The organism is Mesoflavibacter zeaxanthinifaciens DSM 18436 (assembly GCF_000422365.1).
Classification (GTDB): Bacteria; Bacteroidota; Bacteroidia; order Flavobacteriales; family Flavobacteriaceae; genus Mesoflavibacter; species Mesoflavibacter zeaxanthinifaciens.
Genome location: NZ_AULQ01000001.1, coordinates 173,015 through 403,700, shown reverse-complemented (window position 1 = coordinate 403,700; position 230,686 = coordinate 173,015). Strand labels below are relative to the sequence as shown.

221 protein-coding genes, 1 tRNA gene and 1 other RNA gene (2 of these 223 cut by a window edge) are annotated in these 230,686 nt (G+C 30.9%); 104 read left to right on the top strand and 119 right to left on the bottom strand.

Going from position 1 to position 230,686, the window contains the following annotated elements:
* Positions 1–1,237: the 5' portion of a M61 family metallopeptidase gene (locus tag H574_RS0101925; RefSeq protein WP_027878930.1), read on the bottom strand. Its footprint begins 656 nt before the window's first position; the window shows 1,237 of its 1,893 coding nt (coding positions 1–1,237); its start codon is at positions 1,235–1,237; the stop codon falls past the left edge of the window.
* Between the two features lie 152 nt (positions 1,238–1,389).
* On the opposite strand from H574_RS0101925, the gene H574_RS0101920 reads away from it, so the two are divergent.
* From H574_RS0101920 to H574_RS0101905, 4 genes are read left to right on the top strand one after another with little or no spacing between them, the layout of a single operon-like run.
* Positions 1,390–3,318, top strand: a complete 1,929-nt coding sequence (locus H574_RS0101920; RefSeq protein WP_027878929.1) for a vWA domain-containing protein — start codon at positions 1,390–1,392, stop codon at positions 3,316–3,318.
* Positions 3,315–4,565: a dihydroorotase gene (locus H574_RS0101915; RefSeq protein WP_027878928.1), complete on the top strand. Its 1,251-nt coding sequence runs from the start codon at positions 3,315–3,317 to the stop codon at positions 4,563–4,565. Before H574_RS0101920 ends, H574_RS0101915 begins: the two co-directional genes overlap by 4 nt.
* On the top strand, positions 4,565–4,897 hold the full coding sequence (locus H574_RS0101910) for a hypothetical protein (RefSeq protein ID WP_027878927.1): 333 nt from the start codon (positions 4,565–4,567) through the stop codon (positions 4,895–4,897). The genes H574_RS0101915 and H574_RS0101910 overlap by 1 nt, the downstream gene beginning before the upstream one ends.
* 2 nt (positions 4,898–4,899) lie before the next feature.
* Positions 4,900–5,553 (top strand): alpha/beta hydrolase, encoded by a 654-nt coding sequence (locus H574_RS0101905; protein WP_027878926.1) that lies wholly within the window; start codon positions 4,900–4,902, stop codon positions 5,551–5,553.
* Here the strand turns inward: H574_RS0101905 and H574_RS0101900 are convergent.
* Both H574_RS0101900 and H574_RS0101895 read right to left on the bottom strand, forming a co-directional pair.
* Positions 5,543–6,046 (bottom strand): hypothetical protein, encoded by a 504-nt coding sequence (locus tag H574_RS0101900; protein ID WP_027878925.1) that lies wholly within the window; start codon positions 6,044–6,046, stop codon positions 5,543–5,545. The genes H574_RS0101905 and H574_RS0101900 overlap by 11 nt on opposite strands.
* 14 nt (positions 6,047–6,060) lie before the next feature.
* Positions 6,061–6,822, bottom strand: coding sequence for an MBL fold metallo-hydrolase (locus H574_RS0101895; protein WP_027878924.1), 762 nt, complete (start codon positions 6,820–6,822; stop codon positions 6,061–6,063).
* Positions 6,823–6,916: 94 nt separating this feature from the next.
* On the opposite strand from H574_RS0101895, the gene H574_RS0101890 reads away from it, so the two are divergent.
* Positions 6,917–8,368: a hypothetical protein gene (locus H574_RS0101890; RefSeq protein WP_027878923.1), complete on the top strand. Its 1,452-nt coding sequence runs from the start codon at positions 6,917–6,919 to the stop codon at positions 8,366–8,368.
* Between the two features lie 75 nt (positions 8,369–8,443).
* Here the strand turns inward: H574_RS0101890 and bcp are convergent, their stop codons facing one another.
* Positions 8,444–8,902, bottom strand: a complete 459-nt coding sequence (gene bcp / locus H574_RS0101885; protein WP_027878922.1) for a thioredoxin-dependent thiol peroxidase — start codon at positions 8,900–8,902, stop codon at positions 8,444–8,446.
* A 35-nt stretch (positions 8,903–8,937) separates the two neighbouring features.
* Between bcp and H574_RS0101880 the strand changes: the two genes are divergently transcribed.
* The gene (locus H574_RS0101880; protein WP_027878921.1) at positions 8,938–9,594 is read left to right on the top strand and encodes an endonuclease III domain-containing protein; all 657 of its coding nucleotides are present in this window, start codon (positions 8,938–8,940) and stop codon (positions 9,592–9,594) included.
* 20 nt (positions 9,595–9,614) lie between these two features.
* Here the strand turns inward: H574_RS0101880 and H574_RS14725 are convergent, their stop codons facing one another.
* Both H574_RS14725 and H574_RS0101875 read right to left on the bottom strand, forming a co-directional pair.
* Positions 9,615–9,758: a hypothetical protein gene (locus H574_RS14725; RefSeq protein ID WP_169558266.1), complete on the bottom strand. Its 144-nt coding sequence runs from the start codon at positions 9,756–9,758 to the stop codon at positions 9,615–9,617.
* Between the two features lie 63 nt (positions 9,759–9,821).
* Complete coding sequence (locus H574_RS0101875) at positions 9,822–10,406, bottom strand: RNA polymerase sigma factor (protein ID WP_027878920.1); 585 nt, start codon at positions 10,404–10,406, stop codon at positions 9,822–9,824.
* A gap of 236 nt (positions 10,407–10,642) precedes the next feature.
* On the opposite strand from H574_RS0101875, the gene uvrA reads away from it, so the two are divergent.
* On the top strand, positions 10,643–13,426 hold the full coding sequence (gene uvrA / locus H574_RS0101870) for an excinuclease ABC subunit UvrA (protein ID WP_027878919.1): 2,784 nt from the start codon (positions 10,643–10,645) through the stop codon (positions 13,424–13,426).
* Here uvrA and H574_RS0101865 read toward each other — a convergent pair.
* Positions 13,423–14,442, bottom strand: a complete 1,020-nt coding sequence (locus tag H574_RS0101865; RefSeq protein ID WP_027878918.1) for a DUF3667 domain-containing protein — start codon at positions 14,440–14,442, stop codon at positions 13,423–13,425. The two genes, uvrA and H574_RS0101865, sit on opposite strands and share 4 nt — an antisense overlap.
* A 207-nt stretch (positions 14,443–14,649) precedes the next feature.
* Between H574_RS0101865 and H574_RS0101860 the strand changes: the two genes are divergently transcribed.
* Both H574_RS0101860 and H574_RS0101855 read left to right on the top strand, forming a co-directional pair.
* Positions 14,650–15,324 carry a hypothetical protein gene (locus H574_RS0101860; RefSeq protein WP_027878917.1) on the top strand — a complete coding sequence of 225 codons (675 nt, stop codon included), beginning with the start codon at positions 14,650–14,652 and terminating at the stop codon, positions 15,322–15,324.
* 139 nt (positions 15,325–15,463) lie between these two features.
* Complete coding sequence (locus H574_RS0101855; RefSeq protein ID WP_027878916.1) at positions 15,464–16,597, top strand: hypothetical protein; 1,134 nt, start codon at positions 15,464–15,466, stop codon at positions 16,595–16,597.
* Positions 16,598–16,664: 67 nt separating this feature from the next.
* Here H574_RS0101855 and H574_RS0101850 read toward each other — a convergent pair whose 3' ends face one another.
* From H574_RS0101850 to H574_RS0101835, 4 genes are read right to left on the bottom strand one after another with little or no spacing between them, the layout of a single operon-like run.
* The gene (locus H574_RS0101850) at positions 16,665–18,119 is read right to left on the bottom strand and encodes a lipopolysaccharide biosynthesis protein (protein ID WP_027878915.1); all 1,455 of its coding nucleotides are present in this window, start codon (positions 18,117–18,119) and stop codon (positions 16,665–16,667) included.
* A gap of 32 nt (positions 18,120–18,151) precedes the next feature.
* On the bottom strand, positions 18,152–19,435 hold the full coding sequence (locus tag H574_RS0101845; RefSeq protein WP_027878914.1) for a glycosyltransferase family 4 protein: 1,284 nt from the start codon (positions 19,433–19,435) through the stop codon (positions 18,152–18,154).
* 1 nt (position 19,436) lies between these two features.
* Positions 19,437–21,851 (bottom strand): YfhO family protein, encoded by a 2,415-nt coding sequence (locus H574_RS0101840; RefSeq protein ID WP_027878913.1) that lies wholly within the window; start codon positions 21,849–21,851, stop codon positions 19,437–19,439.
* Between the two features lie 30 nt (positions 21,852–21,881).
* A complete protein-coding gene (locus H574_RS0101835) occupies positions 21,882–22,133 on the bottom strand; it encodes a DUF4834 family protein (RefSeq protein ID WP_027878912.1) in 252 nt (83 codons plus the stop codon).
* A 111-nt stretch (positions 22,134–22,244) separates the two neighbouring features.
* On the opposite strand from H574_RS0101835, the gene H574_RS0101830 reads away from it, so the two are divergent.
* Positions 22,245–23,294: a transporter gene (locus H574_RS0101830; RefSeq protein WP_027878911.1), complete on the top strand. Its 1,050-nt coding sequence runs from the start codon at positions 22,245–22,247 to the stop codon at positions 23,292–23,294.
* 16 nt (positions 23,295–23,310) lie between these two features.
* Complete coding sequence (locus H574_RS0101825) at positions 23,311–24,429, top strand: hypothetical protein (protein ID WP_027878910.1); 1,119 nt, start codon at positions 23,311–23,313, stop codon at positions 24,427–24,429.
* A 59-nt stretch (positions 24,430–24,488) separates the two neighbouring features.
* Here H574_RS0101825 and capB read toward each other — a convergent pair whose 3' ends face one another.
* The 3 genes from capB to H574_RS0101810 all read right to left on the bottom strand — a co-directional run bounded on the left by capB (position 24,489) and on the right by H574_RS0101810 (position 29,103).
* Positions 24,489–25,748 carry a cysteate-C-fatty acyltransferase gene (gene capB / locus H574_RS0101820; RefSeq protein WP_027878909.1) on the bottom strand — a complete coding sequence of 420 codons (1,260 nt, stop codon included), beginning with the start codon at positions 25,746–25,748 and terminating at the stop codon, positions 24,489–24,491.
* 171 nt (positions 25,749–25,919) lie between these two features.
* A complete protein-coding gene (capA, locus tag H574_RS0101815) occupies positions 25,920–26,960 on the bottom strand; it encodes a cysteate synthase (RefSeq protein WP_027878908.1) in 1,041 nt (346 codons plus the stop codon).
* A gap of 73 nt (positions 26,961–27,033) precedes the next feature.
* Positions 27,034–29,103 (bottom strand): S9 family peptidase, encoded by a 2,070-nt coding sequence (locus H574_RS0101810; protein WP_036226905.1) that lies wholly within the window; start codon positions 29,101–29,103, stop codon positions 27,034–27,036.
* Between the two features lie 136 nt (positions 29,104–29,239).
* On the opposite strand from H574_RS0101810, the gene H574_RS0101805 reads away from it, so the two are divergent.
* A complete protein-coding gene (locus H574_RS0101805; RefSeq protein WP_027878906.1) occupies positions 29,240–29,563 on the top strand; it encodes a YbaB/EbfC family nucleoid-associated protein in 324 nt (107 codons plus the stop codon).
* Between the two features lie 58 nt (positions 29,564–29,621).
* On the opposite strand, the gene H574_RS14835 is transcribed toward H574_RS0101805, so the two are convergent.
* Both H574_RS14835 and H574_RS0101795 read right to left on the bottom strand, forming a co-directional pair.
* Entirely contained in the window at positions 29,622–31,301 is a 1,680-nt protein-coding gene (locus tag H574_RS14835) for an OmpA family protein (RefSeq protein ID WP_027878905.1), read from the bottom strand.
* 186 nt (positions 31,302–31,487) lie between these two features.
* Positions 31,488–32,507: a threonine aldolase family protein gene (locus tag H574_RS0101795; RefSeq protein WP_027878904.1), complete on the bottom strand. Its 1,020-nt coding sequence runs from the start codon at positions 32,505–32,507 to the stop codon at positions 31,488–31,490.
* A gap of 95 nt (positions 32,508–32,602) precedes the next feature.
* Between H574_RS0101795 and prfB the strand changes: the two genes are divergently transcribed.
* The 4 genes from prfB (at position 32,603) to H574_RS0101775 (ending at position 37,122) form a co-directional block, all read left to right on the top strand.
* A protein-coding gene (gene prfB, locus H574_RS0101790) for a peptide chain release factor 2 (protein ID WP_155912556.1) occupies positions 32,603–33,713 on the top strand; the annotation gives its coding sequence in 2 pieces (ribosomal slippage) (positions 32,603–32,665 and positions 32,667–33,713; 1,110 coding nt in all).
* A gap of 9 nt (positions 33,714–33,722) precedes the next feature.
* Positions 33,723–34,064 (top strand): arsenate reductase (glutaredoxin), encoded by a 342-nt coding sequence (gene arsC / locus H574_RS0101785; protein WP_027878902.1) that lies wholly within the window; start codon positions 33,723–33,725, stop codon positions 34,062–34,064.
* Between the two features lie 75 nt (positions 34,065–34,139).
* On the top strand, positions 34,140–34,502 hold the full coding sequence (locus H574_RS0101780; protein ID WP_027878901.1) for an ArsC/Spx/MgsR family protein: 363 nt from the start codon (positions 34,140–34,142) through the stop codon (positions 34,500–34,502).
* 100 nt (positions 34,503–34,602) lie between these two features.
* Positions 34,603–37,122, top strand: a complete 2,520-nt coding sequence (locus H574_RS0101775) for a TonB-dependent receptor domain-containing protein (protein ID WP_027878900.1) — start codon at positions 34,603–34,605, stop codon at positions 37,120–37,122.
* Positions 37,123–37,451: 329 nt separating this feature from the next.
* On the opposite strand, the gene H574_RS14720 is transcribed toward H574_RS0101775, so the two are convergent.
* Together H574_RS14720 and H574_RS0101765 are read right to left on the bottom strand one after the other, a co-directional pair.
* Entirely contained in the window at positions 37,452–37,628 is a 177-nt protein-coding gene (locus H574_RS14720; protein ID WP_027878899.1) for a hypothetical protein, read from the bottom strand.
* A gap of 105 nt (positions 37,629–37,733) precedes the next feature.
* On the bottom strand, positions 37,734–38,159 hold the full coding sequence (locus tag H574_RS0101765) for a hypothetical protein (protein WP_155912554.1): 426 nt from the start codon (positions 38,157–38,159) through the stop codon (positions 37,734–37,736).
* A 157-nt stretch (positions 38,160–38,316) separates the two neighbouring features.
* On the opposite strand from H574_RS0101765, the gene fumC reads away from it, so the two are divergent.
* Entirely contained in the window at positions 38,317–39,714 is a 1,398-nt protein-coding gene (fumC, locus tag H574_RS0101760; protein ID WP_027878897.1) for a class II fumarate hydratase, read from the top strand.
* A gap of 144 nt (positions 39,715–39,858) precedes the next feature.
* Here fumC and H574_RS14330 read toward each other — a convergent pair whose 3' ends face one another.
* Positions 39,859–40,449, bottom strand: coding sequence for a Crp/Fnr family transcriptional regulator (locus H574_RS14330; RefSeq protein WP_027878896.1), 591 nt, complete (start codon positions 40,447–40,449; stop codon positions 39,859–39,861).
* Positions 40,450–40,632: 183 nt separating this feature from the next.
* Here H574_RS14330 and hutI point away from each other — a divergent pair, with 183 nt between their 5' ends.
* A complete protein-coding gene (hutI, locus tag H574_RS0101750) occupies positions 40,633–41,871 on the top strand; it encodes an imidazolonepropionase (RefSeq protein ID WP_027878895.1) in 1,239 nt (412 codons plus the stop codon).
* Positions 41,872–41,939: 68 nt separating this feature from the next.
* Here hutI and H574_RS0101745 read toward each other — a convergent pair whose 3' ends face one another.
* Positions 41,940–42,824 carry a hypothetical protein gene (locus H574_RS0101745; protein ID WP_027878894.1) on the bottom strand — a complete coding sequence of 295 codons (885 nt, stop codon included), beginning with the start codon at positions 42,822–42,824 and terminating at the stop codon, positions 41,940–41,942.
* A gap of 99 nt (positions 42,825–42,923) precedes the next feature.
* Here H574_RS0101745 and H574_RS0101740 point away from each other — a divergent pair, with 99 nt between their 5' ends.
* The 3 genes from H574_RS0101740 to H574_RS0101730 are packed head-to-tail and all read left to right on the top strand — an operon-like array spanning position 42,924 to position 44,708.
* Positions 42,924–43,952, top strand: a complete 1,029-nt coding sequence (locus tag H574_RS0101740; RefSeq protein WP_027878893.1) for a formimidoylglutamase — start codon at positions 42,924–42,926, stop codon at positions 43,950–43,952.
* Positions 43,945–44,235 carry a hypothetical protein gene (locus H574_RS0101735; RefSeq protein WP_027878892.1) on the top strand — a complete coding sequence of 97 codons (291 nt, stop codon included), beginning with the start codon at positions 43,945–43,947 and terminating at the stop codon, positions 44,233–44,235. The genes H574_RS0101740 and H574_RS0101735 overlap by 8 nt, the downstream gene beginning before the upstream one ends.
* Positions 44,235–44,708, top strand: coding sequence for a GNAT family N-acetyltransferase (locus H574_RS0101730; RefSeq protein ID WP_036226903.1), 474 nt, complete (start codon positions 44,235–44,237; stop codon positions 44,706–44,708). The genes H574_RS0101735 and H574_RS0101730 overlap by 1 nt, the downstream gene beginning before the upstream one ends.
* On the opposite strand, the gene H574_RS0101725 is transcribed toward H574_RS0101730, so the two are convergent.
* The 3 genes from H574_RS0101725 to aceB all read right to left on the bottom strand — a co-directional run bounded on the left by H574_RS0101725 (position 44,695) and on the right by aceB (position 48,588).
* Entirely contained in the window at positions 44,695–45,189 is a 495-nt protein-coding gene (locus tag H574_RS0101725) for a hypothetical protein (protein WP_027878890.1), read from the bottom strand. The genes H574_RS0101730 and H574_RS0101725 overlap by 14 nt on opposite strands.
* 96 nt (positions 45,190–45,285) lie before the next feature.
* Positions 45,286–46,917, bottom strand: a complete 1,632-nt coding sequence (locus tag H574_RS0101720; protein ID WP_027878889.1) for an isocitrate lyase — start codon at positions 46,915–46,917, stop codon at positions 45,286–45,288.
* A 72-nt stretch (positions 46,918–46,989) separates the two neighbouring features.
* Positions 46,990–48,588, bottom strand: coding sequence for a malate synthase A (gene aceB / locus H574_RS0101715; protein WP_027878888.1), 1,599 nt, complete (start codon positions 48,586–48,588; stop codon positions 46,990–46,992).
* 119 nt (positions 48,589–48,707) lie between these two features.
* Here aceB and H574_RS0101710 point away from each other — a divergent pair, with 119 nt between their 5' ends.
* Positions 48,708–50,183, top strand: coding sequence for a helix-turn-helix domain-containing protein (locus H574_RS0101710; RefSeq protein WP_027878887.1), 1,476 nt, complete (start codon positions 48,708–48,710; stop codon positions 50,181–50,183).
* Here the strand turns inward: H574_RS0101710 and H574_RS0101705 are convergent.
* Positions 50,180–51,940, bottom strand: coding sequence for a hypothetical protein (locus H574_RS0101705; RefSeq protein ID WP_027878886.1), 1,761 nt, complete (start codon positions 51,938–51,940; stop codon positions 50,180–50,182). The two genes, H574_RS0101710 and H574_RS0101705, sit on opposite strands and share 4 nt — an antisense overlap.
* Positions 51,941–51,977: 37 nt before the next feature.
* The gene (locus tag H574_RS0101700; RefSeq protein ID WP_027878885.1) at positions 51,978–52,502 is read right to left on the bottom strand and encodes a hypothetical protein; all 525 of its coding nucleotides are present in this window, start codon (positions 52,500–52,502) and stop codon (positions 51,978–51,980) included.
* A gap of 158 nt (positions 52,503–52,660) precedes the next feature.
* Here H574_RS0101700 and H574_RS14325 point away from each other — a divergent pair, with 158 nt between their 5' ends.
* Positions 52,661–55,459, top strand: coding sequence for a trypsin-like peptidase domain-containing protein (locus H574_RS14325; RefSeq protein WP_027878884.1), 2,799 nt, complete (start codon positions 52,661–52,663; stop codon positions 55,457–55,459).
* 49 nt (positions 55,460–55,508) lie between these two features.
* Here H574_RS14325 and H574_RS0101690 read toward each other — a convergent pair whose 3' ends face one another.
* The 7 genes from H574_RS0101690 to H574_RS0101660 all read right to left on the bottom strand — a co-directional run bounded on the left by H574_RS0101690 (position 55,509) and on the right by H574_RS0101660 (position 62,391).
* The gene (locus H574_RS0101690; protein ID WP_027878883.1) at positions 55,509–56,744 is read right to left on the bottom strand and encodes a DUF6638 family protein; all 1,236 of its coding nucleotides are present in this window, start codon (positions 56,742–56,744) and stop codon (positions 55,509–55,511) included.
* Between the two features lie 31 nt (positions 56,745–56,775).
* Positions 56,776–57,420 (bottom strand): hypothetical protein, encoded by a 645-nt coding sequence (locus tag H574_RS0101685; protein ID WP_027878882.1) that lies wholly within the window; start codon positions 57,418–57,420, stop codon positions 56,776–56,778.
* 6 nt (positions 57,421–57,426) lie between these two features.
* Positions 57,427–59,385 carry an AAA family ATPase gene (locus H574_RS0101680; RefSeq protein ID WP_027878881.1) on the bottom strand — a complete coding sequence of 653 codons (1,959 nt, stop codon included), beginning with the start codon at positions 59,383–59,385 and terminating at the stop codon, positions 57,427–57,429.
* Positions 59,386–59,387: 2 nt separating this feature from the next.
* The gene (locus H574_RS0101675; protein WP_027878880.1) at positions 59,388–60,452 is read right to left on the bottom strand and encodes a hypothetical protein; all 1,065 of its coding nucleotides are present in this window, start codon (positions 60,450–60,452) and stop codon (positions 59,388–59,390) included.
* Between the two features lie 32 nt (positions 60,453–60,484).
* The gene (locus H574_RS0101670) at positions 60,485–60,664 is read right to left on the bottom strand and encodes a hypothetical protein (RefSeq protein WP_027878879.1); all 180 of its coding nucleotides are present in this window, start codon (positions 60,662–60,664) and stop codon (positions 60,485–60,487) included.
* Positions 60,665–60,841 (bottom strand): hypothetical protein, encoded by a 177-nt coding sequence (locus H574_RS14620; protein ID WP_155912552.1) that lies wholly within the window; start codon positions 60,839–60,841, stop codon positions 60,665–60,667.
* Between the two features lie 203 nt (positions 60,842–61,044).
* Positions 61,045–62,391, bottom strand: a complete 1,347-nt coding sequence (locus tag H574_RS0101660; protein ID WP_027878878.1) for a hypothetical protein — start codon at positions 62,389–62,391, stop codon at positions 61,045–61,047.
* A 167-nt stretch (positions 62,392–62,558) separates the two neighbouring features.
* Between H574_RS0101660 and H574_RS0101655 the strand changes: the two genes are divergently transcribed.
* Complete coding sequence (locus H574_RS0101655; protein WP_027878877.1) at positions 62,559–63,350, top strand: MBL fold metallo-hydrolase; 792 nt, start codon at positions 62,559–62,561, stop codon at positions 63,348–63,350.
* Positions 63,351–63,420: 70 nt separating this feature from the next.
* Here the strand turns inward: H574_RS0101655 and ettA are convergent, their stop codons facing one another.
* Both ettA and H574_RS0101645 read right to left on the bottom strand, forming a co-directional pair.
* The gene (gene ettA, locus H574_RS0101650) at positions 63,421–65,112 is read right to left on the bottom strand and encodes an energy-dependent translational throttle protein EttA (RefSeq protein WP_027878876.1); all 1,692 of its coding nucleotides are present in this window, start codon (positions 65,110–65,112) and stop codon (positions 63,421–63,423) included.
* A gap of 33 nt (positions 65,113–65,145) precedes the next feature.
* A complete protein-coding gene (locus H574_RS0101645) occupies positions 65,146–65,328 on the bottom strand; it encodes a CAL67264 family membrane protein (protein WP_027878875.1) in 183 nt (60 codons plus the stop codon).
* Between the two features lie 289 nt (positions 65,329–65,617).
* On the opposite strand from H574_RS0101645, the gene H574_RS0101640 reads away from it, so the two are divergent.
* Entirely contained in the window at positions 65,618–66,766 is a 1,149-nt protein-coding gene (locus tag H574_RS0101640) for an MFS transporter (RefSeq protein WP_027878874.1), read from the top strand.
* Positions 66,767–66,835: 69 nt separating this feature from the next.
* Here H574_RS0101640 and H574_RS0101635 read toward each other — a convergent pair whose 3' ends face one another.
* From H574_RS0101635 to H574_RS0101625, 3 genes are read right to left on the bottom strand one after another with little or no spacing between them, the layout of a single operon-like run.
* The gene (locus H574_RS0101635) at positions 66,836–67,552 is read right to left on the bottom strand and encodes a pirin family protein (RefSeq protein WP_027878873.1); all 717 of its coding nucleotides are present in this window, start codon (positions 67,550–67,552) and stop codon (positions 66,836–66,838) included.
* Positions 67,553–67,586: 34 nt separating this feature from the next.
* Positions 67,587–68,030 (bottom strand): MarR family winged helix-turn-helix transcriptional regulator, encoded by a 444-nt coding sequence (locus H574_RS0101630; protein ID WP_027878872.1) that lies wholly within the window; start codon positions 68,028–68,030, stop codon positions 67,587–67,589.
* A 4-nt stretch (positions 68,031–68,034) separates the two neighbouring features.
* Entirely contained in the window at positions 68,035–68,571 is a 537-nt protein-coding gene (locus H574_RS0101625; protein WP_027878871.1) for an NADPH-dependent FMN reductase, read from the bottom strand.
* A gap of 161 nt (positions 68,572–68,732) precedes the next feature.
* On the opposite strand from H574_RS0101625, the gene H574_RS0101620 reads away from it, so the two are divergent.
* The gene (locus tag H574_RS0101620) at positions 68,733–70,376 is read left to right on the top strand and encodes an acyl-CoA carboxylase subunit beta (RefSeq protein ID WP_027878870.1); all 1,644 of its coding nucleotides are present in this window, start codon (positions 68,733–68,735) and stop codon (positions 70,374–70,376) included.
* A gap of 3 nt (positions 70,377–70,379) precedes the next feature.
* Positions 70,380–72,359, top strand: a complete 1,980-nt coding sequence (locus tag H574_RS0101615) for a DUF3352 domain-containing protein (protein ID WP_027878869.1) — start codon at positions 70,380–70,382, stop codon at positions 72,357–72,359.
* Between the two features lie 3 nt (positions 72,360–72,362).
* Here H574_RS0101615 and H574_RS0101610 read toward each other — a convergent pair whose 3' ends face one another.
* The 6 genes from H574_RS0101610 to H574_RS0101585 all read right to left on the bottom strand — a co-directional run bounded on the left by H574_RS0101610 (position 72,363) and on the right by H574_RS0101585 (position 80,057).
* Complete coding sequence (locus H574_RS0101610; protein ID WP_027878868.1) at positions 72,363–74,018, bottom strand: SulP family inorganic anion transporter; 1,656 nt, start codon at positions 74,016–74,018, stop codon at positions 72,363–72,365.
* 83 nt (positions 74,019–74,101) lie between these two features.
* Positions 74,102–76,210 (bottom strand): VWA domain-containing protein, encoded by a 2,109-nt coding sequence (locus H574_RS0101605; protein ID WP_027878867.1) that lies wholly within the window; start codon positions 76,208–76,210, stop codon positions 74,102–74,104.
* 12 nt (positions 76,211–76,222) lie between these two features.
* Positions 76,223–76,873 (bottom strand): vWA domain-containing protein, encoded by a 651-nt coding sequence (locus tag H574_RS0101600; RefSeq protein ID WP_027878866.1) that lies wholly within the window; start codon positions 76,871–76,873, stop codon positions 76,223–76,225.
* Positions 76,874–76,966: 93 nt separating this feature from the next.
* Positions 76,967–78,052, bottom strand: coding sequence for an AMP-binding protein (locus tag H574_RS0101595; protein ID WP_027878865.1), 1,086 nt, complete (start codon positions 78,050–78,052; stop codon positions 76,967–76,969).
* The gene (locus H574_RS0101590) at positions 78,036–79,019 is read right to left on the bottom strand and encodes a CPBP family intramembrane glutamic endopeptidase (RefSeq protein WP_027878864.1); all 984 of its coding nucleotides are present in this window, start codon (positions 79,017–79,019) and stop codon (positions 78,036–78,038) included. Before H574_RS0101590 ends, H574_RS0101595 begins: the two co-directional genes overlap by 17 nt.
* A 3-nt stretch (positions 79,020–79,022) precedes the next feature.
* Positions 79,023–80,057 (bottom strand): o-succinylbenzoate synthase, encoded by a 1,035-nt coding sequence (locus tag H574_RS0101585; protein WP_027878863.1) that lies wholly within the window; start codon positions 80,055–80,057, stop codon positions 79,023–79,025.
* Between the two features lie 64 nt (positions 80,058–80,121).
* Between H574_RS0101585 and H574_RS0101580 the strand changes: the two genes are divergently transcribed.
* Together H574_RS0101580 and H574_RS0101575 are read left to right on the top strand one after the other, a co-directional pair.
* Positions 80,122–81,027 (top strand): sterol desaturase family protein, encoded by a 906-nt coding sequence (locus H574_RS0101580; RefSeq protein WP_027878862.1) that lies wholly within the window; start codon positions 80,122–80,124, stop codon positions 81,025–81,027.
* Entirely contained in the window at positions 81,011–81,802 is a 792-nt protein-coding gene (locus tag H574_RS0101575) for an SDR family oxidoreductase (RefSeq protein ID WP_027878861.1), read from the top strand. The genes H574_RS0101580 and H574_RS0101575 overlap by 17 nt, the downstream gene beginning before the upstream one ends.
* Before the next feature lie 4 nt (positions 81,803–81,806).
* Here H574_RS0101575 and H574_RS0101570 read toward each other — a convergent pair whose 3' ends face one another.
* From H574_RS0101570 to H574_RS0101555, 4 genes are read right to left on the bottom strand one after another with little or no spacing between them, the layout of a single operon-like run.
* Complete coding sequence (locus H574_RS0101570) at positions 81,807–82,355, bottom strand: hypothetical protein (protein WP_027878860.1); 549 nt, start codon at positions 82,353–82,355, stop codon at positions 81,807–81,809.
* 53 nt (positions 82,356–82,408) lie between these two features.
* Positions 82,409–82,696: a hypothetical protein gene (locus H574_RS0101565; protein ID WP_027878859.1), complete on the bottom strand. Its 288-nt coding sequence runs from the start codon at positions 82,694–82,696 to the stop codon at positions 82,409–82,411.
* A gap of 10 nt (positions 82,697–82,706) precedes the next feature.
* On the bottom strand, positions 82,707–83,612 hold the full coding sequence (gene menA / locus H574_RS0101560) for a 1,4-dihydroxy-2-naphthoate octaprenyltransferase (protein ID WP_027878858.1): 906 nt from the start codon (positions 83,610–83,612) through the stop codon (positions 82,707–82,709).
* Position 83,613: 1 nt separating this feature from the next.
* Entirely contained in the window at positions 83,614–84,453 is an 840-nt protein-coding gene (locus H574_RS0101555; RefSeq protein WP_027878857.1) for a 1,4-dihydroxy-2-naphthoyl-CoA synthase, read from the bottom strand.
* A 293-nt stretch (positions 84,454–84,746) separates the two neighbouring features.
* On the opposite strand from H574_RS0101555, the gene H574_RS0101550 reads away from it, so the two are divergent.
* Entirely contained in the window at positions 84,747–85,178 is a 432-nt protein-coding gene (locus H574_RS0101550; protein WP_036226897.1) for a hypothetical protein, read from the top strand.
* On the opposite strand, the gene H574_RS0101545 is transcribed toward H574_RS0101550, so the two are convergent.
* The 10 genes from H574_RS0101545 to dnaK form a co-directional block, all read right to left on the bottom strand.
* Complete coding sequence (locus tag H574_RS0101545; RefSeq protein ID WP_027878855.1) at positions 85,165–86,001, bottom strand: CvfB family protein; 837 nt, start codon at positions 85,999–86,001, stop codon at positions 85,165–85,167. The genes H574_RS0101550 and H574_RS0101545 overlap by 14 nt on opposite strands.
* A 70-nt stretch (positions 86,002–86,071) precedes the next feature.
* Positions 86,072–86,410, bottom strand: a complete 339-nt coding sequence (locus H574_RS0101540; RefSeq protein ID WP_027878854.1) for a DUF2853 family protein — start codon at positions 86,408–86,410, stop codon at positions 86,072–86,074.
* A 124-nt stretch (positions 86,411–86,534) separates the two neighbouring features.
* On the bottom strand, positions 86,535–88,283 hold the full coding sequence (gene menD, locus H574_RS0101535) for a 2-succinyl-5-enolpyruvyl-6-hydroxy-3-cyclohexene-1-carboxylate synthase (RefSeq protein WP_027878853.1): 1,749 nt from the start codon (positions 88,281–88,283) through the stop codon (positions 86,535–86,537).
* A 62-nt stretch (positions 88,284–88,345) separates the two neighbouring features.
* The gene (locus tag H574_RS0101530; RefSeq protein WP_027878852.1) at positions 88,346–89,470 is read right to left on the bottom strand and encodes a chorismate-binding protein; all 1,125 of its coding nucleotides are present in this window, start codon (positions 89,468–89,470) and stop codon (positions 88,346–88,348) included.
* Positions 89,471–89,473: 3 nt separating this feature from the next.
* Positions 89,474–89,896, bottom strand: a complete 423-nt coding sequence (locus tag H574_RS0101525; protein ID WP_027878851.1) for a PaaI family thioesterase — start codon at positions 89,894–89,896, stop codon at positions 89,474–89,476.
* 46 nt (positions 89,897–89,942) lie between these two features.
* On the bottom strand, positions 89,943–91,217 hold the full coding sequence (locus tag H574_RS0101520; RefSeq protein ID WP_027878850.1) for a membrane protein: 1,275 nt from the start codon (positions 91,215–91,217) through the stop codon (positions 89,943–89,945).
* Between the two features lie 81 nt (positions 91,218–91,298).
* Positions 91,299–91,919, bottom strand: a complete 621-nt coding sequence (locus tag H574_RS0101515; RefSeq protein ID WP_081653160.1) for a YiiX/YebB-like N1pC/P60 family cysteine hydrolase — start codon at positions 91,917–91,919, stop codon at positions 91,299–91,301.
* A 1-nt stretch (position 91,920) separates the two neighbouring features.
* Positions 91,921–92,865: an NAD(P)H-dependent flavin oxidoreductase gene (locus tag H574_RS0101510; RefSeq protein WP_027878848.1), complete on the bottom strand. Its 945-nt coding sequence runs from the start codon at positions 92,863–92,865 to the stop codon at positions 91,921–91,923.
* 60 nt (positions 92,866–92,925) lie between these two features.
* Complete coding sequence (locus H574_RS0101505; RefSeq protein WP_027878847.1) at positions 92,926–94,155, bottom strand: class I SAM-dependent rRNA methyltransferase; 1,230 nt, start codon at positions 94,153–94,155, stop codon at positions 92,926–92,928.
* A gap of 106 nt (positions 94,156–94,261) precedes the next feature.
* A complete protein-coding gene (dnaK, locus tag H574_RS0101500) occupies positions 94,262–96,172 on the bottom strand; it encodes a molecular chaperone DnaK (protein WP_027878846.1) in 1,911 nt (636 codons plus the stop codon).
* A 174-nt stretch (positions 96,173–96,346) separates the two neighbouring features.
* On the opposite strand from dnaK, the gene H574_RS0101495 reads away from it, so the two are divergent.
* The 3 genes from H574_RS0101495 to H574_RS0101485 all read left to right on the top strand — a co-directional run bounded on the left by H574_RS0101495 (position 96,347) and on the right by H574_RS0101485 (position 98,891).
* Positions 96,347–96,838, top strand: a complete 492-nt coding sequence (locus H574_RS0101495; protein ID WP_027878845.1) for a hypothetical protein — start codon at positions 96,347–96,349, stop codon at positions 96,836–96,838.
* Between the two features lie 85 nt (positions 96,839–96,923).
* A complete protein-coding gene (locus H574_RS0101490) occupies positions 96,924–98,345 on the top strand; it encodes an L-serine ammonia-lyase (RefSeq protein ID WP_027878844.1) in 1,422 nt (473 codons plus the stop codon).
* Positions 98,346–98,363: 18 nt separating this feature from the next.
* A complete protein-coding gene (locus tag H574_RS0101485) occupies positions 98,364–98,891 on the top strand; it encodes a hypothetical protein (protein WP_027878843.1) in 528 nt (175 codons plus the stop codon).
* Between the two features lie 117 nt (positions 98,892–99,008).
* On the opposite strand, the gene H574_RS0101480 is transcribed toward H574_RS0101485, so the two are convergent.
* Positions 99,009–99,458: a nuclear transport factor 2 family protein gene (locus H574_RS0101480; protein WP_027878842.1), complete on the bottom strand. Its 450-nt coding sequence runs from the start codon at positions 99,456–99,458 to the stop codon at positions 99,009–99,011.
* Between the two features lie 101 nt (positions 99,459–99,559).
* On the opposite strand from H574_RS0101480, the gene panB reads away from it, so the two are divergent.
* The 4 genes from panB to H574_RS0101460 are packed head-to-tail and all read left to right on the top strand — an operon-like array spanning position 99,560 to position 102,916.
* Entirely contained in the window at positions 99,560–100,378 is an 819-nt protein-coding gene (gene panB, locus H574_RS0101475; protein ID WP_027878841.1) for a 3-methyl-2-oxobutanoate hydroxymethyltransferase, read from the top strand.
* Positions 100,379–100,432: 54 nt separating this feature from the next.
* Positions 100,433–100,783: a four helix bundle protein gene (locus tag H574_RS0101470; RefSeq protein ID WP_027878840.1), complete on the top strand. Its 351-nt coding sequence runs from the start codon at positions 100,433–100,435 to the stop codon at positions 100,781–100,783.
* Between the two features lie 20 nt (positions 100,784–100,803).
* Positions 100,804–101,508, top strand: a complete 705-nt coding sequence (locus H574_RS0101465; protein ID WP_027878839.1) for an RluA family pseudouridine synthase — start codon at positions 100,804–100,806, stop codon at positions 101,506–101,508.
* A gap of 37 nt (positions 101,509–101,545) precedes the next feature.
* The gene (locus H574_RS0101460; protein ID WP_051169806.1) at positions 101,546–102,916 is read left to right on the top strand and encodes an aldehyde dehydrogenase; all 1,371 of its coding nucleotides are present in this window, start codon (positions 101,546–101,548) and stop codon (positions 102,914–102,916) included.
* On the opposite strand, the gene H574_RS0101455 is transcribed toward H574_RS0101460, so the two are convergent.
* From H574_RS0101455 to H574_RS0101430, 6 genes are all read right to left on the bottom strand, one after another.
* A complete protein-coding gene (locus H574_RS0101455) occupies positions 102,902–103,741 on the bottom strand; it encodes a sensor histidine kinase (protein ID WP_027878837.1) in 840 nt (279 codons plus the stop codon). The two genes, H574_RS0101460 and H574_RS0101455, sit on opposite strands and share 15 nt — an antisense overlap.
* On the bottom strand, positions 103,734–104,444 hold the full coding sequence (locus H574_RS0101450) for a hypothetical protein (RefSeq protein ID WP_027878836.1): 711 nt from the start codon (positions 104,442–104,444) through the stop codon (positions 103,734–103,736). Before H574_RS0101450 ends, H574_RS0101455 begins: the two co-directional genes overlap by 8 nt.
* A gap of 5 nt (positions 104,445–104,449) precedes the next feature.
* Positions 104,450–104,914, bottom strand: coding sequence for a hypothetical protein (locus H574_RS0101445; RefSeq protein ID WP_027878835.1), 465 nt, complete (start codon positions 104,912–104,914; stop codon positions 104,450–104,452).
* Between the two features lie 107 nt (positions 104,915–105,021).
* Positions 105,022–105,753, bottom strand: a complete 732-nt coding sequence (locus H574_RS0101440; RefSeq protein ID WP_027878834.1) for a hypothetical protein — start codon at positions 105,751–105,753, stop codon at positions 105,022–105,024.
* A 3-nt stretch (positions 105,754–105,756) separates the two neighbouring features.
* Positions 105,757–106,116: a hypothetical protein gene (locus H574_RS0101435; protein WP_027878833.1), complete on the bottom strand. Its 360-nt coding sequence runs from the start codon at positions 106,114–106,116 to the stop codon at positions 105,757–105,759.
* A 76-nt stretch (positions 106,117–106,192) separates the two neighbouring features.
* Positions 106,193–107,728, bottom strand: a complete 1,536-nt coding sequence (locus H574_RS0101430; protein WP_027878832.1) for a YifB family Mg chelatase-like AAA ATPase — start codon at positions 107,726–107,728, stop codon at positions 106,193–106,195.
* A 124-nt stretch (positions 107,729–107,852) separates the two neighbouring features.
* On the opposite strand from H574_RS0101430, the gene H574_RS0101425 reads away from it, so the two are divergent.
* On the top strand, positions 107,853–109,322 hold the full coding sequence (locus H574_RS0101425; protein ID WP_027878831.1) for an SLC13 family permease: 1,470 nt from the start codon (positions 107,853–107,855) through the stop codon (positions 109,320–109,322).
* Here H574_RS0101425 and H574_RS0101420 read toward each other — a convergent pair.
* The 5 genes from H574_RS0101420 to pabB form a co-directional block, all read right to left on the bottom strand.
* Entirely contained in the window at positions 109,319–110,290 is a 972-nt protein-coding gene (locus H574_RS0101420; RefSeq protein WP_027878830.1) for a YheT family hydrolase, read from the bottom strand. The two genes, H574_RS0101425 and H574_RS0101420, sit on opposite strands and share 4 nt — an antisense overlap.
* A complete protein-coding gene (gene ade, locus H574_RS0101415) occupies positions 110,290–111,912 on the bottom strand; it encodes an adenine deaminase (protein ID WP_027878829.1) in 1,623 nt (540 codons plus the stop codon). The genes H574_RS0101420 and ade overlap by 1 nt, the downstream gene beginning before the upstream one ends.
* Positions 111,913–111,974: 62 nt before the next feature.
* Positions 111,975–113,948, bottom strand: a complete 1,974-nt coding sequence (locus H574_RS0101410) for a protein-disulfide reductase DsbD family protein (protein WP_027878828.1) — start codon at positions 113,946–113,948, stop codon at positions 111,975–111,977.
* Positions 113,945–115,261 (bottom strand): tRNA lysidine(34) synthetase TilS, encoded by a 1,317-nt coding sequence (gene tilS, locus H574_RS0101405; RefSeq protein WP_027878827.1) that lies wholly within the window; start codon positions 115,259–115,261, stop codon positions 113,945–113,947. The genes H574_RS0101410 and tilS overlap by 4 nt, the downstream gene beginning before the upstream one ends.
* Before the next feature lie 25 nt (positions 115,262–115,286).
* Positions 115,287–116,579: an aminodeoxychorismate synthase component I gene (pabB, locus tag H574_RS0101400; protein ID WP_027878826.1), complete on the bottom strand. Its 1,293-nt coding sequence runs from the start codon at positions 116,577–116,579 to the stop codon at positions 115,287–115,289.
* 77 nt (positions 116,580–116,656) lie between these two features.
* On the opposite strand from pabB, the gene H574_RS0101395 reads away from it, so the two are divergent.
* Both H574_RS0101395 and H574_RS0101390 read left to right on the top strand, forming a co-directional pair.
* Positions 116,657–117,547, top strand: a complete 891-nt coding sequence (locus H574_RS0101395) for an aldose 1-epimerase family protein (protein ID WP_027878825.1) — start codon at positions 116,657–116,659, stop codon at positions 117,545–117,547.
* Between the two features lie 40 nt (positions 117,548–117,587).
* Entirely contained in the window at positions 117,588–118,943 is a 1,356-nt protein-coding gene (locus H574_RS0101390) for a DEAD/DEAH box helicase (RefSeq protein ID WP_027878824.1), read from the top strand.
* Positions 118,944–118,976: 33 nt separating this feature from the next.
* Here the strand turns inward: H574_RS0101390 and H574_RS0101385 are convergent, their stop codons facing one another.
* Entirely contained in the window at positions 118,977–119,369 is a 393-nt protein-coding gene (locus tag H574_RS0101385; RefSeq protein ID WP_027878823.1) for a MotA/TolQ/ExbB proton channel family protein, read from the bottom strand.
* 190 nt (positions 119,370–119,559) lie between these two features.
* Here H574_RS0101385 and H574_RS0101380 point away from each other — a divergent pair, with 190 nt between their 5' ends.
* Positions 119,560–120,630, top strand: coding sequence for a sensor histidine kinase (locus H574_RS0101380; RefSeq protein ID WP_051169805.1), 1,071 nt, complete (start codon positions 119,560–119,562; stop codon positions 120,628–120,630).
* Entirely contained in the window at positions 120,623–121,333 is a 711-nt protein-coding gene (locus tag H574_RS0101375; RefSeq protein ID WP_027878821.1) for a LytR/AlgR family response regulator transcription factor, read from the top strand. Before H574_RS0101380 ends, H574_RS0101375 begins: the two co-directional genes overlap by 8 nt.
* A 3-nt stretch (positions 121,334–121,336) precedes the next feature.
* On the opposite strand, the gene H574_RS0101370 is transcribed toward H574_RS0101375, so the two are convergent.
* The 4 genes from H574_RS0101370 to H574_RS0101355 all read right to left on the bottom strand — a co-directional run bounded on the left by H574_RS0101370 (position 121,337) and on the right by H574_RS0101355 (position 124,754).
* On the bottom strand, positions 121,337–121,747 hold the full coding sequence (locus H574_RS0101370) for a DUF2721 domain-containing protein (RefSeq protein WP_027878820.1): 411 nt from the start codon (positions 121,745–121,747) through the stop codon (positions 121,337–121,339).
* 74 nt (positions 121,748–121,821) lie between these two features.
* The gene (gene lpdA / locus H574_RS0101365; RefSeq protein WP_027878819.1) at positions 121,822–123,222 is read right to left on the bottom strand and encodes a dihydrolipoyl dehydrogenase; all 1,401 of its coding nucleotides are present in this window, start codon (positions 123,220–123,222) and stop codon (positions 121,822–121,824) included.
* 260 nt (positions 123,223–123,482) lie between these two features.
* A complete protein-coding gene (locus tag H574_RS0101360; RefSeq protein ID WP_027878818.1) occupies positions 123,483–124,250 on the bottom strand; it encodes a LuxR C-terminal-related transcriptional regulator in 768 nt (255 codons plus the stop codon).
* A 45-nt stretch (positions 124,251–124,295) separates the two neighbouring features.
* Entirely contained in the window at positions 124,296–124,754 is a 459-nt protein-coding gene (locus H574_RS0101355) for an Lrp/AsnC family transcriptional regulator (protein ID WP_027878817.1), read from the bottom strand.
* A gap of 157 nt (positions 124,755–124,911) precedes the next feature.
* On the opposite strand from H574_RS0101355, the gene H574_RS0101350 reads away from it, so the two are divergent.
* The 5 genes from H574_RS0101350 (at position 124,912) to H574_RS0101330 (ending at position 129,265) form a co-directional block, all read left to right on the top strand.
* On the top strand, positions 124,912–126,111 hold the full coding sequence (locus tag H574_RS0101350) for an aminotransferase class I/II-fold pyridoxal phosphate-dependent enzyme (protein WP_027878816.1): 1,200 nt from the start codon (positions 124,912–124,914) through the stop codon (positions 126,109–126,111).
* A 251-nt stretch (positions 126,112–126,362) separates the two neighbouring features.
* Complete coding sequence (gene nhaC, locus H574_RS0101345) at positions 126,363–127,829, top strand: Na+/H+ antiporter NhaC (RefSeq protein WP_027878815.1); 1,467 nt, start codon at positions 126,363–126,365, stop codon at positions 127,827–127,829.
* A 143-nt stretch (positions 127,830–127,972) separates the two neighbouring features.
* Positions 127,973–128,617, top strand: coding sequence for a peroxiredoxin (locus tag H574_RS0101340; protein ID WP_027878814.1), 645 nt, complete (start codon positions 127,973–127,975; stop codon positions 128,615–128,617).
* 72 nt (positions 128,618–128,689) lie between these two features.
* The gene (locus H574_RS0101335; protein ID WP_027878813.1) at positions 128,690–128,998 is read left to right on the top strand and encodes a thioredoxin family protein; all 309 of its coding nucleotides are present in this window, start codon (positions 128,690–128,692) and stop codon (positions 128,996–128,998) included.
* A 9-nt stretch (positions 128,999–129,007) separates the two neighbouring features.
* The gene (locus H574_RS0101330; protein ID WP_027878812.1) at positions 129,008–129,265 is read left to right on the top strand and encodes a DUF6952 family protein; all 258 of its coding nucleotides are present in this window, start codon (positions 129,008–129,010) and stop codon (positions 129,263–129,265) included.
* A 26-nt stretch (positions 129,266–129,291) separates the two neighbouring features.
* On the opposite strand, the gene H574_RS0101325 is transcribed toward H574_RS0101330, so the two are convergent.
* Positions 129,292–129,762 carry an ankyrin repeat domain-containing protein gene (locus H574_RS0101325; protein WP_027878811.1) on the bottom strand — a complete coding sequence of 157 codons (471 nt, stop codon included), beginning with the start codon at positions 129,760–129,762 and terminating at the stop codon, positions 129,292–129,294.
* 60 nt (positions 129,763–129,822) lie between these two features.
* Positions 129,823–132,069 carry a catalase/peroxidase HPI gene (gene katG / locus H574_RS0101320; RefSeq protein ID WP_036226962.1) on the bottom strand — a complete coding sequence of 749 codons (2,247 nt, stop codon included), beginning with the start codon at positions 132,067–132,069 and terminating at the stop codon, positions 129,823–129,825.
* A gap of 207 nt (positions 132,070–132,276) precedes the next feature.
* On the opposite strand from katG, the gene tpx reads away from it, so the two are divergent.
* The 6 genes from tpx (at position 132,277) to ribB (ending at position 139,327) form a co-directional block, all read left to right on the top strand.
* Complete coding sequence (gene tpx / locus H574_RS0101315; RefSeq protein ID WP_027878809.1) at positions 132,277–132,783, top strand: thiol peroxidase; 507 nt, start codon at positions 132,277–132,279, stop codon at positions 132,781–132,783.
* Positions 132,749–133,147, top strand: a complete 399-nt coding sequence (locus H574_RS0101310) for a diacylglycerol kinase (RefSeq protein WP_240471244.1) — start codon at positions 132,749–132,751, stop codon at positions 133,145–133,147. The genes tpx and H574_RS0101310 overlap by 35 nt, the downstream gene beginning before the upstream one ends.
* Positions 133,148–133,209: 62 nt before the next feature.
* Positions 133,210–135,624: a DNA translocase FtsK gene (locus H574_RS0101305; protein ID WP_027878807.1), complete on the top strand. Its 2,415-nt coding sequence runs from the start codon at positions 133,210–133,212 to the stop codon at positions 135,622–135,624.
* 1 nt (position 135,625) lies between these two features.
* Complete coding sequence (gene lolA1 / locus H574_RS0101300) at positions 135,626–136,267, top strand: outer membrane lipoprotein periplasmic chaperone LolA1 (protein ID WP_027878806.1); 642 nt, start codon at positions 135,626–135,628, stop codon at positions 136,265–136,267.
* Positions 136,268–136,276: 9 nt separating this feature from the next.
* Complete coding sequence (locus H574_RS0101295) at positions 136,277–138,127, top strand: LptF/LptG family permease (protein ID WP_081653159.1); 1,851 nt, start codon at positions 136,277–136,279, stop codon at positions 138,125–138,127.
* A gap of 48 nt (positions 138,128–138,175) precedes the next feature.
* Positions 138,176–139,327, top strand: coding sequence for a 3,4-dihydroxy-2-butanone-4-phosphate synthase (ribB, locus tag H574_RS0101290; protein WP_027878804.1), 1,152 nt, complete (start codon positions 138,176–138,178; stop codon positions 139,325–139,327).
* Here ribB and H574_RS0101285 read toward each other — a convergent pair.
* The 3 genes from H574_RS0101285 to H574_RS0101275 all read right to left on the bottom strand — a co-directional run bounded on the left by H574_RS0101285 (position 139,324) and on the right by H574_RS0101275 (position 141,777).
* On the bottom strand, positions 139,324–140,517 hold the full coding sequence (locus tag H574_RS0101285; protein ID WP_027878803.1) for a DegT/DnrJ/EryC1/StrS family aminotransferase: 1,194 nt from the start codon (positions 140,515–140,517) through the stop codon (positions 139,324–139,326). The two genes, ribB and H574_RS0101285, sit on opposite strands and share 4 nt — an antisense overlap.
* A 99-nt stretch (positions 140,518–140,616) precedes the next feature.
* Complete coding sequence (locus tag H574_RS0101280; protein WP_027878802.1) at positions 140,617–141,078, bottom strand: thioredoxin family protein; 462 nt, start codon at positions 141,076–141,078, stop codon at positions 140,617–140,619.
* A 69-nt stretch (positions 141,079–141,147) separates the two neighbouring features.
* Positions 141,148–141,777 carry an NAD(P)H-dependent oxidoreductase gene (locus H574_RS0101275; RefSeq protein WP_027878801.1) on the bottom strand — a complete coding sequence of 210 codons (630 nt, stop codon included), beginning with the start codon at positions 141,775–141,777 and terminating at the stop codon, positions 141,148–141,150.
* A gap of 191 nt (positions 141,778–141,968) precedes the next feature.
* On the opposite strand from H574_RS0101275, the gene H574_RS0101270 reads away from it, so the two are divergent.
* Positions 141,969–142,053 (top strand) — tRNA-Ser (locus H574_RS0101270).
* 95 nt (positions 142,054–142,148) lie between these two features.
* On the opposite strand, the gene H574_RS0101265 is transcribed toward H574_RS0101270, so the two are convergent.
* The 6 genes from H574_RS0101265 to H574_RS0101240 form a co-directional block, all read right to left on the bottom strand.
* Positions 142,149–143,273, bottom strand: coding sequence for a serine hydrolase domain-containing protein (locus tag H574_RS0101265; protein ID WP_027878800.1), 1,125 nt, complete (start codon positions 143,271–143,273; stop codon positions 142,149–142,151).
* A gap of 35 nt (positions 143,274–143,308) precedes the next feature.
* Positions 143,309–143,953 (bottom strand): hypothetical protein, encoded by a 645-nt coding sequence (locus tag H574_RS0101260; RefSeq protein ID WP_027878799.1) that lies wholly within the window; start codon positions 143,951–143,953, stop codon positions 143,309–143,311.
* Between the two features lie 202 nt (positions 143,954–144,155).
* Positions 144,156–144,773, bottom strand: a complete 618-nt coding sequence (locus H574_RS0101255) for a CatB-related O-acetyltransferase (RefSeq protein ID WP_027878798.1) — start codon at positions 144,771–144,773, stop codon at positions 144,156–144,158.
* On the bottom strand, positions 144,770–145,636 hold the full coding sequence (locus H574_RS0101250) for an SDR family oxidoreductase (protein WP_027878797.1): 867 nt from the start codon (positions 145,634–145,636) through the stop codon (positions 144,770–144,772). The genes H574_RS0101255 and H574_RS0101250 overlap by 4 nt, the downstream gene beginning before the upstream one ends.
* Positions 145,637–145,645: 9 nt before the next feature.
* Complete coding sequence (locus H574_RS0101245) at positions 145,646–146,728, bottom strand: serine hydrolase domain-containing protein (protein ID WP_027878796.1); 1,083 nt, start codon at positions 146,726–146,728, stop codon at positions 145,646–145,648.
* Positions 146,729–146,829: 101 nt separating this feature from the next.
* The gene (locus tag H574_RS0101240) at positions 146,830–148,614 is read right to left on the bottom strand and encodes a helix-turn-helix domain-containing protein (protein WP_051169804.1); all 1,785 of its coding nucleotides are present in this window, start codon (positions 148,612–148,614) and stop codon (positions 146,830–146,832) included.
* A 169-nt stretch (positions 148,615–148,783) separates the two neighbouring features.
* Between H574_RS0101240 and H574_RS0101235 the strand changes: the two genes are divergently transcribed.
* The 3 genes from H574_RS0101235 to H574_RS0101225 are packed head-to-tail and all read left to right on the top strand — an operon-like array spanning position 148,784 to position 151,499.
* Positions 148,784–150,346, top strand: a complete 1,563-nt coding sequence (locus tag H574_RS0101235; RefSeq protein ID WP_027878794.1) for a protein adenylyltransferase SelO — start codon at positions 148,784–148,786, stop codon at positions 150,344–150,346.
* Between the two features lie 31 nt (positions 150,347–150,377).
* Positions 150,378–150,791, top strand: coding sequence for a DUF2452 domain-containing protein (locus H574_RS0101230; protein ID WP_027878793.1), 414 nt, complete (start codon positions 150,378–150,380; stop codon positions 150,789–150,791).
* A 15-nt stretch (positions 150,792–150,806) separates the two neighbouring features.
* Entirely contained in the window at positions 150,807–151,499 is a 693-nt protein-coding gene (locus tag H574_RS0101225) for a hypothetical protein (RefSeq protein WP_027878792.1), read from the top strand.
* A gap of 84 nt (positions 151,500–151,583) precedes the next feature.
* Here H574_RS0101225 and fsa read toward each other — a convergent pair whose 3' ends face one another.
* From fsa to ffs, 3 genes are all read right to left on the bottom strand, one after another.
* Positions 151,584–152,237 carry a fructose-6-phosphate aldolase gene (gene fsa, locus H574_RS0101220; protein ID WP_027878791.1) on the bottom strand — a complete coding sequence of 218 codons (654 nt, stop codon included), beginning with the start codon at positions 152,235–152,237 and terminating at the stop codon, positions 151,584–151,586.
* Positions 152,238–152,342: 105 nt separating this feature from the next.
* Positions 152,343–153,143 carry an SDR family oxidoreductase gene (locus tag H574_RS0101215; RefSeq protein ID WP_027878790.1) on the bottom strand — a complete coding sequence of 267 codons (801 nt, stop codon included), beginning with the start codon at positions 153,141–153,143 and terminating at the stop codon, positions 152,343–152,345.
* Positions 153,144–153,230: 87 nt separating this feature from the next.
* Positions 153,231–153,329: signal recognition particle sRNA small type (gene ffs, locus H574_RS14520), an RNA gene on the bottom strand.
* Between the two features lie 88 nt (positions 153,330–153,417).
* On the opposite strand from ffs, the gene H574_RS0101210 reads away from it, so the two are divergent.
* The 5 genes from H574_RS0101210 to H574_RS0101190 all read left to right on the top strand — a co-directional run bounded on the left by H574_RS0101210 (position 153,418) and on the right by H574_RS0101190 (position 157,846).
* On the top strand, positions 153,418–154,452 hold the full coding sequence (locus H574_RS0101210) for a glutaminyl-peptide cyclotransferase (RefSeq protein WP_027878789.1): 1,035 nt from the start codon (positions 153,418–153,420) through the stop codon (positions 154,450–154,452).
* Positions 154,453–154,554: 102 nt separating this feature from the next.
* Positions 154,555–155,298: a carboxypeptidase-like regulatory domain-containing protein gene (locus H574_RS0101205; protein WP_027878788.1), complete on the top strand. Its 744-nt coding sequence runs from the start codon at positions 154,555–154,557 to the stop codon at positions 155,296–155,298.
* 10 nt (positions 155,299–155,308) lie between these two features.
* On the top strand, positions 155,309–155,689 hold the full coding sequence (locus H574_RS0101200) for an acyl-CoA thioesterase (protein WP_027878787.1): 381 nt from the start codon (positions 155,309–155,311) through the stop codon (positions 155,687–155,689).
* 297 nt (positions 155,690–155,986) lie between these two features.
* The gene (locus tag H574_RS0101195) at positions 155,987–157,546 is read left to right on the top strand and encodes a hypothetical protein (RefSeq protein ID WP_027878786.1); all 1,560 of its coding nucleotides are present in this window, start codon (positions 155,987–155,989) and stop codon (positions 157,544–157,546) included.
* 96 nt (positions 157,547–157,642) lie between these two features.
* Positions 157,643–157,846, top strand: a complete 204-nt coding sequence (locus H574_RS0101190) for a YgaP family membrane protein (protein WP_162138983.1) — start codon at positions 157,643–157,645, stop codon at positions 157,844–157,846.
* Between the two features lie 81 nt (positions 157,847–157,927).
* Here H574_RS0101190 and glyA read toward each other — a convergent pair whose 3' ends face one another.
* Positions 157,928–159,199 carry a serine hydroxymethyltransferase gene (gene glyA / locus H574_RS0101185; protein ID WP_027878784.1) on the bottom strand — a complete coding sequence of 424 codons (1,272 nt, stop codon included), beginning with the start codon at positions 159,197–159,199 and terminating at the stop codon, positions 157,928–157,930.
* A 110-nt stretch (positions 159,200–159,309) separates the two neighbouring features.
* Here glyA and fahA point away from each other — a divergent pair, with 110 nt between their 5' ends.
* Both fahA and H574_RS0101175 read left to right on the top strand, forming a co-directional pair.
* Entirely contained in the window at positions 159,310–160,602 is a 1,293-nt protein-coding gene (gene fahA / locus H574_RS0101180; protein ID WP_027878783.1) for a fumarylacetoacetase, read from the top strand.
* A gap of 118 nt (positions 160,603–160,720) precedes the next feature.
* Positions 160,721–161,902 carry a hypothetical protein gene (locus tag H574_RS0101175; RefSeq protein WP_027878782.1) on the top strand — a complete coding sequence of 394 codons (1,182 nt, stop codon included), beginning with the start codon at positions 160,721–160,723 and terminating at the stop codon, positions 161,900–161,902.
* 29 nt (positions 161,903–161,931) lie between these two features.
* Here the strand turns inward: H574_RS0101175 and H574_RS0101170 are convergent, their stop codons facing one another.
* Genes H574_RS0101170 through ytxJ form a run of 3 tightly spaced genes read right to left on the bottom strand, consistent with a single transcriptional unit; the run spans position 161,932 to position 163,437 of the window.
* Entirely contained in the window at positions 161,932–162,537 is a 606-nt protein-coding gene (locus H574_RS0101170) for a MarC family protein (RefSeq protein ID WP_027878781.1), read from the bottom strand.
* The gene (locus H574_RS0101165; RefSeq protein WP_027878780.1) at positions 162,537–163,046 is read right to left on the bottom strand and encodes a DUF3124 domain-containing protein; all 510 of its coding nucleotides are present in this window, start codon (positions 163,044–163,046) and stop codon (positions 162,537–162,539) included. Before H574_RS0101165 ends, H574_RS0101170 begins: the two co-directional genes overlap by 1 nt.
* A 10-nt stretch (positions 163,047–163,056) precedes the next feature.
* Positions 163,057–163,437: a bacillithiol system redox-active protein YtxJ gene (ytxJ, locus tag H574_RS0101160; protein WP_036226958.1), complete on the bottom strand. Its 381-nt coding sequence runs from the start codon at positions 163,435–163,437 to the stop codon at positions 163,057–163,059.
* Positions 163,438–163,620: 183 nt separating this feature from the next.
* Here ytxJ and clpB point away from each other — a divergent pair, with 183 nt between their 5' ends.
* On the top strand, positions 163,621–166,227 hold the full coding sequence (gene clpB, locus H574_RS0101155) for an ATP-dependent chaperone ClpB (RefSeq protein WP_027878778.1): 2,607 nt from the start codon (positions 163,621–163,623) through the stop codon (positions 166,225–166,227).
* Positions 166,228–166,434: 207 nt separating this feature from the next.
* Here clpB and H574_RS13845 read toward each other — a convergent pair whose 3' ends face one another.
* Entirely contained in the window at positions 166,435–166,974 is a 540-nt protein-coding gene (locus tag H574_RS13845) for a hypothetical protein (protein WP_051169803.1), read from the bottom strand.
* Between the two features lie 170 nt (positions 166,975–167,144).
* Here H574_RS13845 and deoC point away from each other — a divergent pair, with 170 nt between their 5' ends.
* The 6 genes from deoC to H574_RS0101120 all read left to right on the top strand — a co-directional run bounded on the left by deoC (position 167,145) and on the right by H574_RS0101120 (position 173,109).
* Positions 167,145–167,816 carry a deoxyribose-phosphate aldolase gene (gene deoC, locus H574_RS0101145; protein ID WP_027878777.1) on the top strand — a complete coding sequence of 224 codons (672 nt, stop codon included), beginning with the start codon at positions 167,145–167,147 and terminating at the stop codon, positions 167,814–167,816.
* A gap of 56 nt (positions 167,817–167,872) precedes the next feature.
* On the top strand, positions 167,873–168,571 hold the full coding sequence (deoD, locus tag H574_RS0101140; RefSeq protein WP_027878776.1) for a purine-nucleoside phosphorylase: 699 nt from the start codon (positions 167,873–167,875) through the stop codon (positions 168,569–168,571).
* A 7-nt stretch (positions 168,572–168,578) separates the two neighbouring features.
* A complete protein-coding gene (locus H574_RS0101135; protein WP_027878775.1) occupies positions 168,579–169,097 on the top strand; it encodes a SixA phosphatase family protein in 519 nt (172 codons plus the stop codon).
* Between the two features lie 22 nt (positions 169,098–169,119).
* Positions 169,120–169,578, top strand: coding sequence for an SsrA-binding protein SmpB (smpB, locus tag H574_RS0101130; RefSeq protein WP_027878774.1), 459 nt, complete (start codon positions 169,120–169,122; stop codon positions 169,576–169,578).
* Between the two features lie 104 nt (positions 169,579–169,682).
* A complete protein-coding gene (locus H574_RS0101125; RefSeq protein ID WP_036226887.1) occupies positions 169,683–172,148 on the top strand; it encodes a DUF5686 and carboxypeptidase regulatory-like domain-containing protein in 2,466 nt (821 codons plus the stop codon).
* A gap of 124 nt (positions 172,149–172,272) precedes the next feature.
* Entirely contained in the window at positions 172,273–173,109 is an 837-nt protein-coding gene (locus H574_RS0101120) for a DUF2971 domain-containing protein (RefSeq protein ID WP_027878772.1), read from the top strand.
* A gap of 173 nt (positions 173,110–173,282) precedes the next feature.
* On the opposite strand, the gene H574_RS0101115 is transcribed toward H574_RS0101120, so the two are convergent.
* Entirely contained in the window at positions 173,283–173,924 is a 642-nt protein-coding gene (locus H574_RS0101115) for a protein-L-isoaspartate(D-aspartate) O-methyltransferase (RefSeq protein ID WP_027878771.1), read from the bottom strand.
* A 158-nt stretch (positions 173,925–174,082) separates the two neighbouring features.
* Here H574_RS0101115 and H574_RS0101110 point away from each other — a divergent pair, with 158 nt between their 5' ends.
* From H574_RS0101110 to miaA, 8 genes are all read left to right on the top strand, one after another.
* Positions 174,083–175,042: a Gfo/Idh/MocA family protein gene (locus tag H574_RS0101110; protein ID WP_027878770.1), complete on the top strand. Its 960-nt coding sequence runs from the start codon at positions 174,083–174,085 to the stop codon at positions 175,040–175,042.
* A 56-nt stretch (positions 175,043–175,098) separates the two neighbouring features.
* Positions 175,099–175,986: a 3-hydroxybutyryl-CoA dehydrogenase gene (locus H574_RS0101105; protein ID WP_027878769.1), complete on the top strand. Its 888-nt coding sequence runs from the start codon at positions 175,099–175,101 to the stop codon at positions 175,984–175,986.
* Positions 175,987–176,054: 68 nt separating this feature from the next.
* On the top strand, positions 176,055–177,293 hold the full coding sequence (locus tag H574_RS0101100; protein WP_027878768.1) for a DUF1015 domain-containing protein: 1,239 nt from the start codon (positions 176,055–176,057) through the stop codon (positions 177,291–177,293).
* 13 nt (positions 177,294–177,306) lie between these two features.
* Complete coding sequence (locus H574_RS0101095) at positions 177,307–177,978, top strand: YggS family pyridoxal phosphate-dependent enzyme (RefSeq protein ID WP_027878767.1); 672 nt, start codon at positions 177,307–177,309, stop codon at positions 177,976–177,978.
* A gap of 13 nt (positions 177,979–177,991) precedes the next feature.
* Positions 177,992–179,356 carry an exonuclease domain-containing protein gene (locus tag H574_RS0101090; protein ID WP_027878766.1) on the top strand — a complete coding sequence of 455 codons (1,365 nt, stop codon included), beginning with the start codon at positions 177,992–177,994 and terminating at the stop codon, positions 179,354–179,356.
* Positions 179,353–181,320, top strand: a complete 1,968-nt coding sequence (locus tag H574_RS0101085; RefSeq protein WP_027878765.1) for a DUF3857 domain-containing protein — start codon at positions 179,353–179,355, stop codon at positions 181,318–181,320. The genes H574_RS0101090 and H574_RS0101085 overlap by 4 nt, the downstream gene beginning before the upstream one ends.
* Before the next feature lie 4 nt (positions 181,321–181,324).
* The gene (locus H574_RS0101080; protein ID WP_027878764.1) at positions 181,325–182,188 is read left to right on the top strand and encodes an ion transporter; all 864 of its coding nucleotides are present in this window, start codon (positions 181,325–181,327) and stop codon (positions 182,186–182,188) included.
* Positions 182,189–182,190: 2 nt separating this feature from the next.
* Positions 182,191–183,099 (top strand): tRNA (adenosine(37)-N6)-dimethylallyltransferase MiaA, encoded by a 909-nt coding sequence (gene miaA, locus H574_RS0101075; protein ID WP_420864507.1) that lies wholly within the window; start codon positions 182,191–182,193, stop codon positions 183,097–183,099.
* 58 nt (positions 183,100–183,157) lie between these two features.
* On the opposite strand, the gene H574_RS0101070 is transcribed toward miaA, so the two are convergent.
* From H574_RS0101070 to H574_RS0101005, 14 genes are all read right to left on the bottom strand, one after another.
* The gene (locus H574_RS0101070) at positions 183,158–183,865 is read right to left on the bottom strand and encodes a response regulator transcription factor (RefSeq protein WP_027878762.1); all 708 of its coding nucleotides are present in this window, start codon (positions 183,863–183,865) and stop codon (positions 183,158–183,160) included.
* A gap of 5 nt (positions 183,866–183,870) precedes the next feature.
* Entirely contained in the window at positions 183,871–185,436 is a 1,566-nt protein-coding gene (locus tag H574_RS0101065; RefSeq protein WP_027878761.1) for a sensor histidine kinase, read from the bottom strand.
* Between the two features lie 70 nt (positions 185,437–185,506).
* On the bottom strand, positions 185,507–186,103 hold the full coding sequence (gene coaE / locus H574_RS0101060; RefSeq protein ID WP_027878760.1) for a dephospho-CoA kinase: 597 nt from the start codon (positions 186,101–186,103) through the stop codon (positions 185,507–185,509).
* Positions 186,100–187,062, bottom strand: a complete 963-nt coding sequence (locus H574_RS0101055; protein ID WP_051169802.1) for a CdaR family protein — start codon at positions 187,060–187,062, stop codon at positions 186,100–186,102. The genes coaE and H574_RS0101055 overlap by 4 nt, the downstream gene beginning before the upstream one ends.
* The gene (locus H574_RS0101050) at positions 187,063–188,067 is read right to left on the bottom strand and encodes a glycosyltransferase family 2 protein (protein WP_027878758.1); all 1,005 of its coding nucleotides are present in this window, start codon (positions 188,065–188,067) and stop codon (positions 187,063–187,065) included.
* A gap of 72 nt (positions 188,068–188,139) precedes the next feature.
* Complete coding sequence (locus H574_RS0101045; protein WP_027878757.1) at positions 188,140–190,722, bottom strand: T9SS type A sorting domain-containing protein; 2,583 nt, start codon at positions 190,720–190,722, stop codon at positions 188,140–188,142.
* Between the two features lie 203 nt (positions 190,723–190,925).
* Positions 190,926–191,747, bottom strand: coding sequence for an enoyl-ACP reductase FabI (locus H574_RS0101040; RefSeq protein ID WP_027878756.1), 822 nt, complete (start codon positions 191,745–191,747; stop codon positions 190,926–190,928).
* A gap of 81 nt (positions 191,748–191,828) precedes the next feature.
* On the bottom strand, positions 191,829–193,481 hold the full coding sequence (gene recN, locus H574_RS0101035) for a DNA repair protein RecN (protein WP_027878755.1): 1,653 nt from the start codon (positions 193,479–193,481) through the stop codon (positions 191,829–191,831).
* Between the two features lie 50 nt (positions 193,482–193,531).
* Positions 193,532–194,422 (bottom strand): type IX secretion system protein PorD, encoded by an 891-nt coding sequence (gene porD / locus H574_RS0101030; RefSeq protein WP_027878754.1) that lies wholly within the window; start codon positions 194,420–194,422, stop codon positions 193,532–193,534.
* On the bottom strand, positions 194,415–195,626 hold the full coding sequence (coaBC, locus tag H574_RS0101025) for a bifunctional phosphopantothenoylcysteine decarboxylase/phosphopantothenate--cysteine ligase CoaBC (RefSeq protein ID WP_027878753.1): 1,212 nt from the start codon (positions 195,624–195,626) through the stop codon (positions 194,415–194,417). Before coaBC ends, porD begins: the two co-directional genes overlap by 8 nt.
* Before the next feature lie 7 nt (positions 195,627–195,633).
* Positions 195,634–195,960 (bottom strand): DNA-directed RNA polymerase subunit omega, encoded by a 327-nt coding sequence (locus H574_RS0101020; RefSeq protein WP_027878752.1) that lies wholly within the window; start codon positions 195,958–195,960, stop codon positions 195,634–195,636.
* Positions 195,961–195,964: 4 nt separating this feature from the next.
* Positions 195,965–196,765 carry an outer membrane protein assembly factor BamD gene (locus H574_RS0101015; protein ID WP_027878751.1) on the bottom strand — a complete coding sequence of 267 codons (801 nt, stop codon included), beginning with the start codon at positions 196,763–196,765 and terminating at the stop codon, positions 195,965–195,967.
* A 108-nt stretch (positions 196,766–196,873) separates the two neighbouring features.
* Positions 196,874–197,761, bottom strand: a complete 888-nt coding sequence (dapA, locus tag H574_RS0101010; protein ID WP_027878750.1) for a 4-hydroxy-tetrahydrodipicolinate synthase — start codon at positions 197,759–197,761, stop codon at positions 196,874–196,876.
* 2 nt (positions 197,762–197,763) lie between these two features.
* Positions 197,764–198,279, bottom strand: a complete 516-nt coding sequence (locus tag H574_RS0101005; protein WP_027878749.1) for a DUF6913 domain-containing protein — start codon at positions 198,277–198,279, stop codon at positions 197,764–197,766.
* Between the two features lie 71 nt (positions 198,280–198,350).
* Between H574_RS0101005 and H574_RS0101000 the strand changes: the two genes are divergently transcribed.
* Positions 198,351–199,106 (top strand): 5'-nucleotidase C-terminal domain-containing protein, encoded by a 756-nt coding sequence (locus tag H574_RS0101000; RefSeq protein WP_027878748.1) that lies wholly within the window; start codon positions 198,351–198,353, stop codon positions 199,104–199,106.
* A 2-nt stretch (positions 199,107–199,108) separates the two neighbouring features.
* The gene (locus tag H574_RS0100995) at positions 199,109–200,026 is read left to right on the top strand and encodes a bifunctional metallophosphatase/5'-nucleotidase (protein WP_027878747.1); all 918 of its coding nucleotides are present in this window, start codon (positions 199,109–199,111) and stop codon (positions 200,024–200,026) included.
* Here H574_RS0100995 and H574_RS0100990 read toward each other — a convergent pair.
* From H574_RS0100990 to H574_RS0100975, 4 genes are all read right to left on the bottom strand, one after another.
* Positions 200,016–200,732, bottom strand: coding sequence for a hypothetical protein (locus H574_RS0100990; protein WP_027878746.1), 717 nt, complete (start codon positions 200,730–200,732; stop codon positions 200,016–200,018). The genes H574_RS0100995 and H574_RS0100990 overlap by 11 nt on opposite strands.
* Before the next feature lie 253 nt (positions 200,733–200,985).
* Positions 200,986–202,980, bottom strand: coding sequence for an NAD-dependent DNA ligase LigA (gene ligA, locus H574_RS0100985; RefSeq protein ID WP_027878745.1), 1,995 nt, complete (start codon positions 202,978–202,980; stop codon positions 200,986–200,988).
* 18 nt (positions 202,981–202,998) lie between these two features.
* Positions 202,999–203,886, bottom strand: a complete 888-nt coding sequence (gene prmC, locus H574_RS0100980; protein ID WP_027878744.1) for a peptide chain release factor N(5)-glutamine methyltransferase — start codon at positions 203,884–203,886, stop codon at positions 202,999–203,001.
* Between the two features lie 7 nt (positions 203,887–203,893).
* Positions 203,894–204,385 carry a GNAT family N-acetyltransferase gene (locus H574_RS0100975; RefSeq protein ID WP_027878743.1) on the bottom strand — a complete coding sequence of 164 codons (492 nt, stop codon included), beginning with the start codon at positions 204,383–204,385 and terminating at the stop codon, positions 203,894–203,896.
* Between the two features lie 65 nt (positions 204,386–204,450).
* On the opposite strand from H574_RS0100975, the gene H574_RS0100970 reads away from it, so the two are divergent.
* From H574_RS0100970 to H574_RS0100950, 5 genes are read left to right on the top strand one after another with little or no spacing between them, the layout of a single operon-like run.
* Positions 204,451–204,906, top strand: coding sequence for an LEA type 2 family protein (locus H574_RS0100970; protein ID WP_027878742.1), 456 nt, complete (start codon positions 204,451–204,453; stop codon positions 204,904–204,906).
* Between the two features lies 1 nt (position 204,907).
* Positions 204,908–205,894, top strand: coding sequence for a bifunctional diaminohydroxyphosphoribosylaminopyrimidine deaminase/5-amino-6-(5-phosphoribosylamino)uracil reductase RibD (ribD, locus tag H574_RS0100965; RefSeq protein WP_036226881.1), 987 nt, complete (start codon positions 204,908–204,910; stop codon positions 205,892–205,894).
* Positions 205,895–205,897: 3 nt separating this feature from the next.
* The gene (locus H574_RS0100960) at positions 205,898–206,509 is read left to right on the top strand and encodes an HAD-IA family hydrolase (protein WP_027878740.1); all 612 of its coding nucleotides are present in this window, start codon (positions 205,898–205,900) and stop codon (positions 206,507–206,509) included.
* Positions 206,509–207,372: an EamA family transporter gene (locus H574_RS0100955; RefSeq protein WP_036226878.1), complete on the top strand. Its 864-nt coding sequence runs from the start codon at positions 206,509–206,511 to the stop codon at positions 207,370–207,372. Before H574_RS0100960 ends, H574_RS0100955 begins: the two co-directional genes overlap by 1 nt.
* Positions 207,373–207,375: 3 nt before the next feature.
* Entirely contained in the window at positions 207,376–207,993 is a 618-nt protein-coding gene (locus H574_RS0100950) for an IMPACT family protein (protein ID WP_027878738.1), read from the top strand.
* On the opposite strand, the gene H574_RS0100945 is transcribed toward H574_RS0100950, so the two are convergent.
* Positions 207,990–208,394, bottom strand: coding sequence for an acyl-CoA thioesterase (locus H574_RS0100945; RefSeq protein WP_221184942.1), 405 nt, complete (start codon positions 208,392–208,394; stop codon positions 207,990–207,992). The two genes, H574_RS0100950 and H574_RS0100945, sit on opposite strands and share 4 nt — an antisense overlap.
* 186 nt (positions 208,395–208,580) lie before the next feature.
* On the opposite strand from H574_RS0100945, the gene dnaA reads away from it, so the two are divergent.
* From dnaA to H574_RS0100930, 3 genes are read left to right on the top strand one after another with little or no spacing between them, the layout of a single operon-like run.
* Positions 208,581–210,008, top strand: a complete 1,428-nt coding sequence (gene dnaA / locus H574_RS0100940; RefSeq protein WP_027878736.1) for a chromosomal replication initiator protein DnaA — start codon at positions 208,581–208,583, stop codon at positions 210,006–210,008.
* Positions 210,009–210,020: 12 nt separating this feature from the next.
* Positions 210,021–210,479: a low molecular weight protein-tyrosine-phosphatase gene (locus tag H574_RS0100935; protein ID WP_027878735.1), complete on the top strand. Its 459-nt coding sequence runs from the start codon at positions 210,021–210,023 to the stop codon at positions 210,477–210,479.
* A gap of 18 nt (positions 210,480–210,497) precedes the next feature.
* Positions 210,498–211,208 carry an SAM-dependent methyltransferase gene (locus tag H574_RS0100930; RefSeq protein ID WP_027878734.1) on the top strand — a complete coding sequence of 237 codons (711 nt, stop codon included), beginning with the start codon at positions 210,498–210,500 and terminating at the stop codon, positions 211,206–211,208.
* A 5-nt stretch (positions 211,209–211,213) separates the two neighbouring features.
* Here the strand turns inward: H574_RS0100930 and H574_RS0100925 are convergent, their stop codons facing one another.
* From H574_RS0100925 to dapF, 5 genes are all read right to left on the bottom strand, one after another.
* On the bottom strand, positions 211,214–211,864 hold the full coding sequence (locus tag H574_RS0100925) for a hypothetical protein (RefSeq protein ID WP_027878733.1): 651 nt from the start codon (positions 211,862–211,864) through the stop codon (positions 211,214–211,216).
* 106 nt (positions 211,865–211,970) lie between these two features.
* Positions 211,971–212,879, bottom strand: coding sequence for a DUF2279 domain-containing protein (locus H574_RS0100920; RefSeq protein ID WP_027878732.1), 909 nt, complete (start codon positions 212,877–212,879; stop codon positions 211,971–211,973).
* Entirely contained in the window at positions 212,876–213,919 is a 1,044-nt protein-coding gene (gene mltG, locus H574_RS0100915; protein ID WP_027878731.1) for an endolytic transglycosylase MltG, read from the bottom strand. The genes H574_RS0100920 and mltG overlap by 4 nt, the downstream gene beginning before the upstream one ends.
* Positions 213,909–214,442: a GNAT family N-acetyltransferase gene (locus tag H574_RS0100910; protein ID WP_027878730.1), complete on the bottom strand. Its 534-nt coding sequence runs from the start codon at positions 214,440–214,442 to the stop codon at positions 213,909–213,911. The genes mltG and H574_RS0100910 overlap by 11 nt, the downstream gene beginning before the upstream one ends.
* Entirely contained in the window at positions 214,436–215,215 is a 780-nt protein-coding gene (gene dapF / locus H574_RS0100905; RefSeq protein WP_027878729.1) for a diaminopimelate epimerase, read from the bottom strand. Before dapF ends, H574_RS0100910 begins: the two co-directional genes overlap by 7 nt.
* A gap of 125 nt (positions 215,216–215,340) precedes the next feature.
* Between dapF and H574_RS0100900 the strand changes: the two genes are divergently transcribed.
* The 3 genes from H574_RS0100900 (at position 215,341) to H574_RS0100890 (ending at position 219,138) form a co-directional block, all read left to right on the top strand.
* The gene (locus H574_RS0100900; protein ID WP_027878728.1) at positions 215,341–216,753 is read left to right on the top strand and encodes a trypsin-like peptidase domain-containing protein; all 1,413 of its coding nucleotides are present in this window, start codon (positions 215,341–215,343) and stop codon (positions 216,751–216,753) included.
* A gap of 181 nt (positions 216,754–216,934) precedes the next feature.
* Positions 216,935–218,383 carry a glyceraldehyde-3-phosphate dehydrogenase gene (locus H574_RS0100895; protein WP_027878727.1) on the top strand — a complete coding sequence of 483 codons (1,449 nt, stop codon included), beginning with the start codon at positions 216,935–216,937 and terminating at the stop codon, positions 218,381–218,383.
* 128 nt (positions 218,384–218,511) lie between these two features.
* Complete coding sequence (locus tag H574_RS0100890; RefSeq protein ID WP_027878726.1) at positions 218,512–219,138, top strand: hypothetical protein; 627 nt, start codon at positions 218,512–218,514, stop codon at positions 219,136–219,138.
* Positions 219,139–219,218: 80 nt separating this feature from the next.
* Here the strand turns inward: H574_RS0100890 and H574_RS0100885 are convergent, their stop codons facing one another.
* A complete protein-coding gene (locus H574_RS0100885) occupies positions 219,219–220,067 on the bottom strand; it encodes a DUF2911 domain-containing protein (protein WP_027878725.1) in 849 nt (282 codons plus the stop codon).
* A 145-nt stretch (positions 220,068–220,212) separates the two neighbouring features.
* On the opposite strand from H574_RS0100885, the gene H574_RS0100880 reads away from it, so the two are divergent.
* The 12 genes from H574_RS0100880 to H574_RS0100825 all read left to right on the top strand — a co-directional run.
* A complete protein-coding gene (locus H574_RS0100880; RefSeq protein WP_027878724.1) occupies positions 220,213–220,542 on the top strand; it encodes an ArsR/SmtB family transcription factor in 330 nt (109 codons plus the stop codon).
* A 12-nt stretch (positions 220,543–220,554) separates the two neighbouring features.
* Positions 220,555–221,034: a DUF6428 family protein gene (locus H574_RS0100875; RefSeq protein ID WP_027878723.1), complete on the top strand. Its 480-nt coding sequence runs from the start codon at positions 220,555–220,557 to the stop codon at positions 221,032–221,034.
* Positions 221,035–221,052: 18 nt separating this feature from the next.
* The gene (locus tag H574_RS0100870; protein WP_027878722.1) at positions 221,053–221,661 is read left to right on the top strand and encodes an arsenate-mycothiol transferase ArsC; all 609 of its coding nucleotides are present in this window, start codon (positions 221,053–221,055) and stop codon (positions 221,659–221,661) included.
* Between the two features lie 25 nt (positions 221,662–221,686).
* Positions 221,687–222,340: an MIP/aquaporin family protein gene (locus H574_RS0100865; protein WP_027878721.1), complete on the top strand. Its 654-nt coding sequence runs from the start codon at positions 221,687–221,689 to the stop codon at positions 222,338–222,340.
* A gap of 83 nt (positions 222,341–222,423) precedes the next feature.
* Positions 222,424–223,083, top strand: coding sequence for a TetR family transcriptional regulator C-terminal domain-containing protein (locus tag H574_RS0100860; RefSeq protein WP_027878720.1), 660 nt, complete (start codon positions 222,424–222,426; stop codon positions 223,081–223,083).
* A gap of 11 nt (positions 223,084–223,094) precedes the next feature.
* Positions 223,095–224,408, top strand: a complete 1,314-nt coding sequence (locus H574_RS0100855; RefSeq protein ID WP_027878719.1) for an ABC1 kinase family protein — start codon at positions 223,095–223,097, stop codon at positions 224,406–224,408.
* Entirely contained in the window at positions 224,408–225,043 is a 636-nt protein-coding gene (locus H574_RS0100850) for a flavin reductase family protein (RefSeq protein WP_027878718.1), read from the top strand. The genes H574_RS0100855 and H574_RS0100850 overlap by 1 nt, the downstream gene beginning before the upstream one ends.
* A 34-nt stretch (positions 225,044–225,077) precedes the next feature.
* Positions 225,078–226,502, top strand: coding sequence for an SDR family oxidoreductase (locus H574_RS0100845; protein WP_027878717.1), 1,425 nt, complete (start codon positions 225,078–225,080; stop codon positions 226,500–226,502).
* 4 nt (positions 226,503–226,506) lie between these two features.
* Positions 226,507–226,644 (top strand): DUF2256 domain-containing protein, encoded by a 138-nt coding sequence (locus H574_RS14515; RefSeq protein WP_205619335.1) that lies wholly within the window; start codon positions 226,507–226,509, stop codon positions 226,642–226,644.
* Complete coding sequence (locus H574_RS0100835; protein WP_027878716.1) at positions 226,617–227,927, top strand: DASH family cryptochrome; 1,311 nt, start codon at positions 226,617–226,619, stop codon at positions 227,925–227,927. Before H574_RS14515 ends, H574_RS0100835 begins: the two co-directional genes overlap by 28 nt.
* A 48-nt stretch (positions 227,928–227,975) precedes the next feature.
* Positions 227,976–229,508 (top strand): cryptochrome/photolyase family protein, encoded by a 1,533-nt coding sequence (locus H574_RS0100830; RefSeq protein ID WP_027878715.1) that lies wholly within the window; start codon positions 227,976–227,978, stop codon positions 229,506–229,508.
* On the top strand, positions 229,508–230,686 hold the 5' portion of the coding sequence (locus H574_RS0100825; RefSeq protein ID WP_027878714.1) for a cryptochrome/deoxyribodipyrimidine photo-lyase family protein. It continues 306 nt past the right edge of the window; 1,179 of the gene's 1,485 nt are visible here — the first part of the coding sequence; it begins with the start codon at positions 229,508–229,510; its stop codon lies beyond the right edge, outside the window. Before H574_RS0100830 ends, H574_RS0100825 begins: the two co-directional genes overlap by 1 nt.

The following is a 230,686-nucleotide window of genomic DNA, read 5'->3' as shown; positions in this document are numbered from 1 at the left end:
GTGCGTAAGGCTCGTCTAAAACATTTTCACTCATTTCGGTAAAACTCATTGAGTCATTCATGTTTTTAGCGGTTTGTATTTTTTGTAAAATATCACCGTAAAATTCTTGGTTATCCACTAAACCTTGATCTACTTGAAATAATGTTGCAAAATACTCTGTTACACCTTCATACATCCATAAATGCTTAGAAAATGTTGGCTGGTTGTAATCAAAATAATGTACATCTTCAGAGTGTACACTTAATGGTGTTACGATGTGAAAAAACTCATGAGATACGACATCTATCATACTTTCTGCTAAAGCATCAAATGGCATATCTTCTTGTAAAACAACTACTGTAGACGTATGATGCTCTAAAGCTCCAAATCCTTTAGGAGAACCTTCTGATCCATCAGATAAGTATAAATAGATATCGTAACGAGGTGTGCTGTTTATATCGCCTAAATATGTTTTTTGAGCTTGCATCATTTTTTCAACAACACCTTTAATTTCTGTAGCTGAATGTACTTTGTTTGGAGAGTAAACACTTAATACAATTTTAATATCACCTACTTGAAATTCTTCAACATCTAACTCTCCATAAAACATTGGGTTATCTGTAATGTCAAAATATCTTGGTGCAAAGTAGCTTGATGTGATTAAGCTTCCGTCTTCGCTTGTTTTATTTGAAGTTTCCTGCAAAGCAGATGTACGTTTAAAGTTTGCTGGCGCAGTTACATCTAATTTATATTGACTGTTTTTTAAACTATCAAAATACCCTATAAATCCATGTAAATTCATTACATAATTTGTTGGCTCTATGTTTGTTCCTGCTGGCGAAAAAGGTTGCTCGCCTCCTATTCCTCCTTCAACTTCTTGATCAAAAGTATCATTTACATAATAGGTAATATAATCTAAGTCTTTAGCATTAGTAATTGTCCAGGTATTTGTGTCTACCTTACTTGTAGATAACTCTTCTCCTTTATAATTAAAAGCTTTAAAACTATCAATATATTTACCAAAATCGCTTACCGAGTATGTTCCTTGTACAACTCTTGGCAGTCTATAAGTTACTGTTTCTGTAGTAAAACGACCAGGGTTAATGGTTACTGGTACTTTATCATTTGTAACTTTAGATAAGTCTATTGAAGTTTCAATAGGTGTTTGTGTTGCTAAAAGACTTGTAGTGGTTTTAGATCCACCGCAACCTACTAGTAAAAGTCCTGAAGCAAGTGCTGATAATAGGAGTTTTTTCATATTTAAATATTATTTGTTAATGGTCTTGGTAACAAGACGCTCAAAAGTAAAATTTGTTACAATCGTAAAGATTAAGATTTTGTTAAAATGTTAATTTCTTATTGCTGTTTTTAATTGTTCAATTATTATCTTTGACAAACTTTTAATAACACATGCAGTTTAAAAACCCAGAACTTCTTTACGCGCTTTTCTTACTGCTAATTCCCGTTATTGTTCACTTATTTCAACTAAGAAAGTTTCAAAAAGAATACTTTACAAACGTTGCTATTTTAAAAAAGGTACAATTACAAACACGTAAAAGTCAACTAATTAAAAAGTGGCTAGTCTTATTAACTAGGCTACTACTTTTAACTGCTATTATCATTGCTTTTGCTCAGCCTTATTTTTCAAAAACTAATAGTTTTAACACAGAAAAGGAAACCGTTATATACCTAGACAACTCGTTTAGTATGCAAGCTAAAGGTAATAATGGTCCACTTTTAAAACGTGCAATACAAGATATCATTACTTCTATTGATGAGAATGAAAAATTCTCACTAATAACCAATACTGATAGTTATAGAAACACAACTATAAAGGCAATTAAAAACGAATTACTTCAACTTGAATATTCTTCAAATCAATTAAGTTATGACGCTGCTTTATTGAAAGCTAAAAAGCTATTTTCTAATAAAGCAAATAGCATTAAAAACTTGATTTTTGTGTCAGATTTCCAACAAAAAACACAAGAATTTAGTATTGAAAAAGATTCAAGCATCACTTTAAGTGCTGTTCAGTTAAACCCTGTTAATAAAACAAATGCATTTATTGATAGTTTGTATATCTCTAAACAAAACGCAACTAATTATGAGTTGACTGCTTTATTAAAAAGTAATCAAACTACTACTTTTAATTTACCTGTATCGTTATATAATAATGATCAATTAGTCTCAAAAGTTTCAGTTGAAATTAAAAACGAAAACAAAGCTATTTTTACAATACCTAACAATCAAACTATAAAAGGTAAAATTACTATTGACGAGACGCAACTTCAATTTGATAACACCTTATACTTTAGCATAAATACGCCTTCAAAAATTAATGTATTAGCAGTGTCTAACGATGATGCCAACTATTTAAATGGAATTTTTACAGAAGACGAATTTAATTTCACTCAAAAAACACCAAACACATTAGATTATGCGCTTTTTGATACGCAAAATCTAGTCGTTTTAAACGAAATTGAAAACCTGCCAAACACTTTAATTACTGCTCTTAAAGTGTTTACAGATAAAGGTGGCGTTGTTGCTTTTATACCTAATACAAAAGGTAATTTACAAGACTACAACACGTTTTTACAGCAATTTAACTTTAGTGTTTTTAATTCAATTTTAGAGCAAGAAAAGCGCATTACATCCATAAACTATGCGCATCCAATTTACGCTAATGGTGTTTTTGAAAAGCGTATAGATAACTTTCAGTATCCAAAAGTCAATCTGTATTTTCCACAAAATACATCTCAAAGCACTGCTATCCTTCAATTTGAAGATAACAAACCATTTTTATCACAACGTAATAATGTATTTGTTTTTAGCGCAGCAATTAATGAGGACAATTCAAACTTTAAAAATATAAATCTAATTGTACCTACATTTTATAACATTGCTAAACAAAGCTTAAATGCTGCCCAACTTTATTATACAATCGGTCTAAACAATCAATTTGATGTGTCTGTAAATTTACAACCAGATACTGTATTAACTCTTGTTAATAATGAAGAATCTATAATACCAGAACAGCAATACTACAACAATAAAGTGGTTATAAAAACTAACGATTTACCAGAAAACGCTGGTGTTTATGAAATAAAGAATAAAAATGAAATTTTAGAATACGTAAGCTTTAACTACAACAGAAACGAAAGTGATTTAACCTATCAAAACCTTGAAAACATAGAAGGCATCACTGTTTCAAACTCTGTTAAAGAAGCTTTTAACACAATAAAAAATGACACTAAAGTTGATGAGTTATGGAAATGGTTTGTAATTTTGGCTTTAGTGTTTTTAATCATAGAAATGCTCATCTTAAAATATTTTAAATGAACGTCTTAATCAAATCGGCAACAGTAATTGATACATCAAGCAAGTTTCATAATCAAATTGTTGATGTTTTAATTGAAAAAGGAAAGATTTCACAAATTGCTAAATCTATTAAAAACACTAGCAATTATAAAGAAATTGAGTTAGATAATTTACACATCTCTCAAGGATGGTTTGACTCTAGCGTTTGCTTTGGCGAACCTGGTTTTGAAGATAGAGAAACTATAGAAAACGGTTTAAAAACAGCTGCAAAATCTGGGTTTACAAGCATTGCATTGCAAGCTAACACAAATCCTATCATAGACACCAGTTCTGACGTTACTTTTGTCTTATCAAAAGCACAAACACAACCCGTTGATTTGTTACCAATTGGCGCATTAACAAAAAATAGTGAAAGCGTTGATTTAGCTGAACTTTTCGATATGAAAAACGCTGGCGCAGTAGCGTTTAGTGATTATAAAAAACCAATTACTAACCCTAATCTATTAAAGATTGCTTTACAATATGCTAGTAATTTTGATGGCTTGGTATGTAGTTTTCCTTTAGAACAAAAAATTGCTGGTAAAGGTATTGTTAACGAGCATGTTTCTAGCACTATGTTAGGTCTAAAAGGAAGCCCGAATTTAGCCGAATCTTTACAAGTGGCTCGAGATTTATACATTTTAGAATATTCTGGTGGTAAACTTCATATTCCTACCATTTCAACTAAAGAAAGTGTAAAGCTAATTAGAGAAGCCAAAGAAAAAAAATTAGACGTTACTTGTAGTGTTGCTATACATAATTTGTTTTTGACTGACGATGTTTTAAACGAATTTGATACACGTTACAAAGTCAATCCGCCATTACGTACTCAAGACGATATAGATGCTTTAATTGAAGGTATAAAAGACGGTACGATAGATATGGTAACCAGTGATCATAATCCGCAAACTATAGAAGAAAAGAAAGTAGAATTTGACCACGCCAACTACGGTACTATTGGATTAGAAAGTGCTTTTAGTGCTTTAAACCAGATATTTTCCACAAAAAAATCTATTCAACTATTAACTAAAGGAAAAGAACGTTTTGGTTCTATAACTTCTAAAATTGAAGAAGGAGAAGTTGCAAACATTACGCTATTTAATCCAAATGAAAAATACGTATTTGGTAAGTCAAACATTTTATCAAAATCAAAAAATAGTGCCTTTTTAGGACAAGAATTAAAAGGAAAAGCATATGGTATTTATGCCAACAAAAAAATAGTTTTATAATGAATCAAAATACAGCTGAAGAAGGAAAAACATTAGCAGTAGTAAGCTACTTAACCATCATAGGTAGTGTTATTGCTATCATAATGAATAACGATAAAAAAAACGAGTTTACAGCTTTTCATAACCGTCAAGGTTTAGGACTTTGTTTAATGTATATGATTATTGGATATTTTATTAGTCAATTTGATAATATGCAAATCTCTGTCGCTTTTTGGGTAGGAATGGGTTTATTATTTTTCTACGGAATTATAAATGCTATTAGCGGTAAAATGCAAGCTGTTCCTCTAGTAGGACCATTTTTTCAAAAAATTTTTTCATCAATAGTTAAATAATAATGACAGATTTAAGCTTAGAATATTTAGTAAGACCTTCAACCTTAAAAGAAAATGCACCATTACTTCTACTCTTTCATGGTTATGGAAGTGATGAGAATGATTTATTTAGTTTTGCATCAGAATTACCTGAGGAATTTTTAATAATTTCTGCTAAAGCACCTTACCCAATGCAGCCTTTTGGTAATGCATGGTATGCTATAAATTTTGATGCTGAAAAAGGAAAATGGAGTGATAACGAGCAAGCCAAACAGTCTAGAGATTTGATTGCTAATTTTATAGATGAAATTTTAGCTAAATACAACGCAGATAGAAATAATGTAACGCTTTTAGGCTTTAGTCAAGGTGCTATTTTAAGTTATGCTGTAGCATTTACATATCCTGAAAAAGTTAAAAATATTATTGCTTTAAGCGGTTATGTAAATCCTGATTTATTTGAATTAAAAGATCCAGTAACATATAAAAATCTTAATTTTTATTGTTCACACGGTAGTGTTGACCAAGTTATACCTGTGGATTGGGCTAGACAAACCAAACCATTTATGGAGCAATTAGGAGTTAACTATAAGTATAGCGAATTTCCTGTTGGTCATGGTGTTGCACCACAGAATTTTTATGAGTTTAGAGAATGGCTAAAAGAAAACTCTAATTTGTAGGATACAATAAGTGATCTAAAACTTTGAAGTTTAACTGATTATCAGGAGTAATTTCATATTTAATTAGTAATTCTCCCCAAAAAACACCATCAGAAAAATCTGCTATAACCCATTTATGGTTTAGTATTTTTATAGAATTAAATTGCATTTTTTTGCCACCTGAAGCAGCGTAAGGAATTAGTGGATGATCTTCTCCAGATGCGTCTGTTAAATCGTATAATTCATTTTCTATAAGTATTGTAAGCTTATCAGTATCAATACCTCTATCATAAAAATAATCTTTAGCTTCTTGATTATACCTAAAATCAAACATGATAAAATCATTTAGCTGATTGTTTAAAAGCGCTAAAGAATCTTTCATTCTAATATTTTTTTCTTTTAAACTTTTAAACTGACTATCATTAGCTTTTACATAGTTTTTAGTGTTTACGTACTGAAACAAAACAACAAGTAACGTAAAGATAAACAAGTACATAAAAATTTTATTCTTCATTATAATATTTGATTTTAAAGTTTAATTTGAAGTTCATCGTAAGCTAAAAACACATCTTTAGGTAGCTTTTGTTGGACTTCTTCATGAAAACCTAATAAATGGCTTATGTGCGTCAAATAAGCCTTTTTAGGTTGTAGTGTGTTTATAATTTGTAATGCTTCTTCTAAATTTAAATGCGAAATATGGGTCTCTTCTCTTAAGGCATTAATTACTAAAACATCTAAGTTTTTTAGTTTTTCCATTTCTTCATCAGGTATGGTTTTAACATCTGTTAAATAAGCAAAGTTGTTAAATCTAAATCCAAATACTTGCAATTTATGATGAAAAACTTCTACAGGAAACACTTCTAAATTATTCAATTTAAAAGGTTTGTTTTCAATTTCATTTACCTGTAAGTTTGGTACGCCAGGATATTTATTTTCTGTAGCAAATATATAAGCAAAACGTTGCTTAAGTTGCTCTACTACTCTTTTATGTGCGTAAATAGGTATATCTCCTTGTCTAAAAAAGAAGGGTCTGATATCATCTAAACCAGCTGTATGGTCTGCGTGTTCGTGCGTAAAAATGATTCCGTCAATTTTATTTACATTAGCTCTAAGCATTTGTTGTCTAAAATCTGGTCCACAGTCTATAACATAGGTATAATCATCCCATTCTACCAAAATTGAAACACGCAAACGTTTATCTTTAGGATTTTTACTTAAACACACTGGATGTGTACTTCCAATAATAGGAATTCCTTGAGATGTACCAGTACCTAAAAAAGTAATTTTCAAAATCTATAAAATTTGAAAACAAAAATAAGTTAATTTTTTTGTTTACTATAGTTATTTGGTACCTTTGTAACACTAAATTTATAGGGATTTTTTTATGGAAATTACGCTAAAAGGAGATAAAGAATTTGAAAATATTCCATCCTTAAAAGACAAAGCGCTTCGTATTAACTTAAACGAAAACATTTACGGTACTTTTGCCGAGATTGGTGCTGGACAAGAAACTGTAAGACATTTTTTTAGAGCTGGTGGCGCATCTGGTACTATCGCAAAAGCAATGTCTGCTTACGATAAAAGTTTTAGCGATGCTATTTATGGTATTGAAGATGATAGACGCTACGTAACCGAAGCTAGGTTACGCAAAATGCTTCATCATGAATATAGATTAATTGAAGAGCGTATAGGTAGAGAAAGTAACCCACATAGAATGTTTTTTAGTTTTGCTAACACTGTTGCTACAATAGATTTTGCAAAAAAATATAAAGGACATGGTTGGGTTGGTATTAAATACCAAATAGATCCTGAAGATAAAGAAGTTAACGAAATTATTTTACATATTCGTTTTAAAGAAAATGACGCAAGATTACAACAAGAAACTCTTGGTATATTAGGTACTAACTTAATTTACGGCGCATTCTATAAATACAACGAACCTAAAAAATTATTAAGATATTTATACGACCATTTAGATAAAGACCAATTAGAAATTGATACAATTAACTTTTCTGGTCCTGTATTTAAAAACGTAGATAACCGTTTAATGAGCTTACAGCTAGTAAAAAATGGAATGACTGACGCCGTAATGTTTGCTCCAGATGGTAATAACGTACTTCCTGCAAGAGTTTTATATAAGAAAAACATTTTAGCACTTCGTGGTAGCTTTAGACCTGTAACAAAGGTAAATATGGACATGTACCAGAAGTCTTTAGATATGTTTATTAAAGAAAATAAAGTTGACGAAGAAAGAACACAAGTAATTTTTGAAATCACTTTATCAAACCTGAGAGCAGAAGGAGAAATAGACGAGCAAGACTTTATGGATAGAGCACGTTTACTATGTTCTTTAGGACAAACCGTTTTAATATCTAACTTCCAAGAGTACTATAAATTAGTAGAATATTTCTCTCAATACACTAAAAACCGTATGGGATTAGCAATGGGTGTAAATAATCTTGTAGATATCTTTGACGAGAAGTATTATCGTCATTTAAGTGGTGGTATTTTAGAAGCTTTTGGTAAGTTATTCTTTAAAGATTTACGTGTATATCTTTACCCTATGGAAAATGAAGATGGAACCATTACCACAAGTGATAACTTAAAAGTACATCCTCGTATGAAAGAGCTTTATAAATTCTTTAAATACAACGGTAAAGTTGTAGATATTGCAGACTATGACCCATCAACATTAAATGTTTTCTCTAGAAAAGTTTTAAAAATGATTGCCCAAGGTGAAGATGGTTGGCAACCTATGTTACCTGAAGGTGTGTCTAAATTAATTGCAGAACAAAGCTTGTTTGGTTGCGAAACCGAAGAAATTCAGAATAAATAATACAGTTTACAATAAATAAAAAAGGCGCTAAATATAAATTAGCGCCTTTTTTTATTTTTAAAAGATTAAATTCAATTAAATTAACTCTAAAATTTGAGCTGCATGATCTTTAGTTTTTACTTTATCAATAACATGCGCTACTACTCCATCTTCATCAACTAAAAAAGTTTTACGATGTATACCATCATACTCTCTACCCATAAACTTTTTTAATCCCCAAACACCAAATGCATTAATTACTTCTTTTTCTTCATCAGCTAATAAAGGAAAAGGAAACTCATATTTGTTCTTAAAATTGCTTTGTCTTTTTTCAGAATCTGCACTAACACCTAATAACTCAAAACCTTTATCTTGTAAAACTTTATAATTATCTCTTAAGTTACATGCTTCTGCAGTACAACCTGGCGTACTTGCTTTTGGATAGAAAAAAACAATTAATTTTTTTCCTTTATAGTCAGATAAAGATACAGCATTACCATCTTGGTCATTAACTGTAAAATTTGGTACTTTATCACCTTGTTTTAATGTATTCATAGTTGTAATTTTGATTTATTCAAAAATACAAATTAATGACTAAGCAAGAAAAGGTACATTTTGTTATAAATACGTTAAATAAGTTATATCCTGAAATTCCTATTCCTTTAGATCATAAAGATCCATACACTCTTTTAGTTGCTGTTTTATTATCTGCTCAATGCACAGATGTTAGAGTTAACCAAATAACGCCTTTATTATTTGCAGAAGCAGATAACCCTTATGATATGGTTAAATTATCTGTAGAAGAAATTAAAGAGATAATAAAACCTTGTGGTTTATCACCAATGAAAAGTAAAGGCATTTACGGTCTTTCAAAAATTTTAATAGAAAAACATAACGGTGAAGTCCCGCAATCTTTTGAAGCTTTAGAAGAGTTACCTGCAGTTGGACACAAAACAGCTAGTGTTGTAATGAGTCAAGCATTTGGTGTACCTGCTTTTCCTGTAGACACACATATCCATCGTTTGATGTATCGTTGGAATTTATCTAACGGAAAAAGCGTAGCTCAAACCGAAAAAGACGCTAAACGACTATTTCCTAAAGAACTATGGAACGATTTACATCTGCAAATCATTTGGTATGGAAGAGAATATTCTCCTGCTCGTGGTTGGGATTTAGATAAAGATATTATTACAAAAACTATTGGAAGAGCTACAGTTTTAAAAGAATATCATAAAAAAACGTCCTAATGTTTTAGGACGTTTTTCTTTTAATTTTGAAGTGATTCAAACTTCATGCTTTTATAATTTATAACACTTAAAGCCTTAGAGTAATTAAGGATAAAACTTATTGTTTCATCTTTTGGGTTCAATTTAAAATCTGATTTAGGTTTATTAGAGTAAAGTTTTGCCATTTAATGTAGATTTTTAGTTTGTTACTACATTATAACGGATACGATTTAACTTTATTGTTTATCCTAATTTGTTAAAACAATATTGTGCTTTTCTATTACTTTTCTCATATTAATTAATGCATATCTCATACGTCCTAAAGCAGTATTTATACTTACTCCTGTGCGTTCTGAGATTTCTTTAAAACTCATATCTTTATACATACGCATTACCAATACTTCTTTTTGGTCTTCTGGTAACTCGTCAATCAAACGTCTTACATCTGCTTCTACTTGACCTTTAATAATTGTTTTTTCTGCATTTAAAGCATTATCACTTATTACAGAAAAAATATTAAAATCTCCTGAGTTGTCAAACTTAGGCATACGACTGTTTTTTCTAAAATGATCTATAACCAAATTATGGGCAATACGCATTACCCATGGTAAAAACTTACCTTCTTCGTTATATTTACCTCTTTTTAAAGTTCTTATTACTTTGATAAAGGTATCCTGAAAAATATCTTCAGATATATCTCTATCAAAAACTTTAGAGTATATAAAACTGTAAATTCTTTGTTTATGTCTTGTAATTAAAACTTCTAGAGCAGATTCTTCGCCTCTTATATAATTACTCACTAATTGAGCATCAGAGATTAATTCTTTTTGCATAATCATTACTTTTTTTGCACAGAAAACGTGTTTCGGGCTTGGGGTTTATAAATTAAAAAAGTAATGTTTTGCTATAGGCAAAAGTGTTTGTGGGTTAATTGATATGTTTCAAATGTAACAACAATTATTCCAAAAATGCAAACATAATTTCAAGTTTTAACATTTTAATGCACAATAATCTATTTTTTAAGCTGAATTTGTTGTGTTATCTTTGCAAATCTATACGAAAATTGACTATGAAGACTACGCTTTCTGAAGTAAACCCTAAAGAGAACATCATAATTAAAGGTGCTAAATTACATAACCTTAAGAATATAGATGTTGTTATACCTAGACGTAAATTAGTTGTTATAACAGGTCTATCAGGTTCTGGTAAATCTAGTTTAGCATTTGATACGTTGTATGCAGAAGGACAACGTCGTTATGTAGAAAGTCTTAGTAGTTATGCACGACAATTTTTAGGTAGACTTAACAAACCTAAAGTAGACTATATTAAAGGTATTGCGCCTGCAATTGCTATAGAACAGAAAGTAAACTCTACTAATCCACGCTCTACTGTCGGAACGACAACCGAGATTTATGACTATTTAAAACTACTTTTTGCGCGTATTGGTCGTACCTACTCTCCTATTTCTGGTAACGAAGTCAAAAAAGACACTGTTACAGATGTTTTGGACTTTATAAAAACAATTGATTTAAAAGAAAAACTCTTACTTCTAGCTCCTATTTATTTAGAAGAAGGTAGAGAACTTCAGGATAAACTTAGCGCCTTAAATGCACAAGGATATTCTAGAATTAAAGTAAAAGATGAAGTTTTAAGAATTGATCAAGCAAAAGATTTAACATCTACAGAAGATATATTTTTAGTTGTTGATAGAATTGTAACCAAAGACGATGACGATTTTTATAACCGATTAGCAGATGCCATACAAACTGCTTTTTTTGAAGGTAAAGGCAATTGCTATATTGAAACCTTAAAAGACAATTCCATAAGACATTTTAGTAATAAATTTGAATTAGATGACATGCAGTTTTTAGAGCCAAATGTGCATCTATTCAGCTTTAATAACCCTTACGGTGCATGTCCAAAATGTGAAGGTTACGGTGATGTTATTGGTATTGATGAGGATTTAGTGATCCCAAATACTGCGCTTTCTGTTTATGAAGAGGCTATTTTCCCTTGGCGAGGAGAAAGTATGAGCTGGTACCGTGATCAATTGGTAAACAATTCGCATAAATTCGATTTTCCTATACACAAACCCTATTTTCAATTAAGTCAAGAACATAAAAATTTAATTTGGGAAGGTAATCAGTATTTTGAAGGTTTAAATAGCTTTTTTGAAGAACTAGAAAGCAAAGCTTATAAAATTCAAAATCGTGTAATGTTATCTCGCTATCGCGGAAAAACAAAATGCAATGTTTGCGGCGGTAAACGTCTTCGTAAAGAAGCTAGTTATGTAAAAGTAGGAAACGCTACAATTACAGATTTAGTAGAAATGCCATTAAATAAATTGTCTAATTTTTTCAACCAATTAGAATTGAATGATTATGACACTAAAATTGCCGAACGTTTACTTATTGAAATAAAAAATCGTCTAAACTTTTTAAGCAACGTTGGTTTAGATTATTTAACCTTAAACAGACGATCTAACACACTTTCAGGAGGAGAAAGTCAGCGTATTAATTTAGCAACATCACTAGGAAGTAGCTTAGTTGGTTCTATGTATATATTAGACGAACCTAGTATTGGCTTGCATCCAAAGGATTCAGAAAAACTAATATCGGTATTAAAGTCGTTACGCGATTTAGGTAATACAGTAATTGTTGTAGAACATGATGAAGATATCATGAAACAAGCCGACACCATTATAGATATTGGTCCCGAAGCTGGTACTTTTGGTGGTGAAGTTGTTGCAACAGGAACGTTTAAAGACATCTTAAAATCAAAGTCACTAACTGCTCAATATTTAAACGAAACTTTAAAAATTGAAGTCCCTAAAAAACGTCGTACAAGTAAGTATAGCATAGAAATTGTTGGTGCAAGAGAAAATAATTTAAAAAATATTGATGTTACTTTTCCTTTAGAAATGTTAACCGTTATTACAGGTGTTTCAGGAAGCGGAAAAAGTACATTGGTTAAGAAAATTTTATTTCCTGCCATTCAAAAAAAACTAACTGGATTTAGTGATAAAGCTGGTCAATTTTCAGAATTAAAAGGAAATTTTAGTAACATCAAGCATATTGAGTTTATTGACCAAAACCCAATTGGTCGTTCATCACGTTCTAATCCGGTAACTTACATCAAAGCTTACGACGATATTAGAGCTTTGTTTGCTAAACAAAAACTAAGTAAAATAAGAAATTTTGCTGCTAAACATTTTAGTTTTAATGTTGATGGTGGACGTTGCGAAACCTGTAAAGGTGAAGGCGAAGTTACAATAGAAATGCAATTTATGGCAGATGTACATTTAGTCTGCGAAACCTGTAATGGTAAACGTTTTAAAAAGGAAGTTTTAGAAGTTACTTTTGAAGATAAAAGCATTGATGATGTGTTAAATATGACTATTGACGACGCTATTTCTTTCTTCGACAAGCACAAACAAAATAAAATAAAAAACAAGCTTCAGCCCTTACAAGATGTTGGTTTAGGTTATGTAACACTAGGTCAAAGTAGTTCTACCCTTTCTGGTGGCGAGGCACAGCGTATAAAACTAGCTACATTTTTAGGTAAAGGAAATACTAAAGACAAAGCCTTATTTATTTTTGATGAGCCTACAACAGGTTTGCATTTTCATGACATTCAAAAACTACTAAAATCGTTTTATGCTTTAATTGAAAAAGGACACTCTATTATTGTTGTCGAGCATAATTTAGATTTGATTAAATGTGCAGATCACATTGTAGACCTTGGTCCTGAAGGTGGTGAAAATGGTGGACAATTAGTCGCTTTTGGTACACCTGAAGAAGTTACAAAAGTTAAAGAAAGCGCAACCGCTAAATACTTAAAAGATAAGATTTAATAAATCATAAAGGCTAACACTGCAATTAATATTGAAGCAAAAGGAATAATCATGCCCATAAAAATTGTAGTTATAGCTCCGCTTTTTATAAAACTTAAAAACCAACCTTGATCGTAAAACTTTTTGACTGCTATAAAAAAGTAGAAATAGGTAGATAAAACCAATATAAAGTCTAACCAATCGGGCATATCATAAAACCAGTTTATGCCTAAATCTATAGCCATTACTGCAAATATAAAAGAGAAAAAATAAAAGCTAAATACCAAATGGTAAGCATATCTTCCTTTATTAAAATAGAAAACCTTTAAAAGGAACGCAAAAATTGGTAGTAAAAAAAACATAGCTATAGGAAAACTATCTGTAATGGTTTGATAAATAGACCCGACACCTTTTTCTTTCTGAAATTTAAACATTTGCTCAAAAAACTTTCGTTTTAAATAACCTGCATCTTCAGGCATTCCCATCTTTTTTAGGATAATTTTTTTGTCTGCTCCTGCATCAATTAAAGAATCTATTTCTTTTTCATCATAAGTAAAAGAAGTTCCAAAAACACTACCATTAGCTTTTCGATCTTTAGCGTCTATTTTTTCATTTACTAAAGAATCAAGTTTTATAGAATCTGCTACTCTTTCAAAAGCTTCACGGTATTCTTTTTCCTTTTTTACTGCTAATTCTTCCTGTATAGCTTTATCTAATTTTGTTCTAGTTTCTCTAATATAAAATGAGAAGATGAAGAAAAAAACTACCGAAACAAATAAATAAAACTGAGCAGGATGTAAATATGTTAAACGTTTACCTTGCAAAAACTTTTTTGGTAAAAATCCAGGTTTTGTCATTAAAGGCAAAAAGCTCTTTAAAAATTTAGAATCCCATAGTAAATAGTTATTAATAGTATTATAAAAAAGACTTCTAACTGTTAACTCTTCTCTATTTTTCATACCACAACAAGGACAAAACTTAAAGCTATCTTTAAATTCTGTTTCACAGTTTTCGCAAACTTTATATTGAAGTGACATGTTGGTTGATTGTTTAGGTAAATGTAAAAATAAACTTTAAAAGATGCCTAATTTCTTTTTTAAAATTGAAATAGTAGAAATATAATTTCGTATCAAAACACCAGTAAAACTAACGTGTTTCAAGTTTGGCACAGCTATTGAAACTAATTTATCAAATAGCGATTGCCGAAACGCTAAACAGTAGGCAAAATCTAAATCCTTAATACTATGAAAAAACTAGTACTTTTAATTACAGGTGTGTTAATGGGATTAACCACTGTAACAGCAGAAAATAAGTCTGCATCGCAAGGTGAAGATTTAGTTGTTAACCCAAACCGTTTTGTACAACCTACTATGTTTGTAGAACGCGGTGTAGAATTTTTAATCTTTCCTGATGGAAGCTTTGATTTTAATACTCAATTAGATTATACACAAGGTGATAATTATTACAGACGTAACAATGTAAATGTAAACACAAGACGTAGCAGTATAAATCGTACTTATGGAGCACCAGGCACTTACAATACCTACTATGGACCAACAAACAACGGAACCATTGTTTTACATGATAGATCTGGTAAAGTAAGACGTGTTGGCTATGTGTTTTTAAATTATAATAGACAAGGACAGGTTAAACGATTAGGGTCTGTTTATGTAAGTTATAATAGACAAGGCTTGGTAAGTCGTATTGGCGGAATGCGTTTGATTTATAACAGACACGGAAGGTTAATTAGAACAATTGGTCATGTAAATAGATACAATACGTCTTTTGTGTTAGATAATAACTACGGAAATCCATACGGATCACCAATAGATAATAATTATGATTACAATTATAATAATGACGATTTTTACTACTATAGAAATGGTGTAAAAACCGAAAAACCTAAATTGAAAAAATAATTTCAATCAAAACAAAAAACCTCGTAAGTCTTTATTTACGAGGTTTTTTCATTTTACAACCTAATAACAATTATAGCTGTTTTGGTTTTTGGCATGATGCTTGTAAATATTTAAATGTTCAATCATAAAACAATTAGTTATGAAGAAATTATTCCTTTTATTATCAGCATTTACTTTAAGTATTTTTGCTGTTAATGCAGACACAACAAAAAACGCTGAAAGTTTAACTATAAACGAATCTTATAACCGAGGTTATGGCAATTCTTTCATTTTTACAGAAGCTGGAATTGAGTTTTCAGTTTTTGCAGATGGGCAATTTGATTTTTATATACCAAATTATGGTCCTAACGTAAATGTTTCAGTAAACACTCCAAATGCTTCTATTAGTTTTAATACTGGTTATGATTACAACCCATATGTACAATATGATGAGTATGGTGCTATTATACAAGTTGAAAACACACCAATATTCTATGATTATTATGGACGTGTAAATCAAATTGGTAACGTTAGGATTAACTATAATAATCGTGGTTTTGTTACTAGAGTTGGCGGACTTTATGTTCATTATAACCGTTACAACCGCTTTTCTCACTGTACAGGATTTATAAATATTTACAACAGAGTTTATGTATATAGACCTTGGCATTCATATTATGTAGTACCTGCTCCATTATACAGAGTTGTTTATACTACTCCATATAGAAGATATTATAGACCTATTAGATATGCATATACAAGACCTTTTGTAAACAATTACAGACGTACAACTGCTGTAGCAACAAGACGTGGTAATACAATATCAAGAAACAGAAGTTTAGCTACTCGTGGTAATGGTAGAGCTGTAAGAAATATTACAAGAAATAATGTGCCTAGAACACGTAGTAATGCAACTACTTCTTCTCCTAGAACAAGAGGAAACGGAGTAGCTTCTAGACCAAGAACTAGAGGAAATAGTTCTGCTACGCAACCTAGAACACGAGAAAATAACTCTATTAGCGCTCCAAAAACTAGAGGTAATTCAAAAAATATTACAAAACCTAGAACACGCAGTAATAGTAATATTTCCAAACCAAGAGCAGTTAGAAATAACACTGTTACTTCTAAGCCTAGAACTAGAACACAAACTAGAGCTAACACAAGTAGACCAAAAACATCTACTAAAGCAACTACAAATAGATCTAACTCAAGATCAAAAGCATCTTCAAGTAGATCAAGTTCTAAATCAAGAAGTACATCAAGATCGTCTTCTAGATCTGGAAGAAGAGGATAAAATATTTATAACACTTACTATAAGTCCTGTAACGATGGTTTATACAACCTTAAGTTATAGGGCTTTTTTATTTCTTTAAAAATGAATTTAAAATTCCTGTAATTTCTGAAGATAAATTAAGCTTATAAACGCTTAATCCATAAATTAATACAAGAAGTATTGATTTTAAACCTATGTTAATTATTGAATGAAAAGGAAATTCCCAAAAGAATAAACCAAAAGCACAAACTAAAATTAGTAACGCAGAGTTTAATGTTTCTTTGGTAAACGGTTGAATTTTAAATTTACTATAAACAAATAACAACTTTACAGTATTGTACACAAAGATGGTTATACAACTTGCGTAAGCTGCACCATTAATACCGTAAACGGGAATAAAAACCAGATTTAAAATTATGGTTAAAATAGCCAACATAACTCCAAAGACCAATACCATTCTATAATAATCACTATTAAAAAGAATAGCGTTATTGTTTCCTAAAAGATTATCAAATAGTTTAGCTAAACCAATAACTAGAACTACTAAAAAACCTTCTGAGTAATTATCAGGAATCATTGTATATAGCTGATTAATATTGACTATAATTGCTAAAAAGATAAATCCGCTAATTATGAATAAATTTAACGAGCTTTTTTGATATAGTTTTTTAAGTTCAACTTTATTTTTTTCATTTAAAAATTGTGCTGTTAATGGGTTTGTTATTTGATGCATAGATCGTGATGGCACACCAATAACCGTAGCAATATAAATAGCTACGCCATAATAAGCTACATTATTTAATGCTTCAAACTGACCAATCATAAACTTATCAATTTCAAGAATGATATTTGCGATAGAGCCTGCAATAATTATTAATGAAGAGTATTTTAAAACACTTGATAATTTAGGAATTTTAACAAATTTAAATACTGGTAGTTTTAAATTGAATGCATAAAGTTTCATCACGACCATTCTTACAATATAAACGATAACTATACCATAAATAAGCTGCTGTACATTTAAATATCTAAAATGAAGTGCTAACAACAAAATAGAAATACAAAGTCTATGAAAAACCTCTTTCATAAAATTACCAAACACACTATGTAAATGTACTTTACTCCATGCATAAAACACCTCAAAGTAAGCAAAAGCAATAGCGCAAACGTAAATTAACCAACTGTAATCTTTGATTATTGGGTTTTCTTTTGCAAGCCAATTTCCAATGGTATCATATGCTAAAACACCTATAAAACCTAACGGAATAATGACAATTAAAGGCAAAAATAACATTAAGGTTAAAAACCCATTTTGTGATTGTCTAGTCTTAAATGACGAAAAGAATTTAATTATCGTATTATGTGTACCAAAAGCCATTAAAGGCATTAAAATATTGGCTGTAGAGAGTATAAAAGTAATTAATCCAAAATAGTCGTCGGATAAAAATTTAGTATATAAAAACACTACATTAATAGCACCAATACCAAAACCAAGGTAAGTAATTACCGTGTTTTTTATGGATTGATTAACGACTATACCCATTAAGTTTACAAATTAAATTTTGTGGTTGAAATTTATAGATTATTAATCAAATCTACTAATTGTTTTGTTAACGCTTGTCGCGAAAAACGTTGTAATCCAATAGCATTAACCTTTAAAGAATTATTTTGATAATCTTCAAAAAGTTGTTTTATAGCTGTTTTTAAAGCTGAAAATTCTGAGTAATCAAAAAACTGTCCTGTATTTGTTTGCTTAATAATATTTTCAATATCCGCACCTTTAGGTCCAACTGCTAATATTGGTCTATTAGACACCATATATTCAAATAATTTACCAGGAATAATAGCTTTAGTATCTTCAGAATTTATTTCAATAAGCAACAATATTTGTGATTTTTTTTGAAATTTAACAGCTTCACTATGTGAAACATACCCAACTTTATTTACATAATCAATTAGATTATGATGTTTTAAAGAGTTTAACACGTTCTCTCCTACTTCACCTACTAAATTTAACTGAAAATGTTTTGCGAAATTTTCATCTTCCTTAACAAATTCAGAAAGTGCTTGCCATAAAATCTCAGGATTTCTTTTAGATAATAAAGAACCTATGTGAGATATGGTAAATTTTTCATCTAAATCGTTAACTATTACTTTTTCTTTATCGTAACCGTTTGTTATCACGCTAATTGGCTTATCTGTAATAGTTTCAAATTCAGTTTTTGTACTTGGACTTGTTACCACAATCTGATCGGCTTGATTAAGCACTTTGCTTTCTAATTGCTTGTGTTGCTTTTTTGCATAATTGGTTAATTTAAGCTGCTTATGGTAACCTATACTTGTCCAAGGATCTCTAAAATCTGCAATCCAATTAACATCTAATTTTTGTTTAATTTTTAAACCAATTAAATGTAAACTATGTGGCGGACCAGTTGTAATTACAGTATCTATATTAAAATCTTGAATGTAAGTTGTTAAAAAATTAGTAGATGGTTTTACCCATTGTTTTCTGGCGTCTGGAATAAAAAAGTTACCTCTAATAAATAACAACAAACGTTCTGGTATGCTTTGCTTGTTTTTTTCTTTTATAATCCCTTTACTAATTGTTTTGGTTTGTTTAGAAAACAAATTAGCCAATTTATATGGCTCTTTTATGGGTTGTTTTAAAATGATTGCATTTTCAGGAATTTCATCCTTTAAAGTCTTATCAATTATAGGGTAATTAGCATTAGAAGGACAATAAACTATTGGTTCTATATCATGTTCTGGTAAGTATTTTACAAATTTTAACCAACGTTGTACACCTGGTCCTCCAGCTGGTGGCCAATAGTAAGTAACTATAAGAACACGTTTAGGCATATTATTCTGGTTTACTTGTTTTAAACTGATAAAATAATCCTCCTATTATTAAAAGAAATAATATTACCGAACTTGCTAAAGCAATCTGACTACCAGTTTTAACTACTTTTGGCTCAAATTTAAACTCAATAGTATGATTGCCTTTTGGTATTTGTAAACCTCTTAATGCGTAATTCACTTTATAATGAGGCTTTTCGTTTCCGTCAATATAAGCATTCCAACCATTGGCATAATACATTTCTGAAAATACTACAAAACCATCATTTGAATTATTTGAACTGTATTTGATATAGTTAGGTTTATAAGTTTCAACTTTTATAGATGCTGTAGAATCTACTTTGAAAGTTTTTGCTTTAAGATCTGTTATACTAAAAACAGCTACATTTTTATTATCTAAACTATCTAATATTTTTATTTCTTGATCTGCATTTTTAACGTTTTTAAGTTGTTTTACAAACCAAGCATTTCCGTTAGCGTCATTGTTTAGATATGGGAAAGGCTCTCCGTTTTCACCTTGTCCAATAATATACTTAGCATTAAGCATATTAAGAACATTGATGTTATTTTTTGATAGGTAAAATTCGTATAAATCTTGATAACGTTTAGGTTTTGCAGCATGATAACCGCCTAAAGCATTGTGGAAATAACTTGCTTTTGCGCCACCTGAAGTTAAATCATACACTCTATAATTAGAATCGTCTTTTAGGATTTGTAAATCGGCTTTATTAGCTTGATATGGACGTTCCATTTTAATTTTAGAAACAAAATCGTCATTGTTAACATAACGTCTATCTACACTTACAAGATCTATTACAATAAGAACAGCAAACGCAAGAATGACTTTAGTTTCGGTAAATTTCTTCTTTAAGAATAAATAGATAATTCCTGCGGAAAGCAATACGAAAATCAACGTTCTAAACGTATCCATAGTTAAGAAACTAGCACGATCTTCACGCAACGCATCTACAAATTCTTGACCGTAATTTTGACGATAATACCCGTCATTACCACCAACAAAATCAAATACTCCAAATAGTTTTCCTAACAGAATTAAAACTGCAAATCCTGCAGTTATCATTGTTGTTTTCTTTAGTGCGTTTAGCTTTTCTTCATCAGAAGTATTATCAAATAATTTTTTTATTGCAATTATTGCCAAAATAGGAATACACAATTCTAAAATAACTTGTATTGAACTTACTGCTCTAAATTTATTGTATAACGGTACAAAGTTTATAAAAAAGTCGGTTAGAAATTCTAGGTTCTTTCCGTAGGATAAAAGAAGTGATAAAACTGTGCCTCCAACAAGCCACCATTTTAAACGACCTTTTACTAAAAACAATCCTAATACAAAAAGAAAAATCACAACCGCTCCAATGTATGCTGGAGCTTCTACTATGGTTTGATCGCCCCAATATGTTGGTGTACTTTTTGCATATTCTTTGGCTTCTGCTGGTGATACGCCTCTATCTGTAAAAAACTCATACATTGCAGAGTTTTCGCCAACATCTTCACCGCTTCCGCCACCATAAAATCTTGGAATAAATAGATTAAAACTTTCAATTATACCGTAACTATATTCTGTGATGTACTCCTTACTTAAACCGTTTGTGTTTTCTCGATTTGTACCGTCTGGATTAATGGTTAACTCAGATTTTCCGCGTGTACTTTCATTAACATATTCTTTTGTAGCTAAAATATTTGTAGCATTAAGGCCTATAGACAAAATTACAGCAACAACTAAAATGCCAATAGACTTAAAGTAGTGCGGTAATTCTTGTTTTTTATAAGCGTCTATTAAATACACTATACCTAAAATTATGACTAGCAATAGTAAATAATAGGTCATTTGATAGTGATTTGCAACAAGCTCTAATCCCATTGCAACAGCTGTTAGTAAAAAACCAGCGATATATTTTTTTCTGAAGGTGAGGATAATACCGCTTAACACTAAAGGCATATAAGCAATAGCATGTGCTTTACTATTATGACCAACGCCAAGTATTATGATAAGATAAGTTGAAAAACCAAACGCTAACGCGCCTAATCCAGCTAATTTCCAGTCTACTTTTAGCACTAAAAGCAGAATATAAAAGCCTAAAAAGTAAAGAAATAAATAATCTGCTGGTCTAGGTAAAAAGCGTAATGATAAATCTAATTTTTTGATATAATTATTTGGGTATTTTGCTCCTAATTGATAGGTTGGCATACCGCCAAATGCACTATTTGTCCAATAGGTTTCTTCTCCAGTTTCAGCTTTAAAATCTTTTTGCTGCTTTGCCATACCTTGGTAATGGACAATATCACTTTGAAAAATCGTTTTTCCCTGCAAAACGGGATTAAAATATAATAAAGCGCAAACAATAAAACTTACCAACACAATAATGTGTGGCAACAACTTTTTGAAAGAAAACGGCATAAATATTTATAAATTCAATGAGGTTGAAAATTACTCAATTTCTTCGTAATCTACATACTCACCAACATTTTTATTTGAAGATTTATTTTCTGGCATTTTGTCTATAGTCACTTCACCTTCTTTATTAATTGGTTCTTGACGTTGTTGATTAAATGCACCACCAAAACGTTGTTCAGCTTTTTTGGCAGCGTATTTAAATAAGACAGGCGCAAAAATTCTTGATAGGATTTTAAATCCGTAGTAAATTAATAATATTATTAAAATGGTTCTTAATAAACCCATAATTCAAATTTTATTCTATAAATACAAAAATACAATTCTCTAATTTTAATTTCGTTATTTAATAGCTAAAAAAAATATAAAATCTCTATATTTGACTTTAAACAAATAGCTATGCTTAACCCAAAATTCTATTGTAAATACATATTATTTTTCTTCAGTATTTCAGCATTTTCTCAGTATACAGAAGTTATAAACTCTAACAGACCTGGCGAGTCTAAAAGCGCTTTTGCTGTTGGTGTAAATGTTGGTCAAATTGAAGCTGGACCTTACACTGTAAACGAAAAACATACACCTTTAAAGAATGAAGCTAAAGGTTTTGGTATTGACTTTGCTTTACGCTACGGTTTACTTTGGGAAGAGTTAGAAATTAATCTAGAAGGAACTTATCAAAACGATACTTTTACAGATAATAGATCTTCACTTTCTCCAAATGAAACAAACCGATCTAACTTTAGAAACTTTGCTTTAGGAGCCAAGTATTTAGTCTATGATCCTTATAAAAATAAAGAAGAAGAAAAACCTAATTTATATAGTTATCATGCTAATAGAAAATTTAAGTGGAGTAATTTAATTCCTGCAGTAGCTGTTTACGGTGGCGTTAATTTGGATGCAAAAGATAATATTTACGTTCCTTATTCTAACCCATTTACAAGTCCTGCTTATGAAGGTGGCGTTAATTTTAAAGCTATGGTTGCTACGCAAAATAACTTTAGTAGCGGTTGGGTGTTTGTCACTAACTTTTCTATGGAAAGGTTAGGCACAGATTTTTCTAGCTTTCAATATATTTTAACACTAACAAAAGCTCTAAACGAAAAATTTGTTCTATTCGGAGAAACTCAAGGTATTAGCGGAGATTATTATGCCGATAATTTATTTAGATTTGGTGGAGCTTACCTTTTCGGAAAAGATTTTCAGTTAGATACAGCACTTACATTTAATACTAAAGATACACCTTCTGTGTTTAGTTTAAACTTTGGTGCATCTTACAGGCTTGATTTTCATAAAGATCCTAAAGTAGATAATGGTACTAATGTGATGGATGAATACGAAAGAAAAGCTAACAGAAACAGAAATAAGAAAAAGAAAAAAGGTGATGACAATAATGCTGACGATGGAAAACGCAAGAAAGAAACACAAGTCATCAATTTTGACGACGAATAATCCTATTTTATAATCTATGATAACCATTAAAGAAGTAAAGTCTAAAGCAGATTATAAAGCTTTTGTAAAATTTCCTTTTAAAATCTATAACGATTGTAAGTATTGGATTCCGCCAATAATAAGTCAAGAATTAGAGGTTTTTAACACTGAAAAAAACCCTGTGTTTAATGATGCAGAAGCAACATTATTATTAGCTTACAAAGAAGGTAAAATAGTTGGTCGTGTAGCTGCGATTATTAATTGGTTAGAAGTAAACAAACAAGGCGATAAAAAAATGCGCTTTGGTTGGTTTGATTTTATTGATGACTTAGAGGTTAGTAAAGCATTAATAGAAGAAGTAATCAAGATAGGAAAGAACAATAATTTAGAGTTTGTTGAAGGTCCTGTAGGTTTCTCTAACTTAGATAAAGTTGGTGTTTTGATTGAAGGGTTTGATTATCCTAACGACATGATTACTTGGTATAACTATCCTTATTACCAAAAGCATTATCAAACGTTAGGCTTTAATATTGAAAAAACTTATATAGAAAGCACCTTTAAATTTAGTAATGTAAATCCTGAAGCTTTTAGTAAAATTCAGGATTTAGTTAAAAGACGTTACAAATTAAAACCACTTAATTTTACTAAGACTAAAGAGATAATGCCTTACGTAGATAAGATGTTTGACTTGTTTAATCTGTCTTATTCTAAACTATCTTCCTTTGTTGAAATTACAGATATTCAAAAAGAATATTTTAAGAAAAAATACATCAATTTTATTAATCCAGAATACATCAAATTTGTTGTAGATCAAGAAAATAATCTAGTAGCTTTTGCTATTGTTATGCCTAGGTTTACTGAAGCATTAAAAGAAATGAATGGTAAATTATTTCCTTTTGGATTTTTAAAACTTTTAAAAGCTAAAAAAGAAAGTAAGAGCGTAAACTTTTATTTAATTGGTGTACATCCTGATTATCAAAACAAAGGTGTACACGGTATTATTTTTAACGAATACTACCCTATTTTTAAAGAAAAGGGTATAGAAGATTGTTACCGCACGCCAGAATTAGAAAACAATGAAGCTATACATAAAATCTGGAAAAACTTTGATCCAAAAATTATAAAAAAACGAAGCACTTACAGAAAAACATTATAGATAAAAAAATCCGATTTAAATATTTAAATCGGATTTTTTATTTTGTATGTAAGGGAAAATTATTCGCCCATTGCTTTTATTAATGCTGCAGACATACGCTTGTAAGTTCCATTTACAAGACGTTCTCTAATTGCATCAAAAGCATCTAATGTTTCATTTACATCTTCTAAAGTATGAGTCGCAGTAGGAATCATACGTAATAAGATTAATCCTTTTGGTATTACTGGATAAACAACTATAGAACAGAAAATACCATAATTTTCTCTTAAATCTTTAACTAACGCCATAGCTTCTGGAATACTTCCGTTAAGGTATACAGGAGTTACACAACTTTGTGTAGTACCTATATCAAAACCACGCTCTTTTAACCCAGATTGTAAAGCGTCTACAATTTTCCATAAGTTTTGTTTTAACTCAGGCATTGTGCGTAACATATCTAAACGCTTTAAAGCTCCTTCTACTAATTGCATTTGTAGAGACTTTGCAAACATTTGAGAACGTAAATTATATTTTAAATAATCTATAATCTCTTGATCTGCTGCAATAAATGCTCCTGTACTAGCCATAGATTTTGCAAAAGTTGCAAAATACACATCAATATCGTCTTGTACACCTTGCTCTTCTCCTGCTCCTGCTCCTGTTGCACCTAATGTTCCAAATCCATGAGCATCATCTACAAATAATCTAAAGTTGAATTTTTCTTTTAAAGCTACAATTTCTTTTAAACGTCCTTGCTCACCACGCATACCAAAAACACCTTCAGAAATCACTAAGATTCCTCCACCTGTTTGCTCTGCCATTTTTGTAGCACGTTCTAAGTTTTTTTCTAAACTTTCTATATCATTATGCTTGTAAGTAAATCGCTTACCATGATGTAATCTAACTCCATCTATTATACATGCATGTGCATCTACATCATAAACAATAATATCGTCTTTAGATACTAACGCATCTACTGTAGATACCATTCCTTGGTAACCAAAATTTAATAAGTAAGCCGCTTCTTTGTTAACAAATTCTGCTAATTCATTTTGAAGTTTTTCGTGTAAATCTGTGTGACCAGACATCATACGTGCTCCCATAGGATAAGCAGAACCATATTTTGCTGCTGCTTCTGCATCTACCTTTCTTACTTCTGGGTGATTTGCCAAACCTAAGTAATCGTTGATACTCCAAGTAATTACTTCTTTACCTTGAAATTTCATACGATTAGAAATTTGTCCTTCTAATTTTGGAAATACAAAGTAACCTTCTGCTTGCGACGCCCATTTTCCTAACGGTCCTTTGTCTTTGTATATTTTCTCAAATAAGTCTTTCATCTTTAAATGATTATTAAGCCTATGGCTTAAGCTATTAGTATTTAGTTAGATTGGGCAAAATTAGGCAATTTTACTATTCTTGCATAATAAATTGTCAATCTGTTATTAACAAAAAAGTTAACCAAAATGAATTTTCATTATGGCTAACTTTAATTTTATATTTTTTACACGTTACTTAACGTATTGAATGCTTTGTGCTGCTGCTTCATTTTGACTATCAAAAAAGCCTTGGTCGTTCATCCATTTATCACTATAAACCTTACTCATGTATCTTGAACCATGATCAGGAAAGATAACTACTACCTTGTCTGTTGGTTTAAAGTAGTCCTCTTCGTTTAGTTGCTTTAAGGCTTGCATTGCTGCTCCAGAAGTATACCCTACAAATAAACCTTCTGTTAATGCTATTTCTCTTGCTGTATGTGCACTTTCTTCGTCTGTTACTTTAACAAACTTATCAATAACATCAAAATCTGTAGCTGTAGGTATTAAATTTTTACCTAAACCTTCAATACGATATGGATAGATTTCATCTTTATCAAACTCACGTGTTTCATGGTATTTTTTTAATACTGAACCGTAAGCATCTACACCAATAATTTTGATGTTTGGATTTTGTTCTTTTAAGTATTTTGCTGTACCAGAAATTGTTCCTCCTGTACCACTACAAGCTACTAAATGTGTAATTTGACCTTCAGTTTGATTCCAAATTTCTGGACCTGTAGAATTGTAATGTGCATCTAAATTTAGTTGATTAAAGTATTGGTTAATGTAAACCGATCCTTTAATCTCGCTATGTAATCGTTTTGCTACTTCGTAATAACTTCTTGGGTCATCTGCACTTACGTTTGCTGGACAAACATATACTTTTGCACCCATAGTTTTAAGCATGTCTATTTTATCTGCTGAAGACTTAGAACTTACTGCTAAAATACAATCGTAACCTTTAATAACACTTACCATTGCTAAACTAAATCCTGTGTTACCAGAAGTAGTTTCTATGATGGTGTCACCTGGTTTGATTATACCTTGCTTTTCTGCTTGTTCAATAATGTATAATGCTATTCGATCTTTTGAAGAATGACCTGGGTTAAAAGCTTCTACCTTAGCATGGTAGTTTCCTTTAAACTCAGTCGCCATTTTGTTTAGTTTTATTAGCGGCGTATTACCTATTAGATCTAATGCGCTATTAAAAACTTGTTTACTTTGTTCCATAAATGCTGTTTAAAAGCTACTTATTTTTTGGTTTTAATTACTAAAACCTGACAAAAATAAGCATTTTTTTTTATTAATCGGTAATTCCTTCTAAATAGAATAAAAAAGCATATTCTAAAGCAACTTCTTTTAAAGCTTCAAATCTACCGGATGCGCCACCATGTCCTGCATCCATGTCTGTTTTTAACAATAACAAATTATTGTCTGTTTTTAATTCTCTTAATTTTGCTACCCATTTAGCTGGTTCCCAATACTGTACTTGAGAATCGTGTAGTCCTGTAGTGACTAATAAATTAGGATATTCTTTTTCTTTTACATTATCATACGGTGAATAGGATTTCATGTAATGATAATAATCTTTATTGTTAGGATTACCCCATTCGTCATACTCTCCTGTGGTTAATGGAATAGTGTCATCTAACATAGTTGTTACCACATCTACAAAAGGTACTGCTGCAATAACACCTTTATATAATTTGGGGTTTAAGTTTATTACTGCTCCCATTAATAATCCTCCTGCACTTCCTCCCATTGCGTATAAATGCTCTGAAGATGTATATTTTTTATCAATTAAATATTTTGAACAATCTATAAAATCTGTAAATGTGTTCATTTTTTTTAGAAGTTTACCATCTTCATACCATGGTCTTCCTAAGTATTCGCTACCTCTAATATGAGCTATTACATATATAAAACCTCTATCTAACAGACTTAATCTTATTGTGGAAAAATAAGGATCTATTGTAGAGCCGTAACTTCCATAAGCATATTGAAGCAAAGGATTTGTTCCATCTAATTTGATACCTTTTTTATAAACAACAGACATTGGTATTTTTTTTCCGTCTCTGGCTGTCGCCCAAATCCTTTCGGAAGTGTAATTGTTTTTATCAAAACTTTTATCTAATACCTCTTGTTCCTTTTTAATTTCTTTAGTTTTAGTCTTAAAATTATAGTCTATTACAGAACTTGGTTGTGCTAATGCATTAAATGTATACCTTAAAACATTACTATTAAAATCTGGGTTATTACCTATGCTTGCTGTATAAGTTTCGCTTTCAAAATCAAGATAGTAATCTTCTTTTTTATCCCAACTTATTATACGTAAGTGGTTTAGTCCATTTTTACGCTCGTTAACGACTAAATAATTTTTAAAAATTTCAATGTCTTCTACTAGGACGTCTTCTCTGTGAGGTATTATATCTACCCAATTTTCTTTTGCTGTAGCTGTTTCTAATGTTTTTTGGACTTTAAAATTAGTCGCTCCATCTTTATTGGTTATTATGTAAAAACTATCATCATAATGAGCTATAGAGTATTCTAGATTTCGTTCTCTAGATTGAAACACTTTAAAATCGCCTTCAGGATTATTAGCTGGTAATATTTGATATTCAGAAGTTTGTGTACTAGAGCTTCCAATAATTAAGTATTTTCTTGATTTAGACTTGTAAACATATGTATGAAAGGTTTCATCTTCTTCAATAAAAACCAATCTATCATCTTCAACCTTTTCTCCTATTTTATGACTGAAAATTTTATCCGATCTTAAAGTAACTTCATCTTTTTTAGCATAGAAAATAGTTTTATTATCACTAGCCCAAGTAGAACTTCCCGTTGTATTTTCTATAGTATCATCTAAAATCTCTCCAGTAATTAAATTTTTAATTTTTATGGTATATTGTCTACGACTAACAGTATCTATTGAAAATGATACTAACGTATTATCTTCACTTACAGAAAAACCACCTAACTTAAAGTATGAATAGCCTTTAGCCATTTGGTTACAATCAAACAAAATTTCTTCTTTTGCTTCTAAAGTTTCCTTTTTTCTGGTGTAAATTGGGTAATCTTTTCCTTGCTCAAATTTGGTGATATACCAGTATCCATTAAATTTATATGGTACACTTTGGTCATCTTCTTTTATTCGAGATTTCATCTCTTCAAAAAGAGATTTCTGAAAACTTTCTGTAGATTTTAATACTGCATTGGTATAATCATTTTCTGCGTTCAAGTATTCTAAAACGTCTTTATCTTCTCTTTGATTAAGCCAATAATAATTATCTACTCTTACATCATTATGTATGGTAAGCTCTTTTTTTATTTTTTTTGCTTTTGGAGCTATTAATTCAGAATTAAAATCTGTCATTTTAAGTTCTTTTTTTTTAGGAAAAGCAAATGTAAAGTTAAATAACAAAACAGCTAAATCATTTAATGAATAATTGAGTTGAAATTTATCTATTGAAATTAATAAATTTGCAGTTATAATTTAAAAACTAATAAAGATGTTTGGAGACCTAATGGGAATGATGGGTAAGCTTAAAGAAACCCAAAAAAAAGTTGAAGAAACTAAAAAGCGTTTAAATACTGTTTTAGTTGATGAAAAAAGTAATGACAACCTATTGCAAGTCACATTAACAGCCAATAGAGAGATAAAATCTATTAACATTGATAATGCATTACTAAAAGACAAAGAACAATTGGAAGACTATTTAATTTTAACTTTAAATAAAGCAATTACAAAAGCTACAGAAGTACATGAAACAGAAGTAGCTGCTGTTGCTAAAGATGGTATGCCAAATATACCTGGCATGGACATGTTTAAATAATAGTGTAAACAAAAAAAGGAAGCCAAATGGCTTCCTTTTTTATTATGTCTTTCTACTCTTATTTAGAGTTGATAACTCTAAACTGAGTACGTCTGTTTGCTAAGTGTTCTCTTTCTGTGCAAGATACACCATCAGAACATCTGTTAGTTAATCTTGACTCACCATAACCGTTAGAAGTAATTCTTGAAGAATTAATTCCTTTAGAAATTAAATAATTAGTTACAGCTTGTGCTCTTCTCTCTGATAATAATCTATTAGATTCTTTAGATCCTCTTGAGTCTGTATGAGAAGCAATCTCTACAGATACACCATCTGCTAATACTGGTAATAATTTAGCATCTATCTCTGCTTTTGCTGCAGGTGTTAAAGTTGCAGAACCTAAATTCCAGTTTATGTTAAGGTCATTATATTCTACTAACTTACAGTCAACTTCTTTCCACGTTGTTAAACCTCCTTTAGTTTGTAAAACTTCTTTTGTAACTGTCTTATTAACAGCCGGTACAACAGACTCTTCTACTCTAGCATCTGAAGCTAAAACAGTTTTCTTGATTGTAGAACGTTTCTCAGCTATATCTATAGTTCTTGTAGTTGGAGGTGTAGACATAACCACACGCTTCATTGTTTGAGTAACTTCTGGAATGGTAACTACACGAGTTGTTTCTGGAGTAATGATTTTTTTCTTAACTGTTTTTGTAACAGCAGGAATATCTATAACTCTTGTTGTAGGAGGTGTAACCATTACAACACGCTCCATAGTTTTAGTTTTTGCAGGCACTTCGATAACTCTTGTCGTTGGAGGAGTAACCATTACTGTTTTCTTAACTGTTTTTGTAACAGCAGGAATATCAATAACTCTTGTTGTTGCAGGAGTTTCTATAACTTTTTGAGTATAAGTAGCCATACCACAATCATCTGCTCCTCCATTAGAATTATCACATCCTGGAGTAGTTATTACAGAAGCATCTGAAGCTAATTCAGTAGTATTTATTGTAATGTTTTGTGCTGGTACACTTTTATAACACCAGTATCTACAATCGTTAGGATCACTTGATTGGCACTCTGCAGCTGGTGTATCGCTCATTTCCCACTTTGCAGTTGCAGGTTTAACCTCTATAACTTGGTAACTAGAAGTAAATTTAGCTGGTACAACTTTTAAAGTGTTACCAAATTCTCTTTTCTTATATGTAATAGTTTGTGTTCCCCAAACAGCAGGAATTACTTCTAATTTTTGACTTGCAGATTGAACAACTACTGTTTCTTCTCTTGTTTCGTATTTAGCAGGAATAACCTCTAAACGTTGCGTTGCTGGTTGAGTTACTACTTCAAAAGTACGAGTTTCGTAAACAGCTGGAACTACCTCTAATCTTTGGCTAGCTTCTTGTACAACAACAGTTTCCTCTTCGTAAGAAACTGATGATGGTATGATTTCTAATTTTTGACTTGCCTCTTGTACTACTACATCAAAATTCTGAGTTTCGTACTTTGCTGGAACTACTGATAATTCTGTTCCTGCTTTTTGCACAATAACTTCTTCTGTTACCGTGTTGTAACTAGCTGGCACAACAGATAGCTTTTTATAAGCTGGTGCCACTTGTACTGTTACATCTTGGTTTACCCATACATCTGGAGTAACACAACGAACGTAACATTTTCCTGGTTCAGGATTTGTTGGTAAGTCTTGTGCAAATACTGCTGTACAGGCTACAAAAGACAAAATCGTTAGTAATACTTTTTTCATTTTTTGTTAATTTAAGTTTATAAATAGATTAATAAAAGACTATAAATTAGCATTTTACAACTAATTTCAGACAAAAAAAGCACTATTCAAACTTATTTTAACATTAACTGTTAAGAAAAACCAAAAAATCGATAAAATGCATAAAAAAACGACATAAGCAACTTTTAAATAATATTAAATTTATATTCAAAAAAGTGACTTAATTACATTTTCTAACATATCAACTTCATTATCAGTAATTTCCAAATGTGTTACCATTCTTAGTTTGTTATTTCCCATATTGGTAATAAGAATTTTATTGTCAGAAAGCGATTTCAAAAACTTTTCGCTTGTTTCTTCATACAATTCAAAAATAACGATGTTTGTTTCTACTGACTCTACATTTTTAACGTAATTAGATTGTTGTAATAATTCTGCTATATACTTTGCTTTTTTATGGTCTTCGGCTAATCTTTCAATATTATTATCTAAAGCATACAAACCTGCAGCAGCAAGAAAACCTACTTGTCTCATGCCTCCACCTAATATCTTTCTAATTCGTATTGCGTTTTCCATAATTGCTTTATCACCTACTAAAACGGATCCAACAGGACAACCTAAACCTTTACTTAAGCAAACAGATATGGTATCAAAAGCTTTACCGTATTGTTCTGTAGTTTCTTCTTTTGCTACTAAAGCATTCCATAATCTTGCACCATCTAAATGAAATCCTAAGTTATGTGTTTTACAAAGTGATTTTATTTTTAATATTTCGTCAAAATCCCAACATGCGCCGCCACCTTTGTTTGTGGTATTTTCAATTTCGACTAATCTGGTTAACGGACTATGATAAAAATCTGGTGGATTTATTGCTTCTTCAACCTGTTTTGCAGTAAACATTCCTCGATTACCATCTATTAATTTACAAGAAACACCACTATTGAAAGATGCGCCACCACCTTCATAATTAAAAATATGAGCATATTTATCGCAAATTACTTGGTCACCAGGATTGGTGTGTAATTTAATAGCAGTTTGATTAGCCATAGTCCCACTAGGAAAAAACAATGCTTTTTCTTTTCCAAAAAGATTAGCTATTTTTTCTTCTAAAGCGTTAACAGTTTCATCTTCATTATACACATCATCACCAACTTTAGCCTGCATCATTGCCTCAAGCATTTTTGGTGTTGGTTTAGTTACCGTATCACTTCTTAAATCTATAATCATTAGTATATTTTTTTAGAGATAAAACTATAAATATTGTTTTAATAAATTTTAGAATCTTACTAATAATTTTATTTTTGTTTCAAACAATATATTATATGATTACAACAGATCAAATTAAAGATCTTAATAAACGCCTTAAGTCTTTAAGGCAATATCTTTGACTTAGATGCAAAGACAATAGAGCTTCGTAACGAAGAAGAAAAAACATTTGACCCGAATTTTTGGAATGATTCTAAAGCTGCAGAGCAAGTCATGAAATCCATCAGAGAAAAGAAAAAATGGATAGAAGACTATGACAATGCTAAAACTTATATTGAAGATTTAGAAGTTATATACGAGTTTTTTAAAGAAGAGGAAGCTAGCTTAGAAGATGTAGAATCTAGGTTTGAAAAAGCAGAAACTGCTATAGAAAATCTTGAATTTAAAAATATGCTTTCTGAAGAAGGTGATAGCCTTAGCGCTGTTTTACAAATAACAGCTGGTGCTGGTGGTACAGAAAGCTGCGATTGGGCAAGTATGCTTATGCGTATGTATTTAATGTACGCAGAAAAAAATGGTTTTAAGGTAAAAGAACTTAACTCTCAAGAAGGTGATGTTGCTGGTATAAAAACAGTGACTTTAGAAATTGAAGGCGACTTTGCTTTTGGTTGGTTAAAAGGAGAAAACGGTGTTCATAGATTAGTAAGAATTTCGCCATTTGATAGTAACGCAAAACGACATACAAGTTTTGCTTCTGTTTATGTTTATCCTTTGGTTGATGATACTATTGAAATCGAAATTAACCCAGCAGATATAGAAATTACCACCGCTAGATCAAGTGGTGCCGGAGGACAAAATGTAAATAAAGTTGAAACTAAAGTACAATTAACACACAAACCTACTGGAATTCAAATTTCATGCTCAGAAACACGATCGCAACATGATAACCGTGCTCGTGCCTTACAAATGCTAAAATCTCAGCTTTATGAAATTGAACTTCAAAAACAAATGGCACAACGTGATGATATTGAAGCTGGTAAAATGAAAATTGAATGGGGAAGCCAAATACGAAACTATGTTATGCATCCATACAAGTTAGTTAAAGATGTACGTTCTGGTCACGAAACTGGTAATGTAGATGCTGTAATGGATGGTCATATAGAACCATTTTTAAAGTCTTATTTAATGATGATGGGGCAACAAACCGAAGACAATAATAATCTTTAAAAAATTAATATGATTAAAATATATCACAACCCAAGATGTAGAAAATCTAGAGAAGGATTACAAATTCTTGAAGAATCAGGTAAAGATTTTGAAATTGTTAAATATTTAGAAAATACGCCTACAAAAGAAGAACTTTCTGACATCATAGAACTACTAGGTATTAAACCAATTGACCTAGTTAGAAAAAATGAATCTATTTGGAAAGAAAACTACAAAAACAAACAATTATTTGATAATGAAACAATTACAATAATGATTGAAAATCCTAAGTTAATAGAACGACCAATTGTTGTAAATAAAAATAAAGCTATTGTTGGTAGACCACCTGAAAATATTAAAAAAATTATTTAAATTGTATCGCTATTAATCATTAATATTTAAAACCATAAATAATTATAGAGTAATAAAATTTCCCCTTAAACAATAATGATAGTAATATATCACAACCCAGACTCTCCAAACTCAAATAAGTGTTTAGAAATTTTAGAGACAAGTAAACATGATCAAGAAGCTATCAAATATCAGGATAAACCTTTAGATAAAATAAAACTTCAAAAAATAATAAAGCTTCTTAAAATTAATCCAGAAGAACTAATTAGGAAAGAAAGTAAAGTCTGGAAAGAAAATTTTGATCACTTACATCAAGATAATCATAAGTTTAATAACGAAGAGCTTTTGGATCTAATGGTTGAGTATCAAGAAATTATTGAAAGACCAATAATCATTAACGGAGAAAAAGCCGTAATAGGAAAACCTGCAAAACGTATTTTTGATATTATTCCAGACTAATTAACGTACGTTAACACTATTCATTTTTATTTAACAAAGCTTTAACCAAGTAAGGTTAAACCTGTAAGTATTTTTGGCGTCTTAGAACAAAAACCTAATTATGACTAAAAAAATACTAACCAGTTTTATTCTTTTATTTACAACGCTAATTTTTGCTCAGAACGAAAAAGAAATTACAGTAAAAGGTAAAATTGTAGACGCTAGCACTCAAACACCATTAGAATACGCAACAATTGTATTTACTAGCACAACAGATGCTAGTGATGTTACAGGAGGAATAACAGATACCAAAGGTAATTACAACATTAAAGTTGCAGCAGGAACTTATAACATTTCATACGAATATATAGGCTTTAAAAAGCTAACAATCAATAACAAATCAATTACTAGCAATACAAACTTAGGTACCACTTCCCTATCTGTAGATGCAGAAACTTTAGATGAAATTGAAATCGTTGCCGAAAAAACCACTGTAGACATTAGACTTGATAAAAAAATCTACAACATTGGTAAAGATTTAACGACAGCTGGAGGAACTGTAAGTGACGCTTTAAATAATGTCCCTTCAGTTTCTGTAGATATAGAAGGTGGTATTAGTTTAAGAGGTAACGAAAATGTTAGAATTTTAATTAACGGTAAACCATCTGCACTTGCTGGTTTTGGAGACAGCAATGTGTTAAGTCAGCTTCCTGCAGAAGCAATAGAGCGTGTAGAGGTTATTACATCGCCTTCTGCTAGATATGATGCCGAAGGTACCGCTGGTATTTTAAACATTATTCTACGTCAAAAGGAAACTTTAGGTTTTAATGGTTCTATTAATTTAAACGCTGGTAATCCAGATTTAGTTGGTGTTGCTACAACATTAAACTACAGAACAGAAAAATTCAACCTATTTTCAAACATAGGTTTTAGATATTTTGACGCACCAAGAACAAGTGATAGTGACACCTATTATTTTGATTATTTAGATGAAGACGGTATTTTACAAACACCAGAATATAGACAAATTATAGAAGACCAAGATGTTACTAGGCTTAATCGTAATTATAACGGTAACATTGGTATGGAATACTTCTTATCAGATAAAACATCTTTAACAGGAAGTTTTTTCTATAGATATGGTGAAGATGCAGATTTATCAACAAATATTTCAGAACGTTATAATGGTGGTTTAGTTGAGCAAACTACAAGATACGAGCGTCAAAATGAAGAAGACAACAGCTACCAATTCGCATTAAATTACATCACTAAATTTGATGATAAAGGTCATCAATTAACTGCAGATTTTCAATATGTAATTGATAAAGAAGAGCAATTTACGTTTTTAGATGAAAATTATGATTTTACCGAAGATGCTAATCCAGAACCATTTCAAAGAGAACAAATTTATCAAACAGAAGATCAAAAAGAATATTTAGTACAAGCAGATTATGTATTACCAATTGGTGAAGATTCTAGATTTGAAGCTGGTTACCGAGGTAGTTTTCAAAATGAAGTGACAGACTATCTTTTAGAACAAGAAAACATTACAGATGGATCTTTATTTGTAAACGATACTATTACAAACGTTTTTGATTATTCAGAAAACGTAAACGCACTTTACACGCAATACGGTACCAAATTAGGTAAATTCTCTTTTTTATTAGGTCTTAGATTAGAGCATACACAATTAAAAGGAAAAATTGACTCAAGATTATCTGATCAAGAATTAAACGATGCTTTTGGTTTCCCGATTGATACAGATTTTGATAAAAACTATTTAGGTTTATTCCCAACAGTAAACTTAATTTATAATCTTGCAAAAGAAGATCAGAAAGAAGAAAGCATAACACTAGGGTACAACAGACGTATTAACAGACCACGTGGTTGGTTTATTAATCCTTTTCCTACCAGATCAAGTAGAACAAGAGTTTTTCAAGGTAACCCAAACCTAGATCCAGCATTTTCTAGCACTTTTGATTTAGGATATTTAAAACGTTGGGATAAATTAACACTGACTACATCTGTGTACTACCAACACGAAACAGATTCTTTTGAGCGTGTACAAGAAAACACCGGTAGTGTAACAACAGATGGTATTAATATTATTAGAACAATTCCTGTTAACTTATCTACAAACAAACGTACTGGAGCCGAACTTGGTGTGTTATACAACCCTGAAAAATGGTTACGTTTAAACTCTAGTATTAACTTTTTCCAATTTAATACCGAAGGAGAATTTAACGGTGTAGATTACAGCGCAAAAAACACAAGTTGGTTTGCTAGATTTAGTAGTAAAGTAACTTTACCAGCAAAAATAGATTGGCAAACAAATGCATTTTATAGAGGTGCTAGATCTGATGCACAATCTGATACAGACGGAATTTTCTCTATGGATTTAGCATTTAGTAAAGAGATTTTTAAAGATAAAGCTACTTTATCTTTAAACGTAAGAGATGTATTTAACTCAAGAAAAAGAAACTCTGTTACAACAACAGCTACAGAACGTGTAACTTCAGAATTTCAATGGAGACAACGTCAAATTACCTTATCTATGATTTACAGATTTAATCAGAAAAAAGAACGCAATAGAGGTAGCAGAAATAACAACTATAATGGAGATGATGAGTTTGAAGGATAGTTTTTAGTTAGCAGTTAGCAGTTAGCAGTTAGCAGTTAGCAGTTAGAAGTTAGAAGTTAGAAGTTAGAAGTTAGAAGTTAGCAAACTATAAAAAAGGGTTTATTAAATTGTAATAAACCCTTTTTTTATATCCTAAAATATCAATCAACTGTCATTCCGAAGAATTGAGGAATCTTATAATCTTAAATAAATAGATCCTTTACTTTCATTTCGACTGCGCTCAATGTGACAACTCTAAATGACAAAACCACTTAATATAACACATAAAAAAAAGGGAAATTCTAAAACTATTTTAGAATTTCCCTTTTTAAATATGATTAATAAAAAGCTTAAGCCTGTTGTCTTTTTGCTTTTTTCTCTTCTTTAATTTCTTTTAAACGCTCTATTAAGCTTCCTCCAATCCAATAAGGAACTACAAATGTGATTAAAAAAATCATTAACCAAAATCCTATGGTTAAGATAGTTAAAAATGCTAAAAAGCCTAAATATTGGTCAAATTCGAACATGATTACGTCTAATTACTTGTTTATTGTTACCGCAAAGATACTTATTACCTTTTTTTTAAACAACACTATCCTAAAAATTATTAACAGAGTTGTTAAGATTTTTTATTAATTTTCAGAAAGTTTGAGCATTATACCATTATGAGGTTGTCCCTTATGCTCTAAAAATATAGAGGAAATATTACTTAAGTCTCTTATTACAAATTCTCCAACAATATCTTTATTATAACTATTAATATCTAATGGTGTAATTTCAATTGTAAATTTTCGTTTAAACTTCCATTTATAAATTTCTTTTTTAGTTTCAGAATAAACAACCTGTAAATAAAAATCTTCTCTAAAATTAAATCTAACCTTATCTGCATACTTTGTTAAAGTTACTATCATTTTATCTGAAGAACTATCAACAGTTTCAAAATCTACTAATTCCCATTGTTTTAATAATATACTTATATTAGGATTGTCTTTTTTTTGAGCAAAACTAATGGTGGAGCAAAACAAAAAGATAAAGAAGATTGACCTATTTAAATTCATGATATTAAAATAAATTATTATTAAACCACAATTTCGACAAATTATTCAACATCTCAAATACAAACCCTAAAAAGTATTTATTTCTTATTAACATTCACTTAATTAAGACCTCAATTTTTTATAAATTTGTAGTCTTATTTTTATAATCAACTATACCATGGAATACAGAATAGAAAAAGATACAATGGGCGAGGTTAAAGTGCCTGCAGACAAACTTTGGGGCGCACAAACAGAACGCTCTCGTAACAATTTTAAAATTGGTGCGCCTGCATCTATGCCTTTAGAAATTGTTTACGGTTTTGCTTACCTTAAAAAAGCTGCTGCTTACACTAACTGCGAGCTTGGCGTGTTACCGGTAGAAAAACGCGACCTTATAGCTAAGGTTTGTGACGAGATTTTAGCAGGTAAACATGATGATCAGTTTCCGTTAGTGATTTGGCAAACTGGTTCTGGTACGCAATCTAACATGAATGTTAACGAGGTTATCGCTAACCGTGCGCATCAATTAGCTGGTAAAACTATTGGTGATGGCGATAAAACTATTCAACCAAATGATGATGTTAACAAATCGCAGTCGTCTAACGATACCTTCCCTACAGGAATGCACATTGCAGCTTACTCAAAAATTGTAAAAACAACCATACCTGGTGTTAAACAATTACGCAATACTTTAAAAAAGAAATCTGAAGAATTTAAAAACGTTGTAAAAATTGGTCGTACACACTTAATGGATGCAACGCCATTAACGTTAGGACAAGAGTTTTCTGGTTACGTATCTCAGTTAGATCACGGTTTAAAAGCGTTAGAAAACACGTTAGACCACTTAAAAGAATTAGCGTTAGGTGGTACAGCTGTTGGTACAGGTCTAAACACACCAAAAGGTTACGATAAACGTGTAGCAGAATATATTGCTGAATTTACAGGTTTACCATTTATCACAGCACCAAATAAGTTTGAAGCGTTAGCTGCACACGATGCAATTGTAGAAAGTCATGGCGCTTTAAAACAAATTGCTGTGTCTTTAAATAAAATTGCTAACGATATACGTATGATGGCGTCTGGACCAAGATCTGGAATTGGAGAGATTATTATTCCTGCTAACGAGCCTGGAAGTTCTATCATGCCAGGAAAAGTAAACCCAACACAATGCGAAGCTTTAACCATGGTTTGTGCGCAAGTTATGGGTAATGATGTGGCGATAACTGTTGGTGGTACACAAGGACATTACGAGCTTAACGTGTTTAAACCAGTTATGGCGGCTAATATTTTAGAGTCTGCACAATTAATTGGAGATGCTTGTGTAAGTTTTGATGTAAATTGTGCATCTGGTATAGAGCCAAACCACGCAGTGATTAAAGAATTATTAAACAATTCTTTAATGTTAGTGACTGCTTTAAACACAAAAATTGGTTATTATAAAGCTGCCGAAATTGCTAACACAGCACACAAAAACGGTACTACTTTAAAAGAAGAAGCAATTAATTTAGGTTATGTAAGCGCAGAAGATTATGACGAATGGGTAAAACCAGAAGACATGGTTGGAAGTCTTAAATAATAACTTTATATACTTTAAAAAAGGAAAACCGTTAAAAATTAACTTTTTAACGGTTTTTTTGTGTGTAAGTTAGTTATTAATATGTGTGTAGTATTATAACAATACAATTATACTTAAAACATCAAGTTTATGCATTAACATATGTTAATGGTTTAAATTATTTCTTATTCTGCTTAATTGCACAGGTGTAATACTTAAATAAGTTGCTATTTGATATTGAGGTATTAAATTATCAATATTTGGTATTTGTTTTCTTAAACTCAAATATCGCTCTGTAGCATTCATACTTAAAAGCTCTTTATGTCTTACATCGTTTTGACATATTAAATTTTCTAAATAACTAAAATGAAACTTTAATATATCAGGATGTTGTTCTCTTAAATTAATGTATTCGTTATAATTTGTAACTATTACAGTACATTTTGTTAAAGTTGCATAATAACAATCTGCCGGTATTTGTTTGATTATAGCATTAAAAGAAGTGAAAATATCTAAAGGTTTATAAATTGCTTTTGTAAATTCTTTACCTTTTTCATTTACAAAATAAGATCTACAATACCCATCAATAATAACATAAACGCTGTTAGGTATATCTCCAACATTTTCTAAAATTGTTCCAGCTTTAAGCTCTCTAACTTCTGTTATTTCTTTTAAAAGGTGCAAAGACTCATAAGAAATATCATAAAACTCACTTACATTATCTTTAAATGCTTGTATTAAGTCAGGTGTTATCATTTGATATTTTAAGGGATGTTTGATTAAAATTAGTTAATCTTGACATAGTACAAAAAAGTTTTTGAAAAATTTGACTTAGATTTAAATATTCGACAAACTGCATTATTATTGAAAAGAACGAATATTTCAATTATAAATTTTTATTAAAATATCTATCTTTGAATTTCATCTAAAAATAACCATATGTCCATATTAATTACCAACATAAAATCATTACTTCAAGTTAGAGAAAATTGTCCATCGTTTATTTCAGGTAATGACATGAAAACGCTACCTACAATAGAAGATGCATATCTCTTAATAGAAAATGATACCATTATAAGTTATGGACCAATGGAAGATGCTGCTTCCATAGAAGCAGAAACCACTATTGATGCAACTGGTAAATTTGTATTACCAACTTGGTGCGATTCTCATACACACATTGTTTACGCTGGTAATCGTGAATTAGAGTTTGTAGACCGTATTAATGGGTTGACTTACGAAGAAATTGCTAATCGTGGTGGAGGAATATTAAACAGTGCTAAAACACTTCAAAACACTTCTGAAGAAGAACTTTACAATCAATCTATTGCACGCGTTAAAACCGTTATGAAGTTAGGTACAGGCGCATTAGAAATTAAATCTGGTTACGGACTAACTCCAGAAGCAGAACTTAAAATGCTTCGTGTAATTAAACGCATAAAAAAAGAATTTCCTGTAAAAGTAAGAGCCACGTTTTTAGGAGCACATGCACTACCACAACATTATAAAAACAACAAACAAGGTTATTTAGATGAAATTATAAATGTAATGCTACCACTAATTGAAAAAGAGCAATTAGCAGACTACATTGATATTTTTTGCGAAAAAGGATATTTTGATTTAGATGATACTAAACAAATCATAGAAGCTGGTAAAAAACATCATATGGCTTCAAAAATACACGTAAATCAATTTAATGCGTTTGGAGGCGTAGCGTTAGCTGTAGAAAACAATGCTTTAAGCGTAGATCATTTAGAAGAAATGAATGATGACGACATTGAAGTTTTAAAAGGTAGTAATACCATGCCAGTTGCGTTACCGTCTTGCTCCTACTTTTTAAGTATTCCGTATACTCCTGCAAGAAAAATGATTGATGCAGGTTTACCTTTAGCTTTAGCTACAGATTATAATCCAGGATCTACACCTAGCGGAAATATGAATTTTGTAGTAAGTACAGCTTGCATAAAAATGAAAATGACACCAGAAGAAGCTATTAATGCAGCAACCATTAATGGTGCTTACGCTATGGGTATAGAGAAACAATACGGAAGTATCACCAGAGGTAAAAAAGCAAATGTAATAATCACTAAACAAATACCTAGCTACTATTATTTACCGTATTCTTTTGGAGAAAATAACATAGAAACTGTAATTATTAACGGTCAAATTATTGCATAAAAAAAAGCCCAAAATTAATATGGGCTTTTTAGTGGAATAATTAACAATATCTACATTGTTACTGAATATTATTTAAGTGTAAATTCAGAGCTAGATACCAATTCGTTTCCGTTAAATACGTTTACTTGATAGCGACCATCTTCAAAATCGTCGTCTGTATTATTACTTACAAACTCACATATATCTAAGTTTCCATTTTCGTAATTAAACTTACTAATAACACTGTAATTTAAAGTTTGTTCTCCAAAGGTTACTTGTTGGTTTGCTCCTAAAATATTGTTTTTTGGATCAATAACTTGCACGTATAACTCTTTATCTCCAGATTGTACCAACTTGTTTTTAGCAACAGTATAGCATACTCTAATTTTGTCTACACGTCTAGCTCTTTCCATAGGTACTAACTTACCATTATTACGCACTAAAACACCATATCCTTTAAGATTTACTGTATTTAAGACAGCTGCATTTTCCATAACTTCAGCTAATGCTGTATTTTGTATCATTAAAGAGTCATTAAACATTGCTCTTTCTTCAAGTTGCACTTTTGTACTATCTAAAGTCGTTGCAAGCTGCATGTTCTCTACTTTTAAACGGTCATTTTCTGTTAATAAAACATCCATTTCTTCTTGTAATGCAAGGTACTTTTGTTTATACCTCCATAAACTTTTTACGTTAGTTTCTGCAGTTTGTAAAGAATCTATAAGACCTTGTATTCTTTCTCTTGCATCTACTAAATTTTGATTAGTCACTTCGTTTTCGCTTAATGCCAAGTCGTACTTAGACTTCATTGCATTTAAGTTAGCTAATACATCATTTTTTTCTGTTTTTAATTGCTGCTCTGTTTCTTGTTTTTCGCTATATAAAGATCCAGTATAAACAGCTGTACCAATAAATAACACTAAAGCTATACCTAATGCTACTTTTAATCCTGTGCTTGCAGTGTTGTTTGCCATAATATTTAATTTTTTTAAGGGTGAAACGTTAATTCTTTTTTTTGGATAAACTTTGATTTAAAAACCTTAATTTTATTCTACAAAACTTATAAAAAGCAAATGGAAAAACTAATTTTATTAGAAAAATTAGAAGTAAACAATTTACTTAATACTCGTGATGGAGAAATAAAATTTGGTGAACAAATCAAGTTATTATCCAACGTTTCTAATATATACGACGCAATTAAATCTTTAGACGTTGACTACGTTATTTTTGGTTTACCAGAAGATGTTGGTGTATTCGCAAACCTAGGAAATACTGGCACTTACAACGCTTGGAATGCCACAATTAAAGTTTTGTTAAATATACAAAGTAACCCTTTTACAGCAGCTAATAGAGTTTTGATATTAGGACATTTAGATTTTACTGAAGAGTTAGAACAACTATCAAAACTTAAGCAAAACGATAAAAAACATTTACAAAGTGCAAGAAAATTGGTTACCGAAATTGATAAACACGTTACAGACTTAGTTTGTACAATTATTAGCGCTGGTAAAACACCTATTGCTATTGGTGGCGGACACAATAATGCTTACGGAATGATTAAAGGTACATCTTTAGGCTTAAAAAAACCGATTAATGCAATTAATTTTGATGCCCATACCGATTTTAGAAACTTAGAAGGAAGACATAGCGGAAATGGTTTTAGCTACGCATACAACGAAGGTTTTTTAAAAAAGTATTTTATTTTTGGTTTACATGAAAACTACACCTCTACTCCAATTTTCGAGAGTTTAGACACTGATAAAAAGCTAGACTACATAACCTATGAAGACATAGATGTAAGACAAAAAACATCATTTAAAAACGCTTTAAAACGAGGTAAAGACCATATTTGTAAAAATGAATTTGGAATTGAAATAGATTGCGATGCTATTATAAATATACCAAGTAGTGCAAAAACACCAAGTGGATTTAGCGTTAAAAAAACAAGACAATTTTTACATTATTTTGCAAAACGAAAACATGTAAAATATTTGCATATTTGCGAAGCTGCACCAACAAAAAAGACAGCCAATCAAGTAGGTAAATTAATTACTTATTTAATAACCGATTTTATTAAAGCAAAAAACACCAAAAATGAATAAACTAAAAATTGAATATATAAGATTAGCTCTAGCTTTTTTAGTTTTTGTTTATATAGTCACTCATCTATTTTTATACATAAATCGTATTGATTCACAATGGTTTAAAGCGTTAGCAGAATTATTTACTATACCTAGTTTAGTTTTAATTATCGCAATACCTATTTGGATGATTATTGATTTGGTAAAAAAAAATATTGCAGATAAATCAATTCTTAATTTAACTTTTTTCATTTCGTTTATAAGTTTACTACTTTTTGGATTTGCCATTATATATTTAAATTAATGACTGGAACAATTAATATTATACCATTTAATAAACTATATAGTAAAGATTTTTATAAACTAAATAAAGAATGGTTAGAAACCTATTTTTACGTAGAACCTTTAGATGAAGACGTTTTAAGCCAACCTGAAAAATATATTATTAACAAAGGTGGTTACATCTTTTTTGCAAAATTAAACGATACTGTAGTTGGTACCTATGCATTTATGCCATTAAAAGATAAAGAAGGTTTTGAACTTACAAAAATGGCTGTTTTACCAAAAATGCGAGGTCAAAAAATTGGACAAAAACTATTAAATCATGCTATAAATTTTGCTAAAGAAAATAAGTTTAAAAACTTATTGCTTTATTCTAACAGATCTTTAGAAAATGCCATTTATTTGTATAAAAAAATTGGATTTAAAGAAGTTAAGCTAGAACCAAATACACCTTACAAAAGAGCAGATATTAAAATGGAATTTAATATGAATTAATTTCATTTAAAAACTTATCTAAATAACTGCAATAATCATTGTTATTAACGCATAATACAGTTAAGGTTTCAATAATTAATGTTTGCGTTTGTAAATGTTTAGGATTGATTTTATATGCTAATTTAAACTCTGAAAAAGCACCTTTATAATCTTTAGAATACAGTCGATTTATACCTGATTCTAATAAAAAATTAAACGCAATTTTATCTTCTTTTTTTTCTAACTTTTGCTTAGCTGTAGTTATAGTTTTTGAATGTTTTAAAAACTGATTTACCATAGAAAATGAAATTGGTGTAACAATCAATAAGATTATTAATGCAATTAAAGCAACTTTTTTAGATGAAGATTTAGAATGCTGAAGCTTAAATTTTCTTTTATAGACTGGAACAGCTGTAAAAGACGGTTTTCTTTCAACAGAAAAAGGTTTACGAGGTTTCATATTATAAACCCAACTTAACATACCAAATCCCATGTATCCCATAATCTGCTTTACTTATAAGTCTGAAAATCAAAATAATTGTTACAAAAAAAGCACTCTACTTTTAGAGTGCTTTTTCAATTAAAACTAACAAATTAATTAAGCAACAACGCTTATAGTATTTTCCTCTTTTTTAACCTGTTTTTTAGTTTCAAATTGATTAGAAGTATTTTTTGCGCCACCAGCTTTTAAAGCATTATCTCCTGCGAAAAATGTTTTATGGTCGTCCCCTAAATCAGATCCAGCCATACGTTGGTGTTTTACACAAGCTACACCTTTGCGTATTTCCTGTCTTTGCACGTCTTTAACGTAAGCTAACATACCATCTTTACCAAAATAACCTTTGGTTAAATCATTCATATGCAACGCTGTAGTGTGATAAGTAGGTAATGTTATTAAATGATGAAAAACACCAGCTTCTCGTGCTGCATCCATTTGAAATGTTTTAATTTTTTGATCTGCTCTAAAAGATAATTCGGTATTATCATATTCTGCATCCATTAAATTATTACGGTCGTAAGCAGTCATGTTTTCACCTTCAGCTAACATTTCTTCATACACTTGATTTCTAAAGTTTAAAGTCCAATTAAACGATGGTGAATTATTGTAAACTAATTTAGCATTAGGCACAACATCTTTTACACGATTTACCATATGTGCTATTTGCTTTACATTTGGTGTTGGCGTTTCTATCCATAAAAGATCAGCGCCATTTTGTAAGCTAGTAATACAATCTAGCACTACTCTATCTATATTAGAGCCTTCTTTAAATTTATACAATCCGTTGGCTAATCGTACAGGTTTTACTAATTGCCCATTTCGTTTTAATAACACTTCATTTTCGGTTACGTCTTCAATATTAACTGGATTTGCATCTACAAACTCTAAATATTTAGAAGCTAAATCGCCTTTTGTTTTACTTACCGGAAGCTTTTGCGTTAATCCTGCACCTTCAGAGTCTGTTCTTGCTACAATAATTCCTTCATCAACTCCAAGCTCTAAAAATGCATATCTAACCGCATTTAATTTGGCTATAAAATCTTCATGTGGTACAGTTACTTTACCATCTTGGTGACCGCATTGTTTGGCATCAGACACTTGGTTTTCAATCTGTATCGCACATGCACCAGCTTTAATCATTTTTTTTGCTAATAAATACGTCGCTTCTTCGTTACCAAAACCAGCATCTATATCTGCTATAATTGGTACGATATGTGTTTGAAAATTATCTATTTGATCTTGTACATCTTCGCCTAATTCTAAACGTCTAAATAAATCGTTTAATTCTATCGCATCTGCTTGACGTAAAAAATCATAAATCTCTGCAATTAATGCAGGAACTGCTGTTTTTTCGTGCATAGATTGATCTGGTAATGGTCCAAATTCTGAACGTAATGCAGCTACCATCCAACCCGATAAGTATAAGTATCTTTTATTTGTTGTATTGTGGTGTTTTTTTACGGCAATCATTTTTTGTTGTGCCACAAAACCATGCCAACAACCTAAAGACTGTGTATAATTTGAAGCATCTGCATCATATTCTGCCATATCTTTTCGCATAATAGCTGCAGTATATTTTGCAATGTCTAAACCTGTTTTAAACTGGTTTTGAAACCTCATTCTTGCACCATTTTGAGCCGAAATTGCTTCCCAAGTTGTACCAAATTTTGCTTTTAAATCTTGTATTGTTTGTAAAGCAGAATTGTAATTAGTATCAAATAAATTTTTCATAATTTTGTAATAGTTATTTATTATTAATAATTGGATCCTGTTGATTGTTGCCGCAATCGCAGGATCATTTTTTTATAAGTATTTATAAGCTGGTAATGTTAAAAACTCTTCAAATTCGGTAGCAGTTACCAAAGATTTAAATAACGAAATCGCTAATTCAAATTTTGTATTTTTAATAGCATCGTCTCCTATTTCTGTGATCAATTTTTCAACTTCATCATCAAAAATATCAGTAAATAATTGGTTATTAAATACACGTCCATCTTCAAGAGTTACTTCATTTTTTAACCATTGCCAAATTTGAGTTCTAGAGATTTCTGCTGTAGCTGCATCTTCCATTAAATTATATAGCGCAACTGCGCCAAAACCACGTAGCCATGCTTCGATATAAAGAATGCCGACGTTTATGTTTTTTCTTATTCCTGCTTCGGTAACAGTTCCATTTGGGATTTCTACTAAATCTTCTTCTGTTATAGTAATATCATCTCTTGTAACATGAAGTTGATTTGGCGTTTTCATGTGTTTATCAAATTCATTCATTGCTACCTCTACCAATGCTGGATGCGCTACCCAAGTCCCATCGTGACCATTTTTTACTTCGCGTTCTTTGTCTTTTCTTACTTTTTCTAACGCTGCTTTATTAGCTGTTTCGTTATTTTTTATAGGAATTTGTGCCGCCATTCCGCCAATTGCTAAAATACCTCTTTTATGACATCTTTGGATTACTAATTTTGAATAGGCGTCCATAAATGGCGACGTCATTGTTACTTGATCGCGATTTGGTACAACAAAATTTGGATGATTTCTAAACTTTTTGATGTAAGAAAAAATGTAATCCCAACGTCCGCAATTAAGTCCGACAATATGATCTTTTAATTCGTAAATAATTTCATCTAATTGAAAACTAGCCGTAATAGTTTCGACTAAAACCGTTGCTTTAAATGTGCCAACAGGAACATTTAAATAGTTTTCGGCAAAGGTAAATACCTCATTCCACCAACGTGCTTCTAAATAATGTTCTAATTTTGGCAGATAAAAATAAGGCGCAGTACCTTGTTCTAGCATTGTTTTGGTGTTATGAAACACATACAAACCAAAATCTACTAAACTTCCAGACGCTTCTTGATCATTAAATAAAAGATGTCTTTCGTTCAAATGCAATCCTCTTGGACGCACTAGTAATACTGCTGTTTTATCGTTTAATTTATAAGTTTTATTACGTTTACTATCGTGTAAAATAATAGTCTTATTATTAGCATCTAATAAATTTTGCTGACCTTCGATTGAGTTTTTCCAACTTGGCGCGTTACTATCTTCTAAATCTGCCATAAAGGTTTTTGCGCCAGAGTTTAATGCATTAATAATCATCTTTCTATCTACTGGACCAGTAATTTCTACGCGTCTATCTTGTAAATCTTCCGGAATTGCATTTGCTGTCCAATCACCTTCTCTTATGGCTTTAGTCTCTCTAGGAAATTCTGGAAATTTACCTTGGTCAAACACCTTTTGTTGTTCTACACGTCTGGACAATAATTGTAATCTATTAGAATTAAACTTTTCGTGTAAAGCAGAAAGAAACTCTAAAGCTTCATCGGTTAAAATTTCTGGGTAATACTGTTTTACCGCTTTAGAAAATTGTACTGTTGGTAATTTTAATGTGCTGTATTCCATGACGTTTTGTATTTATAAAGCAATATTAAAACAAACTTTTTAAAAAAACAAGCGAACGTTCGCTGTTTTTATTTTTTCGCTAAAAAATAATATTCGCAAAATTGATTATATTTGCTATTATGGAAGAAGATTATATTAAGTTAATTTTTGGCTTAAAGCTAAAGCAGATAAGATCTGACAGGAATTTATCCCTATTTGGATTATCTAAATTATCTGGGTTGTCAAAATCGTATTTAAACGAAATTGAAAAAGGAAAAAAATATCCTAAACCTGATAAGATTGCAATATTATCTGAAAAATTAGATGTGCCTTACGATCAATTTGTATCCTTAAAATTGGATAAAAATTTAGCGCCAATTGGTGATATCTTAAAGTCAAAGATTTTAAAGGAAATTCCGTTAGAATTATTTGGTATAAAAGAAAGCGACTTGATAGATATTGTTGCAAATGCACCAGATAAAGTCAATGCTTTTATCAGTACTATTATAGAAATAGCACAACATTACAGCTTTAGTAAAGAAAGTTTTTATTTGGCGTCTGTACGTTCTTTTCAAGAAGCAAATAATAACTATTTTGAAGCTTTAGAGCAAAGCGTAATTAAGTTTGCAGAAGCTTATCAATTAGATTTAAAAGCTAATATTTCATCTTTAGAATTAGAAGAAATTTTAGTTGAAGAATATGGCTACACTATTAATAATAAAGAATTAGAAAATTATAAAGAATTAGATAATTTAAGATCTATTTTTATACCTAAAACAAAAACGTTGTTAGTGGCTAATCATATAGATGAAGCCCAACGTACGTTTATTTATGCTAAAGAAATTGCGTATAATTATTTGAATTATAAAGAACGATTATATACATTTTCCTGGATTAAATTCGAGAATTTTGATCAAGTATTAAATAATTTTTACGCGTCTTATTTTGCTGGTTCGTTAATTTTACCGCAGGAATTACTTACTAATCAAGTCGAAAAACTATTTAAGAAAAAAACCTTTGACGAAAAGCAATTTGTGCAAATTGCACAATCGTTTAACGCTTCTCCAGAATCTTTTTATCAGCGTTTAACCAATATATTACCTAAAGATTTTAATATTCAGAATTTATTTTTCTTACGTTTTATTCATAAAAAAAATAGTCCAAACTTTTACTTAACCAAAGAGCTGCATTTATCACATCAACATTCGCCTCATGCTAACGAAACAAACGAGCATTATTGCAGACGTTGGATGTCTTTAAAGGTGTTAAAAGACATTGTAAATACAAACGATAAACATGTGTTTAATTTACAAATCTCTAATTATCCAGATAGTAACCAATCATATTTAGTATTGTCTTCTGCAACAAAAGATCCGTTTAAAACCGATCAATATAGAAGCGTTAGTATAGGATTATTAATTAACCAACAATTAAAAAGAAAGCTTAACTTTTTAGAGGACAAAAAAATTGAAACCTTTAATGTTGGTGTTACTTGCGAGCGTTGTGCGATCAAAGATTGTAAAGAGCGAATGGTACCAGCTAAAATCTTAGAAAAAGAACAAAAAAACCTAAAAATTGAAACCGTTGTAAACGATATTTTTAAACAATTTAGTTAGTTTTCTAAAGCTTTTAATGAGTCTAATTCGCGTTGTAAACGTTCTACTTCACTTTGTTTTCTGGCATTTTTTATTGAATCAATTTGTGCTTTTAATTCTTCAACGGTCAAGTCTTTGTTTGTAGAATTAGTTAATGTGGAATCTATTTCAATTACTTTGTCTTCCATTCCACTTATAGCATCTAACATAGTATTATCTTCTTGAAAAAAGTTACCAATACCTTCACTAGCACGCCAAGCTTCATTTAACTGATCATAAACTATTTTATTCCATTGACTAGGATGTTTTGCATCAATCCAAACTACATCACGATATTCGCTATCAATTAATGCTAAATCTGGTGTTGCAGAACCATCAAACTGCGCATTATCCTTTTTAATTGAAGAAATAGTACCTAGAAAAAACATACGTTTTTTACCAGCTATTTCTTTTATATATGGTCTAAACTCTACTGGTTTATTAACAGACCAATCGTATTCTTTTCTAGATTCTATCACTTTTAAAGGCATAGCAGAAACACCTGCATAACCTTGTTTTTTACTAGCATGATCGTAGTAAAATAGCTTTTCTGTGCCATCTGCAGGCACAAAAACACTGTAAGTTAAACTGGTACGCTCATCGCCTACTGGTTCTAAACCAAACCAATGATATAAACCACTATATGCATCTTTATTAGCTTCTGAAAAATCAAAATCGGTAACAAAAGGTTGCTGGTTTTGATCGTCTGGTAAAACAGGAATTTTTACAGCAGTTTCCATATTCCATGGTAATGGATCACTAAATCCGCCAAGAAACTTTAAAGATTCTGCTTGTAAACGTGATACTTTTTCTGCCAAGGTATTTTGACGTGTTAAAAATGGATAGTTTTTCATTTGGTCTGGAGCTATAAATGTGCCTTTACCAATAACCATTCGTTCTAAATAATCATTAAAATCATGTTCTCCATTTTCAATAATCATAACACCACCAAAGGTTGGATACGGAAAGAAAAAACCTTTCCATTTAATTAAACTAACAACTTCAACCCAATCACCTTTATCATTTTTCATATAATAGGTGTCGCTTGGCTCGTAATTGAATAACATCCAAGGATTAAAGCGTTGTACTACTGCGTTGTATGTGTTTCGACTAAATTTTAAAGATTCTCCTATTGAGAATGTTACTGGAATTCGGTTTTCATTAGAAAAACGAGGAAATGGAGTTGTGCTTGGTACTGCAAACACTTCTTCTGTATTATCACTTATTCCTTGCCATACGTACTTTTCGGTTGGCTGAATTGCCATAGTCCATTTATTTTCGCCATCTACTCTAACTAAATGCGGTAAGGAAACATCTTTGGTTTCGCCAACACTTTCGTTAGCCATAGAAAAAATGTTACGTAATGGTTGTATACGTTCGTTTTGTGTAAGAGGTAATTCGTTAATTTCAACTCTATTTAAATTATTAAAAACATTATATGTTTTCATATAATCATAAAGTTTTAAGTGCCAACCTAACACGTAAAGCAATCCAAAAAAAGCTACCAAAATACCTAGAATACCTAAACGTGTTCCTGTTGATGGTGAGTTTCGGAATTTTTTTAACCCAAAAAATAAAACAATTGCACTTAATATTATTATGAAGATATATTTTCTAAAAAACAATAATGCAGGTTGATAATCGTCTCTTAAAAAGAATAAAAGACCTACTACTACCAAGCTTATTATTATGACTATTGTTTTTTGTTTTCTGCCTTTATTCCAGTAATTTTTTATCATAAATATTGTATTCTAATTTAAAAAAAGCTTAAAGCTACTACATTAATCCTTTGTCTTTAAGACGTTGGCGTGCACTTTTTTCTTCTTTTTTAGGCTCTTCTTTTATTTCTTTTTTAGCTTCTTCTACAACTTTAGTGTCTTTGGTTTTTAAGTCGTCTATAAACTCTTTTCCTTTGTTTATACTTTCGTTTAAAACGTCTTCAAAAGATTCACTTTTTTCACCAATAACATCGCTAGATTTAAGTATAAAATTAGCTAGATACGTACCAATTAATGTACCTACAATTGCAGACACAAACCATTGTACTAATGAAACTGAAATTGGTAAAATAAATTGAACAACTACTATTGTTACTAAAAACAAAACTGTTATATAAACTAACCTAAGCAGAAAATTTTGTTGAAAAATGAATCCTTTTTTACTATCAGATTTCATTTGTAACTCTTTAGAATACATTAGTTTATTAAAAAACCGATAGACTTTATTGCTTTTAGATTCTCTCCAATACAATAAAATTCCGAATAAAATTGAGGCTACAAATATGATAAGTTCTAGTGTCATTCCTTTTTATTTATTTGTAGTAAATTTATAGCAATAGTTACAGGTAAACAAGTATTTTTTTTGAGATATATTCTTTTAATTAGTTAATTAATTATATAAACCATAATTAATTTTTTTCGTATATATTTACAACTTTGTAACCCTTAACTAATTAACTAATGAAACTAAAACTTCTCTTTTTATTTCTTTTTTGTTTTAATATAATAATTGCTCAAGACAATAGTGGTCGTTTAAAAATTGGGGATGAATATAGTGTAGACATATCCTCAAACCCATATTACTCTAATAATCAAACAGGTATAGTTTTTCAAAAAGAATTTAGATCTACTGGTTCTGGCTATGTAAAAGTACATTTTAAGAATTTTGATTTAAACTCTGGAGATTATGTAAAGGTATATAGCCCAAAAACTTCTGAAGAGTTTTTCTATTATAACCAAGGTAAATTAATTGGTAATGAAGACCAAATGATTGATACTTTTTGGTCTACAACTATATGGAGCGATCATATAATTGTTGAATTATACAGTCAAAACGGAAATAATAACCATTACGGATTTGATATTGATACTGTAGCCTATGGGTATAGTGTTGATAAAATAAGTAGTGCTTTTGAAATTTTGACACCTCAAGACACAGAAACTGTATGTAGTTTTGATGATAAAGAAGCTATTGTTTGCTACGATGGTACAGAAATGGGTAGAAAATCTGAAGCTGTATGTAGACTACTTATTGGTGGTAGTGGATTATGTACAGGTTGGTTATTAGGTTGTGACGGAAACTTAATGACCAATAACCATTGTATCGAAAACTCAACTGACGCATTAAATACAGAATTTTTATTTAATTATAAATATGCTGATTGTGCCGAAACAACTTTTGCTTTACAAGACCTAGTAGCTACATCTTCTACTTTTATTCAAACAGACGCAAACTTAGACTTTACGCTTGTTATGCTACCAGTTAACCCAACTTCTACTTATGGATACTTAAGCTTATCATCTACAATAGCACCTGTAGGAGAAAGAATTTATATACCTCAACATCCAGCAGGAAGAAGAAAAGAAATTGCTGTAAATACAGATGTTGGTGGCGATGCAAACGGATTTGCTATGATTACAAACCAAGGAGATTTTCCTAATCGTGTAGAATACCAATGTGATACAGAAGGTGGTAGTTCTGGGTCTCCAGTAATACGCTATTCTGATCATTTAGTAGTTGCAATCCATAATACTGGTGGTTGCCCAAATGGTTCTTACGGAAGAAGCGATAATTTAATTGCTGCAATAGGTGCTAATATGCCTAACTGTGGAGTTGATGACCCTAACCCTGAAGCACCTTACGTAACTTTTTCTAGTGCTACTTCTACTGTAAATGAAGCTACTGGTTGCGATTATCAAGATATAGATTTTAATTTAAGAATTGCTATGCCTGCATCTAACAATGCAGATGTTACGGTTAATATCATTAATGAAACGGCTACAAACCTTGAAGATTTTGAAGTTATAACACCTAATCCTATAACATTTTTAGCAGGAGATGATACAGATCAAACTTTTACTGTTAGAGTATATAATGATGCTTTTATTGAAGGTGATGAAACCTTTTCTTTAAACCTATCTTTAAATGCAAATGGTGGTGACGCTCAATTAGGTACTATAGATACAAAAACTTTTACTATAACTGACGATGATTATGCTCCTTCAATAGGTAGTAATGTAACTTTAGCTTCGGATGATTTTGAATCTGGATTAACAAATTGGACTGTTACAGGAAATGGTTTTCCTACTTTCTCAATAGGAGATGCAGCATCATCTTCATCTAGCTCTTGGAGTACAGTTGGTAACTCAACTAACTTTGCTTATGTTAATGATGATGCTTGTAATTGTAACATGAATCAAGAACGCTTAATGTACACTACTCCATTTGATTTTTCTACTTACAGTACAGCTAATTTAAATTTTGATATTATTTATACAGATAGTAATGATCAATATGCTTCAGATAGTTTTATACAAGCATCTACAGATAATGGTTTAACTTGGCAAAATGTAGGACCAGAACTTATTTCTTATTCAGAATGGACCAATGTAGATGTAGACCTTTCTGCTTATGCTGGACAATCTAACGTATTAATTTCTTTCTTATATAATGATTTAGGAAATTGGGCTTATGGTTTAGCTATTGATAATTTTACTGTAACTAGCCAAGGTAATGCAAACATACAAACTAGTGTTAATAACGGAACAACAAATGCAATTGTACCTTTAGCTAGTTCTGGATTAGTTTATGCTTACGACTCTAGTAATGGTAACATTATTGCTAGTTTAGAAAACAATGATAATTTTAATTACGACTGTGTAAATGTAAGTGTTTATAGAGATGGAACTGCCGGACAACCAATTAATGGTAGTACAGCTCCATTATTAGCAATGGATAAGCAATTTGAAGTTACTGCTACACAAGCGACTCAATCAGGAAATAATACTATTACTTTTTATTTTACCGAAGCTGAAGTTGCTGGTTGGGAAACTGCTGTTGCTGGCACCTATACAAGAAACGACTTAGTTATTAATAGAGAAAGTACTTCTGGCACTGTTGAAAACGTTATGGCTACTATTGGTAGTTATAATGGCGGAGTAACCTTAACCGGAGACTTTACAGGTATTGATGGAATATATAGCTTTGCTCCTGCAGCTGCTCTATCTAATGAAGAGTTTGAGATTAAAAACTATAAAGTTTATCCAAATCCTGCGTTAAACATTTTAAATATTTCGTCTAACACAAATATTGAAAAATTAACCATTTACGATATAAATGGAAGATTAATAAGTACAATATCTCTTGAAAATAATACGCTTAATTATCAAATAAATATTACTAATTTATCACAAGGAATGTACTTTTTAGAGATTAACTCTAACGGTTTAAAATCTTTAGAAAAGTTTATAAAAAAATAGATTAATAATCTTAATGAAACAAAAAAACAGGTCTAAACGACCTGTTTTTTTATATATTTTTTAATATAGTTTCTACAACCCAATCTTGAAAAGATTCATCCCAAGTAGCGTATTGTTTGTAAAATTCATCTTTATCATACCAAAACAAAAATAAAACATCTCTTGATGAAATATTGATTAATAACTTCCATATTAAATCTTGTTGAGAAACATGTAATGAAGAGTGTGGTGTATGTAATGCATTAAAAATACCTATATCTACCAAATCGTGTATTTTGTATTGATTACTAACTTCTAATTTTTCAAGGTATATTTCTACACCCATAATCTTTTTTCTTGTATCAATATCCAATTTATTTAAATAACTTTTAAATAACACATTATCATTAAGTATTTGCTGTATTGGATGTTGTGTCTCTTTTAAAGACATTGCAAATTCCATTTTTTTAATACGTTGGTATCGATCTGTATTTAACGCAGCTTCTAAATCATATTCTACAATAATATGATCTCGCAATTTTTCCATTAACTCTGGTTGATTAATATGATAAATCAACACATCGTGTATGGTATCTTTTATAGCTTCTTTATACCATTTTAAATCTTCAAAAACCACGATTGGAGATATAAAATCTCTTAGTACATAAACACCACCAAAAGCTTTGGTGTAAAAAGATTCTGACTGATGCTGAAGACTGTGTAAAGTTAAATCTCTATGACGTAAGTCTCCATATGTTTTAGCAGATTCTAACAATTGCTCATGAATACTTTCATCTATAAAATTATTGCCTTTTTTAAAAATTTCAATAAGTCGCTCTTGTTCTTTTTGAGCTTTATTTAAATTATCTATTAGATGAAAGTTGATACTTACTTTATCATATTTTAAAACATCTAATGGCTCATAAAACGCATCTATATTTTGATCAAAATCTAGGCAAATGGCACTATCGCGAGTAATATCATTTATTTTATCACCATGAATTCTAAATACTTGCTGCATCATTTCTTTATCAAAACTATGAAATGGAGAATATACAGGTTTACCCTTTTGTAAAGGCGAAATGATAATGGCATGCGGATTTGCTTCACCATTATTTAAGTACATCGTCGAGCCTTTTTCTTCTGCTATTTCTGGACTGTAACCAACGCCATCAATAAAAAATGAAGTTAATTTTGTTGGCGTAAAACCAAGCTTAACTAAGCATTTATTATAACGCTCCACTAACTTTCCGCTAACGGGAATTAATTCACTTCTATATAAATTGGCTTGTTTTAGTTTTTGCATTTTGATCTAAATCTGAATAAAATTTTTCAAATTATTCTTTTGTGTCTTTTGAAGTTAACTTTATAATGTTTTTTATATTTCCTTCTACTGGTGAAATCTGAACTTCATTATTATCCTTTGTGGCATAAAAAACATACAAGCTATTTTTTCCTAAAATTTTCACATCTTTAACTTCTCCATCTTCATAAACAATTTGATGTGTGTATTTGTAATCTTGTGTTTCTAGCCTTTCTTTACTTTTATATCCACCGCCTAATCCAAAACCTAAAAACATACAAATTAGCATCAATAAAATAAAAGGAATTACAGCATACTTTTTATTTAAACTTTTAAGTACCTTATCTAGTTTCTCTTTCTTTTTTCCTGATTGGTATTTTTCCTTTTTTGAAAGCTTTGCATAATACCATTGTAAAAGTTTAAAGTATCCAATCATTAATGGTATAAGTACTGCTAATACAACAGGCATAAGCCAATGAGAACTTATCACAGCTAACGGACTTAATAACACATCTAAAACCGATGTGTATTCAAAAATATTTACACCTAACAACCCATAAAATATAGCTTGATTGGCTACACCTAAAACTAATAAAAATAAATATCCAATAGACATATAGTCTTGAATACTATATTTAGTTACATTCTGTTCTGTAGTTTCAATGTTAGCTGTTTCCATGATTAATTAAGATTTATCAAACTGCTTTCTAGCTTCCATTTCAATATTTAATTGATTAACTCTACCTTCTACTTGACGCTTAAAATCGGTATCTGCAATGGTTGCAACATTATCTAAATAACGTACAACTTCTTGTCGTCTAATTTCAGAAAAATCTAAACCTTTCATGTTAGCTTTCATTAATTCTTGAAGCATCGCAAACTTGGTATCGTAATCTTTTTTGAAATAAATCTCTGGATTTTCAAACCAGCTTTCTTCTAAATCAAAATCGGTTAAACGTAATGAAATTGCGCTTTGTATATTCCTAACATCTCTAGAAGAGAAAAACGGAAATATCTTCTGTATTTCTTTATACAGCGTAGCATAAAACAAATGATCTGTTGTTTTATGTTGCTTTTCGGCAATATCATAAGCTTCTAAAACACGTTGTTCTGTTGGTTTGTTAGATACGTTTAAAATTTCACCCATATTTTTCGCCAAACCTTGATCTTGTAAATAAGTATAATTTGTAGGATTTTGCATGTTTACAAAGTCTGGCATTGTCTTTTCAAACTTACGCCACCATAAATGATCTTGATCTAAAAAATCGTGTTCTGTACGTGCTCCGTCAATTTTAAAACGTCCTTGTACACGAGAGATTACGGCTTTATCCAACATTTCTGGTAAGTTAGTAAACAAACCAATAGAACTATTCCCATAATTAACTGCATAAGCACCTTCTGTATAACGTAAAAAGACACCAATAACTTCTTTTACACCAGCCGAAACACCTTGTGCTGTACGCTCTTGCAAGTTATTTTCGGCATCATCAATTGGTGCAAAAATTAATTTTGTTGGATCTTGTAAAGGTTTCATCCAGTCTACCATTTTTTCGGCAGATCCACCTTGAAATGTACTAATTAAAGTATCTGGCATTGGATGAAACAAAAACGGAATATCTAAATTATCACAATGTTCTTTTAAACGTGTTGCTATAGCAGCGATAAGCATACTTTTTCCTGTTCCAGGAATACCGTAACCCATAAAGACTGGCATGAATCCGCCTAATTCTTGAAACGGATTTTTCTGTGCTGCAAAATCGTAGCTTAGCATTCTTTCTGTTAAACGACGTGCAAAGTGTTTAGCATCTCTGTTACCTACAATTTGCTCGAATTTAATTTTATTAAACTCTACACTTTTTGCAGTACCTTGAAACGTGTTTTCCCAACCAGAAATAGCAAAATCACTGTTTTCTAACTTGTATGTTCTATCTACAATCGTTTCGGTGTATTCTAAACTGCTTCGTCTTAAATTAATTTCGTCTATTACAGCTTCAAAAAATACCGCTGTAAAATCGGCTACATCTTTATCAGATTTGATTATATCTGGATGCGCTAAATATTTGTCATAGTAAAATAATGTGCACGAAATTCCTTTTAATGGTGATAGTAAAGACACTTCCGGAATACCTGCAAACTTCTGTTTCATCACACTTAAATCGTCTGACGCATAAGGTTTTATTTGATGAAGAATATAATAAGACGTTGCAAATAACATAAACGCTGTTGCGGTTTGCATTTTGCTTTCGTATTCGCGTTTTCCACTACTATCTAATGCTGATTTACGCTCGTTTAAACTTGATAAACCCGATGCATCATAATAGCTATCTTTTATCCACGTTCCTAAAGTAATACCTTCTTGAACGGCATATAACGTCTGGTTTAGATGAATTGGAATTGCAATACTATCTGGCAACAAACGCTTTTTTAGAGCTAAAATGGTTTTTGAAACTGATGTTACAGAAACTGAAGAACCATTATTAGCACGAGATAGATACAATAAAATAGACTCGTCTTTAGCATCTTTATCTCTGTTTTTTGCACGCGCGCCTTGCTCCCAACTTACACTTTTTAAGTAAGATGACGCTTCATCACGTAACACATCTAGTTCTGATTTTTTTATAGGAAATGTGGAATTGTGTTCCATTTTTATTTAATTTTTTCAATTTTTAAATCTGAAATTTGAAATGGCGGTTTAGCCAGTTTATTCATTATTTCAGGGTTTTTGTTGTATAATAGCTGTATGATTCTATGAGGCGCAAAGACATATTTTTTTTTGATAACTGGACTCCAATTTTGCAACACTTGCTTATTAAAAAATCCGCCTTCTTGAAATGTGCTTCCAGACATAACCTCATGTACTTTAAAAGACAACGCGTAAGCTTCTAAAGGCACTTCTTTTTTTGCTATTGCTTCTAAAATGGTATGTGTTAATTCGTTTTCGTCTTTTGCAAATACATTATGAAATGCACCAACATCTAACCGCTTAATATGTTTTGGCAATACACGTTTTAAACGTCTATCTATACCATAAGCCATAGTATCTAAATCCATTTGGCGATCTGCTACTTTGTTTAAAACCTCGTAGATATCTTCTTTGTCTTTTAAAGGATCTTTACCATCGTAATCAAAATACATGTAACAAATAAATGGTCTGTTTAAGGACACGTCATAAAAACTCCAACTGGTCATATATTCTGCTTGACTACCTTCTGGTGCTTTTATGATTTTACCTTGTACAAAACGGTTGAAAATATATTTTTGCTCTACAGAAGTATAATAAACTATTGACGCTGCTTGAAATAATTTATCACGTCTGACTGGTTCTTTTACCCTTAATAATTGGTCTAAAAACTCTTCCTGTAATTGTGATACATCTTTTAATTTATTAATGTAATTATGACGTAATGATAAATCATTATAAAGATATCTAAACTCTAAATAATTAGGAAATCCAGAATCCGTTACATCAACTTTCATGTTATCTTCCTCGTCGTACATGTATTTAATACGCATAGCCTCGATAGAATACAACAACAAATCTGCATATTGCTTAAAAAACACAATCTCTTGTTGTGTACACAAATTGTTTTGCTGTACTGCAACAATCAATTCTTTAAGAGCAAAATCTACTTTTTTATGATAAAACACATATTGTGCTTTACTATCTAAAATAGCCGAATCTAATGGTGTTGTAATATGATGTATTGACATGTTTTTGCTGTTAGCTTTTTTAATAGCAAATCTTAAAAGTTATATTTTTCATTACAAATATGTTTTTCAACTTTAACTACTGTTCCGTCTTGTAAAACCTTTTGTTCTTTTAAATCAAAACATTCTTTATGATCATTATTAAAATGAATACATACAATTGAAATAAAAGTTAAGCTTAAAATGCCTAAAAAAATATAACTCTGTTTTTTCATTTATTTTTTTAAATATTGAATCAGTGCCTTTAATGTTAATCCGCCAAAGACTAATACATTAACACTACCAATGATTAATCCAATGTCTGAACTTGTTGTTTTTATAATGAAAATACCAACAATGACTATGATTATTGATAATCCGTTGTCTTTAATAAATTGAATGAAGTTATCCATTTTACACTGTAAATATTGACTAACTTTTGCGTTTTACTTTTACTTGGCTAAGTGATGCGTTAAGGATTGAGGTATTGTTGGAGCACATCTTTGATTGCGACTACCGAAAGCCTGACCTACTTTTGCCATAAAAAGCAAAAGTAGGTAACGCCCATCTTCTCGATACAATTTCTCGTTCCTCAAAATCACTCGAAGTGACAATTTTAACCTAATAAATCGTCTTCGGTGTCTTGTTTTGGAGCACCATTACCAACGCCTCCAGAATTATCTTCAGTAGGTTGATTAGCATCTGCTTTGTAATAGTCTTCAAAAATTTCTTTCATGTCGATACCATAACGCTCGGCAAAATTCTTTTGAATATCTACGTCTTTTGCGCGGATTTCTTGTAACGCTTCTGCATAACTACTGTAAACACCTTGCATTACTTTTTCGTGTACTGGTATATTGTCCATCATCTCTTGACGTGCTCTTGCACTTGCTGTGTGCATTGCTGCTAACGTCTCTCCAATATGCTCGTCTGTTTTTACTCCTAAATGCTCTAAAATAGAGGCAAACTCTTGGTCTGTACGTGCTTTAAGCGCTACAACGTAACCATCGTAATACTTTAAACGCTCGTCTGTATCTGACTTTAATTTTGCACGATGCGTCTGTAAATTACTGCGTAAAGACGTTAAAACTTTAATCGTTAAATTATGCTTGTGAACAAAGCTATCTTTTGATGCAGCTAAAGTTGTGTAAGCGTTTTTAAGACCTTCTAATTCTTCTACTTTTTGCTCTAGTTTTGTGACTTTAGCTAACGCTTCTGAGTATTCTGTAGATTGTTTATCTGCTACTTCTTCTAAAGCTTGACGCGCTTGTTTTAATAATGCGTATTGCTCTTCTAGTTTAGCTTCGGTTTCGGCTTTTTTCTCTAACGCTTTTGTATGGTTTTTAGATGCTTCTACTATAGCGTCTTGTAACTTATCTTCTACTTCTTTAATTTCTACCTCACGATTTTTTAATCGTGTAATTGCAGCTTGAGATTTGTAAGATAACTCGCTTAACAAGGTTTGCACATCTGCACTTTCTATACGCTCTTGGAACATTGCTTTTGCTTTATTATCTGCAGCTGCACGTGTTTTTTCGGCTTCTTTTAAAGTATCTTCGGCTTTTTTGATTTTGCTTTTTCTTCCCCAAAGGTTATTCCACCACGTATCTGGTTTGTTTTCTGCGTCTTCAAGTTCGATTTTAGCACGTTCTAAAGCTTTTTGTGCATCGTCGATAACTTTTTGCTCGTCTTCATTTAAAGACGAAAAACGCTCGAAAAGTATCCCAACTTCATCTTGATAATCGGTTAAGTCTTTAATTGCATCTAAAAGTGTTGTACGGTCTTTTTCTGCCATGTGAACAACATCATCTAAGGTCGCGTTAAGAATTTTTTGACGACTTTCAGGATCGTCTTCTTGTGCTAGTTTAGACTTCATGGTGTCAATTGCTTTTCCCCAATTAACGTCAACTTTTTCGTTTTTTTCTTGAGAGTTAGTTTCTAATAAGTCAAAATCATCAGACATATATACTTTGTTTTAAGGTTGGACAAATTTTCTGTAAGCAATTTCGTTAAAAAATATTAGTTGAAGAAATATTTAATGCTCATAATATTGGTATTATTTGTTATAAAAATGTTACAAATTATTTTTTCTATCGATTGATACTTATCTTTAAAAGAAAACCATAAAAAATGAAAAAACTACTATTTATTACTCTTTCAATGTCTGTTTTATTGACTAGTTGTAAAGAGAATACGAAACAAGAAACGACTTCTGAAATGGTTAAAACAGAAGTAATTGAACAAAAAGAAACCAAAGCTAGCTTAGATTTTACACCAATCACACACGCAACCATGGTAATGAATTATGATGACGAAACTATTTATGTAGATCCTACTGGTGGCAAAGCAGCATTTGCTGATTTTAAACAACCTACAATTATTTTAATTACAGATATACATGGCGACCATTTAAGTATTGATACTTTAAAAGAACTAAATCTTAATGGCACAATAATAGTAGCGCCTCAAGCTGTAGTAGACAAATTTCCTGAAGACTTTAAACCAATGTTTAAAGTGTTGAATAACGGACAAACAGCAGTTGTTAAAGACATAAATATTGAAGCTATACCAATGTATAATTTACGTGAAGAAGCTTTAAAATTTCATGAAAAAGGAAGAGGAAATGGTTATGTATTAACCTTTGGAGACGAACGTGTTTACATCTCTGGTGATACCGAAGATATCCCAGAAATGAGAAATCTTAAAAACATTGATAAAGCTTTTGTTTGTATGAATTTACCTTACACAATGCCAGTTGAAAGTGCAGCTAGTGCTGTATTAGATTTTAAACCTAAAACCGTTTATCCTTACCACTTTAGAGGTACTGAAGGTTTGAGCGATGTAGAAAAATTTAAATCTATTGTAAATGAAGGTAATCCTGATATTAATGTAGAGCTTTTGGAATGGTATCCAAATCAGTAAACAGTTAGCAGTTAGCAAAATAAAAAATCCTCAAAAATTATTTTTGAGGATTTTTTAGTTTAATCGGTTATTATCTTACTAGTTTTTTGTACTTGATTCGTTTTGGCATTAAATCGCCACCAAGACGTTTTTTCTTATTTTCTTCATAATCACTAAATCCACCTTCGAAGAAGTAAACTTGGCTATCACCTTCAAAAGCTAAAATATGCGTACAAATACGGTCTAAAAACCATCTGTCGTGAGATATAACAACCGCACAACCTGCAAAGTTTTCTAAACCTTCTTCTAATGCACGAAGTGTATTTACATCAAGGTCGTTTGTTGGCTCATCCAGAAGTAATACGTTACCTTCTTCTTTTAACGTCATTGCTAAATGAAGTCTGTTACGTTCTCCACCAGACAATAATTTGACCTTTTTATTTTGCTCGCTACCAGAAAAGTTGAATCGGCTTAAGTATGCACGAGAATTAACTTCTCTTCCTCCCATCATGACCAATTCTTGCTCATCACTAAAGTTTTGCCATATTGTTTTTTCAGGATCTATGTTAGAATGACTTTGGTCTACGTAAGCAATCTTTGCTGTTTCACCAACTTTAAATTCGCCCTTATCAGGTGTTTCTTCACCCATAATCATTCTAAAAATTGTTGTTTTACCAGCTCCGTTAGGACCAATAACACCAACAATTCCTGCTTGTGGTAAATTAAAGTTTAAGTCTTCGTATAATAATTTATCTCCGTAAGCTTTACTTACTCCGCTAGCTTCAATAACGTTTGTTCCTAAACGTGGTCCGTTAGGAATATAAATCTCAAGTTTTTCGTCTAATTGTTTTTGATCTTGACTCATTAACTTGTCGTAATTCTTTAAACGTGCTTTTTGCTTTGTTTGTCTTCCTTTAGCACCTTGTCTAACCCATTCTAACTCTCGTTCTAATGTTTTTTGACGCTTAGAAGCTGCTTTACCTTCTTGAGCCATTCGTTTAGATTTTTGATCTAACCAAGACGAATAATTTCCTTTCCACGGGATACCTTCACCTCTATCTAATTCTAAAATCCAACCAGCAATATTATCTAAGAAATAACGGTCGTGCGTTACTGCAATTACAGTTCCTTTGTATTGTGCTAAGTGATGCTCTAACCAATGTACAGACTCTGCATCTAAGTGGTTAGTTGGCTCATCTAATAATAACACATCTGGTTCTTTTAATAATAATCTACAAAGTGCTACACGACGTCTTTCTCCTCCAGATAAAACACCTATTTTTTTATCGCCTTCAGGAGTACGTAGTGCATCCATAGCGATTTCTAATTTAGTGTCTAATTCCCAAGCATTAGAAGCATCGATTTGATCTTGAAGTTCGGCTTGGCGATTCATTAGCTTTTCCATTTTTTCTGGATTGCTATAAACCTCTTCTAAACCAAACATATCATTAATTTTGTTGTATTCATCAAGAATTGCAACTGTTTCTGCAGCACCTTCTTTAACAACTTCTAACACTGTTTTTTCTTCGTCTAATTGTGGTTCTTGTTCTAAATAACCAACTGAATATCCTGGAGAAAAAACAACATCACCTTGATAATTTTTATCTACACCTGCTATGATTTTTAACAAGGTAGATTTACCCGAACCGTTAAGTCCAAGAATACCAATTTTTGCTCCGTAAAAGAAGCTTAAATATATATTTTTAAGTACTGGTGTATTAGCGCTTTGAAACGTTTTGGTAACACCAGACATTGAGAATATTACTTTTTTATCGTCTGACATATTTTATATCTTATTTTTTATTATTTATTACAATTATACGCGACCTTTAAGTGCGTTAAATACCCATGCGATTGCAAAAAAACCAATTCCTACAGAAGCAAATCCCCAACCAGCAACATCATCATACCTAAAAGCACCAAGTGCTATTAGCGCTAATCCTACTATTATCATTATTGTTGTTGCCCATGCTAAGACTGTATTTTTATTCATTGCCATTTTAAATCCTTTTATAGTTTAGTAAAAACAAATATCGTTTATTTTGTAAAAAAAGCAGATAATTTAAGTGCTTTTTTACAATTCTAACAAACAATTTTAATTACAAGAGTTACCAATTTATCTATTATAAATTAATTAAAGTGATTCTCTTTTTTTCTTTATTTAGTAATTTTTTAGGGGTTATTTTAAAGAGTTTTCAATTAACATATTATTATAAAAATTAAGGATTCTAAAGTTAATTGTACAAATTACATTTGTAACTTGTTTTATCCTTAAACTACCTCTTTATATGAATAAAGCCTTACTATCTTTAGCAATTGGCGGATTTGGAATTGGACTTACTGAATTTGTTATTATGGGAATTCTACCAGATGTAGCAACTGCTTTTAATGTAAGTATTCCTGTTGCAGGTCATTTTATATCTGCTTATGCATTAGGTGTTGTTGTTGGTGCTCCAACCATAACAGCTTTTGGAAGCAAATTTCCGTCAAACAAAATGCTTTTGGGTTTAATGGTTTGGTTTACGGTGTTTAACACCTTATCTGCTTTTGCAACTGGCTATAATTCATTCATTATATTACGTTTTTTATCTGGTTTACCACATGGTGCATTTTTTGGTATTGGTGCTGTCGTTGCTGGTAAATTATCTAAACCTAGTAAAGAAGCACAAGGTATAGCTATTATGTTTAGCGGACTAACCTTTGCTAACCTTTTAGGTGTACCACTAGGTACTTATTTAGGAAAAAACTTTTCTTGGAGTGTATCTTTCTTACTTGTTGGTTTAGTTGGTATTATGGCTGTACTAGGTGTCAAATTTTGGATGCCATTTTTAAAGAATTCTTCTGATAAGAGCTTTTTAGAAGAATTTAAAATCTTTAAACGTACAGAACTTTGGTTAATCATACTTCTAACAACAATTGGAACTGGCGGGTTTTTTGCTTGGTATAGTTATATAGCTCCGTTAATCACTGAAGTTGCTCATCACACTGAGGATATTGTTACCTACGCAATGATATTAGCTGGTCTAGGTATGGTTATTGGCAATTTTGTTGGTGCTAAATTAGCTGAAAAATTCTCGTCGCTTTATGCTGTAACTATTGTATTAATTATGATGGCTATTTGTTTAGTTATCAATACGTATGCAGCACATGATAAAATAATGGTTTTAGTGATGACTTTCATTATCGGTGTTGTAGCTTTTTCAATTTCAACTCCTATACAATTATTGATAATAAAGGCATCAAAAGGCTCTGAAACCTTAGGCTCTTCTTTAAATCAAAGTGCATTTAATATTGGTAATGCATCTGGTGCGTATTTTGCAGGACTACCAATTGCAATGGGTTACGGTTATACCTCTGCAGATTGGGTTGGAGCTGCTATGGCTGGTACAGGAATTATTCTTGCGGGAATCATTATTCTAATTAGAAAACATAAATAAATAAATAAATAAATAAATAAAGCACTCTTTTATAGAGTGCTTTTTTTATAAATTATACTTTAAAATGTATTAGCTCATCGGTACTTCTATGAACAAAAGCTGAGTGTCTTCCTTAGTCTTTAAAGTAAAATCTTTTGTATCATAAACACCTATTGCGTCTCTTGATTCTAATTGATTATTTTCTACTGAAAAATTTCCAGAAATAGTCATAATATAAACACCATGATTTTCACTTATAAGATTATAGGTAAAAGATTCATCTTTTGATAAATCAATTCTTGACAACTTAGCATTTTGATGAATTTTTAAACCTTCGTCATCATTATCAATAGAAGATACTAAGGTTTGTAATTTACCTTGCCTATCTTCTGCATTAAAATGTTTTTGATCGTAACGTGGGTTTACATTTTTTTTATCAGGAAATATCCAAATTTGAAATAAATTTAAATACTCGTCTGTTTTTGCATTCATTTCAGAATGTTGTACGCCACTTCCAGCGCTCATTACTTGTACTTCTCCTGCTTCTACCATTTCCCATGTGTTACCCATAGAATCTTTATGTTTTAAAGTCCCTTTTAAAGGAATGGTAATAATTTCCATATTATCATGCGGATGTGTACTAAATCCCATACTTGGAGCTATAATGTCGTCATTTAAGACTCTTAAAGCTCCAAATTGAACTTTTTCTGGATTAAAAAAATTAGCAAAACTAAAACTGTGATTAGCTTGTAACCATCCGTGGTTTGTATATCCACGGTCTTCTGCTTTGTGTACAATTGTTTTCATTTTTTTCTTTTCTTTTAGCAATATTTTCCCAATATTAATCCCTCATTTTATCTAATAAGTCACTAAGTTGGTTAGCTTCTTCTTCGTTTAAATTTTTTAATAAATTTAATTGTGGACTTTGCGGATCTATTTTTTCTAATAATTCTAATCCTTGTTTAGTAATACCAATCAAAACAACACGTCTATCACCTTCAAAAGGAATGCGTTCTATTAAACTTTTATCACATAATTTATCGGTAAGTCGTGTTAAGTTAGGCGCACGTTCTACCATACGTTCTTTAATAGTTTGTACCTTAATTGGTTCTTTAGCACCTCTTAAAATTCTTAAAATATTATATTGTTGTGGAGACAACCCAAACTGTTTAAAAAATTCATTTTGATGACTAGAAATCCAATTTGCAGTATATAGAATATTAAGCATAGCCTTAACTCTGTTATCTTTAAAAGATGAATTTATAGCTTCTGAAAAACTTGACATATTATTATTTATTTAAAACTGATGTTAATTTATCTACCGCCTGCTTTAATTCTTCATTTAATGCATCTTCAATAATTTTTTCATCTTTAAAATTATCATTGAAAGATGGTAAATTAAATGTTGAAACAATCTCTGCCGAATGTCTTGGAAACCTTTCTTCACCCATACTAAAAGACGAAATTGCAGCTCTTGCTCCTGGTGAAGTACTCATTAAAAGTAAAGGTTTGTTAAAAAAGAAATTTAACTCTATTCTAGATAACCAATCCATTAAACTCTTAAAAACTGCTGTGTAAGCGTTATTATGCTCTGCAAGAGAAATTATAAAAGCATCTGCAGTCTTTAACTTTTCTAAAAACAACTTCGCGTTTTCAGGAAAACCAGATTCCTTTTCAATATTTACACTGTAAGTTGGTAATGGATAGTCATTAAGGTCTAAAATTTCAACCTCAAAACCATTGATTAGATTAGAAGCATATGTTACTAATTGCTTATTTATAGATGTTTTACTATCACTTCCTGCAAAAGCTATTATTTTTTTCATTGTAAATATCTTTTTGTTTGTTAATACAAAATTAGGAAATATAAATTTATATTCCAAGGGATATATTTACAACGGTAACATTTTATGAATTAATTAACGTATTACATTTTTTGTATTAAAAAGCATTTACTTTTTGTAAATTCGTGAAAAAATGACATTCTATGGATTTAAACTTCAATAAAAACGAAGATCACAATAAATTATTAGTCTCAGAACTAAAGAAAAAATTAGCTAAAGTAAAGCTTGGTGGCGGAGAAAAGCGTATTGCTAAACACCATGAAAAAGGCAAACTTACAGCAAGAGAACGTATTGATTATCTTTTAGATAACAAAAGAAAATCTATTGAAATTGGTGCATTTGCAGGAGAAGACATGTATAAAGAACATGGTGGTTGTCCTTCTGGTGGCGTTGTTGTAAAAATAGGTTACATAAGTGGTAAACAATGTATCGTTGTTGCTAACGATGCTACAGTTAAAGCTGGTGCATGGTTCCCGATCACTGGAAAGAAAAACTTACGCGCGCAAGAAATTGCTATAGAAAACCGATTACCAATTATCTATCTTGTAGATTCTGCTGGTGTTTATTTACCAATGCAAGACGAAATTTTCCCAGATAAAGAACATTTTGGACGCATCTTTAGAAACAATGCGGTTATGAGTAGTATGGGAATTACACAAATTGCTGCTGTAATGGGAAGTTGTGTTGCTGGTGGCGCTTACTTACCTATTATGAGTGATGAAGCTTTAATTGTAGACAAAACTGGTAGTATCTTTTTGGCTGGTAGTTATTTAGTAAAAGCTGCAATTGGCGAAAGTATAGATAACGAAACTCTTGGCGGTGCAACTACGCATTGCGAAATTAGTGGCGTTACAGACTATAAAGCTGCAGACGATAAAGATGCTTTAGATAAAATTAAGAGAATTGTAGATAAGATTGGTGATTATGATAAAGCTGGTTATAATCGTATAGAAGCTAAAAAACCTAAAGATAATCCAGAAGATATTTATGGGATTTTACCTAGATCTCGCGCCGATCAATACGATATGAAAGAAATTATCAAACGATTAGTAGATAATTCTGAATTTGATGAATATAAAGAAGGTTACGGACAAACCATTATCACTGCTTATGCACGTATTGATGGTTGGGCTGTAGGTATTGTAGCCAACCAACGTACTTTGGTAAAAACTAAGGGCTCTAAAACCAAACCAACCGAAATGCAATTTGGAGGAGTAATCTATAATGATAGCGCTGATAAAGCAACCAGATTTATAGCTAATTGTAACCAGAAAAAAATCCCATTAGTGTTTTTACAAGATGTTACCGGTTTTATGGTTGGTAGCAAAAGTGAACATGGCGGTATCATAAAAGATGGTGCCAAAATGGTTAATGCAGTTAGTAATTCTGTAGTTCCTAAATTTACAATTGTTGTTGGTAATAGTTATGGTGCTGGTAACTACGCAATGTGCGGAAAAGCTTATGACCCTACTTTAATCGCTGCTTGGCCAAGTGCAGAGTTAGCTGTTATGAGTGGTAATAGCGCTGCAAAAGTTTTATTACAAATAGAAACTGCTTCTTTAAAGAAAAAAGGTGAAGAGATTACTAAAGAAAAAGAAGAAGAATTATTTAATAAAATAAAAGCGAGATACGACAATCAAGTATCACCTTATTACGCTGCAGCACGTATTTGGACAGATGCAGTTATAGATCCTTTAGATACAAGAACATGGATAAGTATGGGTATAGAAGCAGCTAACCACTCGCCTATCGAAAAACCTTTTAATATGGGTGTTTTACAAGTGTAGTTAATGAAAAAACTCCCCATTTTATCTGCTTTAGGAGTATTGTTTATAGCTTTTTGTTTGTATCAAGTTTATGTGTTTTACTTTGCTACAAACGATAACATTCAATCCATATATTTAGTACCAAAAGATGCGGTTTATGTTATCGAAACCGATCAACCTGTAGATAATTGGGCTACCATTAGTGAAAGTGAAATTTGGCAACATCTAAACACTAACGACTATTTTAATACGCTTGCTAAAAATCTAAATAAACTCGATTCTATTTTTAAAGAAAAAGAATCGGTTTTTAATCGTATTGGTAACAGAGATGTTTTAGTTTCTGCTCACGTGTATGCGCCAAAAAAATATGGCTTTTTTTATGTAGTCGACCTACAAAAACTATCTCGGTTAAATGTATTAAAGTCGCATTTAAATACTGTTGTAAACAACAATTACAAAGTGAGTAAACGAGATTATAAAACTCATAAAATCACTGAAGTTTACGATAACAAAACACACGAAACGCTATACATAAGTTTTATTAAAAATCAAATGATTGCGTCCTACGTGCACACGTTAGTAGAAGCCTCTATTGATCAATATTTAGAACCAGAAATTGGTCGAAATCTTAATTTTTTAGAGGTTAAAAAAGAAGTCGACGGTGATGATATGTTTCGTCTATATTTTCAATATGATTATTTAGATAAATTTGTCAAAGTTTTCTCCAATAAACCCAACACACTAACCACATCAATTAGTAAAAGTTTGGCGTTTAGTGGCTTTAGTTTCGACTTAAATAAAAATATCATTACCGCAAATGGAATTACAAATGTTAATCCAAATGCTGGTATCTACCTTAAAGCCTTACAAAAATCAGGTAAAGGTGGACGCAGCATTACCGGAATAGCGCCAAAACAAACCGCATTGTACCTTAGCTTTGGTTTTAGTCGTTTTTCTGAATTTTATCAGAATTTTGAAGCGCTTCAAAAAGAAAACCCAAAACAATTTAAATCTTATACCGAAGGTATAGAGCAAGTCGAAAGTTTCCTTAAAATAAATATAAAAAGACACTTTATAAATTGGGTTGATGACGAAGTGGCTTTACTTCAATTACATTCGTCTGTTTCGCAATCTAAACAAGATGTCGCTTTAGTTTTAAAGGCAAAACATAAAGATGATGCTAAAGAAAATTTGGGTTTTGTTTTAGAACAAATTAGAAAGCGAAGTCCTGTAAAATTCAAAGAAATAAACTACAAAGGTTACGCTATTAATTTCATGCAAATTAAAGGCTTTTTTAAACTGTTTTTAGGCGGTTTATTTGAAGATATTGAAAAGCCTTACTTCACTATAATTGATGATTATGTGGTGTTTAGCAATCATCCAAACACGCTTAAAAGTATTATAAACACTTACATTGACAAAGAAACGCTTACTAATTTTGAAGCTTTTATAGATTTTGAAGATAGATTTGAAAATAGATCAAGTGTTTTTGCCTACATTAACACGCCAAGTTTATATAATTCGGCTTACCAATTTGTAGATAATGACACCAAAAAACAACTAAAAGCTAACAAAGATTACTTTATTTGTTTTCCTCAAATTGGATTACAATTAACACCAGAAAACAAGTTTTTTAGCAGTAAAATTGTTGTGCAATACGATGATTTAAAATCTGTTAAAAACAATTTCACCTTTAAAGAAAAGCAATATACTTCATCTTATTCTATAGAAATTACCGAAGAAAATTTAGATAAAAACACAGTATTTAATGTTGCCGAATTATATCCAACAGACTTAACTGCAAAAACATTCACCAAAAACTACGCTAACGGAAAACCACATATTGTAGTCGAACTGAAAGACGGTTTAAAACACGGTAAATACCAAGAATTTTATCCAAACGGGATTTTAAAAATTAGCGGTAAATACCGTAAAGACAAACCTATTGGACTTTGGAGAGCCTATAACCTAAACGAGGATTTGGTATATAAAGATAGACTGTAACTGCTATAATTTAAAATGCGTTCTTAAATACGCATAAGCATCTTCTATAGTATCAAAAATATGTTCTTCAGAAATTAAATCTGGTACAATATCTATAGATATTAATTTATCTTTTGGTTGTTCTTGTACAGCTGTTAAAAGTACTTGTATACCACGTTGTTCTAAATCTAAGACTGCATTTTCTAAAGCATATAAACCAGATTGATCAATGTATGGTACACGATCTAATCTAATAATTAAAGCCTTTACTTGCTTAGGAATGTTTGCAATTTCATCTTGAAAATGAGAAGTAAATCCAAAAAATAACGGTCCGTAAAGGTGTTTAATATATACTTTGTCCTTATGCTCTTCGTAAAACTCTTTTTCGTCTTGCCAAGGTTTTTCACCATCAAAACCAGCCAATGTACCAACTTCTAAACCTTTTTCACCAATATCACTAGCGCGTTTCATAAATAATAAAGAGGCTAATAATAATCCAATTCCTACTGCTTGTATTAAACTACCAAATGTGGTAATTAATAAAACAATTATTAAAACTACAGCATCTGCTCTTGGTACAACTAGTAAATGTTTTAAGCCTTTAACATCAATAATTTTAAACGCAATTGGAATTAATAATCCAGCTAAAACCGATAACGGAATAAATGCTGCTAACTTACCTAAACCTAATAAAACCGCTAATAAAAACAAACCGTGTGTTGCGCCAGATAATCTTGTACGTCCGCCAGAATTTATGTTTATCACTGTTCCTTTGGTTGCGCCAGCACCAGGAATACCACCAAAAATTGCAGCAATTGAGTTACCTATTCCTTGTCCAATTAATTCGCGGTTACTATTGTGTTTTGTTTTGGTCATATTATCTGCAATAACCGAAGTTAATAACGAATCTATCGAGCCTAAAACAGCTAAAACCAAAGCGTATTCTAAAACTAAAGCGTAAGCACTAGCGTCTATTGAAAATAATCCAGAAACTTGTAAACTTGGTAAACCTGAAGGAATTTCGCCAATAATTGGTACATCCCATTTTAATAAAAATGATAATACAGATGAAAAAATTAAAGCAACCAAAGCACTAGGAATCGCTTTTGTTATATACGGAAAAACAAAATAAACAATAATTGTTATGACACCTAAAACTAAAGCTTGCCAGTTAAAATCTGAAAACAATCTAGGTAAATCCTGCATCACTAACCATGTAGATTTAGCCGAACTTAATCCTACAAATGGGAACAACTGAAGGATAATTATTATTAATCCTACGCCACTCATAAATCCAGAAACTACAGGATATGGAAAGTATTTAACGTAACCTGCAATGTTTAAAAATCCAAAAACAATCTGAAAAATTCCGCCTAATAAAAACGTAAGAATTATGATTGGCATTGCAGCTTCCAAACTACCGGTAATTTCTATGGAAGCAGCAACTAATGCTGCAGAAACAACCGTCATTGGACCAGTTGGTCCACTTGCTTGTGTAGCTGTACCACCAAAAATAGCAGCAAAAATACCAACAGCTATTGCGCCATAAAGTCCTGCAATTGCACCTAAACCAGATTGTACACCAAATGCTAATGCTAAAGGTAAAGCAACTACACCAGCTACTAATCCGCCAGTTAAATCTCCTTTTAAGTTTTTAAAATCGTAAAATTTAGAACTCATAGATTGTATTTTTAGTTAGACCATAAAAATAAATGATTAAAAATTAAAAATACAATCTAGTTCTAAATACATTAAAAAATTAATTAAAATGTTTGTGTTTTTGCTAGTCGGATAAATTCTGCGCGATATCCGTTTTTATCTTCTCCTCTTCCCTTTTCTGCTAATTGTATCACTAAATCTTGAGATGCGTTATTATAAAACTGTGATTGTCTTAATTGCATACCAAATAAAGCTACTGCGCTAGCAAAATTCATATTTTCGGAAGCTTCTGTTGTTTCATCTTTTTGAACATGAACCATCTCTAAGCTCGTATCTTCGTCTGGTTTTTTGTATCTGAATTTTACTGTAAACAACTCATCAGAATAATTGTTATTTGCTTTTTTGTCTGTGTATTTTAAATCAATTTCATTTTTAATAAATTCGCTTTTTACACCAACAGGAATCACTTCATAAAGTGCTGTTACGGTATGTCCTGCGCCTAATTCGCCAGCATCTTTAGTGTCATCAATAAAATCTTCGTCTGCTAACAATCTATTTTCGTAACCAATTAAACGGTAGGCTTGTACTTTATTTGGGTTAAATTCTACTTGTAATTTTACATCTTTTGCAATGGTAAATAACGTTCCGCCAAATTCACTTTCAAAAATACGTCTAGCTTCTTGCATTGTGTCTATGTAAGCGTGATTACCGTTACCTTTATCGGCTAAAGTTTCTAATTTAGAATCTTTGTAATTTCCATAACCAAAACCTAAAACCGAAAGAAATACGCCTGATTTACGTTTTTCAGTAATTAAATCTTCCATATCTTGATCTGAAGATGCGCCAACATTGAAATCACCATCGGTTGCTAAAATCACTCTGTTATTGCCTTTTTTATTAAAGTTTTCTTGTGCTAATTTGTATGCTAATTGTATACCTGCGCCACCAGCTGTAGAACCGCCGGATTCTAAATTATCTAAAGCCTCAATAATTTTATCTTTATGTTTACCAGATGTTGGTTTTAAAACAACTCCTGCTGCTCCAGCATAAACCACGATAGATACTTTGTCTTTTTCTCTAAGCTGATTTACTAATAATTTAAATGCTTGTTTTAATAATCCTAATTTATTTGGACTTCCCATAGATCCAGATACATCAATTAAAAATGTAAGATTTGCTGCAGGTAAATTTTCATTTTCATAAATTTTACCTTGTAATCCAATTTTAACCAATTTTGTGTCTTGATTCCATGGTGTTTTTGCGACTTCTGTATGGATAGAAAATGGATGCTCGTCTTTTGGTTGCGGATAATTATAATTGAAATAATTAACCATTTCTTCAATTTTTACAGCATTTGCTGGTACAAATTGACCATTATTAATTAAGCGTCTTACATTGCTATAACCTGCTTTATCTACATCTATTGAAAATGTTGATAATGGTGAGGCACTTACAGTTTTAAACTTGTTTTCGTGAATTTTTGTGTAGGATTCGTTTTCAATACTTTCTATATCTGGTAGTATATAATTGCTATTTTTAGTTTTTACGAAAACTACTCCGTGTTTTCCTTTGTCTCCATAAAGTGCTTGACCAACAAAATTTTTAGCAACTTTAACTTCTGATACTTTTCTTGCTTTAATAGTATTTAAATCGTCTTTGCTAGAAATTCTTCCGTCAATAACATATAAGGGATCTCTATTCCCTGTTAATGAATTATAACCTCTAATTCTAATATTAGCTGTATTACCAGGTTGACCTGTGGAATTAGTTATTGCTACACCTGCAACTTGTCCACTTAAAGCTTGTACCACATTAGAAGATTCTTGCTGTTTGTTACTAACTAATTGACTAGCATTTTTTATTCTTTCTTTCTTTACACGATGTCTAGTTGTACCATAACCAACTACGATAACTTCGTCTAAATTATTATCTGGTACCATACTAACATTTATTGTATTAGAAGATCCTACTGTAACTTCTTTTGTATTGTAACCAACGTAACTAAATACTAATATGTCTCCTACTTGTGCTGTAATGGAGTATTTTCCATCAAAATCGGTTTGAATTCCATTTGATGTTCCTTTAACTAAAACGGTTGCAGATGGTAATGGTAACCCATTCTCATCAGAGACAACACCGCTTATTTTTTTTTCTTGTGCTTGTATTTGTACTATTGTAAAAAGTACTAAAATTGATTTTAAAAATAGTTTCATAATTTGATGGTTTTATTTTTTAATAACTTCGATTAATTCTGGTAGTAATGAAATAGCTGTTAAAAGCACGATACTATTATCCTTAGTTTTTGCTCCGTTTGCTTTTAAGGTTTCAACAATTTCTTCTGTTTCACTAGTTTCTACTTTAGCATCTGGATTTCTTACCATAACTAAAATATTATGAGATTCTGTGTTGAAATTTGAGTTTGCATGAGAATAAGCGTCTTCTATTCCATCATCATACTCTTCGATGATATTCTTTTTTACATCACTTAATGCATGAAGAATTTTTTTAAGTGATTTTGGTGATTGATTATCTAATAATAATCCGTTTTGACCAGAATAAACAACTATTGAAAGCTTATCTTCTTTACTTAATCTATTTGATAAAAATTTAAAGGCTTGCTTTAATATAATTTCATCTTCATCAGAAAAATTTGAAGTCGTTGTTTCTAATAAAAAAGTAACTTGATAGTTTAATTGAGTTACTTCTTCTTCATAATTTTCGTCATCTTCGTTATTATTTTCTGATTGCAAAGGAAAATTGTCTGCTACAAATGAAATTAGATTATCAAGTTTTAAAGATTTAGTTGTGAGCGTTGTTTCTTGTGCATTAATGACCGTTAAAAACAGAAATAATACTAATGATAGAATTGTTTTCATAATCCTTGGTTTTAAAGTTTATAACTAAACTATAACCAAACCAATGCTTATAAAACCGCTATTGAGTAAAGTGTATTTTTTGTTGAGTGAAGTCTACTTTTGAAGTAGTTGTAATGTTTTACCTCTGTTTACTTTTCCTGAAGATGTTTCTATAAATTTATCTACAGTGTAGATATTTTTAGGCACTTCTAACTTAGATAAATCTTTTAAATCTGAAGGTTTTAAGTTGAAATCTTTATCTTCTACAACAAGTATAACTTGCTCTCCAAACTTATCATTATTTTCTTTTGAAATAAAAAATCGTGAAGCTATTTGAGACTGTAATTTGGCTTCAATTTGTTCTGGAAACAGTTTTACTCCACCAGAATTAATCACATTATCTTTACGTCCTAACCACTCAAAAGTAGTTGCAGAATGTAATTTTACAACATCACTTGTTTCTATTGTTTCCTCTAAAATATTTGGTGCATCAATAACTAAACATTGCGATTTATTTTGTGATATATTGATATTTGGTAAGGTCTCAAAATAAGAAGCTTCAACTGGACTACAATCGTTATCTGTTTTGAAATTATTTAGTTTTTTTACTGCAACATGAGTAATGGTTTCGGTCATTCCATAAGTTTCATAAGCATTCACTTTTAAATTTTGAAGCTTTTCTTTTAATTGATAATTTACCGAAGCGCCACCAATTATTAACGTGTTAATATGATCTAATCTTTGTATTGCTTTTTGTACTTGAATAGGTATCATTGCACAAAAATCGTAGTGCACTTCGTTATCAAAAATTGGATTAGTTTTTGGTTCTATTACATCAATTTCTAAACCTAAAATTAGTGCACGGACTAGCATCATTTTTCCTGCTATATAATTTGCAGGAAGACACATTAAGGCTGTATTACCTGGTTCTAACCCAAAATAATCTCCTGTAGCTATTGCAGAATTTACCATAGCTTGTTTACTTAAACAAATGGTTTTTGGTTGACCTGTAGATCCTGAAGTTTTTACATCGATAAACTCGCTATCATCTTGCCAATGATTTAAAAAGTCTCCTATTTGTTTTTCAAAATCTAAACCTTCTTTAATAAAGCTATAAGCGACTTCTTTTAAATCTTCAAAATTGTAATGAGTACCGTTTAACTTAAAACGATTATGAATGTTTTTATACGTTGGTGTCATTGCCAATATCTGTAGTTATATCTAATTCTGGAGCTTCAACTTTACCAAATAATCTATCATTCCAGTTATTCCATTTATACATTTTAGAAAAAATAAATAATAGAATTGGAAACACTATAAACACTGGAACAAAGATTTCACCTAAAGCCATTTCACCAGGTTCTGAAATGTCTTTTAAAATAGAATCTGTTTGTAAAGCTGTCCAATCTGCAGTTACCAGTAATGCTGTAAACAAGTTATTTGCTGCGTGAAAACCAAGTGCAAGCTCCATACCTTCGTCCATTAAAGTTATAATTCCTAAGAAAAAACCAGTACCTATATAATATACCATAATAACATAACCTAGTTTTTCTACTTCTGGATTAGCAATGTGCATTACTCCGAAAATTACTGAAGTAATTACCAGTGGTAACCATCTATTTCTTGCAATAACACCAATACCTTGCATTAAATAGCCTCTAAATAAATATTCTTCAAAACTAGTTTGAAATGGTAACAACACGATACCGATAACTGCTAAAACTAAGAATTTTTGTAAATCGAAATTCCACACATAATCTTCTGGTGTTAATTGATAATCTAAAATCACCATAGCAGAAGAAATAATTCCCCAAAAGAAAAACGAAAAGAATACACGCTTCCAATCTACTTTAGCTCTAGCTGTTGTTAATGAAGTAAAGGATTGATTATGAATAAATTTAACAACTAAAAATAAACTTATAAGACCAATTAAAAACGAGATTAACATTAATACTAAAAAGCTATTTTGACCTAAAAGATCTACCAATCCTGCTATATCTGTAGGTGTATTATTTAAATTGCCTCCTTGGTTAACGACTGCTAATACTAATGCAATCATTAATGGTATAGCGCCAACAAACTGCCAAGCAACTAGTATTATTAATAATCCAACAATATAACGCCATACATCATGCTTAGCGTAAAAGGCTTGTTTTATATAATCCATAGGTTAAAAATTAAAGTCCCAATTTAAATTTGTATTGTATTGCAATGTACCATTTTTTACTGTTAATGGTGAAGAAATATTGTTGGTAAATAAGCTACCTGTACCTAAACCTTGAGGCATTGTGACTTCTTTTAAATAGGTGTATTGTGCAATAGCGTTAAGTCCAACGTTACTTTCTAAAGCACTAGTAATCCACCAACCAATATTTTGTTTTTCGGCAAGGGTAATCCATGTGTTACTACCTTTAAAACCGCCTATAAAACTTGGTTTTAAGATGATATATTGTGGATTGATTACACGTAATAGTTCCTGCTTTTTATCTTCGTTAAAAACACCTATTAATTCTTCATCTAATGCAATTGCTAAAGGTGTTTTTTCACAAAGTTTTGCCATTTGATCCCATTGGTTTGGTTTTATTGGCTGCTCAATAGAATGTAATTTATAGTCAGATAGGCGTTTAAGTTTTTCTAAAGCAGAATCAATACTAAAAGCTCCATTAGCATCTACTCTTATTTCTATATCGCTTTCGCTGAAATTTTGCCTAATCCCTTTTAAAATATCAAGTTCTGTTTGAAAATCTATAGCGCCAATTTTCAACTTTATACAATCAAAACCATCTGCTATTTTTTGTTTGATTTGTTGATTCATAAAGGACTTATCTCCCATCCAAATTAATCCGTTAATCGGAATAGAGTCATTACCTTTTGAAAAATTAGATGGAAACAAGATAAAAGGGTCTTTAGCTTCTAAGCTTTTAAAAGCCATTTCTAATCCAATTTGAATGCTAGGAAATTCTTCGTTTTCAGAATAAAGAACATCTAAACCTTTTTCAATATTATTACACGTGTATTGTAATTGTACTTCGTAATCTGGTCTATCGTCTGTACTTAAGCCTCTTAAAATTCCGCATTCTCCAATACCTCTTTTATCTTCATTTTCAATGATTATAAACCAAGTTTCTTTGGTTTTTAAAATACCTCTAGATGTACCACTAGGCACTTTAAAGTTTAAAATATGTTTTTTGTAGGTTGCTTTCATAAAGTTAGTTTCAAAAATAGGTAATTATTTTTGTATTTTTAGTCCATATATAACCCAAATTATAATGCATCAATTTCCTAATATTATACTATATGCTATTCCTTTTTTTATAATAGCTATGGTTGTAGAAGTAGTCTATACTGTTAGATTAAATTTAAAATCTTACCAAACTAAAGACTCTGTAACGTCTTTAAGTATGGGCATTGGCAATGTCTTACTTGGCTTTATAAGTAAAGCAATTGTTATTGCTGCTTTTTATTTTGTGTATGATAACTTTAGGCTTTTTACGATTCCTGTTACTTGGTGGAGTTTTGTTTTAATCTTTTTTGCTGACGATTTTAGTTATTATTGGTTTCATAGGATATCTCATCAATGTCGTTTATTTTGGGCTTCGCATGTTGTGCATCATTCTTCTCAACATTATAACCTAAGTACAGCTTTAAGGCAAACGTGGTCTGGTGGTTTTTACACCTTTATTTTTTGGTTATGGTTACCTCTAGTTGGATTTCATCCTGGTATGATTTTACTCCAAATGTCAATAAGCTTACTGTATCAATTTTGGATACATACCGAAGCTATTAACAAAATGCCTAAATGGTTTGAAGCTATATTTAATACACCATCGCATCATAGAGTACATCATGGAAGCAATCCTATTTATTTAGACAGAAACCATGCTGGTATTTTAATTATTTGGGATAAACTTTTTGGAACATTTCAAGAAGAATTAGATGAAGAAAAGGTGATCTATGGATTAGTTAGCAACATTAAAACTTATAATCCTATAAAAGTTGCTTTTATAGAATGGTTTTTTATGTTTAAAGATACTTTTAAACATAAAATTTCTTTAAAAAATAGAATTAATTATCTAATAAAACCACCAGGTTGGAAACATGATGGTACAGGAAAACTAAGCGATGATTTAAGAAATGAATGGTTAAAGAACAGACAAAATGAACTTCAACAATAAAGTTGTTTGGATAACTGGTGCCTCTAGTGGAATAGGAAAAGGTCTTGTTGAGCATTTATCTAATATGGATTGTAAGTTAATTATTTCTGCAAGAAATAAAGCCAAATTAGAAGCTATAAAACTAACCTGTAAAACGCCTGAAAATGTAGCTGTTATTCCTTTTGATTTAGCCGAAATTAATAACATGAAAACTGTTGTTGAAACCGCAGTTAACTGCTTTGGAAATATTGATATTTTAATTAATAATGGTGGTATTAGTCAACGATCATTAATTGTAGATACAGATATTAGTGTAGACAAAAAATTGATGGATGTTGATTATTTAGGTACCGTTGCGTTAAGTAAAGCTTTACTACCACATTTTATCAAAAATAAAAATGGGCATTTTGTAGTGGTTACAAGTCTGATGGGTAAATTTAGTTCGCCTTACAGATCTGGATATTGTGGCGCAAAACATGCTTTACACGGTTTTTTTGATGCTTTACGTATGGAACATCAAAAAGACAATATAAAAGTAACTATTGTTTGTCCTGGTTTTGTCAATACTAATATTGCAAAAAATGCTTTAATAGGCGATGGAAGTTTACAAAATAAACAAGATCAAGCAACTGAAAAAGGATTAACAGTTTCTGAATTTAGTAAACGTATGATTAAAGCGATACAAAAGGAAAAATTTGAAGTATATATTGGTAAAAAGGAAATTTTTGGAGTTTATTTAAAACGATTTTTTCCTAAACTATTACATCGTTTAGTTATTAAAAGTGATGTCAGGTAAATAGTTATTCTTGAGTTTCTATATTAATTTCTGTTAAAATTCTTATTTCATTTTCTGAATATAAATCTTTAACAACAGATTTTAATTTACAAGGATTAGACAAGTAACCTTCTGTAAAACTAAAATTTACATAAAATTTCTCTTTAATATCATTGTACGATACTCCTTTAGTTTCACTAACATTAAACAAATTACTGCTTGATAAGATTTCCTCTTTATCATTATCAATAATATCTAAAGAAAACATTGGATATACAAGACTGTCCTTAACTGATAATCCATTTAAACCTTCAATAAATAATAAATACTCTTTACCAAATTTAAAATTATCTTTGCTAGTCAATACTTGCTCTTTGCTTTGATCCCATAAATAAACATTAGAATATTCTAGCCCTTCAGTCTTTACTCTTAAAAGGTCATTTTCTTTAACCGTAAAAGGCATTTCTAGATTATAAGTACCATTACCTTTTGTATCCCATATATCTACAAAAACTTTATATGTTTCATTTTTAGAATAAGGTAACCCTGCAGTTATATGAGCTTGTAATTGCAATGGTTTTAAGTCTGTACCATTAACAGATATATCTTTAATCGTATTTGGAATATTTAAACCGTATCTTTTTGGTTTTTAACAACATAAATTGACATTGCAGGATAAGACTTGTCTTCTATCACATTAAAACCAGTAATACCATTAAAAACAAACTTTATTTTCTCTCCGTAGATAATTTCATTTCTGTTATCCTCTACATCATTAATTGTCATATAAACATCGTTACATGCAAGACCTTTTCCTCTAGTGTAAGTATCTGTGTTAAAGTTTTTATTTACTGACTGATTGAATTGGCAGCTACTAAGTAACAATACTAAGAAAATAAGTTTTAATAATTTCATATAAAATAATTTACAACAAATAACCTACACCTAAAAGTACACTAAATAATACGGTAGATAAAGCTAGTTTTTTTAATTCAGGATCAAAGTCTTTTGGATTTGACACCTTATTTACCTTAGACAAATGTATAAGTAATGGTATGTAAGAAATGATAAATAATAAACTAAAAGGTGAAGAAGTATAATATAAAACACTAAAAACGAGAGCACAAATCATAGCGCCTCCAACTAAAAAGTAATGGTATTTTTTTGCTTTTTCTTTACCTAATTTGACCGCTAATGTAATTTTATTTGATTTTGTATCAGAGATTATATCTCTCATATTATTAAGATTTAATACTGCTGTACTTAACATACCAACACTAATAGCTGGTAAAATTAATACATGGTCTATCTGCTTTGCATAAAGCACATAACAACCTATAACACTTACTAAACCAAAAAATATAAATACGTAAATATCTCCTTTGCCTCGATAGCCATACGCTGACTTACCAACAGTATATTTAACAGCAGCTCTAACCGCCAATCCTGCTAAACCAAAAAAAAGTAAAGCTAATAGAAGGTTATCCGATCCAAAAGAATAATAGACCAATCCCACAGTTAAAACTATAGATATTAATATGTTTATTCTTATGGCATTAAACATTTCTTCCTTAGTGATAGCACCGCTTTGTAATGCTCTTTGTGGTCCAATACGATCATCATTATCAGTGCCTTTTACACCATCTCCATAATCGTTAGCTAAATTGGACAGAATTTGATAACTAAGTGTTGTTAAAATTGCTAATACAAATATTTTTATATCAAAAACACCATTATATCCTGCAAAACAAGACGCTATAATTATTCCTGATATTGATAAAGGTAGCGTACGCAAGCGCATTGCAGATATCCATTTTAAAGTGTTTTTCATCTTAAGGAATCCATTTTTTAGGAAAATTAGGTTTACGTTTTTCTAAAAAGGCATCACGACCTTCTTTTGCTTCGTCAGTCATATAAGCTAAACGTGTTGCTTCACCTGCAAAAACTTGTTGTCCAACCATACCATCGTCTGTTAAATTCATTGCAAACTTTAGCATTTTAATAGATGTTGGTGATTTAGCTAAGATTTCTTGTGCCCATTCGTAAGCAGTATCCTCTAAATCTGCATGTGGTATAACTGCATTTACCATTCCCATTTCATAGGCTTCTTGTGCCGAATAATTTCTTCCTAAAAAGAAAATTTCACGTGCTTTTTTTTGTCCTACCATTTTTGCCAAATATGCAGATCCATAACCACCATCAAAACTAGTAACATCAGCATCGGTTTGTTTAAAAATAGCATGTTCTTTACTTGCCAAAGTAAGGTCGCAAACTACGTGCAAACTGTGTCCGCCACCAACTGCCCATCCTGGGACTACAGCTATAACAGCTTTTGGCATAAATCTAATTAAACGTTGTACCTCTAAAATATTTAACCTATGGTAACCATCTTCTCCAACATAACCTTGATGTCCTCTAGCTTTTTGATCGCCACCGGAGCAAAAACTGTAAATTCCATCTTTAGAAGATGGTCCTTCTGCAGATAAAAGAACTACACCTATTGATGTGTCTTCATTTGCATCATAAAAAGCATCGTATAATTCTTTTGTTGTTTGCGGTCTAAACGCATTACGTACATCTGGTCTATTAAATGCAATACGTGCAACACCATTACATTTTCTATAAGTTATATCTTGATATTCTTTGGCTGTTTCCCAATTAATTTGGCTCATGATGTTATTTTTTATAATGTAAAAATAAGTAATTATATAATTTTTAGTGTGTATTACTAATAAATAACTTGTAAGTAATTTGCTTAATTCTTACAAATCTAAAACGTTTTAGGTGTTAAATAAACTAATTTTCAAACAGTTATAGACACACAATTTATTCTTCATTTTAAATTTGTTTGTCGCAATAAAAGTGAATTTTATCGAAAGTTTTTTTTAAGCGACCTCATAATTTAAGATTTCGCTTACAAACAAAATATTTTTGAACTATAAGAAATTTAACGCTATTAATTTTTATGAAAGTTGAAAACACAAATTTAGCCAATCAAATAGAAGATGTTTATGTATCTGATAGTGGGATCTTTTATTTTTTAGATGGAATAATAATTTCAGAAATCAATGAAGGTGTTACATTTACTTGGGACGAAGCCCAAGAAATTATACATGAAGCTTTAAAACATTATCCTTCTGGAAAACAGATTTGTTACATATCTAATAGAGTTAACAAATACTCTGTTAAACCACAAGATTGGTTAAAATTTCAAAAAGCAAATTTAAAATTAAATGGATATGCTATAGTTACAGAATTTGAAAGTAGTTGGCAAAGTGCTTTAATGGAAAAATTTTTCTTTAGGTTTAAAATGCAAAGATTTAATGATTTATATGAAGCTATAAAATGGTGTAGACTAAAAAACCAAAGTAAGTATAGACACTTTAATGTTGGTTAAGGTGTATACCATCTTCTTTAATTAATATTAATTTTTGTTTATAAAGTGTACCTATTGCCTTTTTAAAGCTTTTTTTACTCATCTCTAAAGCTTCTTTAATATCTTCTGGATTAGATTTATCATTATAAGGTAAAAAACCAGAGTTATCTTTTAATTCTTCTAAAATTTTGTCTGCATTAGGCTCTATACTTCTGTAACCTATTTGACCTAAAGCTATATCTAATTTATTACCTGGTCTAATTTTTTTAACTATTCCTTTTAGCTTGTCTCCAACACTTATATCTTGATAAATATTGTCTTTATAAATTAATCCTGAGTGTATATTATTTACAATAACATTCATACCAATATCACTTGGATGTGATGCTATTAAATCTACTTCTTCAAACTGTTCTACCGTTAGATTAGTATTATCTAAAAACCTATTGGTTTTACTTGAAGCTACTAGACGTTCTGTTTTTTCATCTATATAACACCTTACTAAATACCAACCTCCTTTTTTCATCGGGAAAGCTTGTTCTTTAAACGGACAGAATAATTCTTTTACTAAACCAAAGTCTAAAAAAGCACCATATTTAGAAACCTCATTACAACGTAGCATTGCAAACTCTCCGTTTTTAATGTAAGGTTTTGTTGTTGTTGCAATGATACGTTCTTCATTATCTAGGTAAACAAATACTTCAATCTTATCTCCTATTTCAAAGTGTTCTGGTACGTATCTGTTTGGCAACAATACTTCGTTACCTTCACTATCACCAAGAAATAATCCTGGTTGTGTGTCTCTTAAAATTTCAAGTGTATTATATTCTCCTAATTGTATCATTTTGCAAATGTAAGCATATAAAAAAAGCGTTACAGAAATGTGTAACGCTTTTTTTAATATTTTTTATCTATTAGTATACAGATTCTTTATTAAAATGTTTAGTTAATAAGTAGTATACAACAGCTCTATATTTATTTCTGTTAGATTTACCGTAAGTTTCCATAACAGCATCTATTGCTTTATCTAATTCTGGCCCATCATTTAAACCTAATTTTTTAATTAAAAAATTGTTTTTTACTGTATCTAATTCTGATTGATCAGATCCAGAAACAGTTGCTGCATCTGCATTGTAAATTGATGGTCCGCAACCTATCGTTACTTTTGTTAACAAATCCATATCAGGATCTACACCACATTTATCTTTTAAATCTGCTGCATATTTAGTAATTAATTCATCGCGTTTACTCATAATAATAACTTTTTATAGATTAATGTTTTTAGCTACTTTAAAGGTACAATTTTTTGATTTATTGTAAATGGTTACTATTCACAAATATAACAAATACGATAAAAGGTATTTTTTTACGATAAAATTATTTTATTTCTTTAAAGTAATTAAGTAAAACATCATCATTTTGGGTAGATGGCGTAAAAATTTCTAACAACTTTGGTTTGTTTGATGGTTCATAAAATTTTGATAAAGCTTCATTTAACTCAAATTCATTATTAGCTTCTACATATTCAATATTGTACATTTTACAAAGATGCTCTGCTGTTAAATGATGTTTAGTTTCAAAGTAATAATCAAAATTAACAGTGTTTTTATGACCTGGAAGAATCCTAAAAATTCCGCCACCTTCATTATTAATAACAATAATCCTGAAAGTTTTTGGGATGTAGTTGTTCCACAAGGCATTACTATCATAAAAGAAAGATAAATCTCCTGTAATAAAAAGTGTTGGTTTTGTATTACCTATCGCTGCTCCAATTGCTGTACTTGTACTACCATCAATGCCACTTGTTCCTCTATTACAAAATACCTCTAAAGTAGGATTGACATCAAATAATTGCAAATATCTAATAGTGGAGCTATTACTTACTTGAAGTTGCCAATTATTTGGTACAGTATTTAAAATAGAATGAAATGCTTTAAAATCTGTAAATTCTATTTTATTTAAGTAATCAATATGATTTTTTCTACGATTTTCTAATTGTGATAACCAAAATGAAGCATATTTACTTTGATTAGCAATAGTTAGTGGTAAAAAAGCATTAAAAAATGAATTTATATTTTGTTTAAAGACTTTATCTAGAACAAAAAATGTATCGTTAGCTTTATTTTTACCAACATGCCAATGGTGTTTTGGTTGATAGTCTCTTAAAAAGCGTTTTATTTTTTTTGAAACTATTAAACCTCCAAATGTTAATACAATTTCAGGTTTTAAAACTTGATATTCTTCAGGTGTTAACGCTGCTATTAATTTATCTATATTTGGTACAATCTTAGAATGATGAAGGTTTGATGTAGTTTCTGTCATAATCAAAACACTATCATCTTCTGCCAATTGGTTGATAAATTTTTGCTCTACAGAATTTGGGCTTAAAACACCTACTAAAACCAGTTTTCGATCTGATTTATTCCAAATTTCAGCATACGTTTGGTAATCGCTCTCAATTTCATCTTCTACATTAGGTAGTATCACTTTTGGATTTACAGTAAGTGCGTCTACTCTATCATAAAGTGGCTCGTCAAATGGTATATTAATGTGTACTGGACCTAAACTTTCAATAGAAGTATTTATGGCTTTATTAATTTCCGATTCATTATAGTCTTGAATACTTTGTTGTAACCCTAAAAAGTTTTCTATCCTATTTTCAATACTTTTCATGATTGGCAAATCGTCTTGTTTTTTAGATTTTTTTTCGTCTAAATCTAATTTTAAGTTTGCCGAATATAAAATGTGATTTTTATAGACATCTTCTTGATTAATCGTCTGTCCATCACCAATACCAACTAAGAATTTTGGTCGATCGGCACTTAAAACGACTAATGGAATATTGCTGTAAAACGCTTCTGAAACTGCTGGATAATAATTTAGCAAAGCACTACCAGACGTACAAACAACTGCAACTGGCGCTTTAATTTGTTGTGCAATACCAAGAGCAAAAAATGCCGCACAACGCTCGTCTACAATACTGTAACATTTAAAATAATCGTCATGCGTAAAACCTATGGTTAACGGCGCATTACGACTACCTGGTGATAAAATAATATGTTGAATCTGTTTAGCTTTACAAAGCTGAACAACGGTCTGTGCTAAAGGAATTTTTGGGTACTTCATTCTACTTACAAAAATACGCAATTTTTAAGTCTAAATGAATTTGATTTTAAAAGAAATCTAGCCTAAAGTAAGCTTTTTGTGGTTAAGCTTTTTGCAACGGTTTCTTCCCATTCTTTTTCTGGGTTAGAATCTTTTGTAATTCCGCCACCAACGTAGATTAATGCTTGATTATTTTTAATTTGAAGACAACGTAAATTAACAAATAAATTAGTTACGGTTTTAATGCTTTGGTAAGCATTGTTTTCTACATTTTTACGGTTGGTATTTCTTGATTTTGTTTGCGTAAAATTAAGTTCGCCTAAAAAACCGGTATAAAACTCACGATTATAATTTTCATTTTTTAAAATGAAATCTTTTGCTGGCGCTTTAGGTAATCCACAAACTGCTGGCGTAGGATGCAACGCTTTTAAAACATTTTTAAAGTTGAAATTAGCTTTATCAAAAACTGCCGAAATTTTTGTTTGTAAGTGTAATAATTGACCAGCTTTTATCGTTTGTCGTTTTGTCGTACTTACACTATTTACCAAAGGTTTTAGGCTATTAACAATAAAATCGGTCACAAATTGCTGTTCTTCAATTTCTTTATTTTGCCAAGTTACATCTGTTGTATTTACATACGGTTGTGTACCTGCTAACGACATTGTTTGCAATCGGTTACCTTCAATTTTTAATAACGTTTCTGGTGTTGCTCCTAACCACAAACCTACTTTTGGATGGTACCAACAATACACCATTGCAGTCTTATAGTTATTTAGCAATCTTTTAAATAGCAAAATAGTTTCTGAACTATTAAATGGCGATTGTTCAACTCTGGAAACAACTACTTTTTTAAAACTTTCGTTTTTAATTGCTTTTACAGCATTTTCAACTAAATTAACGTGAAATTGCTTTGCTTCCTCTCTATTTTCTAAATTGAAATTTGATTGAGAATGTTCCGTTTCATCTAAAATTATTTCATCTTTAAACTCAATAATTTCGCTTTCGTTTAAAGGAAAAATAATAGCGTTTTCAATATTTTCAAATGGTGAAAACACAAAACCAGAATTAGTAAAATCTTGACAATAATTTACAGCGTCATTCTTTTGTAAAATAGCAGAAACACTAGTCTCATTTGGCTTACGATACGCTACAAATGGTAACTGATTTACTAAACGATTTTGTAATTGATTGAAAAACGATTGCTGCATTAATTACTTCTTTTTTGGTAAAGAAATAGTTGACAATTTACAGATAGATATTAGGTTTTCATCTTGATCAGTAACTCTAATATCCAACAATTGCGTGGTACGACCTTTGTGTAAAAATGTTGCTTTTGCAAATACAAATCCTTCTCTAATACTTTTTACATGGTTTGCTGTAATTTCTAAGCCTCTAACCATTAAATTAGAGTCTGTAAAAATAACCGATGCAAAACTACCAACACTTTCTGCTAACGCTGCTGTTGCGCCACCATGTAACACACCATCTGGTTGATGTACCTTTGAAGTAACTGGCATTCTGGCTACTAAAAAATCTGGTCCAAAATCTACCATTTCTATTTCTAAAGTTTCCATTAGTGTATTTTTACTAGCTTTATTGGCTTGTGCTAGCACTTCTTCTTTTGTGTATTGCATCGTTATAATTTTGAGCTGTAAATTTACTAACTATTTTAGAAGAATTTTAATTATTACACTCAAAACACTGTAATAATTTTTGAGGTAAATTAATGTCTTCCGAACCTTTTAACGGTTGATTTACTAAACCTTTTTTATCTATTTCGGCTTTAAATTGCTTAGCATATTCTATTAAATGGTCACGTCTTGATTTTATTTTCGAGATGATTTCTTCTCCATCTATTTCTGCTATTTGTTTTGGCCAAACAGACAACGATTGTTCTAAAACCTGATCGGTTAATAATTTTTGAAGCTGTTTTGCTTGCTCGACAAATAATTCTTCGGACGTATTTATAAGAAAATATTGATCAAAAGGATAGACTAATCCTGGCATAAAATCTATTTCTGATGCAAATGGTCTTAATTCTGGAACTACATTTTTATCTGAAAGTATGGTTGGTAAAACGCCATCTACACTAAAAAAAGCATTGTCCCTATCTCCTGCAATTGGTATAGCTTTTTGCACTTTTTTTTCTTGTTTTACAATCCAGCCCCATTGTTTGGTATGTCTGTCCCAATCGCCAATTAATAAATCAAAAAGTCGGACACGAATCAAAGTTTTTTTATCTACAGTAAGTTTTTCTTTTTGCTCTAATTTTAACTCTTGTAAATCGTCTGTGTCTAATATTTCAATTACATTATTTTCGTTAGTCCAATTGGTTTTGCTTTCGGTTTCATATTCTAAAAGAAATAATCTATTTCCGTATTTATCATTATAGTGTTTTAAGGTATTCTGTTTAGGAACAAAAACTAATTTAGGTTTTGTGTGATGTACTTTGGCGTAATCTGCTAATTTAGCCACCAAAATAGCTGCGTAAGGATGTTGTGCCGAAATACCATCTACCACAATATTTTCTAATCCTAAAGTTTTTGCAAATTCCGGAATTAATGCTTCTGGATCTTTATTAACGCTTCGTAAGGTTAATTCGATATCATTTTTGGTTTTTAATTTTAAAGAATGGGTTTGCTTACCGCCACCTTCTTTTTCTATAGTAACGCCACCAAATAAAGTATCTAAATACATAACTGGCACTTTTACAGGTGTTGACCAAGCTTTACGGTATTGCTCGCCTTGCATTAGTTTTTTAACCTCATCTGCTTGATACAAATCACTTGCTGCAACTAATACAGAATCTTTAGTTTTAAAATCTACCGAATTGATGTTTTTAATATTAATTAATTCTGACTTTTTGAAAACTTGGTCTGTAGACGAAGTTGACCAATATAACAAGCCTAACGCTATTATTAACAGAATTATAAAAAAATATAAAATTCGTTTCATTAAGATTTAAGTTGGTTTTCTACAAGTTACAAAACTTAAAAAACCTTCAAAAATCAATTTCAGAGATTAATATTTTATTAACTAATTTCTGAAGCTTTTTACTAAAGTTAGGTGCTTGTTATTAGCCATTCCGTTAGGATTACAACCTAACTTACCTTCGGGAATTTCGATATTTAATGCTTTGTAATGACTAATCCAACCCTCGTGAAATTGATTGGTTTTTGGATCTTTAAACGTCATTGGTTCTAATTGAAACACTTGATGATCTTTGAAGGCTTCGTAGACAAATTCTGAACAATAATAACCTTCATCTTCAAAAATATAAGTGGTATTGTAAGGCTGACCAACCAACGCTTTTGCATTACTAATAGCTTTTGAAGCTTGAGCAGATTCAAGCTGATTTATACGGTAAACATCTGCAAAATACGTTGTAGAATCTTCTGGTTGTAAAAACACTTGTAAAGGTTGAATTACAACACCTAAATCTGCATCAGAATGTATCACTTTTACCGAATCATTTTCAATAAAACAAATTCCCATATGCGTATAATTAGTCACTTTTTTGGTTTGCGTGACTTCATTTATGGCTTCAGAAAGTTGACTAGTTGTTATTGGTTCTCTAAAAATAACATCACCAGTTTTTACAGTCTCTTTTTTTGCACAAGAGACTATTAAAACTAGGATTAAGCATAAGTATTTCATCTTAGACAAGATTTGCAATAATGTCTTTTACAGGTAAAATTTCTTTAGTGTGTTCTATACTTGGACCTGCGACCCAAACCGTTTTATAAGTCGCTTTTTTAGCTGCTTTTTCGGTTGCTTTCATTCCTATTGAAAAACGAATCATTTTAACCCATTTTTTCAATTTTTTATTCTTGTTTAACAGGTTTTCTATCCAAGTAGCTTTTGTACCAATTTTTTTAACATAAGGTGTATTAATGACGGTACATGGTGTTCCTGAAATACGCTCGGTCATTACTATATCTTCTGCGCCATAATCTACGCAAGCTTGTTTATATTCTTCTGTAACGCCAGCTTCTACAGACGCTATAAATGGACTTCCAACTGATACGCCAACAGCGCCATAACTTAACATTTTATCAATATCTGCCTTACAGCCAACGCCACCAGCAGAAATAACAGGAATATTTAAATTATTTTTTAAAGTTGAAATTAATTCTTCTGGTGAGATATTTCCTCTATGTCCGCCAGCTTCATTATTTACTGCAACAACAGCATCTGCGCCTAAACTTTCTACTTTTTGGGCAAAACGTAAATCGGTAATATCACAAAACACTTTGATACCTACTTTGTGAGCATGTTCTATCGTTTCTTTTGGGTTACCTAAAGACGTTAAAATAAAATCACAACCTTCTTCGCACAACACATCTAATTGTGCTTTAGCTTTAGGGTTTGACTTGTTTACAATTAAGTTAAAACCAAATGCGCCACCTTCAGGCTTGCTAGCTTTAAGTTCTTTAATCGCTGCTCTTAATTCTTCTAAAGTACGATAGTTTAATGCTGGTATACATCCAGCAATACCAGAATTCATTGCTTCTTTAACCATTGCAACGTTAGACACCAAAAACATTGGCGCCATTATGATAGGATGTTTTATATTAAGTAACTCTGTAAGTTTAGTTTGCATATTTATCAGTTTATTTGATCGCATAAATATACAAAAAATATTATGCATGCATAACACTTTTTAGTTTTGAAATCTATAATAACCACATTTTAGGTATTCTCCTTCAGGAAAGGTTACTGGATGATCAATGTCATGTCCAGTTTTCAAAATTAGGTTAAACGATCTATTACTATCTAGCAAAACCTGTTTATTAATATCGAAAAATGCTTGTGGGACAACTCTAGAAGAACATGACGCTAAAACTAATAGTCCTTTTTTAGCAGTAAGTTGTTCTCCTAATTGAGCTAATTGTGCGTATTTCTTTTTAGCTAAATCTATTTCTGATGCTTGTTTTGCAAAACTTGGAGGATCTATAACAACGACGTCAAACGTTTTCTTGTCTTTAATAAGTTGTTTAAGCGCTTCAAAAGCATCACCTGCAATGGTTTTATGTATTCCTGTATAATCGTTTAATTTTCCGTTTTGGATAGCTACTTCTAAAGCTTGTTTACTTATATCTAAACTGGTTACTTCTTTTGCGCCATTATATAACGCGTGTACCGAAAAACCACCAGCGTAGCTAAATACATCCAATACAGTTTTGTCTTTACTCCACTCGCCTACTTGTTTTCTGTTAGCACGATGATCTAAAAAGTAACCTGTTTTGTGACCTTTAATAACGTGAGCAGAAAATTTTACGTCGTGTTCAATAAATTCTATAACTTCATTTTCTAAAGTACCATAAATAACATCGCCATCTTTTAATTGGTGATTAGACGAATTTTCTAGACTTCGGCTTAATCTAACAACTACTGTTTCTGCTTTAGAAATTTGCTGTAAACTAGGAATAATGGTTTCTATGTAAGGTAGCCAGATTTCAGAATATAATTTAACGACCAAAACTTTGTCATACACATCTGCAATTAACCCAGGAAATCCATCATTTTCGCCAAACAATAAGCGGTAGCTATTAGTATTGGTTTGCAATAACGGTTGTCTTAATGCAAATGCGTTTTCTATTTTATGATGAAAAAAAGCGGAATTGACTTCAACCTTTTCTTGAGAATTGTGTATAATTTTGATACGAATAGGCGAATTAGCATCAAACAAACCCAAAGCAATAACTTTGTTTTTGTTTTTACTGAAGATTATAGCTAAATCACCTGTTTTTGCATCGTCATTTATCTTAACAATACTATTAGAAAATACCCAAGGATGACCTTTTACAACAAATTGCTCGCCTTTTGCATTTAATTTTACAGCAAGGCGTTTAGGTTGATAATTTGCTTTTATTTTTTCTGAAAAAGTCATCTACTAATTTTACTACAAATGTAGGTTATATAAATGCAAAAACGCAACCGAAAAGATTGCGTTTTTAGTTTTATTTAGATTCTAAGTTTTACTAAGAAATGATAAATTATTTCACTTCTTCGAAGTCAACGTCTTCAACATCACTACCAGAGTCTGCTGCTTGACCTTGTGCGCCTGCACCTGCGTCTGTAGCACCAGCTGCTCCTTGTGCTTCTTGTTGTGCTTTGTACATTTCTTCGCTAGCAACTTTCCAAGCTTCGTTAATTTTTTCTAACGCTGGCTCGATTACTGCTAAATCTTTTGTTTCGTAAGCTTTTTTAAGTTCTTCTAAAGCATCTTCAATTGGCTTTTTCTTATCTTCTGATAATTTATCACCAAATTCTTTTAATTGCTTTTCCGTTTGGAAAATCATAGAGTCTGCTTCGTTTAACTTCTTAGCGCTTTCTGCTGCTTTTTTATCTGCTTCTGCATTTGCTTCAGCGTCTGCTTTCATCTTTTGGATTTCATCTTCAGTTAATCCAGAAGACGCTTCAATACGAATATCTTGAGATTTTCCTGTTGCTTTATCTGTTGCAGATACTTTAATAATACCGTTAGCATCAATATCAAAAGTTACCTCAATTTGTGGTACACCTCTTTGTGCTGGTGGAATTCCGTCTAAGTGGAAACGTCCAATTGTTTTATTGTCTGCCGCCATAGCACGTTCTCCTTGTAATACATGGATTTCTACTGATGGCTGATTATCTGCTGCGGTAGAAAATACCTGAGATTTTTTTGTTGGGATTGTTGTATTTGCTTCGATTAACTTAGTAAATACATTACCCATAGTCTCAATACCTAAAGATAACGGTGTTACGTCTAATAATAAAACGTCTTTTACATCTCCTGTTAATACACCACCTTGTATTGCTGCTCCTAAAGATACAACCTCGTCTGGATTTACTCCTTTACTTGGCGCTTTACCAAAGAAACTTTCTACTGCTTTTTGTACTGCTGGAATACGTGTAGATCCACCAACTAAGATAATTTGGTCAATGTCACTTTTACTTAATCCTGCAGACTTTAATGCAGACTCACATGGCTCTATAGTACGTTTTACTAAATCGTCTATTAATTGCTCAAATTTACTACGTGTTAATGTGCGCACTAAGTGTTTTGGTCCGCTTGCTGTAGCTGTGATATATGGTAAGTTGATTTCAGTTTGCTCAGAAGATGACAATTCTATCTTAGCTTTTTCTGAAGCTTCTTTTAAACGTTGTAAAGACATTGGATCTTTACGTAAGTCCATGTTTTCTTCAGCTTGAAACTCGTCTGCTAACCAGTTAATAATTTTTTCATCTACATCATCACCACCTAAATGTGTATCTCCGTCTGTAGATAATACTTCAAAAACGCCATCTCCTAACTCTAATATAGATACGTCATGAGTACCACCACCAAAGTCAAATACTACAATTTTTTGATCTGTTCCTTTTTTGTCTAATCCATAAGCTAAAGCTGCTGCTGTAGGCTCGTTGATGATACGTCTAACTTTAAGACCAGCAATTTCTCCTGCTTCTTTAGTAGCTTGACGTTGACTATCATTAAAGTAAGCTGGTACAGTAATTACTGCTTCGCTTACGTCTTGTCCTAAGTAGTCTTCAGCTGTTTTTTTCATTTTTTGAAGTACCATTGCAGATAATTCTTGTGGTGTATATAAACGACCGTCAATATCTACACGAGGTGTATCATTATCACCTTTTACTACTTTATATGGTACACGTTCTGCTTCGTTTTTAGACTCAGAATATTTGTTACCCATAAAACGTTTAATAGAATAAACAGTTTTTGTTGGGTTTGTTACTGCTTGACGTTTTGCTGGATCACCAACTTTTATCTCTCCGCCTTCAACAAAAGCGATTACAGAAGGTGTAGTACGCTTACCTTCTGCGTTAGGGATAACTACTGGTTCGTTACCTTCCATTACAGAAACGCAAGAGTTAGTTGTTCCTAAATCGATTCCAATAATCTTACTCATAATTTTATATAATTTATTTTTTTGTTGTGTTTTAAAAAACTTATTCGACGTCATTAAGTCAATTAATATGCCAAGACATTTTTACTGACACGATGTCATATTTAAATTTAGATAATCAATAAACACAGTATTTTAAAACATAATTGTAACTTTATAAAAATTAAAATTTTAGTTATGAAAAAATTATTGTCCTTAGTTATTGTCGCTTTTTTATTTGCTTGTGAAGGTCCGCAAGGTCCTCCTGGATTTGATGGTCAAGATGGAGGATTAATTGTTTCTAGTGCTTTTGAAATTGCAATAGATTTTACTGCTGAAAATAATTATGAATTTATAGAACCATATGGTTTTGATTTGTTTCCTTACGACATGACACTTGTGTATATTTTATGGGATACAGATAACGGTCAAGATATCTGGCGATTGTTACCTCAAAGCACCACTTTTGAAGACAATACATCTTTAACTTACAACTTTGATTTTACTCAAAACGATGTAAGGTTTTTCTTAGAAGGAGATACTAATTTTAGTACTTTAGATCCTGTTTGGACAAATAATCAAATATTTAGAGTTGTAGTTGTTCCTGCAGATAACGTTGGTAGAGTTGATTATTCTGATATTAATAATGTAATAGAGCTACTTGATATAAAGTCGTTTAAAAGACGATAAACTTTATTAATAGTTAATATTTTCTCTTTTTTATTGTAACACAAATAACAAATGTATATTTGCGAAAAATATAACGTTTTCGTAAATGGAATGTATCTCGGTTTTTGATATGCTTAAAATTGGCGTAGGTCCATCAAGTTCTCACACTTTAGGACCTTGGCGTGCTGCCGAACGCTGGATTTATGAGCTAAAAGCAGATAACTTTTTTGACCGCATTATTAATGTAAAAGTTGACCTATATGGGTCATTATCCTTAACAGGAAAAGGTCATGCTACTGACTTAGCCGTTATGCTAGGTTTAAGTGGTGCTGATCCAGAACGTATACCTACCGATACTATTGACATTGTAATTGCGTCTATCACTAACACGCACAAATTAGTTTTAAACAATGAGTTAGTGATTCCTTTTGAACCCGAAAAAGATATTGTGTTTAACCGTGAGTTTTTACCGTTTCATGCAAACGGAATTAAGTTTACCGCTTACGCGGAAAATGAAACGCATGAGTCTACATTCTACTCTATTGGTGGCGGATTTGTGGTTAAAGAAGAACGTACTGTACATGAAGAAAATGTAGAACTGCTTAAAGAATTTCCATACCCTGTTCACAAAGCAACAGAGTTGCTTGAATTTTGTCATAAAGAAAATCTTAGTATCTCTGAAATTGTACTTGAAAACGAAAGATCACTTCGCTCTGACGAGGAAATAGATTTCGAATTAAATCGCATTTGGCAAACCATGCTAGAATGTATGTTTATTGGTTGTCATACCGAAGGTAATCTACCAGGCGGTTTAAATGTTAGAAGACGTGCTTATGACACTCACAAACGTTTAAATATCGAAGTCCCTTACACAACACCGCAAGAATGGTTAGAAAGTATAAGAGAAAGTGAAGTTAAATTTAGACAAATCCTTAAATGGGTTAGCTGTTTTGCTTTAGCTGTAAATGAAGTTAACGCATCTTTAGGTCGTGTAGTAACAGCACCAACTAACGGAAGTGCTGGCGTAATTCCTGCTGTGTTAATGTATTATATGGTTATAGAAAATCATGATGGCGATTTTAGCGACATAAAGCGTTTTCTTTTAGTAGCTAGTGAAATTGGTAGCATTTTTAAAAAAGGTGCAACAATTAGCGCTGCAATGGGCGGATGTCAAGCTGAAATTGGCGTATCTTCTGCTATGGCTGCTGGTGCCTTAACCGAATTACTTGGTGGTACGCCAGAACAAGTGATGATTGCTGCAGAAATTGCAATGGAACATCATTTAGGTCTAACCTGCGATCCTATTGCTGGTTTAGTACAAATTCCTTGTATAGAACGTAATAGTATGGGCGCAATAAAAGCTATTAATGCTGCCGAATTAGCTTTAGATACAGATCCTAAAAACGTAAAAGTACCACTAGATAAAGTAGTAGATACCATGTGGGAAACCGCTAAGGATATGCATACTAAATACAAAGAAACTAGTGAAGGTGGATTAGCAGTTAGAGTTAGTTTATCTGATTGTTAGAAACAACATAAAAAGAAAGTGACTAAGTCAAAAAAAAATGCGATAATACTCGGACTATTTATCTTCAGCTCATTATTCGTAAGTTTATTTCTTACAATTATTGCTTTTAAAGATATTCCAAAATACGATAGTCCTTACATTTTTACTGCAACCGTAAGTATTATTGGGATATTTCTAGGGTATTTAGTATTAAAGAAAGTAAAACCAATAATTTTAAGATTTAGCCTTAAGAAAAATGATGATGGCACAATGAGCGCACTAGTATTAATGATAACTACTGGCATTATATTTTTTGCTTTCAACGAATTAAATATTTCTTTATCACAAAAAACTAAATGTGATTCGTTTTATATTACAAATAAGTACAGTGAAGAAAGTGGTTTTAGAAAACCTGAAATTAATACTCTAGTAGTTGACCTAATTAATAAAAAGGAAACTGTTGTTTGTAAGCACGAATTATGGTTATCTAAAGAAATCGGAGACAGAATTAATTTGTGCTTCTATGAATCATTTTTTGGATTTAACTACATCGAAATAAATGAATAAAATAAAAATACAATATTTACCATAGTGCAAACTCGAAAAATTTATGTCTCTTTTCTGCCCTATTTTCTAAATACTTAACTTCTGCTTCGAATTAGCCCAAGAAAACATCAGATATAATTATTCTTCACAATCTTTACGTCTGGTATCTACTAAAAAGAAAATTTTCCAAGCATTATCTACTTTTATTAACTGAAATGAATTAACGCCACAATGACTAAACTGGTCGTTAAACCAAAACTGGTAAGGTGTCCAAGCATTTGCCATATTTCCGTCAATTTTAATATCAAAACTCAATAGCTTTTCTTCAAATTTTTGATTTTTAGGAATTGATAAAATTGAAGTTATAAATTTTGAATAGTCTTCGGTATGTAAAATGGTTTTTCCTTCTCGGTTAGTCGCTATGGTTTGTAACGTTACATCTTTATAAACCACTTTATTTAATAGTGTAGAATCCTGTTTATGAAAACCTTCAAAAAACGTTTCGATAGTTTTTTTTACTTCAGCTTCACTTTGCGCAAAAGTTTCAACAGAAATTAAAAGCAAAAAAACATAGAAAATTGATTTCATCTTAAATATAATTTATTGTAAATATAAGATTTTCAACTAAAAGAAAAATTTAGCAATACGCCTTAATTTTAGTATTTTTACAGTCTATCAAATTAAAAATTATGTCTACCGCAAAAAAAGAATATAAGAGAGTTACTGTAAAAACATTAGTCGATATGAAGGCTAATAACGAAAAAATTTCTATGCTTACCGCTTACGATTATACTATGGCTACTATCGTAGATGGCGCTGGTGTAGACGTAATTTTAGTTGGTGATTCTGCAAGTAATGTAATGGCAGGTCATGAAACTACATTACCAATTACTCTTGACCAAATGATTTACCATGCCTCTTCTGTAATTCGTGCTGTAAAACGTGCGTTAGTAGTGGTAGATTTACCGTTTGGAACTTACCAAAGTGATCCTAAAGAAGCGTTGAGATCTGCTATTAGAATTATGAAAGAATCTGGCGGACATGCGGTAAAACTTGAAGGTGGAAAAGAAGTAAAAGAATCTATTAAACGTATAATAAACGCTGGCATACCTGTAATGGGACATTTAGGACTTATGCCACAATCTATCTATAAATTTGGAACTTATACCGTAAGAGCTAAAGAAGAATTTGAAGCTGAAAAACTAAAATCTGATGCAATAATGTTAGAAAGAGCAGGATGTTTTGCTATTGTTCTAGAAAAAATCCCTGCTACATTAGCTAAAGAAGTTGCCGAAAGTGTGTCTATTCCTGTAATTGGTATAGGTGCTGGTAATGGTGTAGATGGTCAAGTATTAGTTTTACACGATATGATTGGTATGACACATGAATTTAATCCAAGATTTTTACGTCGTTATATGAATCTTTATGACGATATGACTTCTGCAATATCTCAATATGTAGATGATGTAAAGTCGGTTGATTTTCCTAGTGAGAAGGAACAATATTAAACATTGATTGTTAGATTGTTAGATTGTTAGATTAAATTATATTAAAAATTATTTATGCATAGGTTTAAGGATTTAGAAATTTGGAAACGTAGTAGAATTTTTTGCTCTGCTATTTATCAAGTAACTTCTAATTTTCCTGAATCTGAAAAATTTGGGCTAACAAATCAATTAAGACGAGCTGCTGTATCAATTCCATCTAATATAGCTGAAGGTTCTTCAAGAAAATCAAATAAAGATTTTGTTAGATTTTCACAAATAACATTAGGGTCTGCTTTTGAAATTGAAACTCAACTTCTTATAGCTTCTGATTTAAACTTTATTTCAGATGAAGATTTAGAATCTTTATTGAATGAATTAAATTCAATAATAAAAATGACTTCAAAGTTTAATTCTTCTTTAAGTTAATCTAAAAATCTAATCATCGAATGATCCAAAAATCGAAGCATCTATCCAACAAAAACAACCTACAAGTTATATACGAAGACAACCATATAATTGTGGTTAATAAACGTGCTGGAGATATTGTGCAAGGTGATAAAACTGGTGATAAACCGTTAAGCGATGTAGTCAAATCTTATTTAAAAGATAAATACAACAAACCAGGAAATGTCTATTTAGGAACGGTTCATCGATTAGACAGACCTACTTCTGGTTTGGTAATTTTCTCCAAAACTAGCAAAGCATTACCAAGACTTAACAAGATGTTTGCAACTAAAGATATAACCAAAACCTATTGGGCTTTAGTTAAAAATAAACCAAAAAAAGATTCAGATAGACTTGTACATTGGTTAAAAAAGAATCCTAAAAATAATAAATCTTACGCACATCCAACTGAAGTTAAAGACAGTAAAAAAGCTATATTAAGTTATCAAATTATAAAAAAACTAGATAATTTCTACTTATTAGAAGTTACTTTAGAAACAGGTAGACACCATCAAATACGTACTCAATTATCCACTATTGGTTGCCCAATAAAAGGCGATTTAAAATATGGTTTTGATAGAAGCAACAAAGATGCTAGTATAAGTCTACATGCCAGAAATATTAAATTTATTCATCCTGTTTCTAAAGAAGAGTTAGATATTACAGCACCATTACCAAAAGATCCTGTTTGGGACGCCTGTATTTAGTTTAATAATTCTTATTTTTATTAAAAAGAAATAAGGCATGATTGAAGCTATAGTAAATTCTCAAAAAGATTTTTTTAAAACTGGTAAAACCAAAACTATTGCCTACAGAAAGCAATTACTAAAACAGCTCCAATCAGAATTAATTAACCAAGAAGATCTTATTGTTAAAGCGCTTTATGACGATTTTAAAAAACCAGAATTTGAATCTGTTATAACTGAAACAGCAATTGTTTTACAAGACTTAAAACGTACAATAAGTAATATAAACAAATGGGCAAAACCAAAACGTGTATTTCCTAGCCTATTAAATTTTCCTTCATCAGACTATTTATATTCTGAACCTTACGGAACAGTTTTAATTATCGCTCCTTGGAATTATCCTTACCAACTCGCCTTAGCTCCATTAATAGGTGCTGTAGCAGCAGGAAATACTGTAGTGCTAAAACCAAGCGAGTTAACACCTAATACATCAGCTTTACTTACAAAAATTATAAAAAATGTTTTTCCACCAGAATTTGTAACCGTGGTTGAAGGTGGCGTAGATACTTCTACCAAACTACTAAATCAAGTTTGGGATTACATTTTCTTTACAGGTAGCGTTGGTGTTGGTAAAATTGTAGCTAAAGCAGCTGCACCAAATCTTACACCTATAACTTTAGAATTAGGAGGAAAAAATCCTTGTATTATTGATAAAACTGCTAATATAAAACTAACTGTAAAACGTATTGTTTGGGGTAAGTTTATTAATGCAGGTCAAACGTGTATTGCACCAGATTATATTTTAATTGATGCGTCTATTAAGAATAAGTTTTATGAAGTTTTAAAAGATGAACTTATAACTATTTATACCAAAAACCCTGAAAAATCTTCAGATTTTGCTCGTATAATTAATAAGAAAAACTTCAATCGACTATCAGAAATGCTAACAAATGAAAACTGCATGATTGGTGGACAGACTAATGCAGAAGACCTTTATATTTCTCCAACAATAATTGATGAACCTTCATTAAACAGTAAAGTGATGGAAGATGAAATATTTGGTCCTATTTTACCTGTTCTTTCTTTTAAAAATTTAAATGAAGTTCATAAAATTATTAACAGCTATCCAAAACCATTAAGCTTTTATGTATTTAGTACAAATACTACACAAGCCAAAAAATTAATTAAAGAATTTTCTTTTGGTGGTGGTTGTATTAATGATACTGTTGTTCACTTTGCAAATCATAAATTACCTTTTGGAGGTGTTGGTAATAGTGGTATTGGCGCTTATCACGGAAAGTATACTTTTGATACTTTTAGTCATAAAAAAGCTATTGTAAAAAAAGCTAATTGGCTAGATATTCCCTTGAGATACGCACCTTATTCTGGTAAATTAAAAAAATTAAAATCTTTACTAAAATGGCTCTAAAGTATCGTGTTTGTAAGGATAAAGTAGTTCTAAAGTAACACCATCACCTGGTTGAGATAATAATTGATATTCCATATTAATTAATTCTGCTCGACTTTGCATATTTAATAACCCTGCTCCTTTATTAACTGTGGTCATATCAAAACCTACACCATCATCTTTAGCTATAATCTTTAGGTGATTTTCTTGATAATCTAAAATAACAGATAGGTTTTTTGCTTCAGAATACTTAACGGTATTAGAAAAGAACTCTTGAAGAATTCTAAAAATAATTATCTCGTGTTTTTTATTTTCAAATTCTACTATATCTCCTTTTACATTAAGCTCTGCACTAGCAAACTTCATCTTTTTAAGGCGATCTAATTCATTACTAATAGACTTTTCGAAACCTATATTTAAAATAACTTCATTATTTAATGATCTAGAAAGCATGCGTACTTCTTTTAGACTTTCTTTTACAGTATCTGAAGCATCTTTAAATGAATTTAACACATCATCATTATCTAATTTTGTTTTCAAAATATTAAGTTGCATACTAGCTGCTGCTAGTAATTGACCAACATTATCATGAAGTTCCCAACCAATATTTTTTAAAGTTTGTTCTTGTATTTCGGTTTGCGCATTGGATAATTCTTTTTCAAATGCTTGTTTCTGCTTAATTTTATCTATCAAAAGCTTATTTTTTCTTTTTTGAAATACTATAAAAAATAAGATTACTAAAGATGTAATTGCTATTAAAACAAATATCATGTAAATAAGCAAATATCTTTCTGCAGCTGTTGATGTTGCTGGATCTTTTAATAATAAAATTATAAAATTACTCATTGACTTTTTCTGGTTTAGATATTAGTAGTCCTACAGCAAATACAATATACATCATAAAATTTAAGGATAGAAAAACCTGCCATTTTAAAAGAATATATTTCCAGTCACTATTAACCATATATACGTCATAAAATGTTAAAGGTGTAACTACAATCCACCAAAAAAATAGTCCGACTGTTATATAAAAATAAACTGATTTGTAAAAATTTATAATCTTATCTGTTAACAACAATTCTACCAAATAAAGCACACAGGATGTTAAGACCAATATACCTGCTAAAATAGATATTATAGGCGGTATTTGACTAAAAAACAAGTCTGGATTTATTAGCAAATATATAACTGCAGATAAAAAATAAGCTACAGTTAAATATTTTAAAAACTGTTTAAATTTAATATTTTCTAAAATTTTCTGATAGAATATGGATATAGATATTACAACACCTATTAAATAGGTTAAGGTAAACCACCAATAGTTAACTTTAAAAATAGAATTAAGTATAGGTTTTAAAAACTCAAAAGTATTATAGTAATTAGAATAGCTTCCAATAAGTTCTATAAAAAAACTAAACCAAATAATTTTAATAAAAAAAGTAGCTGGTGTTCCTTTATATTTTTTGTACGTAATAATTCCAGCAATAACTGCTACTAACTCAACAAAATAAGTTAGGTATGAATAATTTTCAATAAAAAACTTTTCCAAAGCTCTTAATTTGGGTAACCGTGTCCTGGAGGAATTCCGTTGTGTCCCATATCTAAAGCATCTGCATTTGAGATATCTTTAGGAGGAGAAGATCTTGTATCTCCTTCTTGAGTTGGTACCATAAATATAGTTGTTAAACCTCCATCACCAAAAGTTGTATTAACTCCTAAATATAAACGTATTCCGTTAGCGTTTAAAGAATCTTGAGCATAATTAACATAATACTCCATATCTTCTATAGAATACCAAGATGAACGGTTTTCTTCTCCTTTATAAGCTACAGAGTCGTTTACTGCTTTTCTATAAGTGGTCCAATTATCACTTAAATCTTGGGCTTGACTTGGAGATATGATTCCTTTTGGTACAACGCTAGTTGGTGGAGCTGTGGTTAATCCAGAAGGACAGAAAAAATAATAAGAAACAAAAGCTCCGATAATTAATCCTATAATTAGGCTAAGTAAATTTTTCATTTTTGGTTAGTTTAAATTAATAGCTAATATGTGGTTAAATGTAATAAAAAAAATTTAGTATAATCATTACAGCAATTTAATGCTTATTAGTTTACTACTTAATTATTTTAAGTAGTTGTATCTGGCTCTGATTTAATAAGACCATAACCAAAAGTAAAATACATTAGTATAATAGAAAATACGTTAATCGTTCTTTGTAGTGCTATAAAACTTTCATCATTTGTATTATAGTAGCTTTCAAAAAAATAGATTGGTGTCTGTATTATTGTAAATATTAAGGTTGCAGTTGCTACATAAAAGGGTAATGATTTATAAAATTTAATAATTGAATCGCTATTAATTAACTCTATAAAATAAAGTGAAGTTAATACTACTACCAAAATCATATGAAGCATTGTAATATTTAAAATACTACTGTTAATTAATAGGTCAAACTTGTAAATAAATAGTATAATTTGATATAATATTAAAATTACACTAAAGTACTTGACAACTTTTTTGAAGAAATTTGTTTTTAATATTTTAAAAAAATAAAAAGATAAAAATATAGATACGCCTATATCCCACATTAAGGTATACCACCAAGTATTTTGATAAAAAACGGTGTTTTTTAAGGCTAAGTTAACCCAATTATCATCAGGATAACCTCTTAAAACATGTGGATAAGCTCCTACTGTTTCAACTATATTAACGTAAATTAAAAAATATATAAAAAGCCTAGCAGCATTATCATTTTTATATTTTTTAAACAAAAATATACCAATAATAGCTGCTAAAACTTCTGCACTTTTAAAAAGTAAATCGTAATTTGATTTTATAAAATATATAAAAGAATCCATTAATTATTGAGGATAATTAGCAGGTGGCGGATCGCCTCTTAAGCCTCTATCCATAACTTCTGCACCTTCAATATCAATGTTTTTACCATCCTTTTCTTCTGTAGGAACCATAAAAATAGTCGTCATTCCTTTTAAGTCTTCTTTAGTAGTTTCTACACCTAAATAAAAACGAACGCCATTAACGTTATCGTTTTTTTCTTTTATATAGTCTAAAAAGTTTTGCATATCATCTAAAGAGTACCAAGATGATCTATTGTCTGGTTGTCCTGCAGCTGCTTCATTAGCTTTTGCTCTTAAGTTTGTCCAGTTGTCGTTTAATGTCTGTGCTTCTTGAGCAGAGATTATTCCTTGTGGTTTTGGCATTTGGTTAATTTTAGTTTGATTAATAACTCATTTACTTCATAAAAGTAGGAAAAATTTTGTTAATGTTATAAATCAACTAACCCAACCAACCATCGCGATCTAAACTTCTATATTGAATTGCTTCGCTTATATGATTACCCAAAACGGTTTCGCTTTGCTCTAAATCGGCAATAGTTCTGGCTACTTTTAAAATTCTGTCATAAGCTCTAGCCGAAAGATTTAATCGCTCCATTGCTGTTTTTAAAAGCTGAAGTGAAGCATCGTCCAACTTACAATATTTACGTATTTGTTTGGTAGACATCTGCGCATTGTAATGTACATTCTCAAAATCTTTGAAACGTTTTGTCTGGATTTCTCTAGCTTTAGTCACTCGCTTTCTAATGTCTACAGAACTTTCTGCTATTTGATCATCCGATAGTTTTTCAAAAGGTACTGGCGTTACTTCAATATGAATATCTATCCTATCCAACAATGGACCAGAAATTTTGCTTAAATACCGTTGCATCTCGGCTGGACTACTTGTTACTGGCGCATCTGGATCGTTAAAATAGCCGCCAGGACTTGGATTCATACTTGCTACCAACATAAACGATGATGGATAAGTAACCGTGAATTTCGCACGAGAAATGGTAACTTCTCTATCCTCCAAAGGTTGACGCATTACTTCTAAAACTTCTCTTTTAAATTCTGGCAACTCGTCTAAAAACAACACACCATTATGACTTAAAGAAATTTCTCCTGGTTGCGGATAGCTTCCGCCACCTACTAAAGCGACATTAGATATGGTATGATGCGGACTTCTAAATGGTCTTTGCGACATTAATCCTGTGTCTTTTACACGACCAACGACACTGTGTATTTTTGTGGTTTCTAAAGCTTCGTGTAAAGTCATTGGTGGCAAAATGCTAGGTAAACGCTTGGCTAACATAGTTTTTCCTGCACCTGGTGGACCAATTAAAATAATGTTATGTCCTCCTGCTGCAGCAATTTCCATGCAACGTTTAATACTTTCTTGTCCTTTAACGTCTGCAAAATCAAACTCTGGGAAGTCTAGATTTTTTTCAAATTCTTTTCTGGTATCAATTTTAACTTGTTGCAATGCTTCACCTTTATCAAAAAAGTTAATTACTTCTTTAATATTTTCTACACCAAAAACCTCTAAATCGTTTACTATTGCTGCTTCCTTTGCATTTTGCATAGGTAAAATAAATCCTTTGTAACCTTCTTCCCTAGCCTTAATTGCAATAGGCAACGCACCTTTTATAGGTTGTAAATTTCCGTCTAAAGATAATTCGCCCATAATTAAATAACGGTCTAAATCTTCGGCTTTAATTTGTTTAGATGCTGCTAAAATCCCGATAGCTAACGTCAAATCATAAGCAGAGCCTTCTTTACGTAAATCTGCTGGAGACATATTAATGATAATCTTCTTTCCAGGGATTTTATAACCGTTATTTTGTAACGCAGCTGCAATACGATAATTACTTTCTTTTATAGCATTGTCGGGCAGTCCAACAAGATGATAACCTATACCGGTATCTACATTAACTTCTACGGTTACTGTTGTTGCTTCAACACCAAAAACGGCACTTCCAAATACTTTTTTAAGCATAAATAATTGGTTTAGAGTGTTAATATATAAATTTTGAATGAATTGTCATTTTTAATATAGTTTTAAATCGAGGTTATTAATAAATAATAAATTCTTTACTTTCGTTTTATTCAATTCAATGTAAATGAAAAACACTCAAAAAATTGGATTGGTTTTAGGACCTATCGTTTTTGTACTCTTACTATTATTTTTTAAACCTGAAGGTTTATCTACAGAAGGTCGTGCTGTATTAGCTGCTACAGCTTGGATTGCTATTTGGTGGATTACAGAAGCAATACCAATTGCGGTAACTGCGTTATTGCCAATTGCACTTTTCCCATTGTCTGGCGGACTTAATTTAAGTGATACTACAAGTGCTTTTGGACATAAATTTGTGTTTTTATATTTAGGCGGTTTTATAATCGCTATTGCTATTGAAAAATGGAATCTTCACAAACGTATTGCCTTAAATATCATTAAAATAATTGGGTTTAATCTAAAACGAATTATCCTTGGTTTTATGCTAGCTACCGCGTTTTTATCTATGTGGATTAGTAATACTGCAACGTCTGTGATGATGCTTCCCATTGGTGTAGCTATCATTTTACAATTAAAAGATAATCCAAATACGCCAGAAGACGAAAACTTAACCTTTGGAAAAGCCTTAATGTTAGCGATTGCTTACAGCGCTTCTATTGGTGGAATTGCCACATTAATTGGTACGCCACCAAATTTAGTGTTAGCTGGAGTAGTTTCAGATATTTATAATTACGAAATTACTTTTTTACAATGGTTTATGTTTGGTTTTCCTATTTCAATTATATTATTATTTATCTGTTGGAAATACCTAACCGAAGTTGCTTTTAAATTTGAAAAGAAAGAATTTTCTGGAGGAAAAGCCGAAGTTAACCGTCAATTAAAAGCTTTAGGCAGAATTAGTTACGAAGAAAAATTGGTCGCTTTTATTTTTGGTTTAACCGCTTTTTTCTGGATTACGCGTTCGTTTTTATTTAAAACTATTTTACCTGCGTTAGATGATACTATTATCGCTATTTCTTTTGCTATCGTATTGTTTTTGTTACCGTCTAAAAAACAAGGAACTAAGTTGATGAATTGGGATGATGCGGTAAAAATTCCTTGGGGAATTATTTTATTGTTTGGTGGTGGAATGGCTTTAGCAACAGGGTTTGAAACTACAGGTTTAGCGAAATGGATTGGCGAACAAATGACCACTTTTGCAGGCGTAACCACTATCATTTTACTATTATTACTAATTGCAGCGGTTAATTTTTTAACCGAAATCACATCTAATTTAGCAACAACTGCAATGCTATTACCAGTGTTGGCTCCTATGGCTATTTCAATAGATATTCATCCATTTATATTAATGGTTGGAGCTGCTGTTGCGGCGTCTTGTGCTTTTATGCTACCTGTTGCAACGCCACCAAATGCTGTAGTTTTTGGATCTGGCTATTTACGTATACCAGATATGGTAAAAAAAGGTTTTGTGATGAATTTAGTATCAATTATTTTATTAACCTTGTTTGTTTACTTTATCCTTCCATTACTTTGGAATATTACAATCGAAGGATTTCCTGACGCATTTAAACATTAAATTGAATTAGAAATTTGATTTAAAAATGAAATCATTCTAGATTCTGTATAATAAATATTGTTTTTATGATGAAAACCAACGTGACCGCCATATTTTGGTAGTTCTAAAAATAGATTTGGATTGTTTTTGGCTTCTTCTATTGGATAACATTCTTTTGATAAAAACGAATCGTTTAGCGCATTAATTAATAACGTTGGTACTGAAATTTGGTTTAAAAACTGAAGACTGCTTGATTGCTCATAATAATCGTAAGCATCTTTAAAACCATGTGCTTTTGATGTATAATTATCGTCAAAATCTTTTAATGTCTTTACCGACTTTATTATGGAATTTGAAATTTTTTCAGGATATAAAACCTGTTTTTCTTTTAGTTTTTGCTTTAAATCTCTTAAAAATTTAATGGAATACATTTTATTTTCTAAAGCCATCAAACGTTGCAAAGATCCTTTTAAATAAACTGGTACCGAAACTGCTACTGCTGCCTTAATTTGCTTTGGTATATCTTCCGTTTCACCTAAATATTTTAAAATAACGTTTCCGCCTAAACTAAATCCGTTTAAGTAAATTGTATCGTAGTGATAATGCGTTATAATGTGATTAATAACTTCAGTTAAATCGTCCGTTTTACCAGAATGATACGACTGAAAACTTTTGTTAACTTCGCCACTACAACCTCTAAAATTAACACAAACAGCATCCATATTATTTTGGTTAGCTATTTTAGCCGATCCAAGTACATAATGCCTATTACCGTTACCTTCCAAACCATGTAAAACAATTAGTAATTGATTCGTTTTTTTAGTTGAAAAACTCCAATCTAAATCTAAAAAATCTTGATCTTGTAAAACAATACGTTCGCGTTTTTGGTTGACACCTTTTACCCTACGCCATAATCCTGAATAAATCGTAGCTAAGTGACCATTACGGAATAGTAAATTGGGTTTGTATGTTGTTGTTAAAATTGGCATTAGACTTCTACATTTGTAAACTCAAACTTACTACCATCAAACAAGCCTTTATCACTTAATTTTAAAGCAGGTATAACTAACAATGCCATAAACGATAACGTCATATAAGGCGCGTGTAAAGTGGCGCCTAAGTCTTTTGCCATTTGGTCTAATTTGGCATAGGCTTTACCAATAGTTTCGGCATTTTGGTCACTCATAATTCCTGCAACTGGTAATGGTACAACGTCTTGTTTTGTGTTAGAGACTGCACAAATTCCACCTTTATTTTCAATAATTAAATTTACTGCTTTACAAATTGCCTCATCATCTACGCCAACAGCAATAATATTATGAGAATCGTGACCAACAGAACTTGCGATAGCGCCTTCTTTTAATCCAAAATTTTTAATAAATGCTATTGCTGGCGTGTCATTTTTATAACGATTAACAACCGTCATTTTTAATATATCAGTTTGGGTATTAGAGACTAAATTTCCGTGTTCTATTGTTGCTTCTGCTAAGATTTGGTTAGTCACTAACTCGCCATCCAAAGCTTCTATTACTCTAATATTTTTTGCTTGACTTTCAACTTTAAAATCAGATATCTGCTTTTTCTCTGTGTTGAAATTATTAAGGTTTTCAAAATTAATATGAGGCATTAAAGATGTACCGTTATCAAAAACTAATTCGCCATTAATATAGGTTTGTAATGTTTTAAATGCTTTTAAATCTTCAACTACAATAAAATCTGCAGTGTCACCTTCATTTAATAATCCAACGTCTAAATTATAATGCTTTACAGGATTTATGCATGCTGCTTGCAACACGTTAAAGACATCGTTACCTTTTGCAACTGCTCTGGCGCATAATTTATTTATATGATGCAACAATAAATCGTCTGGATGTTTATCGTCACTGCAAAACATGATGTTTTGATAATGCTTTGGAAGTAAATCTATAAGCGCTTCGAAGTTTTTGGCTGCGCTACCTTCACGAATAAGGACTTTCATTCCTTTTTGCAATTTTTCTAAGCCTTCTTCGTAGGTAAAACACTCGTGATCGGTTGTTATTCCTGCATTAATGTATTTGGTTAAATCTTCACCACGTAAACCTGGCGCATGACCATCAATAGGTTTGTTATAATGTTTTGCCCATTCTATCTTTTTTAAAACTTCAGAATCATCAAATAAAACGCCAGGATAATTCATCATTTCGGCTAAATATTTAATGTCTGGATTTGCCATTAAGGTTTTTATATCATCAGAATTTATAACAGCTCCAGCCGATTCAAAAGTGGTTGCAGGCACACAACTTGGTGCTCCAAAATTGAATTTAAATGGTGTTTGCTTACCGTTTTCAATCATAAACTCGACACCTTTTACGCCTAACACATTGGCGATTTCATGCGGATCACTAACAGTTGCAATCGTACCATGTTTTACGGCTATTTTAGCAAACTCGCTAGGTACTAACATAGAGCTTTCTATATGAATATGTGCATCTACAAAACCAGGTAAAATGTAGTGTTTTACATTATGTTCTTCTTTTTTAATAGCTTTAATTTTTCCGTTTTCTACTAAGATACTTCCGCTAAAAATTGTTCTATTTTGTATGTCTACTATTTGACCTTGGATTGTTTTCATTCTTATTTATTTATGTCACAAAATTAAACTAAAAAAAATCCTGCATTTGCAGGATTAGTTTTTTATTTCTTGAAGTTTTCAACGCCTTTTTGGAGCCATTCAAAATACTCGTCTGCGTTTGGTGTGTACGCAGTTGTGTGATTTAACAATTCCATATTATGATTTAACAACACATAAAATGGTTGTGAGTTATTTTGAAAGTTTAGCGTTTGTAAGGTCGCCCATTTATCGCCTATCGTTCTAATATTTTTTAAATTTCCGTTAGGTTTTACGTATTTAAATTGCTCTTCTTTTGGCAGTTCTTTACGATCATCTACGTATAATGAAATAATAATATACTCTTCTTTAAGTATTTTATAGATTTTACTCTGACTCCATACTTGTTCTTCCATTTTACGACAATTTACACAAGCCCAACCTGTAAAGTCTAACATAATTGGTTTGTTTGCAGCTTTTGCTGCAGCAATACCTTCGTCTAAATCTTTATAACAATCTAAACCTAAAGGACATTCTGAATCTTTTTCATAAATACTATATGAAATTGGTGGCGGAAAACCACTTAACGCTGTTAAGTCCCATGTTGGATTTTTTAATATTCCTGGTGCTATATAAATAACAAATGAGATGACTAAAACAGCTGTACTAATCCTTAAAAAGCTTAACTTTTTTAATGGACTATCATGCGGAAATTTAATTTTTCCTATTAAATAAAGGAACAACCCAATACCTAAAATTATCCATATTCCTAAGAAAATTTCACGTTTTAAAAGTCCCCAATGTGACACTAAATCTGCATTTGATAAAAATTTAAACGCCATAGCTAGTTCTAAAAACCCTAAAACTACTTTAACGCTATTTAACCAACCACCTGATTTTGGTAATGCATTTAACCATTTTGGGAACATTGCAAATAAGGTAAACGGTAATGCTAAAGCTAAACCAAAACCTGTCATACCTGCAGTTAATTGCATTGCGCCACCATCACTTGTTAATGATCCTGCTAATAAGGATCCTAAAATTGGACCTGTACAAGAAAATGAAACAATTGCTAAGGTTAACGCCATAAAAAATATACCAATAAAACCGCCTATGCTTGATGATTTTTCGTCCATTTTATTTCCCCAAGACGCTGGTAATGTGATTTCGTAAAAACCAAAAAATGAAAATGCGAAAAAGCCTAAGATTAAAAAGAAGATAATATTAAGCCATACATTGGTTGAAATAGTATTTAAAATTTCTGGATCTAAGGAGTCTAAAAAGTGAAATGGTAAACTTAAAAGCACATAAATTAAAAGAATGAAAAATCCGTATAATATTGCATTTGCAATACCTTTTTGACTGTTTTCTGCGCTTTTTGTGAAGAATGAAACTGTTAAGGGAATCATTGGGAACACACAAGGTGTTAATAATGCTATTAAACCGCCAATAAAACCAAGAATGAAAATACCAAAGTTGGTTTTTTCTTTAACTTCTTCTTGTTTGTAATTGTTCCAACCTGTAATATTTAAATCTAATTGTCTTGATTTATCTAAATTTTCAGCATCTAGATTTGGCGTGTCAAAAGTCTCTTGACTTACTTTTCCTTCCTGTAAGTTAAATGTAACGATTTCACTTTCAAAAATACATCTGGCATCATCACATGCTTGAAAGCTAATTTCGGCTTCAATTTGTGATATATTTGAGTCATTTAATTCGATTTTTTGAGTAAAAGTTGCTGCGTTATCAAAATAAGTCAAATCCATTTGAAATACTTTATCAAACTTAGTAATACTCTCGCTTTCTACAGCTTTACCAACTAATTTAAAATCATTTTTTATAGCATCTTCATTATAGATAAACTCGGTAGGAATTGCGCCACCTTCTGGTAAAGTTTGAGAATATAAATGCCAATGATCTTCTATATCTGCTTTGTAAATCAGATTATATTCTGTATCACTAATTTTTTCGACTTCTGTAGACCATTTTACAGGTTCTATTTGAGAAAAAACAGTTTGAATTGAAAACAGTACAATTAAAAAAGCTAATAAATGCTTCATTTTTGATATTTAATTTTTAAAATGTCTTGGGTTTGTTTAGTTAGTTTAAACCTATTATCTGCTCTGTGATTTATCACCCAAACCACTTGGTGATCACTACACAATAGCAAGGTTTTTTGTTTGTCTAGCAAAGATAATTTTTCGTCTTTAAAAAACTTGCTAAGTTTCTTTTTTCCTTGCATTCCTAATGGGTAAAAATAGTCGCCTTTTTCCCAATGTCTTACAGTTAAAGGATACTTTAACGTTTTTTTATCAATATAAATGGTGGATTTATCTGTTTCGCCTATTTCTTCGACAGACTCTATACATAAAATTCCGTTTGGTAATTTTATTTCGTTTTGATCTTCAAGAATGGTAACTGTTTCATTGTTTTCTTCTGAAGACAATTCACTTAAAATCAAATAATCTCTATCTTTTAATAGTTGATGCGTTTTAGAAAATACCAACTTTCCGCTTTGCGCTGTTAGTAAATTTTTAATGTCTTTCCATTGTGTAAAACCATAATCTTTAAAGATTTCAAATAAATAAGCTTTTGGATTATTTAACGCTTCAAATTCTGAAATTTTATATGAAATTTGGTTATCGTCAATGGTTACAATTGCTTTATTCAAAAAGGAATCTACTGCATCTTCAACGATAGCTGAACTATCATTTAAATGAGCCAACGTATTTTGAAAGTTTGCTAAAACATCTGGATTTATGTCTTTTAAAACAGGAATCACATCATGACGCAACTTATTGCGTAAGTATTTTGTAGAGGCATTGCTGCTATCTTCTCGCCATTTTAAATGGTTTGTTTTTGCGTAATCTTCAATGTCTTCTCTTGAAAATGATAACAACGGTCTAACGATAGTTTCATTAACTTCAGGAATACCTTTTAAACCTTCTAAACCTGTACCACGTGATAAGTTGATTAGAAAGGTTTCTAAATTATCATCTGCGTGATGCGCTGTTAAAATGTAATCAAAATTTAATTGTTCGGATAGTTCAAAAAACCAATCGTAGCGAAGTTGTCTTGCGGCTAATTGTATGGATAGTTTTTCGTTTTTTGCAAAACTTTCTGTGTCAAAATTTTGAATGAATACTTCTATATCTAAGTCTTCTGCAAGATCTAAAACAAAACTCTCATCGGCGTCACTTTCATTTCCTCTTAAATTGAAATTACAATGCGCCAAAGCAAAATCTAAATTAACTTCTTTACACAAATGCGTTAAAACCACCGAATCCAAGCCGCCAGAAATAGCAATTAACAGCTTACTTTCTTTTAAAAAAGGAAGTTGTTGATTTATGTGATTTTTGAAAGCTTTTAGCATACTGTAAAAGTAATATTAAATATTATTAATCCTCCAAAACCGTTCGCATAGCTTTGGCTTTAATCAAGCATTCTTCATACTCTTGTGTCGGGTTACTTTTTGCTGTTATTGCACCACCAACCGAGTAGCTTACGTACTTTTTAGATTGATTATACAAAATACTTCTTATCACTACATTAAAATCGAAATCGCCTTCTGGTGAGAAATAGCCGACAGCACCAGAATATAATCCGCGTTTTGTAGCTTCTAAATCTTCGATAATTTTCATAGCCGAAATTTTTGGAGCGCCAGTCATACTTCCCATTGGGAAAGTGGTTTTAATCACATCTACAGGATGTACATCTTCCCTAACCTGAGATGTTACTGTAGATATCATTTGATGGACTTGCTCAAACGTATACACCTTACACAATTCTTCTACTTTTACGCTTCCTTTTTTGGCAGTTAAAGACAGATCGTTACGTACTAAATCTACAATCATAATATTCTCGCTACGCTCTTTTGGATTAGCTACCAAATCATGTTTTAACAAACTATCGATCATAAAATCTTCGTCACGTTTTGCGGTTCCTTTTATGGGTTGAGAAATTATAGTTTCGCCTTCTTTTTTTAAGTAACGTTCTGGTGAAGCACTTAATAAATACTTGTCATTTTGCTTTAAAAAGGTGGCAAATGGCGGCGTAGAAATGGCGTTTAACTTATTGTAAATCTCTAACGGATTTATCGTTGTATTTTCAGCATAAAATTCTTGACAAAAATTAGCTTCGTAAATATCACCGCGATGTATGTGAGCTAACATTTTTTCTAGCTTTTCAAAATATTCATCTTTATGAATACGAAGATGAATTTTAATTGGTGATTTATATGAAGGTTGTTCTACAATTTCAAAATTTGATATAGTTTCAAAATCTGTATCCATTTCATCATCAACCATTTTTAGATAGTGTAATTCAACAGAATTTCCTTTTAAAAAAAATAGTTTTTTAGGTTGAAAAAAATACAAATCTGGAAAATGTAATCCGTCAAAATTTTCTGATTTTAGAGGCTCAACATCATTTTTTAAATCATATGATAAATAGCCAAAAATCCAATCGTTAGTCGTAGTTTGGTAATCTTTTAGTTTATCAAAAGCTTGATGAAAATCGGTTTGTAAACTAGTAAATGCATCTACCGCCAAAACCGCATCGTAATTAGAATACTGCTGTTTGTAATTATTACTGTCTAACCAAATAATATCTTCAAATTGGTTGCTCCAGTTTAACAAATGCTGTTTAAACTGTTGGACATTAGCAACTTTATATGTTTTATGTGTTCTCAAATAAAAAAATTGAAGTGTAAAGTTAAGCAGATTTAAGAAAAAAACGATTAATTTGACAGTAGTTTAAAACCATTATTATGTTTCAATTATCAAACGACTTATTAAACATCAAAGTGAAAGCTAAAGGTGCTGAGCTTTGTGAGATTTCTTCAGTTAAAAATAACCGCCAATTTATGTGGCATGCAGATCCAAAAGTTTGGGCTAGTTACGCTCCAAATTTATTTCCAATAATTGGATCGATGAAAGACGATAGTTATATTTTTAATGAGAAAACCTATCATATGCCAAAGCACGGTTTTGTTAGACATAATGAAGATATTAAACTTTTAGAACAAACCGAAAATAGCTTAACGTTTAGCTTGAAACAAAACAAACAGATAAGCGAATGGTTTCCGTTTGATTTTAAATTTTTATTGAAATATACACTTACAGATAACATATTAACTTTAACTCATACGGTTAAAAATCTAGGCGATTCTGATATGTATTTTTCAATTGGTGGTCATCCTGCGTTTAAATGTCCTTTTTATGATGAAGAGAATTACACTGATTATCATTTAGAATTTGAACATCTTGAAACTGCAAAAAGTTACTTACTAAATATGGATAACGGTCTTGTTACAGACCAGACAAAACCAGTTTTCAATACCAAAAATACCATTAATTTAAAACCTGATTTATTTAATGAAGATGCTTTAATTTTTAAAGATTTAAGCTCTAAAAAAGTAGCTTTAGTAAGTAAAAACCACGGAGAAATTTTAAATGTTAGTTTTCCTGATTTTAAATATTTAGGGATTTGGGCAAAACCAAATGCGCCTTACGTGTGTATAGAACCTTGGTTGGGAATTGCAGATCACGAAAACACCAACCAAGACATTACTAAAAAAGAAGGTATTATTAAATTAGCAGCAAATAAAACATTTACAGCTAGCTACAGTATACAAATACATAAGCAGCATTTAGAATAAACAAAATATAAGTAGTAGTTTTGTAGCCTAAATTATAGCTGTGACTTTTCAAGATTTAAAATTAAACACACCATTATACAATGCTATTGACGATTTAGGCTTTACCTCGCCTACGCCAATACAAGCAGAAGCTTTTAGTATTGTTGCAAGTGGTAAAGATGTAGTAGGAATTGCCCAAACAGGAACTGGTAAAACCTACGCCTACATGTTGCCTATCTTAAGAAATTTAAAATTTTCAAGACAAGATAATCCTCGTGTTTTAATTTTAGTTCCAACTAGAGAACTTGTAGTACAAGTGGTTGATGATATAGAAAAACTAGCCAAATACATCAATGTACGCGTGCTTGGTGTTTATGGTGGTACAAACATAAATACCCAAAAACAAGCTGTAGCACAAGGTTTAGATATTATTGTTGCTACACCAGGAAGATTATACGATTTGGCAGTTAGCAGAGCATTGCAATTAAAATCTATCCAAAAATTAGTGATAGACGAAGTTGATGTGATGTTAGATTTAGGGTTTAGACATCAATTAATCAACATTTTTGATATACTTCCAGAACGTAGACAAAACATTATGTTTTCTGCAACAATGACGGAAGATGTAGACGACTTAATTACCGACTTTTTTATTGCTCCAGAACGTGTTTCGATTGCAGTTTCTGGTACGCCTTTAGAAAATATAGAACAAACCAAATACAGCGTCCCAAATTATCATACAAAAAAGAATCTTTTAATCGAACTTTTAAAAGACGAAGAACAGTACAGCAAAGTCTTAGTTTTTGTATCTAATAAACGTATGGCAGATCGGCTTTTTGAAGATTTAGATGAATTCTTTAAAGAAGAATTATGTGTCATTCACTCTAACAAAACGCAAAATTACAGACTTCGTAGTATTGAGCAATTTAGAGAAGGTGTTAACCGAATTTTAGTTGCAACAGATGTTATGGCGCGTGGTTTAGATATTGATAATATTAGCCATGTTGTAAACTTTGATACGCCTGAATATCCAGAAAACTACATGCATCGTATTGGTAGAACTGGTCGTGCAGAACGTGAAGGTCATGCTTTAGTATTTTCTACTGAAAAAGAACAAGACGCGTTAGAACGCATTGAGAAATTAATGCAAATGGAAATTAATTTAGTTGAAATACCTGAAACAGTTTCAATTTCTGAAGAATTAATTCCTGAAGAACGCGAAGTGATAAAAGAGCGTTACAATCCTACAAAACGAAGACTTGACGAAGATGCACCAGGACCTGCTTTTCATGAGAAAAAAGAAAAAAATAAAAAGGTTAATTTAGGTGGAAGTTACAAACGCGAAATCGCAAAAAAATATAAAAAACCTAAAACACGAGGTGATAAAAATTATAATAAGCGTAATAAGAAAAAATAAAAAAAGCCAATCGTAAAGATTGGCTTTTTAGTTTTATTTATTTGCAAGTCTTAAAATAAATATTCCTATTCTAGTTACAACAAAAGAAAACAATCCAAAAGTTGCCGTTAACAAAGATATTTTTAATCCACCTGCAAATATAGATGGATCTGGGTTACCCATTGCTTCTACACTATCAAACGCTTGAATAAGCCCTAAAACAGAACCTAAAAAACCTAAAACCAAAGCTAGCAAACTAGCATCAATAGCTAGTTTTAGCATTTTAAAAGTTTGCTCTTTGTTTGATTTTAATGCTATAAAACCTTTAATGATAAAGAATAGCGAAGTTAATAATGCCAATAGTATTAAAGACATAAAAAGCGGTCCGCCTTCATAAAAAAGATTGGCAACTAAAAATTGTTGATTTAAAATAGTTAGTAAAGTCATAATTTCATTTTTTGATTAAACCTACTACAAACTTATTTTTAAATAGCTTAGGCTTTTACAAAATGCGATAAACAACCTAATTAGATATCGATTTAACAACATGTCAAATCACTTGCTAAATTGGTTATTGGTCTACAAAATAAAAACTCAAAAATTAAAAATTGTAATATTGTATATATTTTTTTAAGCATTGAAAACTCAAAAATTAATCAAATTATTACTTTTTAAAGCCACTAAACACATACTATTTTGGTCTGTTGTGCTTTTATTTTTTACTTATTTTTTTAGTGCTGGAAGTAAACATTTTAAAGACACTTTAATGTTTAGTGCCTTTTTAATGCCAACAACTATAGCGACTACTTATGTATCTATTTACAAATTAATACCTGATTATTTAATAACAAAACGATATACAGCGTTTACGGTATATAGTGTTTACACTTTAATTATTTCGTTGTATTTAATTATGCTGTCCATATTTTTTAGTTTGATTTATTTATCAAATTTTGAATTTGATCAAATGAATCCAATTACCAGAAACATCATTTTAGTAACATCTAGCGTATATCTTGTCGTTATCTTGGTAAGTGCATTTAAACTATTACAGCTAAACTTAAAATCGAACAAAAAAACAGCTTTATTAGAATCTAAAATTTTAGAAACTCAGCTAAAACTAAAAGAGCAAGAGCTTAATTATTTAAAAATGCAGATTCATCCACATTTTTTGTTTAACACATTAAATACAATGTATGGAGCTGCTTTAAAAAAGGCTGATGACACACCAAACATGATCTTAAAACTATCTAATCTTCTTGATTATTTATTATACCAAGTTGATAAACCGTTTGTGAGTTTAGAAGATGAAATAAATCATATAGAAGATTATATAAGTCTTGAAAAAATGCGATTTAATGAGACCTTAAACGTGTCTTTTACTAAAGATATTCATTCAAATACTATAAGTATAGCGCCGATGCTTTTTATTCCTTTTGTTGAAAACAGTTTTAAACATGGAACTTTAAAAAATGGTGTTTTGCACATAGATTTATCTATAAAAACAACTTCAGAAATCATTATTTTTAAAATTTCTAATAGTAGCTTAAACAAGAAAAATCAAAATGAAGGTATTGGTTTACAAAACATTAAAAAACGTTTAGAATTGTTATATCCAAATCAATATCAATTAGATATTTTTCAAGAACCATCTAAATTTACAGTTAACTTACAGCTAAATATTAAATCTAAACTAACTAATGAGTAATCCTATTTCTTGTATAATTGTAGATGATGAAAATGTGGCTAGAGAGATCATAGCATCGCACTTATCTAGAATAGAAAATATTGAAGTTATCGCACAATGCAAAAATGCTATTGAAGCTTTTAATTTTATAAATAACAATGCAGTAGATCTTATTTTTTTAGATATTAATATGCCTGAAATTTCTGGAATTGCATTTGCAAAATCAATAAATAAGAACATTAAAATAATATTTACTACTGCCTATCGTGATTATGCTGTAGAAGGTTTTAATCTTCAAGCTGTAGATTATTTATTAAAACCTATTTCTTTTGAAAGATTGTTACAAGCTATAAATAGATATTTTGAAGTTAGTACGCAACAAATTGAAACACAAACACAACCTTCAGAAACTAACGATTTTATTTTTGTTCGTTCAGATAGACGTATGTTAAAAATTACGTTTAAAGACATTATTTTTATAGAAAGTTTAAGTGATTATCTAAAAATTCATCTAAAAGATCAGTCTATCATTACCCGAGAAACTATTAGTGCAATTGAAGCTAAACTTCCACAGAAAGATTTTTTAAGAATACACCGATCATACATTGTAAACTTAGCAAGTATTGAGTCGTTTACCAATGAAGAAATGATTGTAAACGGTAAGTGTTTAACCATTAGCAGAAGTTATAAAAAGGATGTAATAGCTAAACTAGAACGTTTTTAAACTCTACTTTTTTTCTGATAAATGATTTTCTATATCAGTTAAATGATGATTTAGCGCATCTACCGAAATCTGAATTTCTCTTATCAAAAAACCTAAGGATAAAATTAATAATAACAGTGCAACTCCAAAAACCCAAACGGCTATATCATTTTGTTCTATGTAAACCAAAAACATAGTTAGTACACAAAGTAACAAACTAGAAATACCAAAAATCTGCATAGATCTTGTTAAGTATAACCGTTTTCTTAAGTTATTAATTTGAAGTAAAAGTGCTTCGTCTTGTTGTTGTAAAAACTTTTCTTTTAAGTTTCTTACAACAGACGCATAAGCTAAAAACCTGTTAGTGTAAGCCAGCATGATTAAGGATATTGCTGAAAATAATAAGGCTGGCGTTGTTAATGTTAGTTGATTCATATATTTTTTAAATTAAAAAAAGCGAGCTAAAAAGCTCGCTTTAATTTTATATAAATAGTCTTTTTAGTGTTTTACTATACATGTAAAGCTCTATCTTCTGTTGCTGCTAAAGCAGCTTCTTTTACAGCTTCTGCAAAAGTTGGATGTGCATGAGACATACGCGATATATCTTCGGCAGATGCTCTAAATTCCATAGCAGTTACTGCTTCTGCAATTAAATCTGCACAACGTGCACCAATCATATGTACACCAAGTACTTCGTCTGTAGTTTCATCTGCAAGGATTTTTACAAATCCATCGATGTCTCCAGATGCTCTTGCACGACCTAAAGCTCTAAATGGAAATTGACCTACTTTGTATTTAGTTCCTGCTTCTTTAAGTTCTTCTTCTGTTTTACCTACTGCTGCAACTTCTGGCCAAGTGTAAACTACACCAGGAATTAAGTTATAGTCAATATGTGGTTTTTGACCAGCTAAAGTTTCGGCAACAAAAACTCCTTCTTCTTCAGCTTTATGCGCTAACATTGCTCCTTTTATAACATCACCAATTGCGTAAATGTTACTTGCAGATGTTTGTAAATGCTCGTTTACTTCAACTTGTCCTCTATCGTTAAGTTTTACTCCTGCAGCTTCGGCGTTAAGTCCGTCTGTGTATGGACGACGACCAACTGATACTAAACAGTAATCGCCTTTAAACTCTACAACTTCCCCTTTTTTATTTTCTGCTTTTACAACAACTTCATCTCCGTTACGCTCTACAGATTGTACTTTGTGAGACACCATCATGTTGCATTTTGCTTTCTTAAAGACTTTATTAAGTTCTTTAGATAATCCTGCATCCATAGTTGGAAGGATACGATCCATATACTCTACAACTGTTACTTCTGCACCAAGACGTTTGTACACTTGTCCTAGCTCTAAACCGATAACGCCACCACCAATAATAATTAGGTGTTTAGGCACTTCTTTAAGTTTTAAAGCTTCTGTAGAAGTAATAATTCTTTCTTTGTCAATGTTTATAAATGGTAAGCTAGAAGGTTTAGAGCCTGTAGCTATAATAGTGTTTTTAGCTTCAATTTCTTCTTCTTTTTCACCTTTAATAGTAATGTGAGTTGCATCTTTAAAGCTTCCAACACCTTGATAAACATCAATTTTGTTTTTCTTCATTAAAAAGTCAATACCACCAGTAGTTTGATCTACTACAGATTGCTTACGCGCAATCATTTTTTCTAGATTTACTTTAACTTCTCCAGGAATTTCGATACCATGATCTTCAAAGTGTTTTGTTGCTTCTTCATAATGATGAGAAGAGCTTAATAACGCTTTACTTGGTATACATCCTACGTTAAGACAAGTACCTCCTAAAGTTGAATATTTTTCGATTATTGCGGTTTTCATACCTAATTGTGCACAACGTATTGCGGCTACGTATCCACCAGGTCCAGAACCTATAATTGCTACATCGTATTGACTCATATGTGTTGATTTTTCGCTTTTGCGGAAATTAATTTTATTAAAAACTAATACAAAAATACGATTTTGAATGTAAACCTCTAAGTATAATTTTGAATAATTTATCTAAGCTTTATAAGAAACTATATAACCTAAAAAAAGCCCATTGTTAAATCAAACAAGAGTTCTACATCTGATTTAAAACAGGCTTATATTTATTGATTAATAGCATTGTAAAATTGAGTATATCTTAAAGTTTGTGCAATACTCAATTTGAGTATTTTTTAAATTATATTATTTAATTTAATCATTGCTACTAGTTCTCCTGTAGATGAAAGTTTTAATTTTTTCAAGATATTTCTTCTGTGTGTATCTACTGTATGAGAACTTATATTTAGACTTTCTGAGATTTCTTTACTTGTTTTATCTAATACTAAAAGCCTAATAATATCACGTTCTCTATTAGAAATTCCTTCTTTTAATAATTTTTGAGAAAAATTATTAAAATACACTGTTTCATATTCATTTTGATCATTTAAAAGCTTTGCTGTTGCTGTTATTTGCATATTTATTTTAGGATCTAAAACGGTATAATGTGCTAAACCTATAATGGGTTTCATTTCATTATCAAAATCTAAAGGTGTTGTGTTTTGCACTATATTTACATAGGTTCCTTTTTCGTTTTTAAAGCGATAATTCCAAGTATAATTTGCTTTATTTCTTTGTTTAATAGGTATTTCGGTTAAGGTAAAGTCCATTAAATGATGCATGGCAGAAAGCCATATTTCGACATCATCTGGATGAATACGACTCCAAAAATAACGCATACCTTTAATCTTTAAATCGTTATCATCTAGCCCCAAACAGCTAGTAAAATTTTTACTTACATATTCAAAAGTTAAATCTTGTGTGTTTGTAACGCAAAAAAAAGTAGAACTGTAGGGTAAAAACTGATCTAATTCTATAATTTTCTTTATGTGAGTCTCTAAAGAAGGTTTTGCGTAAGAATCAAAAATTGTGCTATAAAGCTCTTTAATTTTAGAGTATTTCATAAGGGATAATAGCTAACATTTACACCACAATATAATTATTTTTATTTAAACCGAAATTGCTGTAGTATGTTTTACTTCACTGATAACAAACATACTATGTGTGCTACCAATATGTTTTATATTGGTTAATTTTTCTACCATAAATTTTCTAAACTCTTCCATATCTTTTACTGCTACTTTTAAAAGATAATCATAATCTCCGCTTATATGATAACACTCTATAACTTCGGTTAGTTTATTTACTTCTTTTTCAAACTGAATTACATATTCTTGCATATGTTGTATTAGTTTTATATGGCAAAAAGTAACAAAAGACTTCTCTATTTTCTCTTTATTTACTAAGGCTACATATTTACTTATAACACCTTGGTTTTCTAATTTTTTTATACGCTCAAAAACTGCTGTAACAGATAAGTTTAATTGGTTAGCTAAAGCTTTATTGGTTTGTTTACTGTCGTTTTGTAAAAGTTGAAGTAATTTTTTGTCAATATCGTCAAATACCATAGTTGAAAAATTTTCTGTAAAACAAATTATTATATTTAAAACACAATACTAATTTTCTGTAAAACTATTAAAATTCAGTTTAATTTTCTAAAATATATTTACATAATTGTTTTAAATTCTAGGATTTATCAATTTTGATGTAATAAAACTTAAAACTATGTCTTTTAAACCAGCAAATAATATTCAGGACTTACAATATTTTGGAGAATTTGGAGGTGTAAATCCTTCTATTTCAGACTCTTCAACTTATACTTTTTTATCAGCTAAAACCATGTTTGACACCTTTGAAGGTAACGCAGATGGTTGTTATTTATACTCACGCCATTCTTCTCCTTCCAATTTATATTTAGGCGAAGCTTTAGCCGCTATGGAAGGTACAGAAACTGCAAATGTAACAGCCTCTGGAATGGGTGCAATTACACCTGTAATTATGCAACTTTGTGGAGCTGGTGACCATGTGGTTTCTAGCAGAACTATTTATGGTGGAACTTATGCTTTTTTAAAGAATTTTGCTCCTAGATTAAACATTACAACGTCTTTTGTTGATATAACAAAATTAGATATTGTTGAAGCCGAAATTACAAAAAATACTAAAGTTTTGTATTGTGAAAGTGTTAGTAACCCTTTATTAGAAGTAGCAGACATAGAAGGGCTAGCTAATCTTGCAAAAAAACATAATTTAAAATTAGTAGTAGACAATACGTTTTCGCCTTTATCCATTTCACCTGCAAAATTAGGAGCAGATGTTGTAATACATAGTTTAACTAAATTTATTAATGGGTCTAGTGATACTGTTGGAGGTGTTGTTTGCGGCACACAAGACTTTATTAACGAATTAAGAAGTGTTAACGATGGTGCTTGTATGCTACTAGGTAGTACAATGGATAGTTTACGCGCTTCTTCTATTTTAAAAAACTTACGCACACTGCATATACGCATGCAACAACATAGTCATAATGCTAGTTACTTAGCAGAAAAATTTGAAAAATTAGGGCTAAAAACTGTATATCCTGGATTAACATCTCATCCTTCTCATCAATTATTTAAAAATATGATGAACAAACAGTATGGTTTTGGAGGCATGCTTACCATAGACGTTGGTAGCTTAGATAAGGCTAATGCTTTAATGGAATTAATGCAAGAAAAAAACTTAGGTTATTTAGCTGTTAGTTTAGGATTTTATAAAACCTTATTTTCTGCTCCAGGAACTTCTACATCTTCTGAAATACCTGAAGATGAACAAGAAGAAATGGGTTTAAGTGATGGATTAATTAGATTTTCTATTGGATTAGATGCCGATATAGAGCGTACATACAATATGATGAATCAATGTATGAAAGAAGTTGGTATACTGTAATACTAATTAGATACAACAATAACTAAAGTGATAAAACTAATCTTTATAAATAGCTAAATTATAATAGTTTAAAGATTAGTTTTATCACTTAAATTTTTTAAAAATAACATTTATCAATCTATTAATATCTATACTTAAAACTTAAGTTTTAAATATCGTTTTAACAGATCTGTTAAGTTAACCTAAAAGATAATTTCAATTTGCATAGCTCTGTCTAAAATCGTAACATTACAATTGAAAACTAACTAAACATGCAAGATAACAACCTTTCTGATATTGAAATTAACGAGCAAAGAATTGTAAAAAATAAAGAACTAAACCTTTTAGAAGCCTTAATACCAGTAATCTGCCTAATGGCATTGCTTGCTTACAATATCTTTTTTGTTGATGATCAAGAATGGTTTGGTGCTTATACCAACCAAATTATATTACTAATTGGTGGTGGCATTGCTGCTATTGTAGGTGTATTTAACAAGGTATCTTTTAACTTAATGGGAAAAGAAATCTGGGAAAACTTAAAAAGTGTTTTTGTACCTATTCTTATCTTATTTTTAGTTGGTGCTTTAGCAGGAACATGGCTAGTAAGCGGCATTATACCAGCTATGGTATATTATGGTTTACAAGTTTTAAGTCCAGAAATATTCTTACCTGCTTCTGTAGTTATTGCTGCTATAATTTCTATCGCAACAGGTAGTTCTTGGACAACATCTGCTACTGTAGGTATTGCTTTAATAGGTATTGGCAGTGCGTTAGGTATACCAACAGGAATGATTGCTGGTGCTGTAATTTCTGGAGCCTATTTTGGAGATAAAATGTCGCCTTTAAGCGATACTACAAACCTTGCTCCTGCTATGGCTGGCACAGATTTATTTACACACATAAGATATATGGCTTTTACTACAGTACCTACTGTATTAGTAACAATTATTATATTTTCTATTTTAAGCGCAACTATAGATACAACAGGTAATGCAGATATAAGTAATCTTTTAACAAGTATAAATAATACCTTCAATATTACTCCGCTTCTATTTATTGTTCCTCTAGTAGTTATTGCATTAATTTTAATGAAAACCAAACCTCTTATTGCATTATTAACCGGAGTTGTTCTTGCTGCAATATTTGCTTTTATTTTTCAACCTGAAATTTTAACAAGTTTATCAAATTCTAAATTTGCTGCAATTTTTAATTCTATTTTAACAGATACTCAAATCGCTACAGATAACGAAAAACTTAACGAACTATTCTCATCTGGAGGAATGAATGGTATGATATGGACCATTTTATTAATCTGTTGCGCAATGGTATTTGGTGGTATTATGGATGCAATTGGTGCTTTAGCCAGAATTACTAACGAGCTTTTAAAAATAGCAACAACCGTATTTGGTCTTTTTGCAAGTACTGTTTTTAGTTGTTTAGGCTTAAATGCAATTGCTTCAGACCAATACCTAGCAATTGTAATTCCTGGTAAAATGTTTAAAAAAGCATATCAAGACAAAAATTTAGCACCAGAAAATTTAAGTCGTACACTAGAAGACTCTGGTACAGTAACTTCTGTTTTAATTCCTTGGAATACTTGCGGAGCTTATCAAAGCGGCGTTTTAGGTGTTGGTGTAGCAGAATATTTTGCCTATGCTATTTTTAATTGGCTAAGCCCTATAACAACGTTAATTTTTGCAGCTTTTTCAATAAAAATAAGACAACTTATCAAAAAATAACTTTATCTTATAGATTTTTAAGACACATATAATCAAAAACTATAGCTTCATAAATTTTTAAAATTTATTTAATACTAAAATCTTCAAGTCCTGCTTATATTTGCGACTTAAAATTTATTAATTAATTATATAAAAATTTAATCATGGCATTAGTAGGAAAACAATTTCCAGATTTAAACGTAGACGCAATGAACGAAATGGGTGATACCTTTAAATTAAACGTTCTTGAAGAAGCAAAAAACAACAATAAAAAAGTATTATTATTCTGGTACCCAAAAGACTTTACTTTTGTTTGCCCAACAGAATTACACGCTTTTCAAGCTGCTTTAGCAGAATTTGAAAAAAGAAACACTATCGTAATTGGTGCTTCTTGTGATACTCCAGAAGTACACTTTGCATGGTTAAACACTCCAAAAGATAACGGTGGTATAGAAGGTGTAACTTACCCAATTTTAGCAGATTCTAACCGTAACTTAGCTTCTACATTAGGTATTTTAGATATTACTAACGAAACTTACAACGAAGAAACTGGTGTTGTAACTGTAGAAGGAGATAACGTAACTTACAGAGCTACATACATCATTGACGAAGAAGGAAACGTACAACACGAAAGCATTAACAACATGCCATTAGGTAGAAACGTTGGTGAATACTTAAGATTAATCGATGCGTTAACTCACGTACAAGAAAAAGGAGAAGTTTGTCCTGCAAACTGGGAAGAAGGTAAAGAAGCAATGAATGCTAACAGAGACGGCGTTGCTAGTTACTTAGCAACTCACGCAAACTAGAATAATCCCTTAATTTAAAAAACACCAAATTCTATATTTTAGAATTTGGTGTTTACACTAAAACTTTCAATTATGCTTAAAGAATTAGACCAAGATAACCTACAAGAATTAGTAAACAGTAATGATACTGTAGTTGTACAATACTCTGCAACATGGTGTGGTAACTGTAGAATTATGAAGCCTAAAGTAAAAAAATTGGCTAGCGAGTTAGAAAATGTAACCTTTGTTATCGCTGACGCGGAAAAATTTCCTGAGTCAAGAAAATTAGCAACGGTAGATAACTTACCAACATTTGCAACATTTAAAAACGGAAACTTTGTTAATCAAGTACAAACTAACAAATTTGACGTTTTAAAAGATTTAGTTAACGAAGTTGCTTAATTATAAAATATGAAATTACCTGTAATAAAACACCTTACACAGTTTATAGAAGACAACGACGAAGATTACGTAGTTGAAACTATAGAAACTTTAGAAGCCTTAACCGAAGTACCTTCATTAAAAGATGAAGAATTAGATGTTATTGGCGAGTTAATCTCTAATATGTATGGTGCTATTGAAGTTAGTAAAATGATAAAAGATGGTACGCCTAAAAAAGAAGCGGTAAACAGCTTTATGCAACGCGTTTTAGGATCGATTGATAAATAAAAAACACTTCAAATGAAGTGTTTTTTTTATTCTAAGGTTTCAGCAATAGTGTTGAAGCCTTTTTCTTTTGCATAATCTATTGCTTTTTTTCCTTCATTATCAACAATGGTTTTATCTGCTTTATGTTTAAGCAATAGTTTTACCATATCTACTTGATTGTACATTGCTGCATAAATTAATGCTGTAATACCAGCATTGTTTTTAGCATTAATGTCTGCCTTATGTTGCAAAAGTTTTTCTGCAATTGAAGTATTTCCTTTAAAAGAAACACCAATTAATGCTGTATTACCAGATGCATCTTTACCGTTAATGTCTGCTTTATGTTCTAAAAGTATTTCGGCAATATTTTCTTTATTAAAATAAGTTGCAAAAATTAATGGTGTAAAACCTCTTTGATCTTTAATATTAACCAAATCTGGATTTCTGGTTAATTGTGCTTTTATATTGTCTTCATTGCCAGATTGTATTGTGGCAAAAAATAATTCGTTTTCTGTCATAGCTGTATAAAATAAAAAGAGTGCTTGACACGCAAGCACTCTTAAATTAAAATTGTTTGATTATTTTTTTAAATCGTAACGATCTAAATTCATCACTTTGGTCCAAGCTTTCACAAAATCTTTCACAAATTTTTCTTGTGCATCATTTGCACCATAAAATTCTGCTACAGCTCTTAATTCGGTATTAGAACCAAAAATTAAATCGGCACGAGTTCCTTTAAATTTCACTTCTCCAGTACGTCTGTCTCTACCTTCAAAATATCTATCGTCTTCACTTGTAGCACTCCATGTGTAAGTAAAGTCTAAAATATTAGTAAAGAAATCGTTAGTTAATGTTTCTTTTTTATCGGTAAATACACCATAATCAGAACCATCATAATTGGCACCCAAAACTCTTAATCCACCAACTAAAACAGTCATTTCTGGAACAGTAAGCGTTAAAAGATTAGCTTTATCAACTAGTAAATCTTCGGCTGCAATTTGTAAATCAGATTTAATATAGTTCCTAAAGCCATCTGCGATAGGTTGTAAATAATTAAATCCTTCAATATCTGTTTGTTCTTGTGAAGCATCGCCTCTACCTTGTGCAAATGGCACTTCTATATTATGACCTGCTTTTTTGGCTGCTTGTTCAACACCAACATTTCCTGCAAGTACAATTAAATCTGCAATTGAAACTTCACCATCAAAATCGTTTTTTATACCTTCTAATTTTGATAACACTTTATCTAATTCTTTTGGATTGTTAACTTCCCAACTTCTTTGCGGCTCTAAACGTAGTCTTCCGCCATTAGCGCCACCACGTTTATCAGATCCTCTAAACGTTGAAGCAGATGCCCAAGCAGTAGTTACCATTTGAGATATTGATAAACCAGAATCTAAAATCATTTCTTTTAAATTAGAAATATCGCCTTCAGATAATTTATAATTTACTTTAGGAATTGGATCTTGCCATAACAATTGTTCTTTTGGTACTTCAGGACCTAAATAACGGTCTATTGGTCCCATATCTCTATGTGTTAATTTGTACCACGCACGAGCAAAAGCATCTTCAAACGCTTTATGATCTTTATGGAATTTCTGAGAAATTTTTAAATACTCAGGATCTGTTTTTAAAGCAATATCTGCAGTAGTCATCATTAAATCTTGTGTCCCATTTGGATCTCCAGCTTTAGGTGCTTTTCTAGCTTTTGAAGCTTCAGTAGGTTTCCATTGGTATGCTCCAGCAGGACTTTTTGTTAATTCCCAATCATAATTTAATAACACATCAAAATAATCGTGATCCCATTGTGTTGGGTTTGGTGTCCAAGCACCTTCTATTCCACTAGTAATAGTATCGTCTAAAACTCCAGTACCAAAAGTGTTTTTCCAACCCGTACTCATTTCTTCAATAGAAGCTCCATGTGGTTCAACACCAACATATTTGCTAGGATCTGCTGCACCATGAGCTTTACCAAACGTATGTCCACCAGCGACTAATGCTACAGTTTCCTCATCATCCATCGCCATACGACCAAAAGTTTCTCTAACATCTTTAGCAGAACCCATTGGATCTGGATTACCGTCTGGTCCTTCTGGGTTTACATAAATCCAACCCATCATAACTGCTGCTAAAGGATCTTCAAGATCTCTTTCCTTCACATCATTACTATCACCGTAACGCGCTTCATTTGCGCCCCATTCTGTTTCACTTCCCCAATACACATCTTGTTCTGGTTCCCATATATCTTCTCTTCCTCCTGCAAACCCAAAGGTTTTAAAGCCCATTGATTCTAAAGCACAATTACCTGCTAAAATCATTAAATCTGCCCAAGATATTTTTCGTCCGTATTTTTTCTTTATAGGCCAAAGTAAAAGTCTTGCTTTGTCAAGGTTACCATTGTCTGGCCAACTATTAATTGGTGCAAATCTTTGGTTACCGCCACCAGCGCCACCACGTCCATCTCCTACTCTGTAAGTACCTGCACTATGCCAAGCCATTCTAATCATAAATCCACCGTAATGACCGTAATCTGCAGGCCACCAATCTTGAGAGTCTGTCATTAAATCTATCACCTCTTGCTTTAATTTTGCAAAGTCAAGACTATTAAATTCTTTAGCATAGTCAAAATCATCGTCTAAAGGATTAGAGTTTGGTGCATGCTGACGTAAAATATTTAATTTTAATTCGTTTGGCCACCAATCGCGGTTTTTTACTCCGCCACCAGCAGTTTTTTTGATAGTTCCGCTAAGAAAAGGACATTTTGCTGAACTTTCATTAATTTCGAAGTTCTCTCCATTAGGATTTTCATTAGAATTGCTTTTCATATTAATAGTTTTATAGTTTTTATAATATTTCATTAAAATTAACTATTAAATTTACAAAAAAATGATCAAAAAAATTGATTATTACTATTTAAGTATAAGTTAAGTTTATGTAATTTCACAAAACAATAATTTCAAATTATAACAATAAACAGTGTTTAAAAAGTGTGTTTAGCGTATTATTTTTAAATTTGAAAAAAATTAAATGTTATGGCAAAAATAACCCTAGGAGGCAATCCTGTAGAAACTGTTGGAAATTTACCTAAAGTAGGTAACGATGCTCCAAATTTTAATTTAACTAACACAGATTTATCAGAAAAAACACTTGCTGATTACAAAGGAAGTAAAGTGGTTTTAAATATATTTCCTAGTGTTGATACTGGTACATGTGCAACATCGGTAAGAACTTTTAACAAAAAAGCATCAGAAGTAGAAAACACAAAAATAATTTGCATATCAAGAGACTTGCCTTTTGCTATGTCTAGATTTTGTGGCGCAGAAGGTATTGACAACTTAGAAATGCTATCAGATTTTAAAACAGGTGAGTTTGGTAAAGATTATGGTTTGGCGTTTAAAAATGGACCTTTTGAAACTTTACATTCTAGATGTATCGTTATTTTAGATGAAAATGGAAAAGTAATTTACACAGAACAAGTAGAAGAAGTAGCAGACGAACCTAACTATGAAGCAGCTCTTAGCGCTTTATCTAATGAGTAATACAAAAGAACCTTTTATTATAAATCGTCTTAAAAGTGTAAAATATGCCTTTTTAGGTATGTTACGCTTAATTAAAACAGAAGCTAGTATACAGATACAATTTGTTATTGCAATTATTGTAACTGTTGCTGGCTTTTATTACTCCATTTCTAACACAGAATGGATTATGCAATGCTTTGCTATTGGAATGGTTATGAGTATTGAAGGATTAAATACTGCTGTAGAAGAAGTCGCAAATTTTATCCATCCCAATCATCATCCTAAAATTGGAATAATTAAAGATGTTGCAGCTGGCGCTGTTTTTATTGCTTCAATCGCTGCGTCAATTATTGGTTTAATAATTTATATTCCTAAGATTTTTTAAACAATTATCCATTAGGATAAACGTTAACAATTTGTATTTTTACCCAAATTAAAAAACCATTAATGGCCAAAGCAAAAAAAACATCTAAAACCAAAAACAAACCGCGCTTTAAAAAACCTGATTTTACGTTGAACAATCAACAAAAATTGGTCTTAGGTAGCTTTTTGGTTATACTTGGATTTTTGCTGTTTACTGCTTTTTTATCCTTTATTTTTACCGGAAAAGCTGATCAAAGTGCCTTATCAGAATTTACAACTAGAGATGTCGAAACACAAAATTGGCTTAGTAAAGTTGGTGCTTGGTTAAGTGATGTTTTTATCCAACGTGGTTTTGGTATTGCGTCATTTATATTTTCTGGCTTAACTTTTCTTTCAGGTGTATTTGTACTAATGGATTTAAGCAAAACCAAATTGAGAAGACATTGGTTTTGGGGTACATTAATAATTATATGGTTTTCGATTTTATTCGGATTTTTCACTTCTAAAAACGATATTTTAAGCGGAACAATAGGCTTTGAAGTCAACACCTTTTTTCAAGATTATATAGGAAAACTAGGAACTGTACTTCTATTAATTTTTGCTTTTATAACCTATTTAGCAGTTCGTTTTAAATTTACTCCGCAACGCATAGCTTCGCTTTTTAATAAAGCTAAAGCAGAAATTAAAGACGATTTAAAAGAAGATTTTACTCCTGTTGATAATTCTCATTCTGAAGAAGCAGAAAATATAAAATCTGCTTTTGAAGTCAATAAAGATGTAGAGCCTACAATTACTAATCATTCAACAACCGAAACATCTACAACATTTGAAGTGTCTACACCAAAAGATGAAGAAGAAGTTGAAGAACCTATTTTAAAAACTTCGATTAAAGAAGAAAATGGTGAAGAAGACGTTAAAATTGAAGTAGAAACAGTAAAAGAAGAAGAATCTGAAACTGATAATCTTGCTAACAAGCTTGTTGAAGATTTTGGACAATTTGACCCTACTTTAGAACTTGGTAAATATCAATATCCGCCATTAGATCTACTTAAAAAATATGATAACGAAGGTGTAACTATAAACCAACAAGAGTTAGAAGAAAACAAAAACCGAATTGTAGAAACCTTAAATAACTACAAAATTGGTATAGATAGTATTAAAGCTACTATTGGTCCAACGGTAACACTTTACGAAATTGTTCCGGAAGCTGGTGTGCGTATTTCTAAAATTAAAAACTTAGAAGACGATATTGCTTTATCTTTGGCTGCGCTTGGTATTCGTATAATTGCGCCAATTCCTGGTAAAGGCACTATTGGTATAGAAGTACCTAATAAAAACTCAACAATCGTATCAATGCGATCTGTAATTGCATCTCAAAAATTTCAAAAATCAGAAATGCAATTACCAATAGCTATAGGTAAAACCATTAGTAACGAAACATTAGTTATAGACCTTGCCAAAATGCCTCATTTACTTATGGCTGGTGCAACAGGACAAGGTAAATCGGTTGGTTTAAATGCGGTATTAACTTCACTTTTATACAAAAAACATCCTGCCGAAGTAAAATTTGTACTAGTAGACCCTAAAAAAGTTGAACTTACACTTTTTAATAAAATTGAAAGACATTATTTAGCAAAATTACCCGATAGTGAAGATGCTATTATAACGGATAACACAAAGGTTATTAACACATTAAATTCGTTGTGTATAGAAATGGATAATCGCTACGAATTGCTTAAAAATGCACTTTGTAGAAATATTTCTGAATACAATGCCAAGTTTAAAGCTAGAAAACTAAACCCTAACGACGGACACCAGTTTTTACCTTACATCGTATTAGTAGTTGATGAATTTGCAGATTTAATTATGACTGCTGGTAAAGAAGTAGAAACACCTATTGCACGTTTAGCGCAATTAGCACGTGCTATTGGTATTCATCTTATTATTGCAACGCAACGTCCTTCTGTAAACGTAATTACAGGTATTATTAAAGCCAATTTCCCTGCACGTATTGCTTTTAGAGTAACTTCAAAAATAGACTCGCGTACTATTTTAGATGGTGCGGGAGCAGACCAATTAATTGGACGTGGAGACATGCTTTACACACAAGGTAATGATATGATACGTATACAGTGTGCTTTTGTAGATACTCCAGAAGTAGAAAAAATAGTAGATTTTATTGGTGCACAAAAAGCATATCCTGATGCTTATTTATTACCAGAATATGTTGGTGAAGAAAGTGGCACAAGTCTTGATATAGATATATCGGACAGAGATAAACTCTTCCGTGAAGCAGCAGAAATTATTGTAACAGCACAACAAGGATCTGCCTCTTTACTACAACGTAAACTTAAATTAGGCTACAATCGTGCAGGTCGTATTATTGATCAATTAGAAGCTGCTGGTATTGTTGGCGGATTTGAAGGTAGTAAAGCAAGACAAGTGTTAGTACCTGATTTACTAGCTTTAGAACAACTATTAGAAAACGAAACAAATTAAAATGAAAAAGTTATTATTCCTTTTTTTAAGTACAATTTTTACTCTAACAACTTATGCGCAAGACGCTAAAGCAAAAGCTTTACTAGACGAGGTTTCTTCTAAAGCAAAAAATTACAAAAACATAAGTATTGACTTTAAATATGTTTTAGAAAATACTGAAGAAAATATTAAACAAGAAACACGTGGTGACGTAATCATGGAAGGTGAAAAATATAGACTTAACATATTAGGTATTACACGTATTTTTGATGGTCAAAATTTATACAGTATAAGCCCAGAAGATGAAGAAGTTACTGTGTCTAAAGTTTCTAATGAAGATCAAAATACAATTACACCAAGTAAAATGCTTAGCTTTTACGAAGATGGATTTACTTATAAAATGGACATTGTACAAAATGTACAAGGAAGAAAAATACAATTTGTAAAATTAACTCCGATAGACTCTTCTTCAGAAATCAAATATGTGCTTTTAGGTATAGACAATAAAACGAAACACATTTATAGACTAATTGAAATTGGCAAAAACGGAACTAAAACAACCCTAACTGTTAATTCTTTTAAAACTAACGAAACATTATCAAAATCCTTATTTACATTTGATCAAGAAAAGTATAAGGACTACTACATCAACAAATTAGATTAATTTTTTGGGGTGAAAATACTAGATAGATACATATTAACCTCTTACATAAAAACTTTTATCAGCGTGTTTGTAATACTCATGCTGATTTTTGTTTTACAAGCCATATGGCTATACATTAAAGAATTAGCAGGAAAAGACTTAGACGTAGTTACTATCCTTAAGTTTTTAATGTACATCACTCCTACACTTATTCCTTTAATTTTACCACTTACTATTTTGTTATCTTCTATAATGGTGTTTGGTAATTTTGCTGAAAACTATGAGTTTGCTGCAATGAAAAGTACAGGTATTTCTCTTCAAAGAGCAATGTCTGGTTTAGGTGTTTTCATATTTATTCTATCTATAACAACTTTTTTCTTTAGTAATAACGTTATTCCTTGGGCACATTACGAAAGCCATAACTTAAGAAAAAATATAGCCAAAGTTAAACCAGCTATGGCAATAGCAGAAGGACAATTTAACGACATTGGTGATAATTTTAATATTAAAGTTGAAGAAAAAAGTGGCGAAAACGGTAAGTTTTTAAAAGGTGTTACTATACATAAAAAAAGTAGTACTAGAGTTGCAGGAAACCATACTGTTATAATTGCCGAAACGGGAGAATTAGCAAGTGATGAAGATTCTAACATACTAAAACTAATTCTTTATGATGGGTATTATTATGATGATACACCTCCCAAAAAACTAAAAGACCGCCAGAAAAAACCATTTGTAAAAAGTGAGTTTAAGAAGCACATTATGAACATTGATTTAACAGAGCTAAATAATGTAGATTTAGACGAAAAAAATGTTGATAATAAATACACGATGCTAAATATAGCAGAGCTAAAACACACTTTAGATTCTCTTAAATTAGAAAGACAAGATAATGTCATGGAGTTTTCTAAATCCATGTATAATAGAACAAACATTGCTACCTTAAACATCTCTTTAAAGTCAAAAAAAGATACTATATACGAAGGACCATTATTAGACCTCTTTGATACTAGATTTAAAGTGCAGTTATTAGATTATGCTGTAAATAATGTATCAAGTACAAAACAAATAATGACTTCTAAAGAAAAAACTCTAAAAAACAAGAGTATTTGGATTAACAAACACGGTATAGAATTACATAAAAAGTTTGCTTTAGCTGTAGCTTGTATTATTCTATTTTTTGTAGGAGCTCCTTTAGGTGCTTTAATTAGAAAAGGAGGACTAGGTTTACCAATGGTTATTGCAATTGTATTATTTTTAACCTATCATTTTATTGGTTTATTTGCAGAAAATAGTGCTAAAAATGGTAAATTAAATCCAGTTCTTTCGGCTTGGTTTTCCACATTAATAATGTTTCCTCTAAGTATATTTTTAACAAAACGTGCTACAGAAGATAGAGGTTTGTTTGAATTTGACCACATAACAGTACCAATTAAAAAATGGTACAACTCTAAATTTGGAAGTAAAAAATCAAAAACGCAAACAACCAATCAAGACAAAAAAAGAGCTATTGTAGCAGAGGCTTTAGGTGAAACTACTGAAACTATCATTAAACCAAAAGTTAACCCAATAGATAAGACTACTTTAAAAGAATTTAAACTGCTTTCAAAAATTAGCTTTATAACCTATATATTGGCTCTAGCTTTATTTATATTATTTTTTGTTTTCAAAAACAATAAGTTACCACAATTAGCAGAAGCAGGAATACAGATTAGTGCAATATCTTATATAGTTTTTATTTTTAACTATATAAAAACATTTAGGCACTACAGTAAAATACTTAAAACTTTAAATAAAACTAAAGAGACAATTTTATTTAAAATATTAGGTTTTATCCTCTATCCTATTATTCATGTTAATAGAAATCTAAAAATCAATTCTTAAACCTATAAAAGCTTAAAAATAGCTTATCTTTGCACAAATTTTAAGGTAATGAGCACAAAAACAGTTAGCGCAGTAGACGTAAAATTAAACACTATAGAAGAAGCTATTCAAGATATTAAAGCAGGAAAAGTAATTATAGTTGTTGATGATGAAGACAGAGAAAATGAAGGCGACTTCCTAGCTGCTGCCGAATTAGTTACTCCAGAGATGATCAACTTTATGGCAACACATGGTCGAGGATTAATTTGTACACCACTTACCGAAAAAAGATGTAAAGAATTAGACCTACACATGATGGTTACTAATAATACAGACCACATGGAAACAGCATTTACAGTATCTGTAGATTTAAAAGGTCAAGGAGTAACAACAGGGATTTCTGCAGCAGATAGATCTAAAACTGTTCAAGCTTTAATAAATCCAAACACAAAACCTTATGATTTAGCAAGACCAGGTCATATATTTCCTTTAGTAGCAAAAGAAGGTGGTGTTTTAAGACGTACTGGTCATACTGAAGCAGCTATAGATTTTGCCAGATTAGCTGGACTTCAACCAGCTGGTGTTATCGTTGAAATCATGAATGAAGACGGTACTATGGCGCGCTTACCTCAATTAATAAAAGTTGCTGAAAAGTTCGATTTAAAAATAGTTTCTATTGAAGATTTAGTGGCTTATCGTATGGAACACGATTCCTTAATAATTAAAAAGGAAGATTTTAATATAGAAACACGTTTTGGTAATTACAGGTTAAGAGCTTACCAACAAACCACTAATAACCAAATTCATATTGCTTTAACTAAAGGCGATTGGACTAGTAAGGATGAAGTATTAACAAGAGTTAACTCTACTTTAGTCAATAATGATATTTTAGGTACTTTAACTAATAATGCAGACCAAAAGTTAGATAATATGTTTAAAGTAATAAATAAAGAAGGTAAAGGAGCCATTTTATTTATTAATCAACAAGCTGAAAGTATGAATTTATTACAACGTCTTTCGGTTTTAAAAGAAAAACAGGTACCTAATAAAATTACAAAAGCTCCTGCTATAGCAATGGACAATAAAGACTTTGGGATTGGAGCCCAAATACTTCATGATTTAAATATTCATAAATTAAAATTAATTTCTAACTCACAACAAACCAAACGTGTAGGAATGATTGGTTATGGGTTAGAAATTGTAGAATATGTAAATTATTAAAGAGATTCTTTTATAGCTTGAACCATTAATTTAGCTCTTTCTTTCACTTCTGCTTCAGTCCAAGATAATTTGATTAAGCATGAGATATTTCTACCAATAAAGAGGTCTGATTGATCAAATGTTTTATCCTTTAGATAAGACAAACCTTCTTTTACCTCTTTAGATACAGGATATAGTGTTTTTATATCTTTTAAATGTTCCCATTTACGTACATAATGCCAATTATTATCGTAATAATGAAAACAAGCATCTACACCTTTCTCTTTAAATGAAGCGATAACTTTCCTTGCTGTATCCAAATTAGGTAAAAAGAAATTTAAAAAAGCATAGCTTTCTTCTCCTCCTTCGGGAACAGTTCTAAAAGTAACTTCTTCAATTTCGGATAGCGCTTCTCTTAGAGTTGTGTAATTTTTCTTTTGAATAGCTATAAAGTCTTTCAAACGTCTTACTTGAGCTAATCCAACTGCAGCATTAAGTTCTGAAATCCTAAAGTTATAACCTAAAACTGGATGAGATTCTGCTCCTCTATCATTACCAACATGGTCATGACCATGATCACTAAACTGATCTGCATGTTTGGCAAATTCTGGATTATTTGTTAGCACTGCTCCACCTTCACCGCAAGTTATAGTTTTTACAAAATCGAAGGATAAAGAACCTACATCACCGTAAGTTCCTAAATATTTTCCTTTATAAGTACCTCCAACAGCTTGACATGCATCTTCTGCAAGAATTAAATTATTGTCATCACAAATTTCTTTTAAAGCATCTAAATCTGCCATACTACCACACATATGTACAGGCATTATAGCTTTAGTTTTTGGTGTGATTGCTTTTTTTACTGCTTCAGGACTTAAAGTTAATGTGTCATCTATATCTACTAAAACAGGTATAGCTCCTAGCATCATAATAGCTTCAAAAGACGCCACAAATGTAAAACAAGGTACAATAACCTCATCTCCTGCTCCTACTCCTGCTATTGCTAAAGACGCAGAGACTGCAGCTGTTCCGTTTGTAACTAATTGTGCGTGCTTTACTTGTAAAGTAGATTGTAATTCTTCTTCTAAAGATTTAGCTTTATAATGTCCGTTTCGCATAGCATCAAATCCGTAACGCATTAATATACCGCTATCTAATACATCTTGTACTTCTTTTCGCTCTGCTTCACCAAAGCTTTCAAATCCTGGCATAATTTTTATTTTATTAATTTCAAATTTACTATTAATAAGAAGAAAAAAAAAGCGTCACAACATAAAGTCACAACGCTTTTTTCTATTGGTTATTAATATTTAATAATTTTCTAATATTGAATCTAAAAACGCAAAATGTCTATCTGTTTCTCTTAAAAAAGTATAGCCTGACAGCTCTCCTATTACTTTCAAATTATCATCTAAAGCAACAAGGTTAGGGTAACTACCTTCTTTATTGTATTTTCTTACAACTTCAAAATTCTTTTTTCTTTGTTCTTCTGTAATTATATCTGTACGTCTTGGTATATCAATCATTAATAAAACAAATTGCTTAGATTTAGTTTCAAATTCATCAGAATCAAAAAAATCTTCTTTTAACATTTTGCATGGTGCACACCAATCACTTCCTGTAAATAACACTAAAATAGGTTTTTTAGAAGATGTTGCTTCTACTTTTGCTTTGTTCAAGTCTGTTAACCAATTTAAACTTGAATGATCTTCCTCTTGAGAAAATAAAAGTGAAGAAAAAAATAAACTAAATATGAAAATTAAATGTTTCATTACTTAAAAATTATATATACAAATGTATTATTTATATCTAAATAACAACAATTAAGCCAAGATATTACATTATTTAAAGATGATCATATCTTCTATAGGCTTTCTTACTTTTTTTAGGCTAGCCATAAAATCGTCTTCAGAACGATAACCTATGGGCATAACCAATACACTTTTTAAATTTAGTTTATTTAAACCTAAAATTTCATCAAATTTATCTGGGTTAAAACCTTCCATTGGGCATGAATCTATTTTTAACATAGCACAAACAGTCAATAAGTTTCCCATAGCTAAATATGCTTGGTTTTTTGCCCATGCTTCAATTTCTTCTTGAGTTTTTAGTTTGAAATCTTCAATCAAAAACTTTTTAAAAGGATTTAAAATATCGTCTGGAGTATTTCTAGTTTGCTTTACTAAATTAAAATAGTCTGAAATTTTATCTTCATTAACTTCAGAGTCTATACAAAAAACTAAAACATGTGATGCATCCTTTACTTGTTGTTGCATCATTGAAAATTTTACTAACTCTTCTTGTTTTAATTCATCTTGCAAAACAACAAGTTTTATTGGTTGTAAACCGTAAGAAGAAGCTGTAAGGTTAAAAGCTTCTAAAATTTTATCGATATCATCTTTAGATACTTTTTTATTATTATCAAATTTTTTTGTAGCATATCTCCATTTTAAATCTTGTGTAATATCCATCTTAATTTTTTGAGCAAAAATAATATAGCTTACTGATATATAGAGTCCTAAAAAGATAAATTTAACATACTTAAACTCTAGCAGAATCTGAAAATATTTTTTTTATAAAAAAAGTTCATTTTTATTTGAAATAAATCAAAAAGCTATCTATATTTGCACTCGCATTTGGGAAATACCCAATGAGACACACTGGAGAAATGGCAGAGTGGTCGAATGCGGCAGTCTTGAAAACTGTTGAGGGTCACACCTCCGGGGGTTCGAATCCCTCTTTCTCCGCTAAAACCCTTGTAAAACATTGTTTTGCAAGGGTTTTTACTTTTAGGTATAAATATGGGTGTAAATTTATGTATTCTAGCTAAAAAAGAATAAGCCTATTGTTTTTCTATCATTGTTAATATTTTATATACTAGTATTAAAGCGCTTTTCGAAACTTCTAATTGATTAAAAGTCCCCGAAATATAAGTATCTAATTGCGGACAATACCATAAAAACGACGCTGTAGATCCAGAATGACCAATAAGCTGCAAGTCAGATTCTGTGTTAGTTAATTCATCAATAGACACTTGTCTTATCCCAAAACCGTATTCCATTCCTTTTGTTTCAGTTACCCAATTTTGCATGGCTAAACGTGTGTCTTTCTTTACAATTTTATCGGTATTAAAGGCTTTTAAAAATGCTATTAAATCGTGAGTGGTTGAGACTAAGCCGCCTCCGCCCCAATCGGCACTTAAGCTTTTAAGAGACGATAATTCATATTGACTCGCATAAAACTTAACGTTTGGAAGTTTGTTTTTTATAGAAGACGATTTTAAGTTAACATATGAACTATGCATCTTTAAAGGTTGAAAAATATGTTGCTTAAAAAACTCATCTAACGATAAACCACTTACATTTTCAATTATCAAAGCTAAAAGCACATATTCAGTATCTGTGTAATGATAACCTTTACTAGGAACAAAATGAGGTGTCATTTTTTCTTTAGAAAATTGTATCAGTTCTCCAGTAGACCACAATTTATTGGGTTTCATTAATAGTTGATTGATGATATTCGGACTTCCGTCATTTGTTTCATCGGTGAAATAATCAGGTAAACCAGAGGTATGTTGTAATAGATTTGCTATGGTTAATTCTTCAGAATAGTTTTTACCTCCTAAAACATGAAGATTAGTAATCAATGAATCTGGTAAATATCCAGCAATCTTATCTTCAAAATTTAATTTGTTCTGATCCTTTAAAATACCAATTGCTGTTGCGGTAAACATCTTGGTAATGCTAGCTGTGTAAAATGGGTGATTTATTGAAATAGAATCTTCTTTACTTTCTGCTAACTGAATATCGATACCAAGGGATTCAGAATATACGTGTAGTATTCCACTTTTAATATTTTCCTTTTCTAATTCGGTTTTAAAGCATTGTTTAATTATAGATTCTGTTGTTTTCTGAGCAATAGCTGACAATCCAACTAAAAACATTAAAGCTAGAAATAGATGTTTCATAATATTAATAATTTGTTGAATAATGGTTTTGTAAGTTAAAATTTTATACCAATATAAAGGTTGGGTTCAAATAAGAAATAAGAATCCCATTTGTTGTCGAGTTGCTTAAATGAATCTGGCGTATTGGTGTCAAAATGCCAAACATTACAATGAAATTGTGGCTCTATAAAAAACTGTTTCTTTTTACCAAAAGCAAAATGATAACCAAAATGATACGAATTGTAAAGTTTAAAACCGTTAGCTATTTTCTTGTCATCAAGATCTAAATAGGTTTTGTATAATGGCAACACTTCAACCGAAGCAAATAACCCTTTCCAAAGCATACGTTGATAAGAGATACCAATACCTGTTTCTCGTAAATAACCAGGATAAAATTCGGTTTCCGAATCTATTTTATCTGTAAGTCCGTCCCACCATTGAATGCCCATAGGTTGAAACAAGCGCCAAGTGGCAAATTTTATACCAACGATGTTTTTGGCGTCAAGCTCACGTTTAACGTGTAATTCAATGTGTTGCGTGTTGGTTCTTTCACCACCTTTTCCAATATTTCCTAAAATAATTGCCGGAAAACTAACTCTGTATTTTAAATCTGAGTCATTGTGTTTTTCTTGTTTTGAAATCTGTTGAGCAAAACCGTGAATTGAGAATAGTATTAAGCTAATAATTATTAATTTTTTCATTGTGATTGATATTTAAATTGTTCGTTTTTTGATTGATTATTTGATGTGACAAAGATGAGACAGAAGTGAATGTTAATCGTCCTGAATTATGATTTCAAACCTTTTTGAAATTCAGTACTTATTATTCAATTTGAAGTATTTGAATAAAAAAAAGGCTTAACACAATTAGAGCTAAACCTTTAATTAATTTTTAAAGTTTATTTTAAAACAACGTTTCAGGATGCGACGTGAGTTTATCTACATGTTTAGTGATTTTCTCGATATCCCAATCCCACCATTTAAGTTCTAATAATTTAGAAATAATGTCATCTGAAAAACGTTTTTTAATAGGTTTAGCAGGATTTCCGCCAACAATAGTATAGGGTTCTACGTTTTTTGTAACCACTGCTTTTGTTGCTATTATTGCACCATCACCAATGGTTACACCATGCATTATGGTAGCATTGTGACCAATCCACACGTCATTACCAACGATGGTATCACCTTTGGTTTGATAACTTTTACCATCCATAGCATGTTTCCATGCACCTCCAAATATGGCAAACGGATAGGCTGATGTGGCTTCAGTTAAGTGATTGCCTCCATTCATAATAAAAGTTGCACTAGAAGCAATCATGCAAAACTTACCAATGAAGAGTTTATCGCCTATAAAATCGAAATGATATTTGACGTTTTTTTCAAAGTTAGAAACATCTTCAAAATCGTCGTAATAGGTGTAATCACCAACCTCAATATTAGGATTGTTGATGTAGTTTTTTAAAAAACATAACTTATCGTAATTTGCTAAAGGAAAAACGGTATTTGGATCCGGAATATTCATATCTCTAGTGTATTAGCTTCTTCTCTAAAATAGTCTTTTAAATGATAATTACCATAGGTAGGTGCAATATTATCCTCAGCCATTAAGGTTAAGAAAAATTCAATAGGACCATAGGTTTTAACGCTGGTAAATGTTCTTAAAGTCCAAATGGTGAATCGTCTTAAGCAATCTGGTAAATGCGTTATTTTTATTGACTTGTTTAATGAAGTCAGTGCGAGTTTACTAATATCATTTAAGCTTAATATATCAGGACCTCCAACGGTTAATTCGTTGTTGTAATCTTCTAAGTTATCGACAATAGCTTTTGCTAGATCTTCACCATGAATTGGGTTGAATCTTTGATTTCCTGATCCAAATAAATACACACGACCTGATTTTGCCATTTGCAGAAAACCTTTCATATCAGAAAAAAATCCGTTAGGTCTAACAATGGTATAGTTCAATCCTGATGTTTTTAAAGCATCAACAAACTTTTCTTTGGCTTCAAAAATTTTCAAATGTCGATGTTTATCGCCATTAATAGCAGACACATAAACAAAGTGGCTTACACTAGACTTTTTAGCTTCTTCAAGTAAATTTATATTTGCTTGATAATCGACATCCATATAAGTTAAACCATCCTTTTGCCTCGTAATACCAACGGTAGAAATAACCGTATCTATGCCCTTACAAATGTCTCGTAAAGTTTCGGGTTTGGTGACTTCAGCGTGCTTAATTTCCAGATAGTTTTCATTAGGATTATCAATCTGATTTGACTTACGGACAATAGCAACCACCTGGTTTTGTTTTTCTATTAAAACCTTTAATAAATGTGTACCAAGATAACCAGTAGCACCTGCCAATAAAACGTTGGTATGTTGCATGGCTGTATTTTATTGGTTAAACTCGTTTGTTAATAGTTGTTCAATAATAGTATTACGTTGTGTGCCAGTATCATCTTGCTTATTGCTCAATAATACAATTGTAGCATCGTATTCTGGTATAAAGCCAATCATACTCCAGTAACCATTGATATCGCCACCATGCCAATAAAGAGTTATATTGCCTTCTTGTGTTGTAAACCAACCTAAACCAAAGTCAACATAACCACTTGGTACATCTTGAGCGAATATGTCGCCTTTTTCCGTAGCCGAAAACCAGTTCGTCTTTACCGCATTTGTCCAAGTTTCCATGTCTTTTGGTGTGCTACTAAAATCTCCTGCACCAAAAGCAATAGCCATAGGGTAAGTGCTATTTGTGTTACCATTCTTGTAACCTTCAGCATGTGTATTTGGGTTAATATGATCTGTTCCTCTGTAAGTGTTTGTCATTTGCAAAGGATTAAAAATATTTTGCTGAATGTACTCGTGATACGACATATCTGTAAGTTCTTCAACCAACAACGCAGCAATAAGGTAGTTAGAGTTACTGTATTGTTTCCCTGCGCCTGGTGTAAAGTTGAGTCCGTTTTCTGTAATTAGTTCCATAATCACTTCATAGATGTCTTCTTCATCAAAAAAGCTTCCTTGTGCTGCAGCATCTTCAACCACAAATTGGTAATCTGGAATACCTGATTGGTGCGATAAAAGTCGTGCGATACTAATTTGATTTCCATTTGGAAACTCTGGATCAAATTCGTTTAACGTTTGGTTGTAATTAGAAATATAACCATCGCGTTTTAGCTGAATAATTGCAGCTGCAGTTAATGTTTTAGATACCGAACCAATGCGGTAAGCTAATTCGTAATCCTGAGGAAGTTCTGTGTTTTCATTGGCTAAGCCAAAACCTTGGCGCACCAAATCGTTTCCATTTTTTGTGATAATAGCATAGCCTTGAAAGTTGATATCGGTTAATAAATTTTCAGCAGTTGTGTAATTAATAGAAGCTGTGTTGTTCTCATCATCTGTTGAACATGATGTAAAAAGGATGACCATGCTAATGGCTAAAGCGACTAATAATTTGTGTAAGGTTGTCATAACTGTTCGTTTTTAATTGATTATTTGATACTGCAAAATTGAAGTATAAACAGTTATGAATCGTGCTAAATTATAATCTGAAACGAACTGATTACAATTTACTACAAGTTTTGCTTCATCCAAACTCTAGGTGTAATACCTTCGGCTCTTTTGAAGTATGTATTAAATACGCTTTTAGAATTAAAACCACTATCAAAAGCCAACCCAAGAATAGTAAGATGAGAATTTTTAGGATCTAAGGCTATAGTTTTGAAATGATTGAGACGAAAGTAGTTTATAAAATCGTTAAAATTCTTATTGAATTCAGTATTAAGTAACCAAGACAATTTATTAGGATGTAAATCAATACTTTCACCTAGTTCTTTTAATGAAAGATTTGGATTTAAAAATGGCTTACTTTTTTTAATAAAATTCTCTAAAATCAACTTATACTCCTTGATCTCAGAATCATTAAAAGGTTTTGAAATTTCTCTTTCAATTTTATTTATAACTTCTTTGTGTTCTGAGAATGATTCTGAAGAAATAATTTGTTTTGTTATTAATTGAAAGCGCTTGTTTTCTCTCAAAGAATCTAAAAAAGGATCTAATTGAAAATTAACTAATTGACCTACTTTTAATTTCATTTTATCTTCAAAAACATCTAGTGCTTTTTCTGTATTACCATAATGTATCAGTAAATAAAAATGCCAAGGATATATATATTTAAAACTTTCATCTATATCAATAGTGGCAATGTCAATAGGTCTTTTTAATTGTTTTTTATTAATCAAACTAAATAACGCTTTGCAAATTTCAGGATAATTTATTTGTGGCTTTACAGCTATAAAATTTTCAAATTTTGAAACGTCGTTTAAAAATATATAACATGCTAATTTAGTTTCAATTGCTAAACTAAAATTTGGATCTATTCTTAAACATTCATTTAAATGTAAAATAGATTCGTTATACATTTTTTTTAGAAAATAAATATTTCCTTTAGTAAAATGATGATTAGGTGATAATGGACTAATTTCTATAGCCTTATTAATATTTAGTAAAGCTTTTTCTAACTGATTAGTAGCCATATATATTTCGGCAATACCCTCATAAGCTATAGCATAGTTTGGGTTTTTATGTAATGTTTCTTTTAATAAATTTATGCCATTAGTGTAATTCCATTGGTTCCAAAAACTTAATGAAGATTGAGAAAAATATGCTAAATAAGATGATGAATTAATTTTTAAGCCTTTATTTAAATAATTTTTAGCTAATCTTTCTCCTTCTGTTTTATCTATAAATCCCCAACTAGATAAAATACCATAGGATCTACTTAATGCAAAGTAAGCATCATAAAAATTTGTATCAACTGCTATACTTTTTTTATAATAATCTATTGCTTTAAGATAATCTTCTAAAACCCAATTAAGTTGATAAGCTCTACCTTTTAAATATAATTTATAAGCATAAATATTTTTAGTTCCAATTATAGATATATGATTATGTATATGTAAGTGTCCAAAGTTTTCCCTAATCTGTTCTGCTATAATTAAACTTATTTCATCTTGAAGTTCAAAAATATGATCTAATTTTCTATCAAAATTTTGTGACCAAATTTGAAATCCATCATCTGTTCGTATTAACTGGGTATTAATGCGTATTCTATCTTTAAATATTCTAATACTACCTTCTAAGATGGTTGCTACACTTAATTGACTACCAATATGTCTAACATCAATGCTTTTGTTTTTAAAAGCAAAAGAAGAAGTCCTAGCAATTACTTTTAGACCTTTAATTTTGGTTAAAGCATTAATAATTTCTTCTGTAATTCCGTCACAAAAGTAATCGTTATCAATATCATTACTCATATTGACAAAAGGTAGAACAGCTATAGACTTATTATCTATCATTATTTGTAATGAACTCTAATTATTTTAAATAAAAATCAATAAACAATATTAATAAATTAAGGCTTTAATATGTTAGTTTATTATAAAATTTAAAACAATTTAATGTGGTTAGTTAATTAAAGAAGCAAATAAACAATCCTTATCTTTGTATTGAAAAAGAAAAGGTTTAATGAAATTCAACATAAAAAATAGCTTTATAAATCAACTTCCTGCAGATTCTAAAACAGAAAACAGTCGTAGACAAGTAAAGGAAGCGTGTTACAGCTTTGTTTCACCAAAAAAAACATCTCATCCAAAGCTAATTCATGTATCTCCAGAAGTATTAGAAATCTTAGGTTTAACTGCTGAAGACGCAAATACTGAAGAGTTTCTAAACATTTTTACAGGAAATAAAATTCTTGAAAATACCAAACCTTACGCCATGTGTTATGGCGGACACCAATTTGGACATTGGGCAGGACAATTAGGCGATGGTAGAGCAATAAATTTATTTGAAGTTGAACACAATAACACTAACTGGAAATTACAATTAAAAGGTGCTGGAGAAACGCCTTATTCCAGAAGTGCTGATGGATTGGCTGTTCTAAGAAGCTCTATCCGCGAGTATCTATGTAGTGAAGCAATGCACCATTTAGGCATACCAACAACCCGCGCTTTAAGTTTAGCGCTTACTGGCGACCAAGTGTTGCGTGATAAATTATATGACGGCAATCCAGAATATGAAAAAGGTGCAATTGTTTGTCGTGTCTCGCAAAGCTTTTTACGCTTTGGTAATTTTGAAATATTCTCAGCAAGACAAGACTTCAAAACCTTAAAAACGCTTGTAGATTATACCATTAATACACATTATTCTTTCTTAGGAAAACCGAGTAAAGACGTTTATTTAAAGTTTTTTAATGAAGTAGCTAACCGAAGTCTTGATATGGTCATCCATTGGCAACGCGTTGGTTTTGTTCATGGTGTGATGAACACCGATAACATGTCCATTTTAGGTCAAACCATAGATTACGGACCTTACGGTTGGCTAGAAGGTTACGAGCCTGGTTGGACACCAAATACCACAGATGCACAACACAAACGTTACCGTTATGGCGCACAAGTAGATGTTGTACATTGGAATTTATTTCAACTTGCTAATGCTTTATATCCTTTAGTAAATGAAGCTGAAGGGTTTGAGGCTATTTTAGGCAACTTTGGAGAACAAAAAATAGTACGTTATAAAGCTATGATGCGTTCTAAACTAGGATTACAATTGAAAGATGAAAAAGACTCCTTTTTGATACAAGAGTTAGAAGATTGTTTACAACTTACTGAAACTGATTTTACCATCTTTTTTAGGTTATTAGCAGATTTTGATGCTGAAAAACATTCGGAAGGATTTCAATTAATTTCTGAAGCATTTTATACACCAAAAACAATTACAGAAGACATTAAAACACGATGGAACTTATGGTTTTTATCCTATGCTGAACGATTAAAGCGTGAGACAATTTCCGCGAAAGCGAGAAAAGAATACATGAACAGTATTAACCCAAAATACGTTTTAAGAAATTATATGGCACAATTAGCAATTGATGATGCTAATAAAGATGATTATAACGTAATCCACGAGTTGTTCAATCTTCTAAAACAACCTTATACAGAGCAGCCAGAACATGAAAAATGGTTTGCAAAACGACCTGAATGGGCAAGACATAAAGTAGGTTGTTCTATGCTATCTTGTAGCTCTTAAAATTAGTATCTTTGCATAAAAGAAATTAGCAATGTCTACAGAGAAAAAACCTGATAATGTAGTGTTTAATACTGACACAAATTCTTATGATGCTGCATTAAAACCTTATGCAACCAATGTTGGCGCGCCAGCTATTGTTGTAAAAGAAAATATTACTTGGAAGAATAAAAACATACATAAAGCCAATAAACAAATTAAGGCTAAATATTTAGAGCTTAAAGCAGAATATGATAGAATGATGGAAGAGCTTGAATATAATAATCTTGTCTATAATGCTAAATTTAATTTCGAGCCTATTTTAGGTGAAGTTTATCACTTGTACAGAGATAAAAACAACTTACCGTTTTTATCAATAATTGCTCCTTCGGAATGTAATTTTGATTTTGTAGGTAGTTTTTATCTTAATTCTGAACACATGTGGAAAAAAGTAATTAATAAAGATTAGAAAACATCTTTTATAATGATACTATTACTATGGATTTTAGGCACATTAATTATTATAATTGTATCTGTTTACGTATTGTACTTTATTCCGCTAAGAAAAGATAAAGATAGATTTGAATATGTCTTTGTTGAAGAAAATGGAACCGTTAGAGAATTATATAGACATGAAAAGAGCTATTTAAGAGAATCTTTTCTTCCAAATGATGGCGCAAGACCATACATTAAATTAAGATATAAAAGTAAGGGTTTAGATGGAAAAATTAATGGATTTATTCTTAGAAAAAGAATACCTAAAAACATAAACATTTTTAATCCTATTTTAGAAATAGAAACCTGGAGAAAAAATTGGATTTTGATTATTAAGGATTTGACTAACTTAGAATATCAAAAACAAACTTGGCTTAACCAAGATAACAAAAATATATATTATTCTTTTGTAGAATTTATGTGCTCTTATTTTGATGATTTAGATTTGGATGATGGTTATGAAAAATTCATTAAATGGGGATTTGTTACACAAAAAGAGTACGATTCAATTTCTAAATGGCATAACCTTCTTTCTGAATATAAGCCTCCTAACAATAATGATTATAGTCACAGCGCGATTCTGAATGATAAGAAATGGATAGACATAGTAGAATTAGGAAAAATATCACTCCTTGGTTTAAAACCTAATTTGAATAATTTTGAAAGAGGTTTGTTGATTTAATTATTCAAGCAAGTTTACGATATTCAATAAAAAAAGTCCTAAGTAAAACGCTTAGGACTTTTTTATTCTGTTTTAGTAATACAACTAGTTTCCTTTTTTATAATCTTCTAAAAACTTAGCTAAACCACTATCTGTTAAAGGATGTTTTAGTAAACCTTCAATAGAACTTAATGGTCCTGTCATTACATCTGCACCAATCTTAGCACAATCTATTACGTGCATTGTGTGACGTACAGAAGCTGCTAAAATTTCAGTATCAAAATTGTAGTTATCAAAGATGTGTCTAATTTCTGCAATTAGGTTTAATCCATCTGTAGAAATATCATCTAAACGACCAATAAACGGACTTACATAAGTCGCTCCTGCTTTTGCTGCTAATAAAGCTTGACCTGGAGAGAATACTAATGTTACATTAGTTTTAATTCCTTTATCACTAAAATATTTACAAGCTTTTACACCATCTTTAATCATTGGTAATTTGATAACGATTTGGTCATGTAATTCGGCTAAAGCTTCACCTTCTTTTACCATACCTTCAAAGTCTGTAGATATAACTTCTGCACTTACATCTCCATCTACAATATTGCAAATATCTACATAGTGTTTTAAGATATTATCATGACCTGTAATACCTTCTTTAGCCATTAAAGATGGGTTTGTAGTAACACCATCAAGAATACCCATATCTTGCGCTTCTCTAATTTGGTCTAAATTGGCAGTATCAATAAAAAATTTCATTTTAAATAGTATTTATTAGTTGTGTATAATTTGTGCTTACGAAAGTACAACTTTAATACATGTTGATTAAAATTTAATATTAAATAATATTAACATTTTATCTTCTTAAAGCTTGTAATGGTTTAAAAGCAATTTTTCGTACATTTTATCTGGAAGTAAAAACTTTAATACAATAGAAAACTTCTGCATAAAAGCACCTACTTTATAATGTATTTTGGGATTTTTAGTATTAATTACTTCATGTACTTTTTTGGCAACTGCAATTGGTGATCCACTACTACTTACATCTTCATCTATGTCTTTTAATACATTTGGGTATTTTGTATATGGCGAGTCTTTTAATACTGGTGCATGATAACGTCCTGCAGCAATATTAGTTGCAAAATCTCCTGGAGCAATGTTTGTAAATTTGACTCCAAAGTCTTTAGTTTCAATTCTAAATGCTTCTGTTAAAATCTCTAAAGCACCTTTACTTGCACTGTAAATTCCTCTGTAAGGTAACCCCATATAACCAGCAATAGATGTAATATTAATTACTAAACCAGATTGCTGCTTTCGCATTTGTGGCAATACCGCTTTTATTACATTAATTGGCCCAAAAAAGTTAGTATTAAAGTTATGCTGTATTTGTTCTGCAGGTATTTCTTCTATAGCTCCAGTAATACCTACTCCTGCATTATTAACTAAAACATCCAATCTTCCTTCGGCGTCAATAACGGTTTTTACAGCTTCGTTGATAGTTGCTGTATTATTAACATCTAAAGCAACCAAATTAAAATTACTATTAGTATAATTTTTAGGATTACGACTGGTACCATAAACAATGTACCCTTTTTGGGTTAAAAAATCACCTATAGATTTACCAATTCCTGAAGATCCTCCTGTAATTAATATAACTTTAGACATTGTAGAAAAATAAGTTTTGAATTTTGAAATAAAAGTAAAGCGAATTTAAAAAATCTTAACTCTAAAACGTTAAGTTTTGGGTACAAAAAAAGGCAAGCTACCTACATCACACCGCTACGACCGCGTACCTTTGCTTCGTTCCCGACCTGGAGGATTCAGCAGGAGCTGGTTGTGTAGGACTTGCCGGCTGCAAAGATACACACTTTTAATTTTTTCACAATGATTTTTTATAATGAATTTTAATAAATAACTTGCTGAATAATTTCTTTTTAAAATGAATACACTTAAACAGCTTACAATCATAATTTTAACCGTTTTATTAACGGCTTGTGGTGAAGACGTAGAAACCCTAAAAAAGAGTTTATCTATAAAAACTAATACAGAAAACAGCACAATTAGCATTGATAAAACGCTAGAAGTCGCTCTTATTAATCCAAAAAATATTGAAATTTCTTCGGTAGATTTTTCTTTAGATGGTAAACCAATTTCTAAAAATCAACCACTATCAGATTTTAAATTAGGTGAACATACCATTACAGCAACTGTAAATTTTGATGGTGAAACTGTTGAAGTAACCGAAGTTATTTCAATATTAAATGATAAAAATCCTAAATTTTATAAAGTTGAAATATTAAACACCTATCCACATGATAAAACATCTTTTACACAAGGATTAGAGTTTAATAATGGCGTTTTATATGAAAGTACTGGACAACGCGGTGAGTCTAAAATTAGAAAAATTGACTATAAAACTGGTGATGTTTTACAAGAAATAAGTATTCCTAATGCTTTTTTTGGAGAAGGTTTAACTATTTTAAATAATAAAGTTTACCATTTAACTTGGATGGCAAAAAAAGGATTTACCTATAATGCAGAAACTTTAGAAAAAACAGGAAGCTTTAATTACGGTAAAAGTAAAGAAGGTTGGGGATTTTGTAATGACGGTAAACAGCTTTACAAAAGCGATGGTACAAGTTTGATTTGGACTATAAACCCTGAAACTTTGGTAGAAACTGACCATATCCAAGTATGTACAGCTAAAGGAAAAATTGGTCGTTTAAATGAAATAGAATGGGCTAATAATAAAATATATGCAAACATTTGGCAACGTAAAGGTATTGCTGTAATTAATCCAAAAAATGGCGCTGTAGATGCTGTAATAGACTGCAAAATATTAACAGATCAAATAGACAATTTTTCTTTAGACGAAAATACGCTTAACGGTATAGCCTACAACCCAGAAACCAAAACTTTTTTCTTAACTGGTAAACGTTGGGATAAGTTGTTTGAGGTAAAAATCATCCAGTAAAACACTGTTAAACATTTAAAAATAAAGCGTTAAAGTTTTATAATTTTTAAAATTAGCTAGGCAATAATTCTATTTTTGATGGACTAACTAACCTAAAGTCTATTGAGGTATTTTGCTTTCATACTAACGCTCTTTACTTGTTTTTTTGCTAATGCTCAACAAGTAAATGGAATAGTTTACGACTCTATTGCTGCAATAGAAAATATTAAGATTGTAAACCTCAATACAAAAAAGTTTACGGTTTCTAATAAAAAAGGACAATTTACTATTCCAGCAAAAGTTAATGACACATTACATTTTAGTTCTATCTTTTATCACGAACAAACTTTAATTATTAATGCTTCGCATACAGATGATACATTTGTAATCGAATTAAAAAAAATTAATAACGAATTAGAAGAAGTTGTTTTAAAAGAAAAACACTTGCCTAAATTAGCAACTATAGAAGAAGTAGAAACTAATTTACATAATCAAATATTAGAAGACATAAAAAACAATCCACATTTATATGGAAATTTAAATGATGGTGGTATAGATTTTATTCAAGTCTTTAATATGATTGGTAAACTTTTTAAAAATAAAAACAAACAACAACCTATACAATATGCTACTTACGAAGAGTTAATTTCAACCTTTGAAAACTCTAAAACACTAGATCAATTCTTCTTCAAAAACACATTAAAAATACAAAATCATCAACAGGATTTATTTATTCAATACATAGAAGCTTCGTATATAGATAGTAAGCTATTAAAACCAGAAAAAGAAGTGTATTTAATCGAATATTTAGTGCAATCTGCAAAAGAATTTAACGCTATAGTTAAAGCTTATAAAGAGAAAGACTAATTTTAGCGTTATGAAAATTCATCAAAAACAAATACTAGTTACCAAAGAGGATTTAGACCAAAATAACCACGTTAATAACATTAGATATGTAAAATGGGTTAATGATATTGCTATTTCGCATTGGGAAACCGAAGTATCAACAACTGTTTTAGACCAGTATTTTTGGGTTATGTTATCTCACAACATTGAATATAAACATCAAATTCTATTAGGAGAAACCGTAACACTAAAAACCTATGTAAAATCTTGTGAAGGTTTATTTTCTATACGTATTGTAGAGATTTTAGTGGATAAAAAACTTTGCGCCTATTCTGAAACCAAATGGTGTTTTATGAATAGTAAAACTTTAAAACCAAACCGAATTCCGCAAGAAATTATCGACCTATTTTAATTTAAAGCATGAATTAATTTTTGTCAGTTTAAACCTGTTGTTCATTTTGATTTCAAAATAATAATTAAGCGTCAGTTCGAGTGGTTTTGAGGTACGAAAAACTGTATCGAGAACTTGTTTGAATTAAAAAACTCTATTCTCTATTCAACTTTTCCCATTTTTAATCGTAAAATTCACTCAAATTGAAGGTTTTCAAGAAATTCTATAATAGATTTTAATAATTTTAAACACACATACTAAATAGCCTTTAAAAAAGTTATATTTTAGTCAACTAATAAAAGGATAACTGCCAATTATATGAAGCGCCTACTCTATTTTACTACACTTTTTATTTTCATTTTAACGTGGAGTTCTTGTCGTAAAGATTTTGACTTTCAACCAAGCAATGGTAATTTAAGTTTCTCTAAGGACACTGTGTATTTAGACACTGTTTTTACCAACATTGGCTCAAGTACTTACACTTTAAAAGTGTATAATAATTCAGATGAAGACATCTACGTCCCAAACATTAGACTAGAAAATGGCGAAACATCTGGTTACCGATTAAACGTAGACGGAATGGCTGGAAAAAACTTTGAGAATGTCGAAATTTTAGCAAGAGACAGCATGTTTGTTTTTATCGAAATTACCGAAGATATTCAAAATCATATGGCAACAGATTTTGAATTTTTATACACCGACAAAATCCTTTTTGACGCAGGCAATTTACAGCAAGACGTAGATTTAGTAACCTTAATAAAAGACGCTGTTTTTATTTACCCTGATAGAGATGAAACTACTCAAATTGTAGAAACATTAACCCTAACTATTGATGGACAACCGGTTGAAACTGACTTGCAAGGTCGCGAGTTATTACCTGAAGAATTAACCTTTACTAATGAAAAACCCTACGTTATTTACGGTTACGCAGCTGTACCAGCTGGCGAAACCTTAACTGTAGAAGCTGGTACACGTGTGCATTTTCATGCCAATTCTGGGTTAATTGTTCAAGAAAATGCCTCTTTAAATGTAAATGGTGCATTAAGTAATGACCAAGACCTTTTAGAAAACGAAGTTATTTTTGAAGGCGACCGTTTAGAGCCAATTTATACTGATGTACCAGGACAATGGGGAACAATTTGGCTATTTGAAGACAGCCAAAATAACATCATAAATTACGCAACTATCAAAAATGGTACGGTTGGTATTTTATCTGATGCTAACCCAAATGCAGACACACCAATTAACAAGTTAACCATTACCAATTCGCAGATTTATAACTCTAGTACTTTTGGTATTTTAGGAAGAAACACATCAATAAACGCCGAAAATTTAGTCATCAACAATTCTGGTCAAGCTAGTTTTGGCGCAACTTTAGGAGGAAAATACAACGTAACACATAGTACGATTGCTAATTATTGGGATAGCAGTTTTAGACAATTTCCTGCATTACTAATTAATAACTTTGTAATTAACGCAGATAACTCTGCAACAATAGCAGATTTAACCGAAGCCAATTTTAACAACTGTATTATTTACGGTAACGACAATCCAGAATTAATTGTAGATGAAATTGAAGACGCAAGCGTAGTTTTTAATTTTAAATTAACCAACTGCTTATTACGATTTGATAATTCTAGCGGAAATTTTGATGGTGATAATTACGATTTCAACAATATTAATCACTACGAAAACATCATTTTTAACGAAGATCCTAATTTTAGAGCACCTTTTGAAAACGATTTAATTATTGGTGAAAACTCTGCAGCAAATGGTCAAGGTAATGCTACGTTTGCTACGCAAGTCCCAAATGACATTTTGGGGATTAATAGAACCAATAATCCAGACTTAGGTGCATTTCAACATATCATCTTCTAAATTGAACGAAAGAATAAAATAGTATTTGTTTTTTCTTTTAGTTTTGGACTAAATAATACCCTCAATTATTAAATGATGATAAAATTAAAAAGAAATATGAGCAATTTTGATAGATTAGTTCGTTTTATCGTGGTTTTATTGCTTATATCAATATTATATGTAGGAGAATTTAATGGTCCGATAGCTTTTATAATTATAGTAGTTTCAGCCATGTTTTTATTTGCAAGTGTTACAGCTTTTTGTCCATTTTACAAATCAACTAACATGTCTACTTATGACGACTCTGAAGACTATCTATAACTTACCTTTATAAAATTTTATTTTATAAAAAAAAGCCAGCTATTTGGCTGGCTTTTTTTCCGCGAAAGCGAAATTATCTATTTAAGCAAATAATGGTAAATCACTCATCATTGCATTTACTTTTACAGCAATGGTATCTAGTTTATCTTCGTCTTCGTGGTTTGTAATTACTTCATCAATAAGATTAACTATAGCTTCCATATCGCCTTCTTTTAAGCCTCTTGTGGTTATAGCTGGTGTACCAATTCTAATTCCAGAAGTTACAAATGGGCTTTTATCATCAAATGGCACCATATTTTTGTTTACAGTAATATCTGCTTTTACCAATGCTTGTTCTGCATCTTTACCGGTAATATTTTTATTACGTAAATCGATTAACATCATGTGGTTATCCGTACCACCAGAAATAATATTATAACCACGATCTACAAACGCTTTTGCCATAGCTGCTGCATTTTTCTTTACTTGTAACATGTAGTGTAAAAAGTCATCTGTTAATGCTTCTCCAAAAGCAATTGCTTTAGCAGCAATAATATGCTCTAATGGTCCACCTTGATTACCTGGGAACACACCAGAGTCTAATAAAGAAGACATCATACGTGGTTTTCCGTTTTTAAGTGTTATACCAAACGGATTTTCAAAATCTTTACCCATTAAAATCATTCCGCCTCTTGGACCACGTAATGTTTTATGTGTCGTTGTAGTTACGATATGGCAATGTGGCATAGGATCGTTTAAAATACCTTTAGCAATTAATCCAGATGGATGAGAAATATCTGCTAATAAAATAGCACCTACGCTATCTGCTATTTCACGAAAACGCTTAAAATCTATATCTCTAGAATAAGCAGAAGCACCAGCAATAATTAATTGCGGTTTTTCTTTGGTAGCAATCTCTTGTATATTATCGTAATTTAAAACACCTGTCTCCTCTTCTACTCCATAAAATACAGGGTTGTATAATTTACCTGAAAAATTTACTGGTGATCCGTGTGTTAAATGTCCACCATGTGATAAATCAAAACCTAAAATTTTATCGCCTGGTTTTAAACATGCATGGTAAACTGCTGTATTAGCTTGGCTACCAGAATGTGGTTGTACGTTAGCATACTCTGCACCAAACAATGCTTTAGCACGGTCTATTGCAATTTGTTCTACTTCATCAACAACTTCACATCCACCATAATAACGCTTGCCAGGATAACCTTCGGCGTATTTATTAGTTAGTACAGATCCAGCAGCTTCCATAACTTGGTCGCTTACAAAGTTTTCAGAAGCAATAAGCTCTATACCGTGTAACTGTCTGTCTTTTTCTGCTTCAATTAATTCAAATATTTGTTCGTCGCGTTGCATAATTTTTGTTACTCGTTAAAAATTTATCAAAAATAAGAAATATGTCTTGTAAATAATTCAAAAAACATATATTTACTTAGAATTTATAAACAACAAATCAACAAATATTTATGCCTTTAACAGCTAACAATCCGGATAGAAAATCGTGGTTACACGTCGATAAAAATTCAGATTTCCCTATACAGAACATACCTTTTGGCGTTTTTTTAACCAGAGATGATATAATTACCATCGGAACACGTATTGGTGATACTGCAATAGATTTAGGCGCTTTACATCAATTAGGTTATTTTGACGGTATCCCATTAACTGACGATATTTTCTTACAAGACACTTTAAACGATTTTATTGCAGATGGACGCAACACATGGCGCGCTGTAAGAAATAGAATTGCTGAAATTTTTGATGCTGAAAACGACACATTAAAAAATAATGTAAAACACAAGGAAATTGTATTATTTAGATTAGATGAAATTGAAATGCAATTACCTGTTCAAGTTGGTGATTATACCGACTTTTACTCTAGCATAGAACATGCTACAAATGTTGGTACTATGTTTAGAGATCCAGATAATGCATTGTTACCAAACTGGTTACACATACCTGTTGGCTATCATGGTAGAAGCAGCTCTATTATTCCTTCAGGAATACCAGTACACAGACCACAAGGACAAACTTTACCTGCTGGTGCTGAAGAGCCTGTTTTTGGTCCAAGTAAATTAGTAGATTTTGAATTAGAAATGGCGTTTATCACTACAGATGCTAACGATTTAGGAGAACCAATTCCTGTAGATGAAGCTGAAGAATACATATTTGGATTAGTCTTATTTAATGATTGGTCTGCACGTGATATTCAAAAATGGGAATATGTACCATTAGGTCCTTTCTTAGCAAAAAACTTTGCCTCTTCAATTTCTCCTTGGATAGTGACATTAGATGCATTACAACCTTTTAAAACAGATGGACCTAAACCTTTAAAAAAGCAACTTCCTTACTTACAACAAAAAGGACAAAAAAGCTACGATATTAATTTAGAGGTTGCTATCCAACCAGAAAAAGCAAAAGAAAAAGTAGTTAGTAAATCTAACTTTAAATATATGTATTGGAGCATGTCTCAACAATTAGCACATCATACTGTTAACGGATGTCCTGTTAATTCTGGAGACATGATGGGAAGCGGAACAATTTCTGGTTCTACACCAGACAGTTACGGATCTATGTTAGAACTATCATGGCGCGGAGAAAAACCTTTAAAAATGGCAGATGGTACCGAGCGTAAATTTATAAATGACAATGATACTGTAATTATGCGTGGTTATTGCGAAAAAGACGGAACACGCATTGGTTTTGGTGAAGTAAAAACAAAACTATTACCTGTTTTTGAACCTAAAAAAAATAAATAGATAAACAACATCTTTTTTATAAAAATAAAACCCTTTAGACCATCTAAAGGGTTTTATTTTTAGTTTTGGCACGCATCTTGAAAATACTTAACCTAATAACCCTTAAAACCCAAAGAAGATGAAAAACTTTACAATTATTACAGTACTTTTTCTGGCACTATCGTCTTGTGTGGGAAGAAAACAAATCGAAAAACAGCTAAACACTGGTAACTACGATCAAGCAATTAATAATGCATTAAAAAAGCTTGAAACTAATAAAAATGCTAAGCGTAAACAAGATTATGTGCTTATGTTAAGAGACGCTTATTATAAAGTTGTAGAGGATAATCATTACAGAATTAACCAACTAAAACAAGATGGTAATCCAGAGTATTATGAGACTATTTACAATCTTTACACACGTTTAGATAGTAGACAAAACTCTATAAAAAGTGTATTACCTCTTCAAATAAATGGTAAAACAATTAAATTTAAATTTAATAATTATACGTCAGATATTATAGATTATAAATCTAAAGTTTCAGACTATAAATATAGTCAAGCAAGACAATTATTAAGCAGTTCAGATAAATACAATGCAAGAGAAGCTTACGTTTTATTAGAAGATGTAGAGTACATCAATCCTAATTTTAAAGATGTTAGATCTTTAATGGATCAAGCTCATTTTAAAGGAACAGACTTTGTAATAGTTTCTGTTAAAAATGAAACTAACCAAATTGTACCTACAAGATTAGAGGAAGAGTTATTAGATTTTGATACTTATGGCTTAAACGATAATTTTTGGACTTTATATCATGCTAATGCTTCTGCAGATATTAATTATGATTATGCGATGCAATTGCAGCTTAAACGTATAAATATCTCTCCAGAACATGTTTATGAAAAAGAATATGTTAGAGAAGCTGAAATTGTAGATGGTTGGGAATATGTTTTAGACGAAAACGGAAATGTTGCCAAAGACAGTTCTGGAAATGATATAAAACAAGATAAAATAGTTAGAGTTTTAGCTAGATTATCTGAAGTACAGCAAGTAAAATCGACTCAAGTTATTGGTCAAGTTGTATTTACTGACATAAAACAAAATCAGGTGTTAGAAAGTTTCCCAATAGATTCAGAATTTATTTTTGAAAACTTCTACGGAAGATTTAGAGGAGATAGACGTGCTTTAAGTGATGATGATAAAAGGTTGCTAGGTAATAGAGCTGTACCATTTCCAACAAATGAGCAAATGGTTTATGATACAAATGAAGACTTAAAGCAGAAGTTAAAAAGTATTATAAAACAAATGACATTCTCGTAAACTAAAAACTCCCTTAATTGGGAGTTTTTTTATGCAAAAAAGTCTTTTAAGCCTGTTAATACGCTTTGCACTGCGTAAGATGCTAATATTAATCCCATAATCTTACTAATTACAGTTATACCATATTCGCCTATTCTTTTTTGGACGTTTGCAGCTACAAGTAACAATATTCCTGTAAGCGCAACCACAAAAAGAACTAAAAATGTCGTAATTAATTGTTGGTTAATAGAATAAATATGGTTGTCAGTCATTAAAACTACAGCCATTATTGCTCCAGGAGATGCTATAGAAGGTATTGCTACAGGAAAAATAGTTACATGCTTATAATCTTTAATAAGATGTTTTTCGCTTTCTGGTTTGCCACTACCAAAAATCATAGTCAAAGCAAATAAAAATAGAATGACGCCTCCAGAAATCTGAAAAGCATTTAATGTAACATTCATACCTTCTAATATTAATTGTCCAATTACTATAAAGAACAATAAAACAAAGAAAGCAATTACACTAGCTCTTATAGCAACACGTTTTTTATATTTATTGTCAAAATGTTTAGTAGCCTCTAAATATACAGGTACAGACCCTAAAGGATCTATTACAGCAATCAAAAATAATATGGTAGTAAATATTTCTTTCATTAATTTAAATCAACTCCTTTTGTAGTAAACGATAAACCTTGTTGTCCTGAAGTAGATGTCATAATAGCTTCAAAATATGGTACATTTGTAAGCTTTTTTACAGACCAATCAAAAATAAAATTAGCTCCTGTACCACCTTCAATATCATTTTCATCTATAACAATTTCAATGGTTTGCATTGGCTTTATAAAAATTGGTTGTTTTATATAATGTCTTATTAAATCACCTTTTGTATTAAAATAGTCTGCGCTATTAATATAAATTGTATCAGTTCTATTTGTATTTCTTATGCTAACGGTAGCGGTCAAATCATGTGTTTTATGCTCTGTAGTACTGTATATTTGAGAATATACCGATAAATAAGAACTACCTTCTATTAAAGAGTCGTTAACTTTTCCTGTCCATTTCATAGATTCTAAATGACTAGAAGGTTTAGGCTCATTATTCTGTTTAGTTTCACAACTAAACAAAACACTAACAACAGTAATTAAAAGCGCTACTTTTTTCATAAAATTAATTTTATATAAAGGTACTTAAATCTAAATCATTTATTGCACCGTGACTAGCATGAGCAACCACTACTCCATTTTTAATAATTAGTAATTGTGGTGATTGATGCATCACTTGAAATTTGTAACCAACCTCATTAGATACATCTCTATAATTTAACAAATCTAAATAATATAAATCTGCATTTAGATCTAAATCATAAGCTTCAGTAAATTGGTTTAAAACCATTCTACTAATTCCACATCTTGTAGAATGTTTAAATATCAGCTGTGTTTTTCCTTTAGATGATAATTCAATTTCATCTAATTGCTCTATACTTGTTAAGTTTTGCCAAGGTAGTACTTTCTCTTCCTTAGGCGTTTTATTATTTCCAAAAAGTTTTCCAAACATAATGTATACTTCATTTTCCGCAATAGCGAAAGTTAATTTATATAGTAAGTCGACTTCAATTTTAAAACTTACAAACTGACTAAAAGTCACTAAAAACCAGTAGTTAACAGACATTTTGTCGCTAAAATACTATTGGTAAGATAATTGAAATAAAGCAATCAAACATTGCTAAATTTTAAAAAAATGAACTTAAACAATTATACAATAAAATCGCAAGAAGCCATACAACAATCGCAACAAATTGCGCAAAGTTATGGGCATCAACAAATAGAAAACGAGCACCTTTTTAAAGGTATCTTAGAAGTTGATGAAAACGTGTTACCTTTCTTATTAAAAAAGTTAAATGTTAACACAATAGTCTTAAAACAAGTTTTAGATAAACAACTAGAAAGTTTTGCAAAAGTCTCTGGCGCAGATCTAATGTTATCTCGCGAAGCTGGTAAAACACTAAACGAAGCGTCTATCATTGCAAAAAACATGAAAGACGATTTTGTGTCTATAGAGCATTTAATCTTAGCTATCTTAAAATCTAATAGCAAGATTGCACAAATGCTAAAAGACCAAAGCGTCACCGAAAAAGGTTTAAAAGCTGCAATTGAAGAACTTAGAAAAGGAGATCGTGTAACATCTCAAAGTCAAGAAGATACTTATAATTCTTTAAACAAGTACGCAAAAAACCTAAATCAATTAGCTAAAGACGGTAAGCTAGATCCAGTAATTGGTCGTGACGAAGAGATTAGACGTATTTTACAAATCTTATCGCGTCGTACCAAAAACAACCCTATTTTGGTAGGTGAACCTGGTACTGGTAAAACCGCTATTGCCGAAGGTTTAGCACATCGTATTGTAGATGGTGACGTTCCAGAAAACTTAAAAGAAAAGCAAATTTTTGCTTTAGATATGGGTGCTCTTATTGCAGGTGCTAAATTTAAAGGAGAATTTGAAGAGCGTCTTAAAGCTGTAATCAAAGAAGTAACGACTAGCGAAGGTGATATTGTTCTTTTCATAGACGAAATACATACGCTTGTTGGTGCTGGTGGCGGGCAAGGTGCAATGGACGCAGCAAACATCTTAAAACCTGCTTTGGCGCGTGGTGAGTTAAGATCTATTGGTGCAACAACACTTGACGAGTATCAAAAATACTTCGAAAAAGACAAAGCTCTAGAGCGTCGTTTTCAAAAAGTAATGGTAGACGAGCCAGACACAGAAAGTGCCATTTCTATCCTTAGAGGTATTAAAGAAAAGTACGAAACGCATCACAAAGTACGTATTAAAGACGAAGCTATTATTGGCGCTGTAGAGTTATCACAACGCTACATTACCAACAGATTTTTACCAGATAAAGCTATCGACTTAATGGATGAAGCGGCTTCAAAACTGCGTATGGAGATTAATTCTAAACCAGAAGAACTAGATGTTTTGGATAGAAAAATAATGCAGTTAGAAATTGAAATCGAAGCCATTAAGCGCGAAAAAGATGAAGTAAAACTGAAATCTTTAAGAAGTGATCTTGCTAATCTTAAAGAAGAACGTAACGAGATTAACGCCAAATGGAAAAGCGAAAAAGAAGTTGTAGACAATATCCAAAACACAAAACAAGATATTGAAAACTTTAAACTTGAAGCCGAACGTGCAGAACGAGAAGGTAACTATGGTAAAGTAGCCGAGCTTAGATATGGTAAAATAAAAGAAGCGCAAGAAAAACTGGAAAGCCTTCAAAAAGACTTACAATCGCAATCTGAACATAGTTTGATTAAAGAAGAAGTTAACTATGATGATATCGCAGAAGTTGTTGCAAAATGGACAGGTATTCCTGTTACAAAAATGCTTCAAAGCGAACGCGAAAAGCTATTAAAACTTGAAGACGAGCTACATAAACGTGTTGTTGGTCAAGAAGAAGCTATAGAAGCAGTAAGTGATGCCGTTAGACGTAGTCGCGCAGGTTTACAAAACCCACAAAAACCAATTGGTACATTCCTATTTTTAGGAACAACTGGTGTTGGTAAAACAGAACTTGCTAAAGCGTTAGCCGAGTATCTTTTTGATGACGAAAACGCAATGACAAGAATAGATATGAGCGAGTATCAAGAACGTCATGCCGTTAGTAGATTAGTTGGTGCGCCTCCAGGATATGTTGGCTATGACGAAGGAGGACAATTAACCGAAGCAGTAAGACGTAAACCTTATTCAGTTGTATTGTTAGACGAAATTGAAAAAGCACATCCGGATACGTTTAATATTCTATTACAAGTTTTAGACGAAGGTCATTTAACAGATAATAAAGGTAGGATGGCTGACTTTAAAAACACAATTATAATCATGACTTCTAACATGGGAAGTCATATTATACAAGAGCGTTTTGAAGCTACAAAAGATGTAGAATCTGCTATGGAAGCTGCAAAAGTAGATGTTTTAGGATTACTAAAACAAACGGTACGTCCAGAGTTTTTAAACCGTATTGACGATACAATAATGTTTACACCTTTAACACAAGACAACATTACACAAATTGTAGGATTACAATTAAAAAGTGTAACTAAAATGATTGCTAAGCAAGGAATAACTTTTGACGCTACACCAGAAGCGATAGAATACTTAGCAGAAAAAGGTTATAATCCAGAATATGGAGCAAGACCAGTAAAACGAGTAATACAAAAAGAAGTATTAAATCAATTAAGTAAAGAGATTTTAGCTGGAAAAATAAATACAGATAGTATCATTTTACTAGATGCGTTTGACGGTGAACTTGTATTTAGAAATCAAGGTGATTTAGTTGAAGACGAATTATAATTTCATAAAGTTCTGTTAATACTAAAAAGACATATAATATTATAAAGTTTAGACCGTTTTCATAATTGGTTGGTTAGTTGAAAAAGCAGCACAAGACTTTTCTTACAGAAAAAGTGTAGTGTTGCTTTTTTTTTATTCTATTTAAAATTAAAAAAGCCACTTTTTTCAAAGTGGCTTTTCGAAAATTTTGGTTAAACTAACTAACTCTTAAAATAATAATTTGATACCAAAATTTACATCCATAGAATTGAAACCTAAAGACGTTGTGCCTACTGCATCTCCTTCATCTGGAGAAATTGCATTATAACCAAACTGTCCAAAAGTTGCTTCTAAAGTTAATACGTTAGATACAAAAAAGTCAACACCTGGTCTTAAATTAAAACCATAACCAGTTGCTCCATCATAAAAAGTTAATGGTACATCTGCTTGACCAAAAATGTAAAATTTCTCATTAATATTCCAGTATTTTCTTGCTAAAGGCATTACTGTTACTGCATCTACAGCATCTGCATCTGCTACTTTTACAGAACTATAACCTACACCTAAACCAACTGTAACAGAAGGAGAAACAAATGTTCCTACTACAGGCATAATTCCAAAAGTACTTGTATCTGATGCTTCATCATCATTAAACTCTAGTTGTCCTAATGCCCACCAAGCACCTTTTAATCCTTGGTTATCTTCTTGAGCAGATACTTTAAATGATATTAATAAAATTAATGCTAATGGTAATAATAATTTTTTCATGTCGTAATATTTATTTTAGTTACTGACACAAATTTATAGCAGTCTTAGAGCTTAAAAACTGACTTTTATCATGCTTTTCAAAAGTTTTTACTTCATCTTAAAAATGAACATCCATTAGATTATTATTCTGTGTAAAATTTCTATAACTTTATATCATAATATTTATTTACATGAATTCTTTAAACACATATATAGACCACACACTTCTTAAAGCAACAGCAACAGAGCAAGATATTATTAACCTATGCGACGAAGCAAAAAAGCACAAATTTTTCTCCGTTTGTGTTAATAGTTGCTATGTTAGTTTAGCTAAAAGCCAATTAAACAACTCAGATGTTAAAGTATGTAGCGTTATAGGTTTTCCGTTAGGCGCTATGAGTACAAAAGCAAAAGTTGAAGAAACCAAACAAGCCCTAAAAGATGGCGCAGATGAAATTGATATGGTAATTAACATTGGTTTTTTAAAAAGTAAAAATTTTGATGCCGTTTGGCAAGACATAGAAGCTGTAAAACAAGTTATGCCAAATAACATACTAAAAGTCATTTTAGAAACTTGTTATTTAGAAGAAATTGAAATTATAAAAGCTAGTGAGTTAGCCATTAACTCTGGAGCAGATTTTATTAAAACATCTACTGGTTTTGGTACTGGTGGCGCAACAATACATGACGTCGAAATAATGAAAAGTGTTGCCCAAAAATGCAATGTAAAAATTAAAGCTTCAGGTGGAATTAGAGATACCGAAACCGCAAAAGCCTATATAGACGCTGGTGCAGAACGTATTGGCACTTCTAACGGAATTGCAATTGTAACTGGTCAAAAAGCCGAAGAAGGTAATTATTAATCACAACTCTAAATACTTTAGACACTTTAGTCACTTTAAATACTTTTAACTAAAAAATGAGCGTACATATTGAAGCCAAAAAAGGCGAAATAGCAGAAACCACATTACTTCCTGGTGATCCTTTACGTGCTAAATGGATTGCAGAAACTTTTCTTGAAAACCCTGTTTGCTTTAACCGTGTAAGAAACATGTTTGGTTACACAGGTACTTATAAAGGCAATAAAATATCTGTGATGGGAACAGGTATGGGCGTACCTAGTATTTCTATTTACGCACACGAGCTTATTACAGAATACGGCGTTAAAAATCTAATAAGAGTTGGAAGCGCTGGATCCTATCAAGAACATGTAAAAATTAGAGACATTGTTATTGCTATGGCGGCATCTTCTAACTCTGGATTAAACGAATTGCGTTTTGGTGGCGCAGATTATGCACCTACAGCTAATTTTGAATTATTTGAAAAAGCTGTTAATGTAGCTAGAGCCAAAAATATTCCTATTAAAGCAGGAAACATTTTTACTAGTGACGAGTTTTATGCAGACGATTTTGAATCGTACAAAAAATGGTCAAAATTCGGGTTACTTTGTGTTGAAATGGAAACTGCAGGCTTATATACTGTTGCTGCAAAACACAAGGTTAATGCGCTTACTATTTTAACTATTTCAGATTCTTTAGTTACAGGTGAAAGAACAACTAGCGAAGAACGCGAAACTACCTTTTCTGAAATGATTGAAATTGCTTTAGAACTAGCCTAAATACAACATGAGACAATTTTTATTCATATTAATAACCTTAACTTTTTTTTCTTGTCAACAAACATCAGAATCAAAAGAAAAAAATGCTGTTAAAACCACTACTTATTATTTTATAAGACACGCAGAAAAAGATCGTTCTAATCCTTCAAATAAAAACCCTAATTTAACTATTGAAGGTCGCAAAAGAGCTAAAAAATGGAGTGACATTTTTAAGCACATTACATTTGACAAAATATATTCAACTAATTATAACAGAACTATACAGACAGCTCAACCAACTTCCAATAAACAAAAAATTCCCATTCAATTTTATAAGCCTAATGAGTTGTACAGTAAAGAGTTTATTAATAATACTAAAGGAAAGACCGTTTTAGTGGTTGGACATAGCAATACAACTCCTTCGTTTGTCAATAAAGTTTTAAATGAAGAAAAATATCAAAATATAAACGACTCTGTTAATGGAAACCTTTATATAGTTACCATAAAAAATCAATCTAAAACAGATTATTTGTTAAGCATTCAATAATATAATTAGTAACTTTGCCCTAATGCAAAAGAAAATAAACATTCTTAATAAAAAGGCTAAATTTCAATATGAAATTTTAGACAAATATACTGCTGGAATTGTCCTAACTGGTACCGAAATTAAATCCATTAGAGACAGTAAAGCTTCTATTGCCGAAAGTTTTTGCGAGTTTAATGATCGTGGCGAATTATTTGTAATCAATATGACTATACAAGAGTATGTTTTTGGTAATTATTATAACCACAAACCTAAAGCAGAACGTAAATTATTACTTAACAGACGTGAGCTTAAAAAGTTAGAAAAAGAAGTCAATACGTCTGGCTTAACTATCATACCACTACGCTTATTTATTAATGAAAGAGGTCTTGCTAAGCTAGATATAGCCTTAGCTAAAGGTAAAAAGCTTTACGATAAAAGAGAAACTATTAAAGACCGTGATAACAAGCGTAATCTAGATCGTATCAAGAAAATTTATAATTAATTTAAGTCTCTGACAATTACATAATTCAGTAAAAAAAATTATGTTTGGCTTTATATAGGCAACCATTTAAGTAAAAATGACGTCTATACTATAAAACCAACATAATGAAAAAATCTTTACTTCTATTACTTTTATTGTTTTGTATTAAACTTTCTGCACAAGTTGTAGGAACTGTAACATCCAAAGAAAACCAACCACTTGCGGTAGTCAATATTTTTGTTGAAAACACACGTAAAGGCACAACTACAAACAACGACGGTTATTACCAATTAGATATTAAAAACACAGGAAATTACACTGTAGTGTTTCAATATTTAGGATTTAAAACACTAAAAAAGACTGTAACCATCAATAGTTTTCCTTTTACATTAGATGCTGTTTTAGAGGAAGAAGATATTAGTTTAGACGAAGTTTTGCTTGATGCAAAAGAAGATCCTGCAATACAAATTATTAGAAACACGATTGCCAAAAGAAAAGAAAACCTAGAAAAATACAATACGTATACTGCTGACTTTTATTCCAGAGGATTATTACAACTTAAAGATGCACCAGAAAAGATTTTTGGACAAGAAATTGGAGATCTTGAAGGTAGCTTAGACTCGACTAGAAGTGGAATTATCTATCTTTCTGAAACCATTTCTAAACTAGAAAAATTATCGCCAAAACCTTTAAAAGAAACCATTACTGCTTCTAAAGTTAGTGGTAACAGCAATGGTTTTAGCTTTAATAATGCAACAGATGTCGACTTTAATTTTTACGAAAACACGATAAGTCTTGAAACAGAAATCGTCTCTCCAATTGCAGACTTTGCCTTTAATTATTACAATTACAAGTTAGTTGGAACGTTTTATGACGATTCAGGACATTTAGTTAATAAAATTGAAGTTTTGCCAAAGCGTAAAAACGACAAAGCGTTTGATGGTTTCATTTACATTGTAGAAGATCAATGGAGTTTATTTGGTTTAGAACTTAACATTACTGGACAACAAGCGCAAATTGCACCTGTAGATTTATTCACAATAAATCAGTCCTTTTCTTATTTTGAAGACGAAAACGTTTGGGGAAAAATTTCCCAAATATTCGATTTTACTTTTGGTTTTATGGGCTTTAATGGTAGCGGACGTTTTACCGCAGTGTATAGCGATTATGATTTTAATCCTAACTTAGATAAGAACAATTTCTCGCGCGAGATTCTATCATTTAAAGATAACGCCAACAAAAAAGACAGCTTATATTGGCAAGAAAAACGACCTGTACCACTAACAGATGCCGAAGTTAAAGACTACATCAAAAAAGATAGCATACAATTGGTTAGAGAATCTCAGCCTTACTTAGATTCGGTAGATCAAGCAGAAAACAAATTTAAACTTGGTGATATTTTAGGCGGTTACACGTATAAAAATTCATTTAAAAAGAAACGTTTTTCAATTTCATCTCCAATTTCAGCAATTCAATTTAATACTGTTCAAGGTTGGAACGGAACAATAACCGCAAATTATACAAAACGCTATAAAGACAGCGAAAAATATTTCAATATAAAATCTGATATCAATTATGGATTTGCAGACGATAGATTACGTGGTACAGGAACTATAAACTATAGATTCAACAATAAAAATCGTGCATTTGTATCGCTTTCTGGAGGTAGTAAAGTAGAGCAATTTAACCCTAGTTTATACACGTTACCGCTTTTAAATACGTCATATTCTTTATGGTTCGAAAAAAATTATTTAAAGCTTTACGACCGTAGTTACGTACAAGCAAATTATAGTCAAGAGTTAGTCAATGGACTTCACTTCTACTCTAATTTAAGTTACAATAACCGTAAATCGCTTTTCAATACTACAGATCAAGCTTGGTACCCAAAAGCAGACAGAGTATATACCAGCAACAATCCTGTAAATCCTACTGCTTATGGCGTGTCTTCTTTTGCAAATCATCATATTTATAAATTAAATTTAAACACACGTATTAATTTTGGTCAAAACTATTTGAGTTACCCTAACGGAAAATACAACATCCCAAACAGTAAAATTCCGACGCTATTTTTAGGTTACGAAAAAGGGTTTGGCAGCAGCATTAGCAACTACAATTTTGATTTATTTAAAGCGCAATTATATCAAAATGTCAACTTAAGCAACAAAGGAGATTTAACTTACTATTTAAAAGCTGGCGTATTTAATAATGCAGATAATATTGCGTTTATAGATTACCATCACTTTAACGGTAATCAAACCAATATTGTTATGGATGGTAATTATATAAACAGCTTTAAAATCTTACCATATTACAATTTAAGTACCAATAACAATTATGCCGAAATCCATGCAGAGCACAACTTTAAAGGTTATATTTTAAACAAAATCCCTTTAATAAATAAACTAAACTACAATTTAGTATTAGGCTACAACGCTGCATTAACTAAAGAAAACAAGCCTTACAACGAGTTCTCGATAGGTTTAAGTAACTTAGGTTGGGGAAAAGTTAGGTTTTTACGTGTAGATTACGTGCGCGCTTATTCTGGAAGCGGATTGGTTAATGATACCTTTTTGTTTGGGTTTAGTTTTTAAATGAAACTTACGCTGTAAATATAGATTTGATATTGAATAAAAAATCAATTAACTTCGTTTGATAATGGATAAGGCGAATTGGAAATTTGCTTTATCTTTTCATTAGCAAACATTACTCAGCAATATGAAAAAATATGAAAGGATAATTAGAATTAATTGGGGTTTTGAAAACTATCTTTATTCTAATTCATTTTCTATAGATAAAATTGGCTACTACAATTCTAAAGTTTTTTTAAACGAAAAGGAACTTAAAACACCTGAGAAATTATACAAGTTTTATGGAACTTCCAAATATACATTGGAAGCTTTGAAAAATCAATATTTACACTTTTCTAGTCCAAGAGATTTTAATGATCCTTTTGATTGTATGACTAATCGTGAAAGTTATATAATGAAAGGAGGTAAAGGAATAGCAGAACATCGAAATAGTATTGGAATTTGTTGCTTTGCATTGACTAACGAGAATCCTTTAATGTGGGGACATTATACAAATAATTATCAAGGTATTTGTATAAAGTTTAAAAATAACAAATTATTGAAAAATGAAAACGTAGCAATTAAAAGTCACGTATCCTATTTAAAAGATTATCAACCCGCAAATGATGAATTATGTCAACGCTTGAGAGAAATTGATGAATTTGAAATTTCACAATCTGACAAAGACTTTATAAAAAAAATTTCAACAATGCTTTTTGAATATTGTTGGAAATACTATGATTGGAAATATGAAAAAGAGTATCGAGCGATTTCATTTGGTAACCTAGGTTTTAATAGAAAATTATCATTCGAAATTGAGGATGTTGAAGAAATTTATATTGGAAACCGTTTAGAAAAAAAGAACCCTGTGTTTTACAAAGAATTAATTTCAATTTTGAAAAACAATTACTCAGAAGTAAGGTTATTCAAAGTAAAACCAAACCCATTAGTAGTTAAACTTGAATTTGAAGAGTTTAATATTTGAATAAAAAACGATTTGCTAACACCGTGTATAATTAATTGCTTTGTTATAGCCTACTTACGAATATTCCTGCGGAATATTCTATTCGGTTTTTATTTGCTAAACTAGTTGCTTAAACCACGCAACTAACCATACACAAACACGTTAAACGAACCTTCCAAAAAACTATTAAAAACCTAATTCTTATCCTCCAAAAGCGGTACAAATCTAAACTCGCCAAACTCAGTTTTTTCAAATTCGGTTTGACCTTTTCTAACAAAAAGTGTCATGGTTTGTACGTTATCTCCTACAGGGATTACTAAACGACCATCAATTTTAAGTTGCGCTAACAATGGTTTGGGTACAAATGGCGCGCCAGCAGTAACAATAATACTATCAAAAGGTGCTTCTTCTACCAATCCTTTGTAGCCATCTCCAAAAATTAACTTTTTAGCACGATAGCCTATTTTTGGTAAAAAACGACTGGTTAGTTTAAATAATTCGTGTTGTCTTTCTATACTATACACTTTAGCGCCAAGTTCACATAACACAGCAGTTTGATAACCACTACCTGTACCAATTTCTAAAACTTTATCGCCACGTTTTACTTGCATTAATTCGGTTTGAAATGCTACCGTATAAGGTTGCGATATGGTTTGATCTGCCGCAATAGGAAACGCCTTATCTTGATACGCATGATCCAAAAAACTAGAATCCATAAATAAGTGTCTTGGTATCTTACCAATAGCATCTAAAACATCGTTATTAGTAATACCTTTTGCTTTTAAAACTGCTACTAGTTTCTGTCTTAATCCTTTATGTTTAAACGTATCTTTCAAAATATGGGCTAGTTTAGAAGGCTAAAATTACTTTAAAATTTTAAAGCTCAAAATAAAAATTTTCAATTTATAAATTCTTCTTAAATCAAAGATTTAATTATCAAATTCATTTAAAAAACTGTTTAAAAAACTTATTTTTGTTAAAAACAGAATAATCTATGCTTAAAGCTGGTGTATTAGGTGCTGGTCACCTTGGAAAAATTCATTTAAGACTACTTAAACAATCAGAAAAATTTGAATTAGTAGGTTTTTACGATGCAGACCAAGAAAACGGTAAAAAAGTAGAAGCTGAATTTGGCTACAAATATTTTGAAACTATAGAACAATTAATAGACGCTGTAGATGTTGTAGATATTGTTACACCAACATTATCGCACTTTGACTGCGCTAGACAAGCCATTAAAAAAGGCAAACATATCTTTATTGAAAAACCAATTACTAACACTGTGCAAGAAGCCGAAGCTATTAGAACTTTGGTTGCAGAACACGGTGTAAAAGGTCAAGTTGGTCATGTAGAGCGTTTTAACCCTGCATTTACAGCAGTAAAAGACCAATTAGATAGTCCAATGTTTATTGAGGCACATCGTTTGGCCGAATTTAATCCGCGTGGTACAGACGTACCTGTGGTTTTAGACTTAATGATTCACGATATAGACGTTATTTTAAGCGTTGTAAAATCTAAAGTTAAAAACGTATCTGCAAGTGGTGTTTCGGTAATTAGTGACACACCAGATATTGCAAATGCGCGTATCGAGTTTGTTAACGGTTGCGTTGCCAATATTACAGCAAGCAGAATTTCACTTAAAAACATGCGTAAAACACGTTTTTTCCAGCGTGATGCATACATTTCGGTAGACTTTTTAGAAAAGAAATGTGAAGTCGTAAAAATGAAAGACGCACCAGAACAACCTGGCGATTTTGATATGATTTTACAAAATGCCGAAGGTATTAAAAAGCAAATCTATTTTGACAATCCAGAAATATCAGCTAACAACGCCATTTTAGACGAGCTAGAAAGTTTTGCCAACGCCATAAACACCAATACAACACCAGTTGTAACATTACACGATGGTACAGAAGCTTTACGTGTAGCCACAATGATTATCGATCAATTTTAAACTAATTTATAATTTAAAAATTTCGCTTTCGCGGAAATAAAATTCAACATACAAACATGAAACATGTAGCAGTTATTGGCGCAGGAACAATGGGTAACGGTATTGCCCATACCTTTGCCCAATCAGGATTTAAAGTTAATTTAATAGACATTAGCGACGCGTCTTTAAAAAGAGGTATGGATACCATTGCAAAAAATTTAGATCGCATGGTCGCTAAAGAAAAAATTACAGAAGCTGATAAAGCTGAAACTTTAGCAAACATCACTACTTTTACAACTACAGAAGATGGCGTTAAAAATGTAGGTTTAGTTGTAGAAGCAGCTACCGAAAATGTAGACTTAAAACTTAAAATCTTTAAGCAATTAAGTGATGTTTGTCCAGAAGATACCATCTTAGCTACAAACACATCTTCTATTTCTATCACACAGATTGCTGCTGTAACCAACAGACCTGACAAAGTGATTGGTATGCATTTTATGAATCCTGTACCAATCATGAAATTAGCAGAAATTATTAGAGGTTACAACACGACAGATGAGGTTACAAATACGATTATGGAATTATCTAAAACCTTAGGTAAAGTTCCTGTAGAAGTTAATGATTATCCAGGTTTTGTTGCCAATCGTATTTTAATGCCAATGATTAACGAGTCTATCGAAACGTTATACAATGGTGTTGCTGGTGTTAATGAAATTGATACTGTAATGAAGTTAGGTATGGCGCATCCAATGGGACCATTACAATTAGCAGATTTTATTGGTCTTGATGTATGTTTATCTATCTTAGAAGTGATGTACAACGGATTTAAAAACCCTAAATATGCACCTTGCCCATTATTAGTAAATATGGTTCGTGCAGGAAAATTAGGTGTAAAATCTGGTGAAGGTTTTTATGATTATTCAGAAAGTAGAAAAGCTGAAAACGTTTCAAAACAATTTAGTTAATTAAATAATAATCAGACAATAAGGTAAAATCAACTAAAGTTGATATTTACCTTATTTTGTTTTTGTTTATGAGTAAAATTTTACCATTTAAAGCTGTAAGACCAACAAGAGACAAAGTAAGTCTAGTTGCTTCAAGATCGTACCAAAGCTATACGCAAGCCGAACGTGAAGCAAGATTAGATTATAATCCGTTTTCTTTTTTACATATTGTTAATCCAGGTTATAAATATGATAAAGAAATTTCTGGAGAAGCTAGATACAATCTTGTAAAAAATAGGTACTTAGAGTTTAAAGAAGATGGTATATTTATTCAAGATCAATCACCATGTTATTACATTTACAAAATTGTAGACAGAGATGATCAAGAATTTAATGGTATTGTTGCAGCTGCAAGTGTTGAAGATTATAACAACAACATTATAAAAAAACACGAAGATACCATTGCGTCTAGAGAAGTTATTTTTAAAGATTATTTAAAAACAGTTGGGTTTAATGCAGAGCCTGTACTACTTACCTATCCTAAAAATAATACCATTAGTGCGATTATTAAGGAAAAACAAAAGGAACGTGCAGAGTTTGAGTTTACTACAACTTACCGTGATACGCATTACCTTTGGTTAATTGATAATCCAGAAGACATCAACGCTATTAGCGATACGTTTAGCAACATAAAAACATTATATATTGCAGATGGACATCATAGATCTTCGTCTTCAAAATTACTTTGTGAAGATTTAAAATCTAACAATCTACAACATACAGGAAACGAAACTTATAATTACTTTATGAGTTATTTAATCTGTGAAGAAGAATTAAAAATTAATCAATTTAACCGCTTGGTAAAAGATCTAAACGGATTATCTAAAGAAGAATTTTTAATTCAACTAGATACGATGTTTAGAATAGAAAACAGAGGTATTATGCCTTATCAACCTTCTAAACAACATCATTTTAGTATGTATTTGGATGGCGAGTTTTATTCGTTGTATTTAAGAAAATCTAATTATATTTTTAATACCGCTTTAGATCAACTAGATGCGCAAATACTATACAAAACCATCTTAGAACCTATTTTAGGCATTACAGATTTAAGAAACGATAATCGCATTATGTATTTAAGCGGTAAAAAAGATATTGTAAATTTAAAAAGTATGGTAGATAGTAACACTTTTAAAGTTGGCTTTGGTATGATTCCTGCAACTATTGAGCAAATGAAACTTATCGCAGACCAAAATCTAACAATGCCACCAAAAAGCACATATATAGAACCTAAATTAAGAAGTGGCGTTACTATTTATGAGTTTTAATTCAATTTAATCTATGAGCATAAAACATAACTTAGATACTATAAAACAAACATTACCAGATCATGTTACACTTGTAGCTGTATCTAAAACAAAACCTGTAAGTGATCTAATGGAAGCTTACAACGCTGGACAACGCATTTTTGGAGAAAACAAAATCCAAGAAATGGCAGATAAGTACCAAGAAATGCCAAAGGATATCAAGTGGCATATGATTGGTCATGTACAGCGTAATAAGGTAAAATATATGGCAGAGTTTGTAGATTTAATTCATGGTGTAGACAGTCTAAAACTACTAAAAGAAATAAACAAACAAGCCTTAAAACACGATAGAATAATTAACTGTTTACTTCAAATTAAAATTGCTGAAGAAGATAGTAAGTTTGGGATGCGCATTAAAGATGCTGAAGAATTATTGCTTTCTGAAACCGTTTCAGAATTAAAAAACATAAACATCGTTGGTCTTATGGGAATGGCAACATTTACAGATAATAAAGACCAAATAAAAGAAGAGTTTTTACGCTTAAAATCTGCTTTTGAAGATTTAAAAACAATACAAACTTCAAATTGCAACTTGCAAACTATTAGCATGGGCATGAGTGGCGATTATAAATTAGCTATAGAATGCGGTAGTACAATGGTTCGCGTTGGAAGTAGTATTTTTGGCGAAAGAAATTATAATAATTAAAAGATATATTTCTATTTATACGATAGTCGACATAGAAACTACAGGCGGTAAATACAATGAAGAAGGTATTACCGAAATTGCTATTTATAAATTTGATGGGCATAAAGTTGTAGATCAATTTATAAGTTTAGTCAATCCCGAAAGAGAGATTCAACCTTTCGTGGTTAATCTTACTGGGATTAATAGCAATATGCTTAAAAATGCACCTAAGTTTTATGAGGTTGCTAAACGTATCGTAGAAATTACCGAAAACACCATATTAGTAGCTCACAATGCAAAATTTGATTATCGCATACTTCGTACAGAATTTAAACGATTAGGTTTTGATTACGAACGTGAAACGCTATGCACTGTAGAGCTTTCTAAAGATTTAATTCCAGATCAAAAAAGCTATAGTTTAGGCAAACTTGTTCGCGCTTTAGGAATACCAGTAAGCGATAGGCATCGTGCAGCGGGAGATGCAAAAGCGACGGTTAAATTATTTCAGTTGTTATTAGATAAAGACACTAATAAAAACATTATACAAGAGTCCGTTAGAAAAGAGCCTAAATTTCAAATGGAACCAAGATTAATAGATATAGTGCAAGATTTACCTAGTGAAACTGGCGTGTATTACATTCATAAATCGGACGGAGAAATTATTTACATAGGTAAAAGTAAAAACATAAAAAACCGCGTTAATCAACATTTTACAGGCACAAATCCAAAGTCAAAAAAAATACAAAGTTTAGTTGCTGCAGTTACTTTTGAAAAAACAGGAAGCGAATTAGTTGCGCTTTTAAAAGAAAGTGAAGAAATTAAAAAAACAAAACCCGCTTTTAATAGAGCGTTAAGACGTAACATTTTTACGCATGCACTTTACAGTTTTACAGACCATAAAGGTTATATAAATCTAACTATTGATAAAGCCTACAAAGATAAAGCTAATATTACAACGTTTAGTAATAGGCAAAGCGGTAAACACTTTTTAGAAAAAGCTATAGAAGACTATAATCTTTGCCAAAAACTTACAGGTATTTATAAAACCAACACAAGCTGTTTTAACTACGAATTAAAAAAATGTGAAGGCGCTTGTATACAACAAGAATCTGCAGAAGACTACAATAACCGCGTTAATCAATTATTAAAAAAACATAGTTACGACCAACAAAATATGGTGATTATAGATCGAGGTCGTGATGTTGACGAACGTAGCGCTATTTTAATAAAAAATGGCATTTTTAAAGGATTTGGCTTTTACAGCTTAAACTATCAAATTAATAATTTAGATATTTTAGAATCTATTATCACACCAATGGAAAATAATAGAGATCAACAACATATCATACAAAGCTATTTAAGACGTAATAAGCGTTTAAAAATCATTCAATTACCATGAGGAAATTATCATTACTAACCTTTCTAACCTTTTTATTTACTAACCTCCTATTTGCTCAAATTCAATTTAATTCAGAAAACATTAATGTTACCAAATCAGATTTAAAAAAAAATACTTTTGAGCAAGATACCACAGCAAATGCTATTGTTTTATATGAGTTTGGAAACGCTTACATAGACGATGATACATTTGATTTAGTTTTTGAATACAAGAAAAAAATAAAAATCTTGAATCGAGAAGGTTTTAAATACTCAAATGTAAGTGTAAGACTATACAATTCTGATAGAAATAAAGAAAAAATAGAAAAAATTAAAGGCTCTACAACAAATCTTGTTAACGGAAAAATTAAAAGAATCAATCTAGAGTCTTCTCAAATATTTGAAGACAAAATTGATGAAAACAACACTTTGGTAAAATTTACATTACCAGATATTAAAGAAGGTTCTGTAATTACATATACATATGAGCTTAGAACTCCTTTTATCTATAAATATCAACCATGGTATTTTCAAGAAGACATCCCTAAATTGTATAGTGAATATATAACTAGTATTCCTGGTAATTATGATTATAATATAAAATTAGTGGGAGATTTAAAACTAAAAACTCATGATATGAGTTTGGACAAATATTGTATTGAAGTTAATAATGGCGGTTCTGCTCATTGCACTGTAGCTAAATATATTATGACTGATATTTCTGCTTTTAGGGAAGAAAGTTATATGCGTGCAGCTTCAAATTACCTTTCTAGAATTGAATACGAATTAAAAACTATTAACAAATTTGATGGTACAGTAGATAACATAACTAAAAGCTGGGAGACTGCTGATAGAGAATTAAAAACTGATCAAGATTTTGGAAGACAATTAAAAAAATCGAGTTTAGTTAAAAAGTTAATTCCTGAAGACGAAATTTCAAAACAAAATTCATCATTAAAAAAAGCTAAATTGATTTATGATTATGTTAAGAACAACTACACATGGAATCATAAACATCGTGTTTTTAAAGATATCTCTGTTAAAGACGTAATAGATGAAAAATCTGGCAACACAGCAGAAATTAACCTTCTTCTTTATAATTTATTAAACACCCATGATTTAAAAGCAAACCCTATATTATTAAGTACTAGAGATCATGGTGTAGTAACTAAACTTTTTCCTGTAATTTCAGAGTTTAATTACCTTATTATAAAATTAGAAATTGAAGGCAAAAATTACTTTTTAGATGCTACAGATAAAGATTTAGTTTTTGGTCAAATTCCGTTTAAATGTCTTAATGATTATGGTCGAGAAATAGATTTTGATAATGGTAGTAAATGGATTGATTTAGAACCTCAAACAAAATCATCTATATATCAAAAGTCTGATATAACAATAAACGACGACTATACATTTAATGCAACAATAAACATACAAAGTTTAGGCTATAAAGCTTTAGATATTAAAAGAGAATTTAATAAAAATAATCAAAAGTATAAAGACTACTATATACAAGCATTTCCAGATTTTACATTTGAAAATATTGATGTAGTAATTGATGAAGCTACTTTAGAAGTCAATGAAACTTTAACTTTTTCTGGACCTGTAAATGTAATTGGTAATAAAGTTTATTTTGACCCATTTATTTTTAAAAATTTCACCGAAAACCCATTAAAATTGCAAGAAAGATCTTATCCTGTAGATTTTGGCTATGAAGATATGTATACAAATAGAATTAAAATATTTTTTAGCGATGATTTTGTAATCAACGATATTTCTAAGGAAAATACAAAACAGTTACCTCAAAGTTCTGCTCTTTCAATTTTTAAATCAAAAGAAAATAATGGATTAGCTGAGTTTTATTTTAAAGCTAACTTTTATGAAAAAAGTTATCATCACTTATTTTATAAAGACTTAAAGTCATTTTTTGATAATTTAGTAGATTTACAATCTAACTCAATATTAGTTTTAGAAAAAAAGAGTTAATTAAATGATAAACATTAACAAACAAAATAACTGGAAAGAGAAACTTCATGAAATTATTTATGAAGCAGATACACCTGCCGGAAAATTGTTTGACATTATTTTACTACTTCTAATAATTACAAGTATAATTTTGGTTATGCTTGAAAGTGTAGAAGAGTTTGCTGCAAAATATATCGATTTTTTAAATGCTGCAGAATGGGTCATAACCATACTTTTTACTATAGAATATATTGCACGTATTACAGTAGTAAGTCAGCCTAAAAAATACATTTTTAGTTTTTACGGAGTCGTAGATTTATTATCTACAATTCCTAAATATTTATCCTTTTTTATACTCGGGTCACACTCGTTAATAGCCTTTAGAGCATTACGATTAATGCGTGTATTTAGAATTTTAAAACTAGCACGATATGTTGGTGAGTCTAATAACCTAATTAAAGCGCTTAGAGCAAGTCGTGCAAAAATAGCTGTATTTGTATTTTTTGTGCTTATAGTTTGTGTTATTCTAGGCGCTGTAATGTATATAGTAGAAAGTGGTCAAGATAGCGGCTTTACAAGCATACCAAGAAGCGTGTACTGGGCAATAGTTACACTTACAACTGTAGGTTATGGCGATATTGCTCCTGCTACTGCATTAGGACAATTAATTTCTTCAATAATAATGATTATTGGTTATGGTGTTATTGCTATTCCTACAGGAATTGTATCTGTAGAATATTCTAAAAATTATAAAGAGAACACACAAACCGTAAAAAAACCAACAGTAAAACAAATAAGAACAAACACACAAACTTGTAGTAATTGTCTTGAAACAGACCATGATAACGATGCTAATTTTTGTAAAACCTGCGGTAATAACCTTCATTAATTTTGAACAATAAAAAATTTTTAATTTCTGTTGTTGGTCCTACAGCAATTGGCAAAACAGCGCTTAGCATAAAATTGGCAAATTATTTTAACACTGAAATAATTTCGGCAGATTCTAGACAGTTTTTTAAAGAAATGAGTATTGGTACTGCTGCTCCAACAGAAGAAGAATTAGCTGCTGCTCCACATCATTTTATTCATCATAAATCCATTACAGAAGATTATAATGTTGGTGCTTTTGAAAAAGAAGCGCTAAAAAAAATTGAAGAGCTACATCAAAAGCATGATATAGTAATTATGGTTGGCGGCTCAGGTTTGTATGTAGATGCTGTGACAAAAGGATTAGATTATTTTCCTGATGTAGATCCAAAAATTAGAGAACAACTTAATTATACACTTGAAAAGGAAGGTTTGGAAGCGCTTCAGCTTCAGCTTAAAAATTTAGATATAGTTGCTTATAATACAATTGCTATTGATAATCCACATCGTGTTATTCGTGCTTTAGAAATTTGTATAGGAACAAACAAACCATATTCTTCGTTTTTAAATAAAGAAAAAAATAAAAGACCATTTAAAACAATTACAATTGGTCTAACAGCAGATAGAGAGGTTATTTACAATCGTATTAACAAACGTGTTGATATTATGGTTGAAAATGGTTTAATTGATGAAGTTAAATCTTTAATTGAACATAAACATTTAAACGCATTAAATACGGTTGGTTATAAAGAAATCTTTAACGCTTTAGACAATACTTGGTCATTAGACTTTGCTATTACTGAAATTAAAAAAAATAGCCGAAGATTTGCTAAACGACAATTAACCTGGTTTAAAAGAAACAACGACACACTTTGGTTTGACTATTTAGCTCCTTTAGAAAAAATTATAACGTCCATAAAAAATACTATGTAGTAAAAAAAAAGGTCAGCTAATCATTAGCTAACCTTTTTTATTGTAAATTAAACTAAAACTAGTCTTTATTAACTACTAATCTAAATCCTTCTCCGTGAATATTTAAAATTTCAACATTAGGATCTACTTTTAAATACTTTCTAAGTTTAGCTATGTAAACATCCATACTTCTAGATGTAAAATAGTTATCATCTCTCCAAATTTTTGTTAAAGCAAGTTCACGAGGCATTAAATCATTCTCATGTAATGCTAATAAACGTAGTAATTCGTTTTCTTTTGGCGATAGCTTAATTGGCTCGTCTTCTTTAAACGTAAGAAATCTTAATTTAGAGTTTAAATGAAAATCTCCAATAGTAAATTCAAATTGTTTACTATCTGCTAAAGAGTCTGTTGCTTTACGTTGCATGATAGCTTTAATTTTCATTAAAAGTACTTCGCTATCAAAAGGTTTATTTAAGTAATCGTCTGCTCCTACTTTATATCCTTTAAGCACGTCTTCTTTCATAGCCTTTGCTGTAAGGAAAACAATAGGAATATCTTCGTTTTTTTCTCTAATTTCTTTAGCTAAAGTAAAACCATCCTTATAAGGCATCATGACGTCTAAGATACATAAATCAAAATCACCTCTTTTAAATTTTTCGAAGCCTTCCATACCGTTTTTGGCATGTGTTACTTCGTAATCATTCATAGTTAAATAATCTTTAAGGACAGTTCCAAAATTTGGATCGTCTTCTACTAATAGTATTCTTTTTTGTACTTCTTCCATAGTTTTTATGATATTAACGGAAGTTTGATTGTAAACGTACTTCCTTTGTCTTTTTCACTTTCTACCGATATGTGACCTTGATGGTCTTCTATTATTCTTTTTACATAGGCTAATCCTAACCCATGACCTTTTACATTATGTATATCTCCTGTATGCTCTCTATAAAATTTTTCGAACACACGTTTTTGTGCTGATTTGCTCATACCACTTCCATGGTCTTTTACGTGCACTAAAATATTATTACCTACAACTTCTGTTGTTACTATTATTTTTGGTGCTTCTGGAGAATACTTAATGGCATTATCCAGAATATTTACTAATACATTTGTAAAGTGAGAGTCGTTTGCTAAAACAGAGGTTTTGTCTGCATTTAGATTAACGGTTATCTCTCCGCCTCTATCTTCAATTATTAGCTCTACGTGCATTATTGCTTCTTCGACTAATTCATGCAGATCTACTCGTTCTTTACTTATGTTTAGTTCATTTTTTTCAAGTTTAGATATTCTTAAAACGTTTTCTACTTGTGCGTGCATACGTTTGTTTTCTTCACGTATCATTCCTAAATAACGTAACACTTTATCTTTATCTTCTAATATTTTAGGGTTTTTTATAGAATCTAATGCCAAATTAATTGTTGCTATTGGCGTTTTAAATTCGTGCGTCATGTTATTAATAAAGTCTGTCTTTATTTGTGAGATTTGACGTTGTTTAATTAATTGATAAAGTGCACTTGAGTATGCTAAGATAATTACCGATGTAAATACTATTGATAATATTAGCATAGTCATAATTGAAGAAAGAATAAACTCTTTACGATCAGGGAAATTAACTAGTAGTCTATAATTGTTTTTATCATTTTTGTTTAAAAAAATTGGTACACTAAAGGTAGCGCCTTCATTTTTTTCAAAATCTTCTGTTTTTACTTTTGTTGCTAATTCGTTACTGTAAATGGCAAATTCGTAATCTATATCTATATCGTCTTCTAATAGTTTTAAACTAAGAAGTCTATTAATTTCGTCTACTGTAACACGCTTGTGTATTGGTCTTCTATATGCAAACTCTTCGTAAGAGTTTTTAGAGAAGACTTCTGCATATTCTTTTGTACTAATTTCTGATAAAAGTGCTGTTAGGCTTGTACCTCCTTCAACTAAATTATTATCTACTACTTTAGTTTCTTTTTCGCTTAGTATTCTTTTTACGTTTATACTATCTAAACCTATGTCAAAGAGCGCAGACGATAGTTTAAAATTTTCTTCTAAAATACCGTTTCTGTAAATTAGGGTTTCGTTATTATCTCTATTTTTTTGCTCTACATAAAAGTTTAAAATTGCAGTTGTATCTGCTTTTGTTCCGCTTTCTTGTATAGATTTTGTAACCCAAAAAAGATGTTTATTATACTCTTGATCTTCTATTGTTTTAGAAACATAACTTAATGCTTTTTTTACATTAAAATTAAATTGCTCTTCTGTGTTTCTAAGAGAATTGTTGATATAGTAAGCCTGCACTAATATTATCCCTATCAAGGACAGGCTCATTAAGACAACTAAAGCAAGAAAAACTCTTTTGTTCATCACCCAAAATTAAGATTTTAACATTTACCCTTCCTTGCTTTTAACCTTACATTAACAAAAATGTTAAAATTTAGTCTTTTTGTAGTTTTTGTAACAGATTTTCATGTATTTGTAGTACTTGGGCTTTAGCTTCTTCTAGATTTATATTTTGAATTACATAATCTGAAAGCTTAATTTTTTCTTCATCTTTCCATTGGTTATTCATCACAGATTTTACTTTTTCTTTTGATGCACTATCTCTAGACATGACTCTTTTTAGTCTAACTTCTTCTGGTGCTGTAACCGTTATTATGTAGTCATATTTTTTATAGCTACCGTTTTCAAAAAGGATTGCTGCTTCACTAATTACATAAGGCGCTTCTTGTTTTTTTACCCATCTTTTAAAGTGACTAGCTACTTTTGGATGGACAATAGCATTCATTTTTTGTAATAAATCTTTATTGTTAAAGATTTGTTTTGATAAAAAATCACGATTTAATTTTTCGTTTTGATAAGCATTATCACCAAACAGAGCTATTAATTTTCTTTTAATTACTTTAGACCGATTCATAAGCGCTTTTGCTTCTGTATCTGCAATATAGATTGGCACACCTAACTCTTTAAAAAAGTTAGCTATTGTGGTTTTACCACTTCCTATTCCGCCAGTTAATCCTACTAAAGTTTTCATTGTTGGGTTATGATAAATTCTATTTGTTGCTCTTGTAGCCTAACATTTTTTATGTTATTTGGTTTAGTAACAATTTTGGGTATTAAATATGATTTATTTTTTGAGTTTTTGTAATCACATTCTATTTTAAAATCTTCTTCAGAAATTGAATTAAAATTATCGATTGTTGTAGCATATTTAACTGTTAATTGTTTAGGAAAGTAATTGATTTTTATATGATCTGGCACATTAACAATTGTTATAGGTAGTGTTACAATACCTTCGGTAAACTTTGAAACTTCTATTTTAAATTGAACTTTATTAGCTTCTATTTTAACATCATTACTAATACTATCTACAACCAAATCTACTAGTGTATTGACATTTGATTTTAAATCTTTAAAATCTTTATGTTTAGTTTTTACATAATTTATATCTTTTAATAAACTAGCTGGACCAATTATTTTAATAGAATCTGGGTTAACTTTAACGTTATCTAAAGTATTAAAACCTTGTGCATAAGTTATATTAAAATCTGTTTTTACAGGAATCTTTTTTATTTGGTTAACATCGTATCTAAATATTAGACTATCTGGATTTACGTTTACAACCTTGACATTTTTACCAAATTGCTTGCTAATATTTGAAAATCCTTTTTTTTCTGTCCAAATTAAAGTTGAATCTTTTAAAATTACATCAGATTCTAAATCGACTTCAACTGTTGGTTTATTAATTGCATACCTTAACCATTTAAAACCATAAGTGTCTAAAGTAATTTTTAATTGATTAGATGTGTCGTTTAAAATAACCTGAGTTTCTTTAGCATTTGTAGGCTTTACTTTAAAAACTAAAGTACCTTGATAATTTTGTGATAATTTAGATAATATTAAAATGGTCAAAGAAATAATAAAAAAAAGCACAAAAACATTAAGTTTTTTACTTTTAAATAATTGTGATATTTTATTTTTAATTGGACTCATTTATGGTTTAAAAAATAAACTAGGAAATAGATTTTCTGGCTTTTTACTACTTAAAGATAATATTATAGTTGACTTTAAAAAACCATATCCATAACCAAAAAACTGAATTATAATTGCTAATACACTTTTAATAGCAACCATTAAATTTTTTGTCTTTAAAATAGCTAAAATAAAAGCAACACTAAAATATAAAACATAAGCTAATATTGGTAAATAAACGTTTGATATAGCTAACACTATTGAAAATAATAAACCTAGAATAAACACACTTGGAAACCAATAGGTAATTTTTTTTGTTGAAGGATGCCATAAATTTAAGATTGGTCTTACCGACCCAAACTTATATACTTGTTTATAAAATTTAGACCAAGATATACGACGTTTATGATAGACAAATGCTCCTGGTATAAGTTTGGTTTTATAACCCAAGTTCCATAATCTAATGGATAAATCAGGATCTTCACCAGGATGGATATTTCCAAAACCGTTAGTATCCAAAAACCCTTTTTTAGATAATCCCATATTAAAACTTCTTGGCTGAAATTTGTCTATAGATTTTTTATTTCCTCTAATTCCTCCTGTAGTAATTACAGAAGTCATACTAAAATCTATTGCTTTTTGAAGTGATGTAAAACTTTTATGTGCAGCATCTGGACCACCAAAACAATCTACATAATCTTTTACTAAACTATTTTTTACTTCAATTAAGTAATTTGATGGTAAAAGGCAATCGCTATCTAATATAATAAAGTAATTACCTTTTGCTTTTTTCATCCCGTAATTTCTTGAATCTCCAGGACCAGAATTTGGTTTAAAAAAATATGAAATATCCAAAACTGACTGATACTTACTAATCACCTCTTTAGAGGTTAAAGTAGAACCATCTTCAATAATAACAACCTCAAAAGGGATATCTCCTTTTAATTTAGAAAAACTTTGTAGCAGTTCTTCTATTTCATTTGGGCGATTATAAACTGGAATTATAAATGAAAAATCTAACTTCATAAAACAAAAGTAAGTTAAACCCATAAAAAAAGCCACCTAAATAGGTGGCTCTTTTATTATATATATTAAAAGTTAGTTTTTAATAACTTTTACTGTCTTGGTTGCATTACCGATAGTTACTTTAACAAAGTAAGCACCAGCTTGTAAGCTAGACATATCTACAACTTCTGTCATAGCATTTGGTACATTTCTAAATACCTCTTGACCAACCATATTGTAAACAGACACATTATTAATCTCTTTTTGAGCAGATAATGTTAAGTTATTGTTTACTGGGTTAGGATAGTAAGTAAATACTGCTTCTTTATCAAAATCTTGAGTTGATAAAGCTGCAGGTGTCCATAAAGCTATAGTAAAATCAGGAGTTGAAGTAAGATTTGCTGAGTAATTATAAACTCTTACATAATAAGTTTCTCCTTCTACAAAATCTGAACGACTTATTCTAGGATTTGCGTAAGTTGAATCATAATCATCGTGTTCAATAGAAGTTAAAGATCCACAAGCACCTGAGAATAATTGAATAACACCATCAAAATCATCAGTTACATCTATATTTATCTGTGATGCTGTAGCAACAAAACTGTACCACACATCATCATTAGCTGTACCAGCAGGTGCTGTAATACCTGAATCGGTTGCTCCCAAAATAGTACCCGGAATTTGAGTTGCAGAAGGTAAATCTGCTATTTCTCCTTCAACTGTTAATTCAACCGCATCTGGGCATTCATCATTTGCTGGTGGTGCTGGTGCTGGATACACACATAAATCAAAATCAACTTCTCCTGTATAATAAGTAGATACAGAAATTAAGTAAGTAGTACCAGCTGTTAAACTTTCTGAAAGAGCTGTTGAATAACAACCTGAATTAACTTGGGTTAAAGCACCACATGTACCACTCCATAAAGAGATGTAAGTTGATGAAGTACCAGAAGTTAAAGTTCTTTCTATATAATAAATACCTGTAGTTGCAGGAGTAAACTCATACCATACATCATTATAAAATGTAGAGCAAGAAGAATAGTCAGCTGTATTTGTTGCTGAAGATGTGGTACCTGAAACTGCATTAGAACATGAGTCATCTGCTGATTCTGTAATTACAATAGCTCCTGAACAGTCATCATTTGCTGGTGGTGGTGGTGGTGTACCTATACAAATATCAAAAGTTGTATCATAAGAATTACTAGCATATGTGTAAACTTGTACATAGTAAGTATTACCTGGTGTAAGACCGCTAGTTGTACTTGTATTAGAATCTGAGCAAGTTAGAGCAGCTCCTAAACTTCCGCATCCTGCACTTCCATCATATACAACATGGTACATATCACTATATGATCCCACAACATTAGAAATAGAAACTTGATGAGATTCAGCTGTCGCAACAAATGTAAACCATACATCATCATTTTCTGTCCCTGAACAAGTACTGTTAGTTAACCCAGAATCAGTAGCTCCTAAAACAGTAGCACTAGTTATTTCTCCACAAGATAAATCTTCATTAACTGTCAGCGCTATTGCATCTCCACATTCATCATTTGCAGGAGGATCTGGTAAAGTAAACTCTGCTAAACAAAAAGATACTGGGTTTGCACCTGTCGTTCCAAAATCATATACCTGGATTATTAAATCATCACCTATACTCCATCCACTTAGTTGAGCATTTGTTGCAGCATAAGTCCCTAGACAATCAATTTGATTTCCAGAAGTATCGTATACAGCCACACCTGGATTAGAACCACCATCATTCCAAATTAAAGCATCACTAGTAGCTGTCCATGAAAAGAACATATCAAAAGTTGAAGTAGATCCACAAGTACTACTTGTACCACTATCAGAAACACCTGTAGAAAAATCATACGAAAAAGTATATGCAGAAGTATCACAAGTACTTCCTTCTGCAGAAGGTGTAATAGGTAAAGGATCATTAAAAGTGTCTCCTTGAACAGGATTAAAAGTTACAAATGTTTGTTCAGAACATCCTGTAGCAGGTCCGTTACCATTATATGGTGTTATTGTAACATAATAGGTTGTACCTGCTGTTAATGTACCTAAGCTGTAAGAAGTTACATTACCTACATCTGTATTAACTACATCATCAAGACCTGAACCTGTACCAACCACTAACATATAACCAGTAGCACCTCCAGTAGCTATCGACCAAGAAATATCACCTGATAACGGTACATCTACTGTTTGATCTAATAAAGAATCACAATTTGGTGGTGTTACAGTTGTGTAAGTAACATCTAAGTCTATATCAAAATAAACAGTATCACTAACATCGTCAATATCATTACTTGTTATTGTTATTGTAGTAAAACCTGTAACATCTAAACCGTTAAAATCAGCATCACAACCACCTACTATTGAAGTACCATCTGCTACTCCTCCGGTTACAGCCAAATCAAACGCGTACCAATCGCCACACCAACCAGTACCTCCTGTTGCTGAATTGTAGTGACTTGTAAAAGTTCCCAAAGATATAGCATCTATTGGATTACCATTATTTACAGTAATATCACCAGAGTTGATTGTTAAAACTGTTGGTGTAGAATCAGTACCATTAGTCTCAAAATTTTCTGATGTCGTGACTTGCGCATTTGCTTGCCAAGTAAAGGAAGCTAAAAACGCAAAAAGCAATAAAGTAATTTTTTTCATATTAATTATAAGTTTAGTTAAATTTTAATTTACTTTCTAAAAGTATTAATTTATTGTTAATGATTTTACCACTACGTAAACAAATCGTTAAAAAACATATAAAAAGGGTGAAATGATAATTGTTTAAATTTTCAGCATATTCATTCAAAAAAAACGTCTTACCGAAGTAAGACGTTTAAAGTATTTATATTTTTTTAAGGTTTTTATTGCTCTTTATCTACAAAAGCTTCCATTACCGCATCACTTACTCCCATATTACTAAATCCTCCATCGTTATATAGGTTTTGTAAGGTAACTCTTTTTGTTAAGTCACTAAACAACGTAATTGTATAGTTAGCACAATCTATTGCTGTTGCATTACCTAAAGGCGACATTTTTTCTGCATAAGAAATAAATCCATCAAATCCTTTTACACCTTGACCTGCTGTTGTTGGTGTTGGGGATTGAGATATTGTATTTACTCTTACTTTTTTATCTCTACCAAAGAAATAACCAAAGCTACGTGCTATACTCTCTAAATAGGCTTTATTATCTGCCATATCATTATAATCTGGAAATACGCGTTGTGCAGCCATGTAAGTTAAAGCTACAATACTTCCCCATTCGTTCATTGCATCCTTCTTATATAATGTTTGCATCGTTTTATGAAAAGACATAGCAGATACATCTGTTCCTTTTTGTGTCCAATCATAATTTTGATCTGTGTAAGCACGACCTTTACGTACGTTAACAGACATTCCTATAGAGTGAAGTACAAAATCTATCTTTCCTCCTAAAAGTTCCATAGATTTTTCTACTAAGTTTTCTAAATCTTCTAAAGATGTTGCGTCTGCAGGTATAATATGAGAACCTGTTTTACTTGCTAACTCATCTATTTGTCCCATACGCATTGCTATTGGTGCGTTAGTTAGAACAAACTCTCCGCCTTCTTCATGTACTCTTTCTGCTGTTTTCCAAGCTATTGAATTTGGATCCAATGCTCCAAATATGATTCCTTTTTTTCCTTTTAATAAATTGAATGACATATTTTTAGTTGTTTCTTTTAATTTTATTAACCTTGTTCTTTAAGATTTCAAATTTATAAAATAACTATTACTTAAGTTACTTTAATTTAATAATTGTTTGGCATGAGCTATTGCAGATTCTGATAAAGCAGCTCCGCCAAGCATTTGTGCTAACTCTACGACTCTTTCATCATATTCTAATTTAACTAGATTAGATGTAGTTACATTATCAATATCTTGTTTATATACTTTAAAATGAGTGTTACCTTTTGCAGCGATTTGAGGTAAATGGGTTATACTAAACACCTGCATTTTTTGACTCATTTGTGACATAATATCTGCCATTTTATTAGAGATTTCTCCAGATACACCTGTATCAATTTCATCAAAAATTATACTTGGTAGTTTTATATATTTTGAAAGTATTGATTTAATCGCCAACATGATTCGTGATAATTCACCACCTGAAGCAGCTTTTTTAAGCGTATTAAATTGCCCGCCTTTATTTGCTGAAAATAAGAAATCTAATTCGTCTTTACCATTAAATAAAAAGATTTCGCTTTTGTTTAAAGTAATTTTAAACTGGGCATTTGGCATACCTAATTGTGATAAAATATCTTCTAATTGAGTAATTAATTTTGGTATAGCTTCATTACGTTTTTTGGTGATTATTGCAGCTTCCCTATCTAATTGCTTGACCACTGCTTTTATCTCTTTTTCTTTATTTAAAATGTCTTTATCAACATTTTCTGTAGCTTCTACCTTTTGTGCTAATTGTTCTCTAATTTCTATTAGCTCTGGTATGGTCTGCACAATATGCTTTTGCATTAGATTGTTAATAGCAGATAGTTTTCCTTCGACTTCTTCAAGTCGTTTTGGGTTAACGTCTAATTCTGTTTGAAAGCCTTCAACTTCTGTTGCTACATCATCTAATTCTATTAAAGCACTATTAACACGTTCTGATAAATCTTTGTAATTAGCAGAGATTAATGCCAATTTTTGCATCGTGTTTTTTACTTCTCTTAAATTAGTCAATACGCCTATTTGCTCTTCACTTAATAATTGGTTTACCGATTCTAATTTTTCTTGAATAGACTCTACGTTACTTAACACTTCAAATTCTTCTTCAAGTTCTGCTAACTCATCTGGTTTTAGGTTTGCCGACACTAATTCGTTTAATAAAAATGAATTATAGTCGTGTTCTTTTATAGCTTCTGCTTGAAATTGTTGTAGTTGCTTCAACTCCTTTTGAAGTGATTTATAGGTTTTTAAATACTCCTTATAAGTCACTAAGTTTTCTGAAGTTTCTGCTAAAGCATCAATTACTTGAAACTGAAAATTATCATCTGTTAATTGTAATGTTTCGTGTTGAGAATGTATATCTATCAACTTTTCGCCTAACAGTTGAAGACTATTTAATTTTACTGGAGAATCGTTAACAAACGCTCTAGATTTTCCTGATGGTAAAATTTCTCTTCGTATTATAGTTTGCGCTTCGTAATCTAAATCTTCCGCTATAAAAAGAGACTTCAAGTTATAGTTTGAAATATCAAAAGTTGCTTCTATGATACATTTTTTTTCGGTATCTCTTAAACTAGATAGATCGGCACGTTTTCCCAAAATTAGAGATAAACCGCCTAAAAGAATAGATTTACCTGCACCAGTTTCACCAGTAATAATAGTAAATCCGTCATTAAAACTGACCTGTAATTGATCTATTAATGCGTAGTTTTTTATGGATAATCCAGTTAGCATATTTTAATTTGAAAATAATAAAGTTGAAAACTAAATCTAAGCCGTAAGCTTTAAAACTTAATGTTTCGCCATTTAGACGAATGTATTGGCGCTACTTTATTTAGTGTATCTACCAAATCTACGATATCTACACTTGGACCACTTGAAAATATTTGCTCAATTTCTTCTGCTTTTGCATCAAAAAATATTCTTGATAAATAAGAGTTTGGTCGTCTTCTATTCATCTCTTTAAAATTTAAAAGCGCTAAAACTATTTCGTTTTTTGCATCCTTTAAATTAGTACTCATTTGGTCTAATCCTCTTCTATGGTAATTGTACATTACGTCTCTAAACTCCTTATAAGTTGGAGACATTAAATTATCTATTAACGCAAATCTACTTTGTAATCCATCTTCTAACTTCCAACCAGAATAACCTGTTTGTTGTGAAAAGTTACTAATATTTTGTGCTTGTTTAAAATAGATGTCGCCTCCATTTTTCTGAAAAGAATCTGCATCCATCCCCAAAATCATGTATACATGAAATGATAGCACAGAAATTAAATTAGACACGTATTGATTTGGGTTGTAGATCAGGTTTTGAAACTCGACATACTCAAAAGAAAAATCTTTGTCGTTTATGTTATATGTAGGTGTTGTATACGTAGATCCAAATACTGGTCTAGACGATTGTATTTGTAATGTTGCACTGTAATTATTACCAGCATATTCGTTAATATTTATAACCAAATTACAGTTAATTCTCTCTTGTGGTAAAAATGTTTTATTAGTCCACTTTGTGTTAGAGATAAACTCTTTTAACTGATTTTCTAGAGTTTTAAATTGCTGTAAATTTTCATTACCTGTTAGTTGTGCATTTACAACAACATTGGCATTAAACTCTTGTGCAAACAATGAAACATTGCAAGTAATTAAGAATAAAAGAATAAAAATATTACGCATCTAAAGCTGATATTATAGTGTTTAAAATGTCTTTAGCAACTTCGGTTTTAGATTTTAATTCAAAAGTATTAATTGTTTCGTTTTTATCAATTAATGTTACTTTATTGGTATCTGATTTAAAACCTGCACCTTTGTCTTTTAACGAATTTAAAACAATTAAATCTAAATTCTTTCTTTTAAGCTTGCTTTTTGCATTCTCCAGTTCATTGTTGGTTTCTAAAGCAAAACCAACTAAAAATTGTTGCTCTTTAATTTGTCCTAAAGACGCCAAGACATCTTTTGTTTTTTCTAATTCTAAGGATAACGTAGATTCTGCCTTTTTTATTTTTTGAGTTGCTACATGTTTTGGTTTATAGTCTGCAACTGCTGCTGCTGCAATAGCAATATCAACAGATTTAAAATACTTATGAGCAGTGTCGTACATGTCTTGAGCACTCACAACAGGTATAACAGTTATTAAATTGTTAGCTACTGTTTGATGTGTTGGACCAGAAATTAAAATTACTTCTGCTCCTAAATTTGCTGCTGCTTTAGCAATCTCGAAACCCATTTTTCCTGAGGAATGATTACCAATAAATCGGACAGGATCTATAGCTTCGTAGGTTGGACCTGCTGTAATCATTACTTTTTTTCCGTTTAACGGAAGTCCATTTAAAATATCTTTCTCAATAAATGAAACAATATCTTCTGGTTCTGCCATTCTACCTTGTCCTACCAATCCGCTAGCTAATTCGCCTGAAGTTGCAGGAATCATAACATTTCCGAAAGATTGTAATTTTTTAAAAGAATTTAAAGTAGATGGATGTTTGTACATATCCAAATCCATTGCTGGAGCAAAATAGACTTTACATTTAGCCGATAAATAGGTTGCTAATAACAAATTATCGCAAGTACCATTTGCCATTTTTGACAATGTATTTGCTGTTGCTGGTGCGATTACAAAGTAATCTGCCCAAAGACCAAGCTCTACGTGGTTATTCCATGTAGCGTTTTCGTCTTCTTCGTCTGTAAATGTAGAGTAAACTGGATTTTTAGAAAGTGTGGATAATGTTAATGGTGTTACAAAATCCTTAGAAGCAGGTGTCATGACTACTTGTACATTGGCACCTGCTTTTATAAATTGTCTAACTAATGTAGCTGTTTTATATGCAGCAATACCAGCGCTAACGCCTAATAGTATATTTTTGCCGCTTAAAATTGACATTAGTTTATTATTTGTTGTCTTCTTCTGTATTACGGTAGTAGATTTTTTCGTCTAACCACTCTTTTACCGCTAAAGCATGTGGTTTTGGTAATTTTTCGTAGAATTTAGAAACTTCAATTTGCTCTTTGTTTTCAAAGATTTCTTCTAAGCTATCGTTGTAAGTTGCAAACTCTTCTAACTTCTCTATTAATTCCTTTTTGATTTCAGAATTAATTTGCTCAGCTCTTCTTGATATAATAGAAATTGCTTCGTAGATGTTATTTGTTTGTGCATCTACTTCATTTCTGTTATACGTTACTGTAGATGCTGGAGCATCGATTTTTTTTAAATCCATAATATTAGCTATTTGTACTATATTGTTCTAATTGTTTAATAATGTCTTCGTTCATTTTATCTGCATCTTCAATAAACTCGGACTGTGCGTATAATTTTTTGAAAGCATTATAGTAAGTTAATGCTTTTTCTAAACGTTCTTGTTTTTTATCTTCAATACTTTTTATCGCTAATTGATAAGCTGAATCAAACCTGTAAAACAAAGCTTTTTCGCGTAAGCTTGACCCAGGAAAATCTACTATAAAGTTATCAAAAGATTTTATTGAAGCTTTGTAATCTGTTATATGATTATATTGCTTTGCTGTACTATACGCTTTTAACTCTAATTTGTATTGTAAATCTTTTACGGTTTGGTTAATCTCTGGCATATAGCTAGAGTTTGGGTATAAATTAGCAAATAATTGTAATTTTTCTAAAGCGTTTTTTGTTTCGTGTTGGTCTTTAGAATATACTGGTGAAAGTGCTGCATAACTAATTGCACTTTTATAATAGGCTTCTTCTAACTTTTCGCTTCTTGGATATGCGGTTACAAATCTTTCAAATTGATAACCTGCTAAATAATGCTCTCCTGTTTCATAAAAAGTATTTGCATATAGATACATTAACTTTTCTGCTTGAGGTTTACCTCTGTAAGAAGGTACAATTTGAGTAAATAAACGATTGGCTTTATTGTATTTACCTTCGTTATACAATTGTTCTCCTAACTGAAACTTTGCAGCTGTATCTTCAGATTTTAAAACCTTTTGAAATTCACCACAAGAACTTAATAAAACAGATGCGACTAAAATGTAAAATAAATGCTTCATAAAATTTTAACGAAGCGCAAAAATACGCTATTTAAATGGATTTTAAAAATATAATTTAAACGCTAAATTAATCGTTAGATTATAGTCTAAAATAGGTTTAAGCATTATTTAACTTTTATAAAATGCTGAAACAAAACTTTCTATCTTGTTTTTTAATTCTGATGATGCTTCAACTAATGGCAACCTTACTTTATCAGAGCATAAATCTAAAGTTTTTAAAACTGCTTTAATACCAGCTGGGTTGTTTTCAGAGAAAATTAAACCAACAATTTCCATTAATTTATAATGAATATTGTAAGCTTCTTTTGCTTTACCTTCTAATCCTAATTGTATCATTTTTGAAAATTCCTTTGGAAACGCCTGACCAATAACAGAAATAACTCCTGCTCCACCTGCTAAAACAACACCTAAAGCTAAATCGTCATCGCCTGAAATTATAGAGAAATCTTCTGGTTTATCTCTTAATAATTCATAATACTGCTGTAGGTTATTACCAGCTTCTTTTACTGCTACTATATTTTCAAAATCATTAGCTAATCTTAAAACTGTTGCTGGATCCATATTTTTTGCGGTACGACCAGGTACATTGTATAATATAATTGGTATTGGACAAGCTTCTGCAATTGCTTTAAAATGCTGATACATGCCTTCTTGTGTTGGCTTTGAGTAGTATGGAGATACTGATAAAATACCAGCAAAATCTGACAAATCTGTTGCGTTTATCTCTTCAATAACTGCTGCTGTGTTGTTACCTCCAATACCTAAAACTAGTGGTAATCTGTTAGCATTAGCTTCTTTTACAGTTTTTATAATCTCCTTTTTTTCTTGTTTGGTAATTGTAACACTTTCTCCTGTTGTACCACTAATTACTATGTAATTTGTACCGTTTTCTACGTTAAAATTTACAATCTTTTTTAATGCTTCATGATCTACCGATCCATCTTGGTTGTATGGTGTCACAATTGCAATTCCTGTTCCTAAAAAAGGGTTATTCATAACTATAGTTTATTTAAAATGCGTAAATATTTTACCAACTCGTTTTCAAAAGTTGATGTGTCGTTTATATCTGTTTTAATGACTAAATCATTAACATTTGTTTCTTCTATAAGACCTACTTTAAATTTGGCTTCACTTGTTGCTGTAGCAAATACTAAAGGAAGTTTATCTGAAATATAATAACTTATAAGCAAGTCATTTTTTTTATTAAGAAATGATTTTAAGGTTTCGGTTTTTACGTTTCCTTTCCAACCTAAATCTTTTCTTGAAAATGTATTTGGATAAATACTTTCGGTTTTAGATTTTGGATTTGTTAGAGCTAATATTTCGAAGTTTTCTTTTTTTACTTTTAAAACTTCTGATAATTTATTAATCCAATGAAGGTCTAAAAATTCAGAATCGTCTACTATAAACCCTACTGTTTTGATAATATTACTGTTAGAAACCATTACTCGATTTTTAACACATTTATCAATGTAGTTTTTATTAGATTTTTCTTTTAAACCTTTTAAAATCATTTATCTTTATTGCTTTGATGCAAATGTAGTAATTGTATCATGAATTTAACTTGAAATTTTTCAACATTATTATGCAAAAAAATTCCTTTCTAATAATAGCTATTATATGTCTTTTGTTTTCTTGTAAACAAGAGCATCATTTAAGTAAAATTGAAGGTAAACAAATCCCTGTGTCAGACAGTATTGCTTTAGATACAGAAATTGATGATTTTATAAAACCTTTTAGAGACAACCTTGAAAAAGACATGAGCAAAGTGTTGTCTTACGCACCAAAAACTTACCACAAAAAAGACGGAAATTTAAATACTGCAATTGGTAATTTGATGGCGCATATTGTTTTAGAAGAAGGTAATCCTATTTTTAATAAAAGAACAGGAAAAAACATAGACATGGTTCTATTAAATCATGGTGGAATTAGAGCCGCTATTAACAAAGGAAATATTACTACAGAAACAGCTTATCAAGTCATGCCTTTTGAAAACAGTATAGTTGTCGTAGCTTTAAAAGGACAACAAATAGACAGCTTAGTTTACTATCTAAGTAAAGCAAAAAAAGCACATCCTATAGAAGGCTTAAAATTAACCCTAGATAAAAATTACAATATAGTTGAAGCTTTAATTAATAAAGAAAAAATAGATAGTAATAAAACTTATTATGTAGCCACTAATGATTATTTATACAATGGTGGTGATAATATGAAGTTTTTTAAAACCAATGACACTGTCTACACTTTAGACTATAAAATAAGAAACGCAATGATTGACTACTTTAAAAAAGTAGACACTATTAATCCAAAATTAGACGATAGATTTACCCAAATACAATAAGCATGAAACGTAGAGATTTTATACAACAAGCAACAGCAGCAACAGCACTTGTAACTATTGGAGGATATGGATTTTCTTCGTTTGCAGCAGGTTCTTCTACTAAAAAAATTACTATTTTACATACTAATGACGTGCATAGCCATATAGATCCTTTTGGACCTGATGATAGTCGTAACGCAAACCAAGGTGGTGTTGCTAGACGTGCTACACTAATTGAAAATATTAGAAAAGAAAATCCTAATACATTACTTCTTGATGCAGGAGATATTTTTCAAGGAACACCTTACTTTAATTATTATGGAGGCGAATTAGAGTTTAAACTTATGAGCAAACTTAAATATGATGCTGCTACTATAGGAAATCATGATTTTGACAATGGTATTGACGGACTCTACGCACAATTACCACATGCAAATTTTCAGTTTATTAGCGCCAATTACGACTTTAAAAACACCGTGATGGATACACATGTAAAACCGTATCAAATATTTATTAAAGACGGAATTAAAATTGGTGTTTTTGGTATAGGCATAAAACTTGATGGCTTGGTTGATAAAAAGATGTACAAAGAAACAGTGTACTTAGATCCAATTGAAACGTCTCAAGAAATGACAAGAATCCTTAAAGACCAAGAACAATGCGATCTTGTTATTTGCTTGTCACATTTAGGTTATCATTATAGCAAATCCCCAGAAAAAATTAGTGATTTAAACTTGGCTAAATCTACTAAAGATATAGATTTAATTATTGGTGGTCATACACACACGTTTTTACCTAAACCTACTGTAGCTCAAAATATAGAAGGAAAAAATGTACTTGTAAATCAAGTTGGTTGTTACGGTATAAACTTAGGTAAAATAGACTTTTACTTTGATTCAGACAAGAGTAAATCTGCTAACGGCACTTCTATTATTGTGTAATTAGCTGTCTTCTTTTTACGTCAATTAATGTATAATAATAAATAAGCCCAAAACCAATAGCCATAAGTATTGAATATATCATTTTTAGGAAAATTTCTGCTGTAATAAATACATAAGCTACTTGAATCATTTCTGAAAATACAATACAAACACAAGCTAAAAACAGTAATAAAGATTGTTTATTTAAATTATGAAGGTAATACATTAAAGATGTTGACAACATCAATAAAATAAGGATATTGTATATGACTTCTACATAGAAAATAATTGTATTAACCTCTAATGTTTCATCTTGAAGAATCATTTCATTTAATGTATATAAAATATACAAATTAAATGCTACAAGAATAATTAAATGAAACTTAAAATACTTTATTAGTTTTTTAAATTTAATGCCTTTAATAAATAAAATTATTAAGCTGGAGTAAGCTAACATAATAAAAGCATAAGATGTATAATAATAAATTACTTCTGAAGTTATAAACCAAAGTTTTAATATTTCTGAAATTGCAAAACCTGATAAAAAAACAATAAATAAAATGCTTTTTTTACTTTTAAATGAAGTATAAAAAAAGATAAGCGTTGGCAATATTAATACCCAAGCAATTTCTGACAGAACATTATTCTGAAATAAATTACCAAGTAATGATATTACAACCAAAATAACTAGTGTTAAAGTTATAGTTTTGTATTTGCTTAACTTCATTAATTGTAGCTTTGGTTTACAAATGTATCATTAAAACACATTTAAACCAAATAAAATTGCATTTTATCGATTTTTTTGAACGAAAAAACATTAATTAATATTCAATAAAAAGCAACAAAAGCCGATTTTAAATCAATAAACACATTTTAAAAGCTGCAAAAATGAATATAAATTAAAAAATTAACTATTATAATAATGATATGATAATTTTACGGTTTTTACCGCAATTGTGTTTTTCTGAAGAAAATTCCTACTATTTAATCATTAATAAAAAGTCTTCCTCGCTAATAATCTCTACACCTATTTTTTCGGCTTTTTCCTTTTTACTTGGTCCCATTTTATCGCCAGCAACTACATAATTTGTTTTAGATGAAATTGATGAAGATACTTTACCTCCATTATCTTCAATAAGTTTTTTAAGTTCAGTTCTTGACACTTGATAAAACACACCTGAAACGACAAAGATATTACCTTCCAACTTATTAGTTTGATTAGCTAATTTTTCTGCTGAAATTTCTAACTGAACTCCATAAGATTTTAATCGACTAATGATTTTCTGATTATCTTCATTAGAAAAGAAATCGACGACACTTTCTGCTATTTTGGTTCCTATTTCATCTACATTAATTAATTCTTCAATACTTGCATTTTGTAAAGCATCAATAGATTTGTAATGTTTAGCTAGTTTTTTAGCAACAGTTTCACCTACAAATCTTATTCCGATTGCAAACAATACACGCTCAAACGGAATTTGCTTTGAAGTCTCAATACCTGTAATTAAATTATCGGCACTTTTTTCTGCCATTCGCTCTAACGGAAGAATGTCTTCTTTGGTTAATTCATATAAATCTGCAAAGTTATTAATCAATCCAGCATTAACTAAAAGCGCAACGGTTTCTCCTCCTAAACCTTCAATATCCATTGCTTTCCTTGAAATATAGTGTTGTATTCTTCCAATAATCTGTGGATTACAACCATTATAATTTGGACAATAATGCTTGGCTTCGCCTTCAATACGCTCTAAAGGTGTATTACATTCTGGACAATTAGTAATGTATTCTGTTGGTTTAGAATCTGCTGGTCGTTCTTCTAAATTAACCGCTATAATTTTAGGTATAATTTCGCCACCTTTTTCTACATAAACCGTATCTCCTACTCTAATATCTAGTTTTTCAATTTGATCTGCGTTATGCAAAGACGCACGTTTTACAATGGTTCCTGCCAATTCGACTGGCTCTAAATTAGCTACAGGCGTAATGGCGCCAGTACGACCAACTTGATAAGTAATTTCATTTAAAACAGTGCTTACCTGCTCGGCTTTAAATTTATACGCCATCGCCCAACGTGGCGCTTTTGCTGTAAAACCTAACTCTTCTTGTTGGTATAAACTATTGACTTTTACGACTACTCCATCGGTCTCATAAGGCAACTCATGTCTGGCATGATCCCAATGGTTTATAAATTCAAAAACTTCATCTATTGTATTACATAATTTAGATTCTTTTGGTGCTTTAAAACCCATTTGTCTGGCGCGTTCTAAACTTTCAAATTGCGTTGTAAAATTGAAATTACTTCCAACCAAACCATATAATAAACAGTCTAACGGACGCTTTGCAACTTCGGCGCTATCTTGTAGTTTTAAACTTCCAGATGCTGTGTTTCGCGGATTTCTATATGGTTCTTCTCCGTTAGCAATTCGCTCTTCATTCATTTTATTAAAACCTTCAAACGGAAGCACAATTTCACCTCTAATTTCAAATTGCTCAGGAAATGGCGGTTTTAATTGTAATGGCACTGAATTTATGGTTTTTACATTTGCCGTCACATCATCACCTTGCACACCATCGCCACGTGTAACAGCTTGTACTAACGCACCATTTTTATAAGTTAAGTTTATAGAAGCACCATCGTATTTAAGCTCGCAAGTGTATTGCACATCTCCATCTACCAACTTCTTAATTCTAGTTTCCCAATCTTTTAAATCTTCTAAAGAATACGAATTATCCAAACTATACATTCTGTGTGCATGTACAACAGTTTTAAAGTTTTTAGTCACTTCGCCACCAACACGCAAGGTTGGCGAATTTGCATCGTAAAACTCTGGATGCGCTGCTTCTAACGCTTGTAATTCTTTTAATTTAATATCAAACTCGTAATCGCTAATCGTTGGATTATCAAGCACGTAGTAATTATAGTTATGCTGACGAAGCTCGTCACGTAGTTGGGTTATTTGCTGTTCTATATTCATTGGTTTGTCACTTGTTCTTTATTTTAGTACACCACAAATCATTCTATCCTTTCCAAAAAGATCTCGCTTTAACTTAATGTTTTTAAAGCGAAATGCTTCTAAAAGCGCCATCATTTCTTTTCCAAGATATTCATTTATTTCAAAATACAATTCGCCATTTGGTTTTAAATTTTTAGTCGCAAACTGTGTAATGGCTCTATAAAATATTAGCGGATTTTCATCTTCGACAAACAATGCTAAATGTGGCTCGTGATTAAGCACATTGTCTTGCATTTGCTGTTTCTCTAATTGTCTAACGTATGGTGGATTAGAAACGATGATATCAAATTTGGTTGCTGAATCAAGTTCAGAATTACAGATTTTTAATATATCATTTTCAATAAAATTAATATCTACTTGGTTTAGTTGTGCGTTTTTGTTTGCCATTTCTAACGCTTTTGCAGAAACATCTATCGCAGAAACATTAGCATTTGGCAATTGTTTTGCTAAGCTAATAGCGATACAACCTGTTCCTGTACCAATATCTAAAATATTAAATTGGTTATTACCTTCAATATTCTCAAGTTGACTATTAGCATTGGTATTTGATAAAATTAATTCAACTAATTCTTCAGTTTCTGGTCTTGGGATTAATGTGTTTTCATTAACATAAAATGGCAATCCATAAAATTCAGTTTGCCCAATAATATATTGTATAGGCTCATGATTTTTTAAGGCTTCTAAAGCACTTTCATACTTTAAAACACAATCATTTTCAATAGTCAACTCTGTGTTTAAAGCTAAATCAATACGTTTAATAGCATTGTAGTATTCTGTAAGCATAAAGAAAAAAGTTTGCACTTCTTCTTTACCGTAAATTGCATCTAATTGCTCGTGAAACTTATGTTTTAAATCTTTTAATTTCATTAAACCATTATAAATCTTTCAACATCCAAACTCCGCAATTAAAATGACCGGTATCACCTAAAGGTCCATCTAAAAACTTAAAACCATTTGTTTCATAAATATGTATCGCTTCTTTAAGCTCTGGGATAGTTTCTAAATACGCGTTTTTAAATCCATAAGATTTAGCGGTTTCTAGGCATTTTAAAAATAGTTTTTTGCCGTAACCTTTTCCGCGTAAGCGATTAGAAAAATACATTTTTTGGATTTCGCAAACCTCATTTTGCGCGTTGTTAAGTGGTTTAAGTCCGCCGCCACCTTCAACTTTTCCATCTACAGTAACCACAAAATACACTTCTTTATCGCCTGCGTAAGATTCAAACATTTTTGGCGTTTCGGCATCGGCATAAGCTGTACCAACTAAAGGCAAGTTGTACTCTATAAAAACTTCTCGAATTACAGCTTCCATTTGCTTATTATCTTCTGGTTGGATTTCTCTTATTTCAATAGTCGAATTACTCACTTTAAAATGCTATTTTTACACAAATTTTTAGAGGTTGAAGATACAACAAACCTAATCACAGAGCAATGAAGAAAGCGTTATTCTTATTAACAATATTAGCTTGTTTTTTTAACTGCACAGTTAACGAAACACCAGAATTTATTGGCGTAAATACTATTGAGGTTGAAGATTCTAATTCTAAGTTTATTACGCTTAAAGCGGAAGCAGAATTTTTAAATCCTAATGATATTGGCGGCACTTTAAAAACCGATGATCTTAAGGTCATTATTAATAATAACGAAATCTCGTCTGTAACTACCGAAAGTTTTAACGTGCCTGCAAAAGATAAATTTACCATTCCATTACGCGCAAAAATCCCAACAGATAGTTTATTTAGTGATAAAAACTTAAGTAGTCTTTTAGGTAGCTTATTAACCAAAAACATGAAAGTACAATACGTTGGTGATATTGATTATAAATTCATGGGATTTTCGCACAAATACCACGTAGATGTTATTGATAACGTAAAAATCAAACTATAATTTGAACGATCAATTTTACATACAACGCGCTTTACAAATTGCCAAAAACGGTTTAGGAACAACACGTCCAAACCCAATGGTTGGTTGTGTTATTGTGGTTGATAATAAAATAATTGCCGAAGCTTTTACTAGCGCTTATGGCGGTAATCACGCCGAAGTAAATGCCATTAATAAAGTAGCAGATAAAAGTTTGCTACAAAAAGCAACACTTTATGTAACCTTAGAACCTTGCAGCCATTACGGAAAAACGCCACCTTGTAGCGATTTAATTATTCATCATAAAATCCCAAATGTGGTTATTGGTTGCGTAGATGATAATCCTGAAGTTGCTGGAAAAGGTATAAAAAAATTAATGGAAGCTGGCTGCAAAGTTAGAGTTGGTATTTGTGAAGAAGTTTGCAAAGCGCATCACAAACGTTTTTTTACATTTCATAATAAAAAACGACCTTATATTATTTTAAAATGGGCAGAAACCGAAGATGGTTTTATCGCACCAAATCAAAGGGACAAACAAGCACCAGTTTGGATTACCAATACATTTTCTAGGCAATTAGTGCACAAATGGCGCGCCGAAGAACAAGCTATTTTGGTTGGCACAAACACAGTTTTACAAGACAATCCTACATTAACGGTAAGAGATTGGACTGGAAATAATCCAACACGAATTGTATTAGATAAAAACGAAAGTTTGGATCAAACTTTTTCAGTTTTTAATACTGAAGCTAAAACTTTAACCTTTAAAGACACAACTGCAAAAGCTATTTGCGAACAGTTATTTAAATCTGAAATAAATTCAGTAATTATTGAAGGTGGCGCAAGAACATTACAACTGTTTATTGATGAAAACCTTTGGGACGAAGCACGAGTTTTTAATGGAAAAACAACATTTAAATCTGGTGTAAAAGCACCAAAATTTAATGGACAACTTATTGAAAAGTCTCATATTTTAGAAGACACGTTGTCTATTTACAAAAACGAAAACAATTAATAAATGATTAAAACCATCATATTCGATTTTGGAGACGTATTTATCAACTTAGATAAAGAAGGTGCTTTAAAGTTAGCTTTAGAAAAATTTGAAATTAAAGAATTAGACGAAGAACTTCAATCTATAAACGCTTTGTATGAACAAGGTTTAATTTCTACAGACGAGTTTTTAGACTTTTACGCAGATAATTTTCCTAAATTGAATAAAGACGAATTAAAATCTATTTGGAATCACATTATTAAAGATTTCCCAGAACATAGATTACAGTTTATCAAACAATTAGCAAAAGACAACAATTATCAATTAATATTGTTAAGTAATACTAACGAGCTTCATATAGATTACATCAAAAAGAATGTGTCTTTTTATGAAGACTTTAAAGATTGCTTTGACCAATTTTATCTGTCTCACGAAATTAATTTAAGAAAACCCAATGCGGATATTTTCAATTTTGTGTTAATCGAAAACAATTTGAAAGCAGAAGAATGTCTTTTTATTGATGATACTTTAGAAAACACACAAACTGCAGAACAATTAGGAATTAATGTTTGGAATAACAATCCAGCTACTGAAGATATTGTTGATATTTTTACAATTAAAAAGGAGTTATTTTAATGTATTTACTGCTTAGCATACTAGCTTCTACATTAATATTTATCATTTTTACTTTAGTTGGTAAGTATAAAATAAATACACTGCAAACTATTGTATTTAATTACTTTACAGCGTTTAGCTTAGGTGTAATTAGTTATAGTCAGCCAATACATACTCAAGACATTATCCAATCTAAATGGTTTTATGGCGCAATTGGTTTAGGTGTTTTATTTATTTCAATTTTTAACGTTATGGCTTTAACTGCGCAGCGTAACGGGATTTCGGTTGCGTCTGTTGCTAGTAAAATGAGTGTAATCATTCCCATAATATTTGGACTTTTTGCTTATAACGAAAGTTTAGGTTTACAAAAAGCTATTGGTATCTTATTAGCTTTAGTTGCTGTGTATTTAGCGTCGGTTAAAAAACGTACCGAAACTGGTTTTGCATTAAAAGGACTTTGGCTTCCGTTATTGTTATTTTTTGGATCAGGCGTTATCGATACATCCATAAAATATATCGAAACTAATTTTATACCAGATGGCGATATCCCAATATTTTCGGCATGTATATTTATGATGGCTGGATTAATAGGTGTTAGCTTTATTTCCGCGAAAGCGATACAAAAACAATTTACTTTTGACAAAAAAGCAATACTTTCTGGATTTATTTTAGGTATAGTAAACTACTACTCTATTTACATGTTATTAAAGGCTTTAGATGCCGAAAATTTTGAAAGTTCGACTATTTTCACTGTTAATAATGTAGCTATTGTAATGCTTTCAACCTTAGTTGGATTGCTATTTTTTAAAGAGAAATTATCTACAAAAAACTGGTCAGGAATTGCTATTGCAATTATATCTATTATATTAGTGACTTTAGCTTAATTTATGGAAAACGATACTTACAAAACCATTGTGAAACCAAATGACGAAGTACTTTTTAAAGACAAAAACTCTAAATTTTTTGGGTATGCATTTCCTGTAAAAAATGAAGATGAAGTTAAAGCACACATCGAAAATCTAAAAAAGCAACATCACAGTGCAAGACATTGGTGCTATGCCTACCAGATTGGATTTGAAGAGCCTAATTTAATATATCGCGCTAATGATGATGGAGAACCAAATAATAGTGCAGGAATGCCAATTTATGGTCAAATCCAATCTTTTGAAGTTACCAATGTACTAATTGTAGTTGTTAGATATTTTGGTGGTGTAAAATTAGGTGTTGGCGGGTTAATAAACGCTTATAAAACCACAGCACAAATGGCATTAGAGACTTGTAAAATAGTGACTAAAACCATAAATGTAGATTTTGTAATCACATTTGATTATAAAAACATGAATAAGGTGATGCGTGTTATTAAAGAGAAAAATCTAAATATTACCAACCAGAAATTAGAATTAGATTGCCAAATTACTATTTCAGTAAGAAAAAAAGATGCTAGTACGATAGCATCTATTTTTGAAAATATTTATGAAGTAGAAATTAAAGAATTAGACAACTAATTTTTTAATGCTTCTAAAAAATATTTAGGCGGACGCGTAGGTCTTTTAGTTTTCATATCCATAAATGCCAAAACAACTTCTGCAGTACATAATAATTCGTCATTTTGATTGGTTAATATATAGTCAAAATTAACTAAAGCTGTTGGTTGTTTTTTAAGCTGAGTTTTGACTTTAATTACATCATCATAAAATGCTGATTTTTTAAAATTTATGGATAAAGAAACAACAGGTAAACCTATACCATTTTCTTCCATGCTTTTGTAAGAAATCCCTAATTTACGCAACCATTCAATCCTTGCCATCTCTAGATATAATGCGTAGTTACCGTGATGCACAACACCCATTTGATCGGTTTCTGCATATCTTACTCTTATTTCAATTTCATCTGGTTTTATAGCCATTTAATCAATATTTTTTTGTAGTTTAGAAATCTGGTTTAACATGAGAAAAAAAAACTAGAAATTCAACACTGTTTCATTTTTTTTTTTAGAATTTTGTTCACATATTTGTCCAGCTGTAAATCTAAAGGCTTTTCTCTAACTCTTAAGGTCTTTTTTTAACTAACAAAAACAACGTTTAATAGTATTATGAGTGTAACTGCGCAATCGGTATGGAATAACTGTCTACAATTTATAAAAGATAATATCCAACCTCAAGCATACAAAACTTGGTTTGAACCTATAGTCGCAGTTAAACTAACTGATAATGCTTTAAGTATTCAGGTACCTAGTAAATTTTTCTACGAGTGGCTTGAAGAGCATTATGTTAAGTTACTAAAAGTAGCACTTACCAAAGAACTAGGAGAAACAGCAAAGTTGGTTTACATTATAAAAATGGAAAACACCTACGGTAACAAACAACCTTTTACAGAAAAAATACCTAGTACAAATAGAAGTGCTGTAAAATCTCAAGATGTTGATGTACCGTTAAACAATAAAAATCCAGAGTTAAAAAACCCATTTGTAATTCCTGGTATTAGAAACGTTAAGATAGAATCTCAACTTAATCCTAATTACAATTTTGATAACTTTTTAGAAGGTGACTCTAACCGTTTAGCTAGAAGTGCAGGATTGGCTGTATCTGCAAAACCAGGAGGTACATCTTTTAATCCTCTTTTAATTTTTGGAGGTGTTGGATTAGGTAAAACTCACCTTGCTCACGCTATTGGTGTTGATATTAAAGATAAGTATCCAGAAAAAACTGTTTTATATATTTCAGCTGAAAAATTTACACAACAATATATAGATTCAGTAAAGAAAAATAACAGAAACGATTTTATACATTTTTACCAATTGGTAGACGTGTTAATTATTGATGATGTACAATTCTTATCTGGTAAATCGGGTACGCAAGATGTATTCTTCCATATATTTAATCATTTACATCAAAACGGAAAACAAGTTATTTTAACAAGCGACAAAGCGCCTGTTGATATGCAAGATATTGAACAACGTTTATTATCTCGTTTTAAATGGGGATTATCTGCTGAGTTACAAACACCTGATTTTGAAACTAGAGTTTCAATCTTAAAGAATAAATTGTACAGAGATGGTGTTGAAATGCCTGACGATATTGTAGAATATATTGCAAAAAATATAAAAACCAATATTAGAGAACTTGAAGGTGCTATAATTTCTTTAATTGCTCAATCTTCTTTCAATAAAAAAGAAGTAAATATCGATTTAGCTAAACAAGTCGTAGAAAAGTTTGTAAAGAATACAAAACGCGAAGTATCAATAGATTACATACAGAAAATTGTATCAGATTACTTCCAAATGGATGTAGACACTTTACAATCTAAAACAAGAAAACGCCATATTGTACAAGCTAGACAATTGGCTATGTTCTTTGCAAAAAAGTTTACTAAAGCCTCTTTAGCAAGTATTGGATCTCAAATAGGAAAGCGCGATCATGCTACAGTATTACACGCTTGTAAAACAGTAGACAACTTATCATCTACAGACAAGCAATTTAGAAAATACGTAGAGGATTTAACTAAAAAGCTTTCGGTATAATTTACAATTACCATGACTAAAATTTTAATGGTTTGCTTAGGAAACATTTGTCGTTCTCCTCTAGCTGAAGGTATCCTAAAATCAAAATTAGATTCTAATTTTATTGTAGAATCTGCTGGTACAGCAGCTTATCATGTTGGTAATAAACCAGATCCAAGATCGATTGCTGTTGCAAGACAAAATGGATTAAATATCACTAACCAACGCGCAAGAAAATTTAACAAGCAAGATTTTGAAGACTTTGATATCATTTATGCAATGGATAACTCAAATTATCAAAATATAATTGCACTAGCAGAAAATGATCAACAAAAAGAAAAAGTAAAACTTATTTTAAATGAAAGTTTTCCTGATAAAAACTTAGATGTACCAGATCCTTATTATGGTGGCGAAAAAGGTTTTGAAAATGTTTACAATATGCTAGATAATGCTTGTGAAATTATTGCAAAACGAATAAATACATCATCTTAATTTGTTACTTTTAGGATTATGAATAAAGGACAGCTCTATTTAATTCCGAATACATTAGGAGAAAACAATCCTTTTGATGTATTACCAGCACAAGTAAAAACAATAATTGATAGTTTAGATACTTTTATTGTTGAAAACTCTAAAGCAGCTAGAAAGTTTATAAAAAGTATTTCTCCAGAAAAATCACAACCTAGTTTAACGCTTTTCGAATTAAATAAACATACACAACCAGAAGATTTACCTAATTTTATAAAACCTTGTTTAGAAGGTAAAACTATTGGTTTACTATCTGATGCTGGTTGCCCAGGTATTGCAGATCCTGGTGCAGATATTGTAAAATTAGCACATCAAAATAATATAAAAGTTGTTCCGTTGGTTGGTCCTTCTTCCATTCTACTCGCCATGATGGCTTCTGGTATGAATGGACAATCTTTCGCTTTTAATGGTTATCTGCCTATAGATAAAAATGAAAGAAAATCTGAAATAAAAAGATTAGAACGAATTAGCAAAGATTACAATCAATCTCAATCTTTTATAGAAACTCCTTACAGGAACAATAAAATGTTAGAAGATCTTTGCAACACGTTAAGTAACGATTGTTTGATCTGTGTTGCTTGTGATATTACTTTGGATACAGAATTTATCAAAACACAAACTGCTAATCAATGGAAAAAAAATAGTGTTGACTTACATAAAAGACCAACACTATTTATAATTCATAAGGAATAATATTGTTAAGCTCTACTATGCTTAACTTTAACTTTTTTTAACGGTTTGATAGAAGAAGTATCATATCCAGAAAACTTTTTCATGTAATATCTTACAGATGTTCCAAACGCATCAGAAAATCCATTTTTACCATAGCTTCTTAGGTATTTTTTTACACTTCCTGGTCCTGCTAAATGTGCTGCAGCTAATATACCAGACTCTGTAATTTCTACGCCATTAATTTTTTTACCTACAAATCTTTTAATGTCTCTACGCAAAACCCATTTGTTACGTTGTGCATTTGCTATAAATGCTTTTTCTTGTAACTCTGGTGTTTTTAGAAACATGTTAGAATCATAAATACCAATTAATTTTAAAGTACTTTTTCCAAATTGGTATTTCCCTAAATACCCAAACTTATTGACTCTAAAGTAGTTGTTTTGAGATTCTTTAAAACCTAATGCCTCTTTAAATCCAGCAAAAGATTTTCCTAAGTGCGGAGTATATTGCTCTTTTACATCATAAAAAGCAATATCATTAGATATTTCTGTGCTTTTTGTTGTTTGCTCTTCATCTTTTATGACGATAGCTTCTTTATTATTGTTGTAAAATACAACTGCTAATAAAATTGATATTGTAAGTACTAGCGATAATAACTTTCCAATATTTTTTTTCATTGTTTTTGATTTATAACCAAATCTTAAAATATAGATAGGGTTAAAATTTCAGCGTGCAAATATACAACAAATTATTTAATACTGAAAATCAACATGTTAAGAATTGTTAAAAGTAAACAAAGTGCCCAACTAGCTTACCGTTACCATTAATTTCTAAAGTAGGAAATGGTATCTTAACTACGTTAAAGACATTAAAAACTTGCTTTAAAAACTCTGATTTAGTTTCAATTTTAGTTAAATCTACATCAAGACTTAAATAAAATTGTCTACTTCTTTTTTGATTAGGAAAATTGACCTGTTGTAAATTAGATTCACCATACAACAATCCATCAACACCGTACCCGACAGCAACATTTAACCATTTAGGTAATTTACTTTCTTTAAAAAAAGAATGTAAATTAGCACTTAACCAATAGGTTTGACCGTTATAATCTTTCAATATTTCTTCTAAAATACCATTACCCAACTTATTTGGGTTTTTAGATGCAAAACGTGTTCTGTTAAAAGAGTATTTTAAACTAATGCGTTGTTCTTCCCAGAGTAATTCTTGTCCAATAAACAATCCAGAACCTGCTGCATTTGCAGCAAAATCTCCCCAAGAAAATCCCCATTCTTCAGAAAATCCATCTAAAACTTCAACACCTGTTAAAAACATAAATCCAAGTGAGCCGCCATAAATTAATTGGTTTTTCTTGCTTACTCCAGCCCAATTTAATGTTTGAGCACCAAACCTTCCTAAATGATAAGCTGTAAATGTATGCCCTAACTTATCCATTTGATACCATTCTGAATTATCATTTATGGTATGAAATTTAGAACGCTCATAATCTGCGTACCATAATTGATTTAACCCAAGAAGAGTGATGCCGCCTAAAGTAGTTTCCGTAAGAACAACAGCATTCCGTCTTTTAATATTTAATGTATCGCTAGGTGAAAAAAAAGAGTTTTGTTCTGTTTGACTAAAAACAGAACTAACACAAAAAATTATAAAAATTAAATATCTAAACAAGTCTATCTATTTATACCTTGACTACTAATCCATTGTGTATACAATCTCTTATTAGCATTATGTTGCGCTAATGTTTTTGCAAATTTATGGTAGCCAAAATTTTTAACGTCTGCTACAAAAAACATATAATTATGTTTTTCTGGATTTAATACAGCATCTATTGCAGAAACGTCTGGCATTGTGATTGGTCCTGGTGGTATACCCGGATATTTATACGTATTGTATTTAGAGTCTATTTCTAAATCTTTGTAAAGCACACGTTTTATTACTTGATCAAAATTGTTTTCTTTAAGTTTTTTAGCATATATAACTGTTGGGTCTGCTTCTAGAGGCCAACCTTTTCTTATTCTATTTAAATAAACACCTGCAACACGTGGTCTTTCATCTACTTTAGCTGTTTCTTTTTGAACAATAGATGCAATAGTCATTACTTCGTTAACAGATAATTTTAATGCTTTTCGTTTTGCTTGTCGCTCATCATTCCAAAAACGATAATATTCACCTAACATTTTATCTCTAAATAACTCTGGTGATGTGTTCCAAAAAAACTCGTATGTATTAGGAACATACATATTAATCACGGTTTGCTTAGTAAAGTTTTTTTCTTTTAAAAATGTAGAATCTGTCATTGCTTTTAATAACGACAAACTATCAGGTTCTATTTGTTGTGCGATACGACCTGCTAGATCTTCTATACGTTCTTGGTTATTAAAACTCAGTTTTATTGGTAAGTTATTACTTCTTATAGAATTAATAATGTCATTATTACTCATTCCTTTTTTTACAGGAAATCGTCCAGCTTTAATATTAGTTGTATATTTTTTTTGAATCGCTAACGCATCAAAACTATCAATATCTTTTAATAATGGTTCTAATTGCTCTCTAACTTCATCATAGGTTGCATTGGTAGATACGTAAATATATGCTGTTTCATTATTAAATGCTGTATTAGGTTTTAGCATTGCATTATATACAAAATAGGCAAAGTAGCCAGCTATAACTAATCCAATTAAGGCTATTGCTAAGAGTATTTTTTTAATGTACATTAGTATTTATTAGTTGAAGTAAATATTCGTTTTTATAGCTTCCGTTAAGATAATTCCAGTCTTTTTTTAAACCTACTTCTTTAAAACCTTGATTTTTAAATAGGTTTAAACTTGCTTCATTATCTTCAGAAATATTACAATATAATTGATGCAAATCTAAGTGTTTAAAACTATATTTTATCAATAGTTTTAAAGCTTCTTTACCATATCCTTTTTGTCTATCGGTTTCAGATTTTACCAATATACCAATTCCTGCGCGTTTGTTTTTTATATCAAAATCAAATAAGTCTATCATTCCGATAGCTGTGTCTGCATCATTACAAATTACTAGTCGTAATTGCTTAACTTCATAAATATCTTTATGAGCATTTTCTAGATATTGCTTGATTAAATATTTAGAATAAGGTGTAATGGTGTTGCTTATTTCCCAAATGGTTTCATCATTTTCAATTTGATGAATAAACTCTAAATCTTCTGGCTCTAAAGCACGTAAATAAATATGTTCTCCTTTTAATGTTAACATTCTATTTCGCCTTTAAAAACCTGAGTTGCTGGACCGATTAACATCACATTTTTATAAGTATCTTCTACTTTATCAAAAGACACTTTTAATTGTCCGCCTTCTACATTAAGATTAATGATATTTGATGCACTTTCTCCTGAATCATACATTGCTATTGCAACTGCTGTTACACCAGTACCACAAGATAAAGTTTCGTCCTCTACTCCTCTTTCGTAAGTACGAACTGCAAAAGTGTTTGGGTTAATTTTTTCTACAAAATTAACATTACTTCCAGCTTGATTGTATGGTGCGCCATAACGAATCTTTTCACCTTCTGCTTTCACATTAAACGTCTTTAAATTATCAACAAACTGAACATGATGTGGAGATCCTGTATCTAAAAAATGATGGGTAGTAAAAGTGTCAATCGTCTCGACATTTTTCATTTGAAGATGAATTAAATTTTCTTCAATCTTTGCATGATGCAATCCATCTATTGCATAAAACGTTGTTGTGTTTTTAAAAATGCCTAAAAATTCAGCGAAAGCGACAATACAGCGTCCTCCATTACCGCACATGGTGCTTTCATTACCATCTGCATTATAATACACCATTTTAAAATCTGCATCTGGATGATTTTCTAATAAAATCAATCCATCTGCACCAATGCCAAAACGTCTGTCACATAAAAATTTGACATATTTGGTATCATTTTTGTTAAATAATTCTTGTCTATTATCAATGATAACAAAGTCGTTACCTGTGCCTTGATATTTGTAAAATGTTAAAGTCATTAACGTAAAAAATTGAGACACAAATATAGCACAATTGTGCTGTTAAATACTCGTTAAAGTTGAAATAGGCGCTCAATATTTAATTAATTTTAATCGTTATTCTAATAAACCTAAACTAAAAGAACATGAAGAAGTTGATTACTTTGGTTTTTGTTTCTGTATTAGGAGGCGCAATTACTCTAGGAACTTATAAAACCTTTCTTGAAAAAGAAAAACCACAAATTGCACAACAGGCTACTATAGAACAGCCAAGTTTTTTACCAACCAATTTAAACACCACAAAGACAGCTCTTGCAGCTGCCGAAAATATTGATTTTACTACTGCTGCAGAAAAAACTGTGCATGCTGTTGTACACGTTAAAAATGTAGCTATTACAACTGCACAACCAACGTTACAAGACTTATTTTATGGTCGTGTCCCACAACGTAGACAGTTAGGTACTGGTAGTGGTGTAATCATATCTCCAGACGGGTACATCATTACCAACAACCATGTTATTGAAGATTCTGAACAATTAAGCGTTACTTTAAACGATAATCAAACACTAGAAGCTACCATTGTTGGTAGCGATCCAAATACAGATATTGCTCTATTAAAAGTTGAAACAGAAGAAGATTTACCTTACGTTACTTTTGGAGATAGTGATACTGCTAAAATTGGCGAATGGGTATTAGCTGTTGGTAATCCATTTAACTTAACATCTACAGTAACTGCTGGAATTATTAGTGCAAAATCTAGAGATTTAAGCGGAAAAAACATACAATCTTTTATACAAACCGATGCAGCTGTTAACCCAGGAAATTCCGGAGGCGCTTTAGTAAACACCAAAGGAGATTTAATAGGTATAAATACCGCTATTAGCTCTCAAACAGGCTCTTACATAGGTTATTCTTTTGCAGTACCAAGTAATATTGCTAAAAAAGTAGTACAAGATATTATGGAATTTGGTAATGTACAAAGAGGTTTAATTGGTATTGTACCTAGAAATTTAGGTACTTTCACCTCAGAAAAATTAGGTATTAATGAAACTGAAGGTGTTTATATTGAAGAAGTTGAAGAAGACTCAGGAGCAGAAAACGCTGGTTTAAAAGTTGGTGATATCATAAAGGAAATTGATGGATTAAAAATTTCTAAAGAATCTGATTTAAGAGGTTACCTTAATTCAAAACGACCTAACGATATAATACATGTTAAAGCTTTAAGAGGAAATAACTTAATTGAAAAAAAAGTAAAACTTCTTAAAAACAACAGATACATTTTACCTTTTATTGGCGAGATTAAAGATGCAAAACCTAACGACTTAAAGAAATTTAAAGTTAAAAATGGTGTAAAAATCACAAAAGTTTATGGTAGTTACAAAGATTATTTAACAAGTGAAGGTATTAAAGAAGGAAACATTATAACAGCAATAAATAATACAGAAGTTAATTCTATTGATGATGTAAAAACAATTATTGAAAATAGAGATCCTTACAAACCATTAAGTATTGAGATTATAAACTCTAAAGGAGAAAAAACACGTTATGGATTAAGGTAAATTAAATTCGATTTTATCCTGTTTTAAAAGCACTTCAACATAAAAATGAAGTGCTTTTATTTTTTTATCATTTTTTGTTTTACGAAAACGTTTGAAATCTATACTTTTGCCAAAAATTATAGAAGGCTACACATAAAGTAGCCAATTTAAAAATTAACAACACAACAAACTAAAACACAAAATGTCTATTAACGAAACTTACGAAAACGAATTAGCGTTTCAGGCAGACAGGCGAAGAGCAACTGTAGAATTTATTAAAATTGTAAGCGATTTATGGTATGATAAATCGATAGAATTGGTATTGTTTAGAAATCAATTAATCGACAGAAATGTTTCTGAAATTTTAAACCTTCATGAATATGCAGGAGAATTTGTTCAAAAACCAATTTCAATTTTTGATTCTGTAGAAATAGTTCAAGCTATTAAAACTCTTGACATACCAGCATCTAAATTAGATATTGGTAAATTAACTTACGAGTATCACTTAGAAGAAAAAAAATACAGCAACGCTATGTCTTTTGTGGCAGAAAAACTAAAAGATGCCAAAAAGAAAGAAAATGTAACTCCTAAAGACGTTGTATTATATGGTTTTGGTCGTATCGGTCGTTTATTAGCCAGAGAGTTAATGACTAGAACAGGTAAAGGAAGTCAACTACGTCTTAGAGCTATTGTAACACGTGGTAAATTAGACCAAACTGTTTTAGAAAAACGTGCTTCTTTATTACGTAACGACTCTGTTCATGGTGATTTTCCTGGAACTGTAAATACAGATCTTAAAAATGAAGCATTAATTATTAATGGTACAACTGTAAAAATTATTACTGCTAACCAACCAGAAGATATAGATTACACTAAATATGGTATTGATAACGCATTAATTATTGACAATACTGGTGCTTTTAGAGATAAAGAAGCTTTAACCAGATTAAAAAACTCTAAAGGAGCCGAAAAAGTCTTACTAACAGCTCCTGGTAAAGGAATACCAAATATTGTTTATGGTGTTAACCATTTAGAAAACAACCCTGATAAACTTGATATTTTCTCTGCTGCTTCTTGTACAACAAATGCTATTACACCAGTTTTAAAAGCAATGGAAGATACTTATGGTGTAAAAAGCGGACATTTAGAAACTATTCACGCTTACACTAACGATCAAAACTTAGTAGATAATTTCCATAAAAAATATCGTCGTGGTCGTGCTGCAGCTTTAAATATGGTAATTACAGAAACTGGTGCAGGACAAGCTGTATCTAAAGCTTTACCAAGCTTTGATGGTAAATTAACATCTAATGCCATTCGTGTACCTGTACCAAACGGATCTTTAGCTATACTAAACTTAGAACTAGAAACTGAAACATCAGTAGAAGGTATTAATGCAACACTTAAAAAATATGCTTTAGAAGGAGATTTGGTAGAGCAAATTAAATATGAAATGAGTGACGAGCTTGTTTCTAGCGATATTGTAGGTAGCTCTGCGCCTTCAATTTACGACAGTAAAGCTACAATTGTAAGAAAAGATGGTAAAAATGCAGTGTTATATGTATGGTATGATAACGAATATGGTTATAGCCATCAAGTAATAAGATTAGCTAAATATATAGCTAAAGTAAGACGTTTTACTTACTATTAAAATCCAAAACACTTTTTAAAAACGTATATATAAAGCCTCACAATTGTGGGGCTTTTTGCTATCTTTAAACCGCAAAGAGTGCATTTTATATTTTAAAAAAACATAAAACTTAAAAAACAAATCTTAAGATGTTAAAAATCAAAAGTTTCCCTATTTTATTCTTGTTACTTTTTTTAGTCACTTTTTCTTCATTTTCTCAAACAGAAAATAACGAAGATGAGTTATCATTAGATTCTGGTACCTTAGATAGTCAATTTGAATACGTTATTCAAAAATCTAATAGCTGGAGAGATGAAAGAGGTCAAAACTATGAAGTTATTAAAAGCAACTGGTTATCTAAACTTAAATCTCATACATTAGACTCGTTAAAAGCTGTAAAAAACGAGTTAGTAACTACGCAAAACACAGTTAAAAATCAAAATGAAGAAATAGAACGTTTAAAAAGTAGCTTATCCTCTACTAAAACAAACTTAAAATCTACTAAAGAAGAAAAAGATAGTATGTCTTTATTTGGCATACAAATGAGCAAAAGCGGATACAATGGATTAATGTGGAGTATTATAGCTGTTCTTTTAGCCTTTTTACTTTTCTTTATTTTTAAATTTAAAAATAGTAATAGCGTAACCCGAGAAGCAAAATCTAAATTAACAGAAGTTGAAGAAGAGTTTGAAGAACATAGACGTAACGCTTTAGAACGTGAACAAAAAGTGAGACGTCAATTACAAGACGAGTTAAATAAAAATAGAAATAGTTAATTCTACTACATAAAATAAAAAAAGCGCAATCATAACGATTGCGCTTTTTATCTCAAAATCTAGATATCTAAAGATCTAATTTACATTGCTCCCCATTCTTTTAAAGAGTCTTTATTCATTTTGATATAATCTGCGTTACCAGCTTTTTCAGCACCTTCTAAACTTGCTTTTGCAGCTTTAATTGCTCCTTTTTTATCACCAGCTTTTGCTTTAATTAATGATTGTTGACGTAACCACCAAAATCTTGGGTTCTCTTTAGTCATTTCAATAGCTTTATCCATCCAAACAACAGCTTTGTTAATGTCTTTACCTGATTCTAAATAGTAACGTGCAGCTGCATAATAATCATCTGCAGATGGACCATTCATTACTTTATTAATAGCTGTTGTTACAGCTTTATCTGTTGGAACATCAAACTTTACAGCTACATAAGTTTTTTCCCACATAATACCTAATACAGCAGAATCATTTGTTAAATCATCAAAAGACACAGTAAAAGTTTCAATATCCATTGGTATGTCATAAACTTTTGCAGTTACTGTTGCCGCAACTTTACTATCATCCCATTTTTGTGGTGTTCCCCAATTATTTGTATCACTATAAAAAATAACTTCCCAGTTATCCTTATTTGGTTTAGAAAAGATTGCATAAGATCCTGCCTTTAAAGTAGACTCTCCTACCATAACATCTGTACTAAATGTAACCATCGTATTTTGGTTTGCTCCTGTACGCCAAAGTTTACCGTAAGGAACTAAATCTCCAAAAATAGTACGACCTTTCATAGATGGTCTAGAATATTGTACAGAGACATCTGTTAAACCTACCTTCTGCTCTATTTTTTGTAATGGGCTTGGTTGTGGTGTTTCGATTTGTGCATTTACAGTAAAAGTTACTGCAAACACCATTAAAAGTGTAATTAACTTTTTCATTTTGGTTTTAGTTTTAAATTTTAGATGCATAAAATTACATATTGATTACCCTATAATTGTTAACAAAAACTTAAAAAGATAAAAAATCTTGTCCCAAAATATTATTAATCGTAATATTGCTATAAACAAATATACAAATATAATTATGGGATTAATTAAAGCAGAAATGTTTACAGAAGAACAAAATCAATTAGCCTTATATTTTAAAGCTTTTGGTCATCCTGCACGTGTAGCAATTATTCAGCATTTATTTAAAATTAACACTTGTGTTTGTGGTGATTTGGTAGATGTTATTGGACTAGCTCAACCTACAATTTCTCAGCACTTAAAAGAATTAAAAAAATTAGGACTAATTCAAGGAACTATTGAAGGGACAAGTGTTTGTTACTGTATAAATCAAGATAATTGGACAAAAATGAAAAACACTTTAACCGCTTTTCTAGACGCAGAAACTAACACTAACTCTTGTTGTTAAAAAATAAATATTATGACATTATCAGAAGTTAAAAAACATTTAAAAAATCTAGACACTATTGCGTTTATATTACCCGATGGTAGTTTAGTACCTAACCATTTTCATGTAACAGAAGTTGGTAAAACCACAAAACATTTTATTGATTGTGGCGGAACTGTTAGACAAGAAAAAAAGGTAAATTTTCAACTATGGAATGCCAATGATTACGATCACAGACTACATACTGAAAAATTAATTCATATTATCGAATTATCAGAAGATATTTTTAATCTAAAAGATCTTGAGATTGAAGTCGAATATCAAGGTGAGCAAAGCATTCAGAAATTTGGTTTAGACTTTAAAGACGGTCAATTTTTGTTAACCTCTACACAAACAAATTGTCTTGCTAAGGATAAATGTGGTATTCCTGAAAAACAATTACCAAAACCAAAAGTTAAACTTGCAGATTTAAATAACGAGCCTTGTTGCTCTCCAGACGGAAACTGCTGCTAATAATTTTCTATTATAATTATGAATACTCAAATCGAAGATTATATTAACGCATTAGATATTGATACAATATCTAATGACAGAAAAGAGACTTTAAAACCACTTGTAACTTATATAAAAGATAAAGCAACTAAAAAATTACCAATTACAATTAATTTTATTTGTACACACAACTCTAGACGTAGCCATCTATCCCAAATTTGGGCACAAACAATTGCAAACTTTTATAATATTGAAAATGTAACTTGTTTTTCTGGTGGTACTGAAGCTACAGCAATGTATCCAAAAGTTGCAGAGACTTTGCAAAATACTGGATTTGATATCGAGAAAATTTCAGAAGGAAACAATCCTATTTACACCATTAAATATGATCAAAACTCACATCCTATAATAGGGTTTTCTAAAACTTACGGAGACAATTTTAATCCAAAATCTAATTTTGCTGCTATCATGACTTGCTCTCAAGCAGATGATGGCTGCCCTTTTATTGCTGGTGCAGAAAAACGCATACCTATAACTTACGAAGACCCAAAATTATTTGACAATACCGATTTGCAAGACGAAAAATATTTAGAACGTTCTTATCAAATTGCTACTGAAATGAAATACGTTTTTCAAAAAATAATTTAATCTTTACCAGAAATTAAAATTATAAATGAAGAAATATATAGCAGAAACTATTGGTACTTTCGGAATGATTTTTTGTGGTTGTGGCGCAATGACAATTGACGAAATTACCAATGGTAGCATATCTCACGTTGGTGTGGCTTCCGTTTGGGGATTAATTGTAATGGCAATGATTTATGCATTTGGCGCGACGTCTGGTGCGCATTTTAACCCTGCAGTTTCCATTGGGTTTGCGGTTGCAAAAAAGTTTTCTTGGAAAGAAGTTCCTAAGTATTTTTTATTTCAACTAATTGGTGCAATTGTAGCAATTGCTTTACTATGGTTTTTATTTCCAGACAGTAAAACTTTGGGGGAAAGTATTCCCGCAACTGGTTTTCCTGATTATAAGGCTGCAATTTTAGAGTTTATTCTCACCTTTATATTAATGACAGTAATCATCCACATCTCTACAGGAAGTAAAGAAGTTGGTACTATGGCTGGTATCGCAGTTGGTGGTGTTATTTTATTAGAAGCTATGTTTGCTGGACCAATGACAAAAGCCTCTATGAATCCTGTTCGCACCATCGCTCCTGCTCTATTTACAGGACACTTTTCTCATGTTCTTTTATACATTTTAGCACATATTTTGGGTGCTATTTCTGCAGTAATCCTTCATAATTCTTTTAAGACAAAAAATTCATAATACAAAGTCTTGTTAAATTTTGTTTAACTATTACTAAAATAAGTTAAACATTTTATATCTTTATGCTATTAAATTTCACAGTAATGGCAAAAAAGAAAAATATAACAGCTAGTAACATCATCTCATTTTACATGGATTATGTACTAGAACATAACCAACAACCTAAATCTGTTTATGCTTTTTCGAAAGAAAACAATTTTGAAGAAGCTAAATTCTACGAGCATTTCGGTAATTTTGAAGCTATAGAAAAAGGTATTTTTAAAGCCTTTTACCAAAATACAATCACTGCATTACATGCTAGCGAAGATTACCAAAATTTCGAACCTCGTAATAAACTATTAAGTTTTTACTTCACTTTTTTCGAAAACCTAACAGCTAACAGAAGCTACGTTATTTATGCTCTTAATCAGCATAAAAACAAGCTTAAAAACTATGTGGTTTTAAAAGATTTAAAATCGCATTTTACGCACTACATTTCAGAATTAGGTATAGAGCTTATCGAAACTAAACAAGAGCAAATTGATAAACTTCAACAAAAAAGTTTAAAAGAATCTGCTTGGATGCAATTATTATTAACCATCAAATTTTGGATGGATGATACGTCTCCATCTTTTGAAAAAACAGACATTTTCATAGAAAAATCTGTCAATACAAGTTTTGATGTATTAGACGTTGCTCCAATAAAAAGCCTAATAGATTTCGGAAAGTTTATTTATAAAGAAAAATTTCAAATGAACTCTTAATTCTCATTCTATTGAAAACTATAGACAAAATACCTGTTTCAAAAATATCTCGTGCAACCAAATTAGTATCTACAGGTGCTAAAGTTGGTGTTAATTACCTAAAATATTATGGTGATAAGATTACAAAATCAGAAGTTGAAGCTAAAGAACGTTTAAACAAAAACAACGCAGACGATATTTACGACAGTTTAAAACAACTTAAAGGAAGTGCTTTAAAAGTGGCTCAAATGCTTAGTATGGAAAAAAGCATTTTACCACAAGCCTATGTAGAAAAATTTTCGTTAGCACAATTTTCTGTACCGCCACTATCGGCTCCTTTAGTTAAGAAGACTTTTAAAAAATATTTCGGTCAATTACCAAGTCAAATCTTTGACACCTTCAATCTAAATTCGGTTAATGCAGCTAGTATTGGACAAGTGCATTTAGCAGAAAAGGATGGGAAAAAACTTGCTGTGAAAATTCAATATCCTGGTGTCGCAGAAAGCATTTCTAGCGATTTGGCTTTGGTAAAACCTATTGCTATTAAAATGTTTAATATTAAAGGAAAAGATAGTGATAAATACTTTAAAGAAGTCGAAAATAAATTAGTAGAAGAAACTAACTACATACTAGAAGTTAAGCAAAGTAAAGAAATTGTAAATGCATGTAAACACATTCCTAACCTTAAATTTCCTGAGTATTACGAAGATTTGTCTTCAGAGCGTATCATTACTATGGATTGGATGGAAGGCGAACACCTTTCCGAATTTACTGCACACAATACCAATCAAGAAGTAGCAAATAAAATAGGTCAAGCACTATGGGATTTTTACATGTACCAAATGCATGTACTTAAAAAAGTACACGCAGATCCGCATCCCGGAAACTTTTTAGTGTCTAAAAATGGCGAACTTATCGCGTTAGACTTTGGTTGTATGAAAATAGTACCTGAAGATTTTTACACACCATATTTTGAATTGGCAAAAAAAGAAAGTCTTGAAAACAAAGATATTTTCACTAAAAAAATGTTCGAATTAGAAATATTAAGAGAAGATGATAGCCAAGAAGAATTAGACTTCTTCTCTGAAATGTTTCATGAATTGTTAAGCCTATTCACCAAACCTTTTCATGTGGATACTTTTGATTTTTCTGATCCTGAATTTTTTAATGCTATTTCAGAAATGGGACAACGTTACAGTAAAAATACAGAGTTAAGAAAAATGAATGGTAATCGCGGATCTAAGCATTTTATTTACATCAACCGTACGTTTTTTGGATTGTACAATTTAATGTTCGATTTAAAGGCAAAAGACATCAAAATCAACAACTTTCAAAATTTAAAATAATGAAGCATTTCAGTAAAAAACATATCGAAGAAATGCATCATTTATACCGCATTAATCTTATAAATAGTGTCTCTGGATTTAAAAGCGCTAATCTAATTGGCACAAAATCTAAGGATAATATCGAGAATGTTGCAGTATTTAGTTCGGTAACGCATGTTGGTAGCAATCCGCCGCTTTTAGGCTTTTTTTGTAGACCAACAACCGTTTTACGCAACACTTACGAAAACATCAAATCGACTGGTGTTTACACGATTAATCATATTCATAAATCAATAATTGAAGATGCGCATCATACATCTGCTAAATACGATGCTAATATTTCAGAATTTGAAGTTACTAATCTCAATTCAGAATATAAAAATGAATGTTTTGCACCTTTTGTAAAAAATGCGCCTGTTCAGCTTCAAATGAAATTTGTTCAAGAGTATTTCATTAAAGAAAACGATACTATTCTTGTTTTAGGTGAAATTGAAAATCTTTTCATTAATGATAATTTATTAGAAAGTGATGGCTTTGTAAACCTATCTAAAGCAGAAATTGCAACTATTAACGGATTAGACACTTACGCTATTCCTACTTTAGAAAAACGCTTAGAATACCAAAGACCTAAACCATCTTTAGCTAACAATCAATAAATGTAATTATCTATAGACAAAAAAACCAAAACCTATGAGAATATTAGTAACAGGAGCAACAGGTTACATTGGTAAGCGTATTATTCCGTTACTTTTAGATCAAGGTCATACGGTAGTTTGCGCTGTACGCGGAAAATTACGTACGGAAAAAGCATATTCAGATGAAGAAAATCTTCATGTTGTAGAAGCAGATTTTTTAAAACCAGACACCTTACAAAACATACCTAAAGACATAGACGCTGCGTATTATTTAATACATTCTATGTCAAATTCTGTAGACAAGTTTCATAAGTTAGAAGAAGAATGTGCGCTAAACTTCAAAAATTATATCGAAACGACTAACGTAAAACAAGTTATCTACCTTAGCGGAATTACCAACGACACCAAACTCTCAAAACATTTATTATCCAGAAAAAATGTAGAAGACACTTTAAAATCTAATGTTTATGCATTAACCGTTTTTAAAGCAGGAATTATTGTTGGTTCTGGTAGTGCTAGTTTCGAAATTATTAGAGATTTAGTCGAAAAACTTCCCATAATGATCGCACCAAAATGGTTAAACACCAAAACACAACCTATTGGTGTAAGAGATGTTTTAGCGTTTTTAACTAAAGGACTTGGTAAACAAGAATTGTACAACACATCTCATGATATTTTTGGTCCAGAAATTATGACTTACAAGCAAATGCTGTTACAATTTGCAGACATAAGAAAATTAAAAAGATACATCATTACTGTTCCGGTAATGACGCCAAAACTGTCAAGCTACTGGCTATATTTTGTAACATCAACATCTTACAAATTAGCCTCTTCTTTAGTAAATAGTATGGGTATAGAAATTATAGGAGAAAAAAGTAACATCAATCAATTTTTGGACATTAAACCTATAACATATAAAGAGGCTGTAAAAGTAGCTTTTGCTAAAATTGAAGGAAATGAAATTGTCTCTAGCTGGAAAGACGCCTTTATAAGTAGCCGAAACAAAAAAAGAGTATCAACCAAATACCTTAAAGTTCCAAAATTTGGATGCTTTAAAGATATCAAAGAACGACGCGTAAAAGATGAAAACCGAACGCTTGAAAAAATTTGGGCAATTGGTGGCGAAAATGGATGGTATTACGGTACTACACTTTGGAAAATTAGAGGTTATTTAGATAAACTAGTAGGTGGTATTGGTTTACGTCGTGGTCGTACCAATAAAACTGATATTAAAACTGGTGATGCCTTAGATTTTTGGCGTGTATTATTAGCAGATAAAGAACAAAAACGCCTTATCCTTTTTGCCGAAATGAAATTACCTGGCGAAGCTTGGTTAGAGTTTCAAGTCGCAAAAGGTAAAGTTTACCAACGCGCTACCTTTAGACCACGCGGTCTATGGGGAAGACTCTATTGGTATAGTGTTTTACCGTTTCATGGATTTATTTTTAACGGAATGATAAATAAACTAGCCAATGCCTAAAGGAATAGCTAAACAACACTTGCCAACAAAAATTTGTCCCGTTTGCCAACTACCATTTACATGGAGAAAAAAATGGGAGAAAAATTGGGATAATGTAAAATATTGTAGCGAAAAATGCAGAAAGAACAAAACACAAGCCTAATTTGGTTTAGAAACGATTTAAGAATTCACGATAACGCGTCATTAACTAATGCTATTAATAGTCATAATCGTGTCATAGCTTTATATTGCTTTGATCCAAGACAATTTGAAGTAGATCAATTTGGCTTTAAAAAAACCGAAAAATATAGAGCTAAATTTTTAATAGAAACCGTAACCGATTTAAAAAACAATCTAGCTCTAATTAATATTCCATTATTTGTTTATACAATAAAACCAGAAAATTGTATTCCTAATTTGGTAGAAAACTATCAAATAAACAATATTTTTTTACAAGAAGAATGGACGCAAGAAGAAGTCGCTGTGTTCAATAAGGTGAAAGAAAAGTTGCCTGAACACATTCAGATTTCAACAAATTACAATCAGTTTTTATATCATCCAGAAGATATTCCTTTCAATATAAAACAACTACCTAAAGTCTTCACAGAATTTAGAAAAGCTTGTGAAAAAAGAAGTGAAATTAAACAAGAAACTTCTTCATCAACAGAAAAAGTAAATAAAGAAAGTATAGAAAACCTAACTTCAATTCCATCACTTTCTGATTTAGGTTTTATAGATTTTGAAGTGCATCCAAATTCAGCGTTTCCTTTTAAAGGTGGAGAAACTGATGCTTTACAACGTTTAGAAGACTACTTTTTCAACTCGAAAAAATTAGGTGTCTATAAAAAAACAAGAAATGGATTGATTGGCAAAGATTTTAGTTCCAAATTTTCACCTTGGTTAGCCAATGGAAGCATTTCTGCTAAACATATTTACTACCAAGTCAAGCAGTTTGAGAAAGCACATTTTAAAAACGATTCTACCTATTGGCTTATTTTTGAGCTTATTTGGCGCGAATATTTTAAATATGTGTCTCTAAAATTTGGTAATCAGATTTTTAAAATCGGCGGAATTTTAAACAAAGATTACCAATGGTCTAAAAATCAGCAAAAAATTAACGACTGGATAAACGGTAAAACGCCTGAACCTTTTGTTAATGCAAACATGATTGAACTTAAAAAAACAGGTTGGATGAGTAATCGTGGCAGACAAAATGTAGCGAGTTACTTCGCTAAGTCTATGGAACTAGATTGGCGCATTGGTGCAGCGTATTTTGAGAGTTTACTTCTCGATTACGATGTGCATAGCAATTACGGTAACTGGATGTATGTTGCTGGCGTTGGTAACGATCCAAGAGACCGAAAATTTAACGTCAAACTTCAAGCCGACCGCTACGATAGTAACGGTAAATACCAACGTTTGTGGTTGCAAGACACTTTATTTTAAAACACATTTATGTTAGTCTGAGCACAGTCGAAGACTAAAAAAGAATTCATGAAAGCACTTAGACTTATACTAGGCGATCAATTAAACAGCAAACACAGTTGGTATAAAAACAATGATAAAAATGTAGTGTATTGTCTATTTGAAATGCGTCAAGAAACCGATTATGTCACGCATCATATTCAAAAAATAATTGGCTTTTTTGCAGCAATGCGTGCGTTTTCAAATCTCTTAAAAGACAACAATTTTAACGTAGACTATTACAAACTAGACGATAAAAACAACACGCAAGATTTAGTAGAAAATTTAAAACAGCTCATAAAAAAACATGAGATTGAAAAATTTGAATACCAATTACCAGATGAATATCGTGTAGACCAACAATTATCAGAGTTTTGTAAGTCTTTAGATATTGAATCTGAAGCGTTTTCAACAGAACATTTTTATACAGAACGCAGTGATTTAAAAAACTTCTTCAAAGGTAAAAAGCAATATTTAATGGAGAATTTTTACCGTGATATGCGTAAAAAGCACGACATTTTAATGGCTGGAAACCAACCTGAAGGCGGTAAATGGAACTACGACAAAAGTAATCGCAACAAATGGAAAGGCGAACACCAAATTCCGCCTTACAAATATTTTAAAAATGATGTTTCTGATATTGTTGAATTAATCAAAAAAAGTGACATCAAAACCATTGGCAAGTTTGATACTAAAACGTTTAGTTATCCAATTACCAGAGCACAAGCGTTATATCAACTTAAATATTTCTGTGAAGAATTATTGATTCATTTTGGCGATTATCAAGATGCCATGCATACGGAAGAAGTGTATTTATTCCATTCGCGACTGTCTTTTGCGATGAATATCAAGCTTATTTCAGCTAAAAATATTGTGGATACCGTTTTAAATTATTGGCGAAAACATGGTGACAATATTGACATTTCTCAAGTTGAAGGTTTTATTCGTCAAATTATTGGTTGGCGAGAGTATATGCGCGGTATGTATTGGGCTTTAATGCCAGAGTACAAAACCGAAAACCACTTGGAAAACACCAGCAAACTACCTGAATTTTATTGGACTGGAAATACTAAAATGAACTGCCTAAAAAATGCCATAACCAACAGTCTTGACAATGGTTACGCGCATCACATACAGCGTTTAATGGTGACTGGTAATTTTGCGTTGCTTGCACAAATTAACCCAGACGATGTTGATGCTTGGTATTTGGGTATTTATGTTGATGCTTTAGAATGGGTACAATTACCCAACACGCGTGGCATGAGTCAATTTGCTGATGGTGGAAAAATTGCCACAAAACCGTACGTTTCAAGCGGAAGTTACATCAATAAAATGAGTAATTATTGTGACGATTGCTATTATGATAAAAAGGAAAAATTAGGTGAAAAAGCGTGTCCGTTTAACAGCTTATACTGGAATTTTTTAGATGACAAACGCAGTATTTTAGGCAATAATCGTCGTATGGGAATGATGTACAGTTTACTTGATAAAATGGATAAAGACCAACTTGTAAACATCAAAAAACGTGCACAAAGTATAATTGAAAATCCTGACAATTTTTAATGAAAAACAACCTTAGCATCGTTTGGTTAAAACGCGACCTTCGTTTACAGGATAACGAAGCCATTACCAACGCCATAAACACCAAACAAAACGTGCTTTTCCTCTACACTTTCGAGGATTTTTTACTTCAAGATAAACATTACAGCCAACGTCATTGGGATTTTGTTAAACAGTCTTTACATGAAATAAATCATCAGTTAAAACCTTATAATTCCAAAGTTTTAATCGTCAATAATTCTATTGAAAATACAGTTGAGCAACTTCAAAATCAATTCAACATTACTCACGTGTTTTCACATATGGAAACAGGTATACTTTCAACTTTTAAAAGAGATATCGCTTTCGCGGAATTTTGCCGAACTCAACATATCACTTGGATAGAAAATATTAATAATGGCGTACAACGCGGACTTAGAAACCGCAACACTTGGTTTGAAGATTGGGATCATTTTATGATGCAACCAGAGTTTCAGTTTCAGCCAAAAAAAAATCAGTTATTAAGTATTGCTTCAGTTGAAGCATTAGAACTTCAGTTTAAAACTGTTTCAACAGAAACTATTCACAACAAAAATTTTCAAAAAGGTGGCACAACAATAGGAATAAAATACATGCAGTCTTTTTTCAATAATCGCTATAAAAACTACATGTTTCATATCTCGAAACCTTTAGAAGCCAGAACAGGTTGTAGTCGATTATCGCCTTACATTGCTTGGGGAAATTTATCCATAAAACAAGTTATTAATGCAGCTGGAATTGAAAGAGAAAAAGGTAAAAACAAGCGACATTTAAATGCGTTTGTATCACGTTTACGTTGGCAAGCACACTTTATCCAAAAGTTTGAAATGGAACATTCGATGGAATTTAAAAGTGTAAATAAAGGCTTTCATCAACTTAAAAAACCTGTAAACGTTGAATTACAAAATGCTTGGAAAGAAGGCAAAACAGGTTTTCCGTTAGTAGATGCTTGCATGCGCTGCTTAAATACTACGGGCTATTTAAACTTCAGAATGCGTGCTTTAGTGGTTTCATTTTTTACACATAATCTTTGGCAACCTTGGCAAGATTTAAGCGAATACTTAGCGAGTTTATTTTTAGATTTTGAACCAGGTATACATTATCCGCAAATACAAATGCAAGCTGGCGAAACGGGAATTAATATGCTACGCATTTACAATCCA

Excerpts from the sequence above, each read along its gene's own strand:
- H574_RS0101230 (WP_027878793.1), top strand. The coding sequence starts at position 150,378 with ATGTCTACAGAGAAAAAACCTGATAATGTAGTGTTTAATACTGACACA.
- H574_RS0100950 (WP_027878738.1), top strand. The coding sequence starts at position 207,376 with ATGGAAAACGATACTTACAAAACCATTGTGAAACCAAATGACGAAGTA.
- H574_RS0101200 (WP_027878787.1), top strand. The coding sequence starts at position 155,309 with ATGAAAATTCATCAAAAACAAATACTAGTTACCAAAGAGGATTTAGAC.
- H574_RS0101640 (WP_027878874.1), top strand. The coding sequence starts at position 65,618 with ATGAATAAAGCCTTACTATCTTTAGCAATTGGCGGATTTGGAATTGGA.
- tilS (WP_027878827.1), bottom strand. The coding sequence starts at position 115,261 with ATGCTAAAAGCTTTCAAAAATCACATAAATCAACAACTTCCTTTTTTA.
- H574_RS0101045 (WP_027878757.1), bottom strand. The coding sequence starts at position 190,722 with ATGAAAAAAATTACTTTATTGCTTTTTGCGTTTTTAGCTTCCTTTACT.
- H574_RS0101440 (WP_027878834.1), bottom strand. The coding sequence starts at position 105,753 with ATGGATTCTTTTATATATTTTATAAAATCAAATTACGATTTACTTTTT.
- H574_RS0101195 (WP_027878786.1), top strand. The coding sequence starts at position 155,987 with ATGAAGCGCCTACTCTATTTTACTACACTTTTTATTTTCATTTTAACG.
- H574_RS0100830 (WP_027878715.1), top strand. The coding sequence starts at position 227,976 with ATGAAAGCACTTAGACTTATACTAGGCGATCAATTAAACAGCAAACAC.
- dnaK (WP_027878846.1), bottom strand. The coding sequence starts at position 96,172 with ATGAGTAAGATTATTGGAATCGATTTAGGAACAACTAACTCTTGCGTT.
- H574_RS0101125 (WP_036226887.1), top strand. The coding sequence starts at position 169,683 with ATGAAAAAATCTTTACTTCTATTACTTTTATTGTTTTGTATTAAACTT.
- H574_RS0101910 (WP_027878927.1), top strand. The coding sequence starts at position 4,565 with ATGAATCAAAATACAGCTGAAGAAGGAAAAACATTAGCAGTAGTAAGC.
- H574_RS0101575 (WP_027878861.1), top strand. The coding sequence starts at position 81,011 with ATGAACTTCAACAATAAAGTTGTTTGGATAACTGGTGCCTCTAGTGGA.
- H574_RS0101915 (WP_027878928.1), top strand. The coding sequence starts at position 3,315 with ATGAACGTCTTAATCAAATCGGCAACAGTAATTGATACATCAAGCAAG.
- H574_RS0101340 (WP_027878814.1), top strand. The coding sequence starts at position 127,973 with ATGGCATTAGTAGGAAAACAATTTCCAGATTTAAACGTAGACGCAATG.
- ade (WP_027878829.1), bottom strand. The coding sequence starts at position 111,912 with ATGAAAACAATCCAAGGTCAAATAGTAGACATACAAAATAGAACAATT.
- H574_RS0100835 (WP_027878716.1), top strand. The coding sequence starts at position 226,617 with ATGCAGAAAGAACAAAACACAAGCCTAATTTGGTTTAGAAACGATTTA.
- H574_RS0101740 (WP_027878893.1), top strand. The coding sequence starts at position 42,924 with ATGGAAAAACTAATTTTATTAGAAAAATTAGAAGTAAACAATTTACTT.
- H574_RS0101635 (WP_027878873.1), bottom strand. The coding sequence starts at position 67,552 with ATGAAAACAATTGTACACAAAGCAGAAGACCGTGGATATACAAACCAC.
- H574_RS0101240 (WP_051169804.1), bottom strand. The coding sequence starts at position 148,614 with ATGATAGATAATAAGTCTATAGCTGTTCTACCTTTTGTCAATATGAGT.
- H574_RS0101675 (WP_027878880.1), bottom strand. The coding sequence starts at position 60,452 with ATGTCAATACATCATATTACAACACCATTAGATTCGGCTATTTTAGAT.
- fahA (WP_027878783.1), top strand. The coding sequence starts at position 159,310 with ATGCCTTTAACAGCTAACAATCCGGATAGAAAATCGTGGTTACACGTC.
- H574_RS0101625 (WP_027878871.1), bottom strand. The coding sequence starts at position 68,571 with ATGAAAAAAATAATAGCTTTTGCAGGAAGTGATAGTAAAACATCTATA.
- tpx (WP_027878809.1), top strand. The coding sequence starts at position 132,277 with ATGGCAAAAATAACCCTAGGAGGCAATCCTGTAGAAACTGTTGGAAAT.
- H574_RS0101775 (WP_027878900.1), top strand. The coding sequence starts at position 34,603 with ATGACTAAAAAAATACTAACCAGTTTTATTCTTTTATTTACAACGCTA.
- recN (WP_027878755.1), bottom strand. The coding sequence starts at position 193,481 with ATGCTAACTGGATTATCCATAAAAAACTACGCATTAATAGATCAATTA.
- H574_RS0101465 (WP_027878839.1), top strand. The coding sequence starts at position 100,804 with ATGATCCAAAAATCGAAGCATCTATCCAACAAAAACAACCTACAAGTT.
- lolA1 (WP_027878806.1), top strand. The coding sequence starts at position 135,626 with ATGAAAAAGTTATTATTCCTTTTTTTAAGTACAATTTTTACTCTAACA.
- H574_RS0101645 (WP_027878875.1), bottom strand. The coding sequence starts at position 65,328 with ATGGCAATGAATAAAAATACAGTCTTAGCATGGGCAACAACAATAATG.
- H574_RS0101595 (WP_027878865.1), bottom strand. The coding sequence starts at position 78,052 with ATGACACCAACGTATAAAAACATTCATAATCGTTTTAAGTTAAACGGT.
- glyA (WP_027878784.1), bottom strand. The coding sequence starts at position 159,199 with ATGCAACGCGACGAACAAATATTTGAATTAATTGAAGCAGAAAAAGAC.
- H574_RS0101655 (WP_027878877.1), top strand. The coding sequence starts at position 62,559 with ATGAAAAAACTACTATTTATTACTCTTTCAATGTCTGTTTTATTGACT.
- deoD (WP_027878776.1), top strand. The coding sequence starts at position 167,873 with ATGAGCGTACATATTGAAGCCAAAAAAGGCGAAATAGCAGAAACCACA.
- H574_RS0101690 (WP_027878883.1), bottom strand. The coding sequence starts at position 56,744 with ATGCAAAAACTAAAACAAGCCAATTTATATAGAAGTGAATTAATTCCC.
- H574_RS0101730 (WP_036226903.1), top strand. The coding sequence starts at position 44,235 with ATGACTGGAACAATTAATATTATACCATTTAATAAACTATATAGTAAA.
- H574_RS0101745 (WP_027878894.1), bottom strand. The coding sequence starts at position 42,824 with ATGGCAAACAACACTGCAAGCACAGGATTAAAAGTAGCATTAGGTATA.
- H574_RS0101880 (WP_027878921.1), top strand. The coding sequence starts at position 8,938 with ATGACTAAGCAAGAAAAGGTACATTTTGTTATAAATACGTTAAATAAG.
- coaBC (WP_027878753.1), bottom strand. The coding sequence starts at position 195,626 with ATGTCAATTTTAAGCGGCAAAAATATACTATTAGGCGTTAGCGCTGGT.
- H574_RS0101875 (WP_027878920.1), bottom strand. The coding sequence starts at position 10,406 with ATGCAAAAAGAATTAATCTCTGATGCTCAATTAGTGAGTAATTATATA.
- H574_RS0101170 (WP_027878781.1), bottom strand. The coding sequence starts at position 162,537 with ATGAAAGAAATATTTACTACCATATTATTTTTGATTGCTGTAATAGAT.
- H574_RS0101550 (WP_036226897.1), top strand. The coding sequence starts at position 84,747 with ATGAAAGTTGAAAACACAAATTTAGCCAATCAAATAGAAGATGTTTAT.
- H574_RS0101280 (WP_027878802.1), bottom strand. The coding sequence starts at position 141,078 with ATGAAACATTTAATTTTCATATTTAGTTTATTTTTTTCTTCACTTTTA.
- H574_RS0101265 (WP_027878800.1), bottom strand. The coding sequence starts at position 143,273 with ATGAAACATCTATTTCTAGCTTTAATGTTTTTAGTTGGATTGTCAGCT.
- H574_RS0101355 (WP_027878817.1), bottom strand. The coding sequence starts at position 124,754 with ATGGTATTTGACGATATTGACAAAAAATTACTTCAACTTTTACAAAAC.
- H574_RS0101370 (WP_027878820.1), bottom strand. The coding sequence starts at position 121,747 with ATGAATCAACTAACATTAACAACGCCAGCCTTATTATTTTCAGCAATA.
- H574_RS0101110 (WP_027878770.1), top strand. The coding sequence starts at position 174,083 with ATGCTTAAAGCTGGTGTATTAGGTGCTGGTCACCTTGGAAAAATTCAT.
- mltG (WP_027878731.1), bottom strand. The coding sequence starts at position 213,919 with ATGTACATTAAAAAAATACTCTTAGCAATAGCCTTAATTGGATTAGTT.
- clpB (WP_027878778.1), top strand. The coding sequence starts at position 163,621 with ATGAACTTAAACAATTATACAATAAAATCGCAAGAAGCCATACAACAA.
- H574_RS0101000 (WP_027878748.1), top strand. The coding sequence starts at position 198,351 with ATGCAAAAAAATTCCTTTCTAATAATAGCTATTATATGTCTTTTGTTT.
- H574_RS0101900 (WP_027878925.1), bottom strand. The coding sequence starts at position 6,046 with ATGAAGAATAAAATTTTTATGTACTTGTTTATCTTTACGTTACTTGTT.
- H574_RS0101555 (WP_027878857.1), bottom strand. The coding sequence starts at position 84,453 with ATGAGCCAAATTAATTGGGAAACAGCCAAAGAATATCAAGATATAACT.
- aceB (WP_027878888.1), bottom strand. The coding sequence starts at position 48,588 with ATGGAATACAGCACATTAAAATTACCAACAGTACAATTTTCTAAAGCG.
- H574_RS0101070 (WP_027878762.1), bottom strand. The coding sequence starts at position 183,865 with ATGGAAGAAGTACAAAAAAGAATACTATTAGTAGAAGACGATCCAAAT.
- H574_RS0101515 (WP_081653160.1), bottom strand. The coding sequence starts at position 91,919 with ATGAAATACTTATGCTTAATCCTAGTTTTAATAGTCTCTTGTGCAAAA.
- H574_RS0100860 (WP_027878720.1), top strand. The coding sequence starts at position 222,424 with ATGGCAAAAAAGAAAAATATAACAGCTAGTAACATCATCTCATTTTAC.
- H574_RS0100870 (WP_027878722.1), top strand. The coding sequence starts at position 221,053 with ATGAATACTCAAATCGAAGATTATATTAACGCATTAGATATTGATACA.
- H574_RS0101855 (WP_027878916.1), top strand. The coding sequence starts at position 15,464 with ATGAAGAAATTATTCCTTTTATTATCAGCATTTACTTTAAGTATTTTT.
- ribB (WP_027878804.1), top strand. The coding sequence starts at position 138,176 with ATGAGCACAAAAACAGTTAGCGCAGTAGACGTAAAATTAAACACTATA.
- H574_RS0101260 (WP_027878799.1), bottom strand. The coding sequence starts at position 143,953 with ATGAAAAAATTAATAATTATTAGCTTAATACTATTCTCAATTCACGGT.
- H574_RS0101765 (WP_155912554.1), bottom strand. The coding sequence starts at position 38,159 with ATGAATTTAAATAGGTCAATCTTCTTTATCTTTTTGTTTTGCTCCACC.
- fsa (WP_027878791.1), bottom strand. The coding sequence starts at position 152,237 with ATGAAATTTTTTATTGATACTGCCAATTTAGACCAAATTAGAGAAGCG.
- H574_RS0101735 (WP_027878892.1), top strand. The coding sequence starts at position 43,945 with ATGAATAAACTAAAAATTGAATATATAAGATTAGCTCTAGCTTTTTTA.
- H574_RS0101490 (WP_027878844.1), top strand. The coding sequence starts at position 96,924 with ATGGAATGTATCTCGGTTTTTGATATGCTTAAAATTGGCGTAGGTCCA.
- H574_RS0101615 (WP_027878869.1), top strand. The coding sequence starts at position 70,380 with ATGAAAAAACTCCCCATTTTATCTGCTTTAGGAGTATTGTTTATAGCT.
- H574_RS0101285 (WP_027878803.1), bottom strand. The coding sequence starts at position 140,517 with ATGCCAGGATTTGAAAGCTTTGGTGAAGCAGAGCGAAAAGAAGTACAA.
- H574_RS0101890 (WP_027878923.1), top strand. The coding sequence starts at position 6,917 with ATGGAAATTACGCTAAAAGGAGATAAAGAATTTGAAAATATTCCATCC.
- capB (WP_027878909.1), bottom strand. The coding sequence starts at position 25,748 with ATGAAAGACTTATTTGAGAAAATATACAAAGACAAAGGACCGTTAGGA.
- arsC (WP_027878902.1), top strand. The coding sequence starts at position 33,723 with ATGATTAAAATATATCACAACCCAAGATGTAGAAAATCTAGAGAAGGA.
- H574_RS0100935 (WP_027878735.1), top strand. The coding sequence starts at position 210,021 with ATGACTAAAATTTTAATGGTTTGCTTAGGAAACATTTGTCGTTCTCCT.
- H574_RS0101100 (WP_027878768.1), top strand. The coding sequence starts at position 176,055 with ATGAGTAAAATTTTACCATTTAAAGCTGTAAGACCAACAAGAGACAAA.
- H574_RS0101795 (WP_027878904.1), bottom strand. The coding sequence starts at position 32,507 with ATGATTATAGATTTAAGAAGTGATACGGTAACTAAACCAACACCAAAA.
- H574_RS0101225 (WP_027878792.1), top strand. The coding sequence starts at position 150,807 with ATGATACTATTACTATGGATTTTAGGCACATTAATTATTATAATTGTA.
- H574_RS0101700 (WP_027878885.1), bottom strand. The coding sequence starts at position 52,502 with ATGACACTAGAACTTATCATATTTGTAGCCTCAATTTTATTCGGAATT.
- H574_RS0100845 (WP_027878717.1), top strand. The coding sequence starts at position 225,078 with ATGAGAATATTAGTAACAGGAGCAACAGGTTACATTGGTAAGCGTATT.
- H574_RS0101505 (WP_027878847.1), bottom strand. The coding sequence starts at position 94,155 with ATGACTTTTTCAGAAAAAATAAAAGCAAATTATCAACCTAAACGCCTT.
- H574_RS0101080 (WP_027878764.1), top strand. The coding sequence starts at position 181,325 with ATGATAAACATTAACAAACAAAATAACTGGAAAGAGAAACTTCATGAA.
- H574_RS0101005 (WP_027878749.1), bottom strand. The coding sequence starts at position 198,279 with ATGATTTTAAAAGGTTTAAAAGAAAAATCTAATAAAAACTACATTGAT.
- H574_RS0101600 (WP_027878866.1), bottom strand. The coding sequence starts at position 76,873 with ATGAAAACAATTCTATCATTAGTATTATTTCTGTTTTTAACGGTCATT.
- H574_RS0100880 (WP_027878724.1), top strand. The coding sequence starts at position 220,213 with ATGGGATTAATTAAAGCAGAAATGTTTACAGAAGAACAAAATCAATTA.
- H574_RS0100960 (WP_027878740.1), top strand. The coding sequence starts at position 205,898 with ATGATTAAAACCATCATATTCGATTTTGGAGACGTATTTATCAACTTA.
- H574_RS0101590 (WP_027878864.1), bottom strand. The coding sequence starts at position 79,019 with ATGGATTATATAAAACAAGCCTTTTACGCTAAGCATGATGTATGGCGT.
- coaE (WP_027878760.1), bottom strand. The coding sequence starts at position 186,103 with ATGAAAACTTTAGTAGGATTAACTGGCGGAATAGGAAGTGGTAAAACC.
- H574_RS0101920 (WP_027878929.1), top strand. The coding sequence starts at position 1,390 with ATGCAGTTTAAAAACCCAGAACTTCTTTACGCGCTTTTCTTACTGCTA.
- H574_RS0101585 (WP_027878863.1), bottom strand. The coding sequence starts at position 80,057 with ATGAAAGCAACCTACAAAAAACATATTTTAAACTTTAAAGTGCCTAGT.
- fumC (WP_027878897.1), top strand. The coding sequence starts at position 38,317 with ATGGAATACAGAATAGAAAAAGATACAATGGGCGAGGTTAAAGTGCCT.
- dapA (WP_027878750.1), bottom strand. The coding sequence starts at position 197,761 with ATGAATAACCCTTTTTTAGGAACAGGAATTGCAATTGTGACACCATAC.
- H574_RS0101510 (WP_027878848.1), bottom strand. The coding sequence starts at position 92,865 with ATGCAAACTAAACTTACAGAGTTACTTAATATAAAACATCCTATCATA.
- H574_RS0101350 (WP_027878816.1), top strand. The coding sequence starts at position 124,912 with ATGTCTTTTAAACCAGCAAATAATATTCAGGACTTACAATATTTTGGA.
- H574_RS0101275 (WP_027878801.1), bottom strand. The coding sequence starts at position 141,777 with ATGGATATTACACAAGATTTAAAATGGAGATATGCTACAAAAAAATTT.
- H574_RS0101445 (WP_027878835.1), bottom strand. The coding sequence starts at position 104,914 with ATGAAAAATTTACTTAGCCTAATTATAGGATTAATTATCGGAGCTTTT.
- H574_RS0101385 (WP_027878823.1), bottom strand. The coding sequence starts at position 119,369 with ATGACTTTACTAACTATTTTAAATCAACAATTTTTAGTTGCCAATCTT.
- smpB (WP_027878774.1), top strand. The coding sequence starts at position 169,120 with ATGCAAAAGAAAATAAACATTCTTAATAAAAAGGCTAAATTTCAATAT.
- H574_RS0101135 (WP_027878775.1), top strand. The coding sequence starts at position 168,579 with ATGAGACAATTTTTATTCATATTAATAACCTTAACTTTTTTTTCTTGT.
- H574_RS13845 (WP_051169803.1), bottom strand. The coding sequence starts at position 166,974 with ATGAAAAAATTATTATTACCATTAGCATTAATTTTATTAATATCATTT.
- H574_RS0101905 (WP_027878926.1), top strand. The coding sequence starts at position 4,900 with ATGACAGATTTAAGCTTAGAATATTTAGTAAGACCTTCAACCTTAAAA.
- H574_RS0101325 (WP_027878811.1), bottom strand. The coding sequence starts at position 129,762 with ATGACAGAAAACGAATTATTTTTTGCCACAATACAATCTGGCAATGAA.
- H574_RS0101065 (WP_027878761.1), bottom strand. The coding sequence starts at position 185,436 with ATGAACAAAAGAGTTTTTCTTGCTTTAGTTGTCTTAATGAGCCTGTCC.
- H574_RS0101455 (WP_027878837.1), bottom strand. The coding sequence starts at position 103,741 with ATGAGTAATTTTATAATTTTATTATTAAAAGATCCAGCAACATCAACA.
- dnaA (WP_027878736.1), top strand. The coding sequence starts at position 208,581 with ATGAGTGTAACTGCGCAATCGGTATGGAATAACTGTCTACAATTTATA.
- deoC (WP_027878777.1), top strand. The coding sequence starts at position 167,145 with ATGAATTCTTTAAACACATATATAGACCACACACTTCTTAAAGCAACA.
- H574_RS14725 (WP_169558266.1), bottom strand. The coding sequence starts at position 9,758 with ATGGCAAAACTTTACTCTAATAAACCTAAATCAGATTTTAAATTGAAC.
- dapF (WP_027878729.1), bottom strand. The coding sequence starts at position 215,215 with ATGACTTTAACATTTTACAAATATCAAGGCACAGGTAACGACTTTGTT.
- bcp (WP_027878922.1), bottom strand. The coding sequence starts at position 8,902 with ATGAATACATTAAAACAAGGTGATAAAGTACCAAATTTTACAGTTAAT.
- H574_RS0101245 (WP_027878796.1), bottom strand. The coding sequence starts at position 146,728 with ATGACAACCTTACACAAATTATTAGTCGCTTTAGCCATTAGCATGGTC.
- H574_RS0101525 (WP_027878851.1), bottom strand. The coding sequence starts at position 89,896 with ATGCAATACACAAAAGAAGAAGTGCTAGCACAAGCCAATAAAGCTAGT.
- hutI (WP_027878895.1), top strand. The coding sequence starts at position 40,633 with ATGTCCATATTAATTACCAACATAAAATCATTACTTCAAGTTAGAGAA.
- H574_RS0101175 (WP_027878782.1), top strand. The coding sequence starts at position 160,721 with ATGAAAAACTTTACAATTATTACAGTACTTTTTCTGGCACTATCGTCT.
- H574_RS0101165 (WP_027878780.1), bottom strand. The coding sequence starts at position 163,046 with ATGAAAAAAGTAGCGCTTTTAATTACTGTTGTTAGTGTTTTGTTTAGT.
- H574_RS0101120 (WP_027878772.1), top strand. The coding sequence starts at position 172,273 with ATGAAAAAATATGAAAGGATAATTAGAATTAATTGGGGTTTTGAAAAC.
- H574_RS14325 (WP_027878884.1), top strand. The coding sequence starts at position 52,661 with ATGAAACTAAAACTTCTCTTTTTATTTCTTTTTTGTTTTAATATAATA.
- H574_RS0101055 (WP_051169802.1), bottom strand. The coding sequence starts at position 187,062 with ATGAGTCCAATTAAAAATAAAATATCACAATTATTTAAAAGTAAAAAA.
- H574_RS0101565 (WP_027878859.1), bottom strand. The coding sequence starts at position 82,696 with ATGAAATTATTAAAACTTATTTTCTTAGTATTGTTACTTAGTAGCTGC.
- H574_RS0101330 (WP_027878812.1), top strand. The coding sequence starts at position 129,008 with ATGAAATTACCTGTAATAAAACACCTTACACAGTTTATAGAAGACAAC.
- lpdA (WP_027878819.1), bottom strand. The coding sequence starts at position 123,222 with ATGAGTCAATACGATGTAGCAATTATAGGTTCTGGACCTGGTGGATAC.
- H574_RS0100895 (WP_027878727.1), top strand. The coding sequence starts at position 216,935 with ATGTCTATTAACGAAACTTACGAAAACGAATTAGCGTTTCAGGCAGAC.
- H574_RS0101845 (WP_027878914.1), bottom strand. The coding sequence starts at position 19,435 with ATGCCTAAACGTGTTCTTATAGTTACTTACTATTGGCCACCAGCTGGA.
- H574_RS0101425 (WP_027878831.1), top strand. The coding sequence starts at position 107,853 with ATGAAAAACACTCAAAAAATTGGATTGGTTTTAGGACCTATCGTTTTT.
- H574_RS0101375 (WP_027878821.1), top strand. The coding sequence starts at position 120,623 with ATGAGTAATCCTATTTCTTGTATAATTGTAGATGATGAAAATGTGGCT.
- H574_RS0101850 (WP_027878915.1), bottom strand. The coding sequence starts at position 18,119 with ATGGGTATAGTCGTTAATCAATCCATAAAAAACACGGTAATTACTTAC.
- H574_RS0101780 (WP_027878901.1), top strand. The coding sequence starts at position 34,140 with ATGATAGTAATATATCACAACCCAGACTCTCCAAACTCAAATAAGTGT.
- H574_RS0101215 (WP_027878790.1), bottom strand. The coding sequence starts at position 153,143 with ATGTCTAAAGTTATATTAATTACAGGAGGATCTTCAGGAATTGGTAAA.
- H574_RS0101095 (WP_027878767.1), top strand. The coding sequence starts at position 177,307 with ATGAGCATAAAACATAACTTAGATACTATAAAACAAACATTACCAGAT.
- H574_RS0101805 (WP_027878906.1), top strand. The coding sequence starts at position 29,240 with ATGTTTGGAGACCTAATGGGAATGATGGGTAAGCTTAAAGAAACCCAA.
- H574_RS0101710 (WP_027878887.1), top strand. The coding sequence starts at position 48,708 with ATGGAAGAAGATTATATTAAGTTAATTTTTGGCTTAAAGCTAAAGCAG.
- H574_RS0101545 (WP_027878855.1), bottom strand. The coding sequence starts at position 86,001 with ATGATACAATTAGGAGAATATAATACACTTGAAATTTTAAGAGACACA.
- H574_RS0101360 (WP_027878818.1), bottom strand. The coding sequence starts at position 124,250 with ATGAAATACTCTAAAATTAAAGAGCTTTATAGCACAATTTTTGATTCT.
- H574_RS0101085 (WP_027878765.1), top strand. The coding sequence starts at position 179,353 with ATGAGGAAATTATCATTACTAACCTTTCTAACCTTTTTATTTACTAAC.
- H574_RS0100885 (WP_027878725.1), bottom strand. The coding sequence starts at position 220,067 with ATGAAAAAGTTAATTACACTTTTAATGGTGTTTGCAGTAACTTTTACT.
- H574_RS0100925 (WP_027878733.1), bottom strand. The coding sequence starts at position 211,864 with ATGAAAAAAAATATTGGAAAGTTATTATCGCTAGTACTTACAATATCA.
- H574_RS0101540 (WP_027878854.1), bottom strand. The coding sequence starts at position 86,410 with ATGAGTAAACGCGATGAATTAATTACTAAATATGCAGCAGATTTAAAA.
- H574_RS0100945 (WP_221184942.1), bottom strand. The coding sequence starts at position 208,394 with ATGGCTATAAAACCAGATGAAATTGAAATAAGAGTAAGATATGCAGAA.
- H574_RS0101430 (WP_027878832.1), bottom strand. The coding sequence starts at position 107,728 with ATGCTTAAAAAAGTATTTGGAAGTGCCGTTTTTGGTGTTGAAGCAACA.
- menA (WP_027878858.1), bottom strand. The coding sequence starts at position 83,612 with ATGAAAAACACTTTAAAATGGATATCTGCAATGCGCTTGCGTACGCTA.
- ettA (WP_027878876.1), bottom strand. The coding sequence starts at position 65,112 with ATGTCAGACGATAAAAAAGTAATATTCTCAATGTCTGGTGTTACCAAA.
- uvrA (WP_027878919.1), top strand. The coding sequence starts at position 10,643 with ATGAAGACTACGCTTTCTGAAGTAAACCCTAAAGAGAACATCATAATT.
- H574_RS0101825 (WP_027878910.1), top strand. The coding sequence starts at position 23,311 with ATGATAACCATTAAAGAAGTAAAGTCTAAAGCAGATTATAAAGCTTTT.
- H574_RS0101105 (WP_027878769.1), top strand. The coding sequence starts at position 175,099 with ATGAAACATGTAGCAGTTATTGGCGCAGGAACAATGGGTAACGGTATT.
- H574_RS0101495 (WP_027878845.1), top strand. The coding sequence starts at position 96,347 with ATGAAAAAATTATTGTCCTTAGTTATTGTCGCTTTTTTATTTGCTTGT.
- H574_RS0100850 (WP_027878718.1), top strand. The coding sequence starts at position 224,408 with ATGAAGCATTTCAGTAAAAAACATATCGAAGAAATGCATCATTTATAC.
- H574_RS0101435 (WP_027878833.1), bottom strand. The coding sequence starts at position 106,116 with ATGCCAAAACCACAAGGAATAATCTCTGCTCAAGAAGCACAGACATTA.
- H574_RS0101310 (WP_240471244.1), top strand. The coding sequence starts at position 132,749 with ATGAAGCAGCTCTTAGCGCTTTATCTAATGAGTAATACAAAAGAACCT.
- H574_RS0101680 (WP_027878881.1), bottom strand. The coding sequence starts at position 59,385 with ATGGAACACAATTCCACATTTCCTATAAAAAAATCAGAACTAGATGTG.
- ligA (WP_027878745.1), bottom strand. The coding sequence starts at position 202,980 with ATGAATATAGAACAGCAAATAACCCAACTACGTGACGAGCTTCGTCAG.
- H574_RS0100910 (WP_027878730.1), bottom strand. The coding sequence starts at position 214,442 with ATGTTAACATTAAAAGGAGAACATATTTATTTACGTGCTTTAGAGCCA.
- porD (WP_027878754.1), bottom strand. The coding sequence starts at position 194,422 with ATGCGTAATATTTTTATTCTTTTATTCTTAATTACTTGCAATGTTTCA.
- H574_RS0101420 (WP_027878830.1), bottom strand. The coding sequence starts at position 110,290 with ATGCCAATTTTAACAACAACATACAAACCCAATTTACTATTCCGTAAT.
- H574_RS0101530 (WP_027878852.1), bottom strand. The coding sequence starts at position 89,470 with ATGCAGCAATCGTTTTTCAATCAATTACAAAATCGTTTAGTAAATCAG.
- H574_RS0101020 (WP_027878752.1), bottom strand. The coding sequence starts at position 195,960 with ATGGATTTAAAAAAAATCGATGCTCCAGCATCTACAGTAACGTATAAC.
- prmC (WP_027878744.1), bottom strand. The coding sequence starts at position 203,886 with ATGAAATTAAAAGATTTAAAACATAAGTTTCACGAGCAATTAGATGCA.
- H574_RS0100865 (WP_027878721.1), top strand. The coding sequence starts at position 221,687 with ATGAAGAAATATATAGCAGAAACTATTGGTACTTTCGGAATGATTTTT.
- H574_RS0101235 (WP_027878794.1), top strand. The coding sequence starts at position 148,784 with ATGAAATTCAACATAAAAAATAGCTTTATAAATCAACTTCCTGCAGAT.
- H574_RS0101725 (WP_027878890.1), bottom strand. The coding sequence starts at position 45,189 with ATGGGATACATGGGATTTGGTATGTTAAGTTGGGTTTATAATATGAAA.
- H574_RS0101395 (WP_027878825.1), top strand. The coding sequence starts at position 116,657 with ATGTTTCAATTATCAAACGACTTATTAAACATCAAAGTGAAAGCTAAA.
- H574_RS0100930 (WP_027878734.1), top strand. The coding sequence starts at position 210,498 with ATGAATAAAGGACAGCTCTATTTAATTCCGAATACATTAGGAGAAAAC.
- H574_RS0101860 (WP_027878917.1), top strand. The coding sequence starts at position 14,650 with ATGAAAAAACTAGTACTTTTAATTACAGGTGTGTTAATGGGATTAACC.
- H574_RS0101480 (WP_027878842.1), bottom strand. The coding sequence starts at position 99,458 with ATGAAATCAATTTTCTATGTTTTTTTGCTTTTAATTTCTGTTGAAACT.
- H574_RS0101015 (WP_027878751.1), bottom strand. The coding sequence starts at position 196,765 with ATGAAGCATTTATTTTACATTTTAGTCGCATCTGTTTTATTAAGTTCT.
- katG (WP_036226962.1), bottom strand. The coding sequence starts at position 132,069 with ATGAAAAGCAATTCTAATGAAAATCCTAATGGAGAGAACTTCGAAATT.
- H574_RS0101335 (WP_027878813.1), top strand. The coding sequence starts at position 128,690 with ATGCTTAAAGAATTAGACCAAGATAACCTACAAGAATTAGTAAACAGT.
- H574_RS0101410 (WP_027878828.1), bottom strand. The coding sequence starts at position 113,948 with ATGAAGCATTTATTAGCTTTTTTAATTGTACTGTTTTCAATTCAAACT.
- H574_RS0101705 (WP_027878886.1), bottom strand. The coding sequence starts at position 51,940 with ATGATAAAAAATTACTGGAATAAAGGCAGAAAACAAAAAACAATAGTC.
- H574_RS0101255 (WP_027878798.1), bottom strand. The coding sequence starts at position 144,773 with ATGAATATTCCGGATCCAAATACCGTTTTTCCTTTAGCAAATTACGAT.
- capA (WP_027878908.1), bottom strand. The coding sequence starts at position 26,960 with ATGGAACAAAGTAAACAAGTTTTTAATAGCGCATTAGATCTAATAGGT.
- H574_RS0101470 (WP_027878840.1), top strand. The coding sequence starts at position 100,433 with ATGCATAGGTTTAAGGATTTAGAAATTTGGAAACGTAGTAGAATTTTT.
- H574_RS0101520 (WP_027878850.1), bottom strand. The coding sequence starts at position 91,217 with ATGAAACGAATTTTATATTTTTTTATAATTCTGTTAATAATAGCGTTA.
- H574_RS0100875 (WP_027878723.1), top strand. The coding sequence starts at position 220,555 with ATGACATTATCAGAAGTTAAAAAACATTTAAAAAATCTAGACACTATT.
- H574_RS0100890 (WP_027878726.1), top strand. The coding sequence starts at position 218,512 with ATGTTAAAAATCAAAAGTTTCCCTATTTTATTCTTGTTACTTTTTTTA.
- ytxJ (WP_036226958.1), bottom strand. The coding sequence starts at position 163,437 with ATGTTTGGAAAACTTTTTGGAAATAATAAAACGCCTAAGGAAGAGAAA.
- panB (WP_027878841.1), top strand. The coding sequence starts at position 99,560 with ATGTCTACCGCAAAAAAAGAATATAAGAGAGTTACTGTAAAAACATTA.
- H574_RS0101835 (WP_027878912.1), bottom strand. The coding sequence starts at position 22,133 with ATGGGTTTATTAAGAACCATTTTAATAATATTATTAATTTACTACGGA.
- H574_RS0101810 (WP_036226905.1), bottom strand. The coding sequence starts at position 29,103 with ATGACAGATTTTAATTCTGAATTAATAGCTCCAAAAGCAAAAAAAATA.
- H574_RS0101050 (WP_027878758.1), bottom strand. The coding sequence starts at position 188,067 with ATGAAGTTAGATTTTTCATTTATAATTCCAGTTTATAATCGCCCAAAT.
- H574_RS0100900 (WP_027878728.1), top strand. The coding sequence starts at position 215,341 with ATGAAGAAGTTGATTACTTTGGTTTTTGTTTCTGTATTAGGAGGCGCA.
- H574_RS0101830 (WP_027878911.1), top strand. The coding sequence starts at position 22,245 with ATGCTTAACCCAAAATTCTATTGTAAATACATATTATTTTTCTTCAGT.
- H574_RS0101190 (WP_162138983.1), top strand. The coding sequence starts at position 157,643 with ATGAGCAATTTTGATAGATTAGTTCGTTTTATCGTGGTTTTATTGCTT.
- H574_RS14620 (WP_155912552.1), bottom strand. The coding sequence starts at position 60,841 with ATGGATAACTTCATTCAATTTATTAAAGACAACGGATTATCAATAATC.
- H574_RS0101040 (WP_027878756.1), bottom strand. The coding sequence starts at position 191,747 with ATGTCATTCAATTTATTAAAAGGAAAAAAAGGAATCATATTTGGAGCA.
- H574_RS0101610 (WP_027878868.1), bottom strand. The coding sequence starts at position 74,018 with ATGAGTTCTAAATTTTACGATTTTAAAAACTTAAAAGGAGATTTAACT.
- H574_RS14835 (WP_027878905.1), bottom strand. The coding sequence starts at position 31,301 with ATGAAAAAAGTATTACTAACGATTTTGTCTTTTGTAGCCTGTACAGCA.
- H574_RS0101630 (WP_027878872.1), bottom strand. The coding sequence starts at position 68,030 with ATGTCAAGTTTTTCAGAAGCTATAAATTCATCTTTTAAAGATAACAGA.
- H574_RS0101305 (WP_027878807.1), top strand. The coding sequence starts at position 133,210 with ATGGCCAAAGCAAAAAAAACATCTAAAACCAAAAACAAACCGCGCTTT.
- H574_RS0101605 (WP_027878867.1), bottom strand. The coding sequence starts at position 76,210 with ATGAAACTATTTTTAAAATCAATTTTAGTACTTTTTACAATAGTACAA.
- H574_RS0101250 (WP_027878797.1), bottom strand. The coding sequence starts at position 145,636 with ATGCAACATACCAACGTTTTATTGGCAGGTGCTACTGGTTATCTTGGT.
- H574_RS0101720 (WP_027878889.1), bottom strand. The coding sequence starts at position 46,917 with ATGAAAAATTTATTTGATACTAATTACAATTCTGCTTTACAAACAATA.
- H574_RS0100990 (WP_027878746.1), bottom strand. The coding sequence starts at position 200,732 with ATGAAGTTAAGCAAATACAAAACTATAACTTTAACACTAGTTATTTTG.
- H574_RS0101670 (WP_027878879.1), bottom strand. The coding sequence starts at position 60,664 with ATGAAAAAACAGAGTTATATTTTTTTAGGCATTTTAAGCTTAACTTTT.
- H574_RS0101460 (WP_051169806.1), top strand. The coding sequence starts at position 101,546 with ATGATTGAAGCTATAGTAAATTCTCAAAAAGATTTTTTTAAAACTGGT.
- H574_RS0101660 (WP_027878878.1), bottom strand. The coding sequence starts at position 62,391 with ATGTCTGATGATTTTGACTTATTAGAAACTAACTCTCAAGAAAAAAAC.
- nhaC (WP_027878815.1), top strand. The coding sequence starts at position 126,363 with ATGCAAGATAACAACCTTTCTGATATTGAAATTAACGAGCAAAGAATT.
- H574_RS0101620 (WP_027878870.1), top strand. The coding sequence starts at position 68,733 with ATGGATTTAAACTTCAATAAAAACGAAGATCACAATAAATTATTAGTC.
- H574_RS0101865 (WP_027878918.1), bottom strand. The coding sequence starts at position 14,442 with ATGTCACTTCAATATAAAGTTTGCGAAAACTGTGAAACAGAATTTAAA.
- H574_RS0100955 (WP_036226878.1), top strand. The coding sequence starts at position 206,509 with ATGTATTTACTGCTTAGCATACTAGCTTCTACATTAATATTTATCATT.
- H574_RS0101840 (WP_027878913.1), bottom strand. The coding sequence starts at position 21,851 with ATGCCGTTTTCTTTCAAAAAGTTGTTGCCACACATTATTGTGTTGGTA.
- H574_RS0101210 (WP_027878789.1), top strand. The coding sequence starts at position 153,418 with ATGAATACACTTAAACAGCTTACAATCATAATTTTAACCGTTTTATTA.
- H574_RS0101580 (WP_027878862.1), top strand. The coding sequence starts at position 80,122 with ATGCATCAATTTCCTAATATTATACTATATGCTATTCCTTTTTTTATA.
- H574_RS0100995 (WP_027878747.1), top strand. The coding sequence starts at position 199,109 with ATGAAACGTAGAGATTTTATACAACAAGCAACAGCAGCAACAGCACTT.
- H574_RS0100970 (WP_027878742.1), top strand. The coding sequence starts at position 204,451 with ATGAAGAAAGCGTTATTCTTATTAACAATATTAGCTTGTTTTTTTAAC.
- H574_RS14330 (WP_027878896.1), bottom strand. The coding sequence starts at position 40,449 with ATGATAACACCTGACTTAATACAAGCATTTAAAGATAATGTAAGTGAG.
- menD (WP_027878853.1), bottom strand. The coding sequence starts at position 88,283 with ATGAAGTACCCAAAAATTCCTTTAGCACAGACCGTTGTTCAGCTTTGT.
- H574_RS14720 (WP_027878899.1), bottom strand. The coding sequence starts at position 37,628 with ATGTTCGAATTTGACCAATATTTAGGCTTTTTAGCATTTTTAACTATC.
- H574_RS0101685 (WP_027878882.1), bottom strand. The coding sequence starts at position 57,420 with ATGGAAACAGCTAACATTGAAACTACAGAACAGAATGTAACTAAATAT.